This window comes from Rubrivivax rivuli (assembly GCF_004016505.1).
In the GTDB taxonomy this organism is placed as follows: Bacteria; Pseudomonadota; Gammaproteobacteria; order Burkholderiales; family Burkholderiaceae_C; genus Rubrivivax; species Rubrivivax rivuli.
Genome location: NZ_SACR01000002.1, coordinates 733,778 through 906,489, shown reverse-complemented (window position 1 = coordinate 906,489; position 172,712 = coordinate 733,778). Strand labels below are relative to the sequence as shown.

The 172,712-nt window shown below is 69.7% G+C and carries 167 protein-coding genes, 1 pseudogene and 1 riboswitch (1 of these 169 cut by a window edge); of the genes and pseudogenes, 90 read left to right on the top strand and 78 right to left on the bottom strand.

Features of this window, described 5'->3' with window-relative positions; all coding sequences use genetic code 11:
* From EOE66_RS08650 to EOE66_RS08640, 3 genes are all read left to right on the top strand, one after another.
* A partial coding sequence (locus EOE66_RS08650; protein WP_245478955.1) for a Gfo/Idh/MocA family oxidoreductase occupies window positions 1-221 on the top strand: 221 nt, incomplete at its 5' end.
* Window positions 222-223: 2 nt separating this feature from the next.
* The gene (locus tag EOE66_RS08645) at window positions 224-805 is read left to right on the top strand and encodes an acyltransferase (RefSeq protein ID WP_128228240.1); all 582 of its coding nucleotides are present in this window, start codon (window positions 224-226) and stop codon (window positions 803-805) included.
* Between the two features lie 77 nt (window positions 806-882).
* Entirely contained in the window at window positions 883-1,980 is a 1,098-nt protein-coding gene (locus tag EOE66_RS08640; RefSeq protein ID WP_128228311.1) for a DegT/DnrJ/EryC1/StrS family aminotransferase, read from the top strand.
* A 342-nt stretch (window positions 1,981-2,322) separates the two neighbouring features.
* Here the strand turns inward: EOE66_RS08640 and EOE66_RS08635 are convergent, their stop codons facing one another.
* The 5 genes from EOE66_RS08635 to EOE66_RS08615 form a co-directional block, all read right to left on the bottom strand.
* Window positions 2,323-3,474: a GNAT family N-acetyltransferase gene (locus EOE66_RS08635; RefSeq protein ID WP_164885036.1), complete on the bottom strand. Its 1,152-nt coding sequence runs from the start codon at window positions 3,472-3,474 to the stop codon at window positions 2,323-2,325.
* A 23-nt stretch (window positions 3,475-3,497) separates the two neighbouring features.
* Window positions 3,498-3,998 (bottom strand): tetratricopeptide repeat protein, encoded by a 501-nt coding sequence (locus EOE66_RS08630; RefSeq protein WP_128228238.1) that lies wholly within the window; start codon window positions 3,996-3,998, stop codon window positions 3,498-3,500.
* A 215-nt stretch (window positions 3,999-4,213) separates the two neighbouring features.
* Window positions 4,214-5,092, bottom strand: coding sequence for a hydrolase 1, exosortase A system-associated (locus EOE66_RS08625; RefSeq protein WP_128228237.1), 879 nt, complete (start codon window positions 5,090-5,092; stop codon window positions 4,214-4,216).
* Window positions 5,089-6,015, bottom strand: a complete 927-nt coding sequence (locus EOE66_RS08620) for a hydrolase 2, exosortase A system-associated (protein WP_128228236.1) — start codon at window positions 6,013-6,015, stop codon at window positions 5,089-5,091. The genes EOE66_RS08625 and EOE66_RS08620 overlap by 4 nt, the downstream gene beginning before the upstream one ends.
* 4 nt (window positions 6,016-6,019) lie before the next feature.
* Window positions 6,020-6,271 (bottom strand): acyl carrier protein, encoded by a 252-nt coding sequence (locus EOE66_RS08615; RefSeq protein ID WP_128228310.1) that lies wholly within the window; start codon window positions 6,269-6,271, stop codon window positions 6,020-6,022.
* A 213-nt stretch (window positions 6,272-6,484) separates the two neighbouring features.
* Between EOE66_RS08615 and EOE66_RS08610 the strand changes: the two genes are divergently transcribed.
* The 3 genes from EOE66_RS08610 (at window position 6,485) to EOE66_RS08600 (ending at window position 10,928) form a co-directional block, all read left to right on the top strand.
* On the top strand, window positions 6,485-8,080 hold the full coding sequence (locus EOE66_RS08610; RefSeq protein WP_128228235.1) for an acyl-CoA ligase (AMP-forming), exosortase A system-associated: 1,596 nt from the start codon (window positions 6,485-6,487) through the stop codon (window positions 8,078-8,080).
* A gap of 62 nt (window positions 8,081-8,142) precedes the next feature.
* On the top strand, window positions 8,143-9,489 hold the full coding sequence (locus EOE66_RS08605; protein WP_128228234.1) for a UDP-glucose dehydrogenase family protein: 1,347 nt from the start codon (window positions 8,143-8,145) through the stop codon (window positions 9,487-9,489).
* Window positions 9,490-9,710: 221 nt separating this feature from the next.
* Window positions 9,711-10,928, top strand: coding sequence for a pyridoxal-dependent decarboxylase, exosortase A system-associated (locus EOE66_RS08600; protein ID WP_245478954.1), 1,218 nt, complete (start codon window positions 9,711-9,713; stop codon window positions 10,926-10,928).
* Between the two features lie 33 nt (window positions 10,929-10,961).
* On the opposite strand, the gene EOE66_RS08595 is transcribed toward EOE66_RS08600, so the two are convergent.
* The gene (locus tag EOE66_RS08595) at window positions 10,962-12,293 is read right to left on the bottom strand and encodes a polysaccharide lyase domain-containing protein (RefSeq protein WP_164885035.1); all 1,332 of its coding nucleotides are present in this window, start codon (window positions 12,291-12,293) and stop codon (window positions 10,962-10,964) included.
* 294 nt (window positions 12,294-12,587) lie between these two features.
* Between EOE66_RS08595 and yajC the strand changes: the two genes are divergently transcribed.
* From yajC to EOE66_RS08575, 4 genes are all read left to right on the top strand, one after another.
* Window positions 12,588-12,914 (top strand): preprotein translocase subunit YajC, encoded by a 327-nt coding sequence (gene yajC, locus EOE66_RS08590; protein WP_128228231.1) that lies wholly within the window; start codon window positions 12,588-12,590, stop codon window positions 12,912-12,914.
* A 117-nt stretch (window positions 12,915-13,031) separates the two neighbouring features.
* Complete coding sequence (gene secD / locus EOE66_RS08585; protein ID WP_128228230.1) at window positions 13,032-14,900, top strand: protein translocase subunit SecD; 1,869 nt, start codon at window positions 13,032-13,034, stop codon at window positions 14,898-14,900.
* A 16-nt stretch (window positions 14,901-14,916) separates the two neighbouring features.
* On the top strand, window positions 14,917-15,951 hold the full coding sequence (gene secF, locus EOE66_RS08580; protein ID WP_128228229.1) for a protein translocase subunit SecF: 1,035 nt from the start codon (window positions 14,917-14,919) through the stop codon (window positions 15,949-15,951).
* Between the two features lie 40 nt (window positions 15,952-15,991).
* Complete coding sequence (locus tag EOE66_RS08575; RefSeq protein WP_128228228.1) at window positions 15,992-18,403, top strand: DUF1631 family protein; 2,412 nt, start codon at window positions 15,992-15,994, stop codon at window positions 18,401-18,403.
* A 111-nt stretch (window positions 18,404-18,514) separates the two neighbouring features.
* On the opposite strand, the gene EOE66_RS08570 is transcribed toward EOE66_RS08575, so the two are convergent.
* The 3 genes from EOE66_RS08570 to EOE66_RS08560 form a co-directional block, all read right to left on the bottom strand.
* Complete coding sequence (locus tag EOE66_RS08570; RefSeq protein WP_054138316.1) at window positions 18,515-18,967, bottom strand: Smg family protein; 453 nt, start codon at window positions 18,965-18,967, stop codon at window positions 18,515-18,517.
* 101 nt (window positions 18,968-19,068) lie between these two features.
* On the bottom strand, window positions 19,069-20,205 hold the full coding sequence (gene dprA / locus EOE66_RS08565) for a DNA-processing protein DprA (protein WP_128228227.1): 1,137 nt from the start codon (window positions 20,203-20,205) through the stop codon (window positions 19,069-19,071).
* Between the two features lie 59 nt (window positions 20,206-20,264).
* Window positions 20,265-21,482: a LysM peptidoglycan-binding domain-containing protein gene (locus tag EOE66_RS08560; protein ID WP_245478953.1), complete on the bottom strand. Its 1,218-nt coding sequence runs from the start codon at window positions 21,480-21,482 to the stop codon at window positions 20,265-20,267.
* A 315-nt stretch (window positions 21,483-21,797) separates the two neighbouring features.
* Here EOE66_RS08560 and def point away from each other — a divergent pair, with 315 nt between their 5' ends.
* From def to EOE66_RS08510, 10 genes are all read left to right on the top strand, one after another.
* On the top strand, window positions 21,798-22,313 hold the full coding sequence (gene def, locus EOE66_RS08555; protein ID WP_128228226.1) for a peptide deformylase: 516 nt from the start codon (window positions 21,798-21,800) through the stop codon (window positions 22,311-22,313).
* A gap of 19 nt (window positions 22,314-22,332) precedes the next feature.
* Window positions 22,333-23,280, top strand: coding sequence for a methionyl-tRNA formyltransferase (gene fmt, locus EOE66_RS08550; protein ID WP_128228308.1), 948 nt, complete (start codon window positions 22,333-22,335; stop codon window positions 23,278-23,280).
* 66 nt (window positions 23,281-23,346) lie between these two features.
* Entirely contained in the window at window positions 23,347-23,703 is a 357-nt protein-coding gene (locus EOE66_RS08545; RefSeq protein ID WP_128228225.1) for a hypothetical protein, read from the top strand.
* Window positions 23,704-23,854: 151 nt separating this feature from the next.
* Window positions 23,855-24,655, top strand: coding sequence for a head GIN domain-containing protein (locus EOE66_RS08540; protein WP_128228224.1), 801 nt, complete (start codon window positions 23,855-23,857; stop codon window positions 24,653-24,655).
* 119 nt (window positions 24,656-24,774) lie between these two features.
* Complete coding sequence (locus tag EOE66_RS08535; protein WP_128228307.1) at window positions 24,775-25,461, top strand: AzlC family ABC transporter permease; 687 nt, start codon at window positions 24,775-24,777, stop codon at window positions 25,459-25,461.
* Between the two features lie 5 nt (window positions 25,462-25,466).
* Window positions 25,467-25,796 carry an AzlD domain-containing protein gene (locus EOE66_RS08530; protein ID WP_128228223.1) on the top strand — a complete coding sequence of 110 codons (330 nt, stop codon included), beginning with the start codon at window positions 25,467-25,469 and terminating at the stop codon, window positions 25,794-25,796.
* Between the two features lie 41 nt (window positions 25,797-25,837).
* Window positions 25,838-27,034 (top strand): phosphoglycerate kinase, encoded by a 1,197-nt coding sequence (locus EOE66_RS08525; protein WP_128228222.1) that lies wholly within the window; start codon window positions 25,838-25,840, stop codon window positions 27,032-27,034.
* 91 nt (window positions 27,035-27,125) lie between these two features.
* The gene (locus EOE66_RS08520; protein ID WP_128228221.1) at window positions 27,126-29,444 is read left to right on the top strand and encodes an NADP-dependent malic enzyme; all 2,319 of its coding nucleotides are present in this window, start codon (window positions 27,126-27,128) and stop codon (window positions 29,442-29,444) included.
* A 76-nt stretch (window positions 29,445-29,520) separates the two neighbouring features.
* A complete protein-coding gene (pyk, locus tag EOE66_RS08515) occupies window positions 29,521-30,951 on the top strand; it encodes a pyruvate kinase (protein WP_128228220.1) in 1,431 nt (476 codons plus the stop codon).
* Between the two features lie 200 nt (window positions 30,952-31,151).
* Window positions 31,152-31,862, top strand: a complete 711-nt coding sequence (locus EOE66_RS08510) for a PEP-CTERM sorting domain-containing protein (protein WP_128228219.1) — start codon at window positions 31,152-31,154, stop codon at window positions 31,860-31,862.
* A gap of 98 nt (window positions 31,863-31,960) precedes the next feature.
* Here the strand turns inward: EOE66_RS08510 and EOE66_RS08505 are convergent, their stop codons facing one another.
* Window positions 31,961-32,770: a DUF481 domain-containing protein gene (locus EOE66_RS08505; RefSeq protein ID WP_128228218.1), complete on the bottom strand. Its 810-nt coding sequence runs from the start codon at window positions 32,768-32,770 to the stop codon at window positions 31,961-31,963.
* On the bottom strand, window positions 32,767-33,810 hold the full coding sequence (locus EOE66_RS08500) for an STAS-like domain-containing protein (protein WP_164885034.1): 1,044 nt from the start codon (window positions 33,808-33,810) through the stop codon (window positions 32,767-32,769). Before EOE66_RS08500 ends, EOE66_RS08505 begins: the two co-directional genes overlap by 4 nt.
* Before the next feature lie 265 nt (window positions 33,811-34,075).
* On the opposite strand from EOE66_RS08500, the gene fba reads away from it, so the two are divergent.
* Complete coding sequence (gene fba / locus EOE66_RS08495) at window positions 34,076-35,140, top strand: class II fructose-bisphosphate aldolase (protein WP_128228216.1); 1,065 nt, start codon at window positions 34,076-34,078, stop codon at window positions 35,138-35,140.
* A 64-nt stretch (window positions 35,141-35,204) separates the two neighbouring features.
* Here fba and EOE66_RS08490 read toward each other — a convergent pair whose 3' ends face one another.
* The 15 genes from EOE66_RS08490 to EOE66_RS08420 all read right to left on the bottom strand — a co-directional run bounded on the left by EOE66_RS08490 (window position 35,205) and on the right by EOE66_RS08420 (window position 50,600).
* The gene (locus tag EOE66_RS08490; RefSeq protein WP_128228215.1) at window positions 35,205-36,125 is read right to left on the bottom strand and encodes a carbohydrate kinase family protein; all 921 of its coding nucleotides are present in this window, start codon (window positions 36,123-36,125) and stop codon (window positions 35,205-35,207) included.
* Window positions 36,126-36,180: 55 nt separating this feature from the next.
* Window positions 36,181-37,203 (bottom strand): zinc-ribbon and DUF3426 domain-containing protein, encoded by a 1,023-nt coding sequence (locus tag EOE66_RS08485; RefSeq protein WP_128228214.1) that lies wholly within the window; start codon window positions 37,201-37,203, stop codon window positions 36,181-36,183.
* 19 nt (window positions 37,204-37,222) lie between these two features.
* The gene (gene prmA, locus EOE66_RS08480; RefSeq protein WP_128228213.1) at window positions 37,223-38,131 is read right to left on the bottom strand and encodes a 50S ribosomal protein L11 methyltransferase; all 909 of its coding nucleotides are present in this window, start codon (window positions 38,129-38,131) and stop codon (window positions 37,223-37,225) included.
* Window positions 38,132-38,138: 7 nt separating this feature from the next.
* Entirely contained in the window at window positions 38,139-39,488 is a 1,350-nt protein-coding gene (gene accC, locus EOE66_RS08475; RefSeq protein ID WP_128228212.1) for an acetyl-CoA carboxylase biotin carboxylase subunit, read from the bottom strand.
* Between the two features lie 14 nt (window positions 39,489-39,502).
* Window positions 39,503-39,964 carry an acetyl-CoA carboxylase biotin carboxyl carrier protein gene (gene accB / locus EOE66_RS08470; protein WP_128228211.1) on the bottom strand — a complete coding sequence of 154 codons (462 nt, stop codon included), beginning with the start codon at window positions 39,962-39,964 and terminating at the stop codon, window positions 39,503-39,505.
* Window positions 39,965-40,024: 60 nt separating this feature from the next.
* Window positions 40,025-40,468 (bottom strand): type II 3-dehydroquinate dehydratase, encoded by a 444-nt coding sequence (aroQ, locus tag EOE66_RS08465; protein ID WP_128228210.1) that lies wholly within the window; start codon window positions 40,466-40,468, stop codon window positions 40,025-40,027.
* Between the two features lie 126 nt (window positions 40,469-40,594).
* On the bottom strand, window positions 40,595-41,116 hold the full coding sequence (locus EOE66_RS08460) for a TlpA disulfide reductase family protein (RefSeq protein ID WP_128228209.1): 522 nt from the start codon (window positions 41,114-41,116) through the stop codon (window positions 40,595-40,597).
* A complete protein-coding gene (locus tag EOE66_RS08455; protein ID WP_128228208.1) occupies window positions 41,113-41,730 on the bottom strand; it encodes a hypothetical protein in 618 nt (205 codons plus the stop codon). Before EOE66_RS08455 ends, EOE66_RS08460 begins: the two co-directional genes overlap by 4 nt.
* A 17-nt stretch (window positions 41,731-41,747) precedes the next feature.
* The gene (mtgA, locus tag EOE66_RS08450; RefSeq protein ID WP_128228207.1) at window positions 41,748-42,500 is read right to left on the bottom strand and encodes a monofunctional biosynthetic peptidoglycan transglycosylase; all 753 of its coding nucleotides are present in this window, start codon (window positions 42,498-42,500) and stop codon (window positions 41,748-41,750) included.
* A 35-nt stretch (window positions 42,501-42,535) separates the two neighbouring features.
* Window positions 42,536-43,408, bottom strand: a complete 873-nt coding sequence (gene aroE, locus EOE66_RS08445) for a shikimate dehydrogenase (RefSeq protein WP_128228206.1) — start codon at window positions 43,406-43,408, stop codon at window positions 42,536-42,538.
* On the bottom strand, window positions 43,405-44,262 hold the full coding sequence (locus EOE66_RS08440) for an energy transducer TonB (RefSeq protein WP_128228205.1): 858 nt from the start codon (window positions 44,260-44,262) through the stop codon (window positions 43,405-43,407). The genes aroE and EOE66_RS08440 overlap by 4 nt, the downstream gene beginning before the upstream one ends.
* Window positions 44,263-44,271: 9 nt before the next feature.
* Window positions 44,272-46,314: a ribonuclease catalytic domain-containing protein gene (locus EOE66_RS08435; protein WP_128228204.1), complete on the bottom strand. Its 2,043-nt coding sequence runs from the start codon at window positions 46,312-46,314 to the stop codon at window positions 44,272-44,274.
* 34 nt (window positions 46,315-46,348) lie between these two features.
* On the bottom strand, window positions 46,349-47,065 hold the full coding sequence (locus EOE66_RS08430; protein ID WP_128228203.1) for a beta-ketoacyl-ACP reductase: 717 nt from the start codon (window positions 47,063-47,065) through the stop codon (window positions 46,349-46,351).
* Between the two features lie 13 nt (window positions 47,066-47,078).
* Complete coding sequence (locus tag EOE66_RS08425; RefSeq protein ID WP_128228202.1) at window positions 47,079-47,696, bottom strand: YqiA/YcfP family alpha/beta fold hydrolase; 618 nt, start codon at window positions 47,694-47,696, stop codon at window positions 47,079-47,081.
* Between the two features lie 69 nt (window positions 47,697-47,765).
* The gene (locus tag EOE66_RS08420; protein WP_128228201.1) at window positions 47,766-50,600 is read right to left on the bottom strand and encodes a zinc-dependent metalloprotease; all 2,835 of its coding nucleotides are present in this window, start codon (window positions 50,598-50,600) and stop codon (window positions 47,766-47,768) included.
* Window positions 50,601-50,825: 225 nt separating this feature from the next.
* Between EOE66_RS08420 and EOE66_RS08415 the strand changes: the two genes are divergently transcribed.
* A complete protein-coding gene (locus EOE66_RS08415; RefSeq protein ID WP_128228200.1) occupies window positions 50,826-53,561 on the top strand; it encodes a zinc-dependent metalloprotease in 2,736 nt (911 codons plus the stop codon).
* Window positions 53,562-53,648: 87 nt separating this feature from the next.
* On the opposite strand, the gene mpl is transcribed toward EOE66_RS08415, so the two are convergent.
* Window positions 53,649-55,016: a UDP-N-acetylmuramate:L-alanyl-gamma-D-glutamyl-meso-diaminopimelate ligase gene (gene mpl, locus EOE66_RS08410; RefSeq protein ID WP_128228199.1), complete on the bottom strand. Its 1,368-nt coding sequence runs from the start codon at window positions 55,014-55,016 to the stop codon at window positions 53,649-53,651.
* Window positions 55,017-55,054: 38 nt separating this feature from the next.
* Here mpl and EOE66_RS08405 point away from each other — a divergent pair, with 38 nt between their 5' ends.
* Window positions 55,055-55,495 carry a hypothetical protein gene (locus tag EOE66_RS08405; RefSeq protein WP_128228198.1) on the top strand — a complete coding sequence of 147 codons (441 nt, stop codon included), beginning with the start codon at window positions 55,055-55,057 and terminating at the stop codon, window positions 55,493-55,495.
* 26 nt (window positions 55,496-55,521) lie between these two features.
* Entirely contained in the window at window positions 55,522-55,998 is a 477-nt protein-coding gene (locus EOE66_RS08400) for a DUF6152 family protein (RefSeq protein WP_128228197.1), read from the top strand.
* Between the two features lie 44 nt (window positions 55,999-56,042).
* On the opposite strand, the gene EOE66_RS08395 is transcribed toward EOE66_RS08400, so the two are convergent.
* The 4 genes from EOE66_RS08395 to thiD all read right to left on the bottom strand — a co-directional run bounded on the left by EOE66_RS08395 (window position 56,043) and on the right by thiD (window position 60,515).
* Window positions 56,043-56,960, bottom strand: a complete 918-nt coding sequence (locus EOE66_RS08395; protein ID WP_164885033.1) for a PEP-CTERM sorting domain-containing protein — start codon at window positions 56,958-56,960, stop codon at window positions 56,043-56,045.
* 208 nt (window positions 56,961-57,168) lie between these two features.
* The gene (locus EOE66_RS08390) at window positions 57,169-58,128 is read right to left on the bottom strand and encodes a TFIIB-type zinc ribbon-containing protein (RefSeq protein WP_128228195.1); all 960 of its coding nucleotides are present in this window, start codon (window positions 58,126-58,128) and stop codon (window positions 57,169-57,171) included.
* 2 nt (window positions 58,129-58,130) lie between these two features.
* On the bottom strand, window positions 58,131-59,429 hold the full coding sequence (gene hemL / locus EOE66_RS08385; RefSeq protein ID WP_128228194.1) for a glutamate-1-semialdehyde 2,1-aminomutase: 1,299 nt from the start codon (window positions 59,427-59,429) through the stop codon (window positions 58,131-58,133).
* A gap of 102 nt (window positions 59,430-59,531) precedes the next feature.
* Window positions 59,532-60,515, bottom strand: a complete 984-nt coding sequence (gene thiD / locus EOE66_RS08380; RefSeq protein WP_128228193.1) for a bifunctional hydroxymethylpyrimidine kinase/phosphomethylpyrimidine kinase — start codon at window positions 60,513-60,515, stop codon at window positions 59,532-59,534.
* 192 nt (window positions 60,516-60,707) lie between these two features.
* Here thiD and EOE66_RS08375 point away from each other — a divergent pair, with 192 nt between their 5' ends.
* The 13 genes from EOE66_RS08375 (at window position 60,708) to EOE66_RS08315 (ending at window position 80,607) form a co-directional block, all read left to right on the top strand.
* The gene (locus tag EOE66_RS08375) at window positions 60,708-60,860 is read left to right on the top strand and encodes a rubredoxin (RefSeq protein ID WP_054140121.1); all 153 of its coding nucleotides are present in this window, start codon (window positions 60,708-60,710) and stop codon (window positions 60,858-60,860) included.
* Window positions 60,861-60,921: 61 nt separating this feature from the next.
* Window positions 60,922-61,329 carry a response regulator gene (locus EOE66_RS08370; RefSeq protein ID WP_310733100.1) on the top strand — a complete coding sequence of 136 codons (408 nt, stop codon included), beginning with the start codon at window positions 60,922-60,924 and terminating at the stop codon, window positions 61,327-61,329.
* Between the two features lie 46 nt (window positions 61,330-61,375).
* Entirely contained in the window at window positions 61,376-61,741 is a 366-nt protein-coding gene (locus EOE66_RS08365; protein WP_128228192.1) for a response regulator, read from the top strand.
* 34 nt (window positions 61,742-61,775) lie between these two features.
* Window positions 61,776-62,303 (top strand): chemotaxis protein CheW, encoded by a 528-nt coding sequence (locus EOE66_RS08360; protein ID WP_128228191.1) that lies wholly within the window; start codon window positions 61,776-61,778, stop codon window positions 62,301-62,303.
* Window positions 62,304-62,385: 82 nt separating this feature from the next.
* Window positions 62,386-64,704, top strand: a complete 2,319-nt coding sequence (locus tag EOE66_RS08355; protein ID WP_128228190.1) for a methyl-accepting chemotaxis protein — start codon at window positions 62,386-62,388, stop codon at window positions 64,702-64,704.
* A gap of 18 nt (window positions 64,705-64,722) precedes the next feature.
* On the top strand, window positions 64,723-71,334 hold the full coding sequence (locus EOE66_RS08350) for a hybrid sensor histidine kinase/response regulator (RefSeq protein ID WP_128228189.1): 6,612 nt from the start codon (window positions 64,723-64,725) through the stop codon (window positions 71,332-71,334).
* A gap of 39 nt (window positions 71,335-71,373) precedes the next feature.
* Entirely contained in the window at window positions 71,374-72,414 is a 1,041-nt protein-coding gene (locus EOE66_RS08345; RefSeq protein ID WP_128228188.1) for a GGDEF domain-containing protein, read from the top strand.
* Between the two features lie 73 nt (window positions 72,415-72,487).
* Complete coding sequence (locus EOE66_RS08340) at window positions 72,488-73,207, top strand: CerR family C-terminal domain-containing protein (protein WP_128228187.1); 720 nt, start codon at window positions 72,488-72,490, stop codon at window positions 73,205-73,207.
* Entirely contained in the window at window positions 73,207-74,664 is a 1,458-nt protein-coding gene (locus tag EOE66_RS08335; RefSeq protein ID WP_128228186.1) for an efflux transporter outer membrane subunit, read from the top strand. The genes EOE66_RS08340 and EOE66_RS08335 overlap by 1 nt, the downstream gene beginning before the upstream one ends.
* 49 nt (window positions 74,665-74,713) lie before the next feature.
* A complete protein-coding gene (locus tag EOE66_RS08330; protein ID WP_205702656.1) occupies window positions 74,714-75,910 on the top strand; it encodes an efflux RND transporter periplasmic adaptor subunit in 1,197 nt (398 codons plus the stop codon).
* Window positions 75,911-75,944: 34 nt separating this feature from the next.
* On the top strand, window positions 75,945-79,058 hold the full coding sequence (locus EOE66_RS08325; protein ID WP_128228184.1) for an efflux RND transporter permease subunit: 3,114 nt from the start codon (window positions 75,945-75,947) through the stop codon (window positions 79,056-79,058).
* The gene (locus EOE66_RS08320) at window positions 79,055-80,077 is read left to right on the top strand and encodes an alpha/beta hydrolase family protein (protein ID WP_128228183.1); all 1,023 of its coding nucleotides are present in this window, start codon (window positions 79,055-79,057) and stop codon (window positions 80,075-80,077) included. The genes EOE66_RS08325 and EOE66_RS08320 overlap by 4 nt, the downstream gene beginning before the upstream one ends.
* Before the next feature lie 5 nt (window positions 80,078-80,082).
* Window positions 80,083-80,607 carry a GNAT family N-acetyltransferase gene (locus EOE66_RS08315; RefSeq protein WP_164885032.1) on the top strand — a complete coding sequence of 175 codons (525 nt, stop codon included), beginning with the start codon at window positions 80,083-80,085 and terminating at the stop codon, window positions 80,605-80,607.
* Here EOE66_RS08315 and EOE66_RS08310 read toward each other — a convergent pair.
* The 3 genes from EOE66_RS08310 to EOE66_RS08300 form a co-directional block, all read right to left on the bottom strand.
* Window positions 80,598-81,398, bottom strand: a complete 801-nt coding sequence (locus EOE66_RS08310; protein WP_128228181.1) for a hypothetical protein — start codon at window positions 81,396-81,398, stop codon at window positions 80,598-80,600. The genes EOE66_RS08315 and EOE66_RS08310 overlap by 10 nt on opposite strands.
* Before the next feature lie 130 nt (window positions 81,399-81,528).
* Window positions 81,529-82,323: a PEP-CTERM sorting domain-containing protein gene (locus EOE66_RS08305; RefSeq protein ID WP_164885031.1), complete on the bottom strand. Its 795-nt coding sequence runs from the start codon at window positions 82,321-82,323 to the stop codon at window positions 81,529-81,531.
* 207 nt (window positions 82,324-82,530) lie between these two features.
* Window positions 82,531-83,991, bottom strand: a complete 1,461-nt coding sequence (locus EOE66_RS08300; RefSeq protein WP_245478968.1) for a cryptochrome/photolyase family protein — start codon at window positions 83,989-83,991, stop codon at window positions 82,531-82,533.
* A gap of 91 nt (window positions 83,992-84,082) precedes the next feature.
* Between EOE66_RS08300 and EOE66_RS08295 the strand changes: the two genes are divergently transcribed.
* The 8 genes from EOE66_RS08295 to EOE66_RS08260 all read left to right on the top strand — a co-directional run bounded on the left by EOE66_RS08295 (window position 84,083) and on the right by EOE66_RS08260 (window position 90,901).
* A complete protein-coding gene (locus EOE66_RS08295; protein WP_128228178.1) occupies window positions 84,083-84,664 on the top strand; it encodes a YqgE/AlgH family protein in 582 nt (193 codons plus the stop codon).
* Between the two features lie 95 nt (window positions 84,665-84,759).
* A complete protein-coding gene (gene ruvX / locus EOE66_RS08290) occupies window positions 84,760-85,164 on the top strand; it encodes a Holliday junction resolvase RuvX (RefSeq protein WP_310733099.1) in 405 nt (134 codons plus the stop codon).
* On the top strand, window positions 85,161-85,685 hold the full coding sequence (gene pyrR, locus EOE66_RS08285) for a bifunctional pyr operon transcriptional regulator/uracil phosphoribosyltransferase PyrR (protein WP_128228176.1): 525 nt from the start codon (window positions 85,161-85,163) through the stop codon (window positions 85,683-85,685). The genes ruvX and pyrR overlap by 4 nt, the downstream gene beginning before the upstream one ends.
* Window positions 85,633-86,658, top strand: coding sequence for an aspartate carbamoyltransferase catalytic subunit (locus EOE66_RS08280; protein ID WP_375137463.1), 1,026 nt, complete (start codon window positions 85,633-85,635; stop codon window positions 86,656-86,658). Before pyrR ends, EOE66_RS08280 begins: the two co-directional genes overlap by 53 nt.
* On the top strand, window positions 86,655-87,974 hold the full coding sequence (locus tag EOE66_RS08275; protein ID WP_128228174.1) for a dihydroorotase: 1,320 nt from the start codon (window positions 86,655-86,657) through the stop codon (window positions 87,972-87,974). Before EOE66_RS08280 ends, EOE66_RS08275 begins: the two co-directional genes overlap by 4 nt.
* A complete protein-coding gene (locus EOE66_RS08270; protein WP_128228173.1) occupies window positions 87,974-88,714 on the top strand; it encodes a lysophospholipid acyltransferase family protein in 741 nt (246 codons plus the stop codon). Before EOE66_RS08275 ends, EOE66_RS08270 begins: the two co-directional genes overlap by 1 nt.
* 76 nt (window positions 88,715-88,790) lie before the next feature.
* Window positions 88,791-89,693: a ribose-phosphate diphosphokinase gene (locus tag EOE66_RS08265; protein WP_128228172.1), complete on the top strand. Its 903-nt coding sequence runs from the start codon at window positions 88,791-88,793 to the stop codon at window positions 89,691-89,693.
* Entirely contained in the window at window positions 89,690-90,901 is a 1,212-nt protein-coding gene (locus tag EOE66_RS08260) for an HD-GYP domain-containing protein (RefSeq protein WP_128228171.1), read from the top strand. Before EOE66_RS08265 ends, EOE66_RS08260 begins: the two co-directional genes overlap by 4 nt.
* 28 nt (window positions 90,902-90,929) lie before the next feature.
* On the opposite strand, the gene gpmA is transcribed toward EOE66_RS08260, so the two are convergent.
* Window positions 90,930-91,682: a 2,3-diphosphoglycerate-dependent phosphoglycerate mutase gene (gpmA, locus tag EOE66_RS08255; RefSeq protein WP_128228170.1), complete on the bottom strand. Its 753-nt coding sequence runs from the start codon at window positions 91,680-91,682 to the stop codon at window positions 90,930-90,932.
* A 59-nt stretch (window positions 91,683-91,741) separates the two neighbouring features.
* Between gpmA and EOE66_RS08250 the strand changes: the two genes are divergently transcribed.
* The 4 genes from EOE66_RS08250 to EOE66_RS08235 all read left to right on the top strand — a co-directional run bounded on the left by EOE66_RS08250 (window position 91,742) and on the right by EOE66_RS08235 (window position 94,241).
* Window positions 91,742-92,218, top strand: coding sequence for a rhodanese-like domain-containing protein (locus EOE66_RS08250; RefSeq protein WP_128228169.1), 477 nt, complete (start codon window positions 91,742-91,744; stop codon window positions 92,216-92,218).
* 50 nt (window positions 92,219-92,268) lie between these two features.
* Window positions 92,269-92,535: a glutaredoxin 3 gene (gene grxC / locus EOE66_RS08245; RefSeq protein ID WP_128228168.1), complete on the top strand. Its 267-nt coding sequence runs from the start codon at window positions 92,269-92,271 to the stop codon at window positions 92,533-92,535.
* A 136-nt stretch (window positions 92,536-92,671) separates the two neighbouring features.
* Window positions 92,672-93,142 (top strand): protein-export chaperone SecB, encoded by a 471-nt coding sequence (gene secB, locus EOE66_RS08240; protein WP_128228167.1) that lies wholly within the window; start codon window positions 92,672-92,674, stop codon window positions 93,140-93,142.
* Between the two features lie 97 nt (window positions 93,143-93,239).
* Complete coding sequence (locus tag EOE66_RS08235) at window positions 93,240-94,241, top strand: NAD(P)H-dependent glycerol-3-phosphate dehydrogenase (protein WP_128228166.1); 1,002 nt, start codon at window positions 93,240-93,242, stop codon at window positions 94,239-94,241.
* A 21-nt stretch (window positions 94,242-94,262) separates the two neighbouring features.
* Here EOE66_RS08235 and EOE66_RS08230 read toward each other — a convergent pair whose 3' ends face one another.
* Together EOE66_RS08230 and EOE66_RS08225 are read right to left on the bottom strand one after the other, a co-directional pair.
* Window positions 94,263-94,736, bottom strand: coding sequence for a tRNA (cytidine(34)-2'-O)-methyltransferase (locus EOE66_RS08230; RefSeq protein WP_128228165.1), 474 nt, complete (start codon window positions 94,734-94,736; stop codon window positions 94,263-94,265).
* A 7-nt stretch (window positions 94,737-94,743) separates the two neighbouring features.
* Complete coding sequence (locus tag EOE66_RS08225; RefSeq protein WP_128228164.1) at window positions 94,744-95,469, bottom strand: ComF family protein; 726 nt, start codon at window positions 95,467-95,469, stop codon at window positions 94,744-94,746.
* Between the two features lie 22 nt (window positions 95,470-95,491).
* Here EOE66_RS08225 and EOE66_RS08220 point away from each other — a divergent pair, with 22 nt between their 5' ends.
* The 8 genes from EOE66_RS08220 (at window position 95,492) to EOE66_RS08190 (ending at window position 101,948) form a co-directional block, all read left to right on the top strand.
* Window positions 95,492-96,421, top strand: a complete 930-nt coding sequence (locus EOE66_RS08220) for a class I SAM-dependent methyltransferase (protein WP_128228163.1) — start codon at window positions 95,492-95,494, stop codon at window positions 96,419-96,421.
* A gap of 144 nt (window positions 96,422-96,565) precedes the next feature.
* Entirely contained in the window at window positions 96,566-97,159 is a 594-nt protein-coding gene (locus EOE66_RS08215) for a DUF2244 domain-containing protein (protein WP_128228162.1), read from the top strand.
* Complete coding sequence (gene coxB, locus EOE66_RS08210) at window positions 97,156-98,343, top strand: cytochrome c oxidase subunit II (protein WP_375137462.1); 1,188 nt, start codon at window positions 97,156-97,158, stop codon at window positions 98,341-98,343. The genes EOE66_RS08215 and coxB overlap by 4 nt, the downstream gene beginning before the upstream one ends.
* A 33-nt stretch (window positions 98,344-98,376) precedes the next feature.
* A complete protein-coding gene (gene ctaD, locus EOE66_RS08205; protein WP_128228160.1) occupies window positions 98,377-100,011 on the top strand; it encodes a cytochrome c oxidase subunit I in 1,635 nt (544 codons plus the stop codon).
* A gap of 16 nt (window positions 100,012-100,027) precedes the next feature.
* Window positions 100,028-100,144 carry a cytochrome oxidase small assembly protein gene (locus EOE66_RS22030; protein WP_210214355.1) on the top strand — a complete coding sequence of 39 codons (117 nt, stop codon included), beginning with the start codon at window positions 100,028-100,030 and terminating at the stop codon, window positions 100,142-100,144.
* Window positions 100,145-100,163: 19 nt separating this feature from the next.
* Window positions 100,164-100,781 carry a cytochrome c oxidase assembly protein gene (locus tag EOE66_RS08200; RefSeq protein WP_128228305.1) on the top strand — a complete coding sequence of 206 codons (618 nt, stop codon included), beginning with the start codon at window positions 100,164-100,166 and terminating at the stop codon, window positions 100,779-100,781.
* Window positions 100,778-101,008: a DUF2970 domain-containing protein gene (locus EOE66_RS08195; RefSeq protein ID WP_128228159.1), complete on the top strand. Its 231-nt coding sequence runs from the start codon at window positions 100,778-100,780 to the stop codon at window positions 101,006-101,008. Before EOE66_RS08200 ends, EOE66_RS08195 begins: the two co-directional genes overlap by 4 nt.
* A 55-nt stretch (window positions 101,009-101,063) precedes the next feature.
* Window positions 101,064-101,948 (top strand): cytochrome c oxidase subunit 3, encoded by an 885-nt coding sequence (locus tag EOE66_RS08190; RefSeq protein ID WP_128228158.1) that lies wholly within the window; start codon window positions 101,064-101,066, stop codon window positions 101,946-101,948.
* An 81-nt stretch (window positions 101,949-102,029) separates the two neighbouring features.
* Here EOE66_RS08190 and EOE66_RS08185 read toward each other — a convergent pair whose 3' ends face one another.
* On the bottom strand, window positions 102,030-102,260 hold the full coding sequence (locus tag EOE66_RS08185; protein ID WP_128228157.1) for a twin transmembrane helix small protein: 231 nt from the start codon (window positions 102,258-102,260) through the stop codon (window positions 102,030-102,032).
* Between the two features lie 36 nt (window positions 102,261-102,296).
* On the opposite strand from EOE66_RS08185, the gene EOE66_RS08180 reads away from it, so the two are divergent.
* The 5 genes from EOE66_RS08180 to EOE66_RS08160 are packed head-to-tail and all read left to right on the top strand — an operon-like array spanning window position 102,297 to window position 106,341.
* Window positions 102,297-103,025: an SURF1 family protein gene (locus tag EOE66_RS08180; RefSeq protein ID WP_128228156.1), complete on the top strand. Its 729-nt coding sequence runs from the start codon at window positions 102,297-102,299 to the stop codon at window positions 103,023-103,025.
* A complete protein-coding gene (locus EOE66_RS08175) occupies window positions 102,973-103,695 on the top strand; it encodes an SCO family protein (RefSeq protein ID WP_128228155.1) in 723 nt (240 codons plus the stop codon). The genes EOE66_RS08180 and EOE66_RS08175 overlap by 53 nt, the downstream gene beginning before the upstream one ends.
* A gap of 1 nt (window position 103,696) precedes the next feature.
* Window positions 103,697-104,830 (top strand): COX15/CtaA family protein, encoded by a 1,134-nt coding sequence (locus EOE66_RS08170; RefSeq protein WP_128228154.1) that lies wholly within the window; start codon window positions 103,697-103,699, stop codon window positions 104,828-104,830.
* Between the two features lie 15 nt (window positions 104,831-104,845).
* Entirely contained in the window at window positions 104,846-105,763 is a 918-nt protein-coding gene (cyoE, locus tag EOE66_RS08165; protein WP_128228153.1) for a heme o synthase, read from the top strand.
* Window positions 105,739-106,341, top strand: a complete 603-nt coding sequence (locus tag EOE66_RS08160; RefSeq protein ID WP_128228152.1) for an SCO family protein — start codon at window positions 105,739-105,741, stop codon at window positions 106,339-106,341. Before cyoE ends, EOE66_RS08160 begins: the two co-directional genes overlap by 25 nt.
* 28 nt (window positions 106,342-106,369) lie before the next feature.
* Here the strand turns inward: EOE66_RS08160 and EOE66_RS08155 are convergent, their stop codons facing one another.
* The 3 genes from EOE66_RS08155 to EOE66_RS08145 all read right to left on the bottom strand — a co-directional run bounded on the left by EOE66_RS08155 (window position 106,370) and on the right by EOE66_RS08145 (window position 108,805).
* Window positions 106,370-106,891, bottom strand: coding sequence for a M15 family metallopeptidase (locus tag EOE66_RS08155; protein WP_128228151.1), 522 nt, complete (start codon window positions 106,889-106,891; stop codon window positions 106,370-106,372).
* Between the two features lie 23 nt (window positions 106,892-106,914).
* A complete protein-coding gene (gene rpoH / locus EOE66_RS08150) occupies window positions 106,915-107,835 on the bottom strand; it encodes an RNA polymerase sigma factor RpoH (RefSeq protein WP_128228150.1) in 921 nt (306 codons plus the stop codon).
* A gap of 145 nt (window positions 107,836-107,980) precedes the next feature.
* Window positions 107,981-108,805: a class I SAM-dependent methyltransferase gene (locus EOE66_RS08145; RefSeq protein WP_128228149.1), complete on the bottom strand. Its 825-nt coding sequence runs from the start codon at window positions 108,803-108,805 to the stop codon at window positions 107,981-107,983.
* Window positions 108,806-108,882: 77 nt separating this feature from the next.
* Here EOE66_RS08145 and EOE66_RS08140 point away from each other — a divergent pair, with 77 nt between their 5' ends.
* Both EOE66_RS08140 and EOE66_RS08135 read left to right on the top strand, forming a co-directional pair.
* On the top strand, window positions 108,883-109,524 hold the full coding sequence (locus EOE66_RS08140; RefSeq protein ID WP_128228148.1) for a UbiX family flavin prenyltransferase: 642 nt from the start codon (window positions 108,883-108,885) through the stop codon (window positions 109,522-109,524).
* Window positions 109,525-109,531: 7 nt separating this feature from the next.
* Entirely contained in the window at window positions 109,532-110,866 is a 1,335-nt protein-coding gene (locus tag EOE66_RS08135) for an amidase (protein WP_164885030.1), read from the top strand.
* Window positions 110,867-110,879: 13 nt separating this feature from the next.
* On the opposite strand, the gene EOE66_RS08130 is transcribed toward EOE66_RS08135, so the two are convergent.
* The 4 genes from EOE66_RS08130 to EOE66_RS08115 are packed head-to-tail and all read right to left on the bottom strand — an operon-like array spanning window position 110,880 to window position 113,617.
* Entirely contained in the window at window positions 110,880-111,506 is a 627-nt protein-coding gene (locus EOE66_RS08130; protein ID WP_245478952.1) for a DUF4136 domain-containing protein, read from the bottom strand.
* Window positions 111,507-111,508: 2 nt separating this feature from the next.
* Window positions 111,509-112,444, bottom strand: coding sequence for a tRNA 2-thiocytidine(32) synthetase TtcA (gene ttcA / locus EOE66_RS08125; RefSeq protein WP_128228146.1), 936 nt, complete (start codon window positions 112,442-112,444; stop codon window positions 111,509-111,511).
* Between the two features lies 1 nt (window position 112,445).
* Entirely contained in the window at window positions 112,446-112,841 is a 396-nt protein-coding gene (locus EOE66_RS08120; protein ID WP_128228145.1) for a dihydroneopterin aldolase, read from the bottom strand.
* Window positions 112,841-113,617 (bottom strand): SDR family oxidoreductase, encoded by a 777-nt coding sequence (locus EOE66_RS08115; RefSeq protein WP_128228144.1) that lies wholly within the window; start codon window positions 113,615-113,617, stop codon window positions 112,841-112,843. The genes EOE66_RS08120 and EOE66_RS08115 overlap by 1 nt, the downstream gene beginning before the upstream one ends.
* A gap of 35 nt (window positions 113,618-113,652) precedes the next feature.
* On the opposite strand from EOE66_RS08115, the gene EOE66_RS08110 reads away from it, so the two are divergent.
* Genes EOE66_RS08110 through EOE66_RS08100 form a run of 3 tightly spaced genes read left to right on the top strand, consistent with a single transcriptional unit; the run spans window position 113,653 to window position 116,452 of the window.
* Complete coding sequence (locus EOE66_RS08110; RefSeq protein WP_375137461.1) at window positions 113,653-114,759, top strand: class I SAM-dependent methyltransferase; 1,107 nt, start codon at window positions 113,653-113,655, stop codon at window positions 114,757-114,759.
* A gap of 18 nt (window positions 114,760-114,777) precedes the next feature.
* Complete coding sequence (locus tag EOE66_RS08105) at window positions 114,778-114,969, top strand: DUF2905 domain-containing protein (RefSeq protein WP_128228142.1); 192 nt, start codon at window positions 114,778-114,780, stop codon at window positions 114,967-114,969.
* Between the two features lie 13 nt (window positions 114,970-114,982).
* On the top strand, window positions 114,983-116,452 hold the full coding sequence (locus EOE66_RS08100) for a sodium:solute symporter (protein WP_128228141.1): 1,470 nt from the start codon (window positions 114,983-114,985) through the stop codon (window positions 116,450-116,452).
* A 7-nt stretch (window positions 116,453-116,459) separates the two neighbouring features.
* Here EOE66_RS08100 and EOE66_RS08095 read toward each other — a convergent pair whose 3' ends face one another.
* The 5 genes from EOE66_RS08095 to EOE66_RS08075 form a co-directional block, all read right to left on the bottom strand.
* Window positions 116,460-117,683, bottom strand: a complete 1,224-nt coding sequence (locus EOE66_RS08095) for a multifunctional CCA addition/repair protein (RefSeq protein WP_128228303.1) — start codon at window positions 117,681-117,683, stop codon at window positions 116,460-116,462.
* Window positions 117,684-117,713: 30 nt separating this feature from the next.
* A complete protein-coding gene (locus tag EOE66_RS08090) occupies window positions 117,714-118,391 on the bottom strand; it encodes a glutathione S-transferase family protein (RefSeq protein WP_128228140.1) in 678 nt (225 codons plus the stop codon).
* Window positions 118,392-118,505: 114 nt separating this feature from the next.
* A complete protein-coding gene (locus EOE66_RS08085; protein WP_128228139.1) occupies window positions 118,506-119,465 on the bottom strand; it encodes a complex I NDUFA9 subunit family protein in 960 nt (319 codons plus the stop codon).
* Window positions 119,466-119,489: 24 nt separating this feature from the next.
* Window positions 119,490-121,577, bottom strand: a complete 2,088-nt coding sequence (locus EOE66_RS08080; protein WP_128228138.1) for a lytic transglycosylase domain-containing protein — start codon at window positions 121,575-121,577, stop codon at window positions 119,490-119,492.
* 37 nt (window positions 121,578-121,614) lie between these two features.
* On the bottom strand, window positions 121,615-122,565 hold the full coding sequence (locus tag EOE66_RS08075; protein ID WP_128228137.1) for a LysR substrate-binding domain-containing protein: 951 nt from the start codon (window positions 122,563-122,565) through the stop codon (window positions 121,615-121,617).
* 114 nt (window positions 122,566-122,679) lie between these two features.
* Between EOE66_RS08075 and EOE66_RS08070 the strand changes: the two genes are divergently transcribed.
* On the top strand, window positions 122,680-123,039 hold the full coding sequence (locus EOE66_RS08070) for a DUF2917 domain-containing protein (RefSeq protein WP_128228136.1): 360 nt from the start codon (window positions 122,680-122,682) through the stop codon (window positions 123,037-123,039).
* A 66-nt stretch (window positions 123,040-123,105) separates the two neighbouring features.
* Window positions 123,106-123,699 (top strand): 5-formyltetrahydrofolate cyclo-ligase, encoded by a 594-nt coding sequence (locus EOE66_RS08065; RefSeq protein WP_128228135.1) that lies wholly within the window; start codon window positions 123,106-123,108, stop codon window positions 123,697-123,699.
* An 18-nt stretch (window positions 123,700-123,717) separates the two neighbouring features.
* Here EOE66_RS08065 and EOE66_RS08060 read toward each other — a convergent pair whose 3' ends face one another.
* The 6 genes from EOE66_RS08060 to metK all read right to left on the bottom strand — a co-directional run bounded on the left by EOE66_RS08060 (window position 123,718) and on the right by metK (window position 130,178).
* Window positions 123,718-124,347: an OmpW/AlkL family protein gene (locus EOE66_RS08060; RefSeq protein WP_128228134.1), complete on the bottom strand. Its 630-nt coding sequence runs from the start codon at window positions 124,345-124,347 to the stop codon at window positions 123,718-123,720.
* Window positions 124,348-124,528: 181 nt separating this feature from the next.
* A complete protein-coding gene (gene metF, locus EOE66_RS08055; protein WP_128228133.1) occupies window positions 124,529-125,368 on the bottom strand; it encodes a methylenetetrahydrofolate reductase [NAD(P)H] in 840 nt (279 codons plus the stop codon).
* A 10-nt stretch (window positions 125,369-125,378) separates the two neighbouring features.
* Window positions 125,379-126,812: an adenosylhomocysteinase gene (ahcY, locus tag EOE66_RS08050; RefSeq protein ID WP_128228132.1), complete on the bottom strand. Its 1,434-nt coding sequence runs from the start codon at window positions 126,810-126,812 to the stop codon at window positions 125,379-125,381.
* A 72-nt stretch (window positions 126,813-126,884) separates the two neighbouring features.
* Window positions 126,885-126,959, bottom strand: a riboswitch (S-adenosyl-L-homocysteine riboswitch).
* A gap of 79 nt (window positions 126,960-127,038) precedes the next feature.
* Complete coding sequence (locus EOE66_RS08045) at window positions 127,039-128,130, bottom strand: DNA glycosylase AlkZ-like family protein (RefSeq protein ID WP_128228131.1); 1,092 nt, start codon at window positions 128,128-128,130, stop codon at window positions 127,039-127,041.
* A gap of 20 nt (window positions 128,131-128,150) precedes the next feature.
* A complete protein-coding gene (locus EOE66_RS08040) occupies window positions 128,151-128,921 on the bottom strand; it encodes a hypothetical protein (RefSeq protein WP_128228130.1) in 771 nt (256 codons plus the stop codon).
* A gap of 78 nt (window positions 128,922-128,999) precedes the next feature.
* Window positions 129,000-130,178 carry a methionine adenosyltransferase gene (metK, locus tag EOE66_RS08035; protein WP_128228129.1) on the bottom strand — a complete coding sequence of 393 codons (1,179 nt, stop codon included), beginning with the start codon at window positions 130,176-130,178 and terminating at the stop codon, window positions 129,000-129,002.
* 211 nt (window positions 130,179-130,389) lie between these two features.
* Between metK and EOE66_RS08030 the strand changes: the two genes are divergently transcribed.
* From EOE66_RS08030 to EOE66_RS08005, 6 genes and pseudogenes are all read left to right on the top strand, one after another.
* Window positions 130,390-131,262 (top strand): lysophospholipid acyltransferase family protein, encoded by an 873-nt coding sequence (locus EOE66_RS08030; RefSeq protein ID WP_128228128.1) that lies wholly within the window; start codon window positions 130,390-130,392, stop codon window positions 131,260-131,262.
* Complete coding sequence (locus tag EOE66_RS08025; RefSeq protein WP_128228127.1) at window positions 131,259-132,170, top strand: LpxL/LpxP family acyltransferase; 912 nt, start codon at window positions 131,259-131,261, stop codon at window positions 132,168-132,170. Before EOE66_RS08030 ends, EOE66_RS08025 begins: the two co-directional genes overlap by 4 nt.
* Window positions 132,171-132,201: 31 nt before the next feature.
* Complete coding sequence (gene dapF, locus EOE66_RS08020; RefSeq protein ID WP_128228126.1) at window positions 132,202-133,056, top strand: diaminopimelate epimerase; 855 nt, start codon at window positions 132,202-132,204, stop codon at window positions 133,054-133,056.
* Window positions 133,053-133,751, top strand: a complete 699-nt coding sequence (locus EOE66_RS08015) for a DUF484 family protein (RefSeq protein WP_128228125.1) — start codon at window positions 133,053-133,055, stop codon at window positions 133,749-133,751. Before dapF ends, EOE66_RS08015 begins: the two co-directional genes overlap by 4 nt.
* 17 nt (window positions 133,752-133,768) lie before the next feature.
* Window positions 133,769-134,668 (top strand): annotated as a pseudogene (locus EOE66_RS08010) (tyrosine-type recombinase/integrase); the annotation flags it as partial.
* Window positions 134,669-134,740: 72 nt separating this feature from the next.
* The gene (locus EOE66_RS08005) at window positions 134,741-135,925 is read left to right on the top strand and encodes a class I SAM-dependent rRNA methyltransferase (RefSeq protein WP_128228302.1); all 1,185 of its coding nucleotides are present in this window, start codon (window positions 134,741-134,743) and stop codon (window positions 135,923-135,925) included.
* Window positions 135,926-135,932: 7 nt separating this feature from the next.
* Here EOE66_RS08005 and EOE66_RS08000 read toward each other — a convergent pair whose 3' ends face one another.
* The gene (locus EOE66_RS08000) at window positions 135,933-136,439 is read right to left on the bottom strand and encodes an Lrp/AsnC family transcriptional regulator (RefSeq protein ID WP_164885029.1); all 507 of its coding nucleotides are present in this window, start codon (window positions 136,437-136,439) and stop codon (window positions 135,933-135,935) included.
* A 139-nt stretch (window positions 136,440-136,578) separates the two neighbouring features.
* Between EOE66_RS08000 and glmS the strand changes: the two genes are divergently transcribed.
* Window positions 136,579-138,480 carry a glutamine--fructose-6-phosphate transaminase (isomerizing) gene (gene glmS / locus EOE66_RS07995; protein ID WP_128228124.1) on the top strand — a complete coding sequence of 634 codons (1,902 nt, stop codon included), beginning with the start codon at window positions 136,579-136,581 and terminating at the stop codon, window positions 138,478-138,480.
* A 179-nt stretch (window positions 138,481-138,659) separates the two neighbouring features.
* Here glmS and EOE66_RS07990 read toward each other — a convergent pair whose 3' ends face one another.
* Window positions 138,660-139,583, bottom strand: coding sequence for a vWA domain-containing protein (locus tag EOE66_RS07990; RefSeq protein ID WP_128228123.1), 924 nt, complete (start codon window positions 139,581-139,583; stop codon window positions 138,660-138,662).
* Between EOE66_RS07990 and EOE66_RS07985 the strand changes: the two genes are divergently transcribed.
* The 5 genes from EOE66_RS07985 (at window position 139,465) to EOE66_RS07965 (ending at window position 147,189) form a co-directional block, all read left to right on the top strand.
* Window positions 139,465-141,729, top strand: a complete 2,265-nt coding sequence (locus EOE66_RS07985; RefSeq protein ID WP_245478967.1) for a helicase-related protein — start codon at window positions 139,465-139,467, stop codon at window positions 141,727-141,729. The two genes, EOE66_RS07990 and EOE66_RS07985, sit on opposite strands and share 119 nt — an antisense overlap.
* 114 nt (window positions 141,730-141,843) lie before the next feature.
* The gene (locus EOE66_RS07980) at window positions 141,844-142,785 is read left to right on the top strand and encodes an HNH endonuclease (RefSeq protein WP_128228121.1); all 942 of its coding nucleotides are present in this window, start codon (window positions 141,844-141,846) and stop codon (window positions 142,783-142,785) included.
* A gap of 157 nt (window positions 142,786-142,942) precedes the next feature.
* Window positions 142,943-144,523, top strand: coding sequence for a hypothetical protein (locus EOE66_RS07975; RefSeq protein WP_128228120.1), 1,581 nt, complete (start codon window positions 142,943-142,945; stop codon window positions 144,521-144,523).
* Window positions 144,523-146,262 (top strand): TM0106 family RecB-like putative nuclease, encoded by a 1,740-nt coding sequence (locus EOE66_RS22510; RefSeq protein ID WP_128228119.1) that lies wholly within the window; start codon window positions 144,523-144,525, stop codon window positions 146,260-146,262. Before EOE66_RS07975 ends, EOE66_RS22510 begins: the two co-directional genes overlap by 1 nt.
* Window positions 146,263-146,319: 57 nt before the next feature.
* Window positions 146,320-147,189 carry a DUF429 domain-containing protein gene (locus tag EOE66_RS07965; RefSeq protein WP_164885027.1) on the top strand — a complete coding sequence of 290 codons (870 nt, stop codon included), beginning with the start codon at window positions 146,320-146,322 and terminating at the stop codon, window positions 147,187-147,189.
* Window positions 147,190-147,517: 328 nt separating this feature from the next.
* Here EOE66_RS07965 and EOE66_RS07960 read toward each other — a convergent pair whose 3' ends face one another.
* From EOE66_RS07960 to EOE66_RS07900, 13 genes are all read right to left on the bottom strand, one after another.
* Entirely contained in the window at window positions 147,518-147,700 is a 183-nt protein-coding gene (locus EOE66_RS07960; protein WP_128228117.1) for a hypothetical protein, read from the bottom strand.
* Window positions 147,701-147,952: 252 nt separating this feature from the next.
* Window positions 147,953-149,095 carry a hypothetical protein gene (locus tag EOE66_RS07955; protein WP_128228116.1) on the bottom strand — a complete coding sequence of 381 codons (1,143 nt, stop codon included), beginning with the start codon at window positions 149,093-149,095 and terminating at the stop codon, window positions 147,953-147,955.
* Entirely contained in the window at window positions 149,092-149,790 is a 699-nt protein-coding gene (locus tag EOE66_RS07950) for a putative 2OG-Fe(II) oxygenase (RefSeq protein WP_128228115.1), read from the bottom strand. Before EOE66_RS07950 ends, EOE66_RS07955 begins: the two co-directional genes overlap by 4 nt.
* A gap of 18 nt (window positions 149,791-149,808) precedes the next feature.
* Entirely contained in the window at window positions 149,809-150,486 is a 678-nt protein-coding gene (locus tag EOE66_RS07945; RefSeq protein WP_128228114.1) for a nucleotidyltransferase family protein, read from the bottom strand.
* A 10-nt stretch (window positions 150,487-150,496) separates the two neighbouring features.
* Entirely contained in the window at window positions 150,497-151,429 is a 933-nt protein-coding gene (locus EOE66_RS07940; protein WP_128228113.1) for an XdhC family protein, read from the bottom strand.
* Window positions 151,430-151,448: 19 nt separating this feature from the next.
* Window positions 151,449-152,627, bottom strand: a complete 1,179-nt coding sequence (locus tag EOE66_RS07935; protein WP_128228112.1) for a VWA domain-containing protein — start codon at window positions 152,625-152,627, stop codon at window positions 151,449-151,451.
* A 4-nt stretch (window positions 152,628-152,631) separates the two neighbouring features.
* Entirely contained in the window at window positions 152,632-153,549 is a 918-nt protein-coding gene (locus EOE66_RS07930) for an AAA family ATPase (protein ID WP_128228111.1), read from the bottom strand.
* Complete coding sequence (locus EOE66_RS07925; RefSeq protein ID WP_128228110.1) at window positions 153,546-154,181, bottom strand: SRPBCC family protein; 636 nt, start codon at window positions 154,179-154,181, stop codon at window positions 153,546-153,548. The genes EOE66_RS07930 and EOE66_RS07925 overlap by 4 nt, the downstream gene beginning before the upstream one ends.
* Window positions 154,182-156,596 carry an aerobic carbon-monoxide dehydrogenase large subunit gene (locus EOE66_RS07920; RefSeq protein WP_128228109.1) on the bottom strand — a complete coding sequence of 805 codons (2,415 nt, stop codon included), beginning with the start codon at window positions 156,594-156,596 and terminating at the stop codon, window positions 154,182-154,184.
* Window positions 156,593-157,084 carry a (2Fe-2S)-binding protein gene (locus tag EOE66_RS07915; protein ID WP_128228108.1) on the bottom strand — a complete coding sequence of 164 codons (492 nt, stop codon included), beginning with the start codon at window positions 157,082-157,084 and terminating at the stop codon, window positions 156,593-156,595. The genes EOE66_RS07920 and EOE66_RS07915 overlap by 4 nt, the downstream gene beginning before the upstream one ends.
* 18 nt (window positions 157,085-157,102) lie before the next feature.
* Window positions 157,103-157,966, bottom strand: coding sequence for an FAD binding domain-containing protein (locus EOE66_RS07910; protein ID WP_128228107.1), 864 nt, complete (start codon window positions 157,964-157,966; stop codon window positions 157,103-157,105).
* Window positions 157,967-158,203: 237 nt separating this feature from the next.
* On the bottom strand, window positions 158,204-158,968 hold the full coding sequence (locus EOE66_RS07905) for a LytTR family transcriptional regulator (protein ID WP_128228106.1): 765 nt from the start codon (window positions 158,966-158,968) through the stop codon (window positions 158,204-158,206).
* A gap of 241 nt (window positions 158,969-159,209) precedes the next feature.
* Window positions 159,210-159,743 carry a lectin MOA-related protein gene (locus EOE66_RS07900; RefSeq protein WP_128228105.1) on the bottom strand — a complete coding sequence of 178 codons (534 nt, stop codon included), beginning with the start codon at window positions 159,741-159,743 and terminating at the stop codon, window positions 159,210-159,212.
* A gap of 241 nt (window positions 159,744-159,984) precedes the next feature.
* Here EOE66_RS07900 and EOE66_RS07895 point away from each other — a divergent pair, with 241 nt between their 5' ends.
* Together EOE66_RS07895 and EOE66_RS07890 are read left to right on the top strand one after the other, a co-directional pair.
* The gene (locus EOE66_RS07895; protein WP_128228104.1) at window positions 159,985-161,553 is read left to right on the top strand and encodes a glycine betaine ABC transporter substrate-binding protein; all 1,569 of its coding nucleotides are present in this window, start codon (window positions 159,985-159,987) and stop codon (window positions 161,551-161,553) included.
* A 250-nt stretch (window positions 161,554-161,803) separates the two neighbouring features.
* Window positions 161,804-162,484, top strand: coding sequence for a hypothetical protein (locus EOE66_RS07890; protein WP_128228103.1), 681 nt, complete (start codon window positions 161,804-161,806; stop codon window positions 162,482-162,484).
* Between the two features lie 45 nt (window positions 162,485-162,529).
* Here the strand turns inward: EOE66_RS07890 and phnE are convergent, their stop codons facing one another.
* From phnE to senA, 5 genes are all read right to left on the bottom strand, one after another.
* A complete protein-coding gene (gene phnE / locus EOE66_RS07885; protein ID WP_128228102.1) occupies window positions 162,530-163,348 on the bottom strand; it encodes a phosphonate ABC transporter, permease protein PhnE in 819 nt (272 codons plus the stop codon).
* An 8-nt stretch (window positions 163,349-163,356) separates the two neighbouring features.
* The gene (locus EOE66_RS07880; protein ID WP_128228101.1) at window positions 163,357-164,199 is read right to left on the bottom strand and encodes a PhnE/PtxC family ABC transporter permease; all 843 of its coding nucleotides are present in this window, start codon (window positions 164,197-164,199) and stop codon (window positions 163,357-163,359) included.
* Between the two features lie 30 nt (window positions 164,200-164,229).
* A complete protein-coding gene (locus EOE66_RS07875; RefSeq protein WP_128228100.1) occupies window positions 164,230-165,081 on the bottom strand; it encodes a phosphonate ABC transporter ATP-binding protein in 852 nt (283 codons plus the stop codon).
* A 13-nt stretch (window positions 165,082-165,094) separates the two neighbouring features.
* Window positions 165,095-165,961: a putative selenate ABC transporter substrate-binding protein gene (locus tag EOE66_RS07870; protein WP_128228099.1), complete on the bottom strand. Its 867-nt coding sequence runs from the start codon at window positions 165,959-165,961 to the stop codon at window positions 165,095-165,097.
* Between the two features lie 66 nt (window positions 165,962-166,027).
* Window positions 166,028-167,260: a selenoneine synthase SenA gene (gene senA, locus EOE66_RS07865; protein WP_245478951.1), complete on the bottom strand. Its 1,233-nt coding sequence runs from the start codon at window positions 167,258-167,260 to the stop codon at window positions 166,028-166,030.
* On the opposite strand from senA, the gene senB reads away from it, so the two are divergent.
* From senB to EOE66_RS07840, 5 genes are all read left to right on the top strand, one after another.
* Complete coding sequence (gene senB / locus EOE66_RS07860; protein ID WP_245478950.1) at window positions 167,255-168,244, top strand: selenoneine biosynthesis selenosugar synthase SenB; 990 nt, start codon at window positions 167,255-167,257, stop codon at window positions 168,242-168,244. The genes senA and senB overlap by 6 nt on opposite strands.
* Window positions 168,241-169,314, top strand: coding sequence for a selenide, water dikinase SelD (gene selD, locus EOE66_RS07855; protein WP_128228096.1), 1,074 nt, complete (start codon window positions 168,241-168,243; stop codon window positions 169,312-169,314). Before senB ends, selD begins: the two co-directional genes overlap by 4 nt.
* Window positions 169,315-169,353: 39 nt before the next feature.
* Window positions 169,354-169,713: an ankyrin repeat domain-containing protein gene (locus EOE66_RS07850; RefSeq protein ID WP_128228095.1), complete on the top strand. Its 360-nt coding sequence runs from the start codon at window positions 169,354-169,356 to the stop codon at window positions 169,711-169,713.
* 105 nt (window positions 169,714-169,818) lie between these two features.
* Window positions 169,819-170,271 (top strand): GNAT family N-acetyltransferase, encoded by a 453-nt coding sequence (locus EOE66_RS07845; protein WP_128228094.1) that lies wholly within the window; start codon window positions 169,819-169,821, stop codon window positions 170,269-170,271.
* A 44-nt stretch (window positions 170,272-170,315) separates the two neighbouring features.
* Window positions 170,316-170,606: a hypothetical protein gene (locus tag EOE66_RS07840; RefSeq protein WP_128228093.1), complete on the top strand. Its 291-nt coding sequence runs from the start codon at window positions 170,316-170,318 to the stop codon at window positions 170,604-170,606.
* Window positions 170,607-170,636: 30 nt separating this feature from the next.
* Here EOE66_RS07840 and EOE66_RS07835 read toward each other — a convergent pair whose 3' ends face one another.
* Window positions 170,637-170,873: a hypothetical protein gene (locus tag EOE66_RS07835; RefSeq protein WP_128228092.1), complete on the bottom strand. Its 237-nt coding sequence runs from the start codon at window positions 170,871-170,873 to the stop codon at window positions 170,637-170,639.
* A 166-nt stretch (window positions 170,874-171,039) separates the two neighbouring features.
* On the opposite strand from EOE66_RS07835, the gene EOE66_RS07830 reads away from it, so the two are divergent.
* A complete protein-coding gene (locus EOE66_RS07830) occupies window positions 171,040-171,651 on the top strand; it encodes a PEP-CTERM sorting domain-containing protein (protein ID WP_128228091.1) in 612 nt (203 codons plus the stop codon).
* Window positions 171,652-171,762: 111 nt separating this feature from the next.
* Here the strand turns inward: EOE66_RS07830 and EOE66_RS07825 are convergent, their stop codons facing one another.
* Window positions 171,763-172,254, bottom strand: a complete 492-nt coding sequence (locus EOE66_RS07825; protein ID WP_128228090.1) for a DUF3237 domain-containing protein — start codon at window positions 172,252-172,254, stop codon at window positions 171,763-171,765.
* A 65-nt stretch (window positions 172,255-172,319) separates the two neighbouring features.
* Here EOE66_RS07825 and EOE66_RS07820 point away from each other — a divergent pair, with 65 nt between their 5' ends.
* Window positions 172,320-172,712 carry the beginning of a LuxR C-terminal-related transcriptional regulator gene (locus tag EOE66_RS07820; protein WP_128228089.1) on the top strand. 396 nt of this gene lie beyond the right edge of the window, so only the first 393 of its 789 coding nucleotides appear in the window; it begins with the start codon at window positions 172,320-172,322; its stop codon lies off the right edge, out of view.

The window sequence follows — 172,712 nt, the reverse complement described above, 5'->3', positions numbered from 1 at the left end:
CCGATCCGATGGACGAGCAGATCGCCAGCGCCAGCTACGAGACCACCTCGGTCTACGGCTTCGGCCATCCCCGCTACTACGACAACGTGATCAGCACCCTGCGCGGCGAAGCGCAGCCCGAGACCGATGGTCGCGAAGGTCTGAAGAGCCTGGAGCTGCTGATCGCGCTGTACCTGTCGGCGCGGGATGGCAAGCGCATGAACCTGCCGCTGGCGTACTGAGCATGGCCACGACCATCCACCCCAGCGCCATCGTCGACGAAGGGGCCGTGCTGGGCGAGAACTGCCGTGTGTGGCACTTCGTGCACATCAGCGCCGGGGCGCGGATAGGCGCACGCTGCTCGTTCGGGCAGAACGTGTATGTGGGCAATGACGTCGCCATTGGCGACAACGTGAAGGTGCAGAACAACGTCTCGGTCTATGACGCGGTGACGCTGGAAGACGACGTGTTCTGCGGCCCGAGCATGGTGTTCACCAACGTCTACAACCCCCGATCGGCCGTGACGCGCAAGGACGAGTACCGCCGAACGCTCGTGCGCCAGGGGGCCACGCTGGGGGCCAACTGCACCATCGTGTGCGGCACCACGGTGGGCCGGTATGCCTTCGTGGGCGCTGGCGCGGTGGTCAACCGCGACGTGCCCGACTTCGCGCTGATGGTGGGCGTGCCGGCGCGCCAGGTGGGCTGGATGAGCCGCCACGGCGAACGCCTGCCGCTGCCGCTGCAGGGCCAGGCCGAGGCCACCTGCCCGCACACGGGCGACCGCTACGTGCTGCAAGGCGCCCAACTCAGCCTGCAGACCGCCTGAACCGACACCGCCCACTGCGTGAAACAAGAGGCACCGACATGAATGCACCCGAATCGCCCAAGACCCTGGCCCAGCCGCTGGACTTCATCGACCTGAAGAGCCAGTACGCTGCGCTGCGCGAGAACATCAACGCGCGCATCCAGCGCGTGCTCGACCACGGCCAGTACATCATGGGCCCCGAGGTGCAGGAACTGGAGACCAAGCTGGCCGCCTTCACGGGCTCGAAGCACTGCATCACGGTCTCCAGCGGCACCGAGGCCTTACTGATCTCGCTGATGGCACTGGGCCTGAAGCCGGGCGAGGAGGTCATCACCACGCCCTTCACCTTCGCGGCCACGGCCGAGATGATCGTGCTGGCCGGCGGCAAGCCCGTGTTCGTGGACATCGACCCGGCCACCTGCAACATCGACGCAAGCCTGATCGAGTCGAAGATCACGCCGAAGACGCGGGCGATCATGCCGGTCAGCCTGTACGGCCAGGTGGCCGACATGGCAGAGATCAATGCGATCGCGGCACGGCACGGGCTGCCGGTCATCGAGGATGCGGCGCAGAGCTTCGGTGCGAGCTACCAGGGTGGCAAAAGCTGCAACCTCAGCACCCTGGGCTGCACCAGTTTCTTCCCCAGCAAGCCGCTGGGCTGCTATGGCGACGGCGGGGCCATCTTCACGAACGACGACGCGCTGGCCAAGGCGTGCCGCGAGATCCGCGTGCACGGGCAGAGCCAACGCTACACGCACACGCGGGTGGGGGTGGGTGGTCGCATGGACACGCTGCAGTGCGCGGTGGTCCTGGGCAAGCTCGACCGCTTCGAGTGGGAACTGGCGCAGCGCCGGCGGCTGGGTGCGCGCTATGGCGAATTGCTGGCTGCAGTGCCGGGCGTGCGGCTGCTGGCAGAGCGGGCCGACCGCGACTGCGTTTGGGCGCAGTACACCGTGTTCGTGCAGAACCGCGCGGCGGTGCAGGAGGCACTGAAGCAGCAGGGCATCCCGACGGCCGTTCATTACCCCAAGCCGCTGCACCACCAGGTGGCCTATGCGGAGCACTGCTGCCCTGACTGCTGCCCGAACAGCGTGCAGGCCGGCGATCAGGTGATGAGCCTGCCGATGAGCCCCGACCTGACCGAGGCGCAGGTGGACCGCGTGGTGGCGGCACTGGCCCAGGCCGTGGGGAACTGATCCGGGGCGAGGGATCCCGCTGGGCGCGGCACCTTTTCCGCGCCTTCGAGGATCCGTCCTGTCGTGAAGTAAACCAGAGCCGAATAAGGGAGTGCGCTTGCAGCGCCCTAGAAGGCGATTACGGAACTCAGCTCGGAGCCGGGAGTCACCGTGTTCCGCGCCGCGGACGTGCTGTGCGCGACCGGCCATTGCCTGTTGAGCTTGGCGGATGGCCTGTCCTAGTCCTTTGACGACAACCATCTGAGCATGGTTGGTGCCAGGGTTCTTGCGGCTCGGATGGATGTGATCATGGGCCCGGCACAATGCCAACAAGGCCAGCCGTAGTTGACGGCTGTGGGGCCGTCATTCGGCCGTCGGATCCTTGGCGTTGGCACCTGACAGCGGGTCAACCGGTTTCGCTCGGTACTTTCGCCACATCAAGCCGGCCACATGACGCGCGGCACTCGCCAGCCCGCGCAACGAAGTGCGCTTGAACGCCAGCAAGCCGACTCGTTCGCGGCGGTGCGACATCCAGTCGCGCTTGTAGCCATCATCTCCCGTCAGATAGTCGACGTCGTCCACGCGGTCTTCATCGAACGCACGACGCATCAGTTCTGCTGAAAGCACTGAGCCCGCCGAAAAGCGCTTGTACTCTTCGTCGTATGCCAGTTTGTAGATCAATGCGCGGCCGTCTTTCACCAGCCACAGTTGTGCGGCGATGGGCGTGTTGCCAAACCGTATGACGCCCAGTCGCAGCCAACCGCGCTCAGCCGCACGGCGGCAGAGATTGGGCACAAAGTGCGGGAAGGGTTCAGGTGATTTCCAGCTCTTGTTGTAGATGGTCTGGAAGTCTTCAATGCCCCGTTCCATCTCTGCGCCAGGCGTGCGGTGCACCTGCAGTGTCCAGGCACCCGCCCCGTCCAGCTTCTTGCGCCCGCGTTTGATGGTGTTCTTGATGCGCGAGGGCAGGGTTTCTTCATAGGCGGCAAAGCTGCGGCCCAAGACGGGTAGATGCCAATTGCCGAAACAGAAGTAGCTGTAGGTGATGTACCCCTCGGCGCGCAAGGCGGAAGTCATCTCTGTGATGAAGGGCCCGTCGCTCTCAAGGGGCTGCAGGTCCAGCACATGGCAGGGCACTTGCTGTGCCTCCAACTCGCGCAAGGCGCGGCGAAGTGCTCCTGTGCTCAGCGCCTCGGTTTTGCCTGCCGGTGCATAGAGGCTGCTGTAGAAGTTGGACAGCCCGGTCACGGCAGGGCCGCCCAGTGCTGCGGCGCTCCGCGGCTGCAACAGCAGCGGCAACCCCAAGATGCTGCCTTCGCTGCGGTGATGCATCTGCAACCAGAGCCGCTTGAGTTCAGGTTGCAGGCCGCATGCAGCCAGGTTGTCGAACCACACCCAGGTGCAGTAATAGTCAGACTCGGCTTCGGCCGATTCAAACAGCTTGGCCCACGATGCCGGGCCCGTGGTGCTGGTATGCAGCTCGCAGGTGTACGCGTCGGGGTCGCTGCGGTTCAACGTTTGCCCAATTGCCAGGGGCATCACTGAGTCGGGTCTTTCCAATGACCTGCCTTCTGGAGAGCTTCCCGCAGCTGAGTGCCTTCAAAGCCCATCGTGGCGGCTTCATGCGCAACGCGAAGGGCTTGCTCGGGCAAGCCCACCTCCAAGTAAACCAGACCCAGGTTGTGCAGGGACATCCCGTCCTGCGCTTGCTTGGCGAAGTGCTCGGCCACCTCCAACTGCCTTTGTGCTTCTGGCACGCGCTTCAGGCGGGACAGATAAATCGCATAAAGGCGCCTGACTATGGTGTCTGAAGGCTTGAACCGGGTGGCGCGATCAAAGTAGCACTCCACGGACAGGGTCATGTGGGGCGGCGTCGGGCTCTTGGTGCGCGCGGCGAAGTTCATCGCCGCCACCAGCGCGCGATGGTGGTTGGGAGATGCGTTCAACGTGTAGCTGAGGTCACCCCCCAAGTAGCCCGATGAGCCACCAATCAGGGCTTCCACCCGCGGCGTGAAGTGAAATCGTTCCACGATCTCCAAGCGCCCACGTTCCGTGACGTAGTCGTATGGCCCGTAGTGCCCCGGGATTGCAACGGGCCCGCAGGCGTTCCCCGACCCTTGCGCTACCGCGTTGACGGGCCACGCTGTGCAGGTCAGCAAGCATGCTGTCACCAAACCCGGCAGCGCCTGCTGCCTGAGACTCTGCACACGGGGGTTGCCGTGCGCAGCCCATAGCGCACGCTTCGGGCCCGCACTCACGCGGCGCCCCTCAGGTTGAGCCATTGCACCAGCCCCTTTTCAAACTGTTGGCGGTCGTTGGGCCCCGAAAGGGTGTGATCGGCGTTCGACAGGTGCACCACCTGCACTTGGCCCATAAGACCTGCTTCAGCCACGTTGCGCCAGATTGCTTGGTGGGCCAGCGCATCTGCAAACTCCTGGGCTGTGATGTCGTGCTGCGACAGCGCGATCTGGCAACGCCCACTGAACTTCGCGAGCCCATCGGCCATCTTTTCCTGAAAAGTCAGGTCGTGCTCATCGCCGCGCCCTTCTGCTTGGCCCAGGCTGCTGCGCAAACTGCCCAGGAACTCCACCAAACGTCGCCCGATGCTGACCTCGCCGCGCAGCAAACGACGCCAGAAGGTGCGGTCAAGGAAGCGCTCTGCGTAGTAGTGCTTCACCTGCGCGCGCGCGAGGCTCAATTCGCTGCGTACCCACGGGTTCAGCAGGCTCAAGCCGGCGATGCGGCTGTCGCGTGTGCGGTGCAGGTAGAGCAGGGCCGCAGATGCCCCGTCGCACAACCCAAAGATCACCAGCTGCTGCAGGCTCGGCAGCTCGGCTTTGAGTGCGCCTAGGGCGGCTGAGATGTCGTCGCTCAAGTGTTCGAACCCGCGCGGCGCTCCCGTGCTGTCACCCATGCCGCGCACATCGAACCGCAGCACGCTGTGACCGACGCCCGCCAGTGCGCGGGCCAGTTGCACGAATTGCCGGTGGGCACCCGCCCGGTACTGAGGCCCGCCTACCACCACGAGAACGCCTGTGCCACTGGCGAGGGTGGATTCGACAGGCGTTGCGAGTACTCCTACCAGTTGGTCCCCTTGGCAGTTGAATGTGACGGCGCGTTCTTGCCAGTTCATGCGGCCACCTGCCGCAAGGCGGCTTGTGCAGCCTGTCCCAGGCAGCTCGGCACCGCCATCGGTGAAGTCAGCAACGCATGGGTCGTGGCCTCCAGCAGGTCAGGCGCTTCCTCAATCTCGGTCGTCTGCCAGAAACTCGGCCCGGCCACCGAGCGATGCCTGACCTGCCAACCCGCAGCTGTCCAGGCCTCGATGTGCCGCTGGGCTGCTGGTGTCGGCTCCTGGTTTGCGGCGGGCGCCAAGTCGAGCCACTCCAGGCGCGCCTGCCGTGCTGGCGCAGCCAGGCGAGCGGCCTCCAGCCCTGTGGTCAGCGCTGGGGCCAGCCCATAGCCGGCCACCGCGGCCACTTCGCCACGTGCCAGAGCTGCGCGCGCTCCACCCTTGGCGTCCGCTTGCGTTGAAGACGCTTCCTGGTTCTTGCCCAGCAGCGCGCCAGCAGTCTCCAACCTCAAGAACTGCTGCAGCACTTGCTTGCCCTGCAGGCTGGGCTGCCAGAACAGCAGGTTCACCGGCTCGGCCAGCGCCTGCGCCGCTTCTGCTGCCAGCAAGGCGCCGGCCCGCTGGCCCCACAGCCAAAGCTCAGGGGGCGCTGCGCCGGGCCAGGTGGCGGCATGGCGTTCGCGTGCGAGTGCCACGCTGGCCAGCACGTCATCGACCCAAGCCGCCCAGCTGGCGTCGCTGAACTCTCCGGCGCTGTCGCCGCAGCCCAGCAGGTCCATGCGCCACACGGCGAAGCCGGCAGCCGCCAGCGCGCGCGACTGCAGCGCCACCATGCGGCGGCTCTTGTTCATCTCTTCGGCAAAGGCATGCACGTGCACCACCAGCGCACGTGGGGCTTGCGCGGCGTCGGCGTGCCAGAGGCAAAAGCGCTGCCCCAGGGGACTGGGCTGCACGGCGGTGTAGAAAGCCTCTGTCGTGGCCATGCCTTCAGCCGGTGAGCAGGCCGTCAACGAAGTCGACCAGGCTGCCTACCGTTGCAAAGGTGGCGCCGTCGATGGCGTCGTCGTCCACCGTCACGCCCAGGCGTTCTTCCAGGGTGGTGATCAGGCTCACCACGGCCATCGAATCAAGTTCAGGAATGGCACCCAGCAGGTGGGTCTCGCGCGTGAAGCTGGCGCTGCGGCCACCCAGGCTGAGCACTTCGTCGAGCACCTTCAAGACTTCTTGTTCGACGTTCATGGCCATGGGTGTGTGTTGTTCAAGCTGGATCGCCCGGAATTCTAGGTGGCGAATGCGGCCATGCCAGCCTGCGCCAGCCGTGGGCACGGCTTTGCGGAACAAGGTCACACCCCGCCATGCCGTGGCCCGTGGCGCCTGCGTACATGCGAAAAAACCCTGTGCAATACTTGTTTTTTGCTTGCAGCAGCGCTGCGGCCGCGCACCTTCTGAACCATGCCTGAAGCCCACTTGCTGCACGAACTGATCGAAGTTGCTGCCTCCCGCAGGCCCGAGGCGGTGGCCCTCAGCCACGGTGCAGCCTCCAGCACTTACGGCGAACTGGCCTCGGCCACCCAAGCCTTTGCCAGCGGGCTGCTGGCGATGGGCTTGCAGCGTGGGCAGCGTGTGGCCATCTACCTTGAGAAGCGCACGGAGACCGTGGTGGCCAGCTTCGGTGCCACGGCGGCGGGCGCGGTGTTCGTGCCGCTGAACCCGCTGCTCAAGCCCGAGCAGGTGGGCTTCATCTTGCGTGATTGCGGCGTGCGGGTGCTGCTCACGTCACCCGACCGCCTGTCCTTGCTGGCGCCCGTGCTGGCCGAATGCCCGGCCCTGCAGCAGGTGGTACTGACCGAGCCCTCGGCATCGCCCGGCGTGACCTTGCCCGTCACAACCTGGGGCCAGTTGCTGCAGACGCCGGCCCGCGCCGGCCACCGGGTCATCGACACCGACCTGGCCGCCATCCTCTACACCAGCGGCAGCACCGGCAAGCCCAAGGGCGTGGTGCTCAGCCACCGCAACATGGTGGCGGGCGCCAAGAGCGTGGCCAGCTACCTCGAGAATGGCCCGCAAGACACCCTGCTGGCGGCGCTGCCGCTCAGCTTCGACGCTGGCTTCAGCCAGCTCACCACCGCGTTCCACAGCGGCGCGCGGGTGGTGCTGCTGAACTACCTGTTGCCGCGCGACGTGCTGAAGGCGCTGGAGCGCGAGAAGGTCACGGGCCTGACGGCCGTGCCGCCGCTGTACATCCAGCTCTCGCAGCTGGAATGGCCGGCAGCCATCAACGACCACCTGCGCTACTTCGCCAACACCGGCGGCCGCATGCCGCGTGAAACCCTGCAGCTGCTGCGCCAGCGCGTGCCGAAGGCCAAGCCCTTCCTGATGTACGGCCTGACCGAGGCCTTCCGCAGCACCTACCTGCCCCCGGAAGAAGTCGACCGCCGGCCCGACAGCATCGGCAAGGCCATCCCCAATGCCGAGATCCTGGTGCTGCGCGAAGACGGCAGCGAATGCGCACCCGATGAGCCGGGCGAACTGGTGCACCGGGGCGCACTGGTGGGCCAGGGCTACTGGGGCGATGCCGAGAAGACGGCCGAACGCTACAAGCCGCTGCCCGTGGGCGTGGGTGGGCGCGAGGCTGCACTGCAGTTGCCCGAACTGGCGGTGTTCTCGGGCGACACGGTGCGGCGTGATGCGGAGGGGTTCCTGTATTTCATCGGCCGTCGCGACGAGATGATGAAAACCAGCGGCTACCGGGTCAGCCCCACCGAAGTGGAGGAGGTGCTGTACGCCACGAAGCTGGTGGGCGAATGCGTGGCCTTCGGCGTGGAGCACGCCACCCTGGGCCAGGCCATCCAGGTGATCGCCACCGCGCCCGATGGAAGCGCCGCACTCGACGTGGGGGCCGTGCTTTCAGAGTGCAAGAAGCACATGCCTGCCTACATGGTGCCGCACGGCATCACGCCCATGGCCGGGCCGCTGCCGCGCAACCCTAACGGCAAGATCGACCGCAAGCGGCTCTCGACCGAATGGCATGAGTGTCACGGTGCTTGAATATTGAGCCGCTAGCCTGACAGCGTCGACCAAGCGGGTCGGCTCGATGTCGGGGCGGCAGCATGAAGATCACGGTTTTTGGCGCGGGCTATGTCGGTCTCGTGACGGGCGCCTGCCTGGCCGAAATGGGCAATCACGTGATGTGCGTGGATGTCGAGCCGCACAGGATCGACATGCTGCGCCAGGGCCAGGTGCCGATCTACGAATCGGGGCTTGACGTCCTCATCCAGCGCAACGCGGCGGGCCGCCGTCTGCAATTCACGCTGGACGCCGAAGCCGCGGTGGCGCATGGCACGCTGCAGATCATCGCGGTGGGCACGCCCCCTGAGGAAGACGGGTCCGCCGACCTTCAGCACATGTTGGCGGTGGCCCGCACCATCGGCCAGCACATGACCGACTACAAGGTCGTCGTCGACAAGAGCACGGTGCCTGTGGGCACGGCTGACAAGGTGCGTGCTGCCATCGCCGAGCAACTGGCGGCGCGCGGCACGCCCATGAGCTACGCGGTGGTGAGCAACCCCGAGTTCTTGAAGGAGGGCGCCGCGATCGAAGACTTCATGAAGCCCGACCGCATCGTCATCGGCAGCGACGACGACCGCGCCACGCTCTTGATGCGTGCCCTCTACTCGCCTTTCATGCGCAACAGCGACCGCCTGGTGGTGATGGACGTGCGCAGCGCCGAGTTCACCAAGTACGCTGCCAACGCCATGCTGGCCACGCGCATCAGCTTCATGAACGAGTTGGCCCACCTGGCCGATGCCGTGGGCGCCGACATCGAGTGGGTGCGCAAGGGCATCGGCAGCGACCCCCGCATCGGCACGCACTTCCTCTATCCCGGCACGGGCTACGGCGGTTCCTGCTTCCCCAAGGACGTGAAGGCCCTGATCCGCACTGGCCGCGACAACGGGGTGCCGCTGCGCGTGCTGGACGCCGTGGAAGCGGCCAACGGCGCCCAGAAGCAGGTGCTGGTGCAGCGCGTGGTGCAGCGTTTTGGAGAAGACCTTCGGGGACGCGCCTTCGCGCTCTGGGGCCTGGCTTTCAAGCCCGACACCGACGACATGCGCGAAGCGCCCAGCCGCGTGGTGGTGGAAGAACTGACGCGCCGCGGTGCGCGCGTGCAGGCCTATGACCCCGTGGCCATGCCGCAGGCCCAACGCCTGCTGAGCCATGTGGAGGGTTTCACCACCGTGCCTTCAGCGCAGGCGGCGCTGGAAGGGGCCGACGCATTGCTCATCGTCACCGAGTGGCGCGAGTTCCGCACGCCTGACTTCGAGCACATCAAGGCCACCCTGCGGCGGCCGCTGGTGCTGGACGGCCGCAACCTCTACGAGCCCGAGCTGATGCAGGCCATGGGGCTGGAGTACGTGGGCATCGGGCGTGGGGTTCGGGCCGGTTCGCAGCTCGCCTAGCCACTGCTGCGGGCTGGCCCGCTGGCGCGATAATGAAGCGGGGCAGCGTTCGGTAGCGAGCGCCCCCTGGCTATCGCTGCCGTTGCCTTCGAACACGCAGCCATGCCGGTTTCTTTGACCGCGACCTTGAACGCCATGCGGGGCTGCATGTCAAGCAGCTCGGCGGGTGGAACCCCCCCATGAATCTGCCCACAACCCGTACACCACCCGTCCACGCTGCGATGTCTCAGTGGCAATGGCAGCACGGTGAGCTGCGGGTGGGCAACACCCCCGTCTCGCGCCTGGCCGCGCGCGTCGGCCAGACCCCGTTCTACGCCTACAGCCGCGAGCTGCTGCAGGCCCGCGTGGCGCAGCTGCGTGCGGTGCTGCCGGCCGCGGTGAAGCTGCACTACGCGATGAAGGCCAACCCCATGCCTGCCGTGGTGCAGCACATGGCCACGCTGGTGGAAGGCATCGACGTGGCCTCGGCCGGCGAGCTGAAGGTGGCGCTGGATGCAGGCGCGAACCCGGCCGAGATCAGCTTTGCCGGCCCCGGCAAACGCGACCCCGAGCTCGTGCAGGCCGTGGCCGCCGGCGTGCTGGTGAACGTGGAAAGCCTGCGTGAACTGCCGGTGCTGGCCGCCGCTTCGCAGGCCCTGGGCCTGCCGGCCCGCGTGGCCGTGCGCGTGAACCCCGATTTCGAGCTGAAGGGCTCGGGCATGAAGATGGGCGGCGGGCCCAAGCAGTTCGGCGTGGACGTGGACGTGGTGCCCGAGTTGCTGAACTTCGCCGCGCGCGAGGGCCTGGCCTTCGAAGGCTTCCACCTGTATGCCGGTTCGCAGAACCTGCGCGCCGAAAGCATCTGCGAAGCGCAGCAGAAGAGCTATGAACTGGCGCTGCGCCTGGCGCAGCTGGCGCACACGCCGGTGAAGTTCCTGAACCTGGGCGGGGGCTTCGGCATTCCTTACTTCCCGGGCGAGCAGCGGCTCGACCTGGCTCCCATCGGCGCCAACCTGGCCGCCTTGAGCGAACGCGCGCAGGCCGAGCTGCCGCAGGCGCACATCGTCATCGAACTGGGGCGTTACCTGGTGGGCGAGGCGGGCGTCTACATCGCACGGGTGGTCGACCGCAAGGTCTCGCGCGGGCAGGTGTACCTGGTCACCGATGGCGGCCTGCACCATGCGCTGGCGGCCAGCGGCAACTTCGGCCAGGTGGTGCGCAAGAACTACCCGGTGGCGGTGGCTTGGCGTGCCGCCGGGGCGGCCGGCGCCGAGGAGCGTGAAGCGGCCAGCGTGGTCGGCCCGCTGTGCACCCCGCTGGACCTGCTGGGCGACCGCATGGAATTGCCGGTGGCCCAGGTGGGCGATCTGGTGGCGGTGTTCCAGAGCGGCGCATACGGCCCCAGTGCCAGCCCGCAGGGCTTCCTGGGGCACCCGGCCTGCGTGGAAGTGCTGGTGTAGCGGCCCTGCTGCTCGCACGCGGCCGCATTGCGTTCAGGGAGCCTCGCAGCGCGCCGCCTGCGTGGCGCCCGGCGGGCTGGCTGTAGCGCGCGGCCGGGCGCAGAAATCGGTGGTGACGCCCTCGGGCCGGCTCGCCAGTGCGGGCATTTCCTGCCAGCGAAGGTCCAGCGCGTCGGGTTGCGCCATCAGGGCTGCGAGCCGGCCTGTTTCCAGGTTCTCCAGGCTCTCCAGCCGGGCGCCCCGGCGCTGCTGCAGGCGGCCCTCCACCACATTGGCCTGCAGCCGCGCCTGGGCCGGCGCTTCGCGCACCATCACGCCCAGTGTGTTGACAAGGGTGTTATGCGCCACCGAAGCGCCCGGGCTGCGGAAGACGTCGATGCCCGAATCGTTGCAGTGCGCCACCACGTTGTTGGCCACCACGCCACCTACATGCTCTGCATCGCAGGGCTGGCGCCGGCAAGAGCCGACGTCGGTGCCGCCACCGCCCAGCGAGATGCCCACGCGTTGCCCGCGCTGCGCCACGGCCTCTGGCGTGCAAACGACCAAGTTGCGCTCGATGCGACCACCTTCGCCGCCGCCCTTCAGGAAAACGCCGAAGGAAATGCCATTGCCGCCGAGCTTGATGAAACGCTCGATGTGGTTGTCCAGCACCTGCCAATGGCTCGCGCCGACCAGGTCGATGGGCGTCACCGGTTTGTCGGTGCGGCGCGCACGTTGGTTGCTGAAGGTGTTGAACTGCAGCAGCCCGGCATCGGGCCAGAGCCCGTTCTCGCCATTCACTTTGATCGCGGCGTTGAAGTCCTCGAAACGGTTGTTGCGCAGCACCACGCCCACGGCGCCGCCCACCACATGCAGTGCGTGCTCGCAGCGGTCGTCCGAGGCACAGACACCGCGCCACACCAGGTTCTCGAAGACCCAGTAGGGTTGCGCAGCCACCACGGCCTGCACCGTATCCACCTCCAGCGTGACGCTGCCGGGCTGGGCTGCGCGCAGCGTGATCGGCGCGCCGGGCTGGCCCGCTTGGCCGGTATCCAGGCGGCTGCGCAAGCGGTAGGTGCCGGGTGCGAGTTCCAGCACTTCGCCGGCACGGGCGTCGCGCAGGGCCTCTGCCAAGGATTCGGTGGACAGCAGTACACGCCGGGCCTGGCGTGCCGGCAGCGTGGCGGCCGGCAGGGAGGGCAGGGGGCGACCTGCCGTGTCGTAGTCCTGAGGCGTCAGACCCAAGGGGCGCACGCCCTTGCCCAGGTCACGCAAGGGCAGCGCCGGTTCGCGGATGTAGTGCGCTTCTATACGCGCTAGAACTGGCAGTGCCACTGCTTCCAGGTTCGGATGTCCTTCCAGACGGCGGCGGGCATGGCGCACCATTTCGGTAGGGTGGCGTTCTTGCCAAGCTTGCCAGACCGCCCCTGGGCCGCCATTCGAACGTAGCGCGAGCACCAGAACCACTGCGGCGGTCAGTACCAACCCCAGGGTGAGGAGGACCGCCAGCGCACCGAGCCAGCGCCGCTGCATGAGCCTCATGGCTTGGGGGCGCGGCCGGCTGTGGGCCCCGGCTCTGTACGGCTGATCGGGGTGCCCTTCCTACGCCGTAAACTATGGGGTTTGGCTGAACCACGGCCCGCCGTGGCAGGCCGGCCAACCGACTCAAGGACCCTGACCGTGCTCATCTCCGTAGCCTACGCCCAAGCCGCCCCCGCCGCCGCCCCGAGCGGCACCGACACCCTCATGAGCCTGCTGCCGCTCGTGCTGATGTTCGTGGTGCTGTACTTCATCATGATCCGCCCGCAGATGAAGAAGCAGAAGGAGCACAAGGCCATGATCGAGGCCCTGGCCAAGGGTGACGAGGTCGTCATCGCCGGCGGCCTGCTGGGCAAGGTGGCCAAGCTGGGCGACAACTATCTGCATGTGGAAGTGGCCAACGGCGTTGAACTGCAGGTGCAGCGCGGTGCCGTGGTGCAGGTGCTGCCCAAGGGCACCTTCAAGTAAACGGCAGGTGGGGCTGCGCGCAGGCGCGGCCACCCACTTGCGGGGCCGCGCATCTGCCGGCCCTTTTGTTTTTCCGGTGGTGCCACCAAGTGCGGGGGCCCGCCCAAGGATGTCTCGATGAACCGCTACCCTCTGTGGAAGTACGCCATCCTCGGCGTCGTGCTGCTGATCGGCCTGCTCTACACGCTGCCGAACTTCTACGGCGAGGCGCCCGCGGTGCAGATCAGCGGCGCCAAGTCCACCGTGAAGGTCACCGTCGACCTGGTGGCTCGCGTTGAAGAGACCCTGAAAGCCGCCCAGGTCACGCCAGACTACGTTCGCTACGACAACGGCTCGGTGCGCGCCCGCTTCCGCGACATCGACAACCAGATCAAGGCCCGCGACGCGCTGCTCAAGGCACTGAACACCGAGCCGGGCGACCCGCGCTACATCGTGGCGCTGAACCTGGTGTCGCGTGCGCCCGAGTGGATGGCCAGCGTGCGCGCCATGCCCATGTACCTGGGCCTGGACCTCCGCGGCGGTGTGCACTTCCTGATGCAGGTGGACATGCGCGGCGCGCTCAAGCAGGCCGTGGAAACCTACGCCAGCGACGCCCGCACCGCGTTGCGCGAGAAGCGCATCCGCTTCACCGGCATCGCGCGCGAGACCAACGGCCTGACCGTCACGCTGCCCGACGCGGCCGAAGCCGCCAAGGCCCGCGACCTGCTCTTCGAACGCCTGCCCTCGATGACCTGGACGCGCAGTGACGAGGGCGGCACGGTGCGCATCCTCGGCCGCCTCTCGCCGCAGGCCGTCATCGACATCCAGAACCAGGCCGTCTCGCAGAACGTCGAGACGCTGCACAAGCGTGTCAACGAACTGGGCGTGGCCGAGCCCGTCATCCAGCGCCAGGGCGCCGACCGCGTGGTGGTGCAGTTGCCGGGCGTGCAAGACCCGGCCCGCGCGAAAGACATCCTTGGCCGCACCGCCACGCTGCAGTTCCGCCTGGTGGACAACGACACCGCCACCGCTGCCGAGGTGGTGCCCACCCGCGGCGGCGGCACGGTGGGCCTGAAGCGCGACGTCATCGCGACGGGTGAACAGCTCAAGCAGGCCTCGGCCACGCTCGACCAGGACCAGCGCCCCGCCGTCAGCGTGAAGCTCGACGACGTGGCCGGCCGCAGCATGCGCAACGTCACGCGCGAGAACCTGGGCAAGCCCATGGCCATCGTGCTGTACGAGAAGGGCAAGGGCGAGGCGCTCTCGGTGGCCAACATCCAGGGCGAGTTCGGTGCCGACTTCCAGATCACCGGCAACTTCACGCCCCAGGAAACCGCCGACCTGGCGCTGCTCACGCGCGCCGGCGCGCTGGCTGCGCCGATGGAGATCATCGAGGAAGGCACCATCGGCCCGAGCCTGGGTGCCGAGAACATCGCCAAGGGCTTCAACAGCGTGCTGTACGGCTTCATCGCGATCGCGGTGTTCATGTGCGCCTACTACCTGCTGTTCGGCGTCTTCAGCACCATCGCACTCGCGTTCAACCTGCTCTGCCTGGTGGCGGTGCTGAGCATGCTGCAGGCCACGCTGACGCTGCCGGGCATGGCCGCCATCGCGCTGACCCTGGGCATGGCCATCGACGCCAACGTGCTGATCAACGAGCGGGTGCGCGAAGAGCTGCGCAATGGCGCGCCGCCGCAGATCGCCATCCACCGCGGCTATGAGATGGCCTGGGGCACCATCCTCGACAGCAACGTCACCACGCTGATCGCCGGCATCGCGCTGCTGGCCTTCGGTTCGGGCCCGGTGCGCGGCTTCGCCGTGGTGCACTGCCTGGGCATCCTGACCAGCATGTTCTCTGCCGTGATGTTCTCGCGCGGCCTGGTCAACCTCTGGTACGGCCGCCAGAAGCGCCTGAAGTCGGTGTCCATCGGCCAGGTGTGGCGGCCCGATGGCGCCAAGGGCGACAGCGCCCTGACGAAGGACGACGCCGAGGCCACCAAGGCCTGAACGGGAGCAAAGAGCCATGGAATTTTTCCGCATCCGCAAAGACATCCCGTTCATGCGCCATGTGCTGGTGCTGAACGTCATTTCCTTCGTCACCTTCGCGCTGGCCGTGTACTTCCTGGCCACGCGGGGCCTGCACCTGAGCATCGAGTTCGTGGGCGGCACGCTGGTAGAGGTGCAGTACAGCCAGCCGGCCGACATCAACCGAACCCGGGGCACGGTGGAAAAGCTGGGCTATGGCGATGTTCAGGTGCAGACCTTCGGCACCTCGCGCGACGTGCTCATCCGCGTGCCGCTACGCGCGGGTGAGAAGCAGAGCGATTCGGCCGACCTGGTGTTCAAGGCGCTGTGCACGGCCGAGCAGGGGCAGGTGGTGCGCAAGGAATACACCACGGCCGAGGGTGAGCAGGTCAGCCGCCCGAGCTGTGTGCGCGCCGATGGCGCCGAACCGCTGGTGCGCAAGCGCAGCGAAGCCGTCAGTTCCTCGGTGGGCGACGAGCTCTACACCAACGGCGCCTGGGCGCTGGGCTTCACCATCCTGGGCATCATGGCCTACCTGGCCGTGCGCTTCGAGTGGAAGTTCGCGGTGGCCGGCATCATCGCCAACCTGCACGACGTGGTCATCATCCTGGGCTTCTTCGCCTTCTTCCAGTGGGAATTCTCGCTGGCGGTGCTGGCGGCCATCCTGGCGGTGCTGGGCTACTCGGTGAACGAATCGGTGGTCATCTTCGACCGCGTGCGCGAGGTCTTCCGCAAGTACCGCAAGTTCACGCCGCCGCAGGCCATCGACAACGCGATCACCAGCACCATCAGCCGCACCGTCATCACCCACGGCAGCACGCAGATCATGGTGCTCAGCATGCTGCTGTTCGGCGGCCCCACGCTGCACTACTTCGCGGTGGCGCTGACCATCGGCATCCTGTTCGGCATCTACTCGTCGATCTTCGTGGCGGCGGGCCTGGCGATGTGGTTCGGCGTCAAGCGCGAGGACCTCATCAAGGCGACCGGCAAGGAGCACGACCCGAACGACCCGAATGCAGGGGCGGTCGTGTAGAGTGTGAGGCTTCTCACACGGCTTCTTCCACGCTGCTGACATGGCCATTGGCGCCTCGCCCGATTCACTTGCTGGCCAGGCGCGCAGGCTCTACACGGAAGAGCTCGTCAAGGGCTTGGTGCCGCTCGTGCAGACGGCCATCGACACGGCGCGCAACCTGCTCGACAAGCCCAGCGAACACACCGTCTTCGCGCGCCGCCGAGACCTGTTCCAGGCGTTGAACAGCGGCGCGCAGGCCTGGCACCGCGGCATCGTGGTCGGTCTGCGGCAGGCTCTTGCGCCGGGTGCCGCCGGCTCGCGCGGCCTCGATTTCCCGCTGCCGAGCACCGGGCGCGAGGCGGCCCTGTCGCTGGTCAGCGACGACACCATCGAACTCGAGATCGTCACCTCGCGCCTGGCCCTGGCCATCATGGACAAGGCCTCGTGGGAGTTCGCCGATCTTCGCTCGCGCATCGCCCACCTGGAGAACCGCGGCGAGCTCGATCCGCAGGACATGCTGCGTGCCCACGTGCTGGCGCGCATCGTCTTCGACGCCTGGCGCGCCGCCGGCCAGACGCTGGAAGGCTGGCGCGAACTGCAGCCCGTGCTGCACGACGAGTTCGCGCTGCTGGTGGAAGAGGCCTACCACGAGACCAACCGCTGGCTGGTCGACCACCGCGTGCTGCCCGAAGTGGACCTGCGCCCCTTCATCCGCCGCTCGCGCACCCATCCCAACGCCCCAGGGGGCTGGCAGGCGGGCACGGGCTTTTCCGATTCACGCCACGACGCCGGCCGCAACCTGGGCAACGCCACGGGCTACGGTTCGGGCGCCGCCAGCTATGCCGGCAACAGCGGCGGTGGTGCCTACGGCGGGCCGGCCAGCGGCCGCGGCGGCGTGGGTGAAGAAACGCGCATGATGACGCGCGGTGCGCCGCTGGCGCGCAACCGCGAGCACGCCGAAGCCGTGCTGGGCCGGCTGAACCGGCTGATCGGCCGCCACGTGCCCGAGTTCGCGAACTCCACCCGTTCGGCCGGCCTGGCGGCCGGGGCCGATGCGCCGGCCCAGGCCATGTCGCCGGGCCTGGCCCGCGCCATCGAGACCGCGCAGCAGGGCATCCGCCAGCGCCTGAGCACCACGCTGCAGGGCGGCGAGGCCGTGGTCACCGCGCCGGTGATGCTGGAAGAGATGCACCAGCGCAAGCAGGTGCTGAAGAAGGCGGCGGCCAGCCCTGAAGAGCGGGCCACCATCGAGATCGTGGCGCTGCTGTTCCAGAGCATCCTCACCGAAGACCGCATCCCGGCGGCGGTGCGCGTGTGGTTCGCGCGGCTGCAGATGCCGGTGCTGCGCGTGGCCGTGACCGAGCCCGATTTCTTCGCCACCATCGACCACCCCGCGCGTCGCCTGATCGACCGCATGGGCGCCTGTGTGATGGGCTTCGACAGCGCCACCGCGGGCAGCGTGGCTGGCAAGCCCAACGAGGCGCTGGAGAAGGAGATCAAGCGCATCGTGCAGGTGGTCGAGGCCTACCCCGACACCGGCCGGCGCGTCTTCCAGACCGTGCTCACCGAGTTCGAGAAGTTCCTGGAGCACTACTTCCGCAACGAGAACGAGGCCACCAAGCGCGGCGTCTCGCTGGCGCAGCAGGTCGAGCAGCGCGAGACCATGGCCATCCAGTACACCATCGAGCTGCGCAAGATGCTCAACGAGGTGCCGGTGCAGGAGGGTGTGCGGCAGTTCCTCTTCCACGTCTGGGCCGATGTGCTGGCCACCACGGGCGTGCGCTATGGCGCGCAAGGCGCGCAGACCAAGCAGATGAAGCGCGCGGCGGCCGATCTCATCTGGAGCGCCAGTGCCAAGGTCACGCGCGAAGAGCGCGCCGAGGTCATCCGCCGCCTGCCGCTGCTGCTGAAGAGCCTGCGCGAGGGCATGGCCTCGGCCGGCATGGAAACGGGCAAGCAGGACGAACACATCCAGCAGCTGAACAACTCGCTGGCGGCCGCTTTCACGGCCAAGGCAGCGGTCATCCCCGACGACCGCCTGCGCGAGCTGATGGAACGCCTGGAGACGCTGGAAGAATTGCTGCCCGAGGCGGCCGATGTCGACATCGACGAGTCGATGGTGCTGGATCTTTCAGGCCACCAGAACAGCGAGCTGGAAGTGGTGCTCGACGGCGGCAGCATGCCCACCCCGGCCATGGTGGCCTGGGCGCGTGAGCTGCAGGTGGGCAGCTGGTACATGCTCGACCGTGGCGGCCACAGCGAGGCCGTGCAGCTGGCCTGGCACGGCCTGCGCAAGCAGCTCAGCCTTTTCGTCACGCCGCAGGGCCGCTGTGTGCTCTTCCAGCAGCACCGCCTGGCGAGTTACCTGCAGGCCGGCCTGATGCTCCCGGCGCAAGACGAAGCCCTGACCGTGCGCGCCACGCGAAGTGCGCTGGCCAAGCTGGATGTGGATGCTTCCCGCCTTCTGAATTGACGGCCCGCCGAAGGCGGGGCCGACATCAAGCAAGCGCCGCGGAACCGGCTCTGCCGGGCCGCTGGCGAACGGCCCCCTCGGGGGGTAGCGAGCGCCAGCGAGCTTGGGGGCTCAATGAATGATGCGGTCGTCGGGGTCGACGAAAAGCTCGTCGAGCACCAGCGCATCGGGCTCTTCGCCCAGGCTCCAGAAGACCATCAGCACGATGATCTTCAGGTCTTCCAGCGCCATCGGCCCGCCGCCTGCAGCCACCGCGCGGTCGATGACCATCTCACGCAGCGGCGCTGCCAGCACCCCGGCTGACTCGAGGAAGGCGATGAAGCCCACGGCGGTTTCGTCCAGCACCTCGCGCTCGGCGTCGGTGTAGATGCGCATGCTGCCCGGCACGGGCTGGCCGGTGACCGACTCGGCGCTGCTGGCCAGGCCGTCAAGCCAGCGCAAGGCGTCCTGGATTTCTTCGGGCTCGAAGCCCACGGCCGAGAGCTTGCGCGAGAGCTGCTTGGGCTCAGGGCAGGCGTCAGGGCGCCAGTAGTTCTCGTAGAGATAGACCAGTACTTCGAACATCGGCCCACTATACCCGAGGGCCTCTGGCCGCAAAGGCCCTGCAAGCGGTGCAGCCGCCCCTTGTTTCGGCGTCGGCCGTCGGCCGGCCCGTAAGCGCTGTTTCAGGCGCTGTGGCGGCGCTGGAACAGGCCGCCCGGCAGGCGCGCCACCTGGCCCGCGAGCTCCAGTTCCAGCAGCCGCGCGTTCAGCACGGCCGTGGGCTCGCCTGTGCGCGCCAGCAGGGTGTCCAGCGTCATGGGGTCATCGCCCAGGGCGGCCAGCAGGGGATCGGCAGACGCTGCCGCTGTCGCCGGCTGCCAGGGCAGGCCGGCCTGGTTGCTGGTCTCTGCCGCGGGCAGGTCCGGCCCGCCGCTGGGTTCGAGTTCGTCGAGCATGTCCTGCACGCATTCGACGAGGGCTGCGCCCTGCTTGATCAGGGCATGGCAGCCACGCGATTGCGGCGCGTGGATGGAGCCCGGGATCGCCCATACCTCGCGCCCGGCCTCGTTGGCCAGGCGCGCCGTGATCAGCGAGCCGCTGCGCAGCGCGGCCTCCACCACCAGCGTGCCGCGGGCCAGCGCGGCGATCAGGCGGTTGCGCTGCGGGAAGTGCTCGGCCAGCGGCGGCGTGCCGGGTGCGTACTCGCTGAGCAGCGTGCCCTGCGCCGCGATGCGCCGGGCCAGCGCGCGGTGGCCGGTCGGGTAACACTGGTCGAGCCCCGTGCCGACCACCGCCACGGTGCGCCCACCGGCTGCCAGCGCGCCTTCGTGGGCTGCGGCGTCCACGCCCTGGGCCAGGCCCGAGACCACCACCCAGCCCGCGCTGGCCAGTTCACGCGCGAAGCGCCCGGCGTTGTCGCGGCCCTGCGCCGTGGGCTGGCGGCTGCCCACCACCGCAATGCACGGCGCACTGAGAGCGGCCAGATCGCCTTCGGCGTACAGCAGCAGCGGGGCATCGGCGGCCTGCAGCAGCAGCGGGGGCCAGGCCGGGTGGCTGAGCGTGAGCACGTGCCGCTGCTCACCCCCATGCAGCCAAGCCCGTGCGGCGCGTAGGCGGGCCGCGAAGTCAGGCGGCTCGTGCTGCAGGGCCTCGGCCAGCTTCGGGCCGAGCACGTCGCGCAGCACGGCGGGCGGGCTCTCGAGCACCGCAGCGGGTTCGCCCAGGGCTGCGAGCAGACGGCGGACTTTCTCGCGGCCCAGGCCCGGGGTTTCGAGCAGCCTGAACCAGGCTGCGAACTCGGCGTCGTCCAACGGAGCCATGACCGGTGGGGCGCGCCGGGCCTGCGCCGGTTCAGCGGGGCGCGTTCAGCGCAGCCCGTTCAGGGCTGGGTGAAGCGGTCGCCCGCGCGCACCGGTTCCTGCACGCCCAGGATCAGCGCGTAGGAGACGCGCTCGAAGGTGCGGAAGACAAACAGCGTGCCGTGCTTTTCGTCCGGCAGCTGCAGGGCCTCGCGGCGCGCGCCCGTGGTGTCGGTGGTGGCCTTGCCGGCGCGCCAGAGTGCCAGCACATGGCCGCGTTCCATGCCGTCGCGCCGGCCCTTGTTGATGCTGACGATCTGGTTCTGGCCTGCGCGCAGGCCATCGCCGTAGATGCCGACGATGCGGCCGTCCACCGGCGCGCTGGGGGCGCGCGGCACGTAGGCCACGAGCTCCTGCATCGGCACGGGGCTCAGGCGGTCACCGACCACCACTTCCATGCGCGTGCTGGTGATGCGAAAGGTGTCGGGCACCAGCGCGCCGCTGCCACCGGCGCTGGCGAGCTGCGTTTCTCCCGCGCGCACGAACTCGGCGGTGCCGACGTAGCGGCCCTCGTAGCCCAGCACCTCGCGCGTGACGGGGTCGGTCAGCGGCACGAGCTGGCGGAAGAGGCGGAAATCACGCGCGCCGGCGAGGTCGCCGCGCACATAGGCGGTGTCGCCCCGGCCCATCATCACGCGCCCCTCCTGGGCCGAGACGACCCGCGGTGCGCTGTCGAGCACGTTGTTGTCGAAGACCACCGCCTCGTTCAGGAAGGGGCCGATCAGGTGCACCGGGATGGCGGCGATGGCGCCGTTGTCCAGCAGCGAACTGCGCACGCGTGGCGAGAGCTTCACGGTGTTCGTGGGCAGGCCGATCTCGCCATTGGCCACGCGCAGGGTGGCGCGGCCGTCGATCTTCTCCAGCACCAGCACCTGGCCCGGGTAGATGAGGTGAGGGTTGCGGATCTGCTGCAGGTTCATGCCCCACAGCTCGGGCCAGCGCCAGGCGCTCTTGAGGAACAGGCCCGAGATGCCCCAGAGCGTGTCGCCCGGCTGCACGGTGTGTGAATCGGGCGCGTTGGGTGCCAGGTCTTCCAGCGGCACGCCGGCCTGGGCCACGCGCTCGGCGGTGCCCCGCCACTCGGGGGTGATGGGCAGGCGGCTGGGCTGGGACAGGGCCGGTGCGGCCATGCCGGCCAGCGTGAGCAGGGCCAGGCCGTGGAGGGCTGCGGTGCGCAGACCCTGCGGCAAGGGACGGGTGAGACGGGGGCTCACGCGGTGGCTCACGCGGTGGCTCATGGCGCTGGGGGTCTCCGGGCAGGTGCTCAGGCGGCGGCCGGTGTGAAAATACAAGCTCGGCCTGGGGGTCTTGGGGGCTCCGGCAGATGATGGCGCGGAAACCGGCGGCGGATTGAGACAAGTTGCACCGCGATGTGCCTGCATCTGCCGCACGACAATGCTCATATGGTTTGACAGATTCTGCCCCTAAACCCTTGATGCCGCAAACAAACTGCCTCGCCGTGACCGCTGCTGCCAAGCCGGTTCAAGGCGCGCGTTGTGCCTCATCCACAGCTGTTGCGAGCTGTTTCCTCACCCCCGAGCGCCCCTTCTGACATGGCCCGACTGAACATCCTCCGCTACCCCGACCCCCGCCTGCACACCGTGGCCCAGGCCGTGGCCGTGGTGGACGACCGCATCCGCCGGCTCGTCGACGACATGTTCGAGACCATGTACGACGCCGAGGGCGTGGGGCTGGCCGCCACGCAGGTGGACGTGCACGAACGGGTCATCGTCATGGACACCAGCGAAGAGCACAACCGGCCCGTGGTGCTGATCAACCCGACGCTGACCTGGAAGAGCGAAGAGATGTCGGTGGCCGAAGAGGGCTGCCTCTCGGTGCCGCAGACCTACGACCGCGTGGAGCGCCACGCCCGCGTGAAGGTGCAGGCGCTCAACCGCGACGGCGAACTGTTCGAACTCGACGCGGAAGGCTTGTCGGCCGTGTGCGTCCAGCACGAGATGGATCACCTGATGGGCAAGGTCTTCGTCGAGTACCTCAGCTTCCTCAAGCGCGACCGCATCCGCACGAAGATGCTGAAGAAGCAGCGCGAAGAGCAGCGTGTCCGCTGACGATCGGCCGCTGACCGGCCTGCGTGTCGGCTACGCCGGCACGCCCGAGTTCGCGCGCGTGGCCTTGCAGGCCTTGGTGGAGGCCGGCGCCACCGTGCCGCTTGTGCTGACCCAGCCCGACCGCCCCGCCGGCCGGGGCCTGAAGCTGCAGGCCTCGCCCGTCAAGCAGCTGGCGCAGGCCCACGGGCTGCCGCTGGCGCAGCCGCGCAGCCTGCGCCTGGACGGCAAGTACCCTGACGACGCGGCGGCCGCGCGGCAGGCGCTGCAGGCGGCCGCACTCGACGTGATGGTGGTGGCCGCCTATGGCCTCATTCTCCCGGCCTGGGTGCTGGCCACGCCGCGCCACGGCTGCCTGAACATCCACGGCTCGCTGCTGCCGCGCTGGCGTGGCGCTGCGCCCATCCAGCGCGCCATCGAGGCTGGCGATGCCGAGACCGGCATCACGCTGATGCAGATGGACGAAGGCCTGGACACCGGCGACATGCTGCTCGTCGAGGCCACGCCCATCGGTGCCGATGACACCACCACCACGCTGCACGACCGTCTGGCTGCGCTGGGCGCCCGGTTGATGGTGCAGGGCCTGCGCCAGCTGCGGGGCGGCACCCTGCGTGCGGTGCCGCAGCCGGCCGAGGGCGCCACTTACGCTCGAAAGATCGAAAAGGCCGAAGCCCAGCTCGACTGGCGCGAGGCAGCGGCCGTGCTGGAGCGCCGGCTGCGCGCCTTCGACCCCTTCCCGGGCGGGGCCGTCGAGTGGCAGGGCCAGCCCCTGAAGCTGTGGCGCGCGCGCGTCCTGGCAGACGCCGCGCCCGCTGGCATGGCGCCCGGCACCTGGCTGCCGCTGGGCGAAGGCCGGCTGGCGCTGGCCTGCGGCGAAGGGGCGCTGGAGTGGCTGGAAGTGCAGCCCGCTGGCGGCCGGCGCATGGGCGTGCGGGATTTCCTGCAACGGCAGCCTCGCCACGCGGGCTGAGCACGCGTGGCCGGGGCGTGGCCCGGCCTCAAGAAGGCGAAGGCTGCGGCCGATATCCCGGGGGCCATGCCAACATCGTCCCGTCTCGTCACCACCGTCCTGCTGGCCGCGACCTTGCTGCTGGCCGGCTGCGACCAGCTCGGCATTCCCAACCCGGCTGTGGAAGCGGCCAAGCGCGAGGCCGAGGGCAAGGCCATCGGCGCCGGGTGCCGCCATGCCGCGCGCTCGGTGGAGAACTGCTACGAGACCAACAAGCGCGCCGATAAGGCCGCCATCTTCGCCGGCTGGCGCGAGATGAACGACTACATGCGCGAGAACAACATCGAGGCCATGCCGGCGCCGCCCCCGGTGGCGCAGGCGCCCGAGGAAGACGCCGAGGCCGAACCGGCTGCGAAGTCGGGAAAGTCCGCCAAGGCGCATTGAGCCCCGGCAGCGCACGCGCCGCGCGGGCGCCTTGACATCACACGCCCCGCGCCCGGCAGTTCATCGCCGCAAGCCGCATCACGTCGCGCAGCGCTCGCCGTGGCCCGTGGGCGCCGGCACATTGCAGGCTCACACCCACCAGGAGCCCCGCATGAACCGCCTCAACCCCGCCACTGCCCTGCTGGGCACGCCCTCGCGCCGCGCGGCGCTGGCCACGCTGCTGGTCGGCGCCATGGCCCTCGTCTCGGCGGTCCTCCCGGTCTCGGCCCAGGCCCAGAGCGGCTCGGGCACGGCGCTGACGGAGATGCGTTCGGTCGAGAGCTTCGAGGCCGTCAGCGTCAGCGGCTCGATGGACGTGGTGGTGCGCCAGGGTGCGCAGCAATCCGTGCAGGTGCAGGCCGACGACAACCTCCTGCCGCTGCTGGAGACGGTGGTGGAGAGCGGCCGCAATGGCCCCACGCTGCAGGTGCGCTGGAAGCGCAACGGCGGCGGCAGCTGGTGGAACAGCCAGAGCATCTACCCGCGCACCAAGGTGCTGGTGACGGTGGTCGTGCCCAAGCTGAACGCCGTGGGCCTGGCGGGCTCGGGCGACTTGCGCGTGGAGAGTTTCCAGACGCCTTCGCTGCAGCTGTCGCTCTCGGGCTCGGGCGATGCCCGCCTGGAGGGCCTGACCACCGACGAACTGGGCGTGCGCATCTCGGGCAGCGGCGATGTCTCGGGCCGCGGCAAGGCCAGCACCGTGAAGATCAGCATCGCCGGCAGTGGCGACGTGCGCCTGAGCGAGATGCGTGCCGACGATGTGAGCGTCTCCATCGCGGGCAGCGGCGACGCCGCCGTGAACGCGCAGAAGGCGCTGTCGGTCAGCATCGCGGGCAGCGGCGATGTGCGCTACAGCGGCGAAGCGCAGGTCAAGAGCTCGGTGGCCGGCAGCGGCTCGGTGCGCAAGCTGTAGTCGCCCGCCTCGCAAGGCGTGGTCCGGCCGCGACAGCGGCTGGCGACAATGCGGGGGTGAGTCCGTCCACCCCCGCGCCCCACTGGCGACACCCCGAGTTCGCCCGCGGTGCCCGCGAGATGCTGGGCACCGCCATCGGCATCGCCGCCTGGGGCCTGATCACCGGCGTGGCCATGGGCAAGAGCGGCCTGCCGACGGTGGCGATGGTCGCGATGTCGCTGCTGGTCTTCGCGGGCAGCGCACAGCTGGCGGTGCTGCCTTTGATGAGCAGCGGCGCGCCCCTGTGGGTGGTGTGGGCCACGGCCCTGTGCGTGAACCTGCGTTTCGTCATCTTCAGCGCCGGCTGGCGGCCTTACTTCGGCCACTACCCGCTGGGCCAGCGCCTGCGCCTGGCCTACCTCACCGCCGACCTGAACTACGTGCTGTTCATGCGGCGGTTTCCCGAGCCCAAGCCCGCCCCTGAACAACTGCCGTACTTCTGGGGCGGCGTGGCCTGCAACTGGTTCGCGTGGCAGGTGCCGGCCATCACCGGCATCTTCCTGGCCGATGCCGTGCCGGTGCACTGGGGCTTCGGCTTCGCCGGCACGCTGGCGCTGCTGGGCGTGGGCCTGTCGCTGGTGAGCGACCGCGCCACCAGCGTGGCGGCCGGTGTGGCGGCCTGCGCGGCAGTGGCGGCCTACGCGCTGCCCTTCAAGCTGAACATCGTGGTGGCCATCGCCGCGGCCGTGGCCATGGGTCTGCTGATCGACCACGGCACCCCACGCCGCGCACCGCCCCCCGACGGCGCGCTGGACGACAAGACCTGAACGCGATGGACACCTTCGAGGCCCTCGTCGCCGTCATCGGCCTGACCGTCATCACCGTGGTCACGCGCGGCTTCTTCTTCCTCAGCCGCCGCGAGATCCCGCTGCCCGACTGGCTGCGCCAGGGCCTGCGCTACGCGCCGCTGGCGGCCATGGCCGCCGTGGTGGTGCCCGAGGTGGTGATGAGCCAGGGCCAGCTCATCGGCACCTGGCAGGACGCGCGGCTCTTCGCGGTGGTGGCGGGTGCGGCCTGGTTCTGGTGGCGGCGCGGCATCCTCGGCACCATCCTCGTGGGCATGGCGGTGCTGCTGCCCTTGCGCCTGGGGCTGGGCTGGTGAGCGCCCTTTCTAGAATTCCGACAACCTTGCAGGAGACCCTCATGAACGTTCTTCGACTCACCGACCTCATCAACCAGGGCGCTGTCGCCGGCAAGCGCGTGTTCATCCGCGCCGACCTCAACGTGCCGCAAGACGACGCCGGCCGCATCACCGAAGACACGCGCATCCGCGCCAGCGTGCCGGCCATCCGCATGGCGCTGGACGCTGGTGCCGCCGTGATGGTCACCAGCCACCTCGGCCGCCCCACCGAGGGCGAGTTCAAGCCCGAAGACAGCCTGGCCCCGGTGGCCGAGCGCCTGGGTGAGCTGCTGGGCTTCCAGGTGCCGCTGGTCTCGAACTGGGTCGACGGCGTCACCGTGGCCCCGGGCCACGTGGTGCTGCTCGAGAACTGCCGCCTCAACAAGGGCGAGAAGAAGAACAACGAAGAACTCGCGAAGAAGATGGCCGCGCTGTGCGACATCTTCGTGCACGACGCCTTCGGCACCGCGCACCGCGCCGAGGCCAGCACCTACGGCATCGCGCAGTTCGCGCCGGTGGCCTGCGCCGGCCCGCTGCTGGCGGCCGAGATCGATGCCATCACCAAGGCGCTGGCCCAGCCGAAGCGCCCGCTGCTGGCCATCGTGGCCGGCAGCAAGGTCAGCACCAAGCTCACCATCCTCAAGGCGCTGGCCGAGAAGGTGGACGGCCTCATCGTCGGCGGCGGCATCGCCAACACCTTCCTGCTGGCCATGGGCCTGCCCATCGGCAAGAGCCTGGCCGAGCCCGACCTCGTGGCCGAGGCCAAGGCCGTGATCGACGCCATGCAGGCGCGCGGCGCGGCGGTGCCCATCCCCACCGACGTGGTGGTGGCGCAGCGCTTTGCGGCCGACGCGCCGGCCACCGTCAAGGCCGTGGCCGACGTCGGCGCCGACGACCTGATCCTCGACATCGGCCCCGGCACCGCTGCCGTGCTGGCTGCGCAGCTCAAGGCCGCCGGCACCATCGTCTGGAACGGCCCCGTGGGCGTGTTCGAGTTCGAGGCCTTCAGCCACGGCACCGAGGCCGTGGCGCGGGCGATCGCCCAGAGCAGCGCCTTCAGCATCGCCGGCGGTGGCGACACGCTGGCGGCGATTGCCAAGTACGGCATCGAGGGTGACGTGGGCTACATCAGCACGGGCGGCGGCGCTTTCCTGGAAGTGCTGGAGGGCAAGACGCTGCCGGCCTTCGAGATCCTTTCCCGCCGCGCCGCGCAAAACTGAAATCGCTCCGGCGCGCGGGGTCGCACCGGCGGCCCCTGCAGGGTTCCGCAGTAACCTCCGTGGCATTCCTACGAATGCCACGGAGACGAACATGGCCCAGAAGCTTTCAGACGCCGAAAGCCTGCTGCGCGACGCAGCGCTGGAATACCACCGCGCCCCCACGCGCGGCAAGATCTCCGTCACGCCGACCAAGCCGCTGTCCAACCAGCGCGACCTGAGCCTGGCCTACTCGCCCGGCGTGGCCTACGCCTGCCTGGCCATCCAGGAGAACCCGGCGCTGGCGCACGACTACACGAGCCGCGGCAACCTGGTGGGCGTGGTCACCAACGGCACCGCGGTGCTGGGCCTGGGCGACATCGGCCCGCTGGCCGGCAAGCCCGTGATGGAAGGCAAGGGCTGCCTGTTCAAGAAGTTCGCCGGCATCGATGTCTTCGACATCGAACTCGCCGAGCGCGACCCCGACAAGCTCATCGAGATCATCGCCGCGCTGGAGCCCACGCTCGGCGGCGTGAACCTGGAAGACATCAAGGCGCCCGAGTGCTTCTACATCGAGAAGAAGCTGCGCGAGCGCATGAACATCCCCGTCTTCCACGACGACCAGCACGGCACCGCCATCATCAGCAGCGCCGCGCTGCTGAACGGCCTGGAACTGGTGGGCAAGGCCATCGGCGAGGTGAAACTCGCGGTCAGCGGCGCCGGTGCCGCGGCCATCGCCTGCCTGGACGTGATGGTGGGCCTGGGCGTGCGGCGCGAAAACATCTTCGTCTGCGACAGCAAGGGCGTCATCCAGAGCGAGCGCGAAGACGCCAAGGCGGGCAAGCTCGACGAGAGCAAGCAGCGCTACTGCCAGAAGACCACGGCGCGCACGCTGGCCGATGTGGTCAACGGCGCTGATGTCTTCCTCGGCTGCAGCGCCGCCGGCGTGCTGAGCGTGGAGATGGTGATGAGCATGGCGCGCCAGCCCATCATCCTGGCGCTGGCCAACCCCGAGCCCGAGATCCGGCCCGAACTGGCCAAGGCCGCGCGGCCCGACTGCATCATCGCCACCGGGCGCAGCGACTACGCCAACCAGGTCAACAACGTTCTCTGCTTCCCCTACATCTTCCGCGGCGCGCTCGATTGCGGCGCCACCAAGATCACCGAGGCCATGAAGCTGGCCTGCGTGCGCGAGATCGCCGCGCTGGCCAAGGCCGAAGCGAGTGACGAGGTGGCAGCCGCCTACCAGGGCAAGGAACTGAAGTTCGGGCCCGAGTACCTGATCCCCACGCCCTTCGACGTGCGCCTGATCCTTCGCATTGCGCCGGCGGTGGCGCGAGCGGCGGCCGAAAGCGGCGTGGCCACGCGACCCATCCTCGACCTGGAGGCCTACCGCCAGGGGCTGGAGCGTTTCGTCTACCAGACCGGCATGTTCATGCGCCCGGTGTTCGCGGCGGCCAAGGCGCGGCGCGACCAGGGTTCAGCCCGCGTGGTGTACGCCGAAGGCGAAGACGAACGTGTGCTGCGCGCGCTGCAGGTGGTGAAGGAAGAGGGCCTGGCGCAGCCCATCCTGGTGGGCCGCCCCGAGGTGGTGAAGATGCGCATCGAACGCGCCGGCCTGCGCCTGCAGGCAGGACGCGACTTCGAGATCTGCGACCCCGAGAACGACCCGCGATTCCGCGAGTACTGGGAGACCTACCGCGGCCTGATGGCGCGCGACGGCGTCACGCCCGAGGTGGCCAAGGCCGCCGTGCGCCGCAGCAACACGCTGATCAGTGCGCTGATGCTGCGCCGCGGCGAGGCCGATGCCATGGTCTGCGGCCTGGTGGGCCGCTACGACAGCCACCTGGAGCACGTGCGCCACGTCATCGGCCGCAAGCAGGGCGCGCACGTGATGGCGGCCATGAACGCGCTGATGCTGGAGGACCGCACACTCTTCATCACCGACACCTTCGTCAACGAAGAGCCCAGTGCCGAAGAACTGGCCGACATCGCGCTGATGGCCGCGGCCGAGGTGCAGCGTTTCGGCGTGCCGCCCAAGGTGGCCTTCCTGTCGCACTCGATCTTCGGTTCTTCCAACCGCCCCTCGGCGCAGCGCATGCGCCAGGCGCACGCGCTCTTCCGCGAGCGCGCGCCGGCCGGCATGGAAAGCGATGGCGAGATGCAGGGCGACGCCGCGCTCAGCGAAAGCGTGCGCCGCGGCTACCTGCCCGAGACCACGCTCAGCGGCAGCGCCAACCTGCTGGTGCTGCCCAACCTGGACGCCGCCAACATCCTGTTCAACGTGCTGAAGATGACGGGCGGACAGGGCGTGACGGTCGGGCCCATCCTGCTGGGCGCGGCCAGGCCGGTGCACATCCTCACGCCCAGCGCCACGGTGCGCCGCATCGTCAACATGACGGCACTGGCGGTGGCCGACGCGGCGGCGGGCTGAAACCGCGCTGAAACTGCCGTGCCAGGGCGCGGCCGATAATGGGCCGAGAACCCTGCAAGCCGGAGACAGCCCCCTCATGATGCGCGCCACCAAGATCGTCGCCACCCTCGGCCCGGCTTCCAGCGACCCCGGCGTGCTCGAGCGCCTGCTGCGCGCCGGCGTCGACGTGGTGCGGCTGAACTTCAGCCACGGCAAGGCGCAGGACCACATCGACCGCGCGAACCTCGTGCGCGAGGTGGCCGCCAAGGTCGGCAAGCCCATCGCGCTGATGGCCGACCTGCAGGGCCCGAAGATCCGCGTCGGCAAGTTCGTCGAAGGCAAGGTGATGCTGGAGCCGGGCGCCGCCTTCGTGCTGGACGCGCAGCGCACCGAGCCCGGCGACCTCACGGCCGTGGGCCTGGACTACAAGGAACTGCCGCGCGACGTGCGCCCCGGCGACACGCTGCTGCTGAACGACGGCCTCATCAAGCTGACCGTGGAAGCCGTGCGTGGCGAGCAGGTGCACACGCGCGTGGTGCTGGGCGGCGAACTCAGCAACAACAAGGGCATCAACAAGGCCGGTGGCGGCCTCACGGCGCCGGCGCTCACGGCCAAGGACATGGAGGACATCAAGACCGCCATGGCCTTCCAGTGCGAGTACCTGGCGGTGAGCTTCCCGAAGAACGCCACCGACATGGAGATGGCGCGCCAGCTGGCCAACGTGGCCGGCGAGTCCACGCGCCACAAGCCGGCGATGATCGCGAAGATCGAGCGCAGCGAGGCCATCCCGCACCTGGAGGCCATCCTCAAGGCCAGCGACGGCATCATGGTGGCGCGCGGCGATCTGGCGGTGGAAGTCGGCAACGCCGCCGTGCCGGCACTGCAGAAACGCATGATCCGCATGGCGCGGCAGCTCGACAAGGTCGTCATCACGGCCACGCAGATGATGGAGAGCATGATCCTCGCGCCCGTGCCCACGCGTGCCGAGGTCAGCGACGTGGCCAACGCGGTGCTGGACGGCACCGACGCGGTGATGCTGAGCGCCGAGACCGCCGCCGGCAAGTTCCCGGTGGAGACGGTGGAGCAGATGGCCGCCATCGCGCTGGAGGCCGAGCGCGCCGAAGAAGTCAACTTCAAGGACGACTTCATGCAGCGCCACTTCGGGCGCATCGACCAGAGCATCGCCATGGGTGCGCTGTTCACGGCGCACCACCTGGGCTGCAAGGCCATCATCGCGCTCACCGAGAGCGGCAGCACCGCGCTGTGGATGAGCCGGCACAACATCCAGGTGCCGATCTACGGCCTCACGCACAAGCAGCAGAGCGAGCGCCGCATGGCGCTGTACCGCAACGTGCAGCCCATCCTGATGCCCACCCACAACGACCGCGACCAGGCCCTGGCCGAGGCCGAACAGGTGCTGGTGGCGCGCGGCGTGCTCAAGCCTGGCGACACCTACGCCATCACCTGCGGCGAGCCCATGGGCTACCCAGGGGGCACCAACATGCTCAAGGTCTGCCAGGTGAAGTGAGCGGATGGGTGCCCCTGGCGCCCTGGGTGCTTCGAAACTAGGGGGGGTCGGGCCCCCCACCCCCGGGTTCGCGGGAGTCGGGCGCCTTGTGGCGGCGGTGGTGCGGGGCTAGCGTCAGGCTTCGCATCCGAGCGGGCCCGGGAGCGCGGCACAGCAGTGCCGGGTCGAGGCCACCTTCCCCACACAGCCAGGAGTGAGCCATGAAGAAGATCATTGCCTTGGGTCTGATCGCTGCCAGCGCCGGTTCGGCGCAAGCGGTTGACCTGTTCAACAACGGGGCCGCCGCTTCGGGCACGCCGCCCATTTCGGTCATCCGTACCGGTGGCACCCTCTTCGGTGCCGGCGCGCAGGGCAACATCCCCAATCTCGTCGCCGACGACTTCACCGTCACCGGGCCGGGCTGGACGGTGGAAAGCCTGAGCTTCTTCAGTTACCAGACGGGTGCCGCCAGCGCCTTCACTTTCACCGGGCTGACCTGGAGTGTCGTCGCCGGTGACGTGAACACCGGCACCGTGGTGGCTTCGGGCTCGGGCGCCCCGGCCAATGGCGGTCTGGCGGGCTACCGCGTCACCGCGACGACGCTGACCGACACCAACCGCGCCATCTTCCGCCTGGACCTGAACGTGGCTGACTTCAACCTGGCGCCCGGCAACTACTGGCTGCGCTGGGGCATCACCGGCACCCTGGCCTCGGGCCCGTGGCAGCCGCCCACGGCCGACGGCGCTTTCGGCAACGCAAGCCAGAGCCTGGCCAACGCCCCCTTCACGAGTGTGGTGGATGCGGGTGATGGCCTGGGCGTGGAGTTCCCCTTCATCGTGCAAGGCAGCCTGGTGCCCGAGCCCGGCACCTGGGCCCTGATGCTGGCCGGTGGCTTGGCCGTGGTGGGCCTGGCCCGTCGCCGCAAGGCCTGAGCAAGGTTGCGCTTCCCGGCTTGCGGGCCGGGGTGCTGAAGACGGGCCTGCGGGCCCGTTTTTGTTTTTCCGGCGGCGGGCCTGCAGCGCCGCGAAGCTCAGTCGTAGCGCAGTGACAGCCCCGTCACCAGCGCCAGGTCGGTGGCCCGCAGCCCGGGCGCCGGCCGCGTGATGTGGCGCAGGCTCAGGCCGCTGCTGAGGTTCACGCGCTCGCTGATCGCCACCGACACCTGGCCGTCGAACTCGGTGCGCACGAGGCCGCTCTCGCGCAGGCTGGGCAGCAACACGAGCTTCTGGCGCAAGGTGGTGCTCGGGCTCAGGCGCAGGTTGGCCTCTTGCGCGAGCACGAGGCCCAGGTCGGTGAGCTCGCGGCGCAGCGCGCCGTCACCCCGCGGGGCCACAGGCCGCACGTAGCGTTCGTGCGCCAGCGCAAGGCCGGCCCAGGCATCCCAGAACTCGTTCTGGGCCTTCAGCAGGTGCAGGCCCATGCCGGTGGTGACGGTGAGTCGCTCGCGGGTGTTGGCCGGCCGGTCGGTGAGCCCGGCGGCCTGAACGAAGCCGAACGTTCGCCGCCAGGGTTCGATGTCGCCGTTGTACTGTGAACTCACCAGCGCGCGTTTGCCGGTGATGCGGCCGCTGCTGTCGGTGTAGAGCAACTGGCCGGTGGCCGACCACTTGCTGCTCTCGGTGGCGCGCACGGCGTCCAGGCCGAGGTTCAGGGCCGTGGTGCGGGTGTTGCCGCTGTTGACGGTGAGGCCTGCGGTGGTGAGCGAGCGCCATTGCCCGTCGGGCTTGACGGTCACCTGGGCCATCCCGGAAGCCGGGGCCAGGGCCAGGGCCAGCAGCAGGCCGGCGGTGCCGAGAAGGGGGCGAAGAAGGTGGAAGGCGGGCCGGCTGGGGAGTGTCATGCGCTCAAGGGTGCGCCGGCGGCCATGGCCGGGCCGACACTGGCCACCATGGCCTGCACGTCGCGGTTCATGCCCACCGGCACCAGTTGCAGCGCCGGATTGTTGCGCGGGAACACGCGGAACAGCTCGTCGGCAAAGCCATGGCCGATGTCGTGGATGCCCGAGAAATCGATGTCGGCACGTCGGAACTCGCCCAGGCGCGCGGCAACACGGCGCGCGTCGGCGCGGCTGACCAGCGCCTGCTCGGCACCGCCCAGCAGGTGCAGCGGCACCACGGTGCGGTCGAAGCGGTAGCCGGCGTCCACGCTGTGGGCACGCAGCACGCCGTCGAGCGTGCGTGTGGTGTCCAGCGCAATCGCCAGGTAGATGCTGGTGCCTTGCCGGGCCACGGGCCGGCCGGCGCGCCAGGGGCGGTTTTCCCAGGCGCGGCACTGGAAGGCGGCGTGGTTGGCATGCAGGTCGAACACATCGGCCAGGCGCGAGGTGAAGAAAAGCCCGTGTCCGCAGTGGCCCTCGGGCGCGCTGGTGAGCTTGCCCTTGCTGAGCTCCAGCATGGCCAGCAGCGGGTCGTCGATGGCGAAGCTCTGGCCGATGCGTTCGAACACGCCGCAGCCGTCGTCGCTGACCAGCAACTGCAGCTGCAGCGGCGTCTGGCGCATCGACACCGTGACCTGCGTACCGCCGCTGTGCTCGGCCGCGTTGTTCAGCAGTTCGGTGAAGGCGTGGCGGGCCATGCGCTGCACCGGGGCCGGCAAGTCGAAGAAGGGGGCGAAGTCGCGGCGCCAGGGGGTGTCTTCCTCCAGCCCCGCCAAGGGGTAGCGCTGCACCACCTGGCGCAAGGCACCGGGCGCATGCTGCGGCTTGCGCGGGGTGCCGGTGCTCAGCAGCCATTGCGCGGCCACCAGCTTGCTGAGCAGCAGGTTGGCGCGGCGCCGGCTGATGCCCAGGCGGGCCATCAGGTGGGCCGGCAAGGCCTGGCCGTGTTGCACGGCGGCGGCGGTGATCCATTGCGTCAGCGGGGCGAGGTCGTAGCGGGCCATGGCATGCATCGGTGACGCCGGCCCCACGGCCGGCATGGGCGGAAGTGTCGGTGCCTGGAGGCCGGGGCTTGAGCGCGAAAAGCGGCACGTTCAGCCGCCAGTTCATGTCCGCGGCCGGTGGGCGCTCTGCCGGCCGGCGCGGGGTGGCGCCCTAGAATGCGGCGCAGTTTCAGGCCGGTTACAGCGGCGGTTTTTCGCCTGTTTCCCTGTCGCCTGTGGCGCGCTGCCGCGCCGGTGCCCGCTTCATCACTCCTGGAGTTCTTCCATGCCTCTCGTCTCGATGCGCCAGCTGCTCGACCATGCCGCCGAAAACGGCTACGGCATCCCGGCCTTCAACGTGAACAACCTCGAACAGGTGCAGGCCGTGATGACGGCAGCGCACGAAGTGGGCGCGCCTGTCATCCTGCAGGCCAGTGCCGGCGCCCGCAAATACGCCGGTGAAGCTTTCATCAAGCACCTGATCCAGGCAGCCGTGGAGGCCTACCCGCACATCCCGCTGGTGATGCACCAGGACCATGGCCAGACGCCGGCCATCTGCCAGGGCGCCATCGAGCTGGGCTTCGGCTCGGTGATGATGGACGGCAGCCTGCAGGCCGACGGCAAGACGCCCGCCAGCTTCGACTACAACGTCGAGGTCACGCGCAAGGTGGTGGACATGGCCCACGCCGTGGGCGTGACGGTGGAAGGTGAACTCGGCTGCCTGGGCAACCTGGAGACGGGTGAGGCCGGCGAAGAAGACGGCATCGGCGCCGAAGGCAAGCTCGACCACAGCCAGATGCTGACCGACCCCGAGGAAGCCGCCGTCTTCGTGAAGGCCACGCAGCTCGACGCGCTGGCCATCGCCATCGGCACCAGCCACGGCGCCTACAAGTTCAGCCGCAAGCCCACGGGCGACATCCTGGCCATCGGCCGCGTGAAAGAGATCCACAAGCGCATCCCGAACACGCACCTGGTGATGCACGGCTCGTCCAGCGTGCCGGCAGAGCTGCTGGCCATCATCAACCAGTACGGCGGCAAGATGAAAGAGACCTTCGGCGTGCCGGTGGAAGAGATCCAGGAAGCCATCAAGCACGGCGTGCGCAAGATCAACATCGACACCGACATCCGCCTGGCGATGACGGGCGCGGTGCGCAAGTTCATGGCCGAGAACCCCGACAAGTTCGACGCGCGCGAGTGGCTCAAGCCGGCGCGCGAAGCCGCGTACAAGATCTGCAAGCAGCGCTACATGGAGTTCGGCTGCGAGGGCCAGGCCGGCAAGATCAAGCCCATGGCCATGAGCGAAGTGGCGCGGCGTTACGCCAGCGGCGAGCTGGCGCAGATGGTGCAGTGAGCCGGGCCGAACGGCCATGAAGAAGGGGCGCCGCGGCGCCCCTTTTTTCTTGCCTTGTGGCCGCTCAGACGGAGCCGATCAGCATGGGATCGATGGCATGGTTCTGCGGCCCGCGCTCGGCGATCTTCAGCGCGCCCAGGCGGTTGCCCAGCTTGGCGCAGCGCTCCAGCGACCAGCCGCGCTCCAGGCCGTAGAGCAGCGCGGCGCGGAAGGCGTCGCCGCAGCCGGTGGGGTCGACCACGCGGCGCGCCTCCACCGGCGGCACGTGCGTGCGCTCGCCCTTGATCCACAGCTCGCAGCCGTTTTCGCCCAGCGTCACCACCACGCCCTGCATGTTCGGCCGGCGGCTGATGGTGGCGGCGTCTTCACCCGTGCGCTCCTGCAGCATGCGGGCTTCGTAGTCGTTCACGGCCAGCCAGCTGGCCAGGCCGAGGATCTCGCGGTGCTCGTCGCCGTTGAACTGCGGCAGTTGCTGGCCGGGGTCGAAGATGAAGGGGATCTTCTGCGCGGCCAGCTGGTGGGCGTGCTGCCACATCGCGTCACGGCCGTCGGGCGCGATGATGCCGATGGCCAGGTCGGTGCGCACGCTCTTGGGCGGCACCACCACCTCGTGGGCCCGGCTCATCGCGCCCGGGTGGAAGGCGGCGATCTGGTTGTTGTCGCGGTCGGTGGTGATGTGGCACTGCGCGGTGTGCAGGTGGGTGTCGCGGTGGATCAGCGAGACGTCGGCGCCCCAGTCCTTCACACGGGCCAGGTACTCGCCACCGTCCACGCCCAGGGCGCCCAGGATCACCGGCTGGCCGCCGAGCGCCTGCAGGTTGTAGGCGATGTTGCCGGCGCAACCGCCGAATTCACGTCGCAGCGTGGGCACCAGGAAGCTGACGTTCAGGATGTGCACCTGGTCGGCCATGATCTGGTCGGCAAAGCGCCCCGGGAAGGTGGTGATGGTGTCGAAGGCGAGGGAACCGCAGATCAAGGCGGGCATGGGCGCTCCAGAAGGGCGTGGAAGGGGAAAGCGGCCGACGGCGCGCGCAGCGCCGTCAGGGGTAGAAGAGTTCGATGGTGTAGCCGGCCACCGGGGCGGTGGCGGCGCGCAGTGTGGCCTGCACGGCCAGTTCGCGCCCGGCGCCCAGCGTGGCCTGGTTCACGCCGAGTTCGCCCGCGGTGAGCACGCGGCGGGCCACCAGCTGCCCCTGGCTGTCGGTGAGCGAGAGTTCCAGCGCGGGCATCGCCACCTCCAGCTCGGCGCGGTTGCGCAGCGCCACGCTGAGCTTGTAGATGCTCGATTTCTCCACGCGCACCAGCCCGCTGCTCTCCACCACCAGGCTCTCGATGACGTGCGCCGGCCCCACCTGGCAGCCCAGCGGCTGGCAGGCGGCCTGCAGCACGGGCCGCAGCGCCGGGAAGCGTGCAGCCACCAGGCTGCGGTAGGTCAAGGCCACCTGGGCCGCCAGCAGCACGCCGCCGAGCACCACGCCCACGGCCAGCGCGGCACGCACCTGAGGGCGGCGCCAGCGTGCGGCGCGCTCGGCCTGGCGCACGAACGAGGGCGTGGCACCGGCCATGGGGCGCGGGTCGGCCTTGATGTCTTCTGCGGGGGCCGCGGCGCTGTCGGGCTCGGGCCCGACGGCCGCGGACCGAAACTCCGGTTCGGCGGCGGCATCGGCCGCGAATCGCGACACGGCCTGGTCCATGGTCGGCACGGGCTCGTTGCCGTCCAAGAACACGTCTTCCTCGGCGGGAGGCGCAGGCGGGGGTGGCGCTGGCCGAGCGGCAGGGGCTGGCGGCGGCATCGGCAAGCCGAAATCGGCCAGGGCCGGGGGTGGGCCGGCGGGTGCGGGGCTGCGGCTGTAGCCCGGTCGTGCGCCCGTGCGCGGGGCCGCACCGCCCTCCAGCGGCCCGCGCGGGGCGCCGGTGTCGAGGTCGAGCAGGGCCTCGGCGGCGTTGAACACCTCCGAGCAGCGGCCGCAGCGCACCCAGCCTTCGGACACGCGCAGCTGGTCGGGCACGACACGGAAAACCGTGCCGCACGCGGTGCAGCGGGTGGCCATGCCGGATGCCATCGTGCGGCCCTTCAGCGTGTCAGGCGGCGGGGCGGCGGGCGCACATCAGCACCCAGCCTTCCTGCTGGTCGGCCACCTGCACGTCGAGCCAGGGCGCGTAGGCGGCGGTGATCTCCTCGGCCTGGCGTTCCAGGATGCCGGCCATCACCAGCCAGCCGCCCGGCGCGACGTGGCCGGCCAGCAGCGGCGCCAGCAGCTTCAAGGGCGTGGCCAGGATATTGGCCAGCACCACGCCGTACTGGCCTTGTGCCTGCGCCGGCAAGCCGGCGGCCAGCGTGGTGGCGGGGACGCCGTTACGCTGGGCGTTGTCGCGAGTGCTCTGAACGGCGGCGGGGTCGATGTCGACCGCGTCGATGAAGCCGGCACCCACCACCGCCGCGCCGAGCGCGAGGATGCCGCTGCCGCAGCCGTAATCGAGCACGCGGCTCAGGTCGGCGGTCTCGGGCTTGCGCGCGAGCCAGCGCAGGCACATGTGCGTGGTGGGGTGCGTGCCGGTGCCGAAGGCCAGGCCCGGGTCGAGCCGCATCACGTGCTTCGCGCCTGGCGGCACTTCGTGCCAGCTCGGCACCACCCAGAACTCGGGCGTGATCTCCACCGGCGCGAACTGGCTCTGCGTCAGCCGCACCCAGTCTTGTTCTTCCACGCGGTGCAGGGCCTGCACGTGCGCGCCTTGCTCGCCGAAGTGCGCCAGCGCCAGCGTGGCCGCCTGCTCGGCCGCGGCTTCGCTGTCGAACAGGGCCTTCAGCGTGCTGCGCTCCCAGCCCGGAGCAGGCGCGGGCATGCCCGGCTCGCCGAAGAGCGCGCGCTCGGACTCGGTGTCGGCATCGGCGTCCTCGACGCTGACCGACAGCGATTCCAGCTCGTCCATCAGCAGGTCGGACAGCGGTTCCACCACGTCCGCCGGGGCGCGCAAGACAAGTTCAAACATGGCGGGGTCAGCGGGTGTGTTGCCCGAGCCAGCCTTCCAGGTAGTGGATGCTGGTGCCACCTTCGATGAACTTGGCATCGGCCATCAGCTCGCGGTGCAGCGGGATGTTGGTCTGGATGCCTTCGACCACCGTCTCGCTCAGCGCCGTGCGCATGCGCGCCAGGGCCTGGTCGCGGGTGTCGCCGTGGCAGATGATCTTGCCGACCATGCTGTCGTAGTTCGGCGGCACGAAGTAGTTCGTGTAGATGTGCGAATCCACGCGCACACCCGGCCCGCCCGGCGGGTGCCACAGGCTGATGCGGCCTGGCGACGGGGTGAACTTGTAGGGGTCTTCGGCGTTGATGCGGCACTCGATGGCGTGGCCGCGCATCTCGATGTTGCGCTGCGCGAAGGGCAGCTTCTCGCCGGCCGCCACGCGGATCTGCATCTGCACGATGTCGATGCCGGTGACCATCTCCGTCACCGGGTGCTCCACCTGCACGCGCGTGTTCATCTCGATGAAATAGAACTCGCCGTCCTCAAACAGGAACTCGAAGGTGCCGGCGCCGCGGTAGCCGATCTTCTTGCAGGCGGCGGCGCAGCGGTCGCCGATGCGTTCGATGACACGCCGCGGGATGCCCGGCGCCGGCGCCTCTTCGATGATCTTCTGGTGGCGTCGCTGCATGCTGCAGTCGCGCTCGCCCAGCCACACCGCGTTCTTGTGCTGGTCGGCCATCACCTGGATCTCGATGTGGCGAGGCCGCTCCAGGAACTTCTCCATGTAGACCTGCGGGTTGCCGAAGGCGGCACCGGCCTCGGCACGCGTGGTCTGCACGGCGTGGATGAGCGCGGCCTCGGTGTGCACCACGCGCATGCCGCGCCCGCCGCCGCCGCCGGCGGCCTTGATGATCACCGGGTAGCCGATGCTGCGGGCGATCTTGATGATCTCCTTCGGGTCTTCCGGCAGGGCGCCTTCGCTGCCCGGCACGCAAGGCACGCCGCTCTTGATCATGGCCTGCTTGGCGCTGACCTTGTCGCCCATCAGCCGGATGCTCTCGGGCGTGGGGCCGATGAAGGTGAAGCCGCTCATCTCCACGCGCTCGGCGAAGTTGGCGTTTTCGCTCAGGAAGCCGTAGCCGGGGTGGATGGCCTCGGCGTCGGTCACCTCGGCCGTGCTGATGATGGCCGGCATGTTGAGGTAGCTCAGCGACGAAGCCGCCGGGCCGATGCACACCGCCTCGTCCGCCAGCTTCACGTACTTGGCTTCGCGGTCGGCCTCGGAGTAGACGACCACCGCCTTGATGCCCATTTCCTTGCAGGCGCGCTGGATGCGCAGGGCGATTTCGCCGCGGTTGGCGATCAGGATCTTCTTGAACACGGGTCAGTTCCCGTTCATTCGACGATGAAGAGCGGCTGGCCGAACTCGACGGCTTGCCCGTTCTCGCACAGGATGCGCAGCACCTTGCCTTCGCAGTCGGCCTCGATCTCGTTCATGATCTTCATGGCCTCGATGATGCAGACCGGCTGGCCCACCTTGATCTGGTCGCCCAGCTCGGCGAAGGCCTTGGCGCCCGGGCTGGCCGCGCGGTAGAAGGTGCCGACCATCGGTGATTTGATGACCTTGCCTTCCGGCGCGGCTTCGGCCACGGGTGCGGCGGGCGCGGCCGCGGCGGGCGCCGCACCGGCCACCGGTGCGGCCACGGGCGCGGGCGGTGCATACACCGGGGCGGCCACGGCCACGGCGGTGCCGGCCTTGACGATGCGCACCTTGCCTTCGGCTTCGGTGATCTCCAGCTCAGAGATGTTCGACTCGCTGACCAGGTCGATCAGCGTCTTCAGTTTTCTCAGATCCATGGAAGGGTCCTCGGTGTCAGGCCCCGGCTCTGCGGCCGGTGGGCGGGTTCGGGTGAAGGGTCAGGCGGCGGACTGTAGCCGGCCGAGCGCGTGGCGCAGCGCCAGGCGGTAGCCGTCCACCCCCAGCCCGCAGATCACGCCGACGGCGATTTCTGACAGGTAGGAGTGGCGGCGGAAGGCCTCGCGCGCGTGCACATTGCTGATGTGCACTTCGATGAAAGGCAGCGCCACGCCGGCCAGCGCGTCGCGAAGCGCCACGCTGGTGTGGGTGAGGCCACCCGGGTTGATCAGGATGAAGCGCGTGCCGTCCCCGCGCGCGGCCTGGATGCGGTCGATCAGCGCGCCTTCGTGGTTGCTCTGGAAACAATGCAGGGCCACACCGGCATCTGCAGCCATCTGCTGCAGTTCTGCCTCGATCATGGGCAGCGTCGTGCGGCCATAGACCTCCGGCTCGCGGGTGCCGAGCAGGTTGAGGTTGGGGCCGTTGAGGACGAGCAGGCTCATGTCTTTGGGGGGTGGCCGGGGTGGCGCGGGGCGGACTTTACGCTTTTTGCGGCCCGATGGGCACAAATCGCCGCAAGAGCGAGTTTTCGGCCGCTGGCGCCGGTGGTGGCCTCCAGGGCCCGGCGTTCAGAGCGTTTTCGCCCAGCCCAGCAGCTCGTCGTGCGTGGTTTCGCCCAGCTTGCGCTGCACGATGCGGCCCTGGCGGTCGAACATCGCGGTGAAGGGCAGGGCGCCGGTGCTGTTGCCGAGCTTGCGGCTGAGCTCGGTGCCATCGAAGCCGGCCAGCCCGATGCCGTAGCTGACGGGCGTCTTGGCCAGGAACTGGCGCACCGCCGTCGGGTTGTCCACCGCCAGACCCACCACACGCCCGCCCTGGCTGGCGAAGGCCTTGGCGAAGCGGTCGAGCTCGGGCATCTCCTTCACGCAGGGCGGGCACCAGGTGGCCCAGAAGTTCAGCACCAGCGGCTGGCCGAACATCGAGCGCATGGCCAGCTCGCCGCCCTCGGGCCGCGTGAAGGCGGCCTGCCAGAAGGCCAGGGTGTTCTCGTCCAGCACCACCGGGGGCGGCTGGCGCCACAGGTTCCAGCCGACGCCGGCACCCGCCGCCGCGGCGCCGGCCGCGCCCAGCACGAGATGACGCCGCTTCATGCCGCCTCCCCGCCCGCCAGGGCTGCGTCTTCGCGGGCCAGCAGCTTCTGCAGGGCCGCCAGGTCGCCGCGCCAGCTGCGGCCGCGGGCGTCGGGCTTGAGGGCGCCGCGCTGGTCGTCGGTGTCGTGCAGGATGAGGTGCAGGGTCACCGGCTCGCCCAGGGCGCGGTTGGGCGCGCTCAGGCGCAGCACGTGCAAGGGCTCGCCACCGCGGCCGCCCGGGCGGTCGATGCTGCCGCTGTCGTAGTCGACGCCGGCGTTGATGAGCATGATCTCGGCGGCCTTGGGGTCGTCGCAGTACAGATCGAGGTGGATGGTGGACAGCCGGGTGGCCGTGCCGCGCCACACCGCGCCCGAGAGGTGCGGGCGGAACTCGGCCAGCCGCTGCATCCAGGGCAGCGCGGCCTCGCGCAGCGCGCGCAGCTCGGCCGGCTGCGTCTCGGCGCAGAAGATCTCGATGTGCTCGCGCACCGCGTCTTCCACCTCTTCGTTCGTCGGCAGTTCGGCGCGCGCGCCGAAATCCCGGCCGGCCTTGCGCTTGGCGGCGGCGTACTCCATGCCTTCTTCCACCACCAGGCGGGCGGCGGCAGCGGCGATCTCTTCGGTGGCGCTCATCGGTTCTCTGGGCAATCTCAGGGTGGCGTGACGTCACCCATGCGGGCCGCGATGGTGGCAGAACGCCCCAGCACATAGCCCGAGCCGGGGTTCTTCTCGAAGCGCTTGGGCGCCGGCAGCATCACCGCCAGGCGTGCCGCCTGCAGCGCGCCGAGCTGCGAGGCATCCACGCGGAAGTAGTGCCGCGCCGCCGCCTGCGCGCCGAAGAGGCCCTCGCCCCACTCCACGTTGTTCAGATAGATCTCCAGCAGCCGGTCTTTGGGCAGCAGCGCGTCCAGCGCCAGCGCCAGCACCATCTCCTGGCCCTTGCGCAGCACCGTGCGCTCGCCGCTCAGGAAGAGGTTCTTGGCCAGCTGCTGCGTGATGGTGGAGCCGCCCACCACCTTCGGCACCACCTGGCGTGTGGGCTGGCGGGCCTTGAGGCGCTCGACCCGGGCCTCGGCCTTCTGGTTCTTCTCCCAGGCTTTCTCGATGGCTTCCCAGTCGATGCCGGCGTGCTCGGTGAAGCCGGCGTCTTCGCTGGCGATCACCGCGCGCTTGAGGTTGGGCGAGATGCGTTCGTAAGGCACCCAGGTCTGGCTCCAGGCGATCTGGCCCTTTTCGGTCAGCAGCCGCCAGGCCTCGCTGCGCTGGAAGGGGGTGGACTGCGGGTCCACCACGTTCATCAGCACGATGCGCAGCACGAACACCAGCTGCAGGCTGAGGGCGCACAGCAGCACCAGGCCGATGAGGCGCAGCGCGTGGCGCTGCCAGGCAGGACGGGCTTTCATGGGGGCCCGATTGTGCGGGCTCTTGAAACGCCTGCTTACGGTGCCTTCGTGTCTACCTCGGCGCGCAGCGCCTGCAACACCGGTGCGGTGAGTGGGCGCACACCACGCCAGAGCTCGAAGGCCTCGGCCGCCTGCTCCACCAGCATGCCCAGCCCGTCGCGTGAGCTGGCGCCGTGCGCCTGCGCCCAGGCCAGGAAAGGCGCGGCGGCGGCGCCGTACATCAGGTCGACGGCCAGCGCGCCCGGGCCCAGCGTGGCCGCGGGCACGGGCGAAGCCGCGCCCTGCAGGCTGCTGGCGCTGGCGTTGATGACGAGATCGAATCCTTCACCCGGCGTGGTCAGCGGCGCCGCGCTGAGCGCCACACCGTGTTCGTCGGCCCAGGCCGTGTGGCTCGCCACCAGCGCCTGCGCCTTCTCGGCCGTGCGGTTGGCCAACACCAGGGCTGCCGGGCGCGCGGCCAGCAGCGGGCCCAGCACGCCGGCACCGGCGCCGCCCGCGCCCACCAGCAGCACCCGGCGGCCGGCCAGCGGCCAGCCGGCGTTGATCTCGATGTCGCGCAGCAGGCCGATGCCGTCGGTGTTGTCGGCCAGCCAGCCGGCGGGGTCGGCGCCGCCGTCGAAGCGCAGCGTGTTGGCGGCCCCGGCCAGCAGCGCACGCGGCGTGCGGCGGCCGGCAAGGTGGAAGGCCTCGAACTTGAAGGGCACGGTGACGTTGCAGCCGCGGGCCGGGGCAGCCGGATCGCCGGCGAAGGCGCGCACGGTCTCGGCAAAGCCGTCCAAGGGCGCCAGAACGCGTTCATAGACCAGCGCCTGCCCCGTCTGCCGCGCGAAGGCCGCGTGGATGGCCGGGCTGCGGCTGTGCGCCACGGGGTTGCCGATGACGGCGTAGCGGTCGGGCGGGGTGCTCATTGGCCGGTGCTCAGCGTGGTTTCCAGCCCGTCGTCGCGCGTGAAGCGGAAGCGCGAGGTGACGACGATCTGGTCGGCCTGCGCCCGCATGCCGGCGGTGAAGGGGCCGAAGGGCGCCGCGGCCATCACGATGGCCAGGGCCTGCTGGTCGAGCCGGCGCGACTTGGACGGGCGCACGATCTCGGCTTCCACCACGCGGCCGTTGGCGTCGACCGTCACGTTCATCGTCAGCTCGCCGTACAGCTTGCGGCCGTTGAACTCCGGAAAGTCGCGCGTGCCGCGCTCCTCGATGCGGCGGCGCAGGCCGTCGTAGTACATCGCGTAGACCTCTTCGCGCGTGGCTGGGCTGATGTAGCGCTTCTTGGGCCGCGCGTTTTCGTCGTTCACGCGCTTCTCGATCTCGGCCAGCAGGCGCAGCAGCTGCTTGCGGCGGTCTTCCTGCTCGCGCTCTTGCGGCGTGCCGTTTTCGCGCTGCGGGTCGGGCGGCGGCAGCGCGGCCAGGTCGCGGCGGATCTGCGCCAGCAGCTGTTGCTGCTCATGCTGGAGCCGGTCGATGCGGCGGCGTGCGTCGTCGGCCGCATCGCCCAGCTGCATGGTGGCCGCGCTCGGCAGCGGGCTGGTGGCGCGGCCCTTCTCGGCCTCGCCGCCGCCGGCCAGGTTGGCCTGCGCGATGGCCTGTGCCTGCGTGGGCGCTTCCTTGCTGCGCGCGTTGACGAGGATGACTTCCAGCGGCGTGTCGTTGAACACGCGGTTGAAGCCCTCGGGGTCGACGAAGCGCACCGTCAGCACCGCCGCGTGCAGCGCGCCCGAGAAGAGCAGCGCCCATTGCAGGGTGGACAGGTCGCGCCAGCGCATCGCCGTGGGTCAGCCGGCCTGGCCTTCCGGGGCCGTGGCGGCGGGCGCCGCTTCGCCGTCGTCCAGCGTCAGCGCGATCTGCAGGCCGCCCACGGGCTCGGCTTCGTCTTCGCTGGCCTCTTCATCGGCCGCAGCCGGCGCCGCTTCGTCCAGGCGTGCGGCCAGGCTGGCGTGCAGTTCCAGCGTGAGCAGGTCGATGCCCGTCACGCGGGCGCGCACGCGGCTGCCGCGCGGCAGGCTCTCGGTGCCCGGCACGCGGAAGACCAGCGGCAGCGTGTCGGCGCGCACCAGGCCGTCCTTCATCACGGCGGCGTCGATCTCGGTGAGCGCGTTCTGTTCCACGTAGCGCAGTGTCCAGTAGCGCTCGATGCCTTGCTGGAACCCGTTGTAAGCGGTGTAGGCGGCGTCGAAGCCCGAGAGGATGGAAAACAGCGCCGCGTCCTTGGGCTTGAAGGGCGCGGCCAGGGCCGCGGTGCGGCCGTGGCGCACGCAGCTGATGATCTGCCACTGGTTCACCAGGTCGACGTAGCGCCGCAGCGGGCTGGTGCTCCAGGCGTACTGCGCCACGCCCATGCCGGCGTGCGGCGCGGGTTTCACGCCCATGCGCACCTTCACACCCGGTGCCAGGCTGGCCTGGCTGCGGTACAGGCCCGGCACGCCGTGCTCGGCCAGCCAGCCGCCCCAGGTGCTGTTGGCCAGGATCATGGCCTCGGCGACGATCAAGTCCAGCGGCGCACCGCGCTGGCGCGTGCTGATCAGCACCTGCTCATGCCCCTGCGGCTCGGCGGTGTTGCCCACCAGGCGGAAGTTGTAGTCGGGCCGGTTGAAGCTCTCGGGCTTGCCGCGCACCACCTCGCGCCGGGCCTTCAGCGCCTGCGCCAGGCGGAAGGCGAAGGCAAGTTCGGGCGCGAAGCTGTAGTCGGCGGGCGCGGCGCCCGTCAGGCTGGCCTCGGTGACCACGGCATCCAGCTTGTCATGCCGCAGGTTCGCGGCGATGGGCACACGCTCCACCTTGCTCTCGTGGCTGCGCACTTCCAGCGTGGCCTCGTCCAGCGTGACGTAGAGGCTCAGCGCGGGGCAGTCGCGGCCCTCCGCCAGCGTGTAGGTCTGCACCACCTCGTCGGGCAGCATGGTCAGCTTCCAGCCCGGCATGTAGACGGTGCTCAGGCGCTCGCGCGCCACCTTGTCGAGCTGCGAATCGGGTGAGATGGCCAGGCCCGGCGCGGCGATGTGCACGCCGAAGACCACCGTGCCCGTGCCCAGGCCCTGCACCGAGAGCGCGTCGTCGATCTCGGTGGTGGCCGAATCGTCGATGGAGAAGGCCTGCACGGCGGCCACGGCCAGGTCGGCCGGCGCCGCTGGCGCCGCGAGGCCCGCCGGGAACTTCGTGCCCTTGGGGAACTGGTCGAACAAGAAGCGCTGCCAGTGGAACTGGTAGGGGCTCTCGATGGCGCCGGCGGCCGTCAGCAGGTCGAGCGGGGCGCGCTGCGCCGTCTTGGCGGCCTGTACCACGGCCTTGTACTCGGGGCCGTTCTTGTCGGGCTTGAAGAGGATGCGGTAGAGCTGCTCGCGCACAGGCGCCGGGCACTGGCCGGCCACCAGCTCGGCGGCCCAGGCCTCGATCTGCGCGGCCACCTGTTTCTTGCGTTCGATGGCCAGCAGCGCGGCCTTGACGATGTCTTCCGGCGCCTTCTTGAACTGGCCCTTGCCGGCGCGGCGGAAGTAGTGCGGGGCTTCGTACAGGCGCAGCAGCATGGCCGCCTGCATCTCGGGGCCTGCGCTGGCGCTGAAGTAGTCGCGGGCCAGGTCGGCGAAGTGGAAGTCGCCCTCGGGGGCGAACTCCCAGGCCAGGTCGAGGTCGATTTCGTTGGCCTGGGCGGTCGCGCCGGCCAGCAGCGCGGCCGGGGCCGGTTTCTCGAAACGCAGCATCACGCTGGCGCTCTTGACCTTCACGCGCTTGCCCGAGTCGAGCTCCACCTGCATCGAACTCTCGGCCTCGGACATCACGCGGCCGGCGTGGAATTTGCCGGCGTCATCGAACAGTGCATACATCGGCCGGATTGTCGCTGCTGCGACGGCCGAGGCTTCAGACGCTCATGCCGCCGGAAACCTCGATCACCGTGCCGTTGATGTAGCTGGCATCGTCACTTGCCAGGAAGGCATAGACGCTGGCGATCTCGGCCGGCTGCGCCAGCCGGCCCAGCGGCACCTGCTCCTTCATCTGCTGCAGCACCTTCTCGGGCACGGTGGCGAGGATGGGCGTCTCCACGAAACCCGGCGCCACGGCGTTGACACGCACGCCCTTGGGGCCGAGTTCGCGGCTCCAGGTCTTGGTGAAGCCGATGACGCCGAACTTGGCCGCCGCGTAATTGGTCTGGCCGTAGTTGCCATAGAGGCCCACCACGCTGCTGGCGTTGAGGATGACACCGCGGCCGCGTTCCACCATCGAGGGCGCCACCGCCTGCGCGCAGTGGAAGACGCCGCGCAGGTTCACGTCGATCACGGCGTCGAACTGCTCCAGCGTCATCTTCACCAGGCGCGCGTCTTTGGTGATGCCGGCGTTGTTCACCAGCACGTCGATGCGGCCGTGCTGCGCCAGCACCGCGGCCACCATGGTGTCGATGGCGGCGCGGTCGGTCACGTCCACCTCGAAGAAGGCGGCGGCGCCGGGCACCGGCGTGGCCGGGGCGCGGCGGTCGCAGGCGATGACGGTGGCACCTTCGGCGGCGAATCGTTCGCAGGTGGCCGCACCGATGCCTTGGGCGGCGCCGGTGACGATGCAGATCTTGTCTTTCAGTCTCATGCGGGGGAGCGGTTCAGGGGTTCAGGTTCAGGAAGTGCAGCAGCGCCGGCAGGTGTTGATCGAAATCGCTGAGCGCGTGGTCGCTGCCTTCGATCACGCGCTGCTGCGCGCCGGCGTAGCGCGCGGCCATCTCTTCCCAGCTGAGCAGTTCGTCGCCCTGGGCGATGAGCGCGAAGCAGCGTTCCGGATGGTCCAGCGGGCCGGCGTGCAGCGCGCGCAGTTCGTCGATGTATTCCGCGCGGAAGTAGAAGGCTTCCTCGGGCGTGTGGAAGGCCCGCTGCTCGCCGATGTAGGCCGCGAGGTCGCGCGCCGGGTCGACGGCCGGGTTCATCACCACCCAAGGCCAGCCGCGCTGGTTCGCCACCGCCGTGGCGTAGAAACCGCCCAGCGAACTGCCCAGCACGGCCGAGCTGCCGGCCGGCCAGTGGGCCGTGCCGTCCATCACCAGCGCCAGGGCCTCGCGCGGCGAGGGCGGCAGCTGCGGGCACCACCAGTGGATGTCGGGCCGATATTCGGCCAGCCAGGCGGCCAGGCGCTGCGCCTTGAACGACTTCGGCGAAGAGCGGAAGCCGTGCAGGTAGAGCAGGTGCGTGGGTGCCGCGGCAGCCGGCACAGGCAAAGAAAAAGGCATGCGCCGAGTCTATCGACGCATGCCTGCTGGGGTCTGTCGCGCCCGCGGCAGCGGGCGTGACAGACGGGGTCAGACGCCCTGCTTGCTGATCGGTGCCTTGATGGCCTCGGTCAGCGTGGCCAGCGTGTCGGCCAGGTGCGCGCGCGCGGCCGGCGTCCAGCCGCTGGCGGCGGTGGCCGCCTTCAGCTGGGCTTCCAGGCCGAGCGCCGTCTGGCGGTAGGCGGCGCGCACGTCGGCGGCCACCGGCGCACTGGGGCGCAGCAGGCCGCCGGCCAGGCGGCGCACGTGCTCGCGCTGCAGGTTGCGGCGCAGGCTGTCGATTTCGCGCACACCGCCTTTGGCCGGTGCCTTCAGCTCGGCCCACACGGCGTTGCTCAGGCGCTGCTGCACCTCGGCATAGCTCAGCAGGCTCTTGGTGTCGGCGACCTTGCTTTCGGCGTCGGCCAGGCGCTGCGCGATGGCGTCGCCCATCAGGTTGTCGAGCACGCCGCGTTGCAGCGTCAGCACGGTGGTGGGCAGGCTGAAATCGGTGCCGAACTGCGTGCGGCCCGGGGCGATGCGGTCGAGCTGGTCCACACCCAGGCGGCTCATGAACTTCGGGTCGAAGCGGAAGCTGTCGCTGGAGAGCACCTCGTTCAGGATGAGGTCGAGCGCGGCACGCTGCTGCGGCGCCGGCACCGGCGTCATCAGCGCCTTGCCCGAGCCGGCCAACGTGCGGGTGGTGAGCAGGCCCCCCACGTACTTGCCGGCGATCGGCACCGAGGCGTTGAAGCTGCTCAGCCCGCGCATCAGGTTGCGGCGGTAGACCGTGAGGTCGTCGTCGGCAGCGAGTTCGCGCTTCTGGGTGCGGGTCCACAGCTCGCGCGCCAGCTTCATCTGGCGCTGTGCGAAGGCCAGCGGGTCGTCGCCCAGGTCGCGCTGGTTGGCCATGGGGTCGGCTGCGGCGATGACGTCTTCGTCGGTGGCGTACACCAGCGCCGGGTTGGTTTCGGCCATGGTGGCAATGCGCGCCAGCGCGGCCTTTTCCTGCTCGGGCGTGAACTCGCGGTAGCCGTACTCGATGGCCCAGTAGTCGTAAGCGCCGAGGCCGCGCATGTGGTACTCGGCCACCGGCTCGCCGTCCAGCGGCAGGTTCAGCGCGTTGTAGTCCATCACCGAGTTGGAGACGCCGTTGGCCGCCGTGAAGGCCTTGTCGCGCAGCTGCGCCGGCTTGATGCCGGTGCTGGCCTTGAAGTTGTGGCGCAAGCCCAGCGCGTGGCCGACTTCGTGCATGGTCACGTCGGTCAGGCTCTGTGCGATGTACTGGTCGGCCTCCGGGCTGCCGGGCGTGAAGTCACCCCGCGCGCTCAGCAGTTCAAAGCCGAACTGCATCTCTTCGAAAGCGTCGGTGGCGTAGGTGCACTGCATCAGGCGCTGTGCAAAGTCGCCGGTCGGCAGGGCGGCGTTGGCGTTCAGGCGCGGTTGCAGGTCGCCGACCTGGGCGCGCGACAGCCGCGCCCAGTTCTCGGGAATGATGGCCGCGCCACGCAGGATCTCACCGGTGCGCGGGTCGGCCTGGCTCGGGCCCACCGCGGTGGCGCCGGGGCCGTCGATGGCGAACCAGCGCACGGCCAGCATGCGCGTGCCTTCCAGCGAAGTCCAGTCGGTGTTGTCGGCCTGCTGTTCCACCACGATGGCGTTGCGGAAGCCGGCCTTCTCGAAGGCCTTGTTCCACTCCAGGATGCCGGCCTTCACGGCCGGGCGCCACTTCTCGGGGATGTTGCGGTCCATCACCACGCGGATGGGCTGCTTGGGCTCGCTGATCTCGGCGGCCGGGTCCTTCTTCTCCAGGCGCCAGCGCTCGATGTGGTGCACGCGGCGGCCTTCGGTGGTGTCGTCACCGAAATCGAGGTAGGCGGTGGTGAAGTAGCCCACGCGCTGGTCGGCGGCACGGGTGCGCGCAGGTTGCGCCGGCAGCGGCGCCAGCGTGTAGGTGGTGCTGAGGAAGAAGCTGCGCCCGTCGGGCACGCCCAGCGGCGGGTTGGGCATGGCGCCGGGGGGCGGCGGCGGCGAGCCGGGCAACATGACCGGCGGGGCCGGCAGCTTGGGCACGGCGTAGTGCGAACGCACGGTGATGTGCGTGCCTTCGGCGGCGGCGCGGCTGCGCTCGATGTTGGAGTTGGCGCGGTCCAGGCCGTAGGGGAGGCGGTAGCTGGCTTCAATGGACGTTTGCACGCCGTTGATGTCGCCACCCAGCAGCGCGTAGGCGTCCACCAGCAAGGCCTTGCGCTCGGCGTGCGGTGCCGAGGCCAGCGGCACGGCGGCCAGCAAGCTGTCGGAATAGCTCTCGTCCACGGCGCGCCCCAGCGGCGTGCCTTGCGGCGCCTTGATCTTGGTGTTGCGGGCCAGCAGTTGCAGCGTGTTGCCCTGGCGGCGCAGCACCACCATGAACTCGCGGCCCATCATGCCCGGCCAGAAGCCGCGCTCGCCCAGGCCCGAGGCCAGCGAGCTGCCCAGGAAGAAGGGCTTGTCCAGCATCTCGGCGGGCACTTCCAGCCAGGTCTTGTCGTCCTTGGTCCACAGTGGCATGAAGCCGTCGCTGCGCTTGGCGTCCTTGGTGACTTCGGCGAAGGGCGGCGGCGAACCCGGCGCCGCTGCGGGCGGGCGCGGGCCGGCTGCGGCAGCGGCGGGCGCGGCACCGCCCGGTGGCGTGGCGGCAGCCGCAGGGGCAGCGCCCGGGGCGCGGGGCGCTGTGGCTGCGGGGGTGGCGGCTGCCGTGGCCGCTGCGGCCGGGGCTGCAGTGGCGGCGGGTGGCGCGGCGGTGTCGGTGGTGGCGCAGCCGGTCAGCAGCGCGGTGATGGCCCCCAGCACCGCGGGCGAGGCGATCCGGAGGTGGCGGGGCGTGGGGGTCGGCAAGCGGCTCATGGGGTGGTGCGTTCCGGGTGGTGCCAAAGGAAGGGAGGGACGCTAGCGCAAAGTGGCCCACCACTGCACGCGGTGCGACGAAACGCCCTTGCCACGGCTTGAACGGCAAACGGCCGTGGCGCACGTGGCACACCGGGCACCCCACCCCTCGCAGATACGGGGGCCGCAGTCGGGCGGGCAGGCACAGAATCCGCCGCTTCTTCTTTCAGCGACCCTGGGCCGGACATGAACTTCCCTGCACGCACCACCCCCCGCCTGACCCTGCTGGCCTCGGCCGCAATGGCCGTGCTCAGCCTGAGCGCCTGCGCCACGGGGCCGGCCCCCAGCGCGGCGGCCCCCGTGGCCCAAGCCGTCACGCCGCCGCCGGCCGATGCCGCCCGCGCGCCCGGGGCCGCACCCGGTGCTGCCGCCGCGCCAGGGGCCGCCCGCCCCGACCCTGCAGCCCCGCGCCCTTTCGCCGAAGTGGCCCGCGACGCCAAGCGCAGCGACGGTTTCGTGCCTGTCTGGCGCAAGGACGAGAAGGTCTGGCTCGAGATCAGCAAGGAGCAGCTCGGCCGCCCCATGCTCTTCAGCGTGAACATCGCCGAATCGGTGGGCGAGCGCGGCCTCTACGCCAGCCAGATGGGCCCGCGCTGGATGGTCGAGTTCCGCCGCATCGGCAACCAGATGCAGATGGTGGCGCGCCAGACCGGCTTCCGCGCCGACCGCGACAAGGCCAACGCCCGCGCCGTGGCGCAAGGCTTCAGCGAGAGCCTGATCGCCAGCGGCCCCGTCGCGAGTGCGGAGCACCCCGAGCGCAAGTCGGTGCTGGTCGATGCCAGCCTGCTGCTGGCCGACCTGGCCAGCTACAGCACCGCGCTGGAGCGCGCCTTCCGCCTGCCCTACGCGCCCGACCGCGCCAACTCCTTCTTCCAGGACGTGCGCACCGACGCCGGCCTGACCACGCTCTCGGCCAAGGTGCACTACGCGGTGCCGCGCATCCCCGTGCCGCCGCCACTGCCGCCCGGCACGCCGCCCAACCCGGCTGCGCAGACCACGCAGCCACCGCAGTTCACGCCCGATGCGCGCAGCCTCTTCGTCACCTTCGTCTACAACCTGCGCGAACTGCCCGCGCAAGCCATGGCGCCGCGCGTGGCCGACCCGCGTGTGGGCTATTTCACCGACACCTACACCGACCTTTCGGACGACGTGCGCGCCAACGCCAAGGTGCACAACATCAAGCGCTGGCGCCTCGACAAGAAGGACCCCAACGCGGCAATGAGCGAGCCGGTGCAGCCCATCACCTTCTGGATGGACCGCAACATCCCTGTGCGTTACCGCAAGGCGGTGGAAGAAGGCATCCTGGAATGGAACCGGGCCTTCGAGCGCATCGGCTTCAAGAACGCCGTGGTGGCCAAGCAGCAGCCCGATGACGCCAGCTTCGACCTGATGGACGCGCGGCACGCCTCCATCCGCTGGTTCCTCGGCGCCGATGTCGGCTTCGCGCAGGGCCCGAGCCACAGCGACCCGCGAACCGGCGAGATCTTCGATGCCGACATCCGCATGAGCGACGTCTTCGGCCGCGGCGGCCGCCGCCTGGTGCGTGACGATTTCTACGGCATGGCCGGTGGCGAGGTGCCGGCCTGGAAGGCCGGCCTGGACGCGCTGGGCCAGGGCCACACGCACTGCACCTACGCGCTGGACGCCGGCGACGAACTCGGTTTCGCGCTCGACCTGATGGAAGCCCGCGGCGAGCTCGACCCCGACACGCCCGAGGCCGAACGTTTCGTGCAGAACTACATCAAGGACGTCATCACCCACGAGGTGGGCCACACCCTGGGCCTGCGCCACAACTTCAAGGCCAGCACCACCATCACGCGGGATCAGCTGAAGGACACCGCCTTCGTCACGCGCGAGGGCATCAGCGGCTCGGTGATGGACTACAACGCCTTCAACCTGCCGCTGCAGGGCGAGCCCAAGACCGAGATGAACATGGTCACGCTGGGCGCCTACGACTTGTTTGCCATCGAGTACGGCTACAAGCCTGTGAAGTCGGCCGAGGAACTGAAGGCGATTGCCGAACGCAGCCGCACCGACAAGCGCCTGGCCTTCAGCGACGACGGTGACGTCGGCCCCGACGGCATCGACCCGCTGGTGAACCAGCGCGACCTCGGCGACAGCCCGCTGGCCTACGCGCAGCGCCGCCTGCAGCTGAGCAAGGAGCTGTGGGCCCGCGTGCAGGCGCGCCAGCCGCAGGCCGGCGACGACCCCGAGCGCGCACGCCGCAGCCTGCTGGCCGGCTTCCGCCAGGTGGGCACGCTGCCGGTGATGGCCGCCAAGTACGTGGGCGGCATGCACACCGACCGCGACCAGCCCGGCAGCGGCCGCCCGGCCTTCCGCCCGGTCGACCCGGTGCAGCAGCGCGCCGCGCTGCGCTTCCTGACGCAGGAGCTGTTCAGCAACGACAGCTTCAGCTTCAAGCCCGAGTTCCTGCAGAGCCTGCAGCAGGACTACATCGAGTGGCAGCGCACCGGCCCGCTGAACGTGCCGCAGGCCGTGCTGGCGCTGCACACGCAGACGCTGGACCGCCTGATGAGCCCCGGCACCGCGCGCCGCCTGCTCGACCTGCCCCAGTACCTGCCCGAGGCGCAGCGCAAGAGCGCCTTGAGCCTCAACGAGGTCTACAGCACGCTGCAAGGCGCCGTGTGGAGCGAGCTGAAGACGGGCAAGGCCACCGACGAGCTGCGCCGCAGCCTGCAGCGCGAGCACCTGCAACGCCTGAAGACGGTGCTGACGCGCCCGGCCCCTGGCACGCCGGCCGATGCCGTGAGCCTGGCGCGCCTGCAGGCCGTGGAGCTGCAGGGCCAGCTGCGCGCCGCGCTGGGCAAGAAGGCCGGTATGGCGGTGGAAGACCGCGCGCATCTGGAAGAGGCGCTGGCGCTGGTGACGGAAACCCTGCGCGCAACACTCCAACGGATGTGAGCCCCCGGGCTCGCTAGCGCTCGCCACCCCCCGAGGGGGCCGTCCCCCAGCGGCCCGGCCAAGCCGGTTCCGCGGGGGAAATCTTGGTCAGTGCGCGGCGCGCTGTGCCAGTGCTTCGAGCAGCCGATCGTGGATGCCGCCGAAGCCGCCGTTGCTCATGCAGAGCACGTGGTCGCCCGGCATCGCGGCCTGCGCGATGGCTGCGACGAGCGCGTCGAGCTTGTCCTTCACCACGGCGTTCGCGCCCAGCGGCGCCAGCGCCTCGGCCGCGCTCCAGCCGTAGTTGCCTTGCAGGCAGAAGCTGAGGTCGGCTTCTTCCAGCGCCCAGGGCAGCTGCGCCTTCATCGCGCCCAGCTTCATGGTGTTGGAGCGCGGCTCGAACACCGCCAGGATGCGTGCACCGTGGCCCACCTTCCGGCGCAGGCCGTCGACCGTGGTGCGCATGGCGGTGGGGTGGTGGGCGAAGTCGTCGTAGACCTTCACGCCCGCGGCCTCGCCGCGCAGTTCCAGCCGCCGGCGCACGTTCTGGAAGCTGGCCAGGGCGGCGCAGGCCACGTCCGGCGCCACGCCCACGTGCTCGGCCGCGCCGATGGCGGCCAGCGCGTTCATCTGGTTGTGCTCGCCCAGCAGCGCCCATTCCACGCGGCCCAGCTTCAGGCTGCCGCGCAGCACGTCGAAGCTCTGCGGCTCGCCGCGCGCGCACAGGCCGCCCGGCTCTTCGCGCTTGGTGCCGAAGCGCTGCACCTCGCTCCAGCAGCCGCGCGCCAGCACGCGCTGCAGCGATTCTTCGCGCGCGTTCACCACCAGCCGGCCGCTGGCCGGCACCGTGCGCACGAGGTGGTGGAACTGCGTCTCGATGGCCGCCAGGTCGGGGAAGATGTCGGCGTGGTCGTGTTCCAGGTTGTTCAGGATGGCGGTGCGCGGCCGGTAGTGCACGAACTTGCTGCGCTTGTCGAAGAGCGCGGTGTCGTATTCGTCGGCTTCGATGACGAAGGTGCTGCCCGAGCCGAGGCGTGCGGAGACACCAAAGTTCAAGGGCACGCCCCCCACCAGGAAACCCGGCTGCAGCCCGGCGTGCTCGAGGATCCACGCCAGCATCGAGGTGGTGGTGGTCTTGCCGTGCGTGCCGGCCACGGCCAGCACGTGCCGGCCCTGCAGCACGTTCTCGGCCAGCCACTGCGGGCCGCTGGTGTAGCGCGCGCCGGCGTCGAGAATCGCCTCCATCAGCGGGTTGCCGCGCGAGACCACGTTGCCGATGACGAAGACGTCGGGCTTCAGCGCGAGTTGATCGGCGCCGAATCCTTCGATGAGATCGATGCCGAGTGCGCGCAGCTGGTCGCTCATCGGCGGGTAGACGCCGGCGTCGCAGCCGGTCACGCGGTGGCCGGCTTCGCGGGCCAGCGCTGCCAGTCCCCCCATGAAGGTGCCGCAGATGCCAAGGATGTGAAGATGCATGCCGGTCATTCTAGGTAGCGCACCCTGCCCACTCGCTGATGGACTTCCCCCGCATCGAGGGTTTCACCGCCCTGGCCAGCCACCCCTGGGCCTACCCGGCGCTGGAGGCCGTGCACATCGTCGGCATCGCGCTGCTGCTGGGCAGCCTGGTGCTGGTGGAACTGCGCGTCTGGGGCGCGGGGCAGGAGCTGCCCTTGCGCGCGCTGGCGCGGCTGGCGCTGCCCGTGACGGTGGCGGGCTTCGGGCTGGTGGCCCTGAGCGGGCTGTTGCTCTTTGCCGCGCAACCCAACGAGATGCTGGGCAACCGCGCTTTCCTGCTGAAGCTGGGCCTCGTGTCGCTGGCGGGCCTGAACGCCGCGTTTTTCCATGCCCGTGGCAGCCTGGCGCTGAACGACGCCTTCGCGCGGGCACAGACCGCGCTGTCGCTGGGGTTGTGGCTGGCCGCCATCATCTGCGGCCGTTTCATCGCCTACAGCTGAATTCGAAACTTCTCGGAGGACCCCTCATGCAACGCCGCCACTTCATCGCTGCCGCCAGCGCAGGCACGGCCGCACTCGCGCTGCCCGCCTGGGCCCACCACGGCTGGAGCAGCTTCGACCAGAAGCGCCCGATCTACCTGGAGGGCACCGCCAGCCAAGTGCGCTGGGCCAACCCGCACACCGAGCTGGTGCTGGAACTCCCGGCCGATCTGAAGCTGCCCGCCGACCTGGCCACGCGCGCAGTGCCCGCGCAGAGCGCCCAGGTCGATGGCCCGGGGCTGCTGAAGGCCGCGCAGCTGCCCACGCGCAAAGACCGCCGCTGGCAGATCGAGCTGGCGCCGCTGACGCGCATGAACGCCTGGGCCGTGCCCGAGATCAAGAACGGCGACCGCGTGGCGGTGCTGGGCTTCACCTTCGCCGAAGAAAAGGGCGAAGCCATCCTGCGCGCCGAGTACGTGTTCGTCGGCGGCAAGGCCTACGGGCTGCGGTCTTCGCCGGCCTGAGCTGGCGACGCAGGCTTCACTGCCGGCTTGCGGCCGGCCGGGCCTCAGGTGCGAAGGGCTCGCCGCCGGGCGCGAGGCGCCCAGGCAGCCAGCAGGCCCAGACCGGCCAGCGCCAGGCTGCCGGGCTCCGGCACGGCCTGGATGGCCAAGCCATTGAAGCCACCGCCGCTGCAGTTCACGTTGCTGACGTTGTTCTCCACGCAAACCTGCTGTGCCACGACCGTGGCCAGGCCCGTGCTCGCGTTGAGGGTGTAGGTGCGCGCCTCGGCGTCGCCCAGGCCCCAGATCACGCCCGTGTTCGGGTCCACATCCATGCCGTCGCGTCCGGCGGGTGAGAAGCCAAAGCTGCCGATGGTGGTGGTGGCCGCGTTGGCGGTGTTGATCGACACCAGCGTGTCATCACCCGTCCAGCCGAAGAGCGAGCCGCCGTAGTAACCGAGGCTGCGCACGTTCAGGCCGTTCGAGAAGTCGCCTACCTTCGTGGCGGCGCCTGTGGTGGTGTTCACCGTGTACAGGCTGCCGACGGTGTCCGCGCTGTTCGTGGCGGACATGTACAAGGTGCTGCCGACGAAGGCCAGACCCATGTCGTTGATGCCGCTGCCCAGCAAACCCACTTCGATGGCCACGCCCGTGCTGGCGTTGATCGAGAGCAGGGCGTTGTCGGTGTCGTTCACGGCCCAGAGCAGACCTTGGGCGTCGAAGGCCAGGCCGTCGACATCGCTGTAGCCCTCGGTGCCGTCCGCGTTCTGGATCCGCCCGATCACGGTGCCAACGCCCGTGGCGAGGTCGAAGCGCACGAGCTTGTCGGTACCGCTGACGTCCCAGGCGCTGTAGCCCACTGGGCCGGCCCAGGCAGACCAGGCGGGCGCGAGCAGCAGCGCGCAAGCCAGGGCGGCGCGGCGCAGCGTGGCTCGCGCACGGTGCCGTTTGGGCAGGGATGAAACGCAGGTTGCAGGTGTCACGGGGCGCTCCTTGAGGGAAGGTAGGACGTGCGCCCGGTCGGTTGCAGGGCGCGGATACGTGGGTTCCACCTGGAGGTACGCCGAATCGCCTGCTCAAAGGGCTCAGAAATGCGCAGGCCACCCCTTGAGTGAGTGGCACGGCGGCCCATTCGCGCTGACCTGCCCTGATCGCTTCAGCGCCCGCTGCGACCCACGCACCCCGCCCGAATCAGTGCCAGAGCCTGAAAACGAGGCGCCCCAGCCAGCGAAGCAGGTCGACGGCCATGCCGATCATCTCGATGTCGAACCAGCCGTCGCGCTCTTTGGGTGGCACGCGGCCTGAGGCCCGGTCGGCCTCTTTCTGCATCTCGCGCGCGCGGTCGCGCTGGCGCTGCAGCGCAGGCTGCTGGCGCGCCAGGCGCTCCTGCACCACGTGCGGGGCCGGGCGCTCGGCGTGGGCGCGCAGGGCCGGGCCGAGGGCGCTGACCTGCCGGTGCGCCTCGGCCAGGCCGGGCACGGTAAGCGTGGCGCCGCAACTCGTGCAGGCCCAGCCGCCCTCGGCCGGCTGCGCTGCGCCGCAGGCCGCGCAAGACAAGGCGCCGGCCTCGCCGCGCTGGCGGTGCACGGCGTGCTGGCGCGTGGCGCCTTCGGGGTCGAGCGCCAGCGCCAGTCGGGCCACGTCCACAACCGCCGGCACCGAGCCGCACCAGCTGCACACGGTGTCGCCCTGGCCGATGCCGCCGCCGCAGTTCACGCAGTGCAAGGCGCCATCACGTTGCAGCGCGCGGTGGCGGTCGGCCGAGTTCATCGGTCGCACCAGGCCCTTCTGATGCAGGAACTGGCCGAAGCTCTGCCAGGCGCCGTGGCGCTGCGTGCATTCCAGTTGCAGCGAGGCGCCGTAGCGGCTGGGGTTGTGCACGGTGTGCAGCGGCCCGGCGCAGCGCAGGCAGCCCAGCTGGGGCTTCAGCGGCGTGTGCGGCAGGCTCTGCGCCTGCGCCATCTCGCCCACCAGCCGCAGCAGCGAAGGCCCGGCCAGGTGGGCGCCTTCGATGGCGTCGAACCACAGCAGGTGGCAGGGCGCGCAGAGGTCGATCTCCAGCGCGCGGCCGTAGTGGCCCTGCAGGGCCAGCACGCGCAGCGCCTGTCCGCAGTTGCGGCAGGCCAGCGCGGCGCCGGCCGGGGCGTTCAAGCTCAGTTCTTCAGCGCGAGCAGCGATTCGCGCGCGGCCTCCAGCGTGTGGTCGATGTCGGCCTGTGTATGGGCGGCGCTGACGAAACCCGCCTCGTACAGCGCCGGCGCCAGGTAGACACCGCGTTGCAGCATGCCGTGGAAGAAGCGGTTGAAGCGCTCCTTGTCGGTGGCCATCACGGTGGCGTAGTTCTGCGGCAGTTCCTGCTCGAAGAAGAAGCCGAACATGCCGCCCAGGCTGTCGCCGACCAGGGGCACGCCCACGTCCTTGGCCACCGCTTCGAGCCCGCGCACCAGCGCCGTGGTGCGCGCGCCCAGGGCCTCGTAGAAGCCGGGCTTGGCGATCTCCTTCAGCGTGGCCAGGCCGCAGGCCGTGGCCACCGGGTTGCCGCTCAGCGTGCCGGCCTGATAGACCGGGCCCAGCGGCGCGAGCTGGCTCATCACCTCTTTGCTGGCACCGAAGGCCGCCAGCGGCATGCCGCCGCCGATGACCTTGCCGAAGACGAAGACGTCGGCCTTGAAGCCCGGGATCCACTGCTGGAAGAGGCTGTGTGCGCCGCCCAGGGCCACGCGGAAGCCCGACATCACCTCGTCGAACACCAGCATCGCACCGTGCTGCGTGCACAGCTCGCGCAGCAGCGTCATGAAGGGGAGGCTGGCGCGCACGAAGTTCATGTTGCCGGCGATGGGCTCGATCATCACGCAGGCGAGTTCACGCCCGTGCTCGGCGAAGGCGGCTTCCAGCGCCGGGATGTCGTTGTAGGGCAGCACCAGCGTGTGCTTGACCACGTCTTCCGGCACGCCGGCGCTGGTGGGGAAGCCGAAGGTGGCCAGGCCCGAGCCGGCCTTCACCAGCAGCGGGTCGGCGTGGCCGTGGTAGCAGCCCTCGAACTTGATGAACTTGGCGCGACCCGTGGCGCCGCGCGCCAGGCGCAGCGCGCTCATGCCGGCTTCGGTGCCGCTGCTGACCAGGCGCACCATTTCGCAACCGGGTACCAGCGCGAGGATGGCTTCGGCGAGTTCGATCTCCCGCTCGGTGGGCGCGCCGAAGCTGAAGCCGTCCAGCAGCGCTTTTTGAACCGCGTCGACCACCGCCGGGTGGCCGTGGCCCAGGATCATCGGGCCCCAGCTGCCGATGTAATCGACGTACTTCTGGCCTTCGGCGTCCCAGATGTAGGCGCCCTGGCCGCGCTGGATGAAGCGCGGTGTGCCGCCGACCGCGCGGAAGGCACGCACCGGCGAGTTCACGCCGCCGGGGATGACGCGCTGCGCGCGGGCAAAGAGTTCTTCGTTCGTGGCCATGGTTATCCAGATTGATCAAGCTTCCCGCCGCGGAACCGGCTCTGCCGGGCCGCCGGCGGACGGCCCCCTCGGGGGGCAGCGAGCGCTAGCGAGCTTGGGGGCTCAATGAACGCGGCGGGGCGAGGTCTTGGTTTGTGGGTCTTCGGGTTCGGGGTCGGGCATCTCGCCTTCGCCGCCTTCGCCTTCTTCCGGCGGCGGCAGCGCCCAGAAGAAGCGGTCGGGCACGACATTGCCCATGCCGGGGCGGAAGCCAGCGTCCAGGCTCTGGTCGAGGAAGCTCAGCGCTTCGGCCACGGCGGGCTGCAGTTCGCTGCCGGCGGCCAGCAGCGCGGCCAGGGCCGCGGCCAGCGTGTCGCCGGCGCCCTGGAAGCTGGTGTCGAAACGTTCGAACTTCTCACCGGCGATCGCGCCTTGCGGGCTGGCCAGCACGTTGTCGATGTACTGCTCGGGCGGTTGGCCCGGCGTGGCGCTTTTGGCCGCAGCCTTGGGCGCCAGCATGATGCCGGTGACCAGCACGTAGCGCGTGCCGTGCTCGCCGGCGGCCACGGCCAGCTCGCGCGCCGAGGGCGGGCGCTCGCTGTCCCATTCGGGCAGCAGGAAGTCTTGCAGCGTCTTGTGGCTGCCCACCAGCACCTCGGTGGCCGGCAGGATGAGTTCGCGGAAGGCTTCCAGGTAAGGCTGCAGCGCGTCTTCTTCCATCCAGCTCAGGTTGGGCAGGTAACTCACCAGCGGGATCTCGGTGTAGTCGCTCAGCACCTCAGCCACGGCGCTGACGTTGTCGGCGCTGCCCAGGAAGCCCACCTTCCAGCCGGCCAGCGTCACGTCTTCCAGGATGGTGCGGGCCTGCTCGGCCACCGCGTCGGCATCGATCTCGTGCTGGTCGAAGGTGTCGGCGGTGTCGCGCATCACGATGCTGGTCACCACCGGCAGCGCGTGCGCACCCATCGCGGCGATGGTGGCCACGTCGCCGGCCATGCCGCCGGCGCCGCTGGGGTCGCTGGCGTTGAAGCACATCACGCAGGCCGGCGGCGGGGGTTCGGTGTGGGGGTCTTCGAGGGCCGTGTCCGGGGTGGTGTCGGGGGTCATGGGCGGTCGGCCTGAGCGCGAGCGTGTCGCGGTTGGGAGGGGGCAGGGCCTGGTGGGCCGCACCTCCAGCAAAGTCTGAGCAAGGCGTTGTAGGTCCTCACAATTCCTCGGAAAACGCTGGAAATGCGTGGCTACAATCCGCGTCCATTGTAGTGAGGTGACAGTCTGACCGTGAGCGAACCCCGTACCTGGATGTGCCTGATCTGCGGCTGGATCTACAGTGAGGCCGATGGCGATCCGGAGCACGGCATTGCGCCCGGCACCGCGTGGCCCGACGTGTCCATCAACTGGACCTGCCCCGAGTGTGGCGCGCGCAAGGAAGACTTCGAGATGGTCCAGATCTGAATCTGGCCTCGCGGGCTGATGGCAGCCCGCGACCTGCGGTTCCTTTGGGGGAGTACAGCGCTTGGAGATTCTGGGGCCTGACACAGGCGCGGCCGGCGGGGCCAAGGTGCTCGTCATCGACGACAGCAACACCATCCGGCGCAGCGCCGAGATCTTCCTGCGCCAGGGCGGGCACGAGGTGGTGCTGGCCGAAGACGGCTTCGATGCGTTGGCCAAGGTCAACGACCACATGCCCGAACTGATCTTCTGCGACATCCTGATGCCGCGGCTCGACGGTTACCAGACCTGCGCCATCATCAAGCGCAACCCCAAGTTCACGCACGTGCCGGTGATCATGCTGTCCAGCAAGGACGGCCTGTTCGACAAGGCCCGCGGCCGCATGGTGGGCTCGGAGGACTACCTCACCAAGCCCTTCACCAAAGAACAACTCCTGCGCGCCGTGGACGACTACCGCCGTGGCGCGGCCTGACGCCGCCTGAGGCGGCCACTGTCCGGACTCCAAGGAATCCACCCCGATGCCGATCCAGAAAATTCTTGTCGTCGACGACTCGAAGACCGAACTGCATCACCTCTCCGAACTGCTGGGCAAGCGCGGCTATGCCGTGCGCACGGCCGAGAATGGCGAAGAGGCGCTGCGCCGCCTGGCCGAAGACAAGCCCGACCTGATCCTCATGGACGTGGTGATGCCGGGCCAGAACGGCTTCCAGCTGACGCGGGCCATCACGCGCGACCCGAGGTTCTCCGATGTGCCGGTGATCATGTGCACCAGCAAGAACCAGGAGACCGACCGTGTGTGGGGCATGCGCCAGGGCGCCCGCGACTACATCGTCAAGCCGGTCAACGGCGACGAGCTGTTCGCCAAGATCAAGGCCTTCGATTGATGGCCGCGGCCACCGCCACCGGCTCTGCTGACTGATGGCCAAGCGCGAAGCCCTTCGCGAGCTGCAAAGCCGCCTCGCCGAGCGGCTGCAGCAGGCGCGCACCGAGGTGCGCTCGGTGTCCTGGCTGGCCGTCGAATGCGGCGGCCTGGGCCTGCTGTTCCCACTGCCCACGGCCGGTGAGATCTTCCCGGTCGGCACGCTGCTGCCGGTGCCGCACACGCAGCGCTGGTTCATGGGCGTGGCCAACCTGCGCGGGGGCCTGCACGGGGTGGTCGATTTCGCCGCCTTCCTGGGCCTGCGTGCACCCATCGCCCGCGAGGCCGTGCGCGAGCAGGCGCAGCTGCTGGCATTGAGCGCGCGTTTCGGCGCCAGTTGCGCCTTGCTGGTCGACCGCCTGGCTGGCCTGCGCAGCACCGAGCAATTGCGGCCCGAGCCCCCCGACGAAGGGCCGCGGCCGGTGTTCGCCGGTGGCCGCTGGCGCGACGAGACCGGCCGCGTCTGGCAGGAGATCGACCTGGCCGCACTGGCCCGCCACGACCAGTTCCTGGCCATCTCGGCATGACGCCAGCCGGCCGCCCACACCCCTTTCATCCAGCAGCACCGGCCCCGGCCGTTTGTGTGCCTTTCAGCGATACGAGGACGAGATGAGCTTCCTTGACAGGATCAAAGGCAATGCCCGCAAGACCGACGCCCAGAGCAGCGTCGCCCCGGGCACGTCCCCTTTCGACGACGCCTCTTCGGTGAGCCCGATGGAGGCCACCGTGCGCCTGGGCCCGAGCACGCTGGGCGTGACGCCCAGCCGGCTGGACAACGAAGACTCCTCCATCATCAGCGAGGCGGCCCCCTCCGAGATGGCGGCCGATTTCCCTGAAAGCCGCCACCCGGGCGCCGAGGCCGATGGCTTCACCAGCGGCCTGCCGGTGGTGGGCACCTGGCCGCTGGCGCGCCAGCAGAAGGCGATGTGGGGCCTGTTCGCCGGTGGTCTGGCGATGCTGCTGCTCACGGCCGTCCTGGCGCTGGTGGCCAGCAACCGAAGCGCCGGGCAGGTGGGTGCCGCCGGCCAGGCCACCACGCAGTCGCAGCGGCTGGCCAAGTCAGTGTCGCAGGCGCTGGTGGGCAACGCCGCCGCCTTCCCTGAGGTGCAGGACAGCGTCAGCATCCTGGCCCGCAACGTGCGCGGCCTGAAGACGGGTGAAGGCGACATCGCCGGCGCGCCGGGTTCGCTGCAGGAATCGCTGGACCAGCTCGTGCCGCTGGTCGACAAGGCCGAGAAGAACGCCGGCGTGGTACTCGCGCAGCAGAAGACGCTGACGCAGGTGAGCCAGGCGCTGCGCGCCATCAACCGTCAGAGTGCCGACCTGCTGGAGACGGCCGAGACCGTGTCGTCGCTGAAGCTGCAGGGCGGCGCCTCGGCGGCCGAGCTGTCGGCCGTGGGCCAGCTGGTGATGTTGACGCAGCGCATCGGCAAGAGTGCCAACGAGTTCCTCACGACCGAAGGCGTCAGCGCCGAGGCCGTGTTCCTGCTGGGCAAGGACCTGAACTCCTTCCGCGAGATCGCGCAGGGCGTGATCGAGGGCAATGCCGATCTGCGCCTGCCCGGCACGCGCGACCCGCAGGTCAAGGAGCAGCTGACCCGCCTGCTCGGGCAGTACGAGAAGACCCGCACCGAGGCCAGCGCCATCCTGGGCAATCTGCAGGGCCTGGTGGCCGCGCGCGAGGCGCAGAACGCCATCGTGGCCGACTCCGAGCCGCTGCGCCTGGGCCTGGACGGCCTGCAGAAGGCCCTGGCCGAGCAGGCCGGCTTCGGCGGTGCGCGGCTGCTCTCGCTGCTGTTGGCGCTGCTGCTGCTGGGTGCAGGCAGCTTCGGCCTGCTGCGCCTGTTCGTCATCGACCAGACCAGCCGATCCAAGGCCGCCGACAACCAGCGCCTGGAAGCCGAGCGCCAGGAGCAGGAAGCCAAGCGCGTGAACGACGCCAACCAGGCCGCCATTCTGCGTTTGATGAACGAGCTGCAGACGGTGGCCGAGGGCGACCTCACGCAGCAGGCCACGGTGACGGAAGACATCACGGGCGCCATCGCCGACTCGGTGAACTACACCGTGGAAGAACTGCGCAGCCTGGTGGCCCAGGTGCAGGACACGGTGGGCCGCGTGACCGACACCACGCAACAGGTGGAGCAGACCTCCACCGAACTGCTGGCCGCGTCCACCGAGCAGCTGCGCGAGATCCGCAACACGGGCGACTCGGTGCTGCAGATGGCCGGCCGCATCAACGACGTGTCGGCGCAGGCGCAGGAAACGGCCCAGGTGGCGCGCCAGTCGCTGCGCGCGGCAGAAACCGGCCTGAACGCGGTGCAGAACGCCATCGGCGGCATGAACGCCATCCGCGACCAGATCCAGGACACCTCCAAGCGCATCAAGCGTCTCGGTGAGAGCTCGCAGGAGATCGGCGAGATCACCGAGCTGATCTCCGACATTACCGAGCAGACCAACGTGCTGGCGCTGAACGCCGCCATCCAGGCGGCCAGTGCCGGTGACGCGGGCCGCGGCTTCAGCGTGGTGGCCGAGGAAGTGCAGCGCCTGGCCGAACGCTCGGGCGACGCGACGCGGCAGATCGCGGCCATCGTGCGGACGATTCAGACCGACACCCAGGATGCCGTGGGCGCCATGGAGCGCAGCACGCAGGGCGTGGTGGAAGGGGCCCGGCTGTCCGATGCCGCCGGCGCTGCGCTGGCCGACATCGACCGCGTGACGCGCGAGCTGTCCGACCTGATTCAGCGCATCTCCCAGGAAGCCCTGCGTGAAGCCGAATCGGCCAACGTGGTGGCGGCCAACATCCAGCACATCTTCGCGGTGACCGAGCAGACCTCCGAAGGCACGCGCTCCACCGCGCAGATGGTGCGCGAACTGTCTCGCACGGCCGAGGAACTCAAGGCCTCGGTCGCCCGCTTCAAGATTTCCTGACCCAGGCCCGGCCCCACGATGGACAGCGCAGCCGCCAGCCCCCCGATGCAGCCGGGCGATGACCTCAGTCCCCTGGCCTGGGTGAACGGCGAGTTGCGCCGTTCGCTGGAGGCGGCCAACAAGGCCTTGCGCCGCTACCTCAAGGAAGCCGAGGCCGCGCGCGGCGGCGACCTCGATGCGGTCGACCCCGCGGTGCTGCGCAGTGCGCGTGCCCAGCTGCACCAGGGTGTCGGGGCGCTCGAACTCGTGGGCCTGCCGGCCGTGGCCGATGTGCTGCGCGGCAGCGAGGCCGCGGTGCAGCGCATGGCGGCCAAGCCGCAGCTCGTGACCAGCGCGGCCATCGACACGGTGGAGAAGGTCTCCTTCGCGGTGCTCGATTTCCTGGCCCGCCAGCTGGCGGGCAAGCCGGTCTCGCCGGTGATGCTCTTCCCGCAGTACCGCGCCGTGCAGCAGCTTGCCGGGGCCGACCGCGTGCACCCGGCCGACCTCTGGAAGGCCGATTGGCAGTGGCGCGAGCTGCCGCACGACGCCGCGGCCACGCCGCGCAACGCCGACGAGGCCGCGCGCGACGAGATGGAGACGCTGACACTGGCGCTGATGCGTCAGGCCCCCGGCGACCAGAGCCGCGGCGCGCTTGACCGCCTGAGCGACCTGTGTGCCGACCTCGGCGCGGGCGCACGCCTGTCGGCTGAAGGCGGTAGCCAGCGGGCCACGTTCTGGCAACTGGCAGCGGCCGTGTTCCAGGCCCAGGCCGCTGGCCTGCTGGTGGGTGATGTCTACGTCAAGCGCCTGGCCTCGCGCCTGCTGTCGCAGCTGCGCGCAGCTGTGCGCGGGCAGCACGAGCTTTCCGACCGTCTTGCGCAGGACCTTCTCTTTTTCTGCGGCCACGCCAAGCCGCCGATGGAGGGGCGCGCCGCGCCCCGCCTGTCTGCCGTGCGCCAGGTCTGGCAGCTCGACGGGCAAGGCGCTGCCGCCGACTACGAAACCACGCGCCTGGGTCGCTTCGACCCCGCGCTGGTGGCGCTGGCGCGCAAACGCGTGGCGGCGGCGAAAGACTCGTGGTCGGCCGTGGCCGGCGGCGAGCTGCACCGCATGCCGGCGCTGCCCGAGCAGTTCGCCTTGGTGGGTGAATCGCTGCAGCGCCTGTTGCCGCACGGCGAAGAGCTCTCGCAGTCGTTGCAGACGGCAGTGGCCACCACCGTCAACTCGGGCGAGCCGCCCTCGCCGGCACTGGCCATGGAAGTGGCCACCGGCATCCTCTACCTCGATGCGACCCTGGAGGACGGCGAGTTCGACGACCCCGAACTGCCGGCACGCGTGCAGCACCTGGCCGGGCGCGTGGAAGGTGTGCGCCAGGGCGCCGAGCCGCGCCCGCTGGACGTGTGGATGGAGGAACTGTACCGCCGCGTCAGCGACCGCCAGACCATGGGCAGCGTGGTGCAGGAACTGCGCAGCTCGCTGTCCGAGATCGAGAAGCAGATCGACCAGTACTTCCGCGATCCGTCGCAGCGCCAGGTGCTGATTCCGGTGCCCGCGCAGCTGTCGGCGATGCGCGGCGTGCTGTCGGTGCTGGGCCTGGGCCAGGCCTCGGCCGCGGCGCTGCGCATGCGCGACGATGTCGACGCGCTGGCGCAGACCGAGGTCGACCCGCAACGCGCCGTGCAGGCCGGCACCTTCGACCGCCTGGCCGACAACCTGGGCGCCCTGAGCTTCCTCATCGACATGCTCAGCGTGCAGCCGGCGCTGGCCAAGAGCCTGTTCCGCTTCGACCCCGACACCGGCAGCCTCAGCGCCGTGATGGGCCAGAGCGAGCGTGTCTCGGCCTTCGCGGCCTTCGACGAGGCCGACGCCCCGGCACCGGCTTCGCCGCCACCGCCACCGGCTGCAGTGCCGCTGCTCGACCAGCTGCGCGAAGTGGCCGCCCTGGCCGCTGACGCCGCCGTGGCCGACAGCCGCATCGCCAGCCGCCTGGAACCGCTGGCCCAGCAGGCCTATGCCGCCGAGCAGCCCGAGCTGGCACGGCTGCTGTCGGGCGCACGGGTCGCGCTGCAGGCCGGTGATGACGCCGAGGCCAGCGCCGCCGTGCGTGCCCAGCTGGCCGAAGCCGTGGAGGCGCTGTCGCCGCCGGCCGCGCCGCCAGCGCCGGTGTCGGCGCCCGTGCCGCCGCCCAAGCCCGCCCCGGCAGGCGGCACCGGCCTCGAAGAAGACGAGGAGATGCGCGACATCTTCATCGAGGAGGCGCGCGAGGTCATCAGCGATGCGCATGCCGCGCTCGAGCGCCTGGTCGATGCCCCCGAAAGCGCGCACGACCTGACCGCCGTGCGCCGCGCCTTCCACACGCTGAAGGGCAGCTCGCGCATGGTCGGGCTGAAGGACTTCGGCGAAGCCGGCTGGGCCTGCGAGCAGCTCTACAACGACCGCCTGGCCCAGGCGCCGCGCATGGACGCGCCGCTGCGCCAGTTCACGGGCGAGGCGCTGGCCTACCTGGCGGGCTGGGTGGAGGCCATTGCCGTCAACGAAGACCACGGCCACAACGCGCCGGCCGTGGCGCGCGCAGCAGAGGCGCTGCGCCTGCAGGGCGAGCAGGTCACCATCCCGCTGCCGCAGGCCCCTGCGGGCTCGGCCGTGCAGGCTCCGGTCCCGGCAGCGGTGCTGCCCGTTCCCGCTGCGGCCGAAGGCGTGTTCGAGTTCAGCGGGCTGGACGCCGAGCTCGCGCCGAGCCCGCCGCCACCCGAAGCCTCGGTGGGCGAGCTCATCGAGCTGAGCTTCGACCCGGAAGAAGACGCCAGCGCCGAGCTCGCGACCGAAGCCCCGGCCGAAGCGGCTGCGCAGGCCGAAGAAGCCCCGGCCGCAGCCCCCGACCTGCCCTCTGAGCCGGCCGCGCTCGACGCGCCGCCGGCCGAGCTGCCCGACGGGCTGGCGCCGGACGTGCCCTCGCCGCTGCAACTGCGCGTGCCCGATCTGCCCAGCGCCGCCGATCTCGACCTGGGCGGCGAACCCGAGCTTGCTGCGGCCAGCCCGGCGCAGCCGGCGGCCGAGGCCTTGCTGCCGAGCTTCGAGCTCGACCTGGGTGCCTTGGGTGAGGCCGAGCCGGGCCCCGTGCCCCTGCCTGTCGATCCGCAGGCACTGCCCGAACTGCTGCTGGACGAGCCCTTGCCGGCCGATGCCGCCGAAGCGGATGCGCCCGAGACCCTGCCCGAGGCCATGCCCGAAGGCGAGGCGCTGGAAATGGACCTGGCGGATCTGGACGCGCTCTTCGCCGAGCCGGCGGGCGGCGAGGCGGCCGCCTTGGTGGTGGAGGGCCTCGGCGAGCCCGAGGCCGCGTCGGTCATCGAGCCGCTCGCCGGATCGGTGAGCGAGCCTGCCGAGGCGAGCGCAGACATCCCGGCGCTCGACACCACGGCGCCCGATGAGCCTGCCCCGCACGAGGCTGCCGAGATGCCGGCGACAGACGCCGTCGAGATCGACTTCGAGCCGCCCGTGCTGAGCCTGGTCGAAGCCCCGGCCGCGCCCGCGCCGGCCGAGGCGGCCAACGATGCCACGGCCGACGAAGACGAGCAGGTCAAGGTCATTGGCCCGCTGCGCATCAGCATCCCGCTGTTCAACATCTACCTCAACGAGGCGGACGAACTCTCGCGCCGGCTCGTCACCGAACTGGCCGAGTGGGCGCTGGAGAGCGAACGCCACGCCGTGCCGGACAGCAGCGTGGCGCTGGCGCATTCGCTGGCCGGCAGTTCGGCCACGGTCGGGTACGCCGAGCTTTCGGCGCTGGCGCGCGCCCTGGAACACGCGCTGATGCGCTCGCACGATGTCGGCCATGCGCGTGAAGGCGAGCCTGCGCTGTTCTGCGACGCGGCCGACGAGATCCGCCGCCTGCTGCACCAATTCGCGGCCGGTTTCCTGCGGCCGGTGGCGCCTGCGCTGATGGAGCGCCTGGCGGCCCACGAGCGGCTGCCGCTGCCGCCGGAAACGGCCGAATCCCTCGAGCCTGAAGATCTGCACGAAGACGAGCCGGCGGCGCCCTCGCCCGCTGAGGCGCCCATCTCGGCAGACATCGAAGACGCGATCGACGCCGAACTGCTGCCCATCTTCGAGGAAGAGGCCGAGGAACTGCTGCCGCAGCTGCAGTCGCGCCTGCGCGATTGGCTCGATCGTCCCGACGATGCCGATGCGCCCATGGCCTGCATGCGGACGCTGCACACGCTCAAGGGTGGCGCGCGGCTGGCCGGTGCCATGCGCATGGGCGAGCTGGCCCACCGCCTGGAAACCGACATCGAGCACCTGGTGGCCCGTGGTGGCGTCAGCGCGGCCGATGTCGACCCGCTGATGGCGCGCGCCGATGCGATGAGCGAGCTCTTCGAGCGGCTCCGCGCCGGCCCTGCACCTGCTGCAGTCCCTGCCGCTGCCTTGCCGGCGGTGGCTGAGGCGGCGGTTGCGGCGCTGGCACCGCCGGCGCCTGAAGAAGCCGGCCTGGACCTGGATTTCGACCTGCCGGCCGAGGCCGTGCCTGCGGAGGCGGCGGCCTCGCCCCCGGCCGATGAAGCGCTCGACCTCGACTTCGAAGAAGACGCCGCGCCCGCGCCGGCCGCAGCGCCCCTGGATGGGCCCACCGTTGAGGCGCCGCCCCTCGCGGTTGCGGCGCCGCTGGAGCCGGTCGAACCGGTCGCCCCGCCTCCCCCAGCGCCCGAGATCGACTGGCAGCGCTTTTCGCTCGGCGACAGCGCCGAAGCGGCGGGCGCCGACCGCGTCACCGCAAGCAATGCCGTCGTGCGCGTGCGTGCCAGCCTGCTCGACAGGCTGGTGAACCAGGCCGGCGAGGTGAGCATCACGCGCGCCCGCATCGACGCCGACGTGCGCCAGTTGCAGGCCTCGCTGAACGACCTGACCGACAGCCTGGACCGCATGCGCAAGCAGCTGCGCGACATCGAGCTGCAGGCCGAGACGCAGATCGCCACGCGCATCGAGGCGGCCAAGGCTGCATCGCAGAGCTTCGACCCGCTGGAGATGGACCGCTTCACGCGCTTCCAGGAGCTCACGCGCTTCATGGCCGAGTCGGTGAACGACGTGGCCACCTTGCAGCGCAGCCTGCAGCGCACGCTGCAGAGCAGCGAAGACGAACTGGCTGCACAGGCGCGCCTGACGCGTGAACTGCAGGACGACTTGCTGCGCACGCGCATGGTCGAGTTCGACAGCATGGCCGAGCGCCTGCAGCGCACCACGCGCCAGGCGGCGCGCGAGACCGGCCGCCAGGCTCGGCTGGAGATCGTCGGCGGCGCCATCGAAATCGACCGCGGCGTGCTCGAGCGCATGGCCGGCTCCTTCGAGCACCTGCTGCGCAACAGCGTGGCGCACGGCATCGAAGCGCCGGCCGTGCGCAGCGCGGCGGGCAAGGACGCCACCGGCCTCATCACCGTGGCCGTGGCGCAGGCGGGCAACGAAGTGGCGGTGGAGTTCGCCGATGACGGCGGCGGGCTGGACCTCGGCCGTATCCGCCAGCGTGCGCTGGAGCGTGGCCTTCTGCCCGAAGGCGCGGCGGTCAACGACGCCGAACTGGCGCAGATGATCTTCAAGCCCGGCTTCAGCACCGCCGAGACGGTGACGGAGATCGCCGGCCGGGGTGTCGGCCTGGACGTGGTGCGTGCCGAGGTCAACGCCATGGGTGGCCGCATCGAGACGCAGAGCCAGCCCGGAGCCGGTACGCGTTTCAAGCTGCTGCTGCCCTTGACCACGGCCGTCACGCAGGTGGTGATGCTGCGCTGCGGCGAGCAGCAGGTGGCGGTGCCCTCGCCCCTGATCGAGACCGTGCGCCGCGTGCCCAACGAAGAGGTGGCCCGCGCCTACGCCGATCTGACGCTCAGCTACGCCGACGAGGCCGTGCCCTTCTTCTGGCTGGGAGCGCTGCTGCGCAGCGGTGGCCGGGGCGAGACGCCCGGGCGCACGCAGACCGTGGTGGTCATCCGCAGTGCCGCGCAGCGTGTGGCCGTTCACGTCGACGAGGTCATGGGCAACCAGGAAGTGGTGGTCAAGAACGTCGGCCCGCAGTTGTCGCGCCTGCCGGGCCTGGCCGGGGTGACGCTGCTGCCTTCGGGCGAGGTGTCGTTGATCTACAACCCCGTGGCCCTGGCCTCGCTGTACGGCGACGAAGCGCGTGCCGCCATGCAGCAGGCCATCGCGCGGCCCGCGTCGCCGGTGCCGGGCGGCACGCCGCCGGTAGGCGCTGCTCCCGTGCCGGCGGTGCCCGAAATGCCACGCACGCCCATGGTGATGGTGGTGGACGACTCGATCACCGTGCGCCGCGTCACGCAGCGCCTGCTGGTGCGCGAGGGCTACCGCGTCGTCACTGCGAAGGATGGGCTCGACGCACTGGAGCGCCTGGCCGAGGAGCGCCCGGCGGTGCTGCTGTCGGACATCGAGATGCCGCGCATGGACGGCTTCGACCTGCTGCGAAACGTGCGCGCCGATGCGCGCCTGGCCGGCCTGCCGGTGGTGATGATCACGTCCCGCACGGCGCAGAAGCACCGCGACTATGCGGAGCAGCTGGGGGTCGACCATTACCTCGGCAAGCCCTACTCTGAAGACGAATTGCTGGGTCTGGTGGCGCGCTACGCGGGCAGCCGGATGCCGGCCTGAGCGGCGCGACGGCCGCCGCGTGGAGCGCAGCAGAGCACGATGTCGCAACTGGTTGATCACCTGGCCGAGCTGACGGGCTTCCGCGACCGTGACGTGCTGGACGTCACGCTCGTCGGGGCCCTGCGCGACCTGCTGCGGCCCCAGGAGGTGGCCATCTACCGTGCCGTGGGCGAACCTGGCGCGCAGGTCTGGATGACACGCGCCCGGCTGCGTGCAAACGATTCGGCGCCGCACGCCGATCCGTTGTGGGCCGAACCCGGCAGCCTGCCGACACTGGACAGCGTGCCGCAGCGTCTGGCCTGCCTGCAGTGCCAGCACGCCGTGCAGCACCACGGCGAATGGTCCTGCGCGTGGTTTCCCGTGGCCAACGACCCGCACACGGTGCAGGTGCTGGAACTGCACACCGAACGCCCGCTGGATGCGGATGCGCTGCGCACGGTCAGCAGCGTGCTGCGCATCTACCGCAACTTCCAGGATCTGCTGGACTACAGCGAGCGCGACACGCTCACGGGCCTGCTCAACCGCAAGACCTTCGACGAACGTTTCATGCGCCTGGCCAGCCTCGGGCCGGAGCCTGTGGCCGCCCCGCCGGCGCCAGACCTGCCCGAACTGCGCCGCCTCGCGCCCGCGGGGCAGATGTGGCTGGCCGTGATCGACATCGACCACTTCAAGCGCGTCAATGATGTCTATGGGCACCTCATCGGCGACGAGGTGCTGCTCCTGCTCTCGCGCCTGATGCGCAGCACCTTCCGCTTCCACGACCACCTGTACCGCTTCGGCGGCGAAGAGTTCGTGGTTCTGATGCGCTGCGACGATGCCGAGGCCGCGGCCAGCGCCCTCGAGCGCCTGCGGCAGGTGGTGGCAAGTTACCGGTTCCCGCAGGTCGAGCGCATCACCGTGAGTGTCGGCTTCACGGGCTTGCGCCCCTCCGACACCCCCAGCGCTGCCTTCGAGCGTGCCGACCTCGCGCTCTACCACGTCAAGCAGAACGGCCGCGACGGGGTGGCCTGCCACGCCGAGCTTGTGGCCCAGGGCCACCTGCAAGACCGTGCGCGCGACAACGACGTCGAACTCTTCTGAGCGAGGCTTCGGAGAAACCCTGATCCCTGGTAAGTTAATCAAACGTTTGATTTGATGCGCTACAGTGCGCGCCGTGAACGCACGCCGCACCACCAGCACGCTCGCCAGCCCCTCGTCGCCTGACGCGCAGCAGCCCGCCCCAGGCGCCGACACCGAGCCCCGGTCGCGGCTGCTCCATGCCGGCTTGCGGCTCTTCGCCACCCAGGGCTACAGCAAGACCTCCACGCGCGAGCTGGCCGAAGCCGCGCAGGTCAACGTGGCGGCCATCAGCTACTACTTCGGCGACAAGGCCGGCCTCTACCGCGCCGTGTTCAGCGAGCCGATCGGCTCGCCGGAAGAGGACCTGGGCCGCTGGAACCGGCCGGAGCAGACCCTGCGTGAGGCGCTGCACGGCTTCTACGCCGGCTTCCTGGAGCCGCTGCGCCAGGGTGACGTCGCGCGGCTGTGCACGAAGCTGCACTTCCGCGAGATGCTGGAGCCCACGGGCCTGTGGCAGGCCGACCCCACCTTCGGCATCGGCGAGATGCACCGGGCCTTGCTGGGCCTGCTGGCGCGCCACCTCGGGCTGCCCGGGCCCGACGAAGACCTGCAGCGCCTGGCCATCTGCCTGGCCGGCCTGGGCGTGCACTTGCATGTGGGCCACGACATCAACGAGGTGCTGGCCCCTGGCCTGGTGGACGGTTCGGCCGCGCTGGACCGCTGGGCCGAGCGCCTGGTCGATTTCGGCCTGGCCCTGATCGACGCCGAGCGCCAACGCCGGGGCCTGCCCCTTCCCACCCAACGAGAGCCGTGATGACATCCCGCGCACTGCACCTGCTGGCGGCCGCCGCCGCCCTGGCCCTCCTGAGCGCCTGTGCCACCGGCGCGGCCCCTGCTGCCGACGCACCACCGCCCCCGCTGCCTGCCGCATGGCAGGCGCCACTGCCCACGCCGGGCTCCAGCGCCAGTGCCGACCTGTTGCAAGGCTCGGCCTGGTGGGCCAGCTTCCAGGCCCCCGAGTTGCCAGGGTTGATCGACGCCGCCCAGGCGGCCAGCCCCACGCTCGCGGCGGCGCGGGCTCGCATCGAGCGGGCCCGCGCCACGCGAACAGCGGCCGCCGCTGCGCTGTTGCCGCAGGTGGATGCTGTGGCTGGCGCCCAGAGCGGCCGCAGCGTGCCGCGCCAGCCCGCTGCCGGCAGTGCCAGCCTGGGCCTGCAGGCGGCCTGGGAGATCGACATCTTCGGCGGTGCCAGCGCCGGCCGCGAAGCGGCGCAAGCGCGGCTGGAAGCCGCCCAGGTCGGCTGGCACGACGCCCGTGCGGCAGTGGCGGCCGAAGTGGCCAGCAGCTACATCGCCTACCGCGGCTGCACGGCACAGGCGGCGCAAGCCGGGCTCGACGCCGCCTCCCGAGAGGAAACCGCGCGCCTCACCGGTCTCAGCGCGCAGGCGGGCTTCGCCGCCCCGGCTGACGCCGCCCTGGCCCGGGCCGGTGCCGCGCAGGCGCGCAGCACGCTGGTGGCGCGGCGTGCGCAGTGCGAGACCTTGCTCAAGAGTCTCGTGGAACTGACGGGCCTGGCCGAGCTCGAGCTGCGCCAGCGGCTGACGGCCCCCGCAGCTGCGGGCCACGCGTCGGTGCCGCAGCCGGCGGCCTGGGCCGTGAGCGCGCTGCCGGCCGAACTGCTGCGCCGCAGGCCCGATCTGGCCGAAGCCGAGCGCACAGTGCTGGCGGCGGCTGGCGACCGCCGCAGCGCCGAAGCGAGCGAGCGGCCGCAGTTGCGCCTGTCGGGCAACCTCGCTGCAGCCAGCTTTCGCAGCGCCGGGGTCAGCAGCAACGGCAGCACCTGGTCGCTCGGCCCCTTGCAACTGAGCCTGCCCGTCTTCGATGGGGGCAGCCGTGCAGCGAACAGCGCCGCTGCGCGTGCCGAGTACGAGGCCGCCGTCGCGGCCTACCAGGGCCAGGTGCGTCGCGCCGTGCGGGAAGTGGAGGCTGCCCTGGTGGCGCTGGACGCCAGCGCCAGCCGGCAGCGCGATGCCGAAGCCGCCGCGCGCGACTTCCAGGCTGCGTTGCAGGCCACGCAGGCGCGCCAGCGCAGCGGTCTGGCCAGCCTTTTCGACCTGGAAGACGCGCGCCGTCTGGCGCTGCAGGCGCAGAGCGCGCTGGTGGAGCTGCAGACCGATCGCGCCAGCGCCTGGATCACGCTCTACCGTGCCCTCGGCGGCGGTTTCGTCCCCGACCCCCAGCCGCCTGCGGCCCCCGCGCCCGCGCGTTGACCGCCGCCCTGCTGCCCACCTTTCCCCCATGCCTCTACCGGACTGCCCCATGAAGCTGCCCGCCCTCGCGAACCCCACTTTCTCCATCAGCCCAGCGCGCCTGAAGCCCTGGCACGCTGGCCTGGCCGCCGCGGCGCTTCTCGTGGCCGGCTTGCTGACCACCTGGGCGGTGCAAGCCGCCGACGAGAAGGCCAAGCCGGCACCCGAAGCCGGCAAGCCAGCCCCCAAGCCCGCGCTCACCGTCACCGCCACGCAGCCCCAGCGCAGCGAGATCGGCAGCGTGCTGGGTGCCAACGGCAGCATCGCCGCCTGGCAGGAAGCCGTGGTGGGTGCTGAGGCGAACGGCCTGCGGCTGGCCGAGGTGCGCGTGAACGTGGGCGATGTGGTGCGCAAGGGCCAGGTGCTGGCCACCTTCGCGCCCGAGCTCGTGCGCGCCGATCTCGCGCAGAGCCAGGCCGCCGTGGCCGAAGCCGAGGCCACCCTGGGCGAAGCCGCCGCCAACGCCCAGCGTGCGCGCGACCTGCAGGCCAGTGGCGCCTTGAGCGCGCAGCAGATCAACCAGTACCTCACCGCCGAGCGCACCGCGCAGGCGCGCCTGGCCTCCGTCAAGGCGATGGCCCAGACCCAGCAGTTGCGTCTGGCCCAGACCCAGGTGCTGGCGCCCGACAACGGCGTGATCAGCGCCCGCACGGCCACCGTGGGGGCGGTGGTTGCGCCGGGTACCGAGCTGTTCCGGCTGATCCGCCAGGGCCGGCTGGAGTGGCGTGCCGAAGTGGCCGCCGACGAGCTGGCGCAGCTGAAGGCCGGGCAGGCGGTGCGCGTGCTGGCCGCCAGCGGCGCGGCCGTGGAAGGCCGGCTGCGCATGGTGGCGCCCACGGTCGACCCGGCCACGCGCAACGGCCTGGTCTACGTGGACCTGCCGGCCGCCGGCGCGCAGAACGCCGGGCTGAAGGCCGGCATGTTCGCGCGGGGCGAGTTCAGCACCGGCCAGCGCAGCGGCCTCACGCTGCCGCAGAGCGCCGTGCTGCTGCGCGACGGCTTCAGCTACGTCTTCAAGCTGGGCGCCGACAACAAAGTGACGCGGGCCAAGGTGGCCGTGGGCCGGCGCGTGGGCGAGCGCATCGAGATCACCTCCGGCCTGGATGCGGGCGCCCGCGTGGTGGCCAGCGGCGCCGGTTTCCTCACCGACGGCGACACCGTGCGCGTGGTGGACGCTGCGCCGGCCGTGAAGCCGGCCGCCAAGTGACACCCCGGCACCCCTTACCGCGAAAGCCGCAACCATGAACGTGTCAGCCTGGTGCATACGCAACCCGATCCCGGCGGTGATGTTCTTCGTCATGCTCACGCTGGCGGGGCTGCTGGGTTTCCAGTCGATGAAGATCCAGCAGTTCCCGGACATCGACCTGCCCACCATCAACGTCACCGCCAGCCTGCCCGGCACCGCGCCGGCGCAGATGGAAACCGAGGTGGCGCGCAAGATCGAGAACGCCGTGGCCTCGCTGCAGGGCGTGAAGAACATCTACACCAAGGTGCAGGATGGCGTGGCCATCGTCACCGTGGAGTTCCGCCTGGAGAAGCCCACGCAGGAGGCGCTGGACGACGTGCGCTCGGCCGTGGCGCGTGTGCGCTCTGACCTGCCCGGTGAGCTGCGCGACCCCGTCATCAGCAAGCTGGAACTGGCCGGTGCGCCCATCCTCACCTACACGGTGGCGAGCTCGCGCATGGACGACGAGGCGCTGAGCTGGTTCGTCGACAACGAGGTCACCAAGGCCATGCTCGCCGTGCGCGGCGTGGGCAGCGTGGCGCGCGTGGGCGGTGTCACGCGCGAGGTGCGCGTGGCGCTCGACCCGGCGCGCCTGCTGGCGCTGAACGCCAGCGCGGCCGACATCTCGCGCCAGCTGCGCAACGTGCAGCAAGAGGCCTCAGGCGGCCGTGCCGACGTGGGCGGCATCGAGCAGAGCGTGCGCACCATCGCCACCGTGCAGAGCGCGGCCGAGCTGGGCCGGCTGGAGATCAACCTGGCCGATGGCCGCCGCATCCGCCTGGACCAGGTGGCCACCGTCACCGACACCGTGGCCGAGCAGCGCAGCGGCGCCTTGCTCAACGGCCAGCCGGTGGTGGGTTTCGAGATCGTGCGCTCGCGCGGCGCGGGTGAAACCGATGTAGCCGACGGCGTGCGCGCAGCCCTGGACAAGCTGCGGGCCGACCACCCCGACGTCACCGTCACCGAGGCCTTCAACTTCGTCGACCCGGTGGTCGAGAACTACGAAGGCAGCATGTACCTGCTGCTGGAGGGCGCCGTGCTGGCGGTGCTGGTGGTGTGGCTCTTCCTGCGCGACTGGCGCGCCACGCTGGTGGCGGCGACCGCCTTGCCCTTGTCCATCATCCCGGCCTTCGCGGCCATGCACTACGTCTTCGGCTTCACGCTGAACACGGTGACGCTGCTCTCGATGAGCCTGGTGGTGGGCATCCTCGTGGACGACGCCATCGTCGAGATCGAGAACATCATGCGCCACCTGCGCATGGGCAAGACGCCCTACCAGGCGGCGATGGAAGCGGCCGACGAGATCGGCCTGGCGGTGATTGCCACCACCTTCACGTTGATCGCGGTGTTCCTGCCCACGGCCTTCATGGCCGGCGTGCCGGGCAAGTTCTTCGTGCAGTTCGGCTGGACGGCCGCGATCGCCGTGTTCTTCAGCCTCGTGGTGGCGCGCATGCTCACGCCCATGATGGCGGCCTACATCCTGAAGCCGCCGAAACACGAGCACCGCGAGCCCTTCTGGATGGGCCGCTACCTCGGCTGGGCGGGCTGGTGCCTGAAGCACCGCATCCTCACGCTGCTGGCCACGGGCGTGTTCTTCGTCGGCAGCTTCATGCTGGTGCCCTACCTGCCCACGGGTTTCCTGCCGCCCGACGACCTGAGCCAGACCCAGGTGACGGTGACGCTGCCGCCGGGCAGCACCTACCAGCAGACCTTCGCGGCCGCCGAGCAGGCGCGCGCGGTGGTGCAGCAGAACAAGCACGTGAAGCTGGTCTACACCGCCATCGGCGCGGGTAGCACGGGCGCCGACACCTTCACCCCCGGCGGTGGCGTGCCCGATGTCACCAAGGCCACGCTCACGATCAACATGACGCCGCGTGGCGAGCGCAGCAGCCTCTTCAGCGGCGGCATCTCCAAGCAGGACATCGAGGGCCAGCTGCGCGAGGCGCTGGCGGTGATCCCCGGCGTGCGCGTGAAGGTGGGCTTCGGCGCCAGCGCCGAAAAGTACGTGCTGGTGCTGGCCGGTGAAGACGGCACGGCGCTGAGCGCGCACGCTGCGGTGGTGGAGAAGGAGCTGCGCACCATCCCCGGCATTGGCGCGGTGACGAGCAGCAGCAGCCTCGTGCGGCCCGAGCTCATCGTGCGGCCCGACCCCGACAGGGCCGCCGACCTGGGCGTGAGCGCCGCGGCGATTGCCGACACGCTGCGCATCGCCACCGCGGGCGACTACGACCAGAGCCTGGCCAAGCTCAACCTCAGCCAGCGCCAGATTCCCATCGTCGTGCGGCTGCCGGCCGAGGCGCGCACCGACCTGGCCCTGCTGGCGCGCCTGCCGGTACCGGGCAAGAACGGGCCGGTGATGCTCGGCAACGTGGCCACGCTGTCCATCGCCAGCGGGCCGGCCACCATCGACCGCTACAACCGCCAGCGCAACGTCAACTTCGAGATCGAGCTGAACCAGCAGCCGCTGGGCGAGGTGAAGGCAGCGGTGATGGCCCTGGACAGCGTGAAGAACCTGCCGCCGGGCATCAGCCAGACCGAGATCGGCGACGCCGAGGCCATGAGCGAGCTCTTCGCGAGCTTCGGCCTGGCCATGCTGACGGGCGTGCTGTGCATCTACATCGTGCTGGTGCTGCTGTTCAAGGACTTCGTGCAGCCGGTCACCATCCTCGGTGCGCTGGTGCTCTCGATCCCGGGGGCCTTCCTCGCGCTCTTCATCACGCAGACGGCGCTCTCCATGCCCAGCATGATCGGCCTGATCATGCTGATGGGCATCGCCACCAAGAACAGCATCCTGCTCGTCGATTACGTGATCCTGGCGCGGCGCGACGGCATGAAGCGCTTCGAGGCCATCATCGACGCCTGCCACAAGCGTGCGCAGCCCATCGTGATGACCACCATCGCCATGGGCGCGGGCATGCTGCCCATCGCCCTGGGCATCGGCACCGACCCGAGCTTCCGTGCGCCGATGGCCATCGTGGTGATCGGCGGGCTGATCACCAGCACCTTCCTGAGCCTGCTGGTGATTCCGGTGCTCTTCACCTACGTGGACGATGCCATCCGCCTGCTGCAGCGCCTGCTGCGGCGCGGGGCCCCTGAGGCCCCGGCCCCGGGTTCGGAGAAAACCGCATGAAGCCCACGAACGCCTCGCTGCTGAACCGCCGTCGCTGCCTGAGCCTGGGCGCGGCCGCCGCGCTGGCCGCCTTCGCCACCCCGCGCGGTGCGCGTGCCGCCACCGATGGCGCGGCGCCGGCCGCCCCCGAGGCCGAAACGCGGCGCTTCCAGGCGCTGGATCTGGATTGGACCGACACCACCCGCCGGCGCCCGGTGCCTGTGCGCCTGTACCTGCCCGAGCCCGTGGCGGGTGCGCGCGTGCCTTTGGTGGTGTTCTCGCACGGCATCGGGGGCAGCCGCCGGGGCTACACCTGGCTGGGCCAGCACGTGGCGCGCCACGGCATCGCGAGCCTGCACCTGCAGCACGTGGGCAGCGACCGCACGCTGTGGGGCGGCAGCATCTTCGGCCTGGTGGGGCGCTTGCAGAACGCCGCGCAGGACGCCGAGGCCGTGGCCCGCGTGCAAGACCTGCGCTTCGCGCTGGACACGTTGCTGGCCGGCGAACTGGGCAGCCCTATCGAGGCCGAGCGCATCGTGGCCGGCGGCCACAGCTACGGCGCCAACACCACGCTGCTGGCCGCCGGTGCCCGTGTGGCGCGCGAGGGCAGTGTGCTCGACCTGGCCGATGCGCGCATCCGCGCCGCCATCGTGATCTCGGCGCCGCCCTTCTATGGCGAAGACGAGCCGCAGCGCATCCTGGCCAGCGTGGCCGTGCCCAGCCTGCACGTGACGGCCACCGACGACGTGATCCGCATCCCCGGCTACTACAGCGGCGCTGACGACCGCGTGAAGGTCTTCGAGGCCACCGGCAGCGCGCGCAAGTGGCTGGCCGTGTACGAAGGCGGCTCGCACAGCATGTTCACCGACCGCAGCACCACGGGCGGCGCCACGCTGAACCCGCGTGTGAAGCAGGCCACCCAGCGCCTGGTGCTGGCCTTCCTGCGCGGCGTGTTCGACGGCGACGGCAGCGCCCTGGCGGCCTGGCCGCAGCAGCACGCCCCGCTGCTGGCACGCTTCGCAGCGCCGCCTGCGGCTTGATGGCGGTGTCAGGTCGCCCCCGCCGCTTCGTGCTGGCCGCCCGTGTGGGGCCGCGCGGGGTCACCGCACCGCCACCCGACACCACGGTGCGGCCGCCCACGCCCGCAGACACGGAAGCGCTGGCGCGGCTGATGCACGCGGCCTACGCCGGCACCATCGACGACAAAGGCGAGACGCTGGACGACACGCGTGCGGTGGTCGCGCAGTACTTCGCCGGTGAGTTCGGGCCGCCCATGCCCTCGGTGTCTGAAGTCACCGAGCGTGCCGGCGAACCGCTGGCGGCCACGCTGCTCACGCAGTGGTGGGGCGGGCCTTTCGTGGCCTTCATGATCACCGCGCCGCAGGCCCAGCGTCAGGGTCTGGCGCGTGCCGGGCTCACCCGCGCCCTCAACCGCCTGGCGGCGGGCGACGAGCCCTGGCTGCGCCTGGTGGTGACCGAGGGCAATGCACGCGCCGAGACGCTGTACGCCAGCCTGGGTTTCGTGCCCGCGCCAGTGCCACCCTTCGACGGCGAGGCCGCTCAGGCCTGAGCACGGGGCCGCTGGCGGCGCGACAGCCATCCCAGTGCGGCCGCACCGGCCAGCCACAGCATGGCTGGCGTGGGTTCGGGCACGGTGCTCACGAGGCTGAAGCCATCCAGCGTCCAGGCGGTGCCCGTGGTGCCGTTGGCGCGGTCGATCACCAGTGCGATGCCGTCCACCTGCCCGAAGTTGAAGCTGGCGTCGTTGGCGAAGGGCACCACCACCTGCAGCGCTGCGCCTGGCGAGGCCGGGGCCACGTTCAAGCCCACGGTGCTGTAGTACAGCGGGGCCGTCGGGTCCAGCGGTGCCGAGGTGTAGAGCACGATGTTGATGTTCATCGTGCTGGCCATGCCCGTGAAGTCGAGTTGGAAGCTGTCGTAGGGCCGGGCGTCCAAGCCCAGGCGCGGGCCGCCGACATCGGGCTGCAGCTTGGGGCGCGTGAAGGCGCCGTAAAGCGCCAGCACCTCGTTGCGCACGCCCACGCCGTTGCTGCTGCTGAGCACGCCGTTGCCGGCCGCCAGGGCCGAGACGCTGCCCAAGGGGTTGGTGTAGGTGTGGTGGTAGAGGCCGCGCACACCGCCCAGCACGGTGGGCGAGAAGGTGTTGAACTGCCGCTCGCCAATGCCGGTGAGCACGCTGGTCGCGGGCTCGTCGGGGGCTTCGAAGCCGTCCACCAGCAGCGAGCTGGCGCGCGCCGGGCTGCTGGCCAGCAGCATGAAGGCCAACAGTGCCGCGGCGAAGGTGGCGGGGCCGATCAGGCTGCGCAGGGCGCGCGTGGTGCGGTCAGGGTGGGGGGCCATGGGTCTCTCCGGCAGGCAGGGCATGCCCGGTGGGCACGCAGACCTGTATTGCACGGTGCCGCTCCTGCGGCGCCCACCCCTCGCAGGTTGGAGATCCGCCCGTTGTTTTAGGGGGTCTCCTGCGGGACCGTCAGCCGGCTGTGGCGGGGCTGCAGCGCCGGGCCCGGCGGCTGGCCACGCCAACCCCCATCAGCGCCGCAGACACCAACAGCAAGGTGGTGGGTTCGGGCACCGGGTTGGCAGTTCTGACCTGCATGGCCGTGAAGACCACGTGGTCGGTCGTGCTGTTCATGTAGATGCGCTGCGTTGCCTGGTCTGCGGTGAAGCGACCGACCACGTATTGAGGAACGCTGGATGCCGTCGAGCCGAACGGCGCTGCCGGTGCGCCTTGGTTGAGCGTGACCGAATTGCCGCTGCCGTCGCTGAACTGCGTGGCCCAGTTGTAGTTCCAGAATGACTCAAGAATCTGGACGTCGTAGGCCTGCCCGATGGTGAGGTTGGCAATCTCGATGTACGGGCATGTGCCCGATTGGATGGAGCAGTTGGGGATGTTGGACCCGCGGAAGCCGCCGGCTGAAACCAGCGATCCGTAGCTGCCCCAGGAGCCAGGCGCACTGCCGTAGCTGGCGATGTCTTCTTCCATCCCGTACAGCTTGATCGGGGCAGAGCCGAAACTCACCACACCGCCACTGAAGCCCGACACGCCAGCGAAGCTGACGCCGTTCACCGACACCGAGGAAGCGCTTCCCGCGCGGACAGCGCCATGGAGGCTGCCGCCGGTGATGATCTCCGCCGCGTTGCCGGTCTCGTTCTGGACCGCGCCCCAGGTGATCGGCGCCGCCTGTGCAACCCAAGCGGTACTGAACAACGCCAGACCCAGCGCGTACGCCCCGGAAAACGATGCAAGACTCTTGCGGTCGGACATCAGCTCGCTCCTCGTTCGTTGTTGTGCGGCGCTGTTCGGGTGAAACCCGTGCGGTTCGCGCTGCCTGCGCATGCCAAGCAACATCAAGGCCAACTGCGATTTCCCGTTCTTCGACAAAGGCTTGAGGGGCCGCCTGCACTTCTGCAAGCGCCAGCGGACCCTCGGCTGTCAAGTGCTTCGACATCCGTCCCGCTGACCCCAAGGGGCTCAGCCCTTGACCACGGCATAACGCGCCAGCGTCTTCTCGCGCGCCACGGCGTGGTCCACCACCGGCAGCGGGTAGTGCTTGCCGAGCTCGATGTTGGCGGCCAGCAGGTCCACCGGCCGTGCCAACCAAGGCGCGTGGATGAGCTTGTCGGGCAACGCCGCCAACTGCGGCAGGTAGCGCTTGATGAAGCGGCCCTGCGGGTCGAACTTCTCGCTTTGGTTCACCGGGTTGAAGATGCGGAAGTAGGGCTGTGCATCGCAGCCCGAGCTCGCAGCCCACTGCCAGCCGCCGTTGTTGGCGGCGAGGTCGAAGTCGTTGAGGTGCAGCGCGAACCAGGCTTCGCCGCGGCGCCAGTCGAGGCCCAGGTCCTTGGTGAGGAAACTCGCCACCACCATGCGCAGGCGGTTGTGCATGTAGCCGGTCTGCGCCAGCTGCAGCATGGCCGCGTCCACCAGGGGGTAGCCCGTGCGGCCTTCGCACCACGCGGCGAACAGATCATCGGCGTGTTTGCCGTGTTCCCAGCGGATGCGGTCGTACTCTGGCTTGAAGGCCTGCTGCACCACGCGCGGGTGGTGGTGCAGCACCTGGTGGTAAAAGTCGCGCCAGATCAGCTCAGACAGCCACACGTCGGCGCCACCGCGTGGGGCATCGGGCGCCGCCGGCGGGCTGGCCTGCTTGCGATCCATTGCCAGCCGCGCCAGCCGACGCACGCTGACCGTGCCGAAGCGCAGGTGTGTGCTGAGGTAGCTGGGGCCCTTGACGGCCGGGAAGTCGCGCGTTTCGCCATAGCGGTCGATGCGCTCGAGGAAGTCGGTCAGCAGCTCTTCTGCGCCGGCCGGGCCGCTGGGCAGGCGCAACTGGTGCAGGTTCGTGCGCTGGAAGCCGATGTCTTCCAGCGTCGGCACGCCGGGCTCGTTCTCGGGCTTGGGCGCCAGCGCGCCGGCGTGTTTCGCCACCGGCCATGCGCTCAGGAAGTAGGGCTCGCACCTCTTCAGCCACGCGTTCTTGTAGGGCGTGAAGACCGAGAACGCGCCGCCGCTCATCGTGAGCACTTCGCTGCGCTCGAAGACCACGTGGTCCTTCACGGTGTGCAGCATCACGCCGGCTTCGGCCAGGCGACCCCGTACCTGGGCGTCGCGCGCCTGCGCCGCGGGCTCGTCGTCGTGGCTGGCGTAGACGGCCTGTACCTGCAGCCGCGCCGCCAATTCGGGGATGGCCTGCTTCGGCCAGCCGTGCAGCACGATGAGCCCGGCGCCTTCCACGCCGTGCGAGACGGCCAGTGCGCGCAGTTCGGCGTCCACGCCGACCAGGCTGTCGCGGATGAACTCGACCCGGCGGTCGGCCCGGGGCAGGGGGTCGAGGATGTCGCGGTCGAAGACGAACACGCACCACACCTGCCGCGCGGCTTTCAGCGCGTGGTGCAGGGCGGCGTGGTCGTCGGTGCGCAGGTCGCGGCGCATCCACACGAGGGCGCGCGCCAGGCGCGGCGGGGCGGGGTGGGGGGTGGGCTTGCTCACGGCCCGTAGTGTGGCCGCGGAATAGAATCCGAGCATGCCCACAGGCCCGCGCATCGACCTGACGAACCAGTTCCTGATCGCCATGCCGGGCATGGTCGACGAGACCTTTGCGCGCACCGTGGTGTACCTGTGCGAGCACAACGAAAAGGGCGCCCTGGGCCTGGTCATCAACAAGCCCATCGACATCAAGCTCAAGAACCTGTTCGAGAAGGTCGAGCTGCCGCTGGACCGCGCCGAACTGGCCGAACAGCCCGTCTTCTTCGGCGGTCCGGTGCAGACCGAACGCGGCTTTGTGCTGCACGAGAAGCTGCTGGAAGGCGCCAGCCCCTTCAACAGCACGCTCTCGGTGCCCGGTGGCCTGGAGATGACCACCAGCAAGGACGTGCTGGAAGCCCTGGCCGAAGGTTCGGGCCCGGCCAAGGTGCTGGTGACGCTGGGCTACAGCGGCTGGCAGGCCGGGCAACTGGAAGACGAGATCGGCCGCAACGGCTGGCTGAACGTCGACGCCGACCCGAAGGTGATCTTCGACACGCCGGTGGAGAAGCGCTACGAGACGGCGCTGGCGCTGCTGGGCATCGACCCGCGCATGTTGTCGCAAGAGGCCGGTCATGCGTAGATGTTGGCCCCCAAGCTCGCTGGCGCTCGCTACCCCCCCAGGGGGCCGTCCGCCAGCGGCCCGGCTGAGCCGGATCCGCGGCGGGAAGCTTGGCTGTGGCTGTTCGTAGCTTTTTGGCCTTCGACTACGGTGTGAAGCGCGTGGGTGTCGCTTCGGGCAACACGCTCTTGGGTCGAGCCACCCCTCTGAAGACGATCAGCGTCGACGGCGATGCGCGCTTTGCCGCCATCGGCAAGCTGCTGGCCGAATGGCAGCCCGACGCGCTGGTCGTGGGCGTGCCCTTCCACCCCGATGGCGCCGAGCATGAGAACACCTTGAAGGCGCGGCGCTTTGCACGCCAACTGCACGGGCGCTTTCGCTTGCCGGTGCACGAGGTCGACGAGCGCTACACCACCACCGAAGCCCTGGGCCAGGGCGCGGCCGATGCCGATGCCGCGGCTGCGGCCATCATCCTGGAGCAGCACCTGCGCTCGCTCGCTGCTCCCCCAGAAAGCGCATGACCATGCTGCAACTCGACGCCGAAGCCCTGTATGCCGAACTGCGCGAAGGCGTGCGCGGCCTGCTCAAGCCCGAGGGCGCGCTGGTGGGCGTGTGGAGCGGAGGCGCCTGGCTGGCTGAGCGGCTGCAGAAAGACCTGGGCTTGCCCGGTGGCGACAAGGGCCACGGCGTCATCAGCAGCACGCTGCACCGCGACGATTTCTCCGAGCGCGGCTTGGCCGCCGGCACCGATGCCACGCGCCTGCCCTTTGCCATCGACGGCCGCCACATCGTGCTGATCGACGACGTGCTCTACACCGGCCGCACGCTGCGCGCGGTGATCAACGAACTCTTCGACTTCGGCCGCCCGGCCAGCGTGACGCTGGCGGTGCTGGTCGACCGCGGCGGGCGCGAGCTGCCCATGGCCGCGGCCTTCGCGGCCGCGCGCATCGTGCTGCCGGCCACGCAGCGCCTGTCGCTGGCGCGCGCCGATGACGGGCACTTCAGCTTCACCGTCACCAACCCCCACCACCCGCACGACTGAGCCGCAAGCCATGCTGTCCCGCCGCAACCCGCAGCTCAACACGCACGGCGAGCTGATCCACCTGCTCAGCATCGAGGGCCTGCCCAAGGCCGTGCTGACGCAGATCCTCGATACCGCCGGCACTTTCTTGAGCGTCAACGACCGCGACGTGAAGAAGGTGCCGCTGCTGCGGGGAAAAAGCGTCTTCAACCTGTTCTTCGAGAACAGCACGCGCACGCGCACGACCTTCGAGATCGCGGCCAAGCGCCTGAGCGCCGACGTCATCAACCTCGACATCGCGCGCAGCAGCACGGCCAAGGGCGAGAGCCTGCTCGACACCATCGCGAACCTCTCCGCGATGCATGCCGACATGTTCATCGTGCGCCATGCCGAAAGCGGCGCGCCCTACCTGATTGCGCAGCATGTGGCGCCGCACGTGCACGTGGTCAATGCCGGCGACGGGCGCCACGCCCACCCCACGCAGGGGCTGCTGGACATGTACACGATCCGGCACTTCAAGAAAGACTTCACCCAGCTGACCGTGGCCATCGTCGGCGACATCGTGCACAGCCGCGTGGCCCGTTCCGACATCCACGCGCTCACCACTTTAGGCGTGCCCGAGATCCGCGCCGTGGGCCCGAAGACGCTGGTGCCGGGCGATCTGGCTTCCATGGGCGTGCGCGTGTGCCACCGCATGGAAGAGGGCATCAAGGACGCCGACGTCATCATCATGCTGCGCCTGCAGAACGAACGCATGAGCGGCGCCATGCTGCCCAGCGCCGGCGAGTTCTTCAAGAGCTACGGCCTCACGCCCGAGAAGCTGGCGCTGGCCAAACCCGATTGCATCGTGATGCACCCCGGGCCCATCAATCGCGGCGTGGAAATCGCGTCGGAAGTGGCCGACGGCGGCCACAGCGTCATCCTGCCTCAGGTGACCTTCGGCATCGCGGTGCGCATGGCGGTGATGAGCACGATCGCTGGGAACCAGGCATGAAGATCCTCATTCGCAACGGCCGCGTCATCGACCCTGCCTCGGGCCGGGACGAGATCACCGATGTCTGCATTGCCAGCGGCCGCATCGTCAGCATCGGCCCGGCCGGCGAGTTCAGCGCCGACCGAGTGATCGACGCCACCGGCCTGGTGGTGGCGCCGGGCCTCGTGGACCTGGCCGCGCGCCTGCGCGAGCCCGGGCAAGAGCACGAAGGCATGCTGGAAAGCGAACTGGCTGCCGCCGCAGCCGGGGGCGTGACCAGCCTCGTCTGCCCGCCCGACACCGACCCCGTGCTCGACGAGCCCGGCCTGGTGGAGATGCTGAAGTTCCGCGCACGCAAGCTCAGCCGCTGCCGTGTGTTCCCGCTGGGCGCGCTGACACGCGGGCTGCAAGGCCAGGCCCTCACCGAGATGGCCGAGCTGACCGAGGCCGGCTGCGTGGGCTACTCGCAAGCCGACGTGCCCGTCACCGACCAGCTCGTGCTGCTGCGCGCGCTGCAGTACGCCGCCACCTTCGGCTACACGGTGTGGCTGCGCCCGCTGGACGCCTGGCTGGGCAAGGGCGTGGCCGCCTCGGGCGCGCTGGCCACGCGCCTGGGCCTGAGTGGCGTGCCGGTGGTGGCCGAGACGGTGGCGCTGCACACCATCTTCGAACTGGTGCGCGCCACCAAGGCGCGCGTGCACCTGTGCCGCCTGAGCAGCGCCGCTGGCGTGGCGCTGCTGCGGGCGGCCAAGGCCGAGGGCCTGCCGGTGACGGCCGATGTCAGCATCAACAGCCTGCACCTCACCGATGTCGACATCGGCTACTTCAACCCTGACATGCGCCTCGTGCCGCCGCTGCGCCAGGGCCCCGACCGCGCCGCGCTGCGCGCCGCACTCGCCGACGGCACGCTGGACGCGCTGGTCTCCGACCACAACCCCGTGGCCGACGACATGAAGAACCTGCCCTTCGGCGAAGCCGAGCCCGGCGCCACCGGGCTGGAGCTGCTGCTGAGCCTGGCGCTGCGCTGGGGCCAGGACAGCGGCCTGCCGCTGGCCCAGACCCTGGCGCGGGTGACGCAGGGCCCGGTGGCGGTGCTGGGTGACGCCTTGGGCTCGCTGGCCAGCAGCGCCGGCCGTCTGGTGGAGGGCGGCGTGGCCGATGTCTGCGTCTTCGACCCGTCCGATGAATGGACGGTGAGCCCTGGCGTGCTGGCCAGCCAGGGCAAACACACACCGTTCTCCTTCTCGTCCACCGGCATGGCGCTGCCGGGCCGCGTGCGCGCCACGCTGGTGGCCGGCACCCTGGCCTGCGAGCGCGCACCGCTCGCCCAGGCCTGATGCAGGTCTTGGGGGGCGCCTGGCGCCTGCTTCGCGCCGTGCTGCACGTGCTGCATGGCATGGCGGTGATGACCCGTTTCCCGCGCCTGAGCGCGGCCGAGCGCCACCAGCGCATCCAGTGGTGGTCGGCCGGCCTGTTGCGCGCCATCGGGCTGCATCTGCAGGTCACCGGTGTGGCGCCGCGCGCCAGCGCGACGCTGGTGGTGGCCAATCACATCTCCTGGCTGGACATCGCTGCCATCCACGCCGCCGCGCCGCAGGTGCGATTCGTCAGCAAGGCCGATGTGCTGCAGTGGCCGCTGCTGGGCTGGCTGATCCGTGGTGCCGGCACGCTCTTCATCGAACGCGAACGCAAGCGCGACGCCGTGCGCGTGGTGCACGCCATGGCCGAGGCGCTGAGCGCGGGCGACGCCGTGGCCGTGTTCCCCGAGGGCACCACCGGCGCCGGGCCGGAGCCGCTGCCCTTCCATGCCAACCTGCTGCAGGCGGCGATCGCCTCTGGCGCGCCGGTGCAACCGATGGTGCTGCGTTTCTCCGACGCCGCTGGGCCCTTCAGCCCCAGCGTGGAGTTCCTCGGCGAGACCACGTTGCTGCAGAGCGTTTGGCGTGTGGCCACCGCGCGCGGGCTCACCGTGCATGTGGAACTGCTGCCCCCCGTGAGCACGGCTCACGCCGACCGCCGGGCGCTGGCCGAACACCTGCGCCAGCTCATCGCCGAGCGCCTGGCTCAGGCGGCCTGAAGGCTGTTGTCGCGCCGCAGCCATGTGCGCGACTTCTCCTCTTGGCGACTGGCGCTGCAGGCCTTAGCGTCAACGCATGCTGCAACTGCTGGCTTTCGAAGACAACTGCGCGCTGGCGCCCGCGCTGGCCCAGGCGCTGGATTGCCCCTGGGCGGTGGTGCAGCGCCACCGCTTTCCTGACGGTGAAACCCGCCTGCGCCTGCCCCCCGTGCTGCCGTCGCATGTGATCGTCCTGCGCGGCCTCGAAGACCCCAACGCCAAGCTCACCGAGCTGCTGTTCGCAGCGGCCGGCGCTCGTGAACTCGGCGCGCAGCGGCTCACGCTGGTCAGCCCTTACCTGGCCTACATGCGCCAGGACATGGCCTTCAACCCCGGCGAAGTCGTCAGCCAGCGCCACCTGGGCGCCTTGCTGGCCGCGGCCTTCGAGGCCGTGGTCACGGTCGACCCCCACCTTCATCGCGTGGCCTCGCTCGACGAGGTGCTGCCCGGGCGCCGGGGCTTGTCTGTCAGCGCTGCGCCTTTGCTGGGTCTGCACGCGGCCCGCCAGGTGCCCGGCGCCTTGCTGGTGGCCCCCGACGAAGAAGCCGGTCAATGGGTGCGGGCGGCCGCGCAGGCTGCCGGGCTGGCCCATGCCGTCTGCCACAAGCAACGCCATGGCGACCGCGAGGTCGAGGTGGCGCTGCCCGACGTGGACGTGCGCGGCCGCGCCGTCGTGTTGCTGGACGATGTGGCCAGCACGGGCCGCACCCTGGTGGCTGCGGCCCGTGGCGTGCTGGCGGCGGGCGCGCTGAGCGTCGACGTGGCCGTCACCCACGCCCTTTTCGTCGGCCAGGCCCTCGCCGAGGTTCACGCTGCCGGCGTTCGCCATGTCTGGAGCAGCGACTGCGTGCCGCACGCCAGCAATGCCGTCAGCGTGGCACCGCTGCTGGCCGAGGCCGTGCAGCGCTTGACAGGCCTTGAACCGGGATGTGCCGCATGAACGCACCCGCATCGCCGCCCCCCAACGTGCCCCTGGGTGAGCTGATGGAGCTCACCACGCCGGGCGCGCCGCTGCCCTTTGCCGTGCTGGACAGCATGGGTCGCCTGCTCTTGGCCGCCGGCAAGCAACTGCAGGACGCCGACCAGTTGCATGCGCTGATGGAGCGCGGCGGCTGTGTCGATCCGGTGGAGGCGGAAGCGGCCCGCGCTGCGGCCCGCGCCGCCGCCGGTGGCGGCGCTGCGTCGGCCGGCGGCGCCGGCTGGGGGCCCGTGGTCCGCCAGCGCACCTGGTTCGATCGCATGGAGCGGCAGATCTGGACGCTGGACGAGCTCTTGCGCGGTCTGGGCCGCGGCAGCACGACGGCGGCACAGCTCGAGGCCTTTGCCGATGGCTACATCGCGCTGGTGGAGCGCCATCCCGACCCCGCGCTTTACCTGTGCGTGCGCCAGTACGACCGCCGCTTTGCGCTGTATGCGCTGACGCACGCGCTGCACACGGCCACGGTCTCGCTGCTCACCGCCCGGCAGCTGGGCTGGGCCGCCGAAGACCAGCGTTGCGCGGTGCGGGCGGCGCTGACGATGAACGCCTCCATCGTCGAGCTGCAGGCGCGCATGGCCGAGCAGAACGAGGCGCCCAATGCTCGCCAGATGGCGCAGATACGCGCCCACCCCCAGGAGTCTGCGCAACTGCTCCGCAAGGCCGGTGTGCAGGAGGCCGATTGGCTGCAGGCCATCGAGCAGCACCACGAGCGGCCGGGCGGCGGCGGCTACCCCCAGGGCCTGAACGAGGTGGGTACCCAGGCCCACCTGCTGCGTGCGGCCGATGTCTTCACGGCCAAGATCAGCCCGCGCGCCTTCCGCGCGCCGCTGACCACGCAGCTCGCAGCGCGGCAGCTGTTCCAGGAAGAGAAGGGCGGCCCGGTGGCCGCGGGCCTGATCAAGGCCGTGGGCATCTACCCGCCGGGCGATTTCGTCTGGCTGAAGAACGGCGATGCCGGCATCGTCGTGCATCGCGCTGCGCCGGGGCGGGGCACGGTGGTGGTGTCGCTGTTCGGCGCCAATGGCCGGCCCGTGCCGGGCTCACCGCGCCGCGACACTGCGCAGCCCGAGTTCGCCATCACCGGCTCGCTGGCCGAAAAGGCCAACCTGCCGCGCGTGCTGCCCGAGCAGGTGTACGGCCTGCTCGACCAGGAAGCCCCGCCCGCCTGAGCGGGCCGATGCCGCGGGCCCTGGCGCTTCAGGCCGTCTTGCCGGCGGCCTGGGCAGCCACCGCGGCGGCGGCTTTGGCGGCCGCTTCGGCATCACCGAGGTAGTAGCTCTTCAGGGGTTTGAGCTGCGCATCCAGCTCGTAGACGAGCGGGATGCCATTCGGGATGTTGACGCCGACGATGGCGTCGTCGGCCACGTTGTCGAGGTACTTCACCAGCGCGCGAATGCTGTTGCCGTGCGCGGCGATCACCACGCGCTGCCCCGAGACGATGGCCGGCGCGATGCGCTCGTTCCAGAAGGGCAGCACGCGCGCGACGGTGTCCTTCAGGCACTCGGTCAGCGGGATCTGCTCCGGTGCGAGCTTGGCGTAGCGGATGTCGCTGCGCTCGCTGCGCGCATCGGTGGCTTCAAGTGCCGGCGGGGGCGTGTCGTAGCTGCGACGCCAGATGAGCACCTGCTCGTCGCCATACTGCTTGGCCATGTCGGCCTTGTTCAGGCCTTGCAGCGCGCCATAGTGGCGCTCGTTCAGGCGCCAGTCGTGCTGAACGGGCAGCCAGGTGCGATCGAGCGCGTCGAGTGCATGCCACAGCGTCCACACCGCGCGCTTGAGCACCGAGGTGTAGGCCACATCGAAGTCGTAGCCCGCTTCCTTCAGCAGACGGCCAGCTTCCTGCGCCTGCCGCACGCCGGTGGCCGTCAGCGGCACGTCGGTCCAGCCGGTGAAGCGGTTCTCGAGATTCCAGGTGGATTCGCCGTGGCGAATGAGGACAAGCTTGTACATGGGCCCGGATTCTATAATTCGGGGTTTGCATAGACGCGCCTTGCAGCGCAGGCCCCCCGGTGAATTTCTTTCTCGAAAACTGGCCTCTCTTTGCCCTGGCGGCCACCTCGGGCGGCCTGCTGATGTGGCCCATGATCAAGGGTGGCTCGGCCTCGGGCAGCGTGAGCACGGCCGAAGCGGTGCGCCTGATCAACCGCGAGCGCGGTGTGCTCATCGACGTGAGCGAGCCCGGCGAGTACGCCGCTGGTCACGCTGCCGGGGCGCGCAACATCCCCTTCGGCCAGATCGAGGGTCACAAGTCGCTGCCCACGAACAAGCAGCTGCCCGTGTTGCTGATGTGCCCCACGGGTGCACGCGCCGGCCGCGCCGCAGCGCTGCTGCGCCAGGCCGGTCACGAGAAGGCCGTGGCGGTCGCCGGGGGCACCGCTGCCTGGCGCGAGGCCAGCCTGCCGGTGGACAAGCAGGCCGCCGAGGCCGACAAGGCCGACAAGAACGACAAGGCCGAGAAAAGTGAAAAGGGCGGCAAGGCGGCCTGAGGGTTCGCAAGCCGCCGTTCACGCCTGCATCTGCTTCCGAAAGGCACCGCATGAGTTCCGTGACCATGTACACCACGCAGGTCTGCCCTTTCTGCGTCCGGGCCAAGGCCCTGCTCAAGCAGCGGGGTGTCGAGCAGATCAACGAGATCCGGATCGATCTCGACCCGGTGCAGCGCCAGCACATGATGGAGATCACCGGTCGCCGCACCGTGCCGCAGATCTTCATCGGCGAAACGCATGTCGGCGGCTGCGACGACCTCATCGCACTCGACCAGCGCGGCGGGCTCCTGCCTTTGCTGGGCCAGGCGGCCAACTGAACATTCCTGGGCCCCCGCATCGCGGGGCTTCATGGGCGTTGCCGGGCTGGGTGAGGTCAGGCGCTCGGCCATAATCCCGCGCTGCGGCTCGGTGCCACCTGCGGCGTCGGGCTTTGTCACCTTTGGAACCCCTCTCATGGCCGACGAGACCCCCGTTTTCCAGATCCAGCGCATGTACCTGAAGGACCTGTCGCTGGAGCAACCCAATTCGCCGGCGATCCTGCTCGAGCAGGCTCAGCCGCAGGTCGACATCAACCTGGGCATGGGCGCGCAGCCGGTGCAGGACGGCATCTTCGAAGTGACCGTCACCGCCACCGTCACCACCAAGGTCAAGGACAAGGTGCTGTTCCTGGTGGAGGCCAAGCAGGCCGGCATCTTCGAGATCCGCAACGTGCCCGAAGAGCAGATGCAGGGCATTATCAGCATCGTCTGCCCGCAGATGATCTACCCCTACCTGCGCGCCATCGTCAGCGATGTCTGCACCCGTGCAGGTTTCCCGCCCATCCTGCTGACCGAAGTGAATTTCCAGGCCATGTTCGAGGCCCAGCAGGCACAGATGGCTGCGCAGGCCAACGGCGGCTCCAGCATCATCACAGGCGTGAACTAAGGGCTCCGGGCTTGTCGCTGCGCGCCTTCGCCACCCCCGGGGGGCTCTTCCCGGACCGGGGGGCCCCGATCCGGGAAGGAAGGGGCGCAGCGAGCCTGTGAAGATCGCCGTCTTCGGCGCGGGCGCCTGGGGCACGGCGCTGGCCATGGCCGCGGCGCAGCGCCATGACACCCTGCTGTGGGCGCGCGACGCCTCCCAGGCCCAGGCCCTGTTGGCCGAGCGGCGCAACAGCCGCTACCTCGGCGGCGTTGCATTGCCGCCGACCTTGCGCGTCACGGCCGATTTTTCACAGGCCCAGGCCCATGCGTGCCAAGGCCTCACCGTCATCGCCACGCCGATGGCGGCATTGCGCGAGCAACTGGCCCGCATTCCCGATGCCCGCCCCGTGCTGTGGCTGTGCAAGGGCTTCGAGGCGCGCACTGGTGCGCTGGGCCACGAGGTGGCGCGCGAGGTGCGGCCCTCGGCCGCGGCCGGTGTGCTCTCCGGCCCCAGCTTCGCGCTCGAGGTGGCGCGCGGCCAACCCACGGCCTTGGTGGCGGCCAGCAACGACACGGCCCTGGTCCAGTCGGCCGTGGCGGCCTTCCACGGCGACAACTTGCGGGTCTACTCCAGCACCGACACCGTGGGCGTGGAGGTGGGCGGCGCCGTGAAGAACGTGCTGGCCATCGCCACCGGCATCGTCGATGGCCTGGCTGGGGCGGGCCGCGAAGGGGCGCCGGGGCTCAATGCGCGGGCGGCGCTCATCACCCGGGGCCTGGCCGAGATGACGCGCCTGGGCGTGGCGCTTGGCGCCCGGCCCGATACCTTCATGGGCCTGTCGGGCCTGGGCGATCTCGTGCTCACGGCCACCGGCGACCTCTCGCGCAACCGGCGCGTCGGCCTGATGCTGGCCGCCGGGCGCACCTTGCCCGAGACCTTGAGCGAGCTTGGCCATGTCGCCGAGGGTGTCTACAGCGCCGTGACCGTGCGCGACCGCGCCCGCGCAGCGGGCGTGGAGATGCCGATCACCGATGCCGTCTGCGAAGTGCTGGAAGGCCGACTGGGCCCGGCCGATGCGCTGCGCCTGCTGATGGCACGCGATCCGCGGCCCGAGGCTTGAGGCAACCCGGGCCGCAGGCCCTCAGCCCGCGGCGCCCTCGTAGCCACACTGGCGCCAGGCGTCGAAAACCGCCACTGCCACTGCGTTGCTGAGGTTCAGGCTGCGCTGCCCGGCAAGCATGGGCAGGCGCACCCGCTGCGCGGCCGGAAAGCTGTCGCGAAGGGCCGGCGGCAGGCCGGCCGACTCGCAGCCGAAGACCATCCAGTCGCCGGACTGCCAGTGCACCGCCGGCAGCGGCTGCGAGCCGCGGGTGGTGAACGCGAAGCAGCGCTTCGGGTCGGGCCGCTCGCTGCTCAGCAGCGCCTCCCACGAGGCATGCCGGCGCACCGCGGCGGTCTCGTGGTAGTCCAGGCCGGCGCGCCGCAGCAGCTTGTCGTCCATCGAGAAACCCAGCGGCTCCACCAGGTGCAGCGCGCAGCCGGTGTTGGCGGCCAGGCGGATCACGTTGCCGGTGTTGGGCGGAATCTCGGGGTGGACGAGCACGATGTGGAACATGGGAACTTCAATCGGCGGTGGGGTTGTCGGGCGTGCGCGCCAGCACCCAGACCTCGACCGCCGCCGCGCCGGCGCGGCGCAGCACGGCAGCGGATTCGCGCACCGTGGCGCCCGTGGTCATCACGTCATCGACCAGCGCGACACGCCGGCCTTGCAGCGCGTTGCGCCGCTGCGGGTCGGCCATGAAGGCCGTGCGCAGGTTGCGCTGGCGTTCGCTGCGCGTCAAGGCGCTCTGGTGCGCGGTGTCCAGCGGGCGCTGCAGCAGCGCGGCGTCCGACGGCAGCGCCAGGGTGCGGGCCACGTGCCGCGCCAGTTCCCACGCCTGGTTGTAGCCCCGCTCGCGCAGGCGCGCTGGTGCCAGGGGCACGGGCAGCACGGTGTCGGGCCAGGGCCTGGGCGCCTGTGCCACCGAGCGTCTGACCGCCGCGGCAAGCAGTTCCGCCAGCGGCATGGCGAGTTCGGCGCGGCCGTGAAACTTGAAGGCGGTGATGAGGCGATCCCAGGGGTAGGCGTAGTCGGCCACGCAGACCGTGCATTCGAAGGGAGGCGGCTCTCGCAGACAGGCGCCGCATCGCGGCAAGGCCAGCCCCGTGACGAGGCCGCAGGTGGTGCAACGCGGGCGCGGCGCGGCGAAGCGGCACAGGCACTCGGCGCAGATGCCGCTGTCTGCCCAGCGCCGGCAGACCTCGCACTGCTGCGGCAACGTGAGCCTGGCAGGGGCGTGGCGGCGCATCGGCTCAATATACTGCCCACCCATGGCACTCCCCGACTCCGGCGGCAGCGACAAGGCCCGTCCGCTGGACGTCCGCGCGCTGGAGCGCGTGCAGCGCCGGCTGCAGGCCGCGGCGCAGCCTCCCTGGCTGCACGGCGAGGTGGCGCGGCGCATGGCCGAGCGGCTGCCCTTCATCAAGATGCAGCCCGCTGCGGTGGCCGACTGGGAGGCCTTCCTCGGCGCCAGCCAGCCGCAGTTGCGCGAGCGCTACCCAAGGGCGCGCCTTCTGGCCGTGGAGCACAGCGCCACGCGGCTTGGCGCCACGGCCGAGGCTCTGGCGCAGCCCTGGTGGTCGCCACGCCGCTGGGCCGGCGCCGCTGCGCAGGCGATGGACCCCGATGCGGTGACGCCCGGACAGGTGCAGCTGGTGTGGGCCAACATGGGTTTGCACGGCGCCGCCGAGCCGCTGCGGCGGATGCGCCAATGGCACCGGGCGCTGGCCGTCGACGGCTTCTTGATGTTCTCGACGCTCGGCCCCGGCACCTTGAACAGCCTGCAGGCCCTGTACCGGGCGAAAGGCTGGCCGTCGCCCCTGGCGCCTTTCGTCGACATGCACGACCTCGGCGACATGCTGATCGAGGCTGGCTTCGCAGACCCGGTGATGGACCAGGAAACCATCACCCTCACCTGGGCCACGCCCGAAGAGCTGTTGGCCGAACTGCGGCAGTTGGGGGGCAACCTGGCCCTGGACCGCTACCCGGGCCTGCGCACGCCGCGTTGGCGGCAGCAACTGCTCCAGGCCCTGCGTGGCCTGGCCGGCCCGGATGGCCGCCTCGGCCTGGACTTCGAGATCGTCTACGGCCATGCCTTCAAGCCCCTGCCCAGGGCGCGCTTGGCCGCCGAAACCCAGGTGCCACTGGCAGACCTGCGCGCCATGGTGAAGTCTGGCCGCCGATCAGACGGTAGAGGCTGACCCCGCAGCCCGGTGAAGCGGGCTCACTGCTATAGAATTCCAGATGAAATTAGGGGTTGGGTCGCCGCAATCGGCTGCACCAGCGAGCGTTTGATGCCTGCTCCAGCCCGCACCGTCACTTCCGCCCCTGCAGTACGCCCTCCGATGTCCGCCACCTACGCCCCAGGCCTCTGGCCCGAGCCGCACGCTTCGCTGCGCGATGGGTCCTGGGTTTTCGGGCGCGAGGTGGTGCTGGCTCACCTGCCCGGCAGCCCTGTGTCATTGCAGTGGCTGTTCAAGCGCAACTGCTCGATCACGCCGCGCCAATTGGGCTGGTTCTACGCCTCGCTCTGCGCGGTGTCGCTGTTCATAGGCACTTTCTTTTTCCTGCAGGGTGCGCCGCTGGTGCTGCTGTTCACGGGCCTTGAATTGCTGGCGGTTGGGCTTGCGCTGCTGCTCTTCGCTCGCCACGCGGGTGATCGAGAAGTCCTCACACTCGTGGGGCGCTCGCTCCAGGTCGAGCAGTGCGTGGGCTCCAAGGTCGATCGCACCGAATTCCTTGCCGACTGGCTGCACGTGGAGCCCGCCCGCGGGCAGGGCTCGCTGGTGCAGCTCCGGGGGCGAGGGCAACTCGTGCAGGTGGGGCGCCAGCTGCGTCCGGAACTGCGCGGCGCCTTCGCACAAGAACTCCGCCGGGCCCTGCGTCGCTTGTCTTCGCAGCCTGGCACAGAGACCGATCCGAACCGAAGCACTCCATGATGACGATGAAGCCTATCTCCTGGTCCAGCCTGACCCGGCGCTGCGCGCAGCCCTTGCTGGCCCTGGGTGCCCTGACGGCAAGCGGCGTGGCCCTGGCCACGAACGACCTGCCCGGCGGCCCCAAGGTCAACCAGTTGAACCTGCACGATCCGGTCACCAAGATCGGCGAGCAGCAGCACTTCCTGCACAACTTCATGCTGGTGGTGTGCCTGGTGATCTTCATCGCGGTGTTCGCGGTGATGTTCTATTCGATCCTCAAGCACCGCAAGTCGCTGGGCCACAAGCCGGCGAACTTCCATGAGAGTGTGGCGGTCGAGATCGCCTGGACCATCGTGCCCTTCATCATCGTCGTGATCATGGGCGCCATGGCCACGCGCACCGTGGTGGCCATGAAGGACACCAGCAACGCCGACCTCACCATCAAGGCCACCGGCTACCAGTGGAAGTGGGGCTACGACTACCTGAAGGGCCAGGGTGAGGGCATCGCCTTCCTGTCGACGCTCGACGTGTCGCAGCGCACCATGTCCGACAGCGGCAAGCCCTCGGGTGACGACTACCTGCTGAAGGTGGACAACCCCCTGGTCGTGCCCGTCAACCAGAAGGTGCGCATCGTCACCACGGCCAACGACGTGATCCACGCCTGGATGGTGCCCAGCTTGGGCGTCAAGCAGGATGCCATCCCCGGCTTCGTGCGCGACACCTGGTTCCGCGCCGAAAAGGTGGGCGATTACTACGGCCAGTGCGCCGAGCTCTGCGGCAAGGAGCACGCCTACATGCCCATCCACGTGAAGGTGCTCAGCACCGAGGACTACGCCAAGTGGGTGGAAGGCAAGAAGAAGGAAATGGCCGCGCTGGCCGATGATCCGAGCAAGGTCTGGACGCTGGAAGACCTGGTGGCCCGTGGCGAGAAGGTCTACGCCGCCAACTGCGCCGCCTGCCACCGGCCCGACGGCAAGGGCGCCGGCCCCATCAAGGCACTCGACGGCAGCCCGGTGGTGACCGACGCCGACAAGAGCAAGCAGATCCAGATCCTGTTGAATGGCGCCGCCAACGGGGCGATGCCGGCCTGGAAGACGCTCTCGGACACCGAGATTGCGGCTGTGGCCACCTACACCAAGAATTCCTGGGGCAACAAGACGGGCACGGTCGTGCAGCCGTCTGAAATTGTTGCCGCCCGCAAGTAATCGGCCGCCCAGCAGACGCCAAAAGGATTCACCATGAGCGCAGTTCTCGACCCCAAGGGCCACGCAGGCGGCCATTCTGACGACCACGCCCACGACCACGGCCATCCGCATGGCTGGCGTCGTTGGCTGTTCGCCACCAACCACAAGGACATCGGCACGATGTACCTGCTGTTCAGCTTCGCGATGCTGATGGTGGGTGGCGTGCTGGCGCTGGGCATCCGTGCCGAGCTCTTCCAGCCGGGCCTGCAGTTCGTCAACCCGGAGCTGTTCAACCAGCTCACGACGATGCACGGCCTGATCATGGTGTTCGGCGCCATCATGCCGGCCTTCGTGGGCTTCGCGAACTGGATGCTGCCGCTCCAGATCGGCGCGGCGGACATGGCCTTCGCGCGCATGAACAACCTCAGCTTCTGGCTGCTGATCCCGGCGGCGCTGATGCTGGTGGGCAGCTTCTTCATGCCCGGTGGCGCCCCGGCCGCCGGCTGGACGCTCTATGCGCCGCTGACGCTGCAGATGGGCCCCTCGATGGACGCTGGCATTTTCGCCATGCACATCATGGGCGCGAGCTCGATCATGGGCTCGATCAACATCATCGTCACCATCCTGAACATGCGCGCGCCTGGCATGACGCTGATGAAGATGCCGCTGTTCGCCTGGACCTGGCTGATCACGGCCTACCTGCTCATCGCGGTGATGCCCGTGCTGGCCGGCGCCATCACGATGACGCTGACCGACCGCCACTTCGGTACCAGCTTCTTCAACCCCGCCGGCGGCGGTGACCCGGTGATGTACCAGCACATCTTCTGGTTCTTCGGTCACCCCGAGGTCTACATCATGATCTTGCCGGCGTTCGGCATCGTCAGCGCCATCATCCCGGCCTTCGCACGCAAGCGCCTCTTCGGCTACACCTCGATGGTGTACGCCACGGCCTCCATCGCCATCCTGAGCTTCATCGTGTGGGCGCACCACATGTACACCACCGGCATGCCGGTGACGGGCCAGCTCTTCTTCATGTACGCGACCATGCTGATCGCGGTGCCCACGGGCGTGAAGATCTTCAACTGGATCGCCACGATGTGGAAGGGCTCGATGACCTTCGAGACCCCGATGCTCTGGAGCGTGGGCTTCCTCTTCGTGTTCACCATGGGCGGCTTCACGGGCCTGATCCTGGCCATGGCGCCCATCGACATCCAGTTGCAGGACACCTACTACGTGGTGGCGCACTTCCACTACGTGCTGGTGGCGGGCTCGCTGTTCGCGCTGTTCGCGGGTGTGTACTACTGGGGTCCGAAGTGGACCGGTGTCATGTACAGCGAGACGCGCGGCAAGATCCACTTCTGGGGTTCGTTGATCTTCTTCAACATCACCTTCTTCCCGATGCACTTCCTGGGTCTGGCCGGCATGCCCCGCCGTTATGCCGACTACCCGATGCAGTTCGCCGACTTCAACGCCATCGCCTCGGTGGGCGCATTCGGCTTCGGGCTGATGCAGGTCTACTTCTTCGTCTTCGTCGTGCTGCCCATGATGCGCGGCAAGGGCGAGCCGGCGCCCCAGAAGCCCTGGGAAGCCGCTGAAGGCCTGGAGTGGGAAGTGCCTTCGCCGGCGCCGTGGCACACCTTCGAGACGCCCCCGAAGCTGGACGCCACCGCCACGCGCGTGATCGGCTGAGCGCAGACGGTGCCCCATGGCTCTGAGTGAACAGCAGCGCAAGGCCAACCGGCGTTTGGGTCTGATCCTGGCGTCGGTGGCTCTGGTCTTCGCGCTGGGCTTCGTCACCAAGCTCGCCTACTTCGGCGGTTGAGAGCCCGACCATGCCATCGATGAACCGCCTCTTTGCCGACAACCGGCGCATGCTGGGCAAGTTGCTCGTCATCGTGGCGGTGATGTTCGGCTTCGGCTACGCGCTGGTGCCGATGTACCGCGCCATCTGCGAGGCGCTGGGCATCAACGTGCTCAGCCTCTCTGAGCAACGCATCGCCACCGGCAAGTGGAGCACGCATTCGGTGCCGGCGAACACGCAGGTCGACACCAGCCGCACCATCACGGTCGAATTCGACGGCAACGTGCGCGGCCCCTGGGATTTCAAGCCCGCGCGCAGCTCGCTGCAGGTGCACCCGGGCGAGATGATGACGGTGATGTACGAGTTCCGGAACCGCCAGAACCGCACGATGGCGGCTCAGGCGATCCCGAGCTACGCACCGCGCCAGGCCAGTGCGCACTTCAGCAAGGTCGAGTGCTTCTGCTTCAACGAGTGGACGCTCGCGCCCGGCGAGCGCCGCGAGTGGCCCGTTACCTTCGTCATCAACCCCAAGCTGCCGAAAGACGTGACGACCATCACCTTGTCGTACACCTTCTTCGAGGTGGGCGGCAAGGTGCCTGCAGCACCCACAGGTTCGGTGGGCGTGAAGGCGGTCTCGCTGAAAGGGGCCGGCCTGTGAGCGATCTCAAGGACGCGGTCGCACGCCGCGGGTCCTTCCTGCAGACGGCGCGGGCTGTCGGGTGGTCGTTCTTTGGCGTGCGCCGGTCGGCCGATCTTGCGCAAGACGTGCAGAAGCTCAATCCGGTGCACGTGATCGTCGCCGGGCTGCTTGGGGCAGCCTTGTTCGTGCTGGCGCTGGTGCTGCTGGTGCGCTGGGTCATCGGCAGCGGCGTCGCCGGGGCCTGAGGGGGCCCCAGCGCCCGTCACATTGGATATTCTGGTTCGAGGAGAAACACACAACATGTCCGCCACCACCGCTGCCGGCAGCACGCCGCACTACTACATCCCCGCGCCCTCGCGCCACCCGGTGCTGATGGCCGGTGGCCTCTTTCTCGTCATCCTCGGCGCCGGGCAGTGGGTCAACGGCTCCACCTGGGCACCTTGGGTCCTGCTGGCCGGCATGGCCGTGTGGCTGACCGTGATGTTCCAGTGGTTCAGCGAGGCCATCCGCGAAAGCGAAAGCGGCCTCTACAGCGACCGCATCGATGTCAGCTTCCGCTGGAGCATGAGCTGGTTCATCTTCAGCGAGGTGATGTTCTTCGCGGCTTTCTTCGGGGCTCTTTACTGGGCTCGCGTGCACGCCGTGCCCAACCTGGGCAGCCTTGAGAACCAGCTGCTGTGGCCCGACTTCAAGGCCCTGTGGCCCAGCGCCGGCCCCGGCATCACGGCCTCGCCGGCGGGCACCGTGGAGCCCTTCAGCACCATCGGCCCCTGGCCCCTGCCCACCATCAACACGGCCCTGCTGCTGACTTCGGGTGTCACCCTGACGATCGCCCACCACGCGCTGATCGCTGGCAACCGCGGCAAGACCATCCTGTGGATGTGGATCACGGTCGCTCTGGGTGCCACCTTCGTCGGCGTGCAGGCCTTCGAATACATCCATGCCTACCGTGACCTGAACCTCAAGCTCAGCAGCGGCATCTTCGGCAGCACCTTCTTCATGCTGACGGGCTTCCACGGCTTCCACGTGCTCGTGGGCATGTTGATGCTGTTGTTCATCACCATCCGGCTGATGAAGGGTCACTTCACGCCCGAGCGTCACTTCGGTTTCGAAGGCGCAGCTTGGTACTGGCACTTCGTGGACGTGGTGTGGCTGGGTCTGTACTTCCTGGTGTACTGGCTCTGAGCTTCCATCAGCGCCCAATGCAAACGCCGCGTGAAGCGGCGTTTGTTTTTGCAGCGGCGCAGCGGCGAGCTACCCCGTCGCTCAGCGCCCGGTGGGCAGGCCCGTGGGTTGCACCCACCCCATGGCCCAACTCAGCAAGATGAGCAGGAACAAGGCCACCGACAGCCCGACCCGCACCGCCAGCGCACGCGCCATGTGCTTGCTGCGGTTGCTGTCGGCCGCCTTGTCGTTGCCGCGCCGCATCATGAAGACACCAGCACTGGCCAAAGCCACGAGCACGGCCACGAGGAACAAGACCATCACGGTTTTCATCGCTGGGGATTATCCGTGCCGGGCGTCAGGCCACCGATGAAGGTGCGCAACGCCATCGTCCTGCTCGTGGCCTTGCTGTCGGCAGCGCTGACCGCGAGGCTGGGCGTGTGGCAGCTCGACCGCGCCGCACAGAAGACGGCCTTGCAGCAGGCGCTGGCGACGCAGCGTGCCTTGCCGCCCCTGCGCCAGGCCGAACTGGCCTCGGCCGCCGCCGAACTGCCGCCCCAGGTGCACCGCCTCGCCGCCGTGCAAGGCCGTTGGCTGGCCGCGCAGACCGTCTATCTCGAGAACCGCCAGATGAACGGTCGCCCTGGCTTCTACGCCGTCACGCCCTTGCAGCTGGACGACGGCAGCGCCGTGCTGGTGCAACGCGGTTGGCTGCCTCGGGACATCCTCGATCGCACGCGCATCGCGGCACCGCCGCCGCCCGAGGGCACGGTGCAGGTGCAGGGGCGCATCGCCCCCGGCCCGGCCCGGTTGTACGAGTTCGAAGGCGCGGCTTCCGGGGCGATCCGGCAAAATCTCGACGTGTCGTCTTTCGCCCGCGAGACGGGTCTCCCACTGCGGCCGATGGCCCTGGTGCAGGAGGACGGCGCCGCCCCGCCGGCCGATGGCCTGCTGCGCCAGTGGCCGCAGCCGGCCCTCGGCGTCGACAAGCACCACGGGTACGCGTTCCAGTGGTTCGCGCTCAGCGCCCTCATCATCGGTCTGTATGTCTGGTTCCAACTCGTCCGTCCCGCCCGGGTCCGCGCCCGCGGCGCCTGAGCCCGTGGCCCTGACGGTGCACAGCCTGGCTGGCCCCGAACTCGGCCAGGGGGGCGCTGCCGACGGCTCGCGCACGCGCATCGGCCGGCTGAAGATGCTGCTGGTTTTGCTGGTGTGCGCCTCGCCGGTCATCGCGTCCTACTTCACCTACTTCGTCATCCGGCCCGAAGGGCGCACGAACTACAGCGAACTGATCCTCCCGACGCGCAGCTTGCCGGCCGACCTGAACCTGCGCACCTTGGAAGGCACACCCGTCACGGCACGCTCGCTGCACGGCCAGTGGCTGCTGATGGCCGTAGGCCCGGCGGCCTGCGATGCCGCGTGCGAGAAGCGCCTGTTCATGCAGCGCCAACTGCGGGAGATGCTGGGTCGAGAGCGCGACCGGCTGGACAAGGTGTGGATCGTCACCGACGAACAACCCCTCACACCCCAGTTGCGTGAAGCGCTGGGCGGCGCGGTGCCGGTGACGGTGCTGCGCGCCGATGCCGCAGCTGTGGCTCGCTGGCTGGCGCCCGAGGCTGGCAGACGCATCGACGAGCACCTCTATGTCGTCGATCCGATGGGCGAGTGGATGATGCGTGCGCCGGTCGACCCCGAGCCTTCCCGTGTCAAGCGCGATCTCGACAAGGTCTTGCGCGCCTCCAGCTTCTGGGACAAGGCCGGTCGCTGACGTGGAGCCCCAGCCGCTCGTCGACCTGGCCCCCACCCTGCGTCTGCTGCTGCTGGCGCTGGTGGTGGCGCTGCTGCCGCTGTGCTGGGTGTGGCTTCGCCAGCGGGGCGCCAGCACGCAACGCCGACTGGCCGCGCTGACGACGGTGACGCTCTTCCTGACCTTCGATCTCATCGTCTTCGGCGCCTTCACCCGGCTGAGCGACTCAGGCCTGGGCTGTCCCGACTGGCCCGGCTGCTACGGCGAAGCCACGCCCTTCGGCGCGCGCGCGGAAATCCACGCCGCTCAGACCGCGCTGCCCAGCGGCCCCGTTACCTGGAGCAAGGCCTGGATCGAAATGATCCACCGCTACCTCGCGATGACCGTGGGCGTGCTGATCCTGGTGATGGCGGCCACCGCCTGGCGCGAGCGGCAGCGCCTGCCTTTCTCGCCGTGGTGGCCCACGGTGACGCTGGTGTGGGTGATCGTGCAGGGGCTGTTCGGAAAGTACACGGTCACGCTCAAGCTCTACCCGGCCGTGGTCACGCTGCACCTGCTGGGCGGGCTGGCCTTGCTGGCGATGCTGGCCTTCCAGCACGAGGCCTTCCGCCGGCGCCCGATGGCGCTGGCGCCGGGCGTGCGCGCCTGGGGGCTGGCCGCCGCGGCTGCGCTGGCGGTGCAGATCGCGCTGGGCGGTTGGGTCAGCACGAACTACGCGGTGCTGGCCTGCACGGGCTTTCCGCAGTGCAACGGCAGCTGGTGGCCGGCGATGGACGTGGCCCAGGGCTTCGCGGTGCTGCGTGAACTCGGACAGGCCACTGGCGGCGGCGCGCTGCCTTTCGAGGCGCTGGTGGCCATCCACATGGCGCACCGCCTGTTCGCCGTTGTGGTGGTGCTGCTTTTCGCCTTGCTGGCCTGGCGCCTGTGGCACGACGGTGGCGCGGTGGCCCGGCGTTTTGCCGGCGCCTTGCTGCTGCTGCTGCTGGCGCAGTTGCTCAGCGGCTTGTCCAACGTGGTGCTGGGCTGGCCCTTGCTGGCGGCACTGGGCCACTCGGCCGGTGCCGCAGCGCTGGTGCTGTTGCTCGCGCTGCTTCTCGCGCGCAGTGCGCAAAGCTCGGCAATGCCGGAACGCCGCCCCGCGACGGCCGCCGCCTAAAATGCGCGGTTGCCCATGAGTGAGACCCTTGCCGCCCCCCGGCCCACCAGTTCACGCTGGGCCCAGTTCTACGCGCTGACCAAGCCGCGCGTGGTGCAGCTCATCGTGTTCTGCGCGCTCATCGGGGTGCTGCTGGCGCAGCCCGGCCTGCCGGACTGGCGCCTGGCCGGTGCGGCCGTGCTCGGCATCTGGCTGGTGGCCAGCGCGGCAGCGGCCTTCAACTGCCTGGTCGAACAGCAGATCGACCGCCGCATGCAGCGCACCGCCTGGCGCCCCACGGCCAAAGGTGAGCTCACCACGCCGTATACGCTGGCGTTTTCGGCGGTGCTGTGTGCAGCCGGCAGCGCGATCCTCTACATCTGGGTCAACCCGCTGACGATGTGGCTGACCTTCGCCACCTTCGTGGGTTACGCGGTGGTCTACACCGTGGTGCTCAAGCCGCTGACGCCGCAGAACATCGTGATCGGTGGCGCCAGTGGGGCGATGCCACCGGTGCTGGGCTGGGCGGCGATGACGGGCGACGTGGGCCCCGAAGCGCTGATGCTTTGCCTGATCATCTTCCTGTGGACACCGCCGCACTTCTGGGCGCTGGCCTTGTACCGGGTGGAGGACTACCGCAAGGCCGGCCTGCCGATGCTGCCCATCACGCACGGCTCGGAGTTCACGCGTCTGCAGGTGCTGCTTTACACGCTGGTGCTGTTCGCGGCAACGCTGCTGCCCTTCGTCTACGGCATGAGCGGCTGGCTCTATCTGGCGGCGGCCTTGGTGCTGGGGGTCGGCTTCATCGCCTACGCCTGGCAACTCTGGCGCGAGTACAGCGACGCGCTGGCCCGCAAGACCTTCCGTTTCTCGATTTGGCACCTGTCGCTGCTGTTTGCCGCGCTGCTGGTCGATCACTACGTGAACCCATGGCTGTCTCGCGCCGTCGCCTGATCACCGCCGCAGCCCTGGCGCCTGTGCTGGGCGCTTGTGACCAGGCCGCAGCACCGCTTTCCTTCAAGGCGGTGGACATCACCGGTGCCGACTACGCTCAAGACCTCGACCTGCCCGACACCGAGGGCAAGCGCCGCCACATCAGCGAGTTCAAGGGCAAGTTGACGGTGGTGTTCTTCGGCTTCACGCAGTGCCCCGATGTGTGCCCCACGACCATGCTCGAACTCGCGCAGGTGAAGCAGGCGTTGGGCGCCGATGGCGCGAAGGTGCAGGGTGTCTTCGTCAGCATCGACCCCGAACGCGACACGCCCGAGGTGCTGAAGGCCTACGTGCAGAACTTCAGCCCGGACTTCATTGCCCTGCGTGGTACACCCGAAGAAACCAAGGCCATGGCCAAGCGCTTCAAGGTGTTCTACGCAAAGGTGCCTGGCAAGACCGAGGGTGGCTACACCCTGGACCACACCGCCGGCAGCTACATCTTCGACGCCCAGGGCAAGGTGCGGCTCTTCACGCGCTACGGCGCGGGCGCCGAGGCCCTGAAGCACGACCTGCAGATCCTGCTGAAGCAGACGGCCTGAAGCCCTTGCCGAGCGTTTGGATGCGCGCTCAACGCGCCTGGAAGCACCAGTGCCAGGGCTCGTAGCCGTAGCCTGAGGTGTTGCCGCGCGGGTAGGACAGGCTGAAGCCATGCGACGCGGCGTGCGCCTGCAGCCAAGCGAAGGCCTCGGTGGTCTCGAAGCATTCCTCCAGCGCAGGTTCGCCGGGCACGCCGATGTCGATGGCGCGGCCGCTGTGGTGTTCGCTGTAGCCCGGCGGGGCCACCCACCGCAGGGCTTCTTCGATGCTCACGCCTGCAGCCAGCTTGTCGCGCAGGATCTCCGTTTGGCGGCCCACGCTGCGGAAGGCCGAGACCAGGCACATCGCCACGCCGTCGCGCGAGGCGGCTGCCTTCATCGTTTGCCAAGCCTGCGCGGCGCCCGGTTCCAGCAGGAACTCGCGGCCTTCGGGCCCGATCTCCGCCAACGTGAGTTGCGTGGCCTCGGCGCAGGGCTGCAGGCCGCGGGCTTGCAGCAGGGTCGGCGTGATGCCCAGCACGTGCAGCGATTGCGCCAGCGCTGGGGTCAACATCGTTGCCGGCCCAGGCGGTGTGATCAGGCCGGCACGAGCGCCTTGCGCATCTTCTTCATCGCCGCCACTTCGATCTGGCGGATGCGCTCGGCGCTGACACCGTACTCGGCGGCCAGCTCGTGCAGCGTCATGCCGCCGGAGCTGTCATCGTTGACCTTGAGCCAGCGCTCTTCGACGATGCGGCGGCTGCGCTCGTCCAGCGCGTTCAGCGCTTGGGCGATGCCGTCGCCGGCGAGCCAGTCGCGGCTGCGCGCCTCGATGACGCGGGTGGGTTCCTGGCTGTCGTCGGCCAGATAGGCGATGGGGGCGTAGCTCTCTTCGCCATCGTCGGTTTGCGGCTCCAGCGCCACGTCACCGCCCGACAGGCGCATCTCCATCTCCACCACCTCGTCGGCCTTGACGTTGAGCTCGCGCGCCACGCTGGCCACTTCGGCCGGCGTGAGCGTGTTGCGGTGCGTGTCGGCGTCGGCGGCTTCGCCCTTCATGCCCTGCTTCATCGAGCGCAGGTTGAAGAACAGCTTGCGCTGGGCCTTGGTGGTGGCCACCTTCACCATGCGCCAGTTCTTCAGGATGTACTCGTGGATCTCGGCCTTGATCCAGTGCATGGCGTAGCTGACCAGCCGCACGCCCTGCTCGGGGTCGAAGCGCTTGACGGCCTTCATCAGGCCGACGTTGCCTTCCTGGATCAGGTCGCCCTGCGGCAGGCCGTAGCCCAGGTACTGGCGCGAGATGCTCACCACCAGGCGCAGATGACTCAGCACCAGGCGGCCGGCGGCCTGCACGTCGCCCTTGTCGCGCAATGCGCGGGCGAGCTCGGTCTCTTCCGTCGGCGTGAGCATCGGCATGCGGTTGACGGCCGACACATAGGCATCCAGGTTGCCCAGCGAGGGCACCAGGGACCAGGGGTCGCGGACGGTGACAGCGGTGGCGGCGGTGATGTTCATGCGGCTCTGACTCCCAGGGAGGGATGAGGTTCCGCAAATATTAGCACTCTCCGTGGGGGAGTGCTGATATCGAACCCTGCCAGCAGAAGGATGCCTGGCGATCGCTGAAAAATTCGAGTTAAAGGCGAGAGTGTGCGCAAACATCCTAGGCTGGCAGCCCGCGCTCGGCGAAGATCAGCACCCGGGGGCCGTTGCGCTCGTCGCGGTGCTCGTGCACCCGGGTCTGCGCGAAGCCCAGCTCCACCAGCAGTTGCAGCAGGTCGTCCAGCACCAGCCACGCGGCGTGGTCGTACATGCCCGAGAAGACCTCGCCGACGCCGCCTTCGGCATACCGCTGGCAGCGCCACTGGCGCCCGCCGCTGAGCAGCATGTGCCGCGCCGTCTCTGCCGTTGCCACGTGGGTGTCGAGCATCAAGCCCCGGCGCACCTTTGGCGCCAGCGCCTGCAGGTGCCGCACCGGGTCGACCAGGTGGTACAGCACGCCGACGTGGTGCAGCAGGTCCACGTCGGGCAGGCTTTCCAGTTCGGCCTGCACTTCCAAGTCGCAGCGGCGCACATCGGGCACCACGCCGTAGAACTGGCAGCGCAGCATCGTCTTGACGACGTTTTCCATGCGCGCGTCCACCGCCGTGACCTGGGCGCCGGCCTGGGCCAGGCCGATCGTGTGCACGCCTTCGAAGCAGCCGACCTCCAGCACACTGCGGCCGGTCAGGCCGCAGGCCTGGTCGAACAGCGCGATGCGGCGGTCAGGGATGGGCTGTGGCAGTTCGCGCTTGCCCGCACGGGCGCAATCGCCGAAGCGCCGGCCCCGGCTGTCCACCGTGTAGCAGTTCCACTTCAGCAGGCTGTTGAGCTGCTGCAGGTCGTCGTCGCGCAGCCGGTCCACGGCCGGCACGGGAACCGGGCTGGGCTCATGGCCGGTCAGCGGCAGGCGGGGCTGCGGCGGGCGCAGCAACTTGCGGAGGTTCATGCAAAAGGCTCGCGGCGGTGTCGGGAGAACTGGGGGTGCCGCCGATGATGACAGCCATTGGGCAGGACAATCGCGCGATGAAGCCTGCTGCACCGCCACCTTCTTCGCCCCGCCGCTTGATCGTCGCCATCACCGGCGCCTCGGGCGCGATCTACGGCGTGCGCGCCCTGCAGTTGCTGCGCGAGATGGGCGGCATCGAGACCCACCTCATCCTCACGCCCTCGGGCGCGCGCACGCTCGCCGAAGAAACCGACCACAGCGCTGCCGACGTGCGCGCCCTGGCCGACGTGGTGCACAGCCCGCGCGACATCGGCGCGACGGTGTCCTCGGGCTCGTTCCGCACCCTGGGCATGCTGGTGGCGCCCTGCTCGATCAAGACGCTCAGCGGCATCGCCCATTGCTACAACGACGAACTCGTCGTGCGCGCGGCCGACGTCTGCCTGAAGGAGCGCCGCCGCGTGGTGCTGCTGCTGCGCGAGACCCCGCTGCACGCCGGCCACATCGCGCTGATGGACCAGGCCACGCGCAACGGCGCGGTGATCATGCCGCCGGTGCCGGCTTTCTATCAGCGGCCCGCCACGGTGCAGGACATCGTCGACCAGACCGTGGGCCGCGCGCTCGATCTCTTCGACCTGGACAGCGCCGCCGTCAAGCGCTGGGACGGCGGGCAGCGCGGCCGCCCGCGCGGCGAAGATGGTGCCGCGGACGACGACCTCTGAGGCACCCATGACCGCCCCCCTGCACACCCTCGACGCCACCACCCTCGCCCGCGCGCTGGCCGCGCGCGAGCTGAAGGCCGAGACCCTGGCGCAAGCCCTCACCGAACGTGCGCTGGCGCTGGGGCCGCGCCTGCACGCCTGGGCCCACCTGGATGCGGCCGCCGCACGCCGCCGGGCGCGCGCGCTGGATCAGGCGGCTGCCGGCGGCAGCGCCTCGGGTGCACTGCACGGTCTGCCGCTCGGCATCAAGGACAACATCGACACCGCGGGCCTGCCCACGGCCTATGGCTCGGCCGTCTACGCCGGCCATGTGCCGCAGGCCGACGCCGCCGTGGTGGCGCTGGCGCGTGCCGCTGGCGCCTGGGTGATGGGCAAGACCGCCTGCACCGAGTTCGCGAACATGACGCCCTGCGCCACGCGCAACCCGCACGTGCCGGCCCACACGCCGGGTGGCTCGTCCAGCGGCTCGGCGGCGGCGGTGGCCGCCGGCCTCGTGCCGCTGGCGCTGGGCACGCAGACGGCAGGCTCGGTGATCCGGCCGGCCGCATTCTGCGGCACCGTGGGTTACAAGCCCTCGCCGCGGCGCCTGCCGCGGGCGGGGGCCAAGCCGAATTCGGACACGCTCGACGAGATCGGCGTGCTGGCGCGCAGCGTGGCCGATGCCGCCTTGCTCTCGGGGGTGCTGGGCGCCTGGGGCGCCGGCCCGGCCCCGAGGCTGGGCGGCGATGCAGCCACCCCGCGCCTGGGCGTGACGCTCACGTCCCGGGCGCAGGCTTTGTCGGCGCCCATGGTCGCGATGGTGGAAGACGCGGCGGCGCGGCTCTCAGCGGCCGGTGCGACCATGCAGCTGGCCGTGTGGCCCGAAGGTTTCGATTCGCTCTTCGACGCCCAGCGCACCGTGCAGGTGTTCGAAACCGCGATGGCCCTGGCCGCCGAGCGCCAGTATCGGCGCCGGCAACTCTCTGCCGGCTTGCGCGCCCTGCTGGACGAAGGCGCGGCCCTGCCCGCCGCAGCCTACGCTGCCGCGCTGAGCACGGCGCAGGCCACGGGCTTGCGCATCGAAGAACTATTCGGCCAGGCCGAGGTGCTGCTCACGCCGGCCGCCCCCGGCGCCGCGCCGCGCAGCCTGCGCCAGACGGGCGATCCGGCGTTCAACCGGCCCTGGCAGCTGCTGGGTTGCCCCTGCCTCACGCTGCCCGGCGGGCTGGACGCCCAGGGCCTGCCGCTGGGCCTGCAGCTGGTGGCGCGGCCGGGCCAGGACGCGCGGCTGTTCGAGGTGGCCGCGTGGGTCGAAGAGCGCCTGGAGGCCCGCACGATCACGCACGCGGCCTGCGGCGACTGAGGCGCCCGCCGCCTCAGGGCGTGGGCGGCAGTTCCACCACCACGCGGCGCGGGTTCATGCCCAGCTTCGGAAAGTCCATCAGCGCCGCCTGGAAGAGCGCGCCGTAGAGCTGCGCATCGGCGCGGCTGCCGGTGTCGGCCAGGGCCTTGCTCTCGAAGAGCGGCTTGCCGGTGGCGCGGTCGCGCAGCAACAGGCCCACCTGGCTTTCGTAACGCGGGAACTCGCTGCGCAGGCTGAGCTGCCAGCGCGGCGAGATCCACGGCCCGTGGCGCCAATAGCCGAAGCCACCGCGCCACCACAGCGGGTCGTCCCAGGGGCTGTCGATGTAGCGGCTGTCGCGCGCGCCCACCTGCACCAGCACGTCGGGTTGCTGGCCTTCGGCCGCGGGCTTGAAGCCGGCCTTCTCCAGCGCCGGGCGGGCGGCGTTCTCCAGCAGTTCGGTTTCGGCGGCCAGCGCCTGCTGCGAGGGCAGGCGCTCGAAGGCGTAGGTGCCGGCCTTGCGGTCGGCCGGCCACTCGCCGAAGCTGGACACCTCGGTGCTCACGCTGCGCAGGCCGGCGCAGGCCGAGAGCAGCAGGCCGCCCATCACCAGGGCGCCGAGTTGCAGCCAGCGCTGCACGGGGGTGACACGAGACTTCATGGTCAGTCCTCCAGATCGTCGTCGCCCTCGGCATCGCCAGCCCGGTGCAGATGCACGCGGTTCGGCGTTGAGGGCGTTGAACAAGGCTCTTCGTCGAAAGCGATGTCGCCCTCGGCGCTGGCCTCACCGGTGGGTGTGATCGTCGTGAAGGGGTAGAGGTTCCGGTCCATCAGGTGCGAAGGCACCACGTGGGCCATCGCACGCAGCATGTTGTCGGTGCGGCCGGGGTACTGGCGCTCCCATTCGCGGATCATCTTCTTCACCTGCACTCGCTGCAGGTCGCTCTGGCTGCCGCACAGCGTGCAGGGGATGATGGGGAACTGGCGGTGCACCGCCCACTTCTCCAGATCAGTCTCGGCCACGTAGGCCAGCGGGCGGATGACGGTGTGCTTGCCGTTGTCACTCACCAGCTTGGCCGGCATGCCCTTCATGCGGCCGCCGAAGAACATGTTCATCATCAGCGTGACGACCATGTCGTCGCGGTGGTGACCCAGCGCGATCTTGGTGGCGCCCAACTCGCCGGCCACGCGGTACAGGATGCCACGGCGCAGCCGGCTGCACAGGCTGCACATCGTCTGGCCCTCGGGCACCAGCTTCTTGACGATGCTGTAGGTGTCCTGGTTCTCGATGTGGAAGGGCACGCCCAGCTTCGTCAGGTAGGCCGGCAGCACCTCGGTCGGGAAGCCGGGCTGCTTCTGGTCCAGGTTGACGGCGACGATGTCGAAGTGGATGGGCGCACGCTCGCGCAGGCTCAGCAGGATGTCGAGCATCGCGTAGCTGTCCTTGCCGCCGCTCAGGCAGACCATCACCTTGTCGCCGGCTTCGATCATGTTGAAGTCGACGATGGCCTGGCCCACCTGGCGGTGCAGGCGCTTGCCCAGCTTCTGCATGGACACCGCCAGCTTCTTGGCCGGGTGGAATTCGACGGTGGCGTTCATCTCACTGTTCCTTCATGCCGAAGACTTCCACGCCCACGGCCTCGCAATCGGGGTAAACGTCGGGCTTGGCGGTGGACACGCGCGCGGCCCGCACGCGGGGGTGGGCCAGCATCAGCGCCAGCACGTCGTCGGCCAAGGTTTCCTGCAGGTGGATGTGGCCCTTGGAGACGCGCTCCATCACGCTGCGGCGGATGAAGTCGTAGTCGACCACCTCGTCCAGCTTGTCCTGCGTGGGCGTGGACAGCGCCAGCGGGATGTAGAGGTCGACGTTGATCAGCACGCGCTGCTCGCCCTTCTTCTCGAAGTCGTGCACGCCGATGTTGATCCAGACGGCGTAGTCGCGCAGGAAGAGCCGGCGGCAGTCCATCAGGCTCGGGTGGTTCAGCAGGCTTTGCATCAGGTGTCTTTCTTGTCTCGGGCCAGGAACATCACGTCCCGCGCCTGGGCCTGCAGGTGCTGGCCGCCATCGACCAGCAAGGTGGTGCCGGTGACGGCGGGCGCCTCCAGCAGGTAGTGCACGGCGCGCGCCACGTCGGCCGGCGTGGAACTGCGGCCCAGCGGCGTCATGGTGTGCGAGGCGCTGAATTCATCGCCGCTCATCTCGCCCGAAAGCAGCGTCACGCCCGGCGCCACGCCGCACACGCGCACGCGCGGCGCCAGCGCCTGCGCCAGCAGCGTGTTGGCGGCTTCCAGCGCGGCCTTGCTCAGCGTGTAGCTGAGGTAGTCGGGGTTGGGGTTCCAGAGTTTCTGGTCGAGGATGTTGATCACACAGCCTTGGGCTGCCTCGCCCAGCAGGCCATGCAGAGCGCGTGCCAGCACGATGGCGGGCAGGGTGTTCGCGCGCCAGTGCGCTTCCATGCGCGCGGCGCTGAAGCTGGCGACGTCGTCGTACTCGAAGAGCGAGGCGTTGTTCACCACGGCGTCCACCCGGCCGAAGGCCTGGTGCACCGCCGGCAGCAGGGCTTCGCAGTCGGCTTCCACGGCCAGGTCGGCGGCGAAGGACATCGCCACGCCGCCGGCCTCGCGAATGGCGGCCACGGTCTGCACCGCGGCGGCGGCCGAGCTGCGGTAGTGCACGGCCACGCGCCAGCCGTGCGTGGCCAGGTGCAGACTGATCTCGCGACCGATGCGCTGGGCGGCGCCGGTCACCAGCACGACGGGGCGGGTGTCCATCAAGGGTGGGGAACAGGAGCGGAGGGGTTTCTACAATGCCGCGGATGTCTGCACCCGGGGCCGAGAGTTTATCGGCGCGACTCTGTCAGCGCCTGCGCACGGCCATCGCCGAAAACGGCGGCTGGCTGCCTTTCGACCGCACCATGGCGATGGCGCTCTACGAGCCGGGCCTGGGCTACTACACGCGCGGCACGCCGGTGTTCGGGTCGATGCCCAGCTCGGGCAGCGATTTCGTCACCGCGCCTGAGATGTCGCCGCTCTTCGGCCATACGCTGGCGCGCCAGGTGGCGCAGGCGTTGCAGGCCACGGGCACACACGAGGTGCTGGAGTTCGGCGCCGGCTCTGGCGCGCTGGCCGAGCAGCTGCTGGAAGCGCTGGGCGATGCCGTGCAGCGCTACACCATCGTCGACGTGTCCGGCACGCTGCGCGAGCGGCAGGCCGAACGGCTGGCGCGTTTTGCACCGCGCGTGCAGTGGTCGAACGCCTGGCCGAACGAGATCGAAGCCGTGGTGGTGGGCAACGAGGTGCTCGACGCCATGCCCGTGCAACTGCTGCACTTCGACGGCCACCAGTGGCTGGAGCGCGGTGTGGCCATCGAGGGCGAGGCTTTCACCTGGGCCGACCGCGCCACCACCCTGCGCCCGCCCGGCGAGGGTGTGTTCGTGCCCGGCACCGTCACCGAGATCCACCCTCAGGCCGAAGCCTTCGTGCGCAGCCTGGCCGAACGCCTGCAGCGCGGCGCCGCGTTTTTCATCGACTACGGCTTCCCCGAGGCCGAGTACTACCACCCGCAGCGCACGGGCGGCACGCTGATGTGCCACCGCGCCCACCAGGCCGATGCGAACCCGCTGGTGCAGGTGGGCGAGAAGGACATCACCGCGCACGTCAACTTCAGCGCCATCGCGCTGGCCGGGCAAGACGCCGGCCTGCAGGTGCTGGGCTACACGAGCCAGGCGCGCTTCCTGCTGAACTGCGGGTTGCTCGATCTCTTGCAGGGCGCCGATGTGCGCAGCACCGCGATGGCCCAGAAACTCATCACCGAGCACGAGATGGGCGAGCTTTTCAAGGTGCTGGGTTTCGTGAAGGGCGCCGACTTCGGCGCCCTGGGTTTTGCGGCGGGCGACCGCTCGCACACCCTCTGAGCCGGCGGCAAACACACGATGCGCTGGCTGCTCGTCTTCCTGCTGGCCTCCTTGTTCTTCAACGTGCTGCACGGCTGGCTGCGCAAGATCGGCCTGGGCAAGCTGCCCGGCGATTTCAGCTTCACCTTCCGCGGCCGTGAATGGCACGTGCCCCTGGCCAGCAGCGTGGTGCTCAGCGTGCTGGCCATGCTGATCGGTTTGATGTTCTGAAGGCGCGGCCACCATGACCGCGGGCATCCTGCTGGCTTTCGTGCTGGGCTACTTCGCGCTGCTGCTGGCCGTGGCCTGGTGGACGAGCCGCCGCGCCGACAACGAGGCCTACTTCATCGGCAGCCGCAACAGCCCGTGGATGCTGGTGGCCTTCGGCATGGTGGGCACCTCGCTGTCGGGCGTCACCTTCATCAGCGTGCCGGGCGCGGTGGGCCTCACGCATTTCGGCTACCTGCAGCTGGTGCTGGGGCAGGTGGCGGGCTACTTCGTCATCGCCTTCGTGCTGCTGCCGCTGTACTTCAAGCTCGGCCTCACCTCCATCTACGGCACGCTGGCGCAGCGCCTGGGGCCGCGCAGCTACCGCACGGGCGCTGCGTTTTTCATCGCCTCGCGCACGCTGGGCGCCACGGCGCGGCTGTACCTGGTGGTGAAGGTGCTGCAGGACATGATCCTCGACGCCTTCGGCGTGCCCTTCTGGCTGACGGCCGCCGTCATCCTGCTGATGGTGCTGCTGTACACGCTGGAAGGCGGCGTGCGCACCATCGTGTTCACCGACACGCTGCAAACCGCGGGCATGCTGCTGGGCTTGGGTGTGTGCGTGTGGTTCCTGCTGAACAAGCTGAACCTCAACGTGCCGCAGGCGCTGGCTGCGATGGACGTGCAGGGCCTGTCGACAGTGTGGGGCACCGACCCGCTGGCGCGCGATTTCTGGGCCAAGCAGCTGCTGGCCGGCGCCTTCATCGCCATCGCGATGACGGGCCTGGACCAGGAGATGATGCAGAAGAGCCTCTCGGTGCGCCGCCTGGCCGATTCACAGAAGAACCTGGTGGTGCTGGCCTTCGTGCTGCTGGCGGTGGTGGGCGTGTTCCTCTTCCTGGGCGGGCTGCTCTATCTCTTCGCGCCCACGGTGGGCCTGCAGACCGCGGGCGACCGCATCTTCCCGGCCGTGGTGCTGGGCTACCTGCCGGTGGCGGTGCAGGTGCTGTTCGTCATCGCGCTGATCTCGGCGCTCTTCCCCAGCGCCGATGGCGCGCTGACCGCGCTGACCAGCAGCTTCTGCATCGACATCCTCGGTTTGCAGCAGCGCACGCAGCTCGACGAAGCGCGCCGCACGCGCATCCGCCGCTGGGTGCATCTGGGTTTTGCTGCGCTCTTCATGGCGCTGGTGATGGTTTTCAAGGCCGTGGACGACCCCAGCATGATCTGGCTGATCCTGAAGCTGGCGGCCTACACCTACGGGCCGTTGCTGGGCCTGTTCGCCTACGCCATCTTCAGCCGCCGCCCGGCGCCCGACCGCTGGGCGCCGCTGGTGGCCGTGGCCGCGCCGGCGCTGTGCTGGGTGCTGGACGCGAACCAGGCCGCCTGGTTGGGCGGCTGGCAGATCGGGCTGGAGCTGCTGGTGCTCAACGGCGCGCTCACCTACGCCGGCCTGTGGCTGCTGGCGCCGCGCGCTGCGGCCCGCCAGGCCGCCGCGCCGCGCTGAAGCCGCTTCAGCCCAGCGCGGCCTGCACCGCGGCCACGCGCGCGTTGTGCACCGCGGCGCCGATCTCGGGGCCTTGTTTGCCGCGCGACATCGCGGCTTGTGCTGCCGTGGCGGTGTCGATGGTGCGTGCAGCGGCCAGCAAGGGCGGCAGGCGCGTGGCGGGCTCGTAAGGCCGGTCTTGCAGCCCGGTGCGGCCGCGTGCATCGCAGGCACAAGCCAGCAGGGCCTGCTCGAAGCGCTCGGGCCGGCGCAGTGCATCGCAGCGTTCGAACAGCCGCACCAGCCCGCCGGCGTTCAAGCTGCCGCTGCCGTGCAGGTGCGTGTGTTCGCGCGCCACCACCTCGGCCAGTTCGCGGCACTCCACCGGCACGCGCAGGCGTTCGCCCAGCGCCGCGGCCAGCTTGGCACTGCGGCCCTCATGGCCGATGTGGCGCGGCCAGGCCTCGGGGTGAGTGTTGCCCTTGCCCAGGTCGTGGCACAGGCAGGCCCAGCGCACGGCCAGCGGCGCGTTTACGCGTGCGGCTTCGTCCAGTACCAGCAACAGGTGCACGCCGGTGTCCACCTCGGGGTGGTGGGCCACGGGTTGCGGCACGCCCCAAAGGCGGTTCACCTCGGGCAGCAGGCGGGCCAGGGCGCCGCATTCGCGCAGCACCTCCAGCATGCGGCTGGGGCGGGCCGTCATCAGGCCGCGTGAAAGTTCTTGCCACACACGTTCCGGCACCAGGTGGTCGACCTCGCCGTCGTCCACCATCTGGCGCAGCAGCGCCATCGTCTCCGGTGCCACGGTGAAGCCTTCGAAGCGCGCCGCCAGCCGCGCCAGGCGCAGCAGCCGCACCGGGTCTTCCACGAAGGCCGGCGAGACATGCCGCAGCACCCGCGCCTCGATGTCACGCTGGCCGCCGTGGGGGTCGATCAGCGTGCCGTCCTCGGCCATCGCGATGGCGTTGATGGTCAGGTCGCGCCGCAGCAGGTCGTCTTCCAGCGTCACGCCCGGCGCGGCGTGCACGGCAAAGCCCCGGTAGCCGGGGCCGGTCTTGCGTTCGGTGCGCGCGAGGGCCACCTCTTCGCCGGTGTGCGGGTGGATGAAGACCGGGAAGTCCTTGCCGACCGCCTTGTAGCCCAGGGCCAGCATCTCGTCGGGCGTGGCGCCCACGGCGACCCAGTCGCGGTCGCTTTCGGGCAAGCCCAGCAGGCGGTCGCGCACGGCGCCGCCCACCACGTACAGCTGCATCGGCATCAGGAAGTCAGGGTTCGCGTGACGTCAGCGGTGCTGACGGTAAGGCTCGTCTTCGACGATGAAGTCGCACTCTTCCAGCGCGTCGACGATCCAGGCGCGCACGCCCGGCGCGGCGGCCACGCGGCCGATGTAGTCGTGCAGGCGGTGCGGCATGGGCAGCGCGTAGGTGCGCAGCCGCATGCACACCGGCGCGAACATCGCATCGGCCGCGCTGAAGGCACCGAAGAGGAAAGGCCCCCCGCTGTCGTTCAGCGCCTCGGCCCACATCTGCTCGATGCGCAGCACGTCGGCACGCACCGCGGGCTGCTCGGCCCAGACCTTGGCGCCCACCTCGGGCAGCGCGGCCTCGATGTTCATGGGGCAATGGCTGCGCAGCGCGCTGAAGCCGCTGTGCATCTCGGCGCAGATGGAGCGGGCGCGGGCGCGGGCGCGCATGTCTTCGGGCCAGACCCCGTGGCCGGGGAACTTGTCGTGCAGGTACTCGATGATGGCCATCGTGTCCCACACGGCGAAATCGTCGTCCAGCAGCACCGGCACCTTGCCCGAGGGCGAGAAGGTGGCCACTTCGCGGCGGAAGGGCGAGCCGGGTGAGAAATCGAAGCGCAGCTTGCGTTCTTCAAAGGGCAGGCCCAGCTGCTTCATCAGCACCCAGGGCCGCATCGACCACGACGAGTAGTTCTTGTTGCCGATCACCAAGTGCATGGTTTTCTCCTGGGCCACGCGCCATGCGTGCAGGGCCCCATGCTAGGCCGAGATGCGGCCGCGTGGCTTGATTTGCCCGCATGAATCCGATGCCGAGGCGGCATCGGGGCTCGCTCATTCGCGCCGCGCCCCGGCGCGCAGCTTCTCCAGCTTGGCGCGGCCGTGTTCGTGCCCCAGGTAGCCAGGCCCGATGGCTTCCAGCGGCGTGGGCGTGATGCCCAGGGCCTGCAGGCCCGGCAGCTGGCCGCTGGCCACGTTGGGCAGCTTCATCGAATCGATGTTGTCGCGCGACATGAGCGTGGGCCCGGGCATGAGCTCCATCGCCAGGGCCTGCAGCCGCGCGATGCCGTCGGGCAAGGCCATGATTGGGCGCTCGTGGCCCGACCAGCGCCCCGCCAGCCGCACCAGCTCGGCCAGCGTGTAGACCGTCGGGCCTGCCAGCTCGTAGGTCTTGCCGATGCTGGCCGGCTGCTGCAGCGCAGAAACGATGGCGGCGGCCACGTCGTCCACCCACACCGGCTGGAAACGCGCCTGCGTGCCCGCCAGCGGCAGGAAGGGCGCCAGGCGCTGCAGCTGCGCGAAGAGGTTGAGGAAGCTGTCTTCGGCGCCGAAGATGACCGAGGGCCGCAGCAGCGTGAGCTGCAGGCCGCTTTGCTCCAGCACGTGTTCGCCGGCGGTCTTGCTGCGCAGGTAGTTCGACGGCGCGGCATTCACTTCACGGCCCACGCCCAGGGCGCTGACATGCACCAGGCGCTGCACCCCCGCGTTGCGGCAGGCCTGCGCCAGGTGGCGCGGCAGCTGCACGTGGGCGCGGTCGAAGGCGGCCGGGCTGCCGTGCAGGATGGCCACCAGGTTCACCACCGCATCGTTGCCGGCCACCAGGCGTGCGAGCGTGGCGTCGTCGTTCACGTCGGCCTGCACCAGCTGCACCGTGGGCAGGGCGCTCAGGCCCTTGGCGCGCGCCGGGCGGCGCGAAGGCACCACGATGCGCAGCCGCGGGTTCGAGGCCGCCAGGCGCTGGCACAAGGCACGGCCGACGAAGCCGGTGCCACCAAGGACGAGGATGCTGTTCATGGGGGGATCGGGACTCGGTTTCGGTCAGGGCAGGTCGCGGTCGGGTGCCGCCGCGGCGGGGTCGCGCGGGCCGATGGGCTTGCCCAGGCGCTCGCGCAGCGTGGGCACGCGGCCGCCCAGCACGGGCGCGTGCGCCGCGGCGTAGGCCACGCTGTTGGACAGCACCTTCTTCACGTAGTCGCGCGTTTCGTTGAAGGGGATGGTCTCGGCCCAGATGGCCGCGTCGTGCGTGCCGCCGGCCTCGCGCCAGCGTCGCGGGCGGTTGGGGCCGGCGTTGTAGGCTGCCGCGGCCATGGTGAGCGAGCCGTCCAGGTCGTCGAGCACGCGCTTCAGGTAGAAGGTGCCGAGCTGCAGGTTCAGGCTGGTGTCGTTGATGAAGCCGGCCTGCCAGGGCAGGCCGAGCTTGCGCGCCGTCCAGCGCGCGGTGTCGGGCATCAGCTGCATCAGGCCGCTGGCGCCTACGCCCGAGCGCGCGTCGATGACGAAGCGCGATTCCTGGCGGATCAGGCCCAGCACCAGTGCGGGGTCGAGCCCGGCGCCGCGGGCGCGCTCCTGCACCATCTCGCGGAAAGCCAGCGGGTAACGGTGCTGCACGTCGATCTCGCTGCGCGTGCGCTCACTGGTGTTGATGCAGCGGTCCCAGACCTCGCGCTCGCAGGCCCATTGCGCGGCGCCCAGCAGTTCGCGTTCGGGCAGGCCGCGCAGCGTGTAGTTCCACTCGCGCGTGCCCTCGCTGCGCAGGCCCAGGGCCAGCAGCTGCAGCGCGCGCTGGAAGCCAGGGTTGCCGCGCACGGCCTCGCGTTCGGCAGCGCTCAGCGCCTGCGGTGGGGGCGGCAGGCGCAGCGGCTGGCCCAGGTCTTCACCGGCCAGCAGGCCGTAGAAGCTGAAGGGCGACACCAGCCCCGCCAGCGCGCTGCGCGCCGTGGCGCGGGCAGCCTCGCCCTCGGGCCCGGCCGGCGCGCGCGCGAGTTCGGCCTGCGCGTTCCAGTAGACCCAGGCCTCCTGGCGCTGCTCGGCCGGGGGCATGGCCTCGATGGCGCGTTGCACCAGCGCCCAGCGCGTGGTGTCGCGTGCCGGCAGGCGCAGGGCGGCGCGCACGTGCCAGGCCAGCACGTCTTCGCTCCAGGGTGGCTGCACGCCGGGCTTGTTCGCGCGGTCCCACAGCTTCCAGGCATGACGCGCGTGTTCGGCGGCCTGCGGCTGCAGCTTTAGGCCGGCCTGGCGGGCGATCTGCGCCCACACGAAGGCTTCCTGCGCCGTGCTCAGCCGCGCGGTGGTGTTGGCCGACAGGCGCTTGGCGGCTTCGTCGGGGTCTTCCACAGCCAGGCGCATCAGCGCCAGCATCAGCAGCGGGTGGCCCTGGCGGCCGGCGCCGGCGTTGCGCTGCTTCAGGTAGCGGTCGGGCCGCTCGACGATCTCCACCACCGCCTTCTCGGTGGGCTTGCCCAGCAAGGCCGCGGCGGTGCGCACGGTGCGCAGGCGGCCTTGCTCGGCAGCGGCGTGCACGCGGGCCCAGATGTCGTCGTCGGTGAAAACGCGGGCCTCCAGCAGCGTGGCGGCCAGCAAGGTGCAGCCGGGCTCCAACTCGCGCTGCGCCTGCCAGGCGGCCAGGGCGGCCTGGCGCACGTCCTGCTTTTCCAGGTGGCGCGCCAGCAGCACGTGGCAGGTGACCTCGCGGTCGTCGTTCATGCGGAAGCGCGGGAACTCCGCGCGCACGCCGGCCCAGTCTTGCCGGCGGCCCAGTTCGAGCAGCCAGTCATTGCGCAGGCGGTCTTCGACGTAGGTGCCCGGCCAGCGCGCGTAGAAGGCGTCTAGCTCGGGCTGCTGCGCGGTGGCCAGGCGGTTGCTGAGCTCCCAGTAGTCGGCCCACTGGGCCAGCGGGTGGCGTTGCTGCTGCAGCGCATCGCGCGCGGCCAGCAGCGCGGCGCGGTCGCCGCGCCGCAGGGCCTCGCGGGCCTGCACGACGGTGGTGTCGGCGGCGCCGGGCGGGGGCAGTTGCGCCTGTGCCGGGGCCCAGGCCGCCAGCGTCAGCAGCGCCAGCAGGCCGGCGGCGGCCGCGCGCCAGCGCGGGCCGGCCGGCCAGTGGCCGCGGGGGAGGGCAGTCGGTCTCATGCGGCTGAATTTAGCGCAGGGGGGTGTGACCCCTGCGTCATGCAGGCAGCGGTTCACGGGCCAGTTCCTCGCGCGTCAGCGCGGCCTGCTCCAGCAGCCAGCCCTCGAAGGCGGCCAGCGCGGGGCGTTCACGCCGCGCTGGCCAGCGCACCAGCCAGTAGGAAAACGGCGATTCCACGCGGCCGGCGCTGCCGAAGGGCTCGACCAGTTCGCCCCGGGCGATGGCCTCGCGCACCAGCGGCACGCGCGCCAGCGCCACGCCCTGGCCGGCCAGCGCGGCCTGCACTTGCTGGTAGGTGAAGTTCAGGTAGACCCAGCCGCGCGGCTGCAGCGCGGGCGGTGCGTTCAGGCGCAGCCAGTGGCGCCAGCTCAGGTACTCGGCGCTGGGGCGGGGGTCGTCTTCTTCCAGCAGGGTGTGGCCGGCCAGGTCGGCGGCGCTGCGCAGCGGCAGGCGTTGCAGCAGCGCCGGGCTGGCCACGGGCGTGAGCACCTCGCCGAACAGCAGCGTGCTGCCCGGGGGTGCCTGCTCGGGGCGGCAGTAGCGCAGCGCGAGGTCGATCTCGGGGTCGTCGAAATCCACCAGGTGGTCGCTGGCGGAAATGCGGATGTCCGATTCCGGGTGCGTGTTCTGGAAGCCCGCCAGCCGCGGCAGCAGCCACAGCGAGGCGAAGCTGGCGAAGGTGGTCACGCCCACCGGCTGGCGGTGCTGGGTGTGGCGGATCTGGCGCACGCTGCGGTCCATCTGCGCCAGCAGGGGCGCCACGGTCTGCAGCAGCTGCGCGCCCGGGCCGGTGAGCTCCACATGCCGCGTGCCGCGCAGGAAGAGCGTGGCGCCGAGTTCGTCTTCCAGGCTGCGGATCTGGCGGCTGATGGCGGGCTGCGTGAGGTGCAGCTCTTCGGCCGCGGCGCGGAAGCTCAGCCGCCGGGCGACGGCCTCGAAGGCCCGCAGGGGGCCGATGGACAGCGGACGATGGCGCGGGGCATTCATTACCGCTGATTATCAATCAAGCGCCACAAGATGATTGGACGGTGGCCGGGGTTAACCCGATGATTCGCTTCGCTGAGCGTAGCCAAGGAGCACACCGTGAAAACATCACTGTCCATGATCAGATTGCATGAGCACTCGGCCCCCTGGGCCTGGACGCTGCGGGGTCACGAAGCCACCACGCTGCCTGCCAGCCCCGTGGCGCGCTGGCTGCGCGTGGACGAAGGTTGCCTGTGGGTGACGCCCGAGCAAGCCGGCCCCGAGGCCGAAGACCTGTGGCTGCAGCCCGGCGACAGCCTCGAGCTGCCTGCTGGCAGCCGCTGGGTGCTGCAGGCCTGGCCGCAAGCGCGGCTGAGCGTGCTGCTGGCCCCGGCCGTGGCTGGCCAGGCGCCGGCGCGAGCCTGGTGGCAATCGCCCTGGGTCTGGCCCTGGGTGCTGCCCGAGGCCCGCGGCCAGCGCCTGCCGGCCCAGGCCTGAGCGGCGGCCGCTCCCCCGGGGCCGCCCGCTGGCACAGCAGGCGGCCCCGGCCTGACAATCGGCGGCATGAGCTTCACGCTGCCGCCCCTGGAACCCTCGCGCGACAAGAAGACCCTGCGGCGCCAGCTGCAGGCCGAGCGCCAGAGCCTGATCGACCGCCACCAGCGCGCCATGCACCTGCAAGAGGTGCTGCGCGTCTGGCTGATGGGCCGCGATGACAAGGCCATCGGCGCCTACTGGCCCATCAAGGGCGAGTTCGACGCGCTGCCGGCGCTCTACCGCTGGACGGAAGCCGACGAAGAACGCTGCATCGGCCTGCCCGTCATCGACAAGGGCACCAAGCAGCTGCGCTTCCAGATGTGGTTCCCGGGCTGCGAGATGGAAGACGACGCCTACGGCATTCCGAAGCCGAAAGACACGCCCGTCTTCCACCCGACGCTGCTGCTGGTGCCCTGCGTGGGCTACGGCCCGGGGGGCGTGCGCCTGGGGTATGGCGGCGGCTTCTACGACCGCACGCTGGCCACGCTAGAGCCCCGGCCGTACACCGTGGGCCTGGCCTACAGCTTCGGCTTTTTGCCGTGGCTGACAGCCGAGCCGCACGACGTGCCGCTGGACGCCGTGCTCACCGAAGAAGGCGTGGCCTGGCAGCGGCCGGATTGAGGCCGCTGCCCTGCCCCATCAGAAGCGTTTGCCCAGCCCGATGCTGAAGAGCGTCGGGTCGACCTTGAAGGTGCCGGCCTTGGTGGCGCCGGCATAGACATCGGTCTCCAGCTTCACCTTCTTCAGGTCGAAGTTCAGCAGCCAGCCGCCCACCGGCACGTCCACGCCCACCTGCAAGGCCAGGCCGACGCTGTGCTTCTTGATGCGCGGCTGCAGGGCGGCCACCACGGCCGGGGCGAACTGCACGTCGGAGAAGATCGTGTAGTTCACGCCCGCGCCCACGTAGGGGCGGAAGCCGCCCAGCCCGGTGAAGTGGTACTGGCCCAGCAGCGTGGGCGGCAGGTGCTTGAGCGTGCCGATCTTCGCGCCGTTGCTGCGGATGTCGTGCTTCTGCGGGTAGGTCAGCACCAGTTCGGCCGCGACGTTCGGGCTGAAGAAGTAGCTGATGTCGAACTCGGGGAAGGTCTTGTTGTTGACGCTCAGGTTCAGGCCCGTGCTGTCCTTGTTGGCCGAGTCGAGGTACAGCGCGCGGCCGCGCACCAGCCAGTTGCCCGTGTCCTGGGCCTGGACCGCGCCGGCCGCTGCCAGCAAGACCCAGAGCAGGGTCTTGGCGAAGGGCAGGGTGGTGGAGCGGGTCGTGGTCTTCATGAAATCCTCCGTGGGAGTGGGTCGGGGCCACATGGCCTCGAACCCATTGCACTGCCGCAGGGAACACGAAGGCTGACACCGCTGTCAGGTGAGGGGGCCCGCTTGACCTGGGTCAAGCGGGCGGGGCAGCGCTGTGGCGCTGCGGCAACCGGGCGGCTTTCGCCGCCGGGCCGGGGCTGTTTCAGCCCAGCTGCTTGCAGATGTCCAGGCTCAGCGCGCTCTGGTTGAGCGTGTAGAAGTGGATGCCGGGTGCACCGCCATCGATGAGCCGGCGGCACAGGCGCGCCACCACCTCGATGCCGAAGGCGCGCACGCTGGCGGCGTCGTCGAGGTAGCCCTCCATCTTCAACGCCACCCAGCGCGGGATCTCGATGCCGTCACGTGCCGCGAACTGCGCGATCTTCGCGTAGTTGTGGATGGGCATGATGCCCGGCACGATGGGCGCCGTGACGCCGAGCTTGCGCACCTCGTCCACGAAGTGGAAGTAGGCGTCGGGGTTGAAGAAGAACTGCGTGATCGCGCTGTCGGCGCCGGCCTTCATCTTGGCCGCGAAGTGCTCGAGGTCCTTTTTCGCGTAGCGCTGCTGCGGGTGGTACTCGGGGTAGGCTGCGGCCTCGATGTGCCAGTCGGCGCCTTGCTCCTGGCGGATGAACGCGATGAGGTCCGCGGCGTAGCGGAACTCACCGGCCACCGCAGTGCCGCTGGGCAGGTCGCCGCGCAGCGCCACCAGCCGCCGGATGCCCTGGGCGCGGTAGGTGCCCAGGATCTCGCGGATGCTCTCGCGCGTGCTGCCCACGCAGCTGAGGTGCGGCGCGGCTTCGTGGCCCATCGCCGCGATGTCCTTCACCGTGGCCAGCGTCTTCTCACGCGTGGCCCCGCCCGCGCCGTAGGTGACGCTGAAGAACTCCGGCTTCACGGCCGAGAGATCCTGCACCACCGTCTTCAGCTTGTCGCTGCCGACGGGGGTGTTGGGCGGGAAGAACTCGAAGCTGATGGGCACCGGCTTGTGCTCGGTGCTCATGGATCAGGCCTCAGTAGCGATACGTGTCGGGCTTGAAGGGCCCGGTCTTCGGCACGCCGATGTAGGCGGCCTGCTCGTCGCTCAGTTCCGTCAGCATCGCGCCGACCTTCTTCAGGTGCAGGCGCGCGACCTTCTCGTCCAGATGCTTCGGCAGCACGTAGACCTTGCCGATGTCGTAGCTGTCCGGGTGGCTGAAGAGCTCGATCTGCGCGATCGTCTGGTTCGCGAAGCTGGCGCTCATCACGAAGCTGGGGTGGCCCGTGCCGCAGCCCAGGTTCACCAGGCGGCCCTTGGCCAGCATGATGATCTTCTTGCCGTCGGGGAAGATCACATGGTCGACCTGGGGTTTGATCTCGTCCCAGGTGCAGTCGGCCAGCGCAGCGACGTCGATCTCGTTGTCGAAGTGGCCGATGTTGCAGACGATGGCCTCGTCCTTCATCGCTTCCATGTGCTTGCGCGTGATGACGCTCTTGTTGCCGGTGGCGCTGACGAAGATGTCGCACTTGTCGGCGGCGTACTCCATGGTCACGACCTTGTAGCCTTCCATCGTGGCCTGCAGGGCGTTGATTGGGTCGATCTCCGTCACCCACACCTGGGCGCTGAGCGCGCGCAGGGCCTGGGCGCTGCCCTTCCCCACGTCGCCATAGCCGGCCACCACGGCCACCTTGCCGGCGATCATCACGTCGGTGGCGCGCTTGATGGCGTCGACCAGGCTCTCGCGGCAGCCGTAGAGGTTGTCGAACTTGCTCTTGGTGACGCTGTCGTTGACGTTGATGGCGCGGAACATGAGCTGGCCCTTGGCGCTCATTTCCTTCAGGCGGTGCACGCCCGTGGTCGTCTCTTCGGTCACGCCGATGATCTGCGCGCCCTTGCGGCTGTACCAGGTGCTGTCTTCGGCGAGCTTGGCCTTGATGGCGGCGAAGAGGATGGTCTCTTCCTCGCTGCCCGGGTTGGCCAGCACGCTGGGGTCGGTCTCGGCCTTCTTGCCCAGGTGCATCAGCAGCGTGGCATCGCCGCCATCGTCCAGGATCATGTTCGGGCCTTCGCCTTCGCTGCCCTTGGCGCCGAATTCGAAGATGCGGTGCGTGTAGTCCCAGTAGTCGACCAGGGTCTCGCCCTTGTAGGCGAAGACCGGCGTGCCCTTGACCACCAGCGCGGCAGCGGCGTGGTCTTGCGTGCTGAAGATGTTGCAGCTGGCCCAGCGCACGTCGGCGCCCAGGGCTTGCAGCGTCTCCACCAGCACGGCGGTCTGGATGGTCATGTGCAGGCTGCCGGTGATGCGCGCGCCCTTCAGCGGCTGCTTGGCCGCGAACTCTTCGCGGATGGCCATCAGGCCGGGCATCTCGGTCTCGGCGATCTTGATTTCCTTGCGACCCCACTCGGCCAGGGAAAGATCGGCCACGGCGTAGTCGCTGGTGTGCAGGGGTTTCAGAACGGCATTCATGGTCAGGCTCCAAACGGTTGAGGACCTGCACGCACGCGATGGGGAGAATCAGCTCACCCACGAACACGGTCGTGCAGGTGAGCGCGGTTGCAATGTAGAGATCCGAGCCTGGCCTTCTTGCTGAAGGTTGCAACGCTCCTCGGAACTGCCGCGAATTCTAGCCACAAGCCCCTGAATGCGTGGGGCGCGGGCTTCACGCCCTGCGCGGCAGCGTGAATTCCTGCGGTCAGGGCGGGGCCACGCCCAGAAACTCGGCCAGGCGTGCCGCCTCGTCGGCCAGCGCCGCGGCGTAGCCCGACTCGCGAGGGGAGCGGCCGCTGACGTAGCCGGCCTGCACCTGCAGGCGCTCGCCTTGCACGCTGGCGTTGGCCCAGCCGATGACCTGGTCGCGCCACAGCAGCGGCAGCGCGTAGTAGCCGCGCACGCGCCGAGGCGCCGGGGTGTAGGCCTCGAAGCGGTAGGCCCAGCCCCACAGCAACTCGAAGCGGCGGCGGTCCCACACCACGGGGTCGAAAGGCGCCAGCAGCCGCACCGTGTCGGGCACGGCGTGGCGGCGCGAGACCGGGTTCTCGCCGTCGGGCCAGAACCAGCGTTGCCCGTCCACCGCGGCGTTGGGCAGCCGCGCCTTGGCGCGCGCCAGCGCGGGCTTGCACAAGGCCGTCCATTGCGGGGCGCCATAGCGGATGCGGCTGACCAGCATGTTCAGCGTCAGCTCCGGCAGCGGCGCGTACTTCTGCACCACCAGGTCGACCAGCGCGTCCATCGCCGCGGCGGTGTCCGCCGGCGCTTCGTGCACTTCGCGAACGCTGTAGAGGCGGATGCCGCCTTCGCGCCGCGCCGTGCGCAGCAGGCCGCGGTAGTGCATGCCGTCCAGCAACTGGGTGCTGGCATTGCTGCTGCCGCCGAACCAGTTTTTCGCCTTGCCGTGCTGGAAGTGCGCGTCCACCTCGCGCGGGTGCACCACGCCGCGTTCGCGCACGAAGTCGAGCACGGCCTGCGCCTGCTTCCAGCGTGCTGCCGGCCACGGCGTGTTCGCGGTGCGCGGGTGCATCAGCGCCTGCGTCTCGCGCGCCAGGTAGCCGTAGTTGATGAAGAAGTCTTCCTCGATGGGCAGGCGCGTGTAGCGCCGCTCGAGATCTCCGGCGCGGTAGCCCTGCACGCGGTGGCGCAGCGTGAGGTCTTGAGCGCGGGCCGGGGCGCGGATGGGGTCGGCCTGCACGAAGCCCAGGCGGCGCAGGGCCGCAGGCAAGGTGGTGGGCTTGAAGAGGCTGCGCGCCACGGCGTGGCGGCGCAGGTCGTCCAGGCAAGGGGGTGGCACCAGGCGGGGTCGGCAGGAATTCAAGGGGGCAGGTCGTCGGGCTGCGGCAAGCCGTGCAGCGGCGTGCCCACGCCCCGGTGCAGCACGCCCGCGCGGTCGAAGCGCCGCAGCCGGCGCGAGAACACCAGCGTCACGGTCTCGGGCGCGGCCGCCAGCTTGTCGCCCAGTGCGTCCAGGGGTTTGCAGACGTAGCGGTTGCAGATGTCGGCGCGATGTTCGCGCGGCAGGTGGCAGCCGGTGGCGGTCTGGAAGGCGCAGCCGCCGTCCAGGTGTTCGGGTGGCAATGCGGCGAGGTAGGCCGCGATGGCGTCTTCGGTGGTGTGGCCGGGGTGCCGGGCCTGCCAGCGCTCCAGCACCTCGGCGTCGATGAAGGCGTGATGCTGCGCGCCCTGCACGCAGCAATACCCGCCGCACAAGGCGCACAGCGTGCTGGCAGCGGCCGGCAGGGCCGTGGCCGAATCTTCACCACCATGGCGCCGGCGCCGGTCTTCGGCGGCGGCCAGGCGCCAAGCTTGCGCCAGCCGCTCACGCAGGCCGTCGCCTACGGCGACGAGCGTGCGGGGCGCCGGGTCCAGCCAGACCACTTCGGGTGCTGTGCCGGCGACGGGGACACCCTCCTCTGCCGCCTGCTGTGCGGCCAGCGCCACCACCCGTTGCCAGCGCTTCTGCAGTTGCTGCTCGTCGGCGCGCTGGCGGCAGCTGGCGCTGCCGCAATGCGGCTGCTTCAGGTGTTGGGCCAGGGCGTTCAGCGCTTGGCTGCAGTGGGGGCAAGACGGCGGTGAGGCGGGCATGGGCGCAGCTTAACGGCGGGCCCGCACACGGCAAAGGGACCGGCCCGGGCGGGCGCGGCCTCTTTGCGTGGGGGGCGATTACAGGCCGGCGGCCGCGCGCAGCGCCTCGACCTTGTCGGTGCGCTCCCAGCTGAACTCGGGCTCTTCGCGGCCGAAGTGGCCGTAGGCGGCAGTCTTTTCGTAAATGGGACGCAACAGGTCCAGCATCTGGATGATGCCCTTGGGGCGCAGGTCGAAGACCTCGGCCACGATGGCGCTGAGCTTGTCGTCGCTGATCTTGCCCGTGCCCTCGGTGTAGACCGTGATGTTCATGGGCTTGGCCACGCCGATGGCATAGGCCACCTGCACCTGGCACTGGCGCGCGAGACCCGCGGCCACCACATTCTTGGCCACGTAGCGCGCGGCGTAGGCGGCCGAGCGGTCGACCTTGGAGGGATCCTTGCCCGAGAAGGCACCGCCGCCGTGCGGGCAGGCGCCGCCGTAGGTGTCGACGATGATCTTGCGGCCCGTGAGGCCGCAGTCACCCTGCGGGCCGCCGACGACGAAGCGGCCGGTCGGGTTGATCAGGTAGCGCGTGTTCTGCAGCCATTCCTTAGGCAGCACGGGCTTAATGATCTGCTCGATCACGGCCTCGGTGAACTCGGGCTTCATCTTGTCGCCCAGGCTCCACTCGGGGGCGTGCTGGCTGCTCAGCACCACGGTGTCGATGCTGTGCGGCTTGCCGTCGACATAGCGCATCGTCACCTGGCTCTTGGCGTCGGGCCGCAGGTAGGGCATGCGGCCGTCCTTGCGCAGCTGGGCCTGGCGCTCCACCAGACGGTGCGCGTAGTAGATGGGCGCGGGCATCAGCTCGGGCGTCTCGTCGCAGGCGTAGCCGAACATCAGGCCCTGGTCGCCGGCGCCGATGTTGAGGTAGTCGTCGCTGGCGTGGTCCACGCCCTGGGCGATGTCGTTGCTCTGCTTGTCGTAGCAGACCATCACCGCGCAGCCCTTGTAGTCGATGCCGTACTCGGTGTTGTCGTAGCCGATGCGCTTGATGGTGTCGCGCGCCACCTGGATGTAGTCGACGTGCGCGTTGGTCGTGATCTCTCCGGCCAGCACCACCAGGCCGGTGTTGCACAGCGTCTCGGCAGCCACGCGGCTCTTGGGGTCTTGCTTGAAGATCGCGTCGAGGATGGCGTCGGAGATCTGGTCGGCCACCTTGTCGGGGTGACCCTCAGAGACCGATTCGGATGTGAAGAGGAAGTCGTTCGCCACTGGAAAAGCTCCGTTGTAGTTGCACCTGGATCGCGTCGTCGCTGGTCAGATGCTCTGGAGCCGCGGCGAACGCTTTAGCGGATTTGTTGAGGCTCGGGCTGGCAGGCCCGGCACCCCGGCGGCGAGAGGCCCAGCCATGTGGCTATGCTTCACGTCCGCGATCGCCCCGCAAGTTGTTCTTTAACTCGGCGATGCCCGCATTCTACGAACGATGTCCTTCCTGCTGCCCCGGCTCGCCCGCCGCTCCCTGCGCTTTTTGCACGCCCTGGGCGGGCTCATGGGCTGGCTGGCCTACCTGTTGTCCCCCAGCTACCGCCGCCGCCTGAAGGCCAACGCCACGCTGGCAGGCGTGAGCACGGCCAACCGCCGCGCTGCCGTGGCCGATGCCGGCAAGCTGGTGATGGAACTGCCGCGCCTGTGGCTGCGGCCGCGCGAACAGCCCATCACCGACCCCGTGCGCTGGGAGGGCGCTGAACTGCTGGAAGAACTGCTCGCCCGCGGCAAGGGCCTGGTGCTGCTGACGCCGCACATGGGCAGCTTCGAAGTGAGCGCGCAGGCTTATGCCGAGCGCTTCGGGGCGCGTCAGCCCATCACCGTGCTCTACCGCCCGGCGCGCCAGGCCTGGCTGCGCGAGCTGGAAGAGACCGCCCGCGCCCGCCCGGCGCTGGCCACCGCACCGGCCAGCCTGGCGGGTGTGCGGCTCCTGATGCGCGCCTTGAAGAAGGGCGAGACCCTGGGCCTGCTGCCCGACCAGGTGCCGCCCTCGGGCATGGGCGTGTGGGCGCCGTTCTTCGGCCAGCCCGCCTACACGATGACGTTGGCCGCACGCCTGGTCCTGCAGACAGGCGCCGCCGTCGCCGTGCTGTGGACCGAGCGCCTGCCACACGGCGCCGGCTACGTGGTGCGTGCGCAGCCGTTGCCGGTGCCGCTGCCTGAACGCGCCGCCGACGGCAGCATCGACGACGAGGCCGCTGCCATCGCCATCAACCGCAGCATGGAGCAGGTGATCCTGCAGCGGCCCTCGCAATACCTCTGGGGCTACCACCGCTACAAGCAGCCGCGCCAGGTGGAGAGCGCGTCTTGAGCGCGCCGGGCTTCAAGCAAGCTGCGGCCAACGGCGCCGCCCGCTTGGCGCTGGGCCTGGTGTGGCTGCTGCACTGGCTGCCGTTGCCGGTGCTGGCGCGCGTGGGCCAGGGCCTGGGCCTGCTGCTGCACAGCCTGGGCCGCGCGCGGCGCGAGGTGGCGCGGCGCAACATCGCGCTGTGCATGCCGCAACTGAGCGTGGCCGAACAGCACCGCCTGGTGCGCGAACACTTCATGTGGACCGGCCGCAGCCTGCTGGAGCGCGGCCTGCTCTGGCACGCCAGTGCCGAGCGGCTGAAGCGCCTGATCCACGTCGAAGGCGAGGTGCACCTGGCCGAGCGCAGCGACAGGCCGGTGATGTGGCTGGTGCCGCACTTCGTGGGGCTGGAGGTTGCGGGCGCGGCCACGCAGCTCTTCCAGTCGTGCATGGGCTGCGACATCTACACCGCGCAGAGCAACCCCGTGATGGACGCCGCCTTCCACAAGGGCCGTGCGCGCTTCGGTCTGGCGCTGCTGTTCAACCGCCAGCAGGGCGCGATGCCGGTGGTGCGGGCCATCAAGAAGGGGGCGGCCTTCTTCAACGCGTCGGACATGGATTTCGGCCTGCGCGATGCCGCCTTCGTGCCCTTCTACGGCCAGCCGGCGGCCACGCTGCTGGCGCCTTCGCGCATGGCCAAGAGCCTGGGCATGCTGGTGCAGCCCCTCATCGCCGAGATGCTGCCCGGCGGCCAGGGCTATCGCGTGAAGTTCATGCCGGCCTGGGAAGGTTGGCCCAGCGACGACCCCGAGGCCGACGCCGCGGCGATGAACCGTTTCATCGAGCAGCAGATCGCCACCATGCCGGCGCAGTACTTCTGGGTGCACAAGCGCTTCAAGACGCGCCCGCCTGGCGAACCGCCGGTGTACTGAAGCCTCGGGCCCCGGCTGCGACAATCGCGCCATGCGGCTCCAGTTCACCAAGATGCAGGGCGCGGGCAACGACTTCGTCGTGCTCGATGGCACGGCTGCGCCGCTGGCCTTGAGCCGTGCGCAGCTGCGCCGCCTGGGTGACCGCCGCTTCGGCGTGGGCGCCGACCAGATCCTGCTCGTGGAGCGCAGCGCCACGCCGGGCGTGGACTTCCGCTACCGCATCTTCAACGGTGCCAGCGGCGACGAGGTCGAGCACTGCGGCAACGGCGCGCGCTGCTTCGTGCGCTATGTGCACCGGCGCGGCCTCACCAGCAAGACCACCGTGGAGGTGGAGACCGTCAACAACCGGCTCACGCTGCAGTTGCGCAGCGACGGCCGCGTGACGGTGGACATGAACCGCCCGGTGTTCGAGCACGCGCGCCTGCCGTTCGATGCCGCCGGCCTGCAGCCGCGCGCCGAAGGCGGCTTCGAGCACTGGCCGCTGGCGGATGTGGCGCCGGGCTGTGAAGTGGCCGTGCTCTCGATGGGCAACCCGCACGCCGTGCTGCGCGTGGCCGATGTCGACACCGCGCCGGTGGCCGACTGGGGCCCGCGCATCGAGACGCACGCGCGTTTCCCGCGCCGGGTGAACGTGGGCTTCCTGCAGGTGCTCACGCGCAGCGAGGTGCGCCTGCGCGTGCACGAGCGCGACGCTGGCGAGACCCTGGCCTGCGGCACCGGCGCCTGCGCCGCCGTGGTGGCCGGCATCCGCCTGGGCTGGCTGGATGCCGCGGTGGAAGTGCACACGCGCGGGGGCGACCTGCGCATCGAGTGGGCGGGCGGTGAGAGCCCGGTGCTGATGACCGGCCCGGCCGAGACTGTTTTCGAAGGAGAGATCGAACTGTGAGCAACAACGCCGACGGGGTGCAGGGCATCACCGAAGCCGACATCGCCAACTACCTGGCCAACACGCCGGGGTTCTTCGAGCGCCATGCCGAGCTGCTGGGCGCCATCCAGCTCACCAGCCCGCACGGCCAGCGTGCCGTCTCACTGCAGGAGCGGCAGATGGAAATGCTGCGCGAGCGCATCAAGGGCCTGGAATTGAAGATCATGGAGATGATCCGCAACAGCCAGGAGAACGTGGCCATCGCCGAGCGCCTGCACCGCTACACGCGCACCATCCTGCTGACGGCCGACGCGGCCGAGTTGCCCGGGCGCATGGTGGCTTCGCTGAAACACGAGTTCCTGATCCCGCAGGCCGCCATCCGCCTGTGGGGCGTGGATGTGCCGCACAACGGCGCCACCTACGCCGAGCCGGCCAGCGACGACGTGAAGAGCTTCGCCTCCAGCCTCACGCTGCCCTACTGCGGCGCCAACGCCGGCTTCGAGGCGAGCGAGTGGCTTGAAGACGGTGTCACCGTGGCCAGCATGGCCATGATTCCGCTGCGCCACGGCATGGACGACAAGAGCGGCGCCTTCGGCCTGCTGGTGCTGGGCTCGCCCGACCCCACGCGCTACGCAGCCGACATGGGCACCGAGTTCCTGATGCGCATCGGCGAGGTCTCGTCGGCCGCGCTCTCGCGCCTGCGCCCGCAGGCCTGAGGCAGGCGGGGCGGCGCGTGAGCACGCCGGTGCCGGCGGCCGACGCGCCGCTCGATTCCGCGCTCGAAGACTTTCTCACGCACCTGCGTGTGGAACGGCGTCTGGCCGAGCGCACCCTGGCCATGTACCGCGAGGCGCTGCGCCGCCTGCAAACCGCCGCGACGGCCAGCGCTGTGCCCTTGCAGCAGGCCCAGGTGCACCACCTGCGTGGCTGGGTGGCGCAGCTGCGCTTGCGCGGCCTGGCGGCGCGCAGCATCGCCATCCACCTGGCCGCGTGGCGCGGCCTCTACCGCTGGTGGGGGCGCCAGGGCGTGGTGAAGCTCAACCCCGTGGAAGGCCTGCGCCCGCCCAAGTCGGCCAAGCCCCTGCCCAAGGCGTTGGGTGTGGAGCAGGCCATGGCGCTGGCCGATCACCAGACCGAGAACACCCCACCCGCGCTGGCCGCGCGCGACCACGCGATCACCGAGCTTCTGTACGGTTGCGGCCTGCGCGTGGCCGAGGTGCTGGGCCTGGACCTGCAGGCCGGGCCCGAGACCGGCAGCGCCAGCCGCGGCTGGCTCGATCTGCCCGATGCCACGGCCCACGTGCAGGGCAAGGGCGGCAAGCGCCGCAGCCTGCCCATCGGCAGCGCAGCCTTGGCGGCGCTGCAGGCCTGGCTGCCCTGGCGCGCCACGCTGGCCGCGGCCGGCGAGCCGGCGCTCTTCGTCAGCCGCCTGGGCACGCGCCTCACGCCCAACCAGCTGCGCAACCGCCTGCAGCTGCAGGCCGCGCAGGCCGGCCTGCCCACGCGCGTGCACCCGCACATGCTGCGCCACAGCTACGCCAGCCACCTGCTGCAGAGCAGCGGCGACCTGCGCGCCGTGCAGGAGCTGCTGGGCCACGCCAGCATCAGCACCACCCAGGTCTACACCAAGCTCGACTTCCAGCACCTGGCACGGGCCTACGACGCCGCGCACCCGCGCGCCAAGAAAAAGAGTGGATCTGAAGCCATGAAAGCCATCCGCCTCCGCGAGGGCAAAGAGCGCTCGCTGCAACGCCGCCACCCCTGGGTGTTCCAGGGCAGCATCGCCAAGGGTGCCGCCGATGCCGGCGAGACCGTGCGCGTGGAAGACGCCGCCGGCAAGTTCCTCGCCTGGGCGGCGTACAGCCCCACCTCGATGATCCGCGTGCGCGCCTGGAGCTTCGACGAGGCCGAGCGCATCGACCGCGCCTTCTTCGAACGCCGCGTGCAGCGCGCCGTGGCGCTGCGCGCGCGCCTGCCCATCGCCAGCGACGGCGTGCGCCTGGTGCATGGCGAGGCCGACGGGCTGCCGGGGCTGATCGTCGACCGTTATGCCGACACGCTGAGCGTGCAGTTCCTCAGCGCCGGCACCGAGCGCTGGAAGCAGACCCTGGCCGACGTGCTGCTGCAGGCCACCGGTTGCACGCGCCTGTATGAGCGCAGCGATTCCGGCGTGCGCGGGCTGGAAGGCCTGCAGCCCGCCACCGGCTGGCTGCGCGGCGAGGGGCCCACCGAGATCACCATCACCGAACACGGCTGGCGCCTGACGCTGGACGTGGCGCAGGGCCACAAGACCGGCTTCTATCTCGACCAGCGCGACAACCGCGCGCTGCTGCAGCGCTGGGTGCAGCACTACGGCTTCCAGGACGTGCTGAACTGCTACTGCTACACCGGCGGTTTCAGCGTGGCGGCCCTGGCTGGCGGCGCGGCGCGCGTGACGAGCATCGACTCCTCGGCGCCCGCCCTCGAGCGCGTGAACGCGCACGTGGCGCTCAACGGCTTCGACCCCGCGCGCAGCGAAGCCCGCGATGCCGACGTCAACCAGTACCTGCGCGACGCGCTGAAGGAGGGCCGGCGCTTCGACTGCATCGTGCTCGACCCGCCGAAGTTCGCGCCCACCGCGGCCCATGCCGACCGCGCGAGCCGCGCCTACAAGGACATCAACCGCCTGGCGCTGAAGCTGCTGCAGCCCGGGGGCTTGCTGCTCACCTACAGCTGCAGCGGCGGCATCGGCGCCGAGCTCTTCCACAAGATCGTGGCTGGCGCGGCCATGGACGCCGGCGTGGACGGCGCCATCCTGCAGCGCCTGGAAGGCGCGTGTGACCACCCCACCACGCTGGTCTTCCCCGAGGGCGAATACCTCAAGGGCCTGGCGGTGCTGAAGGCGGCCTGAGCACGCCTCAGCCGGCCGCGCTGGCGGGCGGCAGCGGCAGCCGGGGCTCGAACTTCGCGCGCTTAACGCTGAAGAAGGCCTTCACGTTGCGCACGTTGGCGTCTTGCGTGAAGAGGCGCTGCACCAGCGCCTGGTAGGCCGGCATGCCTTCCACGTGCGCCACCAGCACGAAATCGGGCCCCGGGCTCACGCGCCACACCTGCTGCACGGCGGCGTCGGCCACGGCGCGGGCCTCGAAGGCTTCCAGGTGCTCGGCGCCCTGGCGGTCGAGCGTGATCTCCACCAGCGCCGTGAGGCCCCCGTGCCCCGCCCACAGGGCCTGTGGGTTCAACAAGGCCACGCGGCGTTCGATGACCCCGCCTTCTTCCAGCCGGCGCACCCGGCGCAGCGCCGTGGCCGGCGAGGTGCCGGCGCGGTCGGCCAGGGCCTGGTTGGTGAGCGAGGCGTCGTCTTGCAGCAGGGCGAGCAGGCGCAGGTCGGTGGCGTCGAGGTTCATGATGAAAGAATAATTCATCATGAGTCAGAATATGAATCTTCAGACGTGCACATCTGCACGAGTGGCGTTTTGCTTCAAAACAAGGTTGATATCGCAAGAAAATGCCGGGCTTCCTGGCCTAGCATGCGCCACTTTTGAGCATCCAGGAGCTTTCCACATGTGTGGCATCGTCGGCGCCGTCAGCAACCGCAACATCGTTCCCATCCTGCTGGAAGGCCTGAAGCGCCTGGAGTACCGCGGCTATGACAGCTGCGGCGTGGCCGTGCACCAGGACGGCGCCCTGCGGCGCGCGCGCAGCACCAGCCGCGTGGCCGAGCTGGAGACCAACATCGCCACCGACGGCGTGGCCAGCGGCACCGGCATCGCCCACACGCGCTGGGCCACGCACGGTGCGCCGGCGGTGCACAACGCGCACCCGCACTTCAGCGCCGGCGCCAACGTCGACGCCATGGCCACCGGCTTCGGCAGCCTGGAAGCCGACGCTGCCAGCACCACGCCGGTGGCGCGCATCGGCCTCGTGCACAACGGCATCATCGAGAACCACGACGAGCTCCGCGCCGAGCTGCGCGAGCGCGGCTACGTCTTCACCAGCCAGACCGACACCGAGGTCATCGCCCACCTGGTGCACAGCTTCTACGACGGCGACCTGCTCGACGCCGTGCAGCGCGCGCTGCCGCTGCTGAAGGGTGCCTACGCGATCGCGGTGTTCGCGCGTGACGAGCCCCACCGCGTGGTGGGTGCGCGCCAGGGCTCGCCGCTGGTGCTGGGCGTGTGCCCTGGCGAGAACTTCCTGGCCAGCGACGCCATGGCCCTGGCCGGTGTCACCGACCAGATCGTCTACCTGGAAGAGGGCGACGTGGTCGACCTGCAACTCGGCAAGGTGTGGATCACCGCTGCCGATGCACAGGGCCGCTACCTGCCCGTGCAGCGCCCGGTGCGCACCGTCACCGCCCACAGCGGCGCGGCCGAACTCGGCCCCTACCGCCACTACATGCAGAAAGAGATCTTCGAGCAGCCGCGCGCGCTGGCCGACACGCTGGAGGGCGTGGAAGGCATCAGCCCCGAGTTGTTCGGCGACGGCGCCTACCGCGTCTTCAAGGAGGTGGACCGCGTGCTCATCCTCGCCTGCGGCACCAGCAGCTACGCCGGCATGACGGCCAAGTACTGGCTGGAGAGCATCGCGGGCATTCCCACCAGCGTGGAGATCGCCAGCGAGTACCGCTACCGCGACAGCGTGCCCGACCCGAAGACGCTGGTCGTCACCATCACGCAAAGCGGCGAGACGGCAGACACCCTGGCGGCCCTCAAGCATGCGCGCAGCCTGGGCATGGAGCACACGCTGACCATCTGCAACGTGAGCACCAGCGCGATGGTGCGCGAGTGCAAGCTGGCCTACATCACGCGGGCCGGCGTGGAGATCGGGGTGGCCAGCACCAAGGCCTTCACCACGCAGCTGGCGGGCCTGTACCTGCTGACGCTGGCGCTGGCGCTGGTGCGCGGCCGCCTGAGCGAGAAGCAAGAGGCCGCCGAGCTGAAGGCGCTGCGCCACCTGCCCGTGGCGTTGCAGGCCGTGCTGGCGCTGGAGCCGCAGATCATCGCGTGGAGCGAAGACTTCGCGCGCAAAGAGAACGCGCTCTTCCTGGGCCGCGGCCTGCACTACCCCATCGCGCTGGAAGGCGCGCTGAAGCTGAAGGAGATCAGCTACATCCACGCCGAGGCCTACCCGGCGGGTGAGCTGAAGCACGGCCCGCTGGCGCTCGTCACCGACGAGATGCCGGTGGTGACCGTGGCGCCGAACGACGCGCTGCTGGAAAAGCTCAAGAGCAACCTGCAGGAAGTGCGTGCCCGCGGCGGCCAGCTCTACGTGTTCGCCGACAGCGACACCCACATCGGCAGCGAGCCTGGCGTGCACGTCATCCGCATGCCCGAGCACTACGGCTCGCTGAGCCCGCTGCTGCACGTGGTGCCGCTGCAGCTGCTGGCGTATCACACGGCCTGCGCGCGTGGGACGGATGTGGACAAGCCGCGGAATCTGGCGAAGAGTGTGACGGTGGAGTGAGGGCCGATTTGCCTCGCCCGGCTGATCCGTGGGAATAACGTCTGTCGGAGATTTAATAGCGTCTGTCGGGATGCGGCCCCTGCGACCGCACGGTTACAAATGACCTCGGCCGCGGTACATGACGCCGGGCCTTCCGTGCGCGGCGGCCGCTCCGCCGACCAGCCGCCGCGCAGTTCTGACTAGACGTCACCCTTCCCCTGGGCGGGCTTGCGTCGCAGGTAAGCCGGCACCGAAGAAGCTTCGGCGAGGCGGAACGCCACGCTCTCGTCCTTCGCCGCCAGCCGGCTGCGCAGCTTGCTGGACGAGTACATCATCTCCTTCATCGCCCGCTCGCGTTCGCGCCCGGCGGCGATAGACCGCATCGCTTCGAGGACCGCCGCCACCCACTCGTTGCCGGCGAACTGCCGGCTGGCGGCCTCCAGCAAGGCGTCGACGCGGGCCCAGTCGCTGGCCGCAGCCGCCTGGCGCATGCCCATCAAGGCCTCTGCAGCGGCCAGCTCCACCAGACGGCGCGTAACCAGTTCGTCATCCGCCAAGTTATCGAAGGCGGCAGACGTCATCACCGGCAACGACAGCCCGACACGCTCCAGCGACACGGCGTCGCCCTCCAGGCTCTGCCCGACCACCGCCACCCGAAGGACCGTGCACAACTGCCCTGCCGACGGCAGTGCACCGGTCGGAACCGTCACTCGCAGCACAGCCCAGGCCTCAGCGCCCCAGGCGAGATCGGGCAGGCGCCATCCGGCGTCAGTCTTTGGCAGCTGGTTCACCATCTCGACGGCGAAACCGTCCGGCACTGATGCTGTCAGGCGCAGGTCGCGGAGGCACAGGTTGCCCAGCAGTTCCAACTCCTGCTGGAACGGCTCCATAAGGTCATCGGCCGTGTCACCGTAGTAGTGGTTGCCGCCACCGGCGCGGGCCATCGCCACCATCAGCTCCTCGTTGAAGCTGTTGCCCAGGCCGTAGGTGCTGGTGGTGACGCCCTTGGCGGCCCAGGCGGCGCACTGGGCGGCGATCTCGCTGGCGTCGGTCACCCCCTCGTTGGCTTGGCCGTCTGACAGCAGGATCACCCGCTTCAGCCCTTGGCCGGACAAGTCGGCCATCCGAGCGGCGATCTACCGCGCCGATCTGGACACCGTTCGGTCAGACTTCTGGGGCGTCCACCAGGTCGTTGTGGCTTCTCTGCCGACACTCAGATTCGACAGCAACGGACGCCACGAGCGGCTGCTTGACGCACCGGCCTGGGACATGGTGATCGTCGACGAGGCCCATCACCTCAACGCGGAGGAGAACAGCGGGAAGACACTCGGTCTGGAGCTTCTGGAGAAGCTCAATGCAGCGGGCAAGGTCGAGTCCTGCGTGCTCTTCACTGGCACGCCGCATCGCGGCAAGGCCTTCGGGTTCTGGTCGTTGATGAGTCTTCTGGATTCGGACCTGTTTGGCCCGCGCCGGAACGAGGGGGCGATGCTGCAAGCCCTTCCTCGGTACCTCATCCGCAACGCAAAGCAGAAGGCGGTCGACATGAAGGGGCGGCGCCTGTTCATGCCCGTCCAGCAGTTCCCGGAGGTGTTCACCTATTCGGACGAGGAAGAGACCTTCTACGAGCTCCTGTCCAGCTTCATCCTGGCCGGGAAGGCCTACGCCTCTTCGTTGGGTCGACTGGAAGGTGGTCAGGTCATCCTTGTGCTCATCGCGCTCCAGAAGCTCGCCTCCAGCTCAATCGCAGCTGTCCTTGCGGCGCTGGATACAAGACAGCGCCGGCTCGCGGCGCTGGCAGCACAGAGTCGCGAGGAGCTCGCCACCGATCTAGGCGAACAGGAGTCCGAAGAACTGGCCCAGGCGATCGACGCGTGGCTGAAGTCGGAGCGCAAGGCCCGTATCCAACTTATGGAGGATGAAGGGCGTCACCTCGGCGAGCTCATCGCGGCGGGGCGAGCCGTGAAGTCGGAGACGCGGATTTCTCGTGTGCTCGAGGTCATCCAATTGCGCTTCAGCGAGGAGCCGGTGCTGCTGTTCACGGAGTACAAGCGCACGCAGGCGTTGATCGTTTCTGCGTTGATGCGGGTGTTCGGCTCCGACTCCGTCGGCTTCATGAATGGCGACAACAGGCTGGACGCGGTCATGTTGCCCGATGGCACCTCGCGCACGCTCTCGGCCCGCCGTGAGGACGTTTGCGATGCGTTTAATGCTGGACGCATTCGGTTCCTCGTGTCCACGGAGGCCGGTGGTGAGGGCATCGATCTGCAGGAGCGGTGCAGTGCACTGGTTCACGTAGACCTGCCTTGGAATCCTATGCGGCTGCATCAGCGGGTCGGACGCCTCAACCGCTACGGGCAACAGCGCCCAGTGCGCGTGGTGTCTCTTCGCAATCCGGATACGGTCGAAGCTCTGATCTGGGGGAAGCTTGAGGAGAAGCTCAACAGCATCATGCGTGCATTGGGTTCGGCCATGGACGAACCCGAAGACCTGATGCAGCTTGTTCTCGGCATGAGCGGCTCGAACACGTTCGATGATCTCTTCGCTGGGGCTGTTGGGCTTCGGAAGGACAGGATCGCCGACTGGTTCGACCAAAAGGCCGGCACTTTCGGAGGAGAGTCGGCGATCAAGACCGTACAGGAGCTGGTGGGCCACGCTTCGAGCTTCGATCTGTCGGATCTGAAGGAAGTGCCGCCACTCGACTTACGCGATCTCTTGCCTTTCTTTGAGAACGCACTCTTCCACAATCGACGTCGTCCCAAAGTCGAAGGGTTGTCATTGAGCTTTCGGACTCCCGACGAGTGGCTCACATCGCCGGCGATCAAGAGAAGCTACGAGAACATCCAGTTCGATCGAACCAAAGGCGCGCACGAGGGCGACCTGATGGGCGTCGGCCATCCGGTGATCGGCAAGGCGCTGGATCAGGCCACCAAGTTGCAGGGGTCGTTCTGCATTGCTTCCGGTCTGGAGGAGCCTCTGCTCGTGTTCGCGGTGATGGACCGCGTCTCAGACAGTACGCGCCAAGCGCGAAGAGTCCTCGCTGGCATTGCCGGGTGGGATGGATCAATGCGCGTGCTGCGAGATTGGCAGGTTCTCAAAGCGGTCAATGAAATCGACACGAGGAGCGAGACGTTAGCGCCCGCACCTGAAGATAGTCGCCGTGGCCCGTGGCTCGCTTCAGCGAGTCAGTTGGCCGATCGTGCCTTGCACGATCTGGCGCTACCCTTTGAGCGGCCGGAATGCCGTGAGATTGCATTGCTATGGCCGAGATAGGCTTGGTAGATTGATCGCGTGCTGCAAAGCCGGATCGCGCTGACTGACGCAAGCTGAGATGGGACTGCGTCGTTGGAACTGAATTGAAACGCCGACAGTTGAGCAAAGGGATTGATGGCCTCCTACACCTTTTTCTTCAACAAGCAGACCTTTGACGGTCGTCGCAGCAGTCTGTCGACGGGCGATGACTGGATCGACTACCTCACTGGAGACGACAGGAGACCCTTGAACACGATGTCTGACGGCGACGAGGTGTTTGTTGTTGGTCTGCTGGATGGCAAGGTGCGCCTTGGTGGTCGCCTGATCGTCGATGGAAAGCCAGTACGACGGGCAGAGGCTGAGCTGAAGCTGGGGCGTCGTGACATTCGAGATGGCGACATCTACCTCATCGGCAAGAGGGACCGTCTTGATAGATTCCGCCCGAATCACTTCCTGGATGCATCCGTGGCACGGGTTCTTGAGCTCTATACGAGCAGCGGGGACCCTGCGAACGTGGACGGCCTGCGCAATGGCAGTCCAGATCCCAACCAGTTCCGGACACCGCTCCGCCTGTCGGAAGAGTCGGCCGCGCAGCTGCGGCGCGCGCTCGAACTGGACACTACTGCGTCGCATCCGGCTGAATCGGAGACTTCAGCGCGTTCTGAAGCGGATGACGACTTAGAAGGCGACGAAGACGAGAGGCAGCAGAGGGCGATCAAGACCCGTCGTGGACAGGCGCGCTTTCGTGAGGCCCTGATGCTGGCGTACAAGCGGCGGTGTGCGATCAGTCGTTGCGCCGTCGAAGAGCTGCTCGAGGCCGCGCACATCAGGCCGCATTCCGAGCAGACCGACTATGCCGTATCGAACGGATTGTTGCTGCGGTCCGACCTGCACACGCTGTTCGATCTCAAGTTGTTGGCGATCGACGACCGTTACCGCGTCCGCTTGTCAGAGAAGCTTCGCAACAGCGAGTATTGGAAGTACCAGGGGCAGGACATCGCGATGCCAGATCGGGTTTCTGACAATCCGGATCGCGACGCGCTCGCACGGAGGTTGCTGGAGCTACGGGGGGCATAGCCCCGCGAGGCCGGGCTTTGCTGATCGCTGCTGGCCGTTCAAGGCATCCGGTTGGTGGCGCCGCTTGATGCGATGCTGTTCGTTTGTCCAGTAGCTCGAGTTCTGAGCGAGCGATCCCCTAAGTTGAGCTGGTTGCAACTAGCGGAGGAACTCGAACATGGACTCGCTGAACACTGTGACCTCTTCGGCTGCGGCTCCGGACGTTGCTGCTGAGCCGCTTTACCTGCATCTCTCGATCACCGATCCCGAGGTGGTCCAGGCACTGACCGAAGCCGGCGAAAGCCGCGAGCGCCAGGAATTGGCCCTGACGGCGCTTCGCATCGGCATCCTCTCGCTCAAGGCGGCGCGCGGCACTGTGGATGGCGCCATGGTTCGGAGCGAGGGCGAGCGCCTGCTCGTGACGCTCGAGGAGCGCCTGTCTTCCCACCGCCAGGTGCTCGACGAGGCCCTGGGCGGCACGCTGCGCGCCTACTTCGACCCGTCCAGCGGCGCGTTCACCGAGCGCGTGCAGCGCCTGCTGCACAAGGACGGCGAGCTGGCCGGGCTGATCGGCGGGCAGGTCGATGCTGCGCGCCGGTCGCTGGACACGCTGTTCCAGCAGCACCTCGGCGAGGACAGCGAGCTGCGCCGCCTGCTCAGCCCCGAGCAGGGCAACGAGTTCATGGCCGCTCTGCACGCCCAGCTGACGCATGCCCTGCAGCGCCAGGGCGATGCCATCACCGCCGAGTTCACGCTCGACCGCCCGGAGAGCGCCTTGAGCCGGCTGGTGCGCGAGCTGAAGGACCGCCACGGCGACCTGGAGCGCAACCTGGGCGAGAAGGTGGCGTCGGTCGTGGGCGAGTTCTCGCTCGACGACGAGAACTCTGCATTGTCCCGCCTTGTCGGCCGGGTGGAGAGCGCGCAGAGCCAAATCAGTGCCCAGTTCTCGCTCGACAACCCGGAGTCCGGCCTGACGCGGATCGTGCAGCGGATCGAGAGCCTCGAGCGTGCGCAGACCGAGCGCTCGCGCGAGTTCGAGCTGCGCGTGACAGGGATCCTGGAGAAGCTGGTGGTCCGGCGCGACGAGTCTCGACGTGGCACGCAGCACGGCAACGAGTTCGAGGCGCGGGTGGGCGAGCAACTGCAAGCCTCCTGCATCGACGGCGACGACGTGCTCGACGCGGTCGGCGCCACGACCGGCACGGTCCCGCGCAGCAAGGTTGGCGACTTCGTCGTCACGCTGGGGCCGGACTCCGCAGCGCCGGGTGCGGCCATCGTCGTGGAGGCCAAGGCCCGCGACGGCATGACGCTCAAGGCCACGCTCGAGGAGGCCGACGAGGCGCGGCGCAATCGGGGTGCCTCGGTGTGCCTGTTCGTCCACGCAGCGCGCACCGCGCCCGTCGGTCTGCCCGAGCTGCGGCGCTGGGGCAACGACATCGTCGTCATCTGGGACGACGACGACGCGGCAACCGACATCCGGCTCAAGGCCGCCTACCAGGCGGCCAAAGCGCTGGCCGTGCGTGCCGGCCGGGACGACGAAGAAGAGGCCGCCAGCCTGGCGGAGATGGACGCGGCCATCGAGGCCATCCGCAAGCAGATTGCCGGCTTCGAGGAGATCCAGACCACGGCGCGCACCGTGATCAATGGCGGCGAAAAGATCCACAACCGCGCCCGGATCATGGGCGAGGAGATCGAGCGCCGGTTGCTGACCCTGCAGGACCACGCCCGCCGCCTGCGCGCTGGCGGAGAGGCCGCCTGATGCAGCGGGTCGAGGGCGAGCGCCTCTACTCGGCGACCGACCTGGTCGCCTTTCTCGAGTGCGAGCATCTGAGCGCGCTCGATCTTCGGGCGCTGGACGACGAGGCCCTTCGCGCCGAACGCAGTCAGGCCGACGAGTCGCAGCAGCTCATCGCCGACAAGGGCGACGCGCACGAGAAGCGCCACCTCGCGGACCAGCACACGCAAGGACGCCAGGTGGTGGATATCGCTGCGGGCGGCGGAAGCATCTCGGACAGGGTGCAGGCGACGCTGGCGGCCATGCGCGCAGGGGTCGAGGTGATCTACCAGGCCACGCTTCGTGACGGCTGCTGGGTGGGGCACGCGGACTTTCTTCGGCGCGTGGATGGCGTGGCGTCGTCGCTGGGCGCCTGGTCTTACGAGGTCGCCGACACCAAGCTGGCGCGGTCACCCAAGGCCAAGTTCCTGCTGCAGCTCGCGTTCTATAGCGACCTGGTGGCCAAGGCTCAGGGCGTCGCGCCGCGTCAGATGCATGTCGTTCTCGGCGATGGCACCGAGCGCAACTTTCGCGTCGCGGACTACGCGCACTACCTCGAGTCGCTGCGGACTCGGTTCCTCGCTGCGATCGAGGGGCTGCTTGGTGCGACCCGCCAGGCCCCCTATCCCGTGCCCTGTGAGCACTGCGACCTGTGCCACTGGAGCAAGCGCTGCGAGAGGCGGCGCCTGGCCGATGACCACTTGTCTCAGGTGGCGGGGATCACCCGGATCCAGACGTCCCGCCTGCAGGAAGCGGGCGTCTCGACCATGGCTGCGCTGGCCGCACTCCCGGCCGATGCCAGGGTGGCCCGGATCCAGCCGGAGACCTTGGTCAGCCACTTGGCCTCGACGCATCACGAGTCGGTGCGGAGCTTCCTCAACGCGCTCATTGGTAAGCGGGCAGCCCTGGACCTTGCAGAGGCGCCCGAGGACGACGCAAAGGCACCCGACTTGGGCATGGGTGACGAGACCTCCGACGGCGCAGCCGCCGTGGAGGCGGGCGATGTGCAGGCGTCCTCAACGAGCGCTTCAAAAGCGGACGCCACCGATGAGTCGAAGCGACTCCTGCAGCAGCGCCAGCGCTACGTTCAAGACACGCAGCGCAGCATCGTCGACGGCGTTGAAGCGTTCCTCAAGACCTTGCGAGAACGGGCCCAGACTCAACCGCTGGGGGTCGTCGACTTGCTACGACTTCGCGCGCTCCTTGTGGTGGTACTGGGCGCGGGGAGCAAGAAGGCCGACCTGCGGCCAAAGGACTTGAACGCCGAAGTTCGCCGCCGGCAGGTGCTGCCGTCCAGAGGCGATGCAAGCTGGCGTGGCCGCATTGGACGACTGCTTTTCGAGTTCTTCCGCGATCACGCCGCGGCAAGACCTCCGCTCATCAAGAGCCTGCACCTGGAGGCGGACGACAACCAGGGGCTTCCAGAGGATGTCCTCGAGTGCTGGGCCACCTGCTTCTGGGCCATGTGCGCCATGCGGGTGGCCACCGACGATGCGGGCGCTGCGTTCGAGGTGACCAGTAGGGAGGCCATGCTTGCCGACGACCTGTACCGGTTCAGCCGTCTGCTGCCGCAGCAATCCCTTGGTGCAGTCGTACAAGATGTGTTCGCCGGCATGAAACGCCGTTATGCGGAGCGGCTTGGTGTGAGCGCTGAGCGACTGGAGCTAGAGCACCGCGCGCTGGTGGACATCGCCTTCGTCCGGTCGGGCGTCAAGCAGGCGTAAGCAGCTGTGCTAACCCGGCGGTGGTCTCCGACGGCCGCTGCGACCGCCCCCGTCTTCTTGAACCCCATCGAGCGGTTGGTCACTCGGAAGTGCCGAGCGAACTGCGCCAACAGCCTCAACCCCATGACCACTGTCCTTGGTATCGACGCCGCCTGGACCACTACGGAGCCGAGTGGCGTAGCGCTCGTCCAGCAGCGGGATCGTCGCTGGCGATACGTCGTCACGGCCCCCAGCTACGAGTCGTTCATCGAACAAGCTGAAGGCGGCGAAGCCCACTGGGGTCGCAGTAGCGTTGGCTCGTCTCCCGATCTGGCCAAGCTGCTGCGGGCAGCAGAACAACACACGGGCGAACACCCGACGCTCATCACCCTGGACATGCCCGTGGCGACCGTCCCGATCGTGCGCCGTCGTACGGCGGATCGTGAGGTCTCGCGATCCTTCGGCGCGAAATGGTGCTCGGCCCACTCGCCTGGACCGATTCGGCCTGGTCCGCTCGGCGCCAATCTCTCCCGGAAGCTCTCCGAGGCTGGCTACCCCATTTCGACGGCAACCACCCCGATCGGCACGCCTCGCCGGCTAGTCGAGGTTTATCCACACCCCGCACTCCTGTCGCTCCTTGGTCGTGACCGAAGGGTTCCTTACAAGGTCGGCAAGGCGTTGAAGTATTGGAAGGGCGCGTCGATCGATGAACGCATCGAACGGCTCCTGCACGAGTTTGCGGCCATCCTTGCCGGCTTGGCAGCCCACATCGACGGCATCGCGATCCCGCTACCCGATGCGTCCGAGGTGCACAGCTTGGCCGCGCTCAAACCCTTCGAAGATGCGATCGATGCGCTGGTGTGCTGCTGGGTGGGCTGCGAGTACCTGGCAGGCAGGTGCTATCCCCTCGGCGATGAGACCGCTGCCATCTGGTGCCCCGTCACGTGACCCAGCCCCGAGGAAGGCCGGACGTCCTGTGGCGTGCTTGACGAGGTCGCCTTAAGCTCACACTATGAGCCAGTGCTCTGCCACCCTCGGGTTGCCGACTGGGAGAGCTTGTATGAACCACCGCGACCGAGTTCTCATGCGCATGCGCCTACTGGACTGCTGGCGTCGCGTCGCCAGGACCATTCGTGGAGGCACTAGCGTCCACTGTGTGGATCCTCGTCGATGCGATGCTCTCTTGAGTTCCGTGGCCGTGGCTGCCGGTACATGGTCCAGCGGTTCGGCCGGCCCAGTGGCGCAGTCGGGGTGTCACCTCGCAACGCCGCAGCCCTCACGCCTTGAAGCTTTGGTCCTTGGCGGTCTGTCCGCCTTCAATGCTTCTCTTCTTGAAGTGGGCATCAGCCCAGTACAACGGCGACGGATGCTTCTGTCCACGCTCAGGCGAGGATTTCTGGATGGGCTTGCACCGCCGCAATATCGCCGCGCCGCGGCATGGGTATTCGATCAGGAACAACGCGAAGCCATGTGCCGGCCCGCGGCTCGGTGAGTCGTGCAAGCGCCGTTGACGTAGCGGCGTCCGGCCTCGCGTCTCGTAGACTGCACGCTCGGCGCGTCGTGTTACAGGTCCCGACCGACGTTGTTCCGAAAATGCAAACTGACCGGCGCCAAGGCTGACCAACCGACAGGCATTTCCCGCATCAAAAACAATGGCGGTTCGTGGGGCCGAGCCGACAGACCTTATTCCAACGGATCACGGCACCACCCGTCATAGGCCGGCGGCCGTCGCTCTGCGCTGCCACACCCGGGTCAACCACCAGCACAGAGCCAGCGTGGCCAGTGCTGCATGGATCAGCCACAGCGCCATCGGGCCCAGCCCAGCGAGGGCCAGGCCCAGCAGCAAAACCCCAGCGGCGGCCGTGAGGGCCGCGGCACGGGGTGTGACGGCCTGCACGGCCGCCGTGCTGCGCAGGCTGGCCTGAACACCGCCCTGCAGGCCGCGCACCCAGGCCAGGCTCCAGGCTGCGGTATGCAGCAGCGTGGCCGCCATCAGACCCTGCAGCAGGGGCAGCACGGTGAGCGCCAGGCCCCCGCCGATCAGCAGCGCGGCGCAGGGCAGGGCTGCGTCCCAGGGCCGCTCGATGCGACGCCACGCACCCGCACAGCACGCCGGCAGCGCCATCGCCGACAGGTGCAGCACCACCACCGTCAGCGGTCTGGCGCCGGCCGGCGTGCACAGCGCCAGCATGGTCGGCAGCCCGGCCATCATCGGCAACATGGCCGCGGCCGACAGGCGCTGCGGCAGATCGGCCTGGGCCCACGCGGCGCGCCAGCCGGCGGCGTCCAGGCCCTGCAGCGCGCGCCACTCGTCCAGCGCGCCCCAGCGGCAACCCTGGCGCGCGGGTGCGCGGTACAGCGTCAGCGCGGCGCCGCCCACCATCAGCCCCAGCGCGGGCAGTGGCCACCAGGCGGGCAGGCCCGCCAGCAATGCAGGAAGCCCGCAGGCCCCCCCGGCTGCCACGCCCGCAGCCGCCGGCACCAGCGCCTGCCGCCATGGTGTGCGTGCAGCTCCGCGCGACAGGCGCACGGTCCAGCTCGACGCGGCCGACGCAGCCGCCCAGCTGCAGATCAACCACAGCGGCTGCGCGCTCGCGGAGGCCAGCAGCAAGACCGCGGCGGCCAGCAGCCAGGCGGCACGCACCGTGCGGGCCGTCAGCGTGCGGCCTGCCTGGGCCTGCAGCACGAAGGCCAGCAGGCCCAGCCACAGCGCCGTCGGCAACAAGCCACCGAACTGCAGCGGCCACAGCTGCGCGCCCAGCGCCCCCAACACCAGCCAGCCGCTGGTGTGCACGGCCCAGGCGATGCTGCGGGCCAGTGCCAGGCGCAGCGCAGCGGCTGCCGGGCCCCTCATGCGGCGCTGTAGCCGTGCAGCCTGTCGCCGCCGCGCGCCGCGTGCACGCTGGCGTTGAAGGACACGATCACACGTTCACGCTCGCCGTCATAGGGCAGCGCCTGGTGCGCCAGCCACGACGGAAAGATCAGCAGCTGCCCCGGCACCGGGGCCACGTCCACATGCGGCGGCTGCAGATAGGCATTGCCCAGGTCGACGTGCGCGCCGCCCAGCGTGGCGAAAGGCGGGCCATAAAAGCGCGTGACGCCGTTCATCGCGCCGTAGACCGGATGGGCCGTGCGCTGCGCCTCGTCGTCCACCTGCACGCAGTAGACACCCGACCACGAACAGTTGCCGTGGGTGTGCACGTCGTGGAAGGCACCGCCACGGCTGGTCTGGAACCACAGGCCCTCGAGGGCCACCTGCAGGTCGAGGCCGCCCACCGGCCAGGCCTGCGCATTGGCCGCGCTCACGGTGTCGCGCAGGCTGGCGACGATGAAGCGCACGAAGGCCTGCCACTCGGGCAACTGCACCCGCGTGAGCAGATCGTCGTCACTCGCGAAGAAGGCCGCGCCCGGGGCCTGGCCGCGGGCGTGCAGCTGGGTGGCCCGCAGCGCGCCGAAGATGCGCACCAGCAGCGGGTTCAGCGCCTCGGCCTGCGCGTGGCGGTGCACGCCCAGCGGCGTGGGCCACAGCAGCTGCAGGCCGGGGTTCATGGCGCCTTCATGCCGGCTTCAAGCCACAGCCAGGGCCGCCGGCCAGCGCAGCACATGGCCGGTGTCGCGCGTGAAGGCCTCCAGGTCTTCGGGCGTGTCGACATCGACGCGGTAGCGCCGGTTGTCGGTGACGAAGGGCGCCACGTCCTGCGCGTTCGCGGCCTGCCATTGCCGGCAGCCGACGTTCGCCGCGCCGGCCAGGATCTGTTCACGCACCCCGTTGCTGAACATCACCGGGTTGCCGCGTTCGCCGTTGACCTGCGGAAAGACGACCGACGTGCCTTCGGGCCGCTTCTTGAATGCGCCGATCAGTGCGGTGATGTCCTGCGCGTTGATCAGCGGCTGGTCGGCCAGCGCGACGATCACCGCATCCAGCTTGCCGCCCAGGGCGGCCAGCCCGAGGCGCTGCGACGAGACCTGGCCGTCGTCCGGGTTCAGGTTGCGCACCAGCGTGACCGGGAAGGTCTGCACCACCGGCTCGATCAGCTCGGCGTGGTGGCCGAGCACGACGACGACCTCGTCGACACCGGCGCCCGACAGCGCGATCAGCTGCCTGCGGATCAGCGGCACACCGCCCAGTTCGAGCAGGCTCTTGGGCTTGTGGCCCATGCGCGAGCCGCTGCCCGCGGCCAGCAGCACGGCGCCCACCACCACGCGGCTGTAGAGACCGCCGCCGCCTTTGAGGATGCATCCCATCAGGCCGCTCTCAGGACTTGCCGCCGCCGCAGCACGAGCCACCGATCACCGGCAGCTCGGGCAGGGGCAGGGGCAGGGGCTTGGGACGAAGGGCGGGCGCCGCAGCCGCTGCCGGTGCAGCGACAGACGCCTCGACAGGCGCCTCGACAGGCGCCCCGGCCGGCGCACCCCGCCGCGCCGCCACCACCGCGGCCAGCACCGACAGCGCGATCTCTTCTGGCGTCTGCGCGCCGATGGCCTGGCCGGCCGGCGCGACGATGGCGTCCACCGCCGCGGCGTCGGCACCGGATTCCAGCAGCGCCGCCTTCAGCACACCGGCCTTGCGCGCGCTGGCGACGAAGAAGACCTGGCGTGCGTGCAGCGACAGCGCGGCGCGCAGCCCCTGCACATCGCGCCGGCCCTGGGTGGCCACGACGACGAAGCTGCCGGGGCCGATGTCGGCGCCGGGCTCGTCGCTGGGGACGACGCGCGTGGCGTCGGGGAAGCGCGCCGCATCGGCCCCCTGGGCCAGCACCGTCACCGGCAGGCCGACACGCGGGGCCAGCGCCGTCAGCGCGGCGGCCAGCGGTGTGTCGCCGATCACCGTCAGGCGTGCGGCCGGCAGCATCGGGTCGACGAAGAGCTCCAGGGTGCCCCCGGAATGGCAGCTCATGCCGAACTCCAGCACATCGTCCAGTTCCCGCACGCTGCCGTCTTCGGCGGGTGCGATGCGGATCACGCGCGCCTTGCCGTCCTGCAAGGCCAGGCGCACCGTGCGCATCACCGCGGGCTGTGCGCAGCCGCCACCGATCCAGCCTTGCTGGATGCCTTCGGCGGTGACGATGGCCTTGTCGCCGGGCTTGGCCGATGCGGGGGCCAGCACGCGCAGCACGCTCACCAGCGCATAAGGCTGGCCCTGCTGCTGCAGGCGCTGCGCGGCGGACAGGATGTCGAGGCTGTTCATCGTGAACGTCCTTTCTTCTTCAATTCAAGGCATCGGCAGCCAGCGCCAGATCGCGCAGGCTGTTCAGGCGGACAAAACGCTGCACCAGCGGGAGCGCGGTCTGCACCGCCTGCGACTGCGGGCGCTGGTCGGCCGGGTGGAACCAGGTGATGCGCGCGCCGCGGCTGCGCACCGCCGCCAGCTCGTCGGCCAGCTGCTGCGGCTCATCGGCATCAAACCCATCGGACAGCACCCACACCTGGGCGCTGCGGTTGAGCTGTGCGCGTGCATGCACGCCGTGGAAGTCGGCCAGGCTGGTGGCGATGCGTGTGCCGCCACCGAAGCCGGCGGTCACCGCGTTGATCTTTTCCTGCACCGTCGCCGAATCGCGCAGCAGCAGCGGCGTCACTTCGGCCAGCCGCGTGTGGAAGACGAAGACACGCGCGCCGATGGCCTGCACGAAGGCGCGCGCGATGCGCAGGAAGAGCTGCGCGTGGGTCTCCATCGAGCGGCTGACATCCACCAGGATGAAGACGCGTGGCTTCTCGCGCCGCTGCCGGCGCCAGGCCGGCGTGATGGGCACGCCGCCGGTCTTCAGGCTGGCGCGCAGGGTGCGGCGCACATCCAGCCGCGCGCCGCGCGGGTCGTCCTGCCAGCGGCGTGTCAGGCGCACCCGCAGGCGGCGGGCGATGCGTTCGGCGAGTTGATCGAGCAAGGCCAGATCCTGCGGCAGCCACTGCGACAGGCCGCGGTCGTGCAAGGCTTCGGTGCGGCTGGCGCCGCCTTGAGCGCGCGGCGCGGCGTCGCTGTCGCTGCCGCCTTCGGCTTCGGGCGCGGACTGCAAGGCCGTGTCCAGCGACTGCCGGCCTGGCGGCGGCGTGCTGCCGTTGTCAGCCAGCGACTGCTGCAGCTGCTGCACCACCTGGCGGATGTCGCGCGCCGGCCGCGTCTGGCCGCTGACACGCACACGCCCCGTGCTGCGGTGGGGCCGCCAGTAGCGGTCGAAAAGCTCGGGCCACTGCCGCCAAGAACGTGCATCGTGGCAGGCGATGGCGCGCCAGGCGGCATCGATCTGCGCGCTGCGCTGCGCCGGCAGCGCCAGCGCGGCGCGCACGAAGGCCTGCTGCTCGGCCACGCCCACCTTCAGCCCGTGTTCACGCAGCAGCGCTGCGAAGCCGGCGATGGCCTGCAGAGGTTCGGCGTGGGTGGCGGCCTGCATGGTTTCAGGCGCCACCCGCCGGCTTCACCGCGACGCCTTCGGTGGCCTGCCGGTGACGGCCTTCCATCAGCTGCCGCACACGATCGGGGCCGAACTGGAAACGGTCTTCGCGCGTCTTCAGCAGGCAGGCCAGCGTGTGGGTCAGCGCATGCGGGTCTTCGGGCACGGCCGCGTGGCCCAGGCGGTTCAGGGCGCGCACCCAGTCGAGCGTTTCGGCCACGCCGGGGGTCTTGCCGAGGTCTTCCTTGCGCAGGCGCTGCACGAAGGCCACGGACTGTTCCACCAGCGCACTTTCGGCGTCGGGCAGCGTGGCGCGCACGATGGCGATCTCACGCGCCAGCGTCGGGTAGTCCAGCCAGTGGTAGAGGCAGCGGCGGCGCAGCGCGTCGCTGAGTTCGCGGGTGCCGTTGCTCGTCAGCAGCACGGCCGGCACGTGGCGCGCCGTGAGGGTGCCGAGTTCGGGCACGGTGATCTGCCAGTCGGCCAGCACCTCCAGCAGGAAAGCTTCGAAGGCTTCGTCGGCGCGGTCGATCTCGTCGATCAGCAGCACGCAGGGCTGCTCACTGCTCAAGGCGGTCAGCAGCGGGCGTTCCAGCAGGTAATCACGCGCGAACAGGTCGGCTTCGCGCACGGCCTGCGCGCTGGTTTCGTGCAAGCGGATGGCCAGCAGTTGCCGGCCGTAGTTCCATTCGTAGGCCGCCTGCGCCAGGTCCAGGCCTTCGTGGCATTGCAGGCGCACCAGCCGCCGGCCCAGGGCCCGGGCCTGGGCCAGCGCCAGCGCGGTCTTGCCGACGCCGGCATCGCCTTCGATCAGCAGCGGGCGCTGCAGCTCGCTGGCCAGCCAGAGCGTGGTGGCCAGCGCCTCGTCGGCGATGTAGCCGGCCTGGTGCAGGCGCTCGCGCAGGCCGGCTTCTCCGCTCATGCGCGCTTGCCGCCGAACAGGCCGGCGAGCCAGCCCCGGAAGACCGTCCACATCAGGGCCAGCGCGTTGAGTTCCTTCACCGGCGCCGGGGTCACCACCACCGCGGCACGCGGCTCGGCCGGCGCTGCGGGGGCGGTGCCGGCGGCCGTGGCCGCAGGCGCAGGCTCGGGCGCCGGCACCGCCGCAGCGGCTGCGCGGAAGTTGTCGGCGAACTGCGCCAGCATGGCGTCGGACACCGGCACCAGCAGCCGGCTGCCGAACTGCGCCAGCTTGCCGCTGACGACGATGGTGGCCTCGCCCACCAGCACCGAAGTGCCGGCCGTGGCCCCGGCCGCCAGATGCGCCTTCAGCTCCATCGAGGCCGAAGAGCCGCTCTTGTCGGCGCCCTTGCCCAGCATCTGCATCGACTTCGCAGCCGCATCCAGGCCCAGCACCTCGATGTCGCCCCCGAACTGCATCACCGCCGGCCCGATCTTGCTTTTCACCGTGCCCTTGTAGTGCGTGGCATCGAGCTGTTCGGTGATCTGCGCACCGGGCATGCAGCGCGCCACCGCGTGGATGTCGCACAGCACGGCCCAGGCCTGCTCGGCGCTGACCGCGAGCTCGTAACGCTTGTCGAGCTTGACCTCCATTTACAGGGCCACTCCGCTCTTCACCAGTTGCTGCCAGACGCGGTAGGCGCTGTGCGGCATGGTCATGTTCGTCACGCCCAGGTGTGCAAAAGCATCGACCACCGCGCTGGTGAAGGTGGGGATGCTGCCGACGTGCGGCGACTCGGCCACGCCCTTGGCGCCCAGCGGGTGGTGCGGGCTGGGCGTGACGGTGTGGTCGGTCTCCCAGTGCGGCGTTTCCACGAAGGTGGGCAGGAAGTAGTCCATCAGCGTGTTGCCCAGCAGGTTGCCTTGCGCGTCGAACGGCATCTGCTGGCCCATCGCGACGGCGAAGCCTTCGGTGAGGCCGCCGTGGATCTGGCCTTCGATGATCATCGGGTTGATGCGCGTGCCGCAGTCGTCCAGCGCATAGAAGCGGCGCACCTTGGTTTCACCGGTGGCGCGGTCGATGTCCACCACGGCCAGGTAGATGCCGAAGGGGTAGGTGAAGTTGGGCGGGTCGTAGTAGTGCACGGCTTCCAGACCCATCTCCAGGCCGGGCGGCACGTTGTTGTAGGCGGCCCAGCAGATGTCCTTCATCGTCTTGTGGCGCGCCGGGTCGCCCTTGACGTTGAAACGGTCGATCTCCCAGTCGAGGTCGTTCTCACCCACTTCCAGCAGGTGCGCCGCGATCTTCCGGGCCTTCGCATGGATCTTGCGCGCTGCCAGCGCGATGGCCGCGCCGGCCACCGGCGTCGAGCGTGAACCGTAGGTGCCCAGGCCGTAGGGCGCGGTGCTGGTGTCACCTTCCTCGACCTGGATCACCTCGCTGGGCAGGCCCAGCTCGGTGGCGATGATCTGCGCATAGGTGGTCTGGTGGCCCTGGCCCTGCGTGATGGTGCCCATGCGCGCGATGGCCGATCCCGTCGGGTGCACGCGGATCTCGCACGAGTCGAACATGCCCACGCCCAGGATGTCGCACATCTTGCTGGGGCCGGCCCCCACCACCTCGGTGAAGGTGACCAGGCCGATGCCCATCAGCGTGGGGCAGTTCGGATCGGCGCGCTTGGCGGCCTGCTCGGCGCGCAGCGCCTTGTAGTCCACGGCAGCCAGCACCTTGTCCAGCGCGGCGTGGTAGTCGCCACTGTCGTATTCGAAACCGAAGGCGCTGGTGTAGGGGAACTGTTCCTTGCGGATGAAGTTCTTGGCGCGGATCTCGGCCTTGTCCATGCCCAGCTTCTGGGCCAGCACATCGACCATGCGCTCGATCAGGTACACCGCTTCGGTGACGCGGAAGCTGCAGCGGTAGGCCACGCCGCCTGGCGCCTTGTTGGTGTACACGCCCTTGACGCTGGCGTGCGCGGCCGGGATGTCGTAGCTGCCGCTGCAGATGTGGAAGAGGCCGGCAGGGAACTTGGTCGGGTCGGCGCAGGCGTCGAAAGCGCCGTGGTCGGCCACGACATTGACGCGCAGCCCGGTGATCTTGCCGTCGGGTGTGGCGGCGATCTCGCCGTCCATGTGGTAGTCCCGTGCAAAGGCCGTGGAGCTGATGTTCTCGATGCGGTCTTCCACCCACTTCACCGGCTTGCCCAGCACGATGGACGAGACGATGGCGCAGACATAACCCGGGTAGATGCCGACCTTGTTGCCGAAGCCGCCGCCGATGTCGGGGCTGACGATGCGCACCTTGCTCTCGGGGATGCCCGACAGCAGGCTGACCACCGTGCGCACGACGTGCGGCGCCTGGCTGGTGATGTAGGTGGTGAGCTCGCCGCGCACCGGGTCGAAGCTGGCCACGCAGCCGCAGGTCTCCAGCGGGCAGGGGTGCACACGCGGGTAGAAGATGTGTTCCTTCACCACCACCGGCGCGGCAGCGAAGGCAGCGTCGGCCGCAGCCTTGTCACCGGCCTCCCAGGTGAAGATGTGGTTGTGGTGTTCACGCGGGCCGTGGGCGCCGCTGGTCTTGCCGGCCAGGTCTTCACGCAGCACCGGGGCGCCGGGCTGCAGCGCCTCGTACGGGTCCATGACCACCGGCAGTTCTTCGTATTCGACCTGCACGGCCTCCACGCCGTCGGCCGCGGCGTAGCGGTCTTCGGCGATGACGACGCAGACCTCCTGCATCTGGAAGTGCACCTTCTCGTCGGCCAGCACGGCCGCAACGTCGCCGGCCAATGTCGGCATCCAGTGCAGCTTCAGCGGCTTCAGGTCGTCGGCGGTCAAGACCGCGATCACGCCGGGGACGGCCAGCGCAGCGCTCTTGTCGATGCTCTTGATGCGGGCATGGGCGTAGGGGCTGCGCACGATGTCCATGTGCAGCATGCCGGGCATCTTGATGTCGTCGACGTAATTGCCCTTGCCCTGGATGAAGCGCGCGTCTTCCTTGCGCAGGCGGCTGTCGCCCAGGCCTTGCAGCGCGTCCTTGCGTTCGAGCACGGTCGGATCAACAGGAGCATTCATGCGGCCACCTTCTCGTTCTGTTGCAGCTTGGCCGCGGCGTACTGCACGGCCTTGACGATGTTCTGGTAACCCGTGCAGCGGCACAGGTTGCCGGCCATGCCGGCGCGGATCTCGGCTTCGCTCGGGTTCGGGTTCTCCTGCAGGAAGCGGTAGGCGCGCATCAGCATGCCCGGCGTGCAGAAGCCGCATTGCAGGCCGTGTTCCTTGTAGAAGCCTTCCTGCACGGCGTGCAGCACGCCGGCGTTCGCCAGGCCTTCCACGGTCAAGACCTCAGAGCCGTCGCACTGCACCGCCAGGTGGGTGCAGCTCTTGACGCTCTGCCCGTCGATGTCGACGGTGCAGGCGCCGCAATGGCTGGTTTCGCAGCCGATGTGCGCGCCGGTCAGGCTGAGTTCTTCACGCAGGAAGTGGATCAACAGCGTGCGCGGCTCGACCGCCTTCTCCTGCGTGCGGCCGTTGACCTTCACGCTGATCAGTTTCTTCGCCATGGGTGTGCTCCTTGAAGTTCAGCTGCAGCGCGCAGCGGCAGCCTGGATCGCGCGCTTGACCATCTGGCCGGCCATCGCGGTCTTGTAGGCGATGTCGCCGCGCAGGTCTTCGGCGGGGTCGGCGGCGGTCTGGGCCGCCTGGGCCGCGGCAGCGATCGAAGCGGCGCTGAGCGGCTGGCCCAAGAGCGCGGCTTCGGCGGCGGGCACGCGGATGGCCATCGGCGCCAGGTTGGTCAGCGCGATGCGCACATGGCTGACGCTGCCGCCGCTCAGGCGCAGCACCACGGCGGCGCCGGCCGTGGCCCAGTCGCCGGTCTTGCGCTTGAGCTTTTCGTAGGCCCAGCCGGTGCCGGGTGCAAAAGCCGGCACCCGGATGGCGACCATGATCTCGTCTTCGGCCAGCGCGGTGGTGTAAGTGCCGAGGAAGAAGTCGGCGGCCTTGACACTGCGCTTGCCCTGGGGGCCTTGCAGGTCGAAGGTGGCATCCAGTGCCAGGCTGATGGCCGGATGGTCGTTGCCCGGGTCGCCGTGCGCGATGTCGCCACCGATGGTGCCGCGGTTGCGCACCTGCGGGTCGGCGATCTGCTTGGGCGCATCGGCCAGCAGCGGCACCTTGGCCTGCAGCAGGGGGCTGGCGATCAGCTCGTTCTCGACCGTCATCGCGCCGATCACGACCTCGTTGCCCTCTTCGCGAATGCCGCGCAGTTCGGGGATGCGGTTGATGTCGATCAGGTGCGCCGGCTGGGCGAAGCGCAGCTTCATCATCGGCAGCAGGCTGTGGCCGCCGGCCAGCAGCTTGGCATCGCTGCCCAGACTGCCGAGCAGCGCAATCGCTTCATCCACGGTGCGGGGCGCGTGGTAATCGAAGGCGGGTGGGATCATCGAAGGCGTCTCCAGCTGGTGTGTTTTTAGCGGGAGGCCATTCTTGACTTGATGTCCAAAGGCGCGCTGGCGCCGGGACTGTGGGTGGCGGCGCCCGAGAGCGCGCCAAGCGCCGCGTTTCTGCACGAACTGCAGTTGCGCTGCACGAAGCGAAGCCGGGCCGGTTTGCGGCCCGCTGCACTACGGGAAAGTCCTGCCCCGGACTAACCCTGGGCCCAGCCTGGGCTGGAGCCTGGCCTAAGTCTGGCGCGTGGCCACCGAAGCCGGCGCGATGCCCAGCCGGGCCATCAAGGCGCTGCTGCTGGTGCGCGAGACCGGCACCTCGGTGGTGTCGCCGCGCAGGGTCAGCACCAGCCGGCCGTCCACGCGCAGCAGTTGCGTGACATGGCGCAGATTGACGATGTGACTGCGGTGCACGCGCATGAAGTGCTCGGCGTCCAGCCGCGTTTCCAGGTCGCCGATGCTGAGGTTGCAGAACTGGTTGGCCTCGGCGGTGACGACGCGCGTGTAGTGGCCGTCGCTGTTCAGCCGCAACACCTCGTCGGCCTCGACGAAGACGATCTTCTGGCCGGAGACCGTGGGAATCTTCTGCAGCTGGCGCCGCACCACGGCCTGGGCATCGGGCCCCGGCTGCTCGTTGGCGGCCACCAGCTCGGTGATGTCGTAGAAGACCAGCACATAGCCTGTGGGTCGCTGTTCGCCGTCAGCCGTGCGCGCCACCTTGATCAGCAGCACCCGTTCGGGGATGTTGATGATCATCGTCATCGGCGGCGGGTTGGCCACCGGGCAGGAAGCTGCCTGATCGAGCAGGAATTCGACCTTGGGCTGCGAGCGTTCGGGGTGGAAGCTCAGCACCATGCGGTTGAAGGGCTGCATGCGGTCGACCGGCAGCACACGCCGCGCGAACTCGTTCATGCCGGTCACGTGGCGCGCGTTGTCGAGGTGGACCACGCCCACGTCGAAGCGTTCCAGCAAGTACAGCGGCGAGACGGCAGGGGCCATGGGTTCCAGGCGAGCGGCAACGGCGCGGATTGAAACACGGCGCCGCAGCCCGCACTACCGGGCGCTGCCGCCGCGCGAGCGCGCAACGACGGCGCATTGCACGCGGTGCTGCAGAACAGCCTCGCCCGGCACATGGAGGCGCTCGCTCGCCAGGGTAGCTGGTCGTGGACACGGGGCAGACCTGCCCTGGCCGAGCTGGACAAGCTTCAACACGAGGTGCAGCAGCACGCCACGGCTCTCGTCACACCAGCAGCAGGCTGATCTGACCCCGGCAGCTGGCGAGGTCGTGGATCACGTCGTCCTGCGGTTCGATGAAGCGCAGCGTGGCGTGTTTGTCCACGAACCAGTTCACGGCGTGGTAGCCATCGACCCAGTCGAAATTGCCCCAGACCATGCCCACGCAGAGGCCGAACTTCATGGCGGCTGATTGGTAGGCGTGGACCGACATCTCGGCCTTGAGGACGTAGGCAAAGTCGTCGCAGTCGAAGCGCTCTTCCAGCCACTTCTCGCGGTCGAGTCGGCTGGCCGCCAGGATGTCTTGAACCTCCTTCAGCGTCGGCAGGTAGAAGGAGCCATCGCCGAAGCGGATGCCGGGATCGTCGGACAACTTCCCCTGCAAGAGCTGTCTGACGAGCCCGTCCAGCGAACTGGCCGGCGCGACAACGCCTTCGGGGCCGGCGCCGGGTGCCAACAGGGCGGTTGTGGCGGCAGGCGCCAGCGGGGCCACGCGGCGTCCGACCAGACGGCCAGTGATGCGGGTGCCTAGTGCTGTCATGGATGTCTCCGTTGCGGGTGGGATGAAGAGGGATGGGCAGACCCAGCGCGCTTGCGTTGTCCGCGAGCCGGTGTCTTGAGGCGATGCAGCCCTGTGCGTCTGCCAAGGGCGGTCACCGGTCAGGTGGCGGTGCTTGCATTCTTGGGCTCCAGGTCTGGACGTGGCTTCCGCAAGCTTGACGAGGCGGGAACGCGGCTCAAGCCCTCTGCTTTCCCCGCCGGCCGCAGCGCCACAATGGCCGATGCCTGCTGTTCTGCCCGCTGTTTTGCGTGCCGCCTGCTTCGCCCTTGTGGGCCTGGCCCTCGCGTTGCGCGCCCTGCCGGCGGCGGCCGCCGAGCCGATTCAGGTGGGCTCGAAGCGTTTCACCGAGAGCTACGTGCTCGGCGAACTGGCGCGCCTGGCGCTGCAGCAAGGCGGCGTGGCCGCGGTGCACCGCCAGGGCCTGGGCAACACGGCCATCCTCGAGCAGGCGCTGCGCAGCGGGCAGATCGACCTCTACCCCGAGTACACCGGCACCATCGTCCGTGAACTTCTCAAGCGCCAGCCCGCGCCCGGCGCGCCGCCGCCCACGCTGGCCGAGCTGAACACTTGGCTGGCGCCGCTGGGCCTGAAGGCCGCGGTGCCGCTGGGCTTCAACAACAGCTATGCGCTGGCGCTGCGCGAGGCCGATGCGCAACGGCTTGGAGTGGCCACGCTTTCGGCCGTGGCGGCCTTGCCCGCCGCCACGGCCGCGCGGTTGCGGCCGGGCCTCTCGCATGAGTTTCTCGTGCGGGCCGATGGCTGGCCCGGGCTGCAGCAGCGCTACGGCCTGCAGCCGGCCGCGCCGCGCGCGCTCGACCACGGCCTGGCCTACCAGGCCCTGGCGCAAGGCCAGGTGGACCTGATCGACGTCTACAGCACCGATGCGCAGATCGGCCGCCTGGGCCTGCGCGTGCTGCGCGACGACCTGGGTTTCTTCCCGCGCTATGACGCGGTGCTGCTGATGCGCGCCAACCTGCCCGCCGCGGCGCTGGCCGCGCTGGCGCCGCTGCAGGGGCACATCGACGAGGCCGCGATGATCGCGATGAACGCGGCGGTGGAGATCGACGGGCGGCCTTTCGCCGAGGTGGCTGGCGCCTTCCTGCGCACAGGCCCCGCCGCGGCGCCGGCAGCGCCCGGCCTTCTGGCCCTGATCTTCGCGCCCGATCTCGGCCGCCTGCTGGGGCAGCACCTGGCGCTGGTGGCCGGCTCGGTGCTGATGGCGGTGGGCCTGGGCGTGCCGCTGGGCGTGCTGGCGCAGCGCCGTGCGCGCCTGGGCGCTTGGGTGATGGCGGCGGTGGGCCTGCTGCAGACGCTGCCCTCGCTGGCGCTGCTGGCCTTCCTGATCGCGTGGCTGGGCCGCATCGGCTTCCTGCCAGCGCTGCTGGCGCTGTTTCTCTACGCGCTGTTGCCCATCGTGCGCAACACCGTCGCCGGTCTGGCCAGCGTGCCCGCGGGCCAGCGCGACGCGGCGCGTGCGCTGGGCCTGCGCCCCTGGGCGGCCTGGCGCTGCGTGGAACTGCCGCAGGCCCTGCCCACGCTGCTGGCCGGCATCGGCACGGCGGCCGTCATCAACGTGGGCACGGCCACGGTGGCGGCCTTCGTGGGCGCAGGCGGCCTGGGCGACCGCATCGTGGCCGGGCTGGCCGTCAACGACACCCAACGCATGCTGGCCGGGGCCATCCCGGCGGCGCTGCTGGCGCTGGCCGTGCAGGCGGCGCTGGCGGGGCTGCAGCGGTGGCTGGTGCCCGCGCCGCTGCGCGGGGCGCCGCAGCGCCCTGGCGCGGCCTAGCCGTTGTGGGGGGGGCTGAACCTGTCGGCGCAGCCCATGTCGGCTCGTGCGCGAGCCGACTGTGGCTCCGACGGTGAGGGTGCATGCGGGTGCTGACGCCCCGCCCAGCATCACCCAGGTGTCGACTTGTTTGACATCGAATGTCGGGCCAGATCGCTTTCCTGTGCTCTGACAGCCACTTATCCGCGGGGCGTGCTTCTTGCTTGGGGGCGGGCGAGGTCCCCGCAGCGGACTGCCACCAAGGACAGCAATGCTTCTCTCACGGATCCGAGCCTTTGGCGTGATGGCCACGCTGGCCGGTGTGGCCCTGGTGGCCGCTGCTGCCCCGGTGACCTACGTCTACAGCGGCAACGCTTATGGCCAGTTCAGTTCGTCGTCCGGCTCAGGTACGGCCTACACCAGCGCCAACAGCTTCTCGGTGTCCGTGACCATGGCCACCGCGCTGGGCAGCAACTTCAACGGCTTCGTGACACCGGACGCCTTTGTCTTCACGGACGGCAGGCTCACACTGGCCCACGACTCCAACCCCAATGCGTTGGGGCGGAGCGCGCGGTTCAGGTTCGTGACGGACGCTGCGGGCAACATCCGCCAGTGGGACGTGGGGGTCGAGCACTTTTTCTCCGGCGGGGCCTTCCAACTGCGGCAGGTGATGGACACCGTGAACATCGAGTTTTCGCCGGGCAGCCTCACGCGCTACGACCGCAGCAGTGATGCGCTGTGCTCCGGCGCTGCGACGCTGATGACTTGCACGATGTCACCCACCGTCGTGCACACGGGTGCGGTTTTCGGCAGCCCTGGCACCTGGGCTGTCGCTGGCGTGGGTGCGCCGACGCCCAACTCCGCCGTGTCCGAGCCTTCGGGGCTCGCGCTGTGCGGCCTGGCCCTGGCTGCCCTCGGCTTCACGGCGCGCCGTCGCCAGCAGCGGCCCTGACCGTTCCGTCCTCGACCGCCAAGATCTGGTCGGCGGCGCAGCGCCCTAGCGCGTGAGCTGGCGCCGCCAGACGTAGCTGCACAGGTCCACCAGCGCCACCAGCGCCAGCATGGCCAGCAGCACGGTGGCGGTCTTGCCCATCTGGAACAGGCCCATGTGGAAGCTCAGCATCTGGCCCAGCCCGCCCGCGCCCACCACGCCCAGCACGGCGGCGGCGCGGATGTTGTTCTCCCAGCGGTAGAGCGAGTAGCTCATCAGCTGCGGCAGCACCTGCGGCAGCGTGGCGTACAGGAACACGCGCACCGGCCCCACGCCCTGCACGCGCAGGGCATCGCCCGGGCCGCTGGGCGCGTTTTCGATGGCCTCGGCGAACAGCCGCCCCAGCACGCCGGCCGTGTGCGTGGCCAGCGCCAGCGTGCCGGCAAACGGCCCCAGGCCGGCGGCGATGAGCAGCAGCGAGGCCCACACCAGCTCGGGCACCGAGCGCAGCGCGTTCAGCAGCAGGCGCACGGGGCCGCGGCCGCGCGCGGCGTCGCCGTCGTGCAGGCGGCTGGCCGGCAGCGCCAGCAGCAGGCCGGCGGCCGCCGCCAGCACCGTGCCCAGCGCCGACATGGCCAGCGTCTCCCAGGTGGCCTGCAGCACCTGCGCCAGGAAGGCCGGACTGGTGTCGGGCGGGAAGAACTCGCCCAGGAAGCGGCCCATGCTGCGCGCCGCCTCCAGGCTGAAGAACTGCGCCCACTGCAGGTTCAGGCTGGCGAAGCTGGCCACCACCAGCACCAGCAGGGCCGCGCAGAACCAGCAGGCGCGGCAGCGCGCGCTGAACAGGCTGGGGGGCACGGGGATGGGGTCGGGTGTCGCGCGCATGGCGGCCTTCATCCCAGCGCGCGGCGCAGGCCGGCGCTCACGCGGTCGGCCAGCGCCACCAGGGCCACGAAGACCGCCAGCATCGTGAACACCTCGCCGCCGTTGAACATCTTCATGGAGTTGTCCAGTTGCTGGCCCAGGCCGCCCGCACCCACGAAACCCAGCACCACCGAGCTGCGGATGGCGCACTCCCAGCGGTAGACGGTGTAGCTGGTCAGCTCGGCCGCGTTCTGCGGCAAGAGGCCGTAGAAGAAGGCCTGCAGGCGCGAACTGCCGTTGCGCAGCAGGGTTTCGGTGGCGTGGGCCTCGCCGCTTTCCAGGATCTCGCCGTACACCTTGCCCAGCATGCCGCCGTAGGTGAGCGCGATGGCCAGCACGCCCGCCGTGGGCCCCAGGCCCACCACGCGCACGAAGACCAGCGCCCACACCAGCTCGGGCACGCTGCGCAGCACGATGAGCAGCCAGCGCACGGCCTGGCGCAGCAGCGCCGGCGCGCCGGCCATGTGGCCCGACAGCGCCGACACCGACAGCACCCGCGTGGAGGCCAGCGTCAGCGGCACGGCCAGCACGAAAGCCAGCGTGAGGCCGGCCGTGGCGATGGCCACCGTGCGCCACGCCTCGCGCAGCACCATGCCCAGAAATTCAGCGCCATGGGCCGGCGGCAGGAAGGAGGCCAGGAACTGGCCCGTCACCTTCAGGTTGCTGCGCTCGAACAGCACCCAGGGCCTGAACTCGGTGGCCACCAGCATGGGCCCCAGCACCACAGCGGCAGCGCACAGCCAGAACACGCGGCCCAGCCAGGCCGGGTCGCGGCTGGGCGCGGTGGCGGTGGTGGCCAGGGCCGGGGTCATGGCGGCAGGTTCGAGGGGCCGGCGCCGCGCTCAGCGGCAGTGCATCGCCACAGGCGCGGGCGGGGCGGGGTGGATGTCGGGCACCGCGGTGTGTGGCGCATCGCCGCGCAGCTCGTGTTCGTGCTGCGCATACAGGCGCAGCAGGCGCTCGCGCGTCACCTCCGCGGCCGGCAGGTCGAAGGCGAGCGCCCCCTGCTGCAGCGCCACGATGCGCGGAAAGTGGGCCAGCGCCACGTCCACCTGGTGCAGCGTGGCCACCAGCGTCACGCCGCGGGCGCGCGCCTCGTGCACCAGGGTGTCGATGGCCTGGCGCGAGCGCGCCGGGTCCAGCGCCGAGAGCGGTTCGTCCACCAGCCACAGCCGCGCCGGCGAGAGCAGCGCGCGCGCCAGCCCCACACGCTGGCGCTCGCCGCCGGAGAGGCGGTCCACGCGTTCGAAGAGCTTGTCGGCCAGGTCGAAGCGCGCCAGCGCGGCGTGGGCGGCCGGGATGTCGGACGGGTAGAACAGCGAGCGCAGACTGGCCGCCAGCGAGAGTGCCGGCAGCCGCCCCGCCAGCACCGCCGTCACCACGCGCTGCCGCGGCGGCAGCGGCGGCACCTGCGGCGCCAGGAAGAGCTGGCCGCGCAGCGCCTGCAGCTGCCGGCGCGGCAGCCGCCAGGGGTCGGTGCCGTTCAGGGCCAGCGTGCCTGCGCTGGGCGGCAGGGCGCAGGCCAGAGCCTGCAGCAGCGTGGTCTTGCCCGCGCCCGAGGGGCCGATGACGGCCAGCACCTCGCCCGCGCCGATGTGCAAGGTGGTGGGTTGCAGGGCCGGCGCGGCACCGGCCCGCGCCGCGGGGTGGCGCGCCGCCAGGTCTTGCAGCGCGAGCGAGAGGCCGTTGCTCACCCGTTCACGCGGCTCACAGCAGCCCGGCGCTGCGGCCGGCTGCTTCCAGGCCCTTGTAGTTCTCGGCCTGGGTGGGGATGTAGCGCGTGGCGCGGTTCAGGCGCAGGATCTCCGCGCCTTCGGGCGTGGCCGGGCTCAGGTCGAGCAGCGCCTTGGTGATGCGCTGGCGCAGGTCGGCCGGCATGTCGGCGTGCACCGACCAGTTGTAGTTGAAGAAGGGCGGCGTGGTGAAGAACACGTCCACGGCCTTGGTGTCGACGCGGTTCTCGGCCACGAACTTGCGCCACACGGTGATGTCGAGCGCTGCGGCGTCCACCTTGCCGCTGACGACGCTGGCGATGGTGGCGTCGTGCGCGCCGCTGTAGGCGATGCGGCGGAAGTCCTTCTCCGGGTTGATGCCGGCGGCCAGCAGGTTGCTGCGCGGCATCAGGTGACCCGAGGTGCTGCTTTGCGAGCCGAAGCTGACCTGCTTGCCCTTCATGTCGGCCAGGCTCTTGATGCCGCTGTCGGTCTTGGCGATGAACACGCTGCGGAACTGCGTGTCTTCCTCGCGCTGCGCGATGGGGACGATCTTGCCGCCCGAACGCAGCTGCGCCTGCACGTGCGTGAAGCCGCCGAACCACACCAGGTCGACCTTCTTGTTCACCAACGCTTCCACCGCGGCGGGGTAGTCGGAGACCGGCGTGAACTCGACCTTCACGCCGAGCTGCTTCTCCAGGTACTGGGCGAGCGGCGTGAACTTGCGCACCTGCTCGGTGGCGGCTTCCTCGGGGATGGTGGTGACGCGCAGCACCTGCTGCGCCTGCGCCGCCGAGCCCCAGGCGAGCAGGGCGCCGGCCAGCAGCGAGAACAGGGAACGGCGGCGGGTGGTATGGGGCATGGGGAACTCGGTAAGTGGAAAGGGGCTCGGCGGCGAAGGGCTCACGGCGCCTGCAGCGCCCGCACTCTAGCGGCTTGCCGCTGACAGCGCACAGCTGCGAAAGCCGGCCGGCACGTCGGTACGTGCCGCGGCAAAGAAATTGCGGTAGCGCGGGTGGCGCATGCGCGGCTGCGTGCAGTGCGAGGCGCCGCGCAGCACCGGGCGGCCGTCGAACCAGGGGGCCGAGTAGTCGCGGTAAAGGTGGGGCTGGAAGCCCTCGAAAGGCTGGAAGGGGCTAGCCGTCCACTCCCACACATCGCCCCAGCGGAAGGCCTGCGGCGCACTGCAGGCGGCGCATTCCCACTCGGCCTCGGTGGGCAGGCGGCGCCCGGCCCAGCGGCACCAGGCCTCGGCCTCGTGCAGGCTCAGGTGGCAGGCGGCTTCGTGCAGGTTCAGCGGGAGCCAGCGGCCCTGGTGCCATTGCAGCCAGCCTTCGGCCGACTGGCGCAGGTAGCGCGGGGCGGCCGGTGCTCCCTGTGCACCGAGCCAGCGTGCACCGGCCTTCGTCCAGAAGCCCGGCTGCGTGTAGCCGCCGGCCTCCACGAAAGGCAGGAACTCCGCCCAGCGCACCGCCTGGCGGTCGATGGTGCAAGGCTGCAGCGCCACGGCATGGGCCGGGCGTTCGTTGTCGAACACGAAACCTGCGCCGTCCGGGCTGCCCAGCTGCCACGGGCCGCCGGGCAAGGACAGCGGCGCGGCGGGTTCGGTCAGCGGCTGCGGCAGCCAGCGGGCGTCGTCCACCGCCACACCCAGGCTTCGCGCCATGTAGAGACCGGCCTCGTGGTGCATGTCCTCGTGCAGCAGCGCGAGGCGGAAGACGTAGAGCGCGTCGTCGCTGTCGCCGGCCTCCTTCAACAGCGCCAGCGTGGCCCGCAGCTGCTGCGCCAGTTGTGCGCGTGTGCGCCCGGCATCGGGCAGCGGCAGGTGCCAGCGCGCGGCATGGGGCACGCGGCTGGAGTCGTAGAGCGCGTCATCGGCCGAGCCCGGGTGGTCTGCGGGGTCGGCCAGCGCCCCGCGCGCGCGCTGCCGGGCCGGGAATCTCTCGGTCCAGTGAGCCTGGAACCAGCCGATGTGCCCCAGTTCCCACAGCGGCGGGTTGAGCTCGGCCCGCTGCGGTACCTGAAGACCGGGCAGGGCGTGTTCGAAGGCCGCGAAAAGGCGCAGCGTGTCGGCGCGCGCGGCCTGCAGGGCCTGCGCCAGGGCTTTGGGGCCACCCTGACGGGCTTGCAGGGCCGCAGGCGCTACGCTCGCATCGTGCATCGATCATCCCTGGTCATCGTGACGCCGGCGCTGGCAGACGCCAACAACGGCAATTGGCAGACGGCGCACCGCTGGGCAGCGCTGCTGCGGCCAGCTTACCGCGTGCACCTCACCAGCCACTGGCAGGGCGGCGACGAGGCGCTGATGATCGCGCTGCATGCGCGGCGTTCGGCCGCCTCCATCGCCGCGTGGCGGTCGTCCCGGTCCCCAGCGGCGCAGCGCCCGCTGGTGGTGGTGCTGACGGGCACCGACCTCTACCGCGACATCGCCACCGACGCACCCGCCCGACAGTCGCTGGCGCTGGCCGATGCGCTGGTGGTGCTGAACGAACTCGGCGCGCGCAGCCTGCCGCCGGCGTTGCGCAGCAAGGCCCACGTGGTGCTGCAGTCGTGCAGCGCGCGCGCGCCGCAGGCCCGCACCCCGCGACACCTGCGCTGTCTGATGGTGGGCCACCTGCGCGACGAGAAGGACCCGCGCACCTACTGGCGCGCCGCACAGCGCCTGACCGGGCGCCCCGACATCCACCTCGACCACATCGGCGCCGCGCTCGACCCCGCGCTCGGCGCCGAGGCCGCGGCGCTGGCGGCGCAGCACCCGCGCTTCCGCTGGCTGGGCGGGCTGCCCCACGCCAGCGTGCGCCGGCGCATCCAGGGCGCGCACGTGCTGGTGCACAGCAGCCGCATGGAAGGCGGCGCGCACGTCGTCATCGAGGCCCTGCGCAGCGGCACGCCGGTGCTGGCCTCGCGCATCGACGGCAACGTCGGGCTGCTGGGCGAGGGCCACGAGGGTCTCTTCGATGTGGGCGATGACGCGGCCCTGGCCACCCTGCTGGCACGCGCGCGCGACGAGCCGGCTATGCTCGAAAGGCTGGCCGCCCAGGGCGCGCTGCGCGCCCCGCTGTTCACCCCCGAAGCCGAGCAGGCCGCCCTGCACCGGCTGCTGGGCTCCCTGATTGCACGCACCCCCGACGAGACGCCCCGATGACTCCCACGCCTGCTTCCACCGCCGCCACCGAGCCCCGCCTCACCTCGCTGTCGCACGGCGGTGGCTGCGGCTGCAAGATCGCGCCGGGCGTGCTCTCCGAGATCCTCAAGGGCACGGCGGCCCTGCCCATCCCGAAAGAGCTGCTGGTCGGCATCGAGACCGCGGACGACGCCGCCGTCTACCAGCTCAACGACGAGCAGGCGCTGATCGCCACCACCGACTTCTTCATGCCCATCGTCGACGACCCCTTCGACTTCGGGCGCATCGCGGCCACCAACGCCATCAGCGACGTGTACGCGATGGGCGGCAAGCCCATCCTGGCGCTGGCGCTGGTGGGCATGCCCATCAACGTGCTGTCCACGCAGACCATCGGGCGCGTGCTGGAAGGCGGCGCCGCGGTGTGCCGCACCGCGGGCATCCCCATCGCGGGCGGCCACACCATCGACAGCGTCGAGGCCATCTACGGCCTGGTGGCGCTGGGCCTGGTGCACCCGCGGCACGTCAAGCGCAACGCCGATGCGCAGCCGGGTGATGTGCTCGTGCTGGGCAAGCCGCTGGGCGTGGGCGTGATGAGCGCTGCGCTGAAGAAGGAACAGCTGGGGGCCGAGGGCTACGCGCAGATGATCGCCAGCACCACGAAGCTCAACACCCCGGGCCCTGAGCTGGCTGCGCTGCCCGGCGTGCATGCGCTGACCGACGTCACCGGCTTCGGCCTCGCCGGCCATGCGCTGGAGATGGCGCGCGGCGCGCGCTGCACGGTGGAGATCGACTGGCGCGCCACCCCGCTGCTGCCCGGCGTGCGCGCGCTGGCGGCGCGTGGCTTCGTCACCGGCGCTTCCGGGCGCAACTGGGCCGGCTACGGGCACGACGTGAGCCTGCCCGCGCCCTTCGCGGCCGAAGACCAGGCCCTGCTCACCGATCCGCAGACCAGCGGCGGCTTGCTCGTGTCTTGCAGCCCCGGCACCGTGGACGCCGTGCTGGACATCTTCCGCCGCCACGGCTTCGAGGCGGCGGCGGTGGTGGGCCGCGTGCTGCCGGCAGGGAGCCAGCCGCTGCGCGTGGTGGCCTGACGCAGGCCGGCCGGCGCCACGCCCGAACCCAGGCCCACCATGTCCGGAGGCGACTGGAAGGAGATGTTCAACGCCGCCTGCAGCGGCGACCTGGCGCTGGTGGAGTACCACGTGCACGCCGGCATCGACATCGACTACGCACACCCGGAATTCCTCTCCACGCCGCTGGTGGCCTGCATCCTGGCTGGCCAGGCGCCGGTGGCGCTCTTCCTGCTGGACCGGGGGGCCAACCCGCAGCTGTGGTCGGAGTTCGACGGCCTCACCCCCTTGCAGGCCGCGCGCCGGGCGGGCCTGGCCGAGGTTGAACGCCGCTTGCTGGCGCTGGGCGTCAAGCCGCTGCCGCCGGCGCGCCGCGTGGGGGGCTGGTGGTCCCGCCTCTGGCGCCATGCTTCCGCCTGACGCGGCCTTGACCCGCCGGCCTGCACCGAAGTGCAGTGCGGACCCAGGGCGGCTGCGTCTATGCTGGCGGCTGCGCGCACCTGCCCCCACCGCCCGACCCGAACCGTGCAGCTCGAGTACCGCACCGCCACGCCGCAAGACACCGCCGAGTGCATCCGCATCCGCGGCCTGACGCGGGAAAACGCCGTCTCTGCAGAACGCCTGGCCAGCCTGGGCATCACCCACGACGCCTGGGCCGATGACATCTGGTCGGGCGCGTTGCGCGGCTGCATCTGCATGGCGGGTGCCGAGATGGCGGGCTACTGCTTCGGTGACACCGCCACCGGCGAGATCGTCGTGCTGGCGCTGCTGCCGGCCTATGAAGGCCGCGGCATCGGCCGCGAACTGCTGGCCCGCGTGAGCGCGCAGCTGCATGCCCTCGGCCACCAGCGGCTCTTCCTGGGCTGCTCGGCCGATCCGGCCGTGCGCTCGCACGGCTTCTATCGCCACCTCGGCTGGCGCAGCACCGGTGGCGTCGACGGGCATGGCGACGAGGTGCTGGAACTCCTGCGCGCGTGAACACTCTGCTGCTGCAGCGTCACCCGCAGCCCAGGAGCTTGCACATGAGGGTTACCCGCAGGGCCATCGCGTGCACGCTGGCCGCCTTCACGGCGCTGGCCGCCGCAGCCGACGCCGCCGAGCGCGGCTTCATCCGCAAGGGCATGAAGGAGGGCGAGGTGGTGCTGCGCATCGGGCCGCCCGACCACGAGACCTTCATCCGCAACACCAGGGGCGAGCCCGAGGAGAAGGCCTGGACCTACTTCCCCGCCCCGCGCGACGCGCAGACCCTGACCATCATCACGCTGAAGGCCGGCGTGGTGCAGGGTGTGGAACGCAAGATCTCGCGGCCCTGACGGCGCCGGCCCGCCGCTTTCGCCCCGGGCTCAGCAGCGGCCCGAGCGCCGGCTGCGCGGTTGCAGCTTGTCGAGTTCGGCGAACTGCTGCTTCAGCAGCAGCATCAGCGTGCGCGCATGGTCCACCGGCAGCCGCAGGCAACTGGTGGGCGCGCCGTCGTCCTGGGCCTTGCGGGCCAGCACGAGGGCGTCGACGTTCACTTCGATCAGGCCCTTGTCGTGCCTCAGCGATTTCAGGCGTTGCACTTCGATGTCGTACGGTTTCAAGCGGGGCTCCCGGGCTGCGTGCCGGCGAGGATTGTCGGGCCGGCGCTGCGCGGCCGGCCGAAGTGAGCGGCGGGTGGCCGCGCACCCCGCACTCGGGTGGTCACGCGGGTTGCACCGCGGCTGCGCGCGGCCCTAGCATGCCGGCAGCCTTCACCCGGGATGCCCCATGCTGAAAACCGCCCTGCTTTCCATCGCCCTGGCCGCGGCCAGCCTCGTGCCGAGCGCCCATGCCGCCACGGCCTGGGATGAAGCCGTCTCGGGCGATCTGTCCAACGTCGGCCTCACGCCCAACGGCGTCAGCATGACGGCCGGCTCGAACTTTGTCGTCGGCACCACGGGGCGCAGCGTGCAGGGCATCGTCGACCGCGACTACTTCACCTTCACGATCGCCGCCGGCTTCCAGCTCGACGCGCTGCTGGTGCTGCCCGGTTCCACCTTCCTGGGCCCCGAGAGCATCTCCTTCATCGCCTTCCAGGCCGGCCCGCAGTTCACCGTCAGCCCCACCAGCAACAGCCCCGAAGGCCTGCTCGGCTACTGGCTCTACGGCCCCAACGACCTCGGCCTGGACATCCTGCAGCAGATGGGCTCCAGCCCGGGCGCGGTGGGTTTCTTCGGCGCGTTGCCGGCCGGCACCTACAGCGTGTGGATCCAGGAAACCGGCACGGGCGTGGCCAACTACAACTTCGACTTCCAGGTTTCGCAGGTGCCCGAGCCTGGCACCGCGCTCTTCATGGCCGCGGGCCTGGCGGCACTGGGCTGGCGCGCGCGCAAGCGCTGAGCCCTGCGGTTTTCCCCGCTGTCGGGGCGGGCCGCACCGGTTTAAGTTCCGCCCGCCGCGCGCCGTGCCCGCGCGGAACACGGGCCCGTCATGCCGCTTGCCGCACCGGCTTCAGGTCAGCTGCCAAAGATCCAGCAACACGCGCGCCGCTTCGCGCCGCCCGCTGGCAATGGCCATGGTGCGGTTCAGGTGCAGCCACGCCGTCGCGCCGGTGGTGAAGCGCACGCAGGTGCGGAAGAAGTAGTCGGCCGGGTCCACCGCCTCGCCCTGCGCCAGGCGCTCCATCACCGCAGGCGGGCCGTGCCGCAGACCGGTGCTGCGCACCTCCACCAGGCCGCCATCGGCGGCCGCCCGCAGCACGTAGTGTGCGTCGATCTCCAGCGTGCCATCGGCGTGCTGCCATTGCCAGTCGATGCCCCCGGCCACGACCTCGCCCGTGAAGCCCGGGCCCTCGACCCGGCCCCCGAGCAGCGGCACGCAGCGCCGCTGGCCGCCCGGCGCGGCGCCCAGCGCCTGCAGCGCGCCAACCTCGCAGGAGACGCGGCACATCGGCACGAGGCCCGGGGCGGGGATGAAGATCTCGGGGGCAAGGGCGCTGTTCATGGGCCGACGATAGGGCCGCAGGCACGGCACGCCTGTCGACCGAAAGAGCGACAGGGGGGCCGCGCGTGCAAGCCTGGGCGCTGAACGACGCCTCCACCGCCCGTGCCCAGGCGGCGGTGGCCCGGGCCATCGGGGCCATCGGCCGCGCGCCTTTCGCCGCCGAGGCGCTGAGCGGGTTGCACGCCGCCTTCGGCGCGGCTTCCTGGTCGGTCTACCGCCTGCGGCGCGATGCGCCGCCCACGCTGCACCTCTCGGCCAGCCGTGGCGTGCCCGACACCACCGCCGCCTGTTTCTCGATCTACCGCGACGAAGGCCTGTACCGCGGCGACAGCAGCTTCCAGGCGGTGCAGGCGCTGCCCCAGCCAGGCGCCGCCGTGATGCTGCGCATGCGTGCCGAGGAAGCACCCAGCGCCGACCACCGCGACGCCATCTACCGCCGCCACGGCATCAGCGAGCGC

Excerpts from the sequence above, each read along its gene's own strand:
- mpl (WP_128228199.1), bottom strand. The coding sequence starts at position 55,016 with ATGCATCTTCACATCCTTGGCATCTGCGGCACCTTCATGGGGGGACTG.
- accB (WP_128228211.1), bottom strand. The coding sequence starts at position 39,964 with ATGGATCTGAGAAAACTGAAGACGCTGATCGACCTGGTCAGCGAGTCG.
- EOE66_RS08140 (WP_128228148.1), top strand. The coding sequence starts at position 108,883 with ATGAAGCCTGCTGCACCGCCACCTTCTTCGCCCCGCCGCTTGATCGTC.
- pyrR (WP_128228176.1), top strand. The coding sequence starts at position 85,161 with ATGACCATGCTGCAACTCGACGCCGAAGCCCTGTATGCCGAACTGCGC.
- EOE66_RS08230 (WP_128228165.1), bottom strand. The coding sequence starts at position 94,736 with ATGTTCCACATCGTGCTCGTCCACCCCGAGATTCCGCCCAACACCGGC.
- EOE66_RS07975 (WP_128228120.1), top strand. The coding sequence starts at position 142,943 with ATGGACTCGCTGAACACTGTGACCTCTTCGGCTGCGGCTCCGGACGTT.
- EOE66_RS07870 (WP_128228099.1), bottom strand. The coding sequence starts at position 165,961 with ATGCCCCATACCACCCGCCGCCGTTCCCTGTTCTCGCTGCTGGCCGGC.
- EOE66_RS08605 (WP_128228234.1), top strand. The coding sequence starts at position 8,143 with ATGAAGATCACGGTTTTTGGCGCGGGCTATGTCGGTCTCGTGACGGGC.
- mtgA (WP_128228207.1), bottom strand. The coding sequence starts at position 42,500 with ATGAAAGCCCGTCCTGCCTGGCAGCGCCACGCGCTGCGCCTCATCGGC.
- EOE66_RS08145 (WP_128228149.1), bottom strand. The coding sequence starts at position 108,805 with ATGAACCTCCGCAAGTTGCTGCGCCCGCCGCAGCCCCGCCTGCCGCTG.
- EOE66_RS08625 (WP_128228237.1), bottom strand. The coding sequence starts at position 5,092 with ATGAACTGGCAAGAACGCGCCGTCACATTCAACTGCCAAGGGGACCAA.
- EOE66_RS08430 (WP_128228203.1), bottom strand. The coding sequence starts at position 47,065 with ATGAGACTGAAAGACAAGATCTGCATCGTCACCGGCGCCGCCCAAGGC.
- EOE66_RS07940 (WP_128228113.1), bottom strand. The coding sequence starts at position 151,429 with ATGAACAGCCTCGACATCCTGTCCGCCGCGCAGCGCCTGCAGCAGCAG.
- EOE66_RS08505 (WP_128228218.1), bottom strand. The coding sequence starts at position 32,770 with ATGACACTCCCCAGCCGGCCCGCCTTCCACCTTCTTCGCCCCCTTCTC.
- EOE66_RS08075 (WP_128228137.1), bottom strand. The coding sequence starts at position 122,565 with ATGAATGCCCCGCGCCATCGTCCGCTGTCCATCGGCCCCCTGCGGGCC.
- EOE66_RS08100 (WP_128228141.1), top strand. The coding sequence starts at position 114,983 with ATGACCGCGGGCATCCTGCTGGCTTTCGTGCTGGGCTACTTCGCGCTG.
- EOE66_RS08130 (WP_245478952.1), bottom strand. The coding sequence starts at position 111,506 with ATGAAGTCTCGTGTCACCCCCGTGCAGCGCTGGCTGCAACTCGGCGCC.
- EOE66_RS07935 (WP_128228112.1), bottom strand. The coding sequence starts at position 152,627 with ATGCAGGCCGCCACCCACGCCGAACCTCTGCAGGCCATCGCCGGCTTC.
- EOE66_RS08570 (WP_054138316.1), bottom strand. The coding sequence starts at position 18,967 with ATGTTCGAAGTACTGGTCTATCTCTACGAGAACTACTGGCGCCCTGAC.
- EOE66_RS08080 (WP_128228138.1), bottom strand. The coding sequence starts at position 121,577 with ATGAGACCGACTGCCCTCCCCCGCGGCCACTGGCCGGCCGGCCCGCGC.
- EOE66_RS08490 (WP_128228215.1), bottom strand. The coding sequence starts at position 36,125 with ATGCCCGCCTTGATCTGCGGTTCCCTCGCCTTCGACACCATCACCACC.
- EOE66_RS08110 (WP_375137461.1), top strand. The coding sequence starts at position 113,653 with ATGCCGCGGATGTCTGCACCCGGGGCCGAGAGTTTATCGGCGCGACTC.
- EOE66_RS07830 (WP_128228091.1), top strand. The coding sequence starts at position 171,040 with ATGCTGAAAACCGCCCTGCTTTCCATCGCCCTGGCCGCGGCCAGCCTC.
- EOE66_RS08535 (WP_128228307.1), top strand. The coding sequence starts at position 24,775 with ATGCTGGGCACCGCCATCGGCATCGCCGCCTGGGGCCTGATCACCGGC.
- EOE66_RS08300 (WP_245478968.1), bottom strand. The coding sequence starts at position 83,991 with ATGCGCCGCGACCTGCGCACCGACGACCACGCCGCCCTGCACCACGCG.
- EOE66_RS08090 (WP_128228140.1), bottom strand. The coding sequence starts at position 118,391 with ATGCACTTGGTGATCGGCAACAAGAACTACTCGTCGTGGTCGATGCGG.
- EOE66_RS08215 (WP_128228162.1), top strand. The coding sequence starts at position 96,566 with ATGTCCGCCACCTACGCCCCAGGCCTCTGGCCCGAGCCGCACGCTTCG.
- coxB (WP_375137462.1), top strand. The coding sequence starts at position 97,156 with ATGATGACGATGAAGCCTATCTCCTGGTCCAGCCTGACCCGGCGCTGC.
- EOE66_RS08440 (WP_128228205.1), bottom strand. The coding sequence starts at position 44,262 with ATGCGCTGGCGCGACCTGTCCACCCTGCAATGGGCGCTGCTCTTCTCG.
- EOE66_RS08095 (WP_128228303.1), bottom strand. The coding sequence starts at position 117,683 with ATGCAGCTGTACGTGGTGGGCGGCGCCGTGCGCGACCGCCTGCTGGGC.
- EOE66_RS07930 (WP_128228111.1), bottom strand. The coding sequence starts at position 153,549 with ATGAGCGGAGAAGCCGGCCTGCGCGAGCGCCTGCACCAGGCCGGCTAC.
- EOE66_RS08070 (WP_128228136.1), top strand. The coding sequence starts at position 122,680 with ATGATCAGATTGCATGAGCACTCGGCCCCCTGGGCCTGGACGCTGCGG.
- EOE66_RS08375 (WP_054140121.1), top strand. The coding sequence starts at position 60,708 with ATGTGCCTGATCTGCGGCTGGATCTACAGTGAGGCCGATGGCGATCCG.
- EOE66_RS08105 (WP_128228142.1), top strand. The coding sequence starts at position 114,778 with ATGCGCTGGCTGCTCGTCTTCCTGCTGGCCTCCTTGTTCTTCAACGTG.
- gpmA (WP_128228170.1), bottom strand. The coding sequence starts at position 91,682 with ATGTACAAGCTTGTCCTCATTCGCCACGGCGAATCCACCTGGAATCTC.
- EOE66_RS08500 (WP_164885034.1), bottom strand. The coding sequence starts at position 33,810 with ATGGCCCGCTACGACCTCGCCCCGCTGACGCAATGGATCACCGCCGCC.
- EOE66_RS08425 (WP_128228202.1), bottom strand. The coding sequence starts at position 47,696 with ATGCCTTTTTCTTTGCCTGTGCCGGCTGCCGCGGCACCCACGCACCTG.
- thiD (WP_128228193.1), bottom strand. The coding sequence starts at position 60,515 with ATGACCCCCGACACCACCCCGGACACGGCCCTCGAAGACCCCCACACC.
- ttcA (WP_128228146.1), bottom strand. The coding sequence starts at position 112,444 with ATGAACGCCACCGTCGAATTCCACCCGGCCAAGAAGCTGGCGGTGTCC.
- EOE66_RS08155 (WP_128228151.1), bottom strand. The coding sequence starts at position 106,891 with ATGTTGACCCCAGCGCTGGCGCAATCGCTGCACGTGCTGGGCATCACG.
- EOE66_RS07915 (WP_128228108.1), bottom strand. The coding sequence starts at position 157,084 with ATGGCGAAGAAACTGATCAGCGTGAAGGTCAACGGCCGCACGCAGGAG.
- def (WP_128228226.1), top strand. The coding sequence starts at position 21,798 with ATGGCCCGACTGAACATCCTCCGCTACCCCGACCCCCGCCTGCACACC.
- EOE66_RS07825 (WP_128228090.1), bottom strand. The coding sequence starts at position 172,254 with ATGAACAGCGCCCTTGCCCCCGAGATCTTCATCCCCGCCCCGGGCCTC.
- aroE (WP_128228206.1), bottom strand. The coding sequence starts at position 43,408 with ATGAGCACCCCGCCCGACCGCTACGCCGTCATCGGCAACCCCGTGGCG.
- EOE66_RS08575 (WP_128228228.1), top strand. The coding sequence starts at position 15,992 with ATGGCCATTGGCGCCTCGCCCGATTCACTTGCTGGCCAGGCGCGCAGG.
- senA (WP_245478951.1), bottom strand. The coding sequence starts at position 167,260 with ATGCACGATGCGAGCGTAGCGCCTGCGGCCCTGCAAGCCCGTCAGGGT.
- EOE66_RS08060 (WP_128228134.1), bottom strand. The coding sequence starts at position 124,347 with ATGAAGACCACGACCCGCTCCACCACCCTGCCCTTCGCCAAGACCCTG.
- prmA (WP_128228213.1), bottom strand. The coding sequence starts at position 38,131 with ATGTTTGAACTTGTCTTGCGCGCCCCGGCGGACGTGGTGGAACCGCTG.
- EOE66_RS07900 (WP_128228105.1), bottom strand. The coding sequence starts at position 159,743 with ATGACAGCACTAGGCACCCGCATCACTGGCCGTCTGGTCGGACGCCGC.
- EOE66_RS08335 (WP_128228186.1), top strand. The coding sequence starts at position 73,207 with ATGACATCCCGCGCACTGCACCTGCTGGCGGCCGCCGCCGCCCTGGCC.
- grxC (WP_128228168.1), top strand. The coding sequence starts at position 92,269 with ATGAGTTCCGTGACCATGTACACCACGCAGGTCTGCCCTTTCTGCGTC.
- EOE66_RS08560 (WP_245478953.1), bottom strand. The coding sequence starts at position 21,482 with ATGAGCCACCGCGTGAGCCACCGCGTGAGCCCCCGTCTCACCCGTCCC.
- EOE66_RS08460 (WP_128228209.1), bottom strand. The coding sequence starts at position 41,116 with ATGAAGCGGCGTCATCTCGTGCTGGGCGCGGCCGGCGCCGCGGCGGCG.
- pyk (WP_128228220.1), top strand. The coding sequence starts at position 29,521 with ATGATGCGCGCCACCAAGATCGTCGCCACCCTCGGCCCGGCTTCCAGC.
- EOE66_RS08485 (WP_128228214.1), bottom strand. The coding sequence starts at position 37,203 with ATGGCATCCGGCATGGCCACCCGCTGCACCGCGTGCGGCACGGTTTTC.
- EOE66_RS08540 (WP_128228224.1), top strand. The coding sequence starts at position 23,855 with ATGAACCGCCTCAACCCCGCCACTGCCCTGCTGGGCACGCCCTCGCGC.
- EOE66_RS08225 (WP_128228164.1), bottom strand. The coding sequence starts at position 95,469 with ATGCGCCGCCACGCCCCTGCCAGGCTCACGTTGCCGCAGCAGTGCGAG.
- metF (WP_128228133.1), bottom strand. The coding sequence starts at position 125,368 with ATGAGCACCGAGCACAAGCCGGTGCCCATCAGCTTCGAGTTCTTCCCG.
- EOE66_RS07945 (WP_128228114.1), bottom strand. The coding sequence starts at position 150,486 with ATGGGATGCATCCTCAAAGGCGGCGGCGGTCTCTACAGCCGCGTGGTG.
- EOE66_RS08435 (WP_128228204.1), bottom strand. The coding sequence starts at position 46,314 with ATGTATGCACTGTTCGATGACGCCGGCAAATTCCACGCCGGCCGCGTG.
- dprA (WP_128228227.1), bottom strand. The coding sequence starts at position 20,205 with ATGGCTCCGTTGGACGACGCCGAGTTCGCAGCCTGGTTCAGGCTGCTC.
- EOE66_RS08600 (WP_245478954.1), top strand. The coding sequence starts at position 9,711 with ATGTCTCAGTGGCAATGGCAGCACGGTGAGCTGCGGGTGGGCAACACC.
- EOE66_RS08520 (WP_128228221.1), top strand. The coding sequence starts at position 27,126 with ATGGCCCAGAAGCTTTCAGACGCCGAAAGCCTGCTGCGCGACGCAGCG.
- glmS (WP_128228124.1), top strand. The coding sequence starts at position 136,579 with ATGTGTGGCATCGTCGGCGCCGTCAGCAACCGCAACATCGTTCCCATC.
- EOE66_RS22510 (WP_128228119.1), top strand. The coding sequence starts at position 144,523 with ATGCAGCGGGTCGAGGGCGAGCGCCTCTACTCGGCGACCGACCTGGTC.
- EOE66_RS08405 (WP_128228198.1), top strand. The coding sequence starts at position 55,055 with ATGGACTTCCCCCGCATCGAGGGTTTCACCGCCCTGGCCAGCCACCCC.
- EOE66_RS07980 (WP_128228121.1), top strand. The coding sequence starts at position 141,844 with ATGGCCTCCTACACCTTTTTCTTCAACAAGCAGACCTTTGACGGTCGT.
- EOE66_RS08645 (WP_128228240.1), top strand. The coding sequence starts at position 224 with ATGGCCACGACCATCCACCCCAGCGCCATCGTCGACGAAGGGGCCGTG.
- EOE66_RS08005 (WP_128228302.1), top strand. The coding sequence starts at position 134,741 with ATGAAAGCCATCCGCCTCCGCGAGGGCAAAGAGCGCTCGCTGCAACGC.
- EOE66_RS08260 (WP_128228171.1), top strand. The coding sequence starts at position 89,690 with ATGAACGCACCCGCATCGCCGCCCCCCAACGTGCCCCTGGGTGAGCTG.
- EOE66_RS07950 (WP_128228115.1), bottom strand. The coding sequence starts at position 149,790 with ATGAACCCCGGCCTGCAGCTGCTGTGGCCCACGCCGCTGGGCGTGCAC.
- EOE66_RS08000 (WP_164885029.1), bottom strand. The coding sequence starts at position 136,439 with ATGAATTATTCTTTCATCATGAACCTCGACGCCACCGACCTGCGCCTG.
- EOE66_RS08615 (WP_128228310.1), bottom strand. The coding sequence starts at position 6,271 with ATGAACGTCGAACAAGAAGTCTTGAAGGTGCTCGACGAAGTGCTCAGC.
- EOE66_RS08190 (WP_128228158.1), top strand. The coding sequence starts at position 101,064 with ATGTCCGCCACCACCGCTGCCGGCAGCACGCCGCACTACTACATCCCC.
- EOE66_RS08120 (WP_128228145.1), bottom strand. The coding sequence starts at position 112,841 with ATGCAAAGCCTGCTGAACCACCCGAGCCTGATGGACTGCCGCCGGCTC.
- EOE66_RS08185 (WP_128228157.1), bottom strand. The coding sequence starts at position 102,260 with ATGAAAACCGTGATGGTCTTGTTCCTCGTGGCCGTGCTCGTGGCTTTG.
- cyoE (WP_128228153.1), top strand. The coding sequence starts at position 104,846 with ATGAGTGAGACCCTTGCCGCCCCCCGGCCCACCAGTTCACGCTGGGCC.
- EOE66_RS08595 (WP_164885035.1), bottom strand. The coding sequence starts at position 12,293 with ATGGTGCGCCATGCCCGCCGCCGTCTGGAAGGACATCCGAACCTGGAA.
- EOE66_RS08135 (WP_164885030.1), top strand. The coding sequence starts at position 109,532 with ATGACCGCCCCCCTGCACACCCTCGACGCCACCACCCTCGCCCGCGCG.
- EOE66_RS08115 (WP_128228144.1), bottom strand. The coding sequence starts at position 113,617 with ATGGACACCCGCCCCGTCGTGCTGGTGACCGGCGCCGCCCAGCGCATC.
- EOE66_RS07840 (WP_128228093.1), top strand. The coding sequence starts at position 170,316 with ATGAGGGTTACCCGCAGGGCCATCGCGTGCACGCTGGCCGCCTTCACG.
- EOE66_RS08220 (WP_128228163.1), top strand. The coding sequence starts at position 95,492 with ATGGCACTCCCCGACTCCGGCGGCAGCGACAAGGCCCGTCCGCTGGAC.
- EOE66_RS08175 (WP_128228155.1), top strand. The coding sequence starts at position 102,973 with ATGTCTGGTTCCAACTCGTCCGTCCCGCCCGGGTCCGCGCCCGCGGCG.
- EOE66_RS08455 (WP_128228208.1), bottom strand. The coding sequence starts at position 41,730 with ATGAGCGCCACCGAAGAGATCGCCGCTGCCGCCGCCCGCCTGGTGGTG.
- EOE66_RS08420 (WP_128228201.1), bottom strand. The coding sequence starts at position 50,600 with ATGAGCCGCTTGCCGACCCCCACGCCCCGCCACCTCCGGATCGCCTCG.
- EOE66_RS07925 (WP_128228110.1), bottom strand. The coding sequence starts at position 154,181 with ATGGAGGTCAAGCTCGACAAGCGTTACGAGCTCGCGGTCAGCGCCGAG.
- EOE66_RS08040 (WP_128228130.1), bottom strand. The coding sequence starts at position 128,921 with ATGCCCGCCTCACCGCCGTCTTGCCCCCACTGCAGCCAAGCGCTGAAC.
- hemL (WP_128228194.1), bottom strand. The coding sequence starts at position 59,429 with ATGGCCACGAACGAAGAACTCTTTGCCCGCGCGCAGCGCGTCATCCCC.
- EOE66_RS08545 (WP_128228225.1), top strand. The coding sequence starts at position 23,347 with ATGCCAACATCGTCCCGTCTCGTCACCACCGTCCTGCTGGCCGCGACC.
- dapF (WP_128228126.1), top strand. The coding sequence starts at position 132,202 with ATGCGGCTCCAGTTCACCAAGATGCAGGGCGCGGGCAACGACTTCGTC.
- secD (WP_128228230.1), top strand. The coding sequence starts at position 13,032 with ATGAACCGCTACCCTCTGTGGAAGTACGCCATCCTCGGCGTCGTGCTG.
- EOE66_RS08345 (WP_128228188.1), top strand. The coding sequence starts at position 71,374 with ATGTCGCAACTGGTTGATCACCTGGCCGAGCTGACGGGCTTCCGCGAC.
- EOE66_RS08320 (WP_128228183.1), top strand. The coding sequence starts at position 79,055 with ATGAAGCCCACGAACGCCTCGCTGCTGAACCGCCGTCGCTGCCTGAGC.
- EOE66_RS08180 (WP_128228156.1), top strand. The coding sequence starts at position 102,297 with ATGAAGGTGCGCAACGCCATCGTCCTGCTCGTGGCCTTGCTGTCGGCA.
- EOE66_RS08305 (WP_164885031.1), bottom strand. The coding sequence starts at position 82,323 with ATGTCCGACCGCAAGAGTCTTGCATCGTTTTCCGGGGCGTACGCGCTG.
- ahcY (WP_128228132.1), bottom strand. The coding sequence starts at position 126,812 with ATGAATGCCGTTCTGAAACCCCTGCACACCAGCGACTACGCCGTGGCC.
- selD (WP_128228096.1), top strand. The coding sequence starts at position 168,241 with ATGACTCCCACGCCTGCTTCCACCGCCGCCACCGAGCCCCGCCTCACC.
- EOE66_RS08160 (WP_128228152.1), top strand. The coding sequence starts at position 105,739 with ATGGCTGTCTCGCGCCGTCGCCTGATCACCGCCGCAGCCCTGGCGCCT.
- secB (WP_128228167.1), top strand. The coding sequence starts at position 92,672 with ATGGCCGACGAGACCCCCGTTTTCCAGATCCAGCGCATGTACCTGAAG.
- EOE66_RS07955 (WP_128228116.1), bottom strand. The coding sequence starts at position 149,095 with ATGAGGGGCCCGGCAGCCGCTGCGCTGCGCCTGGCACTGGCCCGCAGC.
- EOE66_RS08280 (WP_375137463.1), top strand. The coding sequence starts at position 85,633 with ATGACGGGCACTTCAGCTTCACCGTCACCAACCCCCACCACCCGCACG.
- aroQ (WP_128228210.1), bottom strand. The coding sequence starts at position 40,468 with ATGAGCCTGCTCGTCCTCAACGGCCCCAACCTCAACCTGCTCGGCACC.
- EOE66_RS08295 (WP_128228178.1), top strand. The coding sequence starts at position 84,083 with ATGCCCACAGGCCCGCGCATCGACCTGACGAACCAGTTCCTGATCGCC.
- EOE66_RS08365 (WP_128228192.1), top strand. The coding sequence starts at position 61,376 with ATGCCGATCCAGAAAATTCTTGTCGTCGACGACTCGAAGACCGAACTG.
- EOE66_RS07890 (WP_128228103.1), top strand. The coding sequence starts at position 161,804 with ATGCTTCTCTCACGGATCCGAGCCTTTGGCGTGATGGCCACGCTGGCC.
- ctaD (WP_128228160.1), top strand. The coding sequence starts at position 98,377 with ATGAGCGCAGTTCTCGACCCCAAGGGCCACGCAGGCGGCCATTCTGAC.
- EOE66_RS08085 (WP_128228139.1), bottom strand. The coding sequence starts at position 119,465 with ATGAACAGCATCCTCGTCCTTGGTGGCACCGGCTTCGTCGGCCGTGCC.
- EOE66_RS22030 (WP_210214355.1), top strand. The coding sequence starts at position 100,028 with ATGGCTCTGAGTGAACAGCAGCGCAAGGCCAACCGGCGTTTGGGTCTG.
- EOE66_RS08355 (WP_128228190.1), top strand. The coding sequence starts at position 62,386 with ATGAGCTTCCTTGACAGGATCAAAGGCAATGCCCGCAAGACCGACGCC.
- fba (WP_128228216.1), top strand. The coding sequence starts at position 34,076 with ATGCCTCTCGTCTCGATGCGCCAGCTGCTCGACCATGCCGCCGAAAAC.
- EOE66_RS08400 (WP_128228197.1), top strand. The coding sequence starts at position 55,522 with ATGCAACGCCGCCACTTCATCGCTGCCGCCAGCGCAGGCACGGCCGCA.
- EOE66_RS08525 (WP_128228222.1), top strand. The coding sequence starts at position 25,838 with ATGAACGTTCTTCGACTCACCGACCTCATCAACCAGGGCGCTGTCGCC.
- EOE66_RS07920 (WP_128228109.1), bottom strand. The coding sequence starts at position 156,596 with ATGAATGCTCCTGTTGATCCGACCGTGCTCGAACGCAAGGACGCGCTG.
- EOE66_RS08610 (WP_128228235.1), top strand. The coding sequence starts at position 6,485 with ATGCCTGAAGCCCACTTGCTGCACGAACTGATCGAAGTTGCTGCCTCC.
- EOE66_RS08275 (WP_128228174.1), top strand. The coding sequence starts at position 86,655 with ATGAAGATCCTCATTCGCAACGGCCGCGTCATCGACCCTGCCTCGGGC.
- rpoH (WP_128228150.1), bottom strand. The coding sequence starts at position 107,835 with ATGAACATCACCGCCGCCACCGCTGTCACCGTCCGCGACCCCTGGTCC.
- EOE66_RS08620 (WP_128228236.1), bottom strand. The coding sequence starts at position 6,015 with ATGGCCACGACAGAGGCTTTCTACACCGCCGTGCAGCCCAGTCCCCTG.
- EOE66_RS08065 (WP_128228135.1), top strand. The coding sequence starts at position 123,106 with ATGAGCTTCACGCTGCCGCCCCTGGAACCCTCGCGCGACAAGAAGACC.
- EOE66_RS07905 (WP_128228106.1), bottom strand. The coding sequence starts at position 158,968 with ATGGCCCCTGCCGTCTCGCCGCTGTACTTGCTGGAACGCTTCGACGTG.
- EOE66_RS07895 (WP_128228104.1), top strand. The coding sequence starts at position 159,985 with ATGCCTGCTGTTCTGCCCGCTGTTTTGCGTGCCGCCTGCTTCGCCCTT.
- EOE66_RS08360 (WP_128228191.1), top strand. The coding sequence starts at position 61,776 with ATGGCCAAGCGCGAAGCCCTTCGCGAGCTGCAAAGCCGCCTCGCCGAG.
- EOE66_RS07850 (WP_128228095.1), top strand. The coding sequence starts at position 169,354 with ATGTCCGGAGGCGACTGGAAGGAGATGTTCAACGCCGCCTGCAGCGGC.
- EOE66_RS08325 (WP_128228184.1), top strand. The coding sequence starts at position 75,945 with ATGAACGTGTCAGCCTGGTGCATACGCAACCCGATCCCGGCGGTGATG.
- EOE66_RS08270 (WP_128228173.1), top strand. The coding sequence starts at position 87,974 with ATGCAGGTCTTGGGGGGCGCCTGGCGCCTGCTTCGCGCCGTGCTGCAC.
- EOE66_RS08310 (WP_128228181.1), bottom strand. The coding sequence starts at position 81,398 with ATGGCCCCCCACCCTGACCGCACCACGCGCGCCCTGCGCAGCCTGATC.
- EOE66_RS08330 (WP_205702656.1), top strand. The coding sequence starts at position 74,714 with ATGAAGCTGCCCGCCCTCGCGAACCCCACTTTCTCCATCAGCCCAGCG.
- phnE (WP_128228102.1), bottom strand. The coding sequence starts at position 163,348 with ATGCGCGCGACACCCGACCCCATCCCCGTGCCCCCCAGCCTGTTCAGC.
- secF (WP_128228229.1), top strand. The coding sequence starts at position 14,917 with ATGGAATTTTTCCGCATCCGCAAAGACATCCCGTTCATGCGCCATGTG.
- EOE66_RS08530 (WP_128228223.1), top strand. The coding sequence starts at position 25,467 with ATGGACACCTTCGAGGCCCTCGTCGCCGTCATCGGCCTGACCGTCATC.
- EOE66_RS08265 (WP_128228172.1), top strand. The coding sequence starts at position 88,791 with ATGCTGCAACTGCTGGCTTTCGAAGACAACTGCGCGCTGGCGCCCGCG.
- EOE66_RS07880 (WP_128228101.1), bottom strand. The coding sequence starts at position 164,199 with ATGACCCCGGCCCTGGCCACCACCGCCACCGCGCCCAGCCGCGACCCG.
- EOE66_RS07990 (WP_128228123.1), bottom strand. The coding sequence starts at position 139,583 with ATGGCCGACTTGTCCGGCCAAGGGCTGAAGCGGGTGATCCTGCTGTCA.
- EOE66_RS08350 (WP_128228189.1), top strand. The coding sequence starts at position 64,723 with ATGGACAGCGCAGCCGCCAGCCCCCCGATGCAGCCGGGCGATGACCTC.
- EOE66_RS08200 (WP_128228305.1), top strand. The coding sequence starts at position 100,164 with ATGAACCGCCTCTTTGCCGACAACCGGCGCATGCTGGGCAAGTTGCTC.
- EOE66_RS08030 (WP_128228128.1), top strand. The coding sequence starts at position 130,390 with ATGTCCTTCCTGCTGCCCCGGCTCGCCCGCCGCTCCCTGCGCTTTTTG.
- EOE66_RS08415 (WP_128228200.1), top strand. The coding sequence starts at position 50,826 with ATGAACTTCCCTGCACGCACCACCCCCCGCCTGACCCTGCTGGCCTCG.
- EOE66_RS07910 (WP_128228107.1), bottom strand. The coding sequence starts at position 157,966 with ATGATCCCACCCGCCTTCGATTACCACGCGCCCCGCACCGTGGATGAA.
- EOE66_RS08510 (WP_128228219.1), top strand. The coding sequence starts at position 31,152 with ATGAAGAAGATCATTGCCTTGGGTCTGATCGCTGCCAGCGCCGGTTCG.